General features: G+C 70.6%; 197 protein-coding genes and 1 riboswitch (2 of these 198 only partly in view). Of the genes, 110 read left to right on the top strand and 87 right to left on the bottom strand.

What is annotated here, in order from left to right; translation table 11 throughout:
- The 9 genes from JMV16_RS15625 to JMV16_RS15585 form a co-directional block, all read left to right on the top strand.
- Positions 1-1,013 carry the 3' portion of a toll/interleukin-1 receptor domain-containing protein gene (locus tag JMV16_RS15625; protein ID WP_201495201.1) on the top strand. Its footprint begins 367 nt before the window's first position, so 1,013 of the gene's 1,380 nt are visible here — the last part of the coding sequence; its start codon lies off the left edge, out of view; its stop codon occupies positions 1,011-1,013.
- Complete coding sequence (locus tag JMV16_RS15620) at positions 1,010-4,582, top strand: WD40 repeat domain-containing protein (RefSeq protein ID WP_201495200.1); 3,573 nt, start codon at positions 1,010-1,012, stop codon at positions 4,580-4,582. The genes JMV16_RS15625 and JMV16_RS15620 overlap by 4 nt, the downstream gene beginning before the upstream one ends.
- 10 nt (positions 4,583-4,592) lie before the next feature.
- The gene (locus JMV16_RS15615) at positions 4,593-5,894 is read left to right on the top strand and encodes a TRAFs-binding domain-containing protein (RefSeq protein ID WP_201495199.1); all 1,302 of its coding nucleotides are present in this window, start codon (positions 4,593-4,595) and stop codon (positions 5,892-5,894) included.
- 75 nt (positions 5,895-5,969) lie between these two features.
- Positions 5,970-7,001 (top strand): ABC transporter substrate-binding protein, encoded by a 1,032-nt coding sequence (locus JMV16_RS15610; protein ID WP_201495198.1) that lies wholly within the window; start codon positions 5,970-5,972, stop codon positions 6,999-7,001.
- Between the two features lie 66 nt (positions 7,002-7,067).
- Positions 7,068-7,892: an ABC transporter ATP-binding protein gene (locus tag JMV16_RS15605; RefSeq protein ID WP_201495197.1), complete on the top strand. Its 825-nt coding sequence runs from the start codon at positions 7,068-7,070 to the stop codon at positions 7,890-7,892.
- A gap of 5 nt (positions 7,893-7,897) precedes the next feature.
- Positions 7,898-8,725 carry an ABC transporter permease gene (locus JMV16_RS15600; RefSeq protein WP_201495237.1) on the top strand — a complete coding sequence of 276 codons (828 nt, stop codon included), beginning with the start codon at positions 7,898-7,900 and terminating at the stop codon, positions 8,723-8,725.
- Positions 8,726-8,751: 26 nt separating this feature from the next.
- A complete protein-coding gene (locus JMV16_RS15595; RefSeq protein ID WP_201495196.1) occupies positions 8,752-10,677 on the top strand; it encodes a PhoX family protein in 1,926 nt (641 codons plus the stop codon).
- Complete coding sequence (locus JMV16_RS15590) at positions 10,677-12,491, top strand: PhoX family protein (protein ID WP_201495195.1); 1,815 nt, start codon at positions 10,677-10,679, stop codon at positions 12,489-12,491. Before JMV16_RS15595 ends, JMV16_RS15590 begins: the two co-directional genes overlap by 1 nt.
- A gap of 178 nt (positions 12,492-12,669) precedes the next feature.
- The gene (locus JMV16_RS15585; RefSeq protein ID WP_201495194.1) at positions 12,670-13,329 is read left to right on the top strand and encodes a YecA family protein; all 660 of its coding nucleotides are present in this window, start codon (positions 12,670-12,672) and stop codon (positions 13,327-13,329) included.
- Here the strand turns inward: JMV16_RS15585 and JMV16_RS15580 are convergent.
- On the bottom strand, positions 13,326-14,636 hold the full coding sequence (locus tag JMV16_RS15580) for an Hsp70 family protein (protein ID WP_201495193.1): 1,311 nt from the start codon (positions 14,634-14,636) through the stop codon (positions 13,326-13,328). The genes JMV16_RS15585 and JMV16_RS15580 overlap by 4 nt on opposite strands.
- 154 nt (positions 14,637-14,790) lie before the next feature.
- Between JMV16_RS15580 and JMV16_RS15575 the strand changes: the two genes are divergently transcribed.
- Positions 14,791-15,006: a hypothetical protein gene (locus tag JMV16_RS15575; RefSeq protein WP_201495192.1), complete on the top strand. Its 216-nt coding sequence runs from the start codon at positions 14,791-14,793 to the stop codon at positions 15,004-15,006.
- A gap of 18 nt (positions 15,007-15,024) precedes the next feature.
- Here JMV16_RS15575 and JMV16_RS15570 read toward each other — a convergent pair whose 3' ends face one another.
- The gene (locus tag JMV16_RS15570) at positions 15,025-15,801 is read right to left on the bottom strand and encodes a metallophosphoesterase (protein WP_201495191.1); all 777 of its coding nucleotides are present in this window, start codon (positions 15,799-15,801) and stop codon (positions 15,025-15,027) included.
- Positions 15,802-15,916: 115 nt separating this feature from the next.
- Between JMV16_RS15570 and JMV16_RS15565 the strand changes: the two genes are divergently transcribed.
- On the top strand, positions 15,917-16,936 hold the full coding sequence (locus JMV16_RS15565) for an extracellular solute-binding protein (protein WP_201495190.1): 1,020 nt from the start codon (positions 15,917-15,919) through the stop codon (positions 16,934-16,936).
- A gap of 4 nt (positions 16,937-16,940) precedes the next feature.
- On the opposite strand, the gene JMV16_RS15560 is transcribed toward JMV16_RS15565, so the two are convergent.
- On the bottom strand, positions 16,941-18,620 hold the full coding sequence (locus JMV16_RS15560; RefSeq protein ID WP_201495189.1) for an ABC transporter permease: 1,680 nt from the start codon (positions 18,618-18,620) through the stop codon (positions 16,941-16,943).
- A 56-nt stretch (positions 18,621-18,676) separates the two neighbouring features.
- On the opposite strand from JMV16_RS15560, the gene JMV16_RS15555 reads away from it, so the two are divergent.
- Positions 18,677-19,846: an ABC transporter ATP-binding protein gene (locus JMV16_RS15555; protein ID WP_411565038.1), complete on the top strand. Its 1,170-nt coding sequence runs from the start codon at positions 18,677-18,679 to the stop codon at positions 19,844-19,846.
- A 10-nt stretch (positions 19,847-19,856) separates the two neighbouring features.
- Here the strand turns inward: JMV16_RS15555 and JMV16_RS15550 are convergent, their stop codons facing one another.
- Positions 19,857-21,725 (bottom strand): phosphoenolpyruvate carboxykinase (GTP), encoded by a 1,869-nt coding sequence (locus JMV16_RS15550; RefSeq protein ID WP_201495188.1) that lies wholly within the window; start codon positions 21,723-21,725, stop codon positions 19,857-19,859.
- A 275-nt stretch (positions 21,726-22,000) separates the two neighbouring features.
- Between JMV16_RS15550 and JMV16_RS15545 the strand changes: the two genes are divergently transcribed.
- Positions 22,001-22,582, top strand: coding sequence for an MOSC domain-containing protein (locus JMV16_RS15545; RefSeq protein ID WP_201495187.1), 582 nt, complete (start codon positions 22,001-22,003; stop codon positions 22,580-22,582).
- On the opposite strand, the gene JMV16_RS15540 is transcribed toward JMV16_RS15545, so the two are convergent.
- Entirely contained in the window at positions 22,527-23,582 is a 1,056-nt protein-coding gene (locus tag JMV16_RS15540; RefSeq protein WP_201495186.1) for an AbrB family transcriptional regulator, read from the bottom strand. The genes JMV16_RS15545 and JMV16_RS15540 overlap by 56 nt on opposite strands.
- 43 nt (positions 23,583-23,625) lie before the next feature.
- Between JMV16_RS15540 and JMV16_RS15535 the strand changes: the two genes are divergently transcribed.
- Both JMV16_RS15535 and JMV16_RS15530 read left to right on the top strand, forming a co-directional pair.
- On the top strand, positions 23,626-24,483 hold the full coding sequence (locus JMV16_RS15535; RefSeq protein WP_201495185.1) for a 23S rRNA (adenine(2030)-N(6))-methyltransferase RlmJ: 858 nt from the start codon (positions 23,626-23,628) through the stop codon (positions 24,481-24,483).
- 107 nt (positions 24,484-24,590) lie between these two features.
- The gene (locus JMV16_RS15530; RefSeq protein ID WP_201495184.1) at positions 24,591-25,064 is read left to right on the top strand and encodes a hypothetical protein; all 474 of its coding nucleotides are present in this window, start codon (positions 24,591-24,593) and stop codon (positions 25,062-25,064) included.
- A gap of 7 nt (positions 25,065-25,071) precedes the next feature.
- On the opposite strand, the gene JMV16_RS15525 is transcribed toward JMV16_RS15530, so the two are convergent.
- The 5 genes from JMV16_RS15525 to queA form a co-directional block, all read right to left on the bottom strand.
- Positions 25,072-27,969 carry an ATP-binding protein gene (locus JMV16_RS15525; RefSeq protein WP_201495183.1) on the bottom strand — a complete coding sequence of 966 codons (2,898 nt, stop codon included), beginning with the start codon at positions 27,967-27,969 and terminating at the stop codon, positions 25,072-25,074.
- 23 nt (positions 27,970-27,992) lie between these two features.
- Complete coding sequence (tgt, locus tag JMV16_RS15520) at positions 27,993-29,180, bottom strand: tRNA guanosine(34) transglycosylase Tgt (protein WP_201495182.1); 1,188 nt, start codon at positions 29,178-29,180, stop codon at positions 27,993-27,995.
- Positions 29,181-29,222: 42 nt separating this feature from the next.
- Entirely contained in the window at positions 29,223-30,317 is a 1,095-nt protein-coding gene (locus JMV16_RS15515; protein ID WP_201495181.1) for a hypothetical protein, read from the bottom strand.
- Complete coding sequence (locus JMV16_RS15510) at positions 30,314-32,674, bottom strand: hypothetical protein (protein WP_201495180.1); 2,361 nt, start codon at positions 32,672-32,674, stop codon at positions 30,314-30,316. The genes JMV16_RS15515 and JMV16_RS15510 overlap by 4 nt, the downstream gene beginning before the upstream one ends.
- A gap of 237 nt (positions 32,675-32,911) precedes the next feature.
- A complete protein-coding gene (gene queA, locus JMV16_RS15505) occupies positions 32,912-33,967 on the bottom strand; it encodes a tRNA preQ1(34) S-adenosylmethionine ribosyltransferase-isomerase QueA (RefSeq protein WP_201495179.1) in 1,056 nt (351 codons plus the stop codon).
- Positions 33,968-34,018: 51 nt separating this feature from the next.
- On the opposite strand from queA, the gene recG reads away from it, so the two are divergent.
- Positions 34,019-36,169 (top strand): ATP-dependent DNA helicase RecG, encoded by a 2,151-nt coding sequence (gene recG, locus JMV16_RS15500; protein ID WP_201495178.1) that lies wholly within the window; start codon positions 34,019-34,021, stop codon positions 36,167-36,169.
- 22 nt (positions 36,170-36,191) lie between these two features.
- Here the strand turns inward: recG and JMV16_RS15495 are convergent, their stop codons facing one another.
- From JMV16_RS15495 to JMV16_RS15470, 6 genes are read right to left on the bottom strand one after another with little or no spacing between them, the layout of a single operon-like run.
- Positions 36,192-36,551 carry a hypothetical protein gene (locus tag JMV16_RS15495; protein ID WP_201495177.1) on the bottom strand — a complete coding sequence of 120 codons (360 nt, stop codon included), beginning with the start codon at positions 36,549-36,551 and terminating at the stop codon, positions 36,192-36,194.
- On the bottom strand, positions 36,548-37,219 hold the full coding sequence (locus JMV16_RS15490) for an HAD family hydrolase (protein ID WP_201495176.1): 672 nt from the start codon (positions 37,217-37,219) through the stop codon (positions 36,548-36,550). Before JMV16_RS15490 ends, JMV16_RS15495 begins: the two co-directional genes overlap by 4 nt.
- Positions 37,216-38,346: a 2-aminoethylphosphonate--pyruvate transaminase gene (locus tag JMV16_RS15485; RefSeq protein WP_201495175.1), complete on the bottom strand. Its 1,131-nt coding sequence runs from the start codon at positions 38,344-38,346 to the stop codon at positions 37,216-37,218. The genes JMV16_RS15490 and JMV16_RS15485 overlap by 4 nt, the downstream gene beginning before the upstream one ends.
- Before the next feature lie 16 nt (positions 38,347-38,362).
- Positions 38,363-40,069: a putative 2-aminoethylphosphonate ABC transporter permease subunit gene (locus JMV16_RS15480; protein WP_201495174.1), complete on the bottom strand. Its 1,707-nt coding sequence runs from the start codon at positions 40,067-40,069 to the stop codon at positions 38,363-38,365.
- Complete coding sequence (locus tag JMV16_RS15475; RefSeq protein ID WP_201495173.1) at positions 40,066-41,160, bottom strand: putative 2-aminoethylphosphonate ABC transporter ATP-binding protein; 1,095 nt, start codon at positions 41,158-41,160, stop codon at positions 40,066-40,068. The genes JMV16_RS15480 and JMV16_RS15475 overlap by 4 nt, the downstream gene beginning before the upstream one ends.
- A complete protein-coding gene (locus JMV16_RS15470) occupies positions 41,157-42,200 on the bottom strand; it encodes a putative 2-aminoethylphosphonate ABC transporter substrate-binding protein (protein WP_201495172.1) in 1,044 nt (347 codons plus the stop codon). The genes JMV16_RS15475 and JMV16_RS15470 overlap by 4 nt, the downstream gene beginning before the upstream one ends.
- 178 nt (positions 42,201-42,378) lie before the next feature.
- Between JMV16_RS15470 and JMV16_RS15465 the strand changes: the two genes are divergently transcribed.
- The 5 genes from JMV16_RS15465 to JMV16_RS15445 are packed head-to-tail and all read left to right on the top strand — an operon-like array spanning position 42,379 to position 47,183.
- A complete protein-coding gene (locus JMV16_RS15465; RefSeq protein ID WP_201495171.1) occupies positions 42,379-43,098 on the top strand; it encodes a phosphonate utilization associated transcriptional regulator in 720 nt (239 codons plus the stop codon).
- A gap of 19 nt (positions 43,099-43,117) precedes the next feature.
- Positions 43,118-44,344, top strand: coding sequence for a phosphonoacetate hydrolase (gene phnA / locus JMV16_RS15460; RefSeq protein WP_201495170.1), 1,227 nt, complete (start codon positions 43,118-43,120; stop codon positions 44,342-44,344).
- A 6-nt stretch (positions 44,345-44,350) separates the two neighbouring features.
- Positions 44,351-45,778, top strand: coding sequence for a phosphonoacetaldehyde dehydrogenase (gene phnY / locus JMV16_RS15455; RefSeq protein WP_201495169.1), 1,428 nt, complete (start codon positions 44,351-44,353; stop codon positions 45,776-45,778).
- A gap of 2 nt (positions 45,779-45,780) precedes the next feature.
- Positions 45,781-46,326 carry a phosphonate degradation HD-domain oxygenase gene (locus tag JMV16_RS15450; RefSeq protein ID WP_201495168.1) on the top strand — a complete coding sequence of 182 codons (546 nt, stop codon included), beginning with the start codon at positions 45,781-45,783 and terminating at the stop codon, positions 46,324-46,326.
- Positions 46,323-47,183: an EamA family transporter gene (locus tag JMV16_RS15445; RefSeq protein ID WP_236580535.1), complete on the top strand. Its 861-nt coding sequence runs from the start codon at positions 46,323-46,325 to the stop codon at positions 47,181-47,183. Before JMV16_RS15450 ends, JMV16_RS15445 begins: the two co-directional genes overlap by 4 nt.
- A gap of 53 nt (positions 47,184-47,236) precedes the next feature.
- Here the strand turns inward: JMV16_RS15445 and JMV16_RS15440 are convergent, their stop codons facing one another.
- A complete protein-coding gene (locus JMV16_RS15440) occupies positions 47,237-47,941 on the bottom strand; it encodes a PEPxxWA-CTERM sorting domain-containing protein (protein ID WP_236580534.1) in 705 nt (234 codons plus the stop codon).
- 168 nt (positions 47,942-48,109) lie between these two features.
- Here JMV16_RS15440 and trhA point away from each other — a divergent pair, with 168 nt between their 5' ends.
- Positions 48,110-48,790: a PAQR family membrane homeostasis protein TrhA gene (gene trhA, locus JMV16_RS15435; protein WP_411565037.1), complete on the top strand. Its 681-nt coding sequence runs from the start codon at positions 48,110-48,112 to the stop codon at positions 48,788-48,790.
- On the opposite strand, the gene JMV16_RS15430 is transcribed toward trhA, so the two are convergent.
- A complete protein-coding gene (locus tag JMV16_RS15430) occupies positions 48,787-50,049 on the bottom strand; it encodes an FAD-dependent oxidoreductase (RefSeq protein ID WP_201495167.1) in 1,263 nt (420 codons plus the stop codon). The two genes, trhA and JMV16_RS15430, sit on opposite strands and share 4 nt — an antisense overlap.
- A 54-nt stretch (positions 50,050-50,103) precedes the next feature.
- Between JMV16_RS15430 and JMV16_RS15425 the strand changes: the two genes are divergently transcribed.
- Both JMV16_RS15425 and JMV16_RS15420 read left to right on the top strand, forming a co-directional pair.
- Complete coding sequence (locus tag JMV16_RS15425; protein WP_236580533.1) at positions 50,104-51,093, top strand: ProQ/FINO family protein; 990 nt, start codon at positions 50,104-50,106, stop codon at positions 51,091-51,093.
- A 73-nt stretch (positions 51,094-51,166) separates the two neighbouring features.
- Positions 51,167-52,132: a diguanylate cyclase domain-containing protein gene (locus tag JMV16_RS15420; protein ID WP_201495166.1), complete on the top strand. Its 966-nt coding sequence runs from the start codon at positions 51,167-51,169 to the stop codon at positions 52,130-52,132.
- Between the two features lie 108 nt (positions 52,133-52,240).
- On the opposite strand, the gene JMV16_RS15415 is transcribed toward JMV16_RS15420, so the two are convergent.
- From JMV16_RS15415 to JMV16_RS15405, 3 genes are read right to left on the bottom strand one after another with little or no spacing between them, the layout of a single operon-like run.
- A complete protein-coding gene (locus JMV16_RS15415; RefSeq protein WP_201495165.1) occupies positions 52,241-52,636 on the bottom strand; it encodes a tautomerase family protein in 396 nt (131 codons plus the stop codon).
- A gap of 7 nt (positions 52,637-52,643) precedes the next feature.
- Positions 52,644-53,021, bottom strand: coding sequence for a 4-carboxymuconolactone decarboxylase (gene pcaC, locus JMV16_RS15410; RefSeq protein ID WP_201495164.1), 378 nt, complete (start codon positions 53,019-53,021; stop codon positions 52,644-52,646).
- A 48-nt stretch (positions 53,022-53,069) separates the two neighbouring features.
- Positions 53,070-53,207, bottom strand: coding sequence for a hypothetical protein (locus tag JMV16_RS15405; protein WP_201495163.1), 138 nt, complete (start codon positions 53,205-53,207; stop codon positions 53,070-53,072).
- 166 nt (positions 53,208-53,373) lie between these two features.
- On the opposite strand from JMV16_RS15405, the gene JMV16_RS15400 reads away from it, so the two are divergent.
- The 4 genes from JMV16_RS15400 to JMV16_RS15385 all read left to right on the top strand — a co-directional run bounded on the left by JMV16_RS15400 (position 53,374) and on the right by JMV16_RS15385 (position 58,171).
- Positions 53,374-56,397, top strand: coding sequence for a PAS domain-containing hybrid sensor histidine kinase/response regulator (locus JMV16_RS15400; protein ID WP_201495162.1), 3,024 nt, complete (start codon positions 53,374-53,376; stop codon positions 56,395-56,397).
- A 21-nt stretch (positions 56,398-56,418) separates the two neighbouring features.
- Entirely contained in the window at positions 56,419-56,874 is a 456-nt protein-coding gene (locus JMV16_RS15395) for a DUF2721 domain-containing protein (RefSeq protein ID WP_201495161.1), read from the top strand.
- A 5-nt stretch (positions 56,875-56,879) separates the two neighbouring features.
- A complete protein-coding gene (locus JMV16_RS15390) occupies positions 56,880-57,503 on the top strand; it encodes a PolC-type DNA polymerase III (RefSeq protein ID WP_201495231.1) in 624 nt (207 codons plus the stop codon).
- A 68-nt stretch (positions 57,504-57,571) separates the two neighbouring features.
- Positions 57,572-58,171: a TlpA family protein disulfide reductase gene (locus JMV16_RS15385; RefSeq protein WP_236580532.1), complete on the top strand. Its 600-nt coding sequence runs from the start codon at positions 57,572-57,574 to the stop codon at positions 58,169-58,171.
- A gap of 9 nt (positions 58,172-58,180) precedes the next feature.
- Here the strand turns inward: JMV16_RS15385 and JMV16_RS15380 are convergent, their stop codons facing one another.
- On the bottom strand, positions 58,181-58,834 hold the full coding sequence (locus JMV16_RS15380) for a Crp/Fnr family transcriptional regulator (RefSeq protein WP_201495160.1): 654 nt from the start codon (positions 58,832-58,834) through the stop codon (positions 58,181-58,183).
- 62 nt (positions 58,835-58,896) lie between these two features.
- On the bottom strand, positions 58,897-59,649 hold the full coding sequence (locus JMV16_RS15375; RefSeq protein ID WP_201495159.1) for a helix-turn-helix transcriptional regulator: 753 nt from the start codon (positions 59,647-59,649) through the stop codon (positions 58,897-58,899).
- A gap of 546 nt (positions 59,650-60,195) precedes the next feature.
- Here JMV16_RS15375 and JMV16_RS15370 point away from each other — a divergent pair.
- Positions 60,196-60,891 (top strand): hypothetical protein, encoded by a 696-nt coding sequence (locus JMV16_RS15370; RefSeq protein ID WP_201495158.1) that lies wholly within the window; start codon positions 60,196-60,198, stop codon positions 60,889-60,891.
- A 69-nt stretch (positions 60,892-60,960) separates the two neighbouring features.
- On the opposite strand, the gene JMV16_RS15365 is transcribed toward JMV16_RS15370, so the two are convergent.
- From JMV16_RS15365 to dnaA, 5 genes are all read right to left on the bottom strand, one after another.
- The gene (locus tag JMV16_RS15365; protein ID WP_201495157.1) at positions 60,961-64,062 is read right to left on the bottom strand and encodes an ATP-binding protein; all 3,102 of its coding nucleotides are present in this window, start codon (positions 64,060-64,062) and stop codon (positions 60,961-60,963) included.
- A 236-nt stretch (positions 64,063-64,298) separates the two neighbouring features.
- Positions 64,299-64,595, bottom strand: a complete 297-nt coding sequence (locus JMV16_RS15360; protein ID WP_201495156.1) for a hypothetical protein — start codon at positions 64,593-64,595, stop codon at positions 64,299-64,301.
- A gap of 13 nt (positions 64,596-64,608) precedes the next feature.
- Positions 64,609-67,098, bottom strand: a complete 2,490-nt coding sequence (gene gyrB, locus JMV16_RS15355) for a DNA topoisomerase (ATP-hydrolyzing) subunit B (RefSeq protein ID WP_236580545.1) — start codon at positions 67,096-67,098, stop codon at positions 64,609-64,611.
- Positions 67,099-67,269: 171 nt separating this feature from the next.
- Positions 67,270-68,379: a DNA polymerase III subunit beta gene (gene dnaN, locus JMV16_RS15350; RefSeq protein WP_201495154.1), complete on the bottom strand. Its 1,110-nt coding sequence runs from the start codon at positions 68,377-68,379 to the stop codon at positions 67,270-67,272.
- A 240-nt stretch (positions 68,380-68,619) separates the two neighbouring features.
- Positions 68,620-70,068 carry a chromosomal replication initiator protein DnaA gene (gene dnaA / locus JMV16_RS15345; RefSeq protein ID WP_201495153.1) on the bottom strand — a complete coding sequence of 483 codons (1,449 nt, stop codon included), beginning with the start codon at positions 70,066-70,068 and terminating at the stop codon, positions 68,620-68,622.
- Between the two features lie 359 nt (positions 70,069-70,427).
- Here dnaA and rpmH point away from each other — a divergent pair, with 359 nt between their 5' ends.
- The 5 genes from rpmH (at position 70,428) to mnmE (ending at position 74,657) form a co-directional block, all read left to right on the top strand.
- On the top strand, positions 70,428-70,562 hold the full coding sequence (gene rpmH / locus JMV16_RS15340; protein WP_201495152.1) for a 50S ribosomal protein L34: 135 nt from the start codon (positions 70,428-70,430) through the stop codon (positions 70,560-70,562).
- A 15-nt stretch (positions 70,563-70,577) separates the two neighbouring features.
- Entirely contained in the window at positions 70,578-71,042 is a 465-nt protein-coding gene (locus tag JMV16_RS15335) for a ribonuclease P protein component (RefSeq protein WP_201495151.1), read from the top strand.
- 14 nt (positions 71,043-71,056) lie between these two features.
- Entirely contained in the window at positions 71,057-71,377 is a 321-nt protein-coding gene (gene yidD / locus JMV16_RS15330) for a membrane protein insertion efficiency factor YidD (RefSeq protein WP_201495229.1), read from the top strand.
- Positions 71,374-73,059: a membrane protein insertase YidC gene (gene yidC, locus JMV16_RS15325; protein ID WP_201495150.1), complete on the top strand. Its 1,686-nt coding sequence runs from the start codon at positions 71,374-71,376 to the stop codon at positions 73,057-73,059. Before yidD ends, yidC begins: the two co-directional genes overlap by 4 nt.
- Before the next feature lie 206 nt (positions 73,060-73,265).
- The gene (mnmE, locus tag JMV16_RS15320; protein ID WP_201495149.1) at positions 73,266-74,657 is read left to right on the top strand and encodes a tRNA uridine-5-carboxymethylaminomethyl(34) synthesis GTPase MnmE; all 1,392 of its coding nucleotides are present in this window, start codon (positions 73,266-73,268) and stop codon (positions 74,655-74,657) included.
- 33 nt (positions 74,658-74,690) lie between these two features.
- Here mnmE and JMV16_RS15315 read toward each other — a convergent pair whose 3' ends face one another.
- From JMV16_RS15315 to JMV16_RS15305, 3 genes are all read right to left on the bottom strand, one after another.
- Positions 74,691-75,485: a PEP-CTERM sorting domain-containing protein gene (locus tag JMV16_RS15315; protein ID WP_201495148.1), complete on the bottom strand. Its 795-nt coding sequence runs from the start codon at positions 75,483-75,485 to the stop codon at positions 74,691-74,693.
- Between the two features lie 162 nt (positions 75,486-75,647).
- Complete coding sequence (locus JMV16_RS15310; RefSeq protein WP_201495147.1) at positions 75,648-76,205, bottom strand: adenine phosphoribosyltransferase; 558 nt, start codon at positions 76,203-76,205, stop codon at positions 75,648-75,650.
- 46 nt (positions 76,206-76,251) lie between these two features.
- Entirely contained in the window at positions 76,252-78,252 is a 2,001-nt protein-coding gene (locus tag JMV16_RS15305) for a cation:proton antiporter (protein WP_201495146.1), read from the bottom strand.
- A 28-nt stretch (positions 78,253-78,280) separates the two neighbouring features.
- On the opposite strand from JMV16_RS15305, the gene JMV16_RS15300 reads away from it, so the two are divergent.
- Genes JMV16_RS15300 through JMV16_RS15285 form a run of 4 tightly spaced genes read left to right on the top strand, consistent with a single transcriptional unit; the run spans position 78,281 to position 81,328 of the window.
- Positions 78,281-79,279: an SIS domain-containing protein gene (locus JMV16_RS15300; protein ID WP_201495145.1), complete on the top strand. Its 999-nt coding sequence runs from the start codon at positions 78,281-78,283 to the stop codon at positions 79,277-79,279.
- On the top strand, positions 79,279-79,851 hold the full coding sequence (locus JMV16_RS15295; protein WP_201495144.1) for a KdsC family phosphatase: 573 nt from the start codon (positions 79,279-79,281) through the stop codon (positions 79,849-79,851). The genes JMV16_RS15300 and JMV16_RS15295 overlap by 1 nt, the downstream gene beginning before the upstream one ends.
- Entirely contained in the window at positions 79,848-80,534 is a 687-nt protein-coding gene (gene lptC, locus JMV16_RS15290) for an LPS export ABC transporter periplasmic protein LptC (protein ID WP_201495143.1), read from the top strand. The genes JMV16_RS15295 and lptC overlap by 4 nt, the downstream gene beginning before the upstream one ends.
- The gene (locus tag JMV16_RS15285) at positions 80,531-81,328 is read left to right on the top strand and encodes an SDR family oxidoreductase (RefSeq protein ID WP_236580531.1); all 798 of its coding nucleotides are present in this window, start codon (positions 80,531-80,533) and stop codon (positions 81,326-81,328) included. The genes lptC and JMV16_RS15285 overlap by 4 nt, the downstream gene beginning before the upstream one ends.
- Before the next feature lie 121 nt (positions 81,329-81,449).
- Here the strand turns inward: JMV16_RS15285 and JMV16_RS15280 are convergent, their stop codons facing one another.
- Positions 81,450-81,956: an RNA recognition motif domain-containing protein gene (locus tag JMV16_RS15280; protein WP_201495142.1), complete on the bottom strand. Its 507-nt coding sequence runs from the start codon at positions 81,954-81,956 to the stop codon at positions 81,450-81,452.
- Between the two features lie 258 nt (positions 81,957-82,214).
- Here JMV16_RS15280 and JMV16_RS15275 point away from each other — a divergent pair, with 258 nt between their 5' ends.
- The 4 genes from JMV16_RS15275 to JMV16_RS15260 all read left to right on the top strand — a co-directional run bounded on the left by JMV16_RS15275 (position 82,215) and on the right by JMV16_RS15260 (position 87,480).
- Positions 82,215-82,856 (top strand): MarC family protein, encoded by a 642-nt coding sequence (locus JMV16_RS15275; protein ID WP_201495141.1) that lies wholly within the window; start codon positions 82,215-82,217, stop codon positions 82,854-82,856.
- 18 nt (positions 82,857-82,874) lie between these two features.
- The gene (locus JMV16_RS15270) at positions 82,875-84,494 is read left to right on the top strand and encodes a GMC family oxidoreductase (RefSeq protein ID WP_201495140.1); all 1,620 of its coding nucleotides are present in this window, start codon (positions 82,875-82,877) and stop codon (positions 84,492-84,494) included.
- Positions 84,495-84,866: 372 nt separating this feature from the next.
- Complete coding sequence (locus JMV16_RS15265) at positions 84,867-85,688, top strand: HDOD domain-containing protein (RefSeq protein ID WP_201495139.1); 822 nt, start codon at positions 84,867-84,869, stop codon at positions 85,686-85,688.
- Between the two features lie 94 nt (positions 85,689-85,782).
- Positions 85,783-87,480 carry an AMP-binding protein gene (locus tag JMV16_RS15260; protein ID WP_310737105.1) on the top strand — a complete coding sequence of 566 codons (1,698 nt, stop codon included), beginning with the start codon at positions 85,783-85,785 and terminating at the stop codon, positions 87,478-87,480.
- A gap of 18 nt (positions 87,481-87,498) precedes the next feature.
- Here the strand turns inward: JMV16_RS15260 and JMV16_RS15255 are convergent, their stop codons facing one another.
- Both JMV16_RS15255 and JMV16_RS15250 read right to left on the bottom strand, forming a co-directional pair.
- On the bottom strand, positions 87,499-87,927 hold the full coding sequence (locus JMV16_RS15255) for a hypothetical protein (protein ID WP_201495138.1): 429 nt from the start codon (positions 87,925-87,927) through the stop codon (positions 87,499-87,501).
- Positions 87,928-88,015: 88 nt separating this feature from the next.
- Entirely contained in the window at positions 88,016-89,131 is a 1,116-nt protein-coding gene (locus JMV16_RS15250; protein ID WP_201495137.1) for a polyamine ABC transporter substrate-binding protein, read from the bottom strand.
- A gap of 142 nt (positions 89,132-89,273) precedes the next feature.
- On the opposite strand from JMV16_RS15250, the gene JMV16_RS15245 reads away from it, so the two are divergent.
- The 4 genes from JMV16_RS15245 to JMV16_RS15230 all read left to right on the top strand — a co-directional run bounded on the left by JMV16_RS15245 (position 89,274) and on the right by JMV16_RS15230 (position 91,283).
- Positions 89,274-89,855 (top strand): NnrU family protein, encoded by a 582-nt coding sequence (locus JMV16_RS15245; protein ID WP_201495136.1) that lies wholly within the window; start codon positions 89,274-89,276, stop codon positions 89,853-89,855.
- Between the two features lie 144 nt (positions 89,856-89,999).
- Positions 90,000-90,215: a hypothetical protein gene (locus JMV16_RS15240; RefSeq protein WP_201495135.1), complete on the top strand. Its 216-nt coding sequence runs from the start codon at positions 90,000-90,002 to the stop codon at positions 90,213-90,215.
- Positions 90,216-90,289: 74 nt separating this feature from the next.
- A complete protein-coding gene (locus JMV16_RS15235) occupies positions 90,290-90,571 on the top strand; it encodes a DUF427 domain-containing protein (RefSeq protein WP_201495134.1) in 282 nt (93 codons plus the stop codon).
- Between the two features lie 4 nt (positions 90,572-90,575).
- The gene (locus JMV16_RS15230; protein WP_201495133.1) at positions 90,576-91,283 is read left to right on the top strand and encodes a hypothetical protein; all 708 of its coding nucleotides are present in this window, start codon (positions 90,576-90,578) and stop codon (positions 91,281-91,283) included.
- A 65-nt stretch (positions 91,284-91,348) separates the two neighbouring features.
- Here JMV16_RS15230 and JMV16_RS15225 read toward each other — a convergent pair whose 3' ends face one another.
- Entirely contained in the window at positions 91,349-92,290 is a 942-nt protein-coding gene (locus JMV16_RS15225) for a PEP-CTERM sorting domain-containing protein (protein ID WP_201495132.1), read from the bottom strand.
- A gap of 170 nt (positions 92,291-92,460) precedes the next feature.
- Complete coding sequence (gene prsT, locus JMV16_RS15220; protein WP_201495131.1) at positions 92,461-95,277, bottom strand: XrtA/PEP-CTERM system TPR-repeat protein PrsT; 2,817 nt, start codon at positions 95,275-95,277, stop codon at positions 92,461-92,463.
- A gap of 191 nt (positions 95,278-95,468) precedes the next feature.
- Between prsT and JMV16_RS24540 the strand changes: the two genes are divergently transcribed.
- Positions 95,469-97,034 carry a thioredoxin family protein gene (locus JMV16_RS24540; RefSeq protein ID WP_201495130.1) on the top strand — a complete coding sequence of 522 codons (1,566 nt, stop codon included), beginning with the start codon at positions 95,469-95,471 and terminating at the stop codon, positions 97,032-97,034.
- Between the two features lie 31 nt (positions 97,035-97,065).
- On the opposite strand, the gene gstA is transcribed toward JMV16_RS24540, so the two are convergent.
- Positions 97,066-97,671, bottom strand: coding sequence for a glutathione transferase GstA (gstA, locus tag JMV16_RS15210; RefSeq protein WP_201495129.1), 606 nt, complete (start codon positions 97,669-97,671; stop codon positions 97,066-97,068).
- A gap of 97 nt (positions 97,672-97,768) precedes the next feature.
- Between gstA and JMV16_RS15205 the strand changes: the two genes are divergently transcribed.
- The 4 genes from JMV16_RS15205 to JMV16_RS15190 are packed head-to-tail and all read left to right on the top strand — an operon-like array spanning position 97,769 to position 101,524.
- On the top strand, positions 97,769-98,134 hold the full coding sequence (locus JMV16_RS15205) for a glutaredoxin domain-containing protein (RefSeq protein WP_201495128.1): 366 nt from the start codon (positions 97,769-97,771) through the stop codon (positions 98,132-98,134).
- Positions 98,135-98,163: 29 nt separating this feature from the next.
- Positions 98,164-99,606, top strand: a complete 1,443-nt coding sequence (locus JMV16_RS15200) for an alpha/beta fold hydrolase (RefSeq protein ID WP_201495127.1) — start codon at positions 98,164-98,166, stop codon at positions 99,604-99,606.
- Positions 99,603-100,364 carry an ATP-binding cassette domain-containing protein gene (locus tag JMV16_RS15195; RefSeq protein WP_201495126.1) on the top strand — a complete coding sequence of 254 codons (762 nt, stop codon included), beginning with the start codon at positions 99,603-99,605 and terminating at the stop codon, positions 100,362-100,364. The genes JMV16_RS15200 and JMV16_RS15195 overlap by 4 nt, the downstream gene beginning before the upstream one ends.
- Positions 100,361-101,524 carry an ABC transporter permease gene (locus JMV16_RS15190; RefSeq protein WP_201495125.1) on the top strand — a complete coding sequence of 388 codons (1,164 nt, stop codon included), beginning with the start codon at positions 100,361-100,363 and terminating at the stop codon, positions 101,522-101,524. The genes JMV16_RS15195 and JMV16_RS15190 overlap by 4 nt, the downstream gene beginning before the upstream one ends.
- 59 nt (positions 101,525-101,583) lie before the next feature.
- On the opposite strand, the gene JMV16_RS15185 is transcribed toward JMV16_RS15190, so the two are convergent.
- A complete protein-coding gene (locus tag JMV16_RS15185; protein WP_201495124.1) occupies positions 101,584-101,892 on the bottom strand; it encodes a hypothetical protein in 309 nt (102 codons plus the stop codon).
- 210 nt (positions 101,893-102,102) lie between these two features.
- Between JMV16_RS15185 and JMV16_RS15180 the strand changes: the two genes are divergently transcribed.
- The 4 genes from JMV16_RS15180 to JMV16_RS15165 all read left to right on the top strand — a co-directional run bounded on the left by JMV16_RS15180 (position 102,103) and on the right by JMV16_RS15165 (position 106,600).
- On the top strand, positions 102,103-102,816 hold the full coding sequence (locus JMV16_RS15180; protein WP_201495123.1) for a helix-turn-helix transcriptional regulator: 714 nt from the start codon (positions 102,103-102,105) through the stop codon (positions 102,814-102,816).
- 142 nt (positions 102,817-102,958) lie between these two features.
- Positions 102,959-103,150, top strand: a complete 192-nt coding sequence (locus tag JMV16_RS15175; RefSeq protein ID WP_201495122.1) for a hypothetical protein — start codon at positions 102,959-102,961, stop codon at positions 103,148-103,150.
- Positions 103,151-103,238: 88 nt separating this feature from the next.
- Positions 103,239-104,486, top strand: a complete 1,248-nt coding sequence (locus JMV16_RS15170; protein ID WP_201495121.1) for an HlyD family secretion protein — start codon at positions 103,239-103,241, stop codon at positions 104,484-104,486.
- Positions 104,483-106,600, top strand: a complete 2,118-nt coding sequence (locus JMV16_RS15165) for a peptidase domain-containing ABC transporter (protein WP_201495120.1) — start codon at positions 104,483-104,485, stop codon at positions 106,598-106,600. The genes JMV16_RS15170 and JMV16_RS15165 overlap by 4 nt, the downstream gene beginning before the upstream one ends.
- Before the next feature lie 7 nt (positions 106,601-106,607).
- On the opposite strand, the gene JMV16_RS15160 is transcribed toward JMV16_RS15165, so the two are convergent.
- The 3 genes from JMV16_RS15160 to JMV16_RS15150 form a co-directional block, all read right to left on the bottom strand.
- A complete protein-coding gene (locus JMV16_RS15160; RefSeq protein WP_201495119.1) occupies positions 106,608-106,808 on the bottom strand; it encodes a DUF2892 domain-containing protein in 201 nt (66 codons plus the stop codon).
- A 106-nt stretch (positions 106,809-106,914) separates the two neighbouring features.
- Positions 106,915-107,601 carry a Crp/Fnr family transcriptional regulator gene (locus JMV16_RS15155; RefSeq protein WP_411565036.1) on the bottom strand — a complete coding sequence of 229 codons (687 nt, stop codon included), beginning with the start codon at positions 107,599-107,601 and terminating at the stop codon, positions 106,915-106,917.
- Positions 107,602-107,608: 7 nt separating this feature from the next.
- Positions 107,609-107,872, bottom strand: a complete 264-nt coding sequence (locus JMV16_RS15150) for a YkgJ family cysteine cluster protein (protein WP_201495118.1) — start codon at positions 107,870-107,872, stop codon at positions 107,609-107,611.
- A gap of 65 nt (positions 107,873-107,937) precedes the next feature.
- On the opposite strand from JMV16_RS15150, the gene mnmG reads away from it, so the two are divergent.
- The 5 genes from mnmG to JMV16_RS15125 all read left to right on the top strand — a co-directional run bounded on the left by mnmG (position 107,938) and on the right by JMV16_RS15125 (position 112,814).
- Complete coding sequence (mnmG, locus tag JMV16_RS15145) at positions 107,938-109,905, top strand: tRNA uridine-5-carboxymethylaminomethyl(34) synthesis enzyme MnmG (protein ID WP_201495117.1); 1,968 nt, start codon at positions 107,938-107,940, stop codon at positions 109,903-109,905.
- Between the two features lie 5 nt (positions 109,906-109,910).
- Positions 109,911-110,546, top strand: a complete 636-nt coding sequence (gene rsmG / locus JMV16_RS15140) for a 16S rRNA (guanine(527)-N(7))-methyltransferase RsmG (RefSeq protein ID WP_201495116.1) — start codon at positions 109,911-109,913, stop codon at positions 110,544-110,546.
- Between the two features lie 111 nt (positions 110,547-110,657).
- Positions 110,658-111,269: a LysE family transporter gene (locus JMV16_RS15135; RefSeq protein ID WP_201495115.1), complete on the top strand. Its 612-nt coding sequence runs from the start codon at positions 110,658-110,660 to the stop codon at positions 111,267-111,269.
- Positions 111,266-112,030, top strand: a complete 765-nt coding sequence (locus tag JMV16_RS15130) for a ParA family protein (protein WP_201495114.1) — start codon at positions 111,266-111,268, stop codon at positions 112,028-112,030. Before JMV16_RS15135 ends, JMV16_RS15130 begins: the two co-directional genes overlap by 4 nt.
- Entirely contained in the window at positions 112,023-112,814 is a 792-nt protein-coding gene (locus JMV16_RS15125; RefSeq protein ID WP_201495113.1) for a GNAT family N-acetyltransferase, read from the top strand. The genes JMV16_RS15130 and JMV16_RS15125 overlap by 8 nt, the downstream gene beginning before the upstream one ends.
- Here the strand turns inward: JMV16_RS15125 and argC are convergent.
- The gene (argC, locus tag JMV16_RS15120; protein WP_236580529.1) at positions 112,811-113,758 is read right to left on the bottom strand and encodes an N-acetyl-gamma-glutamyl-phosphate reductase; all 948 of its coding nucleotides are present in this window, start codon (positions 113,756-113,758) and stop codon (positions 112,811-112,813) included. The two genes, JMV16_RS15125 and argC, sit on opposite strands and share 4 nt — an antisense overlap.
- A gap of 100 nt (positions 113,759-113,858) precedes the next feature.
- Here argC and JMV16_RS15115 point away from each other — a divergent pair, with 100 nt between their 5' ends.
- From JMV16_RS15115 to JMV16_RS15090, 6 genes are all read left to right on the top strand, one after another.
- Positions 113,859-114,374 carry a hypothetical protein gene (locus tag JMV16_RS15115; RefSeq protein WP_201495111.1) on the top strand — a complete coding sequence of 172 codons (516 nt, stop codon included), beginning with the start codon at positions 113,859-113,861 and terminating at the stop codon, positions 114,372-114,374.
- 34 nt (positions 114,375-114,408) lie between these two features.
- On the top strand, positions 114,409-115,302 hold the full coding sequence (locus JMV16_RS15110; protein ID WP_201495110.1) for a ParB/RepB/Spo0J family partition protein: 894 nt from the start codon (positions 114,409-114,411) through the stop codon (positions 115,300-115,302).
- A 385-nt stretch (positions 115,303-115,687) separates the two neighbouring features.
- Entirely contained in the window at positions 115,688-117,610 is a 1,923-nt protein-coding gene (locus JMV16_RS15105) for a PrkA family serine protein kinase (RefSeq protein WP_201495109.1), read from the top strand.
- Between the two features lie 6 nt (positions 117,611-117,616).
- Positions 117,617-118,903, top strand: a complete 1,287-nt coding sequence (locus tag JMV16_RS15100; protein WP_201495108.1) for a YeaH/YhbH family protein — start codon at positions 117,617-117,619, stop codon at positions 118,901-118,903.
- Positions 118,900-120,450 (top strand): SpoVR family protein, encoded by a 1,551-nt coding sequence (locus JMV16_RS15095; protein ID WP_201495107.1) that lies wholly within the window; start codon positions 118,900-118,902, stop codon positions 120,448-120,450. The genes JMV16_RS15100 and JMV16_RS15095 overlap by 4 nt, the downstream gene beginning before the upstream one ends.
- 476 nt (positions 120,451-120,926) lie before the next feature.
- Positions 120,927-121,652: a PEP-CTERM sorting domain-containing protein gene (locus JMV16_RS15090; protein ID WP_201495106.1), complete on the top strand. Its 726-nt coding sequence runs from the start codon at positions 120,927-120,929 to the stop codon at positions 121,650-121,652.
- A 56-nt stretch (positions 121,653-121,708) separates the two neighbouring features.
- Here the strand turns inward: JMV16_RS15090 and JMV16_RS15085 are convergent, their stop codons facing one another.
- Both JMV16_RS15085 and JMV16_RS15080 read right to left on the bottom strand, forming a co-directional pair.
- A complete protein-coding gene (locus tag JMV16_RS15085) occupies positions 121,709-122,695 on the bottom strand; it encodes a tripartite tricarboxylate transporter substrate binding protein (protein ID WP_201495225.1) in 987 nt (328 codons plus the stop codon).
- Between the two features lie 40 nt (positions 122,696-122,735).
- Entirely contained in the window at positions 122,736-123,962 is a 1,227-nt protein-coding gene (locus JMV16_RS15080) for a pyridoxal-phosphate-dependent aminotransferase family protein (protein ID WP_201495105.1), read from the bottom strand.
- Positions 123,963-124,077: 115 nt separating this feature from the next.
- Between JMV16_RS15080 and JMV16_RS15075 the strand changes: the two genes are divergently transcribed.
- Positions 124,078-127,125 carry an FAD-binding and (Fe-S)-binding domain-containing protein gene (locus JMV16_RS15075; protein ID WP_201495104.1) on the top strand — a complete coding sequence of 1,016 codons (3,048 nt, stop codon included), beginning with the start codon at positions 124,078-124,080 and terminating at the stop codon, positions 127,123-127,125.
- 38 nt (positions 127,126-127,163) lie between these two features.
- On the opposite strand, the gene JMV16_RS15070 is transcribed toward JMV16_RS15075, so the two are convergent.
- Entirely contained in the window at positions 127,164-128,315 is a 1,152-nt protein-coding gene (locus JMV16_RS15070; protein ID WP_201495103.1) for a DNA cytosine methyltransferase, read from the bottom strand.
- A 60-nt stretch (positions 128,316-128,375) separates the two neighbouring features.
- On the opposite strand from JMV16_RS15070, the gene JMV16_RS15065 reads away from it, so the two are divergent.
- Complete coding sequence (locus JMV16_RS15065) at positions 128,376-128,930, top strand: hypothetical protein (protein WP_201495102.1); 555 nt, start codon at positions 128,376-128,378, stop codon at positions 128,928-128,930.
- Positions 128,931-129,291: 361 nt separating this feature from the next.
- Here the strand turns inward: JMV16_RS15065 and JMV16_RS15060 are convergent, their stop codons facing one another.
- On the bottom strand, positions 129,292-130,182 hold the full coding sequence (locus JMV16_RS15060; protein WP_201495101.1) for an FkbM family methyltransferase: 891 nt from the start codon (positions 130,180-130,182) through the stop codon (positions 129,292-129,294).
- Positions 130,183-130,284: 102 nt separating this feature from the next.
- Complete coding sequence (locus tag JMV16_RS15055) at positions 130,285-131,706, bottom strand: FAD-binding oxidoreductase (protein WP_201495100.1); 1,422 nt, start codon at positions 131,704-131,706, stop codon at positions 130,285-130,287.
- 116 nt (positions 131,707-131,822) lie between these two features.
- Between JMV16_RS15055 and JMV16_RS15050 the strand changes: the two genes are divergently transcribed.
- Complete coding sequence (locus tag JMV16_RS15050) at positions 131,823-132,404, top strand: cob(I)yrinic acid a,c-diamide adenosyltransferase (RefSeq protein ID WP_201495099.1); 582 nt, start codon at positions 131,823-131,825, stop codon at positions 132,402-132,404.
- Positions 132,405-132,410: 6 nt separating this feature from the next.
- Here the strand turns inward: JMV16_RS15050 and JMV16_RS15045 are convergent, their stop codons facing one another.
- From JMV16_RS15045 to JMV16_RS14995, 11 genes are all read right to left on the bottom strand, one after another.
- On the bottom strand, positions 132,411-132,728 hold the full coding sequence (locus JMV16_RS15045) for a hypothetical protein (RefSeq protein WP_201495098.1): 318 nt from the start codon (positions 132,726-132,728) through the stop codon (positions 132,411-132,413).
- A gap of 83 nt (positions 132,729-132,811) precedes the next feature.
- Positions 132,812-133,918, bottom strand: coding sequence for an HD domain-containing phosphohydrolase (locus JMV16_RS15040; RefSeq protein ID WP_236580528.1), 1,107 nt, complete (start codon positions 133,916-133,918; stop codon positions 132,812-132,814).
- 35 nt (positions 133,919-133,953) lie between these two features.
- On the bottom strand, positions 133,954-137,250 hold the full coding sequence (locus JMV16_RS15035) for a hybrid sensor histidine kinase/response regulator (protein ID WP_201495096.1): 3,297 nt from the start codon (positions 137,248-137,250) through the stop codon (positions 133,954-133,956).
- Between the two features lie 31 nt (positions 137,251-137,281).
- Positions 137,282-138,178, bottom strand: coding sequence for a transporter substrate-binding domain-containing protein (locus JMV16_RS15030; RefSeq protein WP_201495095.1), 897 nt, complete (start codon positions 138,176-138,178; stop codon positions 137,282-137,284).
- A complete protein-coding gene (locus JMV16_RS15025) occupies positions 138,175-138,564 on the bottom strand; it encodes a response regulator transcription factor (protein WP_201495094.1) in 390 nt (129 codons plus the stop codon). The genes JMV16_RS15030 and JMV16_RS15025 overlap by 4 nt, the downstream gene beginning before the upstream one ends.
- A complete protein-coding gene (locus JMV16_RS15020) occupies positions 138,561-140,627 on the bottom strand; it encodes an ATP-binding protein (RefSeq protein WP_201495093.1) in 2,067 nt (688 codons plus the stop codon). Before JMV16_RS15020 ends, JMV16_RS15025 begins: the two co-directional genes overlap by 4 nt.
- Before the next feature lie 2 nt (positions 140,628-140,629).
- Positions 140,630-142,798 carry a putative bifunctional diguanylate cyclase/phosphodiesterase gene (locus tag JMV16_RS15015; RefSeq protein WP_201495092.1) on the bottom strand — a complete coding sequence of 723 codons (2,169 nt, stop codon included), beginning with the start codon at positions 142,796-142,798 and terminating at the stop codon, positions 140,630-140,632.
- A gap of 30 nt (positions 142,799-142,828) precedes the next feature.
- Complete coding sequence (locus tag JMV16_RS15010) at positions 142,829-143,224, bottom strand: response regulator transcription factor (RefSeq protein WP_201495091.1); 396 nt, start codon at positions 143,222-143,224, stop codon at positions 142,829-142,831.
- A 35-nt stretch (positions 143,225-143,259) separates the two neighbouring features.
- On the bottom strand, positions 143,260-143,892 hold the full coding sequence (locus JMV16_RS15005; protein ID WP_236580527.1) for an excisionase family DNA-binding protein: 633 nt from the start codon (positions 143,890-143,892) through the stop codon (positions 143,260-143,262).
- A 109-nt stretch (positions 143,893-144,001) separates the two neighbouring features.
- A complete protein-coding gene (locus JMV16_RS15000) occupies positions 144,002-145,429 on the bottom strand; it encodes an ATP-binding protein (protein WP_201495090.1) in 1,428 nt (475 codons plus the stop codon).
- On the bottom strand, positions 145,429-146,142 hold the full coding sequence (locus JMV16_RS14995) for a response regulator transcription factor (protein ID WP_201495089.1): 714 nt from the start codon (positions 146,140-146,142) through the stop codon (positions 145,429-145,431). The genes JMV16_RS15000 and JMV16_RS14995 overlap by 1 nt, the downstream gene beginning before the upstream one ends.
- Before the next feature lie 295 nt (positions 146,143-146,437).
- Here JMV16_RS14995 and gspG point away from each other — a divergent pair, with 295 nt between their 5' ends.
- From gspG to JMV16_RS14910, 17 genes are all read left to right on the top strand, one after another.
- Complete coding sequence (gene gspG, locus JMV16_RS14990; protein ID WP_201495088.1) at positions 146,438-146,872, top strand: type II secretion system major pseudopilin GspG; 435 nt, start codon at positions 146,438-146,440, stop codon at positions 146,870-146,872.
- The gene (locus tag JMV16_RS14985) at positions 146,856-147,935 is read left to right on the top strand and encodes a type II secretion system F family protein (RefSeq protein WP_201495087.1); all 1,080 of its coding nucleotides are present in this window, start codon (positions 146,856-146,858) and stop codon (positions 147,933-147,935) included. The genes gspG and JMV16_RS14985 overlap by 17 nt, the downstream gene beginning before the upstream one ends.
- Positions 147,935-149,641, top strand: coding sequence for a GspE/PulE family protein (locus tag JMV16_RS14980; protein WP_201495086.1), 1,707 nt, complete (start codon positions 147,935-147,937; stop codon positions 149,639-149,641). Before JMV16_RS14985 ends, JMV16_RS14980 begins: the two co-directional genes overlap by 1 nt.
- Complete coding sequence (locus JMV16_RS14975; RefSeq protein ID WP_201495085.1) at positions 149,619-150,374, top strand: hypothetical protein; 756 nt, start codon at positions 149,619-149,621, stop codon at positions 150,372-150,374. The genes JMV16_RS14980 and JMV16_RS14975 overlap by 23 nt, the downstream gene beginning before the upstream one ends.
- Entirely contained in the window at positions 150,374-150,895 is a 522-nt protein-coding gene (locus JMV16_RS14970) for a PilN domain-containing protein (protein ID WP_201495084.1), read from the top strand. Before JMV16_RS14975 ends, JMV16_RS14970 begins: the two co-directional genes overlap by 1 nt.
- Positions 150,892-151,461, top strand: coding sequence for a hypothetical protein (locus JMV16_RS14965; protein ID WP_201495083.1), 570 nt, complete (start codon positions 150,892-150,894; stop codon positions 151,459-151,461). The genes JMV16_RS14970 and JMV16_RS14965 overlap by 4 nt, the downstream gene beginning before the upstream one ends.
- Complete coding sequence (locus JMV16_RS14960; RefSeq protein ID WP_201495082.1) at positions 151,458-152,015, top strand: hypothetical protein; 558 nt, start codon at positions 151,458-151,460, stop codon at positions 152,013-152,015. Before JMV16_RS14965 ends, JMV16_RS14960 begins: the two co-directional genes overlap by 4 nt.
- Positions 152,012-154,189, top strand: coding sequence for a secretin N-terminal domain-containing protein (locus JMV16_RS14955; protein ID WP_201495081.1), 2,178 nt, complete (start codon positions 152,012-152,014; stop codon positions 154,187-154,189). Before JMV16_RS14960 ends, JMV16_RS14955 begins: the two co-directional genes overlap by 4 nt.
- On the top strand, positions 154,186-154,680 hold the full coding sequence (locus JMV16_RS14950) for a type II secretion system protein (protein ID WP_201495080.1): 495 nt from the start codon (positions 154,186-154,188) through the stop codon (positions 154,678-154,680). The genes JMV16_RS14955 and JMV16_RS14950 overlap by 4 nt, the downstream gene beginning before the upstream one ends.
- 8 nt (positions 154,681-154,688) lie before the next feature.
- Positions 154,689-155,123, top strand: coding sequence for a type II secretion system protein (locus tag JMV16_RS14945; RefSeq protein WP_201495079.1), 435 nt, complete (start codon positions 154,689-154,691; stop codon positions 155,121-155,123).
- Positions 155,120-155,671 carry a type II secretion system protein gene (locus tag JMV16_RS14940; RefSeq protein ID WP_201495078.1) on the top strand — a complete coding sequence of 184 codons (552 nt, stop codon included), beginning with the start codon at positions 155,120-155,122 and terminating at the stop codon, positions 155,669-155,671. The genes JMV16_RS14945 and JMV16_RS14940 overlap by 4 nt, the downstream gene beginning before the upstream one ends.
- Positions 155,668-156,345, top strand: coding sequence for a response regulator (locus JMV16_RS14935; protein WP_201495077.1), 678 nt, complete (start codon positions 155,668-155,670; stop codon positions 156,343-156,345). The genes JMV16_RS14940 and JMV16_RS14935 overlap by 4 nt, the downstream gene beginning before the upstream one ends.
- A gap of 583 nt (positions 156,346-156,928) precedes the next feature.
- Positions 156,929-162,562, top strand: coding sequence for a fibronectin type III domain-containing protein (locus tag JMV16_RS14930; protein ID WP_201495076.1), 5,634 nt, complete (start codon positions 156,929-156,931; stop codon positions 162,560-162,562).
- A 79-nt stretch (positions 162,563-162,641) separates the two neighbouring features.
- A complete protein-coding gene (locus JMV16_RS14925) occupies positions 162,642-163,382 on the top strand; it encodes an FKBP-type peptidyl-prolyl cis-trans isomerase (RefSeq protein ID WP_201495075.1) in 741 nt (246 codons plus the stop codon).
- A gap of 23 nt (positions 163,383-163,405) precedes the next feature.
- Positions 163,406-165,280 (top strand): c-type cytochrome, encoded by a 1,875-nt coding sequence (locus tag JMV16_RS14920; RefSeq protein ID WP_201495074.1) that lies wholly within the window; start codon positions 163,406-163,408, stop codon positions 165,278-165,280.
- Positions 165,281-165,291: 11 nt separating this feature from the next.
- Positions 165,292-166,008 (top strand): SCO family protein, encoded by a 717-nt coding sequence (locus JMV16_RS14915; protein ID WP_236580526.1) that lies wholly within the window; start codon positions 165,292-165,294, stop codon positions 166,006-166,008.
- A gap of 59 nt (positions 166,009-166,067) precedes the next feature.
- Positions 166,068-166,376, top strand: a complete 309-nt coding sequence (locus tag JMV16_RS14910) for a PsiF family protein (RefSeq protein ID WP_201495073.1) — start codon at positions 166,068-166,070, stop codon at positions 166,374-166,376.
- 23 nt (positions 166,377-166,399) lie between these two features.
- Here JMV16_RS14910 and JMV16_RS14905 read toward each other — a convergent pair whose 3' ends face one another.
- Complete coding sequence (locus JMV16_RS14905; RefSeq protein WP_201495072.1) at positions 166,400-167,524, bottom strand: 3-deoxy-7-phosphoheptulonate synthase; 1,125 nt, start codon at positions 167,522-167,524, stop codon at positions 166,400-166,402.
- A gap of 339 nt (positions 167,525-167,863) precedes the next feature.
- On the opposite strand from JMV16_RS14905, the gene JMV16_RS14900 reads away from it, so the two are divergent.
- Positions 167,864-168,577, top strand: coding sequence for a PEP-CTERM sorting domain-containing protein (locus JMV16_RS14900; protein ID WP_201495071.1), 714 nt, complete (start codon positions 167,864-167,866; stop codon positions 168,575-168,577).
- Positions 168,578-168,611: 34 nt separating this feature from the next.
- Here JMV16_RS14900 and JMV16_RS14895 read toward each other — a convergent pair whose 3' ends face one another.
- Positions 168,612-169,034, bottom strand: a complete 423-nt coding sequence (locus tag JMV16_RS14895; protein ID WP_201495070.1) for a nitrous oxide-stimulated promoter family protein — start codon at positions 169,032-169,034, stop codon at positions 168,612-168,614.
- Between the two features lie 85 nt (positions 169,035-169,119).
- Between JMV16_RS14895 and JMV16_RS14890 the strand changes: the two genes are divergently transcribed.
- The gene (locus JMV16_RS14890; protein WP_201495069.1) at positions 169,120-169,458 is read left to right on the top strand and encodes a hypothetical protein; all 339 of its coding nucleotides are present in this window, start codon (positions 169,120-169,122) and stop codon (positions 169,456-169,458) included.
- 4 nt (positions 169,459-169,462) lie between these two features.
- Here the strand turns inward: JMV16_RS14890 and JMV16_RS14885 are convergent, their stop codons facing one another.
- From JMV16_RS14885 to rsmI, 6 genes are all read right to left on the bottom strand, one after another.
- A complete protein-coding gene (locus JMV16_RS14885) occupies positions 169,463-170,128 on the bottom strand; it encodes a PEP-CTERM sorting domain-containing protein (protein WP_201495068.1) in 666 nt (221 codons plus the stop codon).
- Positions 170,129-170,253: 125 nt separating this feature from the next.
- Positions 170,254-172,134 carry a M3 family oligoendopeptidase gene (locus JMV16_RS14880; protein ID WP_201495067.1) on the bottom strand — a complete coding sequence of 627 codons (1,881 nt, stop codon included), beginning with the start codon at positions 172,132-172,134 and terminating at the stop codon, positions 170,254-170,256.
- A gap of 60 nt (positions 172,135-172,194) precedes the next feature.
- Entirely contained in the window at positions 172,195-173,403 is a 1,209-nt protein-coding gene (locus JMV16_RS14875; protein WP_201495066.1) for a threonine ammonia-lyase, read from the bottom strand.
- Between the two features lie 14 nt (positions 173,404-173,417).
- The gene (tldD, locus tag JMV16_RS14870; RefSeq protein ID WP_201495065.1) at positions 173,418-174,893 is read right to left on the bottom strand and encodes a metalloprotease TldD; all 1,476 of its coding nucleotides are present in this window, start codon (positions 174,891-174,893) and stop codon (positions 173,418-173,420) included.
- 73 nt (positions 174,894-174,966) lie between these two features.
- Complete coding sequence (locus JMV16_RS14865; protein ID WP_201495064.1) at positions 174,967-175,884, bottom strand: DMT family transporter; 918 nt, start codon at positions 175,882-175,884, stop codon at positions 174,967-174,969.
- Positions 175,877-176,791, bottom strand: coding sequence for a 16S rRNA (cytidine(1402)-2'-O)-methyltransferase (rsmI, locus tag JMV16_RS14860; protein WP_201495063.1), 915 nt, complete (start codon positions 176,789-176,791; stop codon positions 175,877-175,879). The genes JMV16_RS14865 and rsmI overlap by 8 nt, the downstream gene beginning before the upstream one ends.
- On the opposite strand from rsmI, the gene JMV16_RS14855 reads away from it, so the two are divergent.
- The 5 genes from JMV16_RS14855 (at position 176,784) to JMV16_RS14835 (ending at position 182,150) form a co-directional block, all read left to right on the top strand.
- Positions 176,784-177,197, top strand: coding sequence for a YraN family protein (locus JMV16_RS14855; RefSeq protein WP_411565035.1), 414 nt, complete (start codon positions 176,784-176,786; stop codon positions 177,195-177,197). The genes rsmI and JMV16_RS14855 overlap by 8 nt on opposite strands.
- A 119-nt stretch (positions 177,198-177,316) precedes the next feature.
- Entirely contained in the window at positions 177,317-178,225 is a 909-nt protein-coding gene (locus JMV16_RS14850; protein WP_201495062.1) for a hypothetical protein, read from the top strand.
- Between the two features lie 98 nt (positions 178,226-178,323).
- The gene (locus tag JMV16_RS14845; protein WP_201495061.1) at positions 178,324-180,858 is read left to right on the top strand and encodes a zinc-dependent metalloprotease; all 2,535 of its coding nucleotides are present in this window, start codon (positions 178,324-178,326) and stop codon (positions 180,856-180,858) included.
- 93 nt (positions 180,859-180,951) lie between these two features.
- Positions 180,952-181,494 carry an SIS domain-containing protein gene (locus tag JMV16_RS14840; protein ID WP_201495060.1) on the top strand — a complete coding sequence of 181 codons (543 nt, stop codon included), beginning with the start codon at positions 180,952-180,954 and terminating at the stop codon, positions 181,492-181,494.
- Complete coding sequence (locus JMV16_RS14835) at positions 181,491-182,150, top strand: BON domain-containing protein (RefSeq protein WP_411565034.1); 660 nt, start codon at positions 181,491-181,493, stop codon at positions 182,148-182,150. The genes JMV16_RS14840 and JMV16_RS14835 overlap by 4 nt, the downstream gene beginning before the upstream one ends.
- A gap of 7 nt (positions 182,151-182,157) precedes the next feature.
- Here the strand turns inward: JMV16_RS14835 and JMV16_RS14830 are convergent, their stop codons facing one another.
- The 3 genes from JMV16_RS14830 to JMV16_RS14820 are packed head-to-tail and all read right to left on the bottom strand — an operon-like array spanning position 182,158 to position 185,273.
- Positions 182,158-183,057, bottom strand: a complete 900-nt coding sequence (locus JMV16_RS14830; RefSeq protein WP_201495059.1) for an NAD(P)-dependent oxidoreductase — start codon at positions 183,055-183,057, stop codon at positions 182,158-182,160.
- Positions 183,058-183,082: 25 nt separating this feature from the next.
- Positions 183,083-184,219 carry a PilT/PilU family type 4a pilus ATPase gene (locus JMV16_RS14825; protein ID WP_201495058.1) on the bottom strand — a complete coding sequence of 379 codons (1,137 nt, stop codon included), beginning with the start codon at positions 184,217-184,219 and terminating at the stop codon, positions 183,083-183,085.
- Positions 184,220-184,229: 10 nt separating this feature from the next.
- Positions 184,230-185,273 (bottom strand): type IV pilus twitching motility protein PilT, encoded by a 1,044-nt coding sequence (locus tag JMV16_RS14820; RefSeq protein WP_201495057.1) that lies wholly within the window; start codon positions 185,271-185,273, stop codon positions 184,230-184,232.
- Positions 185,274-185,319: 46 nt separating this feature from the next.
- On the opposite strand from JMV16_RS14820, the gene JMV16_RS14815 reads away from it, so the two are divergent.
- Positions 185,320-186,012, top strand: coding sequence for a YggS family pyridoxal phosphate-dependent enzyme (locus JMV16_RS14815; protein WP_201495056.1), 693 nt, complete (start codon positions 185,320-185,322; stop codon positions 186,010-186,012).
- A gap of 252 nt (positions 186,013-186,264) precedes the next feature.
- Positions 186,265-186,353: riboswitch (cyclic di-GMP riboswitch) on the bottom strand.
- A 114-nt stretch (positions 186,354-186,467) separates the two neighbouring features.
- Here JMV16_RS14815 and JMV16_RS14810 read toward each other — a convergent pair.
- The gene (locus JMV16_RS14810) at positions 186,468-186,962 is read right to left on the bottom strand and encodes an Lrp/AsnC ligand binding domain-containing protein (RefSeq protein WP_201495055.1); all 495 of its coding nucleotides are present in this window, start codon (positions 186,960-186,962) and stop codon (positions 186,468-186,470) included.
- Between the two features lie 92 nt (positions 186,963-187,054).
- On the opposite strand from JMV16_RS14810, the gene JMV16_RS14805 reads away from it, so the two are divergent.
- A complete protein-coding gene (locus JMV16_RS14805) occupies positions 187,055-190,039 on the top strand; it encodes an L-glutamate gamma-semialdehyde dehydrogenase (protein WP_201495054.1) in 2,985 nt (994 codons plus the stop codon).
- 25 nt (positions 190,040-190,064) lie between these two features.
- On the opposite strand, the gene JMV16_RS14800 is transcribed toward JMV16_RS14805, so the two are convergent.
- The 4 genes from JMV16_RS14800 to JMV16_RS14785 all read right to left on the bottom strand — a co-directional run bounded on the left by JMV16_RS14800 (position 190,065) and on the right by JMV16_RS14785 (position 194,752).
- The gene (locus JMV16_RS14800) at positions 190,065-190,859 is read right to left on the bottom strand and encodes a hypothetical protein (protein ID WP_201495053.1); all 795 of its coding nucleotides are present in this window, start codon (positions 190,857-190,859) and stop codon (positions 190,065-190,067) included.
- Positions 190,860-191,048: 189 nt separating this feature from the next.
- The gene (locus JMV16_RS14795; RefSeq protein ID WP_201495052.1) at positions 191,049-191,972 is read right to left on the bottom strand and encodes a tetratricopeptide repeat protein; all 924 of its coding nucleotides are present in this window, start codon (positions 191,970-191,972) and stop codon (positions 191,049-191,051) included.
- A 9-nt stretch (positions 191,973-191,981) separates the two neighbouring features.
- The gene (locus tag JMV16_RS14790) at positions 191,982-193,292 is read right to left on the bottom strand and encodes a DUF4397 domain-containing protein (RefSeq protein ID WP_201495051.1); all 1,311 of its coding nucleotides are present in this window, start codon (positions 193,290-193,292) and stop codon (positions 191,982-191,984) included.
- Between the two features lie 185 nt (positions 193,293-193,477).
- Positions 193,478-194,752: a Glu/Leu/Phe/Val family dehydrogenase gene (locus JMV16_RS14785; RefSeq protein ID WP_201495050.1), complete on the bottom strand. Its 1,275-nt coding sequence runs from the start codon at positions 194,750-194,752 to the stop codon at positions 193,478-193,480.
- A 218-nt stretch (positions 194,753-194,970) separates the two neighbouring features.
- On the opposite strand from JMV16_RS14785, the gene proC reads away from it, so the two are divergent.
- Positions 194,971-195,777, top strand: a complete 807-nt coding sequence (gene proC, locus JMV16_RS14780) for a pyrroline-5-carboxylate reductase (protein WP_201495049.1) — start codon at positions 194,971-194,973, stop codon at positions 195,775-195,777.
- On the opposite strand, the gene ubiA is transcribed toward proC, so the two are convergent.
- The 3 genes from ubiA to JMV16_RS14765 all read right to left on the bottom strand — a co-directional run bounded on the left by ubiA (position 195,778) and on the right by JMV16_RS14765 (position 199,293).
- The gene (gene ubiA, locus JMV16_RS14775) at positions 195,778-196,692 is read right to left on the bottom strand and encodes a 4-hydroxybenzoate octaprenyltransferase (protein ID WP_201495048.1); all 915 of its coding nucleotides are present in this window, start codon (positions 196,690-196,692) and stop codon (positions 195,778-195,780) included.
- Between the two features lie 58 nt (positions 196,693-196,750).
- Positions 196,751-197,392 carry a PEP-CTERM sorting domain-containing protein gene (locus JMV16_RS14770; protein WP_201495047.1) on the bottom strand — a complete coding sequence of 214 codons (642 nt, stop codon included), beginning with the start codon at positions 197,390-197,392 and terminating at the stop codon, positions 196,751-196,753.
- Positions 197,393-197,616: 224 nt separating this feature from the next.
- The gene (locus tag JMV16_RS14765) at positions 197,617-199,293 is read right to left on the bottom strand and encodes a peptide chain release factor 3 (protein WP_201495046.1); all 1,677 of its coding nucleotides are present in this window, start codon (positions 199,291-199,293) and stop codon (positions 197,617-197,619) included.
- Positions 199,294-199,456: 163 nt separating this feature from the next.
- Between JMV16_RS14765 and JMV16_RS14760 the strand changes: the two genes are divergently transcribed.
- Positions 199,457-200,182: a PepSY domain-containing protein gene (locus JMV16_RS14760; RefSeq protein ID WP_201495045.1), complete on the top strand. Its 726-nt coding sequence runs from the start codon at positions 199,457-199,459 to the stop codon at positions 200,180-200,182.
- Positions 200,183-200,197: 15 nt separating this feature from the next.
- On the opposite strand, the gene JMV16_RS14755 is transcribed toward JMV16_RS14760, so the two are convergent.
- Entirely contained in the window at positions 200,198-200,833 is a 636-nt protein-coding gene (locus tag JMV16_RS14755) for an FABP family protein (RefSeq protein ID WP_201495044.1), read from the bottom strand.
- Between the two features lie 22 nt (positions 200,834-200,855).
- Positions 200,856-201,779: a LysR substrate-binding domain-containing protein gene (locus tag JMV16_RS14750; RefSeq protein ID WP_201495043.1), complete on the bottom strand. Its 924-nt coding sequence runs from the start codon at positions 201,777-201,779 to the stop codon at positions 200,856-200,858.
- Between the two features lie 102 nt (positions 201,780-201,881).
- Here JMV16_RS14750 and JMV16_RS14745 point away from each other — a divergent pair, with 102 nt between their 5' ends.
- The 6 genes from JMV16_RS14745 (at position 201,882) to JMV16_RS14720 (ending at position 209,117) form a co-directional block, all read left to right on the top strand.
- Positions 201,882-203,540 carry a hypothetical protein gene (locus tag JMV16_RS14745; RefSeq protein ID WP_201495042.1) on the top strand — a complete coding sequence of 553 codons (1,659 nt, stop codon included), beginning with the start codon at positions 201,882-201,884 and terminating at the stop codon, positions 203,538-203,540.
- Positions 203,541-203,592: 52 nt separating this feature from the next.
- Positions 203,593-204,507, top strand: coding sequence for a M48 family metallopeptidase (locus tag JMV16_RS14740; RefSeq protein ID WP_201495041.1), 915 nt, complete (start codon positions 203,593-203,595; stop codon positions 204,505-204,507).
- Between the two features lie 7 nt (positions 204,508-204,514).
- Positions 204,515-204,952, top strand: coding sequence for a GNAT family N-acetyltransferase (locus JMV16_RS14735; protein WP_201495040.1), 438 nt, complete (start codon positions 204,515-204,517; stop codon positions 204,950-204,952).
- A gap of 177 nt (positions 204,953-205,129) precedes the next feature.
- A complete protein-coding gene (locus JMV16_RS14730) occupies positions 205,130-206,746 on the top strand; it encodes a DUF11 domain-containing protein (protein WP_201495039.1) in 1,617 nt (538 codons plus the stop codon).
- Between the two features lie 38 nt (positions 206,747-206,784).
- Complete coding sequence (locus JMV16_RS14725; protein ID WP_255511424.1) at positions 206,785-207,963, top strand: YcaO-like family protein; 1,179 nt, start codon at positions 206,785-206,787, stop codon at positions 207,961-207,963.
- Positions 207,963-209,117, top strand: a complete 1,155-nt coding sequence (locus JMV16_RS14720; RefSeq protein WP_201495037.1) for a TfuA-like protein — start codon at positions 207,963-207,965, stop codon at positions 209,115-209,117. Before JMV16_RS14725 ends, JMV16_RS14720 begins: the two co-directional genes overlap by 1 nt.
- Here JMV16_RS14720 and JMV16_RS14715 read toward each other — a convergent pair.
- The 3 genes from JMV16_RS14715 to JMV16_RS14705 are packed head-to-tail and all read right to left on the bottom strand — an operon-like array spanning position 209,110 to position 214,471.
- The gene (locus JMV16_RS14715) at positions 209,110-209,535 is read right to left on the bottom strand and encodes a hypothetical protein (protein ID WP_201495036.1); all 426 of its coding nucleotides are present in this window, start codon (positions 209,533-209,535) and stop codon (positions 209,110-209,112) included. The genes JMV16_RS14720 and JMV16_RS14715 overlap by 8 nt on opposite strands.
- 47 nt (positions 209,536-209,582) lie before the next feature.
- A complete protein-coding gene (locus JMV16_RS14710; RefSeq protein ID WP_201495035.1) occupies positions 209,583-211,235 on the bottom strand; it encodes an SAM-dependent methyltransferase in 1,653 nt (550 codons plus the stop codon).
- Positions 211,232-214,471 (bottom strand): S41 family peptidase, encoded by a 3,240-nt coding sequence (locus JMV16_RS14705; protein WP_201495034.1) that lies wholly within the window; start codon positions 214,469-214,471, stop codon positions 211,232-211,234. The genes JMV16_RS14710 and JMV16_RS14705 overlap by 4 nt, the downstream gene beginning before the upstream one ends.
- A 171-nt stretch (positions 214,472-214,642) precedes the next feature.
- On the opposite strand from JMV16_RS14705, the gene JMV16_RS14700 reads away from it, so the two are divergent.
- Complete coding sequence (locus JMV16_RS14700) at positions 214,643-214,897, top strand: hypothetical protein (RefSeq protein ID WP_201495033.1); 255 nt, start codon at positions 214,643-214,645, stop codon at positions 214,895-214,897.
- Position 214,898: 1 nt separating this feature from the next.
- On the opposite strand, the gene JMV16_RS14695 is transcribed toward JMV16_RS14700, so the two are convergent.
- Positions 214,899-215,477 (bottom strand): DUF4337 domain-containing protein, encoded by a 579-nt coding sequence (locus tag JMV16_RS14695; protein WP_201495032.1) that lies wholly within the window; start codon positions 215,475-215,477, stop codon positions 214,899-214,901.
- 56 nt (positions 215,478-215,533) lie between these two features.
- Here JMV16_RS14695 and mnmA point away from each other — a divergent pair, with 56 nt between their 5' ends.
- From mnmA to JMV16_RS14665, 6 genes are all read left to right on the top strand, one after another.
- The gene (mnmA, locus tag JMV16_RS14690; protein ID WP_201495031.1) at positions 215,534-216,715 is read left to right on the top strand and encodes a tRNA 2-thiouridine(34) synthase MnmA; all 1,182 of its coding nucleotides are present in this window, start codon (positions 215,534-215,536) and stop codon (positions 216,713-216,715) included.
- A gap of 124 nt (positions 216,716-216,839) precedes the next feature.
- A complete protein-coding gene (locus tag JMV16_RS14685; protein ID WP_201495030.1) occupies positions 216,840-217,451 on the top strand; it encodes a carboxypeptidase regulatory-like domain-containing protein in 612 nt (203 codons plus the stop codon).
- Between the two features lie 82 nt (positions 217,452-217,533).
- The gene (locus JMV16_RS14680; RefSeq protein ID WP_201495029.1) at positions 217,534-218,355 is read left to right on the top strand and encodes a purine-nucleoside phosphorylase; all 822 of its coding nucleotides are present in this window, start codon (positions 217,534-217,536) and stop codon (positions 218,353-218,355) included.
- A gap of 34 nt (positions 218,356-218,389) precedes the next feature.
- Positions 218,390-219,208, top strand: a complete 819-nt coding sequence (locus JMV16_RS14675; RefSeq protein ID WP_201495028.1) for a DUF4886 domain-containing protein — start codon at positions 218,390-218,392, stop codon at positions 219,206-219,208.
- Entirely contained in the window at positions 219,205-219,984 is a 780-nt protein-coding gene (deoC, locus tag JMV16_RS14670) for a deoxyribose-phosphate aldolase (RefSeq protein WP_201495027.1), read from the top strand. Before JMV16_RS14675 ends, deoC begins: the two co-directional genes overlap by 4 nt.
- Before the next feature lie 14 nt (positions 219,985-219,998).
- The gene (locus JMV16_RS14665; RefSeq protein ID WP_201495026.1) at positions 219,999-221,693 is read left to right on the top strand and encodes a bifunctional metallophosphatase/5'-nucleotidase; all 1,695 of its coding nucleotides are present in this window, start codon (positions 219,999-220,001) and stop codon (positions 221,691-221,693) included.
- A gap of 9 nt (positions 221,694-221,702) precedes the next feature.
- Here JMV16_RS14665 and JMV16_RS14660 read toward each other — a convergent pair whose 3' ends face one another.
- The 4 genes from JMV16_RS14660 to JMV16_RS14645 form a co-directional block, all read right to left on the bottom strand.
- The gene (locus JMV16_RS14660) at positions 221,703-222,173 is read right to left on the bottom strand and encodes a hypothetical protein (protein ID WP_201495025.1); all 471 of its coding nucleotides are present in this window, start codon (positions 222,171-222,173) and stop codon (positions 221,703-221,705) included.
- A 151-nt stretch (positions 222,174-222,324) separates the two neighbouring features.
- Positions 222,325-223,212 (bottom strand): N-acetylmuramic acid 6-phosphate etherase, encoded by an 888-nt coding sequence (locus JMV16_RS14655; RefSeq protein ID WP_201495024.1) that lies wholly within the window; start codon positions 223,210-223,212, stop codon positions 222,325-222,327.
- Positions 223,209-224,606 (bottom strand): glycoside hydrolase family 10 protein, encoded by a 1,398-nt coding sequence (locus tag JMV16_RS14650; RefSeq protein WP_236580525.1) that lies wholly within the window; start codon positions 224,604-224,606, stop codon positions 223,209-223,211. Before JMV16_RS14650 ends, JMV16_RS14655 begins: the two co-directional genes overlap by 4 nt.
- Positions 224,603-225,440 carry the 3' portion of a GNAT family N-acetyltransferase gene (locus JMV16_RS14645; protein WP_201495023.1) on the bottom strand. 182 nt of this gene lie beyond the right edge of the window, so 838 of the gene's 1,020 nt are visible here — the last part of the coding sequence; the start codon falls outside the window, past its right edge; it ends in the stop codon at positions 224,603-224,605. Before JMV16_RS14645 ends, JMV16_RS14650 begins: the two co-directional genes overlap by 4 nt.

Below are 225,440 nucleotides of genomic sequence, written 5' to 3'. Positions count from 1 at the left end.
AGGCGCTGCAGGCCGAGGGCCGCGCCGTCAACGAGGTCGTGCATTCGCCCAAGCTGCCCACCAGCGAGGGCAGCGACCTGCCGCTGGACTGGCAGGAAAAGGGCGGCGCGACGCAGCTGCTCTACCTGTTCGGCAAGGCGCGGCCGACGCCGCTTTTTGCCATCCACGACGAGGACGTGCTTGAGTACGCGCACAACGTCATCGCCCGCGGCAGCCACGCGCCCACGGCATTCCTGGGTGCGCTGCAGGACCGCAACCTGCTGCTCATCGGCTGCAATTTTCCCGACTGGCTGAGCCGCTTCATCCTGCGCGCCGCGCGCAAGGGCCGGCTGGCCGACCAGAAGGGCGGGCGCGAATGGCTGGTCGAGCCGCTACGCCAGGAAGATCCCTTCATCGGCTTCCTCGGCAAGTACAGCCCCGAGACGGCGGTGCTCAGCAACGTCGACCCGGTCGAGTTCGTGGCCGAGCTGCACCGGCGCTGGATGGCCGAGCACCTGCCTGGCGGCTCCGCCGTCAAGCCCGACGACGGCGAGCCGCCTACGCCCGAAAGCGCGATGTTCTTCGTCAGCTACTCGCGCACCACCGATCTGGCCCCGGCGCTGGCGCTGGTGGCGCGGCTGCGCGAGCTGGGCGTGGCCGACAACGAGATCTGGTTCGACGGCCAGACGCTGGAGCCGGCCGACCGCTGGCGCCAGCGCATCCACGACGGCATCCGCGGCTGCCGCTACTTCCTGCCTGTGGTCTCGCGAGCGGCGGCGACGCGGCCCGAGGCCTTCGTCTTCCGTGAATGGGAACAGGCCACCGACCGCCTGCCCGAGATGAACCGCGCCTTTCTGCTGCCCCTGGTGGTGGACGCCGAGAACCACCCCGAGACCTACAACCAGGCCTCGGTGCAGGCCTGGGTCACGCGCGGCATCAACTTCGGCCACGCCCCCGGCGGCGAACCCGATGGCCGCGCTGTCGACAAGCTGCGCCAGCTGGTGCGCGAGGCCCGTTCCCGCGCGACGACATGAGCGACGCCGCCGCCCTGCAGCTCGACGACGACAACCCCTGGCCGGGGCTGGAGGCCTATACCGAGGCGGCGCAGCGCTGGTTCCACGGCCGCGACGCCGACAGCGCCGAGCTGCTGCGGCTGATACGCCAGTCGCCCTTCGTCGCGCTGTACGGCAAATCGGGCCTGGGCAAGAGCTCGATGCTGCAGGCCGGCGTTTTTCCGGCGCTGCGCGCGGCGCGCTTCCTGCCGGTCTATCTGCGCCTGGACTACACCGAAGGCGCACCCCCTCCGCAGCTGCAGGCGCTGGCGCGGCTGCTGATGGCCGTGGCCGAAACCGGCGCCGATGCGGCCGCGCCCGAGCCGGGCGAGCGCCTGTGGGCCTATCTGCAGCGGCGCGAGCGGCCGCTGTGGACGCCCGACAACTTCCCACTCACGCCGGTGCTGGTGTTCGACCAGTTCGAGGAGGTCTTCTCGCGCGGCGGCTCGCCGGCCCATATCAGGCAGATGCTCGATGGCATCGCCGATCTGGCCGGCAACCGCCTGCCGGCCGAACTGGCCGAAGACCGCGAGGCGGCGCGCCGGCTCAACCTGCAGTCGCCGCAATACCACGTCGTGCTGTCGTTCCGCTCCGACTTCCTGGCCGCGGTCGAGGGCTGGGAGAAGCGCGCCAACCTGCCCAAGCGCGAGGCCCATCACCTCGAGGCCATGGGGCGCGAGACCGCGATCCAGGCGGTGCAGCGCGCCGGCGCCGCGGTGCTGGTGCCGGGCGTGGCCGAGCTCATCGTCGACTTCGTGCTCGGCAGCGACGAGGCCGGCGGCGAGGGCGCGGCCACCGAGGTCGAGCCGGTGCTGCTGAGCCTGTGCTGCTTCCAGCTCAACAACCGGCGCGTGCGGCCGGCGCGCATCGATGAAGAACTGCTGCGCAAGGCCGGCCAGGACATCCTGCTCGACTTCTACAACGAGGCCCTGGCCGGCATGCCGGCGCGCGTCTCGGTCTTCATCGAGGAACAGCTGATCCAGGGCGGGCGCTACCGCGGCAACTACCCGCGCCAGGACGCCATCGACAGCGGCCGGCTCACCGCCGCCGAGCTCGAAACGCTGATGAAGCGGCGCCTGCTGCGCGTCGACCCCACCGGCCGGGTACCGCGCATCGAGCTCATCCATGATCGCTTGGTCGGCATCGTGCGCGGCTCGCGCGATGCCCGGCTGGCGCTGGAACACCAGGCCCTCCTGCGCGAAGAGTCGCGCAAGCAGGCCGAGGAAGAGCGCGACAAGGAGCGCCTGCAACACGCGGTGCAGTCGCGGCGGCGCTTTCGCAATGCGCTGGCCCTGCTGACGGTGGCTTTCGGGCTGGCCTTGGCGTCGGCCTACAACGCCTGGCTCGAATCGGGCAAGGCGCAGCAGGAATCGCTGCGCGCCAAGGCCCTGCTGATGGGCACCGAGGCCCAGGGCATGTTGGCCGGCACGCGCGCCGGCGACGATACCCGTGCCTACCACTACCTGCTGGTCGCGCATGACATGGTGCAGGACGCGCAGATCGAACAGCCGCTGCTGGCGGCACTGGTGGCACGCCAGCACCTGCTCAACTTCTCGCCGCTGGCCGTGCCGCTGGACAGCGACGCGGTGTCACTGGCCTATGCGCCGGCGGGCGGGATGCTCGCCGTGGGCCATCTCGACGGCAGCGTCAGCCTGCGCCCGGCAGCTCGGCCCCAGGAGGTGATCTCGCGGCAGGCCGGCCACACGGAGCTGGTGCAGGCGGTGGCCTTCAGCCCCGACGGCCAGCACCTGGCCAGCGCCAGCGACGACGGCACGCTGCGCCTGTGGCAGCTGGCACCGGGGCTGCAAGCCCAGGGCGAGGCCATCGCGGTCGGCCAGGAACAGGCGGTCTACAGCGTGGCCTTCAACGGCGACGGCAGCCGCCTCGTCAGCGGCGGTGCCGACGGCATTGTGAGGCTGTGGAATGCCACCAGCGGCACCCTGCTGAAGGAACTCATGCCCCTGCCCGGCGCCATGGTCTACGGCGTCGCCTTCAACCCCGATGGCCGCAGCGTCGGGGCCATCACCAGCGCCACCACGCTCGACAAGGACAGGCCCAAGACGGGCAGCCTCTACCTGCTGGACCCGGCCACGCTCAAGCCCCTGAGCCTCATCAAGGGCAACCCCTTCTTCGCCAACGCCCAGGACGCACTCTCGCTGGCCTTCTCGCCCAGCGGCCGCCACGCCGCCTTCGGTGGCCAGGACGACACGCTGCGCCTGCGCGATCTCAACGACGCCAGCCAGACGGCGCCCCGCATGGGCGGCCGTGGCGGCGACATGCAGTCGGTGGTCTTCAGCCCCGATGGCCGCTGGCTGGCCTCGGGCCAGAGCGAGGGCGTGGTGAGCCTGTGGCAGCTGCCCAGCGGCGAAGCCCTCGGCCCGCCGCTGATCGAACGCGGCGGCTCGGTCACCTCGGTGGCTTTCAGCGCCGACGGCCGCTGGCTCGCCGCCGCGGCCGAAGACTCGCCCTTGCGCCTGTTCGCCCTGGACGACAGCTGGGCGCCGCTGGGCGCCACCATCGATGCCCAGATCGAGCCGCGCCTGGGCGCCCTGGGTCGCGACGGCCGCTGGCTGCTCATGCTCGACCGCCGCGGCCGCCTGCTGCTGCGCGATGCCGGCGCGGTGCGCGAGATGGGCGCGCTGCCAGCGGCGCCCGTCGCTGCCACGCCACTGGTCGCCTGCGTGCCGCTCAAGTCCAGCGAAGAGCGCGCCCAGGCCAGCTACCGCGGGGGCCAGCGCCCGCAGAGCCGCGTCGAAGCCCCCCTGGTCTCCGCCCTGGCACTCAGCGCCGACGGCAGGCGCGGCTTGAGCGGCCTGCGCGACGGCCGCCTGGTGCTGTGGGACATGGAAGCCCGCGCCGCCACGGCCACGGTCGTTGCCAGCGGCTGCCCGCTGCTGGCAGTGGCGATCAGCCGCGACGGCCACCGCATGGCCGTGGCCGACAGCCGCGGCCATCTCGTCGTCACCGACGCCGCAGGCCGGCACATCGAAACGCGCCAGGGCCCGCCCGAGAGCATCAACGCCATCGCGCTCAGCCCCGACGGCAACTGGCTGGCCATGGCCGGCGGGCCCGGCGCCCTGCACCTGCACCGCCTGGGCGAGGGCCGCGTGGTGGCGCTGGAGGGCGTGTTCGAAGACCTCAGCAGCCTCGATTTCAGCCCCGACGGGCGCCAGATCGTCGCTGGCAGCACGGCCGGCAATGTGCGTGTCTGGGATGTGCAGACGCGGCGGCCGCTGGGCGCACCGCAGGAGGCCAGCCGCAGCACGGTGGCGGCGGTGGCCTTCAGCGCCGACGGCCAGCGCTTCCACTCGCTGCTGCGCAGCGGCGCCTCGCGCCCCTGGCCGGCACCCGCGACCTGGACTGCGCTGATGTGTGCCAAGCTGGGCCACAACCTCAGCCGCCGCCAGTGGCGCGACTGGGTCTCGCCCGACCTGCCCTACCGCTGCCCCTGCCCCGGCCTGCCCATCGCCGCCGACCCGCCCGATGCAGCCGCTGCGGCGGCCTCTGGCGCGCCCGCCGCCCCCCCCGAGATCTGCCCCGCACGGGGCTGAAGGAAAGTCCATGCCCACCTGTTTCGTCGTCCAGGGCTTCGGCAAGAAGATCGACTACAGCGACGGCCGCGTACTCGACCTCGACGCCTCCTACTCGGTCATCAAGGAGGCGGTCGAGGCCGCCGGCCTGGAGTGCATACGCGCCGACGAGATCCGCCACTCGGGCACCATCGACGTGCCGATGTACGAGCAGCTGCTGCGCGCCGACCTCGTCATCGCCGACCTCTCCACCAGCAATGTCAACGCGGCCTTCGAGCTGGGCGTGCGCTACGGCCTGCGCCCGCGCGCCACCATCGTGGTGGCCGAGACCGGCTTCAAGAACCCCTTCGACGTGAGCCACATCGTCATCACGCCCTACAAGCACCTGGGCGAGGACATAGGCCGTGCCGAAGCCCGGCGCTTCAAGGACGCGCTGGTCGCCCACATCCAGGGCATCCTGGCGCAGGACCGGGTGGACAGCCCGGTCTACACTTTTTTGCAGCGGCTGGCGCCACCGAACGAAAGTGCGCTGAAGGAGGCGATGGCGGCAGCCGCCACCGCGCCGCCCGGTCTAGAGGCCAGCGCCGACGACGCCCAGAGCCAGAAGCGCATGCTCGACAAGGCGATGGCCAAGATGAACCCACCGCCGGGGCAGAAGAGCGATTTCATGGGCGCCAAGTCGCTGCTGCAGATGCTGCACGACGACCGCCCCTGCGACTGCTTCATCGTGCAGCAGATGGCCCTGGCCACCTACAAGTCGCGCCTGCCGACGCCCAAGGACGCGCTGCTGGAGGCCAAGACCATGCTGGAGACCATCGCCCCGGCCACCACCAACGACCCCGAGACCCTGGGCCTGTGGGGCGCGGTACACAAGCGCCTGTGGGAGCTGGAAGGCCGCGACGAAGACCTCTCCACCAGCATCAACGCCTATTCGCGCGGCTTCTACCTCAAGCAGGATTTCTACAACGGCATCAATTTCGCGGTGCTGCTCGAACTGCGGGGCCTGCTCTCGGCCAAGGCGGGCGAACGCGAGGAGGCCATCGCCGACAAGGTGCTGGCGCGGCGCGTGCGCGAGGAAGTGCTGGGCTATCTCGAACCCATGCTCGAGGATGCCGCCGAGCTGCCGCCGGACAAGCGCTATTGGGTACTGGCCTCGAAGTGGGAGATCTGCGTAGCCCTCGGCCGCGACGCCGCCGCGGCCGAGCAGGCGGCGCGCGCACTGCAGCCGGCCGACTGGATGATCGAATCCACCGAAAGCCAGCTCTCGCGCGTGCGCCAGACCCAGGCCGAGCTGCAGCAGGCGCTGGCCGCACCGGCCGCACCGGCCCCCTGAGCGCCGGCGCGGGTGAATGCCGACGCGGCGGCGGCGGCGTTTCGCTACATTGCCTGCGCCCCCTGGAGGAACTCGATGGACCGCCGCCAATTCATTGCCACCGCTGCCGCGCTGGCCCCCACCCTCGCCAGCCAGCCTGTGCAGGCCCAGGCGCTGGAAAAGCCCAAGCTCACGCTGGCCGTCGGCGGCAAGAACCTGCTGTACTACCTGCCGCTGACCATCGCCGAGCAACGCGGCTATTTCAAGGCCGAGGGGCTGGACCTCACCATCGTCGACTTCGCCGGCGGCTCGCGCGCCCTGCAGGCCCTGGTGGGCGGCAGCGCCGATGTCGTGAGCGGCGCCTTCGAGCACACGGTCAACATGCAGTTCAAGGGCCAGCGCCTGCGCGCATTTGCGCTGCAGGGCCGGGCGCCGCAAATCGTGCTGGGCGTCAACCCCAAGACCATGGCCGGCTACAAGACCGTGGCCGACCTCAAGGGCAAGAAGATCGGCGTCACTGCGCCCGGCTCCAGCACCCATGTGATGCTCAACTTCGTGCTCGCCAAGGCCGGGCTCAAGCCCGCCGATGTGAGCGTGATCGGCGTCGGCACGGCCCAGGGCGCGGCGGCGGCCATGCGCGCCGGGCAGATCGATGCCATGAGCAACCTCGACCCGGTAATCACGCTGCTGCAGCGCAGCGGCGACCTCAAGGTGGTGTCCGACACCCGCATCCTGGCCGAGGCCGAGCGCGTCTTCGGCGGCCCCATGCCGGCGGCCTGCCTCTATGCCCAGCAGGCCTTCATCGACAAGCACCCGGCCACCGTGCAGGCCCTGGCCAACGCCATCGTGCGCGCCGACAAGTGGATACAGGCGGCCGGCCCCAAGGACATCATCGAGGCCGTGCCCGAGAGCTATCTGCTGGGCGACCGCGCCGTCTACATCGACGCCTTCCTGGCCGCCAAGGGCGCGCTTTCGCCCGATGGCCTCTTCCCCGACAAGGGCCCCGAGACCGCGCTGCGCGCACTGGCCAGCATCGACGCCGAGATCGCCAAGGTCAAACTCGACCTGGGCGCCGTCTACACCAACGACTTCGTGCGCAAGGCCAACGCGAAGTACCCCCGCGGCTGACGTGAATCCCCCCTGCAGCCGCTTCGGCGCCGGGCCTTTCGCCGCGGTCCCATGGGCAGGGCGGCCATGACGGCCGCTCCGGCGCTGGCCCTGCAGGGCGTGACCTGCAGCTTTGCCGACCGCGGCCACGCCGAGCGCCTCTACACCGCGGTGCAGGACGTGAGCCTGGCGGTCGCTGCCGGCGAGTTCGTCTCGGTCGTCGGGCCCACCGGCTGCGGCAAGAGCACCCTGCTCAATGTCGCCGCCGGCCTGCTGGCGCCCAGCGCCGGCGCCGTGCAGGTCTTCGGCCAGCCGCTGGCCGGCATCAATGCGCGCGCCGGCTACATGTTCCAGGCCGAGAGCCTGATGCCCTGGCGCAGCGCGCTCGCCAATGTGATGGCCGGGCTCGAGTTCCGCGGCCGCCTCAGCGCCGCCGAGGCCCGCGCGCAGGCCGAGGACTGGCTGCGCCGCGTCGGCCTGGGCGCCTTCGGTGGCCGCTACCCGCACCAGCTCTCGGGCGGCATGCGCAAGCGCGTCGCGCTGGCCCAGGTGCTGGCGCTGGACCCCGACATCATCCTGATGGACGAGCCCTTCTCGGCGCTGGACATCCAGACCCGGCAGCTGATGGAAAACGAGCTGCTCGATCTGTGGCAGGGCCGGCGCAAGGCCGTGCTCTTCATCACCCACGACCTCGACGAGGCCATCGCGCTGGCCGACCGCGTGCTGGTGCTCTCGGCTGGCCCGGCCAGCCGGCCCATCGGCGAGTTCAGGGTCGACCTGCCGCGCCCGCGCGATGTGGCCGAGATCAAGACCCAGCCGCGCTTCATCGAGCTGCATGCCGCCATCTGGGCCGTGCTGCGCGACGAGGTGTTGAAGGGCTATGCCCAGCAGTTGCAGGCAGTGGCGCCATGAAAGCGATGCTCGGATTCCTGCGCCCGCGACCGGGCAATCTGCGCGCCTGGCAACTGGCCTTGCTGCTGGCGCTGTTCGTCTTCTGGCATCTGATGACGACGCCGGGGCTGTTGCCGCCTTTCATGTTCGACAACGAGCGCCAGGCGGCCTTCTTTTTCGGCGAGCCGCTCAGCGTGCTGGCGCGCGTCTGGCGCTGGTTCGTTGTCGATGCCGACATCTACCGCCACCTCGGCGTGACGCTCATCGAAACTTTGCTGGCCTTTGTCGCCGGCTCGGTGCTGGGCCTTGGCGGCGGGCTCTGGCTGGCGCTCAGCCCGATGGCCAGCGCCCTGCTCGAGCCCTATGTGAAGGCGCTCAACGCGATGCCGCGCATCATCCTGGCGCCCATCTTCGCGGTCTGGTTCGGCCTCGGCATCGCCAGCAAGGTGGCGCTGGGCGTGACCCTGGTCTTCTTCATCGTCTTCTTCAATGTCTACCAGGGCGTCAAGGAAGTCAGCCCGGTGGTGCTGGCCAATGCGCGCATGCTGGGCGCCAGCCCGCGCCAGCTGCTGCGGCACGTCTACCTGCCCAGCGCCACGAGCTGGGTCTTCAGCAGCCTCCACACCAGCGTGGGCCTGGCCTTCGTCGGCGCCGTGGTGGGCGAGTACCTGGGCTCCAGCCAGGGCGTGGGCTATCTCATCCTGCAGGCCGAGGGCACCTTCGACATCAACACCGTGATGGCCGGCATCCTCGTGCTCACCGCCTTCGCACTGGCGCTCGATGCCGCCGTCGGCGTGGTCGAGCGGCGCCTGCTGGTCTGGCAGCCGCGCGCCGGCGAGACCGCCAAAATCTGACGACCACCCCCCAGCCGGAGCCCGACATGGCCAAGCACCCCACGACGATGGAGGACAGCAACCGCTCGTCCAACCCCAGCATCCACGCGCTCAGCGACCCGGCGCGCCGCGTCCTGCTACGCGGCGGCACGGGGGCGGCGCTGGGCGCCACGCTGGCGCCGCTGGCCGCCGCACTGGCGGGCTGCGCAGCGCCCGGCGCGGGCGTCACCGCACCGCCGCAGCTGGGCTTCAAGGGCGTGGAGCCGGGGCTGGGCGACCGCCTCGTCGTGCCCGAAGGCTATGTCGCCACCGTGCTCGCGCCCTGGGGCGAGGCGGTGGGCGTTCCCGGCCGCATGCCGGCCTTCAAGCCCGATGCCTCCAACAGCGCCGCCGAGCAGGCGCTGCAGATGGGCATGCACCACGACGGCATGGAGTTCTTCGCGCTCAGCGGCAGCAGCAGCCACGGCCTGCTGGCCCTCAACCACGAGTACACCGACGACGGCCTGCTGCACTTTGGCGGCATGCAGCCCTGGACGGCCGAGAAGGTGCGCAAAAGCCAGGCTGCGCACGGCCTGTCGGTGATCGAGGTCGAGCTCGCCGGTGACCGCTGGCGCATGGTGCGGCCCTCGCGCCATGCGCGCCGCATCACCATGGACACGCCCTTCGCGGTGGGCGGGCCGGCCGCCGGCCACGCGCTGATGAAAACCGCCGCCGACCCGGCCGGGCGGCTCGTGCTGGGCACCCTGAACAACTGCGCCGCCAGCCAGACGCCCTGGGGCACCTATCTCTCGGGCGAGGAAAACTGGGCCGGCTACTTCAGCACCAGCGACAAGCCCGACGCCCACGAGCTGCGCTGGGGCCTGCGTCCCAAGGGCTTCGGCTACCGCTGGCACGAGCACGACGCGCGCTTCGACACCACGCGCACCCCCAACGAGCCCAACCGCTTCGGCTGGGTGGTCGAGCTCGACCCGCACGACCCTGACAGCACGCCGGTCAAGCGCACGGCCCTGGGCCGTGCGGCGCACGAGGGCGCCTGGGTGGCGGTCACGCGCGACCAGCGCGCCGTGGTCTATTCGGGCGAGGACGCGCGCTTCGAATACATCTACAAGTTCGTCAGCCGCGACCGCATCCAGCCCGGCGGCGCACGCGCCAACCGCGAACTGCTGGACCACGGCACCCTCTACGTGGCCCGTTTCGACGCCGACGGCCGCGGCCGCTGGTTGCCGCTGGTGCAGGGCCAAGGCCCGCTCACCGCCGCCCAGGGCTTTGCCGACCAGGGCGAGGTGCTGATCAAGGCGCGCCAGGCCAGCGACCTGCTCGGCGCCACCAAGATGGACCGCCCGGAATGGCTGGCCATCGACAGCCGCAGCGGCCACGTCTACTGCACCCTCACCAACAACTCGCTGCGCGGCGAGGCCGGCCGCCCCGGCGTGGACGCCGCCAATCCGCGTGCCAACAACAGCATGGGCGGCATCATCCGCTGGCACGAGGACGGCGACTTCGACGGCCTGGGCTTCGCGTGGAACCACTTCGTGCTGGCCGGCGACCCCGCCAACCCGCGCGCCGAGGCCCGCGGCAACATCAAGGGCGATCTCTTCGGCTGCCCCGATGGCATCGCCTTCGATCCGCGCGGCCTGCTGTGGATACAGACCGACGCCCACGCCACCCAGATGTACAAGGGTGAGTTCGCCCGCATCGGCAACAACCAGATGCTGGCCTGCGACACCGCCAGCGGCGAGATCCGCCGCTTTCTCACTGCGCCCACCCACTGCGAGGTCACCGGCCTGAGCTTCACCCCCGACGCCCGCACCGTGTTCATCAACATCCAGCACCCGGGCGAGACGCCCAGCGACCGCAGCGACCCGGCCGAGCCGGCGCGCTATTCCAACTGGCCCGACTACATGCCCGGCGGCCGCCCGCGTTCGGCCACCGTGGCCATACGCCGCGCCGACGGCGGGCCCATCGGAAGTTGATGGACACATTGGAAGAACCGCGGTTGAGCGACAGCGACGCCGAACCCGGCCGCCGCGCCGTCCTGCGCAGCGGCGCCTGCTGGGCCCTGGCCGCGGCCGGCCTGCCCGGCTGCGCACTGGTGGACACCACCGCGCCGACGCGCATCGGCTTCACCGAGATCGCGCCGGGCAACGCTGATGCCCTGCAACTGGCCCCCGACCATGCCGCCGCCGCCGTGGTGCGCTGGGGCGACGCGGTGGGCCCGGCCGACGCCCAACCGGCCTGGCGCGCCGACGCCGGCAACAGCGCGGCCGAACAGGCGCTGCAGGTAGGCCAGCAGATCGCGGCGCTGCAATACCTGCCGCTGGACGGCGCACGCCGCGGCCTGCTCGTGCTGGGCCATGGCCTGGCCGACGAGGGCGCGCTGCACCGCGACGGCGCCCGCCCCTGGACGGCCGAGAAAGTGCGCAAGTCGCAGGCGGCGGTCGGCCTCTCGATCGTGGAAGTGGCGCGCGGCGATGCCGGCTGGCAGCTGCAGCAGCCCTCGGCGCTGGCGCGCCGCATCACCGCCGCCACGCCGCTGGCCCTGGCCGGCCCGGCCGCCGGCCACACCCTGCTCAAGACCGCGGCCGACGCTACGGGCCGGCGCGTGCTGGGCGCCGCCCCCATCACTGCGCTGGCGCTCACGCCCTGGGGCACCTGCCTGGCCGGCGAATCGGGCCTGGCCGACATCTTCGCCAGCGCCGACCAGCCCACGCGCCACGAGCGCCGCTACGGCCTGACCAACGAGCCGGCGCTGCGCTGGTTCGAACACGACACGCGCTTCGACAGCGTGCGCCACCCCCACGAGCCCAACCGCCACGGCTGGGTGATCGAGTTCGACCCGCGCGACCCCGCCGCCGTGCCGGTGAAGCGCACCGCCCTGGGCCGCCGTGCCCACGCCGCGCTGGCGGTGGCGCAGGCGGCAGACGGCCGCACCATCGTCTACCTGGCCGACGCCACGCCCTACGAGCCGCTGGCCCGTTTCGTCAGCCGCGACAAGGTGCGCGAGGGCGGCCCCGCCGCCAATGCCACGCTGCTCGACGAAGGCCTGCTGCAAGTGGCGCGCTTCGACGCCGACGGCAGCGGGCGCTGGCTCACGCTGGCCACCGGCTCCGGCGTTGCCGACGCCGGCGAGTTGCTGGTGCAGGCCCGCACCGCCGCCGACCGCCTGGGCGGCACGCGCCTGGACGGCGCCTGCGCGCTGGCCATCGATGCCGGTGGCTGGGTACACGCGGCGATGGCCGGCAACCCGCTGCGCGGCACGCCGGGCCAGCCGGCCGTGGACGCCGCCAACCCGCGCCCGCGCAACGCCGGCGGCCATCTGCTGCGCTGGCACGAAGGCGCCGAGCCCGACCGCTTCACCTGGGCCCTGGGCGCGGCCGGCGGCGAGGGCTGGACCGCGCCGGCCAGCCTGGCCGCCGACCCGCGCGGCCGGGTCTGGATGGGCACGGGCGCGCCGCCGCCGCCGCAGGGGCGGGCAGTGAACCAGGATGGCGCCAAGGCGGCGGGCCAGGCCGGCAACAACGCGCTCTATGCGCTCACCCCGGAAGGCGGCGCGCCGCGGCGCTTCCTGGTCGGCCCGGTACACGCCGCCATCGCCGGCGCCGCCTTCACGCCGGGCGCCGAGACGATGTTCGTCGCCGTCGCGCATCCCGGGGTTGCGGGCGGCGGTCGCAGCGAGCCGGGCCAGCCGCGCCGCCATTCCAACTGGCCTGACTTCAGCCCCATTGGCCGGCCGCGCTCGGCGGTGGTGGCGGTGCGGCGGCTGGACGGGGGCGCGGTGGGCGGTTGAGGCTGCCGAACGCAAAAAACAGCCCGCTGCGTGGCGCAGCGGGCTGGGACAAGTCCTCCGAGAAGGACGTCGTTGGGACCTGGGCTGCCGGCTGCGGGACAATTCACCGCCGCGGCACCGACAGGGGTGAATCTAGCCGCGGCCCGGCCCGGAGCAAATCCCCTGTCGTGGGGACACCATGCCTGATCTGCCGCCGCTGGCCGACGCCGACATCGAGGAACTGCAGCGCCTGCTCGACGCGCTGCCGCCGCCGCTGCAGCCGCTGGACGTGTCCGCGCTCGATGGCTATCTCTGCGGCGTGCTGCTGCAGCCGCGGCGCCCGCCGCCGGCGCGCTGGCTGGCCCATGTGGCCGACGTCGACGGCCGCCCGGCGCCGGCCGGGCCCGCGCTTCAGGCCTTGCAGGCGTTGGTGCTGCGCCGCCATGCCGAACTCGATGCCGCCATCGCCAACCGCCAGTGGTTCGACCCCTGGATCTTTCCGCTCGAGATCGAGAACGAGGGCGAGGCCAACCCGGCCGATGCCGTGCTGCCCTGGAGCGCCGGCTTTGCCGCCGCGATGGAGTTCTTCCCCGAGATGATGGCCAGCGACGATCCCGAGCTGGTCGAGCCGCTGGCCCTGCTCTTCATGCACTTCGACCCCGACGACCTGGAGGACGCCGACGCGCTGATCGAGGTCATCGAGACGCTGGAGCCGCCGTCCGACCTGGCCGAGGCGGTGCAGGATCTGGTGCGCGCGCTGATGCTGATCGCCGATGTCACCCGGCCGCGCAAGGCGGCGGCAACGCCGGCGCGGCGGCTGCCACCCGGCCGCGGGCCGCGGCGCGGGACTCGCCGTTAGCCGAACACCACGCGTGCGTGCTGGCCCAGGCCCTGGGCCACGCTGGCAAAGCGGTCGCCGCGCAGGCGCTCGGCACCCGGAAAGCCCGCCGCGATGCGGTCGACCAGGGGTGCCAGGCCGGTCGAGCCGCCGGTGAAGTAGAGCGCGTCGACCGCTTCGGGCGCGACGCCGGCGATGCGCGCGGTCTCGCGTGCCGCCTGCACGATGCGCTCGACGTCGGCCTCGATGGCCGCCGCCGCCTGGGCCCCGGCCAGCGTGGCGGTGAGCCGCGCCTCCAGCGCGCCGAGGTCGATCTCGGCATGGCCCTGCTGGGCGACATCGATCTTGGCCTGCTCGGCCGCCGCCGCCAGCGCGTGGCCCAGGCGCTCCTGCACCGTGGCCATCAGGCGCGCATGGTGGCGCGGGTCGGCATACCAGGTCTTCATCGCGCGCAGCTCGGCCACGCGCGAGGGCGCATAGACGGTATTGATCAGGTGCCAGGTGGCGAGGTCGAAATAGACGCCGCTGGGCACCTCGCGCGCCGGCTCACCGGGCCGCGCGGGCCGCAGGCTGCGGTAGCCCAGCAGCGGCAGGATGGCGGCGAGCTCGACATGGCGGTCGAAGTCGGTGCCGGCCAGGTGGACGCCGTGGCTGGCCAGAATGTCATCGCGGCGCTCGACGCGGCCACGCCGCGCCGGGCCTACGCGCACGAGCGAGAAGTCGGAGGTGCCGCCGCCGATGTCGGACACCAGCACCAGCTGCTCGCGCGGGGCGCGCGCCTCGTAGTCCAGCGCCGCCGCGATGGGCTCGAACTGGAACTGCACCTCGGCAAATCCGACGCTGCGCGCCGCCGCCTCCAGCGCCGCCTGAGCCTGGGCGTCGCGCGCCGGGTCGTCGTCGACGAAGAAGACTGGCCGTCCGAGCACCACGCGCGGCAGCTCGCAGCCGGCCTCGGCCTCGGCGCTGCGCCGCAGATGGCGCAGATAGCCGACCACGACGTCGCGGTAGCGCACCGAACGCCCGGCGCCGATGTCGGTGCCCTGGTCGAGCAGCGACGAGCCCAGGATGCTCTTCATCGAGCGCATCAGGCGGCCGTCCATGCCTTCCACATAGGCGGCAACGGCAGCGCGGCCGTACAGGCGCTCGGCCTCGAATTGCTGGGTCGGGGTGTCAGCGCGGTAGAAAACCGCCGTCGGCATGGTCGGCTGGCCGGCCTCGAGCGCGACCAGACGCACGCCCTCACCTGCCGGCAAGGCCACGGCCGAATTGGAGGTGCCGAAGTCGATGGCGACGAAGCCGGTAGGCGCGGTGGGCGTCTTTTTGGGCATGGGGCGCAGCCTTCGAAAGGGCGCGCGATTGTAGCGACGGCGCATCACTGCCGGCAGGAGGCGTGAAATGGCACACGCGGTCCCCCGTTCTCGGGAGGCACGAAAGGGCGCGCGCTGTGACACTGGTAAGCGGAGACAACACACGGGGTGGATCATGAGCAATGCGGCGACACCGAATCGCTGGTTCCAGGCTTGGCGCGCCGACCGGCGCCCGCTCGAGGCCGATCCGGCCGACATGGGCACGGCCTTCGGGCTCGATGCCAGCTTCGACGCCGACCACGGCCGCGCGCCGCAGATCGCGCCGGCGGAAGCCCGGCAAGGGTGGTTCAAGCGCCTCGCCGGCCGCGGACGCCGCCCGGCGAGCGCCTGAAGGCCTGAATCCCCGGCTTCAGACCTCGAACACGCGCATCGGGTCGAATCCCTCGTCCTCGCCCTTGGTCGCCAGGCCGCGCGCATTGCAGACCACGCGCACCGGGTGTCGGCCGGCACGCGCTATCTGGTAGTCGTGGCGGCAGTGCAGATGGCCGTGCAGCCACAGGTCGGCGCGCGGCAGCAGGTCGTCGTCGGCATTGCAGAAGCTCGCCGTGCCGGGCTGGCGGCCGTAGCGAGGATCGGCGCTGCGCAAGCTGGGGCCGAAGTGAGTGATGACCAGCGTGGCGTCCCACTGGCCGCGTGGCGGACGCGCCAGTTCGCCCTCCAACCATGCCCGGCAAGCCAGCGCCTCGGCGCGCACGCCGGCCTCGTCGAAAGGCTTGCCGGCGCGCGTGGCCGCCATCAGGCGCATGAAGTAGGCGGCGGCCCGTTCGGCGCGTGGCCGCTGCTCGGCGCCGAAGAGATCGAAATCGCTCCAGCGCGTCGTGCCCAGCACGCGCACGCGGCGGCCGTCGGCGCCGCTGATCACCCGTGATTCCCGCTCCAGCAGCGTGAAGCCGAGTTCGGTACACAGCGCGCGCAGCCCGGCGGCGGCGGCGTCGAAATCGCGGCCGTCGTACTCGTGGTTGCCGGCCACCACCAACACCGGCACCGGCCAGCCGGCGAAGGCGCGGTAACCCTCCCAGCCGGCGTCGATGTCGCCGGCCAGCACCAGCCACTCGGCGCCCGGCGCGGGCGCGGGCCCGAAGCGCTCGGTTTCGAGGTGGAGGTCGGACAAGAGTTGGAACTTCATGCTTCACCCATGCTGCGGCATTGTCGGCGCGTGCAGGCAGGCCCTGGATATCAATATTGGATGCGAATGATTCGCGTTATCATGCGCAATCACTGACCAACCCCTGACCGTCACCATGCGCCTCGTCCTCAAGCCCCTTGTCGCTGCCCTCGCCGCCACGCTTGCCGCCGCCACGGCCCAGGCCCAGGGCGTCATCAACATCTACTCGGCCCGCCACTACCAGACCGACGAGGCGCTCTACGCCAACTTCACCAAGGCCACCGGCATCCGCGTCAACCGGCTCGACGGCAAGGAGGACGAGTTGGTCGAGCGCCTGCGCAACGAGGGTGCAGCCAGCCCGGCCGACCTTCTGATCACGGTGGACGCCTCGCGCCTGGAGGTGGCCGACAAGCTGGGCCTGTTCCAGCCGCTGGTGAGCCCGGTGATCGCCGCACGCGTGCCGGCCCATCTGCGCACGCCCAACTGGGCCGCCTTCTCGACGCGGGCGCGCGTCATCGTCTACAACAAGGCGGCGATCAAGCCCGAGCAGGTGCCCACCTACGAATCGCTGGCCGACCCCAAGCTGAAGGGCCAGATCTGCGTGCGTTCGGGCGGCCACCCCTACAACCTGTCGCTGGGCGGCGCCTTCATCGCCCATGCCGGCGAGGCCGCCACCGAAGCCTGGGCACGCGGCCTGGTGGCCAATTTCGCGCGCCCGCCGCGCGGTGGCGACACCGACCAGCTCAAGTCGGTGGCCGCCGGCGAATGCGGCGTGGCCCTGGCCAACACCTATTACGTGGCGCGCATGATGCGGTCCTCCGCGGCGGCCGACCAGGAGGCCTGGTCCAAGCTGGCCGTGGTGTGGCCCAACCAGGCCAGCTGGGGCGCGCACGTCAACGTCTCGGGCGCCGGCATCCTGAAGCACGCGCCGAACAAGGCCGCGGCGGTGAAGTTCCTCGAATACCTGGCCAGCGACGAGGCCCAGGTCTATTTCGCCGACGGCAACAACGAGTGGCCGGTGGTCAAGACCGCGGTGGCGAAGAACCCGGCGCTGGACAAGCTGGGCAGCTTCCGCGCCGACACCCTGGCCGTGGGCGAGCTGGCGAAGAACGCGGCGCTGGCCCAGCGCGTCTACGACCGCGCCGGCTGGAAATAAGCCGCTACTTGCGCGCGATGCGCCGGCACAGCACGATGACCGGCGCCAGCCCCACCGCGACGATGGCCAGCGCGGCTGTAGAGGCCTCGGCCAGGCGCTCGTCGCTGGCCAGGGTGTAGGCCTGGGTCGCCAGCGTGTCGAAGTTGAAAGGCCGCATCACCAAGGTCGCCGGCAGCTCCTTCATCACGTCGATGAAGACCAGCAGCGCGGCCGTCAGCAGGCTTCCGCGCAAGAGCGGCAGATGCACCCGCCACAGTGCCTCGGCCGGGCTGTGGCCGAGGCTGCGCGCGGCGTCATCCATCACCGGCGTGATGCGCGCCAGGCCGGCGTCCACCGACTGCAGCGCCGCCGCCAGGTAGCGCACGACACAGGCGTAGACCAGCGCGGCGATGCTGCCGGTGACGATGAGCCCCGGGTTCCAGCCGAAGGCCGCGTACACGGCGGCGGCCAGCGCGTGGTCCAGCCGCGTCACCGGGATCAGCACGCCGACAGCGATCACCGTGCCGGGCAGGGCATAGCCGAGAGAGCCGACGCGGTGGGCCAGCCGCGTGCTGGCGCCGCGGTGGGTGCGTGCCGCATAGGCCAGCAGCAGGGCCAGCAGCACGGCGCAGCCGGCCGCCAGGCCGGCCAGCGTGACGCTGTGCCAGGCCAGCGTGGCGAAGCGGGGGCCGAACTGCTCGTCGCCGCCCGTGAGGGTGAGGCGCAGCAGCAGCGCACCCGGCAGCGCAAAGCCGCCCGCCAGCGGCAGCGCGCAGCCCAGGGCCGCCAGCAGGCCACGGCCCGTGGACAAGGGCAGGCGGGGCGCCGGCTGGCGTCGCGCGCCGGTGTCATGGAAGCGCGCATGGCCGCGCGAAGCGCGCTCCAGCGCCAGCACGGCAACGACAAAGGCCAGCAGCGTCAGCGCCAGCTGGGCGGCCGCGGCGCGGTCCCCCAACGAGAACCAGGCGCGGTAGATGCCGGTGGTGAAGGTGGGCAGGGCGAAGTAGGCGACGGTGCCGAAATCGGCCAGCGTCTCCATCAGCGCCAGCGCCACGCCGCCGGCGATGGCCGGTCGCGCCAGCGGCAGGCTCAGGCGCCAGAAGGCGGCAGCCGGCGACAAGCCCAGCGAGCGCCCGACCTCGACCATGCCACCGGCGCGCTCGATGAAGGCGGTGCGCGCCAGCATGTAGACGTAGGGGTAGAGCGCCAGCGACAGCATGGCCACCGCACCACCCAGCGAGCGCACCTCGGGAAACCAGTAGTCGGCGCGGCCCCAGCCGAAGGCCGCGCGCAGCCCCGTCTGCAGCGGGCCGGTGAACTGCAGCAGGTCGGTGTAGACATAGGCCATCACATAGGCCGGCATCGCCAGCGGCAGCACCAGGGCCCATTCGAAGACGCGGCGGCCGGCAAACTCATAGCGCGTCACCAGCCAGGCCGAGCCGACGCCAAGGCCGAAGACGCCCAGCGCCACCCCCGTACACAGCCACAGCGTGTTGTACACATAGTCGGGCAGCACCGTGCCGGCCAGGTGCGTCCAGGTGCCGCCGCTGCCGGCGTCGAGGGCCGTGGCCAGCACCGACAACATGGGCGCCGCCAGCAGCAGGGCCACCGCAATCGCCACGCCGGCCAGGCCCAGGCTCAGCGGCCCGCCGCTGGTGGGGAGGGCCAGCGGAGGCGTGGCGACGGGCGCGGGTTGGAGGCTCATGGCTTCTTTGATCAGGAACAAGCCCAAAGGTGGATGCGAATGATTATCATCGCAATGTGAACCTCGCCGACGCCCCTCCCGAACTGGCCGCCACCAAAACCGCCATCCCCGCCGACCGCCCGGCCCCCTGGCTGGCCATCGAGCGCCTGGAGGCCGGCTATGGCCGCAAGGCGGTTGTGCAGAACCTGTCGCTGACGCTGGCGCGCGGCAGCATAGGCTGTCTGCTCGGCCCCTCGGGTTGCGGCAAGACCACGGTGCTGCGCGCGGTGGCCGGCTTCGAGCCGGTGCAGGCCGGCGAGATCCGCCTCGATGGCGAGCGCGTCGCCAGCCCCGGCCTGCTGGTGGCGCCCGAGCACCGCCGCGTCGGCATGGTGTTCCAGGATCTGGCGTTGTTTCCCCACCTCACGGTGGCCGCCAACGTCGGCTTCGGCCTGCGCGGGCGTGCCGGCGCCGCCGAGCGCGTGGCCCAGATGCTGGACACCGTGGGTCTGGGCGCGATGGCGCAGCGCCATCCGCACGAGCTTTCGGGCGGCCAGCAGCAGCGCGTGGCGCTGGCCCGCGCGCTGGCACCTGCGCCGCGCCTGCTGCTGCTGGACGAGCCCTTTTCCAGCCTCGACGCCGACCTGCGCGAGCGCCTGGGCACCGAGCTGCGCGCCCTGCTCAAGGCCCAGGGCACGACGGCGCTGCTGGTCACGCACGATCAGCACGAGGCCTTTGCCATCGCCGACGAGATCGGCATCCTGAAGAGCGGCAAGCTGCAGCAGTGGGGCACGGCGCTGCAGCTCTACCACCGGCCGGCCAACCGCTTCGTGGCCGGCTTCATCGGCGAGGGCGTGCTGCTGCCGGGCCAGATGGTCGACGGCCACGCGGCGCGGCTGGAGCTGGGCCTGGTGCGCAGCGCCTGGCCGCTGCACTGCGCCGACTGCGGCGACGCGCTGGGCGGCAGCGCCGCGGTCGACCTGCTGGTGCGCCCGCAAGACCTGACGCTGGACGACGACGCCCCGGTGCAGGGGCGATTGCTGTCGCGTGCCTTCCGCGGCGCCGAGACCCTGTACACGCTGGCGCTGGACAGCGGCGCCACGGTGCTGGCGCTGGCGCCGTCCGACCACGAGTACGCGGTGGGCAGCCGCATCGGCCTGCGGCTCACGTCGCACGACCTGGTGTTGTTCAGGCGCAGCGGTGCCAACGCCGCCAACGACGAGTCGCCGGCGCTGACGAGCTGCTGAACCGCCTGCCTCAGGCCGCAGCCAGGCTCTTTTCGATGCGGGCGCGCGTGTCAGGCAGGGCGGCCGGCAGGTGGTATTCGAGCTGCTTGAACAGCTCGGCGTGCAGGCCCAGTTCCTGTTGCCAGGCGGCCTTGTCGATGCCGATGACGGTGGCGAACTGCTCGCGCGTGAACGCCAGGCCGTCCCAGCGCAGGTCTTCATAGCGCGGGCTGGTGCCGAAGACGTTTTCGGCGCCGCCGGCACTGCCTTCGATGCGGCCCAGCATCCATTCGAGCGCACGCATGTTCTCGCCATAGCCGGGCCAGACGAACTTGCCGTCGGCGCCCTTGCGGAACCAGTTGACGCAGTAGATGCGCGGCTGGCGGCCGCCGCTGGCGGCCAGGCGCTCGCCGACATTGAGCCAGTGCTGGAAGTAGTCGGCCATGTTGTAGCCCATGAAGGGCAGCATGGCGAAGGGATCGCGGCGCACCACGCCCTGCTGGCCGGCGGCGGCGGCGGTGGTCTCGCTGCCCATGGTGGCGGCCATGTAGACGCCCTCGGCCCAGTTGCGCGCCTCGGTCACCAGCGGCACGGTGGTGCTGCGGCGGCCACCGAAGATGAAGGCATCGATGGCCACGCCCGCCGGGTTGTCCCACTCGGGGTCGAGCACCGGGTTGTTGGTGGCGGCCACGGTGAAGCGCGAGTTCGGGTGCGCCGCCTTGGCGCCGGTTTCCTTGGCGATGGCCGGCGTCCAGTCGCGGCCCTGCCAGTCGATCAGGTGCGCCGGCGGGGTGTCGGTCATGCCTTCCCACCAGACGTCGCCGTCGTCGGTGAGCGCGACATTGGTGAAGATGGCGTCGCGCTTGACCGAATCCATGCAGTTCGGATTGGTGTGGTAGTTGGTGCCCGGCGCAACCCCGAAATAGCCGGCCTCGGGGTTGATGGCGCAGAGGCGGCCGTCGGCATTGGGCTTGATCCAGGCGATGTCGTCGCCGATGGTCGTGACCTTCCAGCCGGTGTAGCCCTCGGGCGGCACCAGCATGCTGAAGTTGGTCTTGCCGCAGGCGCTGGGGAAGGCGGCGGCGACGTGGTACTTCTTGCCCTGCGGGTTGGTCACGCCCAGGATCAGCATGTGCTCGGCCAGCCAGCCCTGGTCGCGGCCCATGGTGCTGGCAATGCGCAGCGCGAAGCACTTCTTGCCCAGCAGCGCATTGCCGCCATAGCCCGAGCCGTAGCTCCAGATCTCGCGCGTCTCGGGGTAGTGGACGATGTACTTGGTGGCGTTGCAGGGCCAGGCGACGTCTTTCGCCCCGGCGGCAAGCGGCGCGCCCACGGTGTGTACGCAGGGCACGAAGTCGCCGTTCTCGCCCAGCACGTCCAGCGCGCCGCGGCCCATGCGCGTCATCGTGCGCATGCTCACCGCGACGTAGGCGCTGTCGGTCAGCTCGACACCGATGTGGGCAATGTGGCTGCCCAGCGGGCCCATCGAGAAGGGCACGACGTACATCGTGCGGCCCTTCATGGCGCCCTTGAACAAGGCCTTGTCACTGGTCTGCAGCAGCTGGCGCATCTCGGCCGGCGCCATCCAGTTGTTGGTGGGGCCGGCGTCTTCCTTCTTGGCGCTGCAGATGTAGGTGCGGTCTTCGACCCGCGCCACGTCGCCGGCGTCGCTGCGCGCCAGGTAGCTGTTGGGGCGCAGCTCGGGGTTGAGCTTCATCAGCGTGCCGGCGGCGACAAGCTGGTCGCACAGGCGCTTGTACTCGGCCTCGCTGCCGTCGCACCACACCACGTCGGCGGCCTCGGTGAGGGCAGCGACCTCGGCCACCCAGGCGATGAGGCGGGCGTGCTTGACATGGGCAGGCACGTTCAGGCGTGCGCCTTCCTGGCTGGGGCGGTTCATGCAGGGACTCCGATCATGGGCAAGGTGAGAAGACGGGATTGGGCGAGGCCCGCCTGCCGTGCAAGAACGGCCCGAGGCTCGCCGAAACCCACCACGCCGCGCGCCCGGGCGCGCGGGGGGTCATCATTGTCGCGGCAATGTAATCACGCCGTAACCACCGCCACGACCTGGGTTATGCAGATTCGGCATGGCCCGATGCCGGGCACTTCCCGGGCCGTCAGGATGGCGCAGGGTGGGAGCTGCGCCTAAGCTGCGGCCGGAAAAGCGAGGATGGAATGAAGATTCTGCAAGTCTGCATCGGCGCCGCGCGCAGCCGCCTGATGGCCGGCCACGCCGTGCTCACCGCCATCGCCAAGAGCCCGGTTGCCGGCCCGGTGGCGGTGTACCCGCTGGGCCTGGCCGGCGACGAGCAGGCCGATCTCACGGTGCATGGCGGCCTGGCCAAGGCGGTCTATGCCTACCCGAGCGAGCACCTGCCGTTCTGGCAGACGGTGCGTGCCCAGGCCGGCGCCGCCGCCTGGGACGCGCCGCCGCCACCCGGCCTGCTGGGCGAGAACCTGCTTCTGCAGGGCCTGCTGGAGCAGGACTTGTGGATCGGCGACCGCCTGGTGCTGCCCGGCTGCGTGCTGGCGGTGAGCGAACCGCGCCTGCCGTGCAACAAGTTCGCCGCCGCGATGGGCTTTGCCCAGGCCGTGAAGCTGATGGCGCAGTCGGGCTTCAGCGGCGCCTATCTGGCCGTGCTGGAGCCGGGCACGCTGAGCGCGGGCGACGCGATCAGGCTCGAGCCCGGGCCGCGAGAGGTCAATCTGCGCGAGCTGTTCCGCGCCCGAGCTCCCGCCGGTACAGCGGCGCGGTGAGCGTCAGCACCGCGGCATAGCGCAGCACCTGAAAGGCGGTGACCACCGGCACGCCCAGCTGCAGCACCTTGGCGGTGATGCACATCTCGGCAATGCCGCCCGGCGCCGTGGCCAGGAAGACGGTGGCCGGGTGCAGCGCAGTGGCATGCGCCAGTAACCACGCGAAACCCAGCGTCAGCGCGATCATCGCCAGCGTGCCTGCCACCACGCTGGCCAGCCAGCGCGGCGCCGCGCGCACCGATTGCGGCGTGAAGCGCGTGCCCAGCGCGATGCCGATGAAGAGCTGGCCGGCATTGCTGGCCTCGCGCGGCAACGCCGAAAGCTCGACGCCGGCGCCGGTCAGTGCCGATGTCACCAGCAGCGAACCCAGCACCCAGGGGTTGGGCGCGCCCAGCCGGTGCAGCAAGGCCACGCCGCCCGCCGCGGCGGCCAGCAACAGCACGAGCCCGACAGGGCGCAGCTCGTGTACAGCCGGCACGCTGGTATCGACGCCATGTACGCCGGCCCACTGGGTGCCGAAAGGGATGAGCACCACCACCATCAGCACGCGCAGCGAATGCGCCGCCGCGACGCGATCGACGCGGCCGCCGTGGCGCTCGGCCAGCAGTGCCATCTCTGACGCGCCGCCAATGGCCGCCGCGAAATAGGCCGTGGCCTTGTCGCCGCCGTTGGTGTGCAGCAGAAAGCGGTAGAAGCCGTAGCCCAGCAACAGCGCCCAGGCCACGCCCAGGGCCAGGGCCGGCGCCAGCTGCAGCACCAGGCCCAGCACCGCGGGCGTGAAGTACAGGCCCAGCGCGATGCCGATGGCCACCAGGCCGGCATTGCGCAGCCGCGTCGAGCCCACCAGGCGCACGCCGGCGACGCAGCAGGTGGCGGTGGCCAGCAGCGGCCCGATCATCCAGGGCAGTGGCAGGTGCGCCCGCTCGGCGCCCAGCGCGGCGGCCAGGGCCAGCGCAACGGTCAGACCGGCGCGCGCCAAGATGTCGGGCGATGGCGGCATGCGGCGGAGGTTAGCGCAGCCGCCGACGTGGCACAGTCGCGCCATGCTCGCCTACCGCCACGCCTTCCACGCCGGCAACCATGCCGACGTGCTCAAGCACCTCGTGCTGATGCTCGTGCTGCAACACATGAACCTCAAGGACAAGGGCTGGCGCTGCGTCGACACCCATGCCGGCGCCGGCGGCTATTCGCTGCAGGGCGACTATGCCAAGAAGCGCGGCGAGTTCGAGCAGGGCATAGGCCGGCTGTGGGACCACGCCGACCTGCCGCCACCGCTGGCCGAGCTGGTGGCCCTGGTGCGCGGCTTCAACGGCGGCAAGGGCCTGATCCAGTATCCCGGCTCGCCGGCCATCGCCCAGACGCTGATGCGACCGCAGGACCAGCTGCGCCTGCACGAGATCCACCCCACCGACTACAAGATCCTGGCCAGCTACCTGGGCGAGACGCCGGGCGTCGAGGTGAAGATGAGCGACGGCTTCGGCGCGCTCAAGTCGCACCTGCCGCCGCCCACACGCCGCGGCGTGGTGCTGATCGACCCGCCCTACGAGATCAAGACCGACTACGCGCGCACCCTGGCCGCCGTGCGCGAGGCGCTCGAGCGCTTCCCCGAGGCGGTGGTCATCGTCTGGCTGCCGCAGGTGGCGCTGATCGAGGCCACGCAGCTGCCGCCGCGCCTGAAGGCCGCCGCCGACAGCGGCGGCAAGAAGGGCTGGCTGCTGGCGCGCCTGACCGTGGCCCAGCCCGATGAGCGGGGCTTCGGCATGATGGGCAGCAGCGTCTTCGTCGCCAATCCGCCCCACACCCTGCATGGCGAGCTGCAGCCGGTGCTGCCCTTCCTGGCGCGCACGCTGGCCCAGTACGACGGCGCCAAGAGTGCGCTCGAGCGCTCGGCCTCGGCCTGAGGCGCGGGCGGGTCGTCGCGACGGCGGGGGTTCACAGCGGCGGGGCCGCGCGCCATGATCGGCGACCGGCCGAACCCGGCCAAGCAACCAAGGAACGGGAGAATGCGATGAGGAAAGCTACGCTGCTGATGCTAAGCACGGTGGTGCTGGCCCTGGGTGGCTGCGCGCTGCACCTGGAAAAGACGCCGCCGCGGCCGTCGGTCAGCACGCGCACCATCGGCGTCAACGTCTTCGACGGCGTGATCAAGGTGCCCGACGACCCGGCCATCGTCTTCGCCGCCAACGGCGCCGTGCGCTGGGTCTTCGGCAGCGAGCCCGCCGGCTATGTTTTCCCCGACGACGGCATCGTCTTCATGCCCGTCGCCAAGGACGCCCAGCGCCCCGCCGCCATAGGATGCACCAGCTACCCCGACCCGGCCGAGGTCTTCAGGAACTGCAAGCCGCGCGCCTACGGCGCCGAGTTCCAGTGCGAGAAGGTGGGCAAGCCGGCGCGCGGCGCCTGCTTCAAATACAACGTCAAGGTGGTGCCGATTGCCGGCGGCAAGGACATCACGCTCGATCCCTGGGTGATGGTCGAGTAGGGCGCCCTTATCCAGACGCGGCGGCATCAAGCTGGCGCTGCGCTCGCGCCAGCGCCTGGCCCAGCTCCGATTCCGCCCCGGCGCCGGCCGCCCCGGCCAGGGCGAGCGCCTCGTCCAGCGCTTTGCGGGCCGCCGCGGCGTCGCCGGCCTGCAAAGCGCAGACCGCGCTGTCGCACAGCAGCACGCCCAGGCTGAGCGCGTCCGAGACTTCGCGCAGCAGGGCCTGGCCGGCGGCAAAGCCTTCGAGCGCTGCCGTGAACTGCCCCAGCCGCGCCTGGGTGCGGGCGATGTAGCCCAGGAACTGGCCTTCGCCGCGGCGGTCGCCCAGGGTGCGCATGATTTGCAGCGCGGCGTCGAATCGCGCCAGCGCCGCCGCCGCATCGCCCAGGTCTTCCTGCGCCAGGCCAAGGTTGCACAGCACCGTGGCCTCGACGCGCTTGTGGCCCAGTTCTCGCGCTGCCACCAGCGCCTGCTCCGAGGCCGCAATGGCCGCCTCCAGACGCCGCTGCACCAGGTGCAGCATGCCGAGGTTGCACAGGATGGTGCATTCGATCTTGCGGTCGCCCAGGCGGCGGGTGATGGGCAGCGCCTGCTCGAAACAGGCGTGGGCCGCCTCCATGCGGCCGGCATTGGCGTGCAGCGTGCCCAGGTTGCTGAGGGCGCCGCACTGCCAGCCGGCGTCGGCCGCGGCATCGGCGCGCGTCAGCACCGCCTCGTGGCGGGCCAGGGCCTCGTCGAGCTGGCCCTGGTGGTAGTAGAAAACGGCCAGGCCGTTGAGCGCGGCGCATTCCAGCGCCGCGTCGCCCAAACCCGTGGCCAGCGCCAGCGCTGCGTCAAGGCCGGCACGGGCCTCCTTGATGCGGCTTTCGCCACGGTCCAGCGCCGCCAGGCGTATCAGCAGGTCGGCGCGCACCGTGTCATCGTCGGCACCGCGTGCATGGGCCAGAGCGCGTTCATAGTGAGTGCGTGCTTCGGCCTTGCGCCCCAGGGCATCGAGCGCGCCGCCCAGCACCGCCTGCGCGCGCAGCGCCGCACCGCCGTCCAGCCCGGGCAGGGCGCAGACGGCCTGGGCCAGTTCCAGCCCGCCGCTGAAGGGGCCGTGCCGGCTCAGCGCCGCCCAGGCGCCTTGCAGCGCGCCGACGGCCGGCGCCGGCGCGCCCGCGGCCAGCGCCCAGCGGCAGGCCGCGGCCAGGTTGGCAAGGTCGGCACAGGCGTCGTCCACCGCCTTGCCCGGCCCGCGGGCAGCAAACCAGATGCCATGGCGGGCCTGGGCCGCAGCCAGCGCGGCGGCGCCACTGCCCGGAAAGTGCCCCGCTGCGGCCAGGTGTTCGGCGGCATAGGCTCGCACGCTGCCGAGCAGGTCAAAGCGCTCGGGCCGCACCGCGCGCACGAAGGACTTGTCGACCAGCGATTGCAACAGGTCGACGATCCAGGGCGCGCCGGCGCAGGCCGCAAGGTCGACCACGGCCTCGACCGCCTCGAGCGTGAAGCCGCCCTCGAACACCGAGAGTTGGGCCAGCACGCAGCGCTCGGCCTCGGTGAGCAGCTCCCATGACCAGTCGAAGGTGGCGCGCAGCGTGGCCTGGCGGTCGTGGCGGCCGCCGCCCGAGGCGAGCAGGCGGAAGCGCTCGCTCATGCGCGCCAGCAGCGTGCGCGGCGGCATCACGCGCACGCGCGCCGCGGCCAGCTCGATGGCCAGCGGCAGGCCGTCGAGCAGATGCACCAGGGGCGCCACCGCGGCGGCATCGGCCTCGGCCAGCGCCAGCTCGCCGCGCACGGCGCGGGCGCGGCTCAGAAAAAGCTCGGCCGCCTCGGGCGCCGGCAGCGGCGGCAGCGCCAGCGTCTGCTCGCCGGCCAGGCCCAGCACCTCGCGCGTGGTGACGAGAAAACGCGCCAGCGGCGCCTGATCCAGCCAGTGGCCCAGCGTGGCCGCGGCATGGCGCGCCACCTGCTCGAAGTTGTCCAGCACCACCAGACAGGTGCCGCGTCCGGCGATGGCCGCGCCGATGCGAGTGACGGGGTCGCCCTTGTCGGGCGGCAGCGCCAGGCCCTGGGCGACGGCGCCCGCGATGCCGTCGACGTCGCGCGCCTGGGCAAGGTCGCAGAACCAGACGCCACCCGGAAAATCGCCCAGCCAGGTGCGGCCGAAGCGCGTGGCCAGGCGCGTCTTGCCGGTGCCGCCCATGCCCAGCAGCGAAACCAGGCGGGCCTCGCCATCAAAGCGCCGCGCCAGTTCCAGCAGCGGCCCGTGGCGACCGACGAAGGCGTCGCGCTCGGCCGGCAGGCTGTGGCGGATCTCGCGCAGCGGCAGCCAGATGCCTTCCTGCAGCGCGACGCGGTAGACCTTGCTGCCGTCGGGCGGCGGCGTGAAGGGCGCGCCTTCGTCGCCGGCCTCGTGCAGCTCGATGGGCTCGGCCAGGCCCTTGACGCGCCAGTGACCGTGCGACCGCAGGCGCACGGTGGTCGGCGTGAGCGCGGCGCGGGCGGCGCTGGTGAGCAGGGTCTGGCCGCCACGCGCCACCGACATCACGCGTGCCGCCAGCGGCTTGGCCGCGCCCTCGATCTCCAGCGGCTTGGCGCCCAGGGCCACGTCGGCGGCGCTGTTGCGCAGCTCCACCACCGGCCCCACATGCAGGCCCACGCGCGCCTTGAATGACACCTGGGGCGGCACTTCCAGCGCGGCCAGCACGCGGTGGTAGGCGAGGGCGTAGTGCAGGGCGTCGGTGGCGGTTTCGAACAGCAGCAGAAAGCCGTCGGAGCGATCAATCTCCAGCCCGCGCCAGGCGCGCAGCAGGTCGCGGGCAGCGCGGTCATGGGCCGCCCACAGCCGTGCCATCGCGGCATCGCCCAGGCGCTCGGTGAGCCGGGTGCTGTCGACGACATCGGTCAACAGCAGGGCTCTCACGACGCTCGTGACGCCCCCGCCCGTCATGGCGGCGCGTCGGCCACGCCGCGTGCGCGGTCGGCGTGGAAGCGCACGCGCCAGGCCGCGAAGGCACCGGCGTCCAGCGCCTGGCGCATCTCGCGCATCAGGTTGACGTAGTAGTGCAGGTTGTGGATGGAGGCCAGCATGGGCGCCAGCATCTCGCCGCAACGCTCCAGGTGGTGCAGGTAGGCGCGGCTGAAGCCGCCCGTGACCGTGCCGTCGGGCGCGGTGCTGCCGGCGCAGGCGTGGCAGCTGCAGCCGGGCTCGAGCGGGCGCTCGTCCTGGCGGTGCTTGGCATTGCGGATCTTCAGGTCGCCGAAGCGCGTGAAGAGGTGGCCGTTGCGCGCATTGCGCGTGGGCATCACGCAGTCAAACATGTCCACGCCCTGGGCCACGCCCTCGACCAGGTCTTCCGGCGTGCCCACGCCCATCAGGTAGCGCGGCTTGCCCGCCGGCAGCCGGTGCGGCGTGTGGGCCATGATGCGCAACATCTCGTCCTTGGGCTCGCCGACGCTGACGCCACCCACGGCGTAGCCGGGCAGGTCGAGCGCAACCAGGCCTTCGAGCGAGGCCTCGCGCAGGTTCTCGTACATGCCACCCTGCACGATGCCGAAGAGGGCGTTGCGGTTGGCCAGGCGCGCGAATTCATCACGGCTGCGCGCGGCCCAGCGCAGGCTCAGCTCCATCGAGGCGCGCGCCTGCTTCTCGGTGGTGAGCTGGCCGGCGGTCTCGTACGGCGTGCACTCATCGAACTGCATCGCGATGTCGCTGTCGAGCACGGTCTGGATCTGCATGCTCACCTCGGGCGTGAGGAAGAGCTTGTCGCCGTTCACCGGCGAGGCGAAGCGCACGCCTTCCTCGCTGATCTTGCGGCCACGGCCGTCGGCGCCGGCCAGGCTCCAGACCTGGAAGCCGCCGCTGTCCGTCAGCATGGGCCGGCCCCAGCGCTCGAAGCGGTGCAGGCCGCCGAATTGCCGCACCACGTCCAGGCCCGGCCGCATCCAGAGGTGGAAGGTGTTGGCCAGGATGATCTCGGCGCCCATCTCCTCCAGGGAGCGCGGCAGCACGCCCTTGACGGTGCCGTAGGTGCCCACCGGCATGAAGACCGGGGTCTCGACGACGCCGTGGTTGAGCATGAGCCGGCCGCGGCGGGCGTGGCCTTCGGTGCGCAGGAGTTCGAAGTTCAGCATCGGCGCGGATTGTCGCCGCGCGCCGGCCCGTCCCCGGCCGGTTCAAAAAGCGAGGCGGTAGCCCAGCGCCAGTTCGCGCGAGCGCATGCCCGCACCCAGCCGGTCGGCACCGGCGCTCAGCGTGAGGCCACCCCAGGCGGCGCTCAGGGTCAGGCGGCGCTCGTGCAACCGCCATTGCAGGCCCAGCGCCGGCACCGCGCCCGCCGCCGGCCTGTGCCACTGCAGCGCCGACAGCACGCCGAAGCCGGGCACGGCATCGAGGGCCAGGCCCAGGCGCTGGCCGTCGGCCAGGCGGGCACCGCCGGCCAGCCGGCCACGCCAGGGCCAGCGCTCGCGCCGCCCCTGCTGCGAATCCTGCCCCTGCAGCAGCGGCCGGTAGACGATGAAGCCGTCGCCATCGACGGCCCGGGTGTCGGTGTTCAGAACCTGGGCCTGCTGCGGCACGCCGCGCCAGCTGAGCCAGCCGCCGTCGCGCAGGCCGGCCTCGGCCCAGGCGCCGGTGCCTTCCCAGGCCAGGCCGGCCGCGAGCAGCAGGGCCGCGCCGGCAGGCGCGAAAGGCTCGCGGAAGGGAAAGTCGAGTCGGTTGCCGAGCTCGTCGGAGCGCAGGTCGAAGCTGTATTGCGAGGCCGCCGCGGCAAAGTCGACCGTGCCCTGGATGCGGCGCTCGCGCCACTGGCTCAGGCGCAGCAGCTGGGCCTCGCCCTGCCAGCGCCAGCCGCCGCCCAGGGCGCCGTCGTGCGCCAGCGCGATGCCGGCGCCGGCCAGCGCGCGCAGGCGCACATCGGCCTGCCAGTGCTGGTCGGCGCTGGCGCGCTCGCCGCGCGCCAGCAGGCCGGCCAGCTCCAGCGCCTGGTCAGTGGCCACCAGGGTGGCGTGGCTGCGTGCCAGCAGCGACCAGGTCCAGTCGCCCTGGCGCCGCGACAGCCGCGCCTCGTCGTCGATGTAGGCGAGGTTGCGGCCGCGGCGTGGCTGCAGCAGGCCGGCGTCCTCGTCGCCCAGCCTGGCCAGGGTGAGGGCGTCAGCGTGCCATTGCGACGACAGCGCCAGCGTCCAGCTCACTGGCGCCGCGCCGTCCGCCGCGCGGGCGGACAGGGCGAGCAGCGCGGCAGCGGCCCACGCCGCCGCGCGCACTTTCACAGGCCCAGATCCAGCGACATGCTGGTGTGGTCCTTGAAGGTGATCAGCCGGCGGCCGACGTCCAGCACGCCGATCTCGACGCCACCGCTGGTGAGCGAGATGGTCGTCGCGCCACCCACCCAGCTCATGGCCAGGTTGGCCGAGGCTTCGGTGAGCGTGAAGCGGTTGATCTCACCGGCGGCATCGGGCGAGCCGGTGATGGCGACCACGGTGCGCGCCACGCCGGCCACCACGCTGCGGTACTGCAGCGAAGTGCCCAGCGCCTGGCCCTGCTGGTTGTTGGTCTGCAGCTGGGCGCCAAAGCTCAGCTCGAGCTGCGGCCGGCCGGGCGCGGTGGCAGTACCCACCAGGCTGACGGCCTGGGTGTAGCGGTTGGTGGCGAGCTGCGGCTGGGTGGCGTCGAAGTCGGTCCAGCCGCTGGCGGTGGCGGTGAAGGTGCCGGTCAGGAAATCGGTGGTGACACCGGCTTCGATGGTGCTGAGGATGCCCTTGAAGCTGAGCTTGGTGGGCAGGGGCACGCTGCGCGACTTGTCCCACAGCGTCTCGCTGGCCGCGAAGATGCCCTCGAACTTGGCGCCGGCGGTGGCCAGAACCAGATCGAGCTCGAAGCCGCCGGGCTCGAAGCCGCTGCTGCCGGCGACAGCGCCCGGGGCACCGGGGGCGACCGCGTTGCCGAAGCCGTCATAGGCCACCGGGATGGTGGTCAGCTTGCCGGTCTTGATGGCCAGGCTGGCCGTGGTGGCACCGGCGGCGTCCTTGCCGTCGAAGCTGCCGGTCAGCGTGAGGCCGGTAAAGGCGCCGCTGGCGGCATCGGTGGCGGCGGTGGCATTGATGGCAATGCTGTGCTTGTCGTTGGCGAGCACATAGCTGCCGGCAGCAAAGCCATCACGCGCGAAGGCCGCCGGCAGCTCGCCGGTGATGGCCACCGCGGTGGGCTGGCCGGCCGCCGAAATGGTGGGGGTCATCGTGCCGGTGACGGCGTTGGTTTGCAGCGCGTTGTTGGCCACCTGCACGCACGCGCCGGCGCTGCACTCCTCGATCGTCTCGCGCGCCCGGCTCGCCCAGCCAAAGCTGCCATCGAGATTGGGCGTGATGGTGAAGCCGTGGCGGTAGTAGGTGTTGCGCACGCCCGTGGCGATGGTTTCCTGGCGTGCGTAGAAGCGCGAGCTGCAGCCTATGAAGTTGGCATTGGCCGGCGCGGTGGCCACCACCGAGGTGGCCGCGTCCTGGTACAGCGTGCAGCCGCGCGCCGCCAGGTTGAAGAAGGCGAACGGCGCATTGCTGGGCACGCTGCCGCGGCCCTCGCCGCGGCCGGTGCCGGGCTGGCCGGAGGTGTAGCTCTTGAAGAGGTCGATGCCCATCACCATCACCTGGGTGTCGGACAGCATGGTGTCGACCGGCTGCTGCAGCTTGGGCATCTCGCTGACGAACCTGAAGGCCTGCGCATTGGTCGCGCCGGTGGCGATGGCGCTGGCGCCGCCGCTGCTGAACAAGGTGCGCCAGTCGGCCGCGATGTCGGTGAAGAGCTTGCGCGTGGCGGCGATGGCGGTGAGCGTGCTCACAGGCGCCGCCTCGCAGGTGGTGGTGCAGCCCAGATTGCCCTGCACCGCGGTCATCGTGGACGGGTCGACGGTGCCCTTGAGGTTGTCGTCGGCCAGCACATCGTCGATGGCCGTCTTCAGCTCGGACGCCGTGCTGTCGTCGTCGTCGCCGAGCTTGATCGAGTCCTTGTGCGAGGCATCGCGCAGCTTCTCGACCACGCACTTGGTCTTTGCGCCGCCGTCGGCCGCGGTGTCGCAGCCCAGCTTGCCGTCCTTGGCCAGCTTGGACACGGCGGTCAGCAGCACGGCGAGCTTCTTCTCGTCTTCGCTCTCGGCGCTGGTGGTGGTCTTGGCCGCAACCTTCTTGGGGTCGAAGCCCAGCATCTGCTGCACGGTGGATTCGGCCTGGCGCGCATTGGTCACCGAGATGCCACCAGTGGCCTTCTCGGCCGCCGCCACCTCGAGTTCGCTGAAGGGCGTGACGGTGGCACTGGTGGTCTGGGTGCCGGCGGCCGCAGGTATCACCAGGGCGCGCATCTGGAAACCGTCGGGCAGGGCCTGGGCGACGCCGGTGGCCTCGTCGCGGTGGGTCGTGCCGGCCTTGGCCTTGACGATCACCACATAAGGCTGGTCCTTGAGACCGTCGAAGGTGATCGAGTAGCTGCCGTCGTCGCCGGTCTCGGTGGTGACCAGGGCGGTGCCAGCCGGCTTGCCGTCGGCGCCCACGGCGTAGATGCCGACCTCGGCCTTGGCCATCGGGCCCTTCACCGCCGAGCCGCTGAGCGTGACCTTGGCCGCGCTCGCGTCGGCGGTCACGCCGCCCCCACCGCCACCGCCGCAGGCCGCGAGCAATGCGGCGGATGCCAGAACCGAAAGACTACGCACTCGCATTAACTTCTCCTGCCCTACCCCAAAACGGCGCCCTGAGTCAAGCCGGCGCAGCCTTATTGCCGCGGGGCTGGAGCACTCATTCAGGGGGGTGCAGAACTCTATTTCGTAAAACCTCGCGAATGGCGTGGAATTGGGCCTGCAATTCGTGACTTCTTCGCCGGATCAGGCGCGCTGCAGCAGCATGGCGTCGCCATAGCTGAAGAAGCGGTAGCGCGACTCCACCGCGTGGCGGTAGAGCGCCATCACCTGCTCATAACCGGCGAAGGCGCTCACCAGCATCAGGAGGGTGCTGCGCGGCAGGTGGAAGTTGGTGACCAGCATATCGACGACGCGAAAATCAAAGCCGGGCGTGATGAAGATGTCGGTCTCGCCGCAGCAGGCCTGCAGCGCGCCAGCGCGCGCCGCTGATTCGAGGGCGCGCACGGTGGTGGTGCCGGCGGCGACGATGCGGCCACCGGCGGCGCGTGTGGCGGTGATGGCGGCCACCGTGTCAGCGCCCACCTCGAACCACTCGCTGTGCATGCGGTGCCCGGCGATGCTCGCCGCGCGCACCGGCTGGAAGGTGCCGGCGCCCACGTGCAGCGTCACTGCAGCGCGCGCCACGCCGGCGGACTGCAGCGCCTGCAGCACGGCCTCGTCGAAGTGCAGCGCCGCGGTGGGCGCGGCCACCGCGCCGGGGCGGGCGGCGAACACGGTCTGGTAGCGCGCCTCGTCATCGGCCTCGTCGGCGTGGCTGATGTAGGGCGGCAGCGGCACATGGCCGTGGGCTTGCAGGAGGGCCAGCGGATCGGCCGGAAAGCGCAGGTGGAAGAGGGCGGCCTCGGGCCCGGCGCGGCCCAGCACCTCGGCGTCGAAGGCGTCGGCAAAACGCACGACCGAGCCGGCGCGCGGCGACTTGCTGGCGCGCAGGTGGGCCCAGACCTCATGGCCGGGCAGGACACGCTCGACCAGGGCCTCGACCGCGCCGCCGGTGGCCAGCTTCTCGCCGTGCAGCCGCGCCTTGATGACGCGGGTGTCGTTGAAGACCAGCAGGTCGCCGGCGCGCAGCAGGCCGGGCAGCTCGCGGAACACGCGGTCCACCGGCAGCGCGCCGCGGCCGTCGAGCAGGCGCGAGCCGCTGCGCTCGGGCGCCGGGTGCTGGGCGATGAGCTCGGGCGGCAGCTCGAAATCGAAATCTTCCACGCCGTAGGCGCGGGGGGATGAGGCTTGGTTCTTCATGCGACAGGCTGGACCGGCCTGGGAGGGAGCTGGGGGACGCAAAATTGTTCCATGCCGCCCACCCCGGCGCCCGCAGAGGGCGCGAAGCCCTCGCTCCAACCGCTTTCAGGCCCAGCCCGCGCCCTGCGCAAGCTGGGCCTGGCGTGCGACATCGATCTCGCGCTGCACCTGCCCATGCGCTACGAGGACGAGACGCGGCTCGTGCCCATCGCCAGCCTGCGCGAGGGCGAGGTGGGCCAGGTGCAGGGCGTGGTGCGGGACAGCCGCGTCGAGACGCGGGCGCGGCGCCAGCTCGTCGTGTACCTGGCCGACGAGAGCGGCGAGCTGGTGCTGCGCCTGCTGCACTTCTACCCGGCGCAGCAGAAGGCGCTGGCGCCGGGCCAGTGCGTGCGTGCGCGCGGCGAGCTGCGCGGCGGCTTTTTCGGGCGCGAGATGGTGCATCCCGAGTTCCGCGCCGTGGCGCCCGATGCGCCGCTGCCGCAGGCGCTGACGCCGGTCTATCCGGCCAGCGCCGCGCTGCCCCAGGCCTATCTGCGCAAGGCCGTGGCCTCGGCGCTGGCACGCGCGCCGCTGGCCGAGATCCTGCCGCCCGCGACCTTGCCCACCGGCCTGCCCAGCCTGCGCGAGGCGCTGCAGCTGCTGCACCAGCCGCCGCCCGGCACGCCGCTGGCCGCCATCGAGGACCACAGCCACCCGGCCTGGCAGCGGCTGAAGTTCGAGGAACTGCTGGCCCAGCAGCTCGCCCAGCGCCAGGCCCAGGCGGCGCGGGCGCGGCTGGCGGCGCCCGCGCTGGCGCCGCATGAGGATGGCCTGGCATTCCGGCTGCGTGCGGCCCTGCCCTTTGCGCTGACCGGCGCGCAGCAGCGCGTGGTGGCCGAGATCGGCGCCGATCTCGCACTCGCCCAGCCCATGCACCGCCTGCTGCAGGGCGATGTGGGCTCGGGCAAGACCGTGGTGGCGGCACTCGCCGCCGCGGTGGCCATGGACGCCGGCTGGCAGTGCGCGCTGATGGCGCCCACCGAAATCCTGGCCGAGCAGCATTTCCGCAAGCTGGTGGGCTGGCTGGCGCCGCTGGGCATCACCACCGCCTGGCTCAGCGGCAGCCGCAAGGGCAAGGCACGCCAGAAGATGGTCGAGCAGGTGGCCTCGGGCGAGGCCCTGCTGGTGGTGGGCACGCACGCGGTGATCCAGCACGACGTGGCCTTTGCGCGCCTGGGCCTGGCGGTGGTGGACGAGCAGCACCGCTTCGGCGTCGCCCAGCGCCTGGCGTTGCGGCAGAAGCTCGAGCGGCAGGCCGTGCCGGCGCCGGGCCGCCCCAAGCCGGCACAGCCCCCTCGGGGGGTGGCGGAGGCGCAGCCGGAGCCTGGGGGCCCGCATCTCGAACCCCACCTCCTCATGATGAGCGCCACGCCCATACCGCGCACGCTGGCGATGAGCTACTTCGCCGACCTGGCGGTGAGCACGCTGGACGAGCTGCCGCCCGGCCGCACGCCGGTGCTGACCAAGGTCTTCGCCGACGCCAAGCGGGCCCAGGTGATCGGGCGCATCCGCGACGAGGTGGCGCAGGGGCGGCAGGTCTATTGGGTCTGCCCGCTGGTGGAAGAGAGCGAACACCTGGACCTGCAGAACGCCACCGCCACCCATGCCGAGCTGGCAGCGGCGCTGCCGGGCGTCAACGTGGCCCTGTTGCACGGCCGCATGAGGGCGGCCGAGAAGGCGGCGGTGATGGCCGGCTTCACGGCGGGCCAGACGCAGCTGCTGGTGGCCACCACGGTGATCGAGGTCGGCGTCGACGTGCCGAACGCCAGCCTGATGGTGATCGAGCACGCCGAGCGCTTCGGCCTCGCCCAGCTGCACCAGCTGCGCGGGCGCGTGGGCCGCGGCGCCACCGCCAGCGTCTGCGTGCTGCTCTTCACCGGGCCGCTGTCGCCCACCGGCAAGGCGCGGCTGCGCACCATGGCCGAAACCTCCGACGGCTTCGAGATCGCGCGCCGCGATCTCGAGATCCGCGGCCCGGGTGAGTTCATGGGCGCGCGCCAGAGCGGCGACGCGCTGCTGCGCTTTGCCGACCTGGCCGCCGACGACGCCTTGCTGCAGCGCGCCCGCGCCGAGGCGCCGCGCCTGCTGCGCGAGCGGCCCGAGGTGGCCGAAGCCCAGGTGCAGCGCTGGCTGGCGGGCCGGGCCGAGTTCCTCAAAGCCTGAGCGCACCGCGGCAGCGGCGGCGCTAGACCTCGTCGGCCTCGATCACCAGGCTGCGGCGGCGCACGCCGTGGGCGGCCACCGCCACCGTGATGCGCAACGCCTGGCCCACAGCCACGCTGCGCGCGAAGCGGTAGTCCAGGCCGTCCCAGGCGCCGGGGTTGTGCGAGGCCTCGCGGCGGCGCCACAACTGGGTGCCGTTGGCCTGCACCGTCATCTGGTGCCAGGGTGCGGCGGCGGCCATAAGCAAGGACTCGGGCACGGCCACCGTGATGGCGCAGGCGATCTCGAAGCGGCGCTCGCGCCGCGCGTCGGCGGGAATGGTGAGCGTGGCGGTGGCGACATCGCCGGCGCTCAGCGTCCAGCGCTCGGAGGCCGCCGTCATGCGCCGCCGCGCAGCGAGATTGCCGGCCAGCCGCGCTGCGCCGCCAGCGCCGCCAGCCGCGCATCGGCGTCCACCACCACCGGATGGTCTACGGCCTCCAGCAGGGGCAGGTCGTTGATCGAATCGCTGTAGAAGCGGCTTTCGAAATCGGCCAGTTGCTGGCCGCGCGCCGCCAGCCAGGCGTGCAGGCGCGCCACCTTGCCCTCGCGCATGTTCGGCGTGCCCAGCACCTGGCCGTTGAAGCGGCCATCGTCGTCCACCCCGCAATCGGTGGCGATGAGGTGGGTGATGCCCAGGTGGGCCGCGGTCGGTGCGGCGATCACGCGATTGGTGGCCGTGCTCAGCACCACCAGGTCGTCCGCCTGCTGGTGGCGCCGCAGCAGGGCATGGGCGGCGGCCGGCAGGCGCGGCGCGATCTCCTCATCCAGAAAGCGCTGCAGCAGCGGCTGCCATTCGGCGGCGCTGCGCCCGGCCATGGTGCCGACGTAGAAGGCGCTGAAGGCCTGGACGCTGACCTGGCCGGCGCGGTAGTCGCGCTCCATCGCAGCATTGCGGGCGGCGAATTCGGCGCGATCCAGCAGGCCCTGCTGCAGCAGGAAATCGCACCACAGCACATCGCTGTCGCCGGCCAGCAGCGTGTGGTCGAGATCGAAGACGGTGAGCTTCACCGGGCGACGGATGCGGCGGGCTTGCCGCTGGCAATGCCCATCTCGCGCATCGCGTCGGCCACCGCGGCCACCGCCTCGCGCATCTGGTTGCGGCCTATCGCGCCGATGCAGCCGACGCGGAAGGTTTCCAGCGTCGTGAGCTTGCCCGGGTAGAGCAGGAAGCCGCGCGCCTTGACGGCGGCGTAGAAGCGCGCGAAATCATAGGCCAGGTCGGCCGGGGCGTGGAAGGTCACGATGATGGGCGCCTGCACCGCCGGCGCCAGGAAGGGCTGGAAGCCGAGCGCGGCCATGCCGTCGACCAGGGTGGCGCAGTTGTCGGCATAGCGCGCCAGCCGCGCGGGCTGGCCGCCTTCTTCCACGTACTGCGTGATGGCCTCGCCCAGCGCCACCACCACATGGGTGGGCGGGGTGAAGCGCCACTGGCCGGTCTTTTCCATGTACTGCCACTGCTCGTGCAGGTCCATCGCCAGGCTCTGGCTGTGGCCGGCGCAGCGCTCCAGCACCTCGCGGCGCAACACGACGAAACCCATGCCGGGCACGCCTTCCAGGCATTTGCCGCTGGCGGCCACGAGGGCGTCGAAGCGCAGGCTGCGCGCGTCGATGGGCAGGGCGCCGAAGCTGCTCATGGCGTCGACGATGAGGCCGCGGCCCAGGCGCTGGCAGACCTCGGCCACCTGCTCCAGCGGGTTGTGTACGCCGGTGCCGGTTTCGCAGTGGATGAGCACGACGTGGCTGATCGAAACGTCGGCGCGCAGCCGCTCTTCCACCTGCGCGGCCGAGACCGGCGCGTCCTCGGCCTGCGGCAGCACGCTGGCGCGGCGGCCCATCAGCTGCGTGAGCCTGGCGGCGCGCTTGCAGTAGGCGCCGTTGTCGGGCACCAGCACATGGCCATCGCGCGGCACCACGGTGGCCACCGCGGCCTCGACGCTGAAGGTGCCGCTGCCCTGCAGCGGCACCACGGTGTGCGTGGCCTGGCCATGCACGATGTCCAGCAGGCGTGCGCGCACGCCGGCGGTGACGGCGTTGAAGTCGGCGTCCCACGAGCCCCAGTCGCGCAGCATCGCGAGCTTGGTGCGCAGGCTGGTGGTGAGCGGGCCGGGGGTGAGCAGGGTGCGGTCGCGGTCCATGTCTACCTTGTCTCCTTCAGTGCGTCTTCCAGGCTTGGGTGCGGCGGTCTACCCACCGCGAAAGCCCCATGAAGAGAAGCGTGGCCACGGTGTTGGCGGCGGCGATCAGCACCGCGCAGGCGGCGGCGGCGCCAATCTCGCCGGCCTCGTCGAGGTTGAGGATGGCGATGGACGCCACCTTGGTCTCGGGCGAATACAGGAAGACCACGGCCGAGATCGTGGTCATCGCGTTGATGAAGAAGTAGCGCGCAATGTCCACCAGGGCCGGCGTGCAAATGGGCAGGGTGACGCGCCAGAAGGTCTTGTAGAAGGGCACCTTCATCGAGGCCGAGACGGCCTCGAACTCCGGGTCCAGCGCCTTGAGCGCAGTCACCGCCGTAAGGTGGCCGGTGGTGTAGAAATGGACCACGGTACACACCGTGAGCAGCGTCACCGTGTGGTACAGGCCGCCCAGCGGATTGGCCGGCGCGTTGAAGAAGAAGATGTAGCCCAGGCCCAGCACCAGCCCGGGCACGGCCATGGGCAGCAGAGCCAGCAGCCGCACCGCGACGCGCACGCGCGCCAGGCCGGCCGTCTTCTCGAGCAGGTAGGCGCCGACGAAGACGAGCAGTGTGCCGAACACGGCCGTACCGCCGGCCACCTTGAGGCTGTTGACGAAGGCCACGCCGACCTCGGCGTCAACCAGGCCCAGGGTGTAGTGGCGCAGGCTGGGCTGCAGGTTGTAGGGCCAGAAGGTGGCAAAGGAGGCGAACACCGCCATGCCCAGCATGGCCAGGATCAGCACGCAGGTGCCGGCGCAGTAGATCGACATCAGGGCGTCGAAGGCCGGCGCCGGCTTGGCGCGGTAGGGCACGGCGCGCGCCGTGAGCATGGCGGTCTGCTTGCGGCCGACCCAGCGGTCGACCGCGAAGGTCAGCACCGCCGGCGCCAGCAGCAGCAGCGCCACCACGGCGCCCTTCTGGAAATCCTGCTGGCCGATGACGAGCTTGAAGACATCGGTGGCCAGCACGTTGAAGTTGCCGCCGATGACCTTGGGGATGCCGAAGTCGGTGACGACCAGGGTGAAGGTGACCAGCGCCGCCGAGATCAGCCCGTACTTGGCGCCCGGCAGCGTGATGGTGAAGAACTTGCGCGCGACCGAGGTGCCCATCGCATCAGCGGCCTCGTAGAGCCGCGCGTCGGCCGCGGCCAGCGCGGTGACGAGGATCATCAGCGCATGCGGGAAGGTCGAGAAGATCTCGGCCAGCACGATGCCCGGCGCGCCGTAGATCTGCTCCACGCCCAGGGCCAGCATCCAGCCCTTGAGCACGCCCTGGTTGCCGAACCAGTAGATGAGCGAGATTGCCGACAGCAGCGAGGGCGCCAGCAGCGGCACCAGGGTGATGGTGCGCGCCAGGCCCTTGAGCGGCATGCAGCTGCGCGCCAGCGCATAGGCAAAGCCAAAGGCCAGCGGCACGGTGACGACGGTGACCAGCGCGCTCACCCACAGGCTGTTGCCCAGGCTTTGCAGCAGCGAAGGTGTCTGCGCATAGGCGATGAAGTTGGCCAGCGCGACGAAGCGGCCGTCGCCGTCCTGCACCGATTTCTGCAGGATGGTGGCCAGCGGCGCTGCCAGAAAGGCCAGCAGCGCCAGCGCCACCAGCAGCAGGGCGGCGTGGGCCAGCCTCTCGGTCCAGTGGACATGGTGGCGAACGCCGGCGCCGGCCAGCGCGGTGACGCTCACGCGTAGACCCGCATCCGCTCGGGCAGCAGCCGCAGCGGCAGAAAGCTGCCCACCTCGAGCCGCGCCTCGGTGAGGAAATGCAGCGACAGATAGACCGTCAGCGCCTGCTCGCCCAGCGCGCCGCTCGACACGCGCACCAGGCAGTAGGGGCCCATGAAGTCGATCTTCTCGACCCGCGCCTCGATCACATTGGGGTCGCCCGGCGGCAGCGGGCGCGCCACCACGTCTTCGGGGCGCAGGCAGATGCGCAGATCCTGGCCCGCGGCGTGAGCCAGCGCCGAGGGGTGCTCGCTGCGGAACACCCGCTCGCCGATCTTCAGCTGGCCAGGCTCGGCGCCGGCCGTGGCCGGCAGGGTGTTGATGCGGCCGACGAAGTCGGCCACGAAGGGCGTCGCCGGTTCGCGGTAGACGGTAGTGGCCGTACCCACTTGTTCTATCGAGCCCTGGTTCATGACGACCACGCGGTCGGCCACGGCGAAGGCTTCTTCCTGGTCATGCGTGACCATCACGGTGGTCACGCCCAGCTGGCGCTGCAGGGCGCGGATCTCGCCGCGCAGCTTGACGCGCACGATGGCGTCCAGCGCCGACAGCGGCTCGTCCAGCAGCAGCAGGCCCGGCGAGGTGGCCAGCGCCCGCGCCAGCGCGATGCGCTGCTGCTGGCCGCCGGAGAGCTGGGCCGGAAACCTGGCCTCGCTGCCGGGCAGGCCGACCAGGGCCAGCAGCTCGCGCACGCGTTCGACGCGGTGTTGCCGGTCGACCTTGCCGTTGACCAGACCGTAGGCCACGTTGTCGGCCACGCTCAGGTTGGGAAACAGCGCGTAGCTCTGGAACACGATGCCGTAGTCGCGCTCGGCCGGCGGCAGGCGCGAGATGTCGCGCCCGGCCAGTTCGATGCGGCCGGCGCTCTGCACCTCGAGCCCGGCGATGATGCGCAGCAGCGTGGTCTTGCCGCAGCCCGAAGGGCCCAGGAAGCAGACGAACTCGCCCTGGGCGATGTCCAGGTCGATGCCCTTGAGCGCCGCGAAGCTGCCGAAATCCTTGCGGATGCCGGCCAGCCGCAGGTAGGGGGCTGGGGACGCCCCCGCCGTCACTTCTTGGGTTCCGACTTGGCGCTGTAGCGCTTGTTCCACTCGGCCAGGATGCGCTCGCGGTTGTCGGCGGCCCAGGCGAAATCCATCTTCACCAGGCGCGCCTCGTAGTCCTTGGGCACATTGGCCAGCGGCGCGGCGACGCCGGGCTGGGCGGTGATGGCGAAGTTCTTGCCATACAGCAGCATGGCGTCCTTGCTGCTGGCCCAGTCGGCCAGCTTCTTGGCGGCGTCGAGCTTCTTCGTGCCCTTGTGGATGGCAAAGGCCTCCAGATCCCAGCCCAGGCCTTCCTTGGGGAAGACGAGGTCGATGGGCGCGCCCTTGGCCTTGTTGGCGTTGGCGCGGTACTCGAAGCTGATGCCCACCACGTACTCGCCGCTGGCCGCCATGTTGCAGGGCTTGGAGCCGCTGTGCGTGTACTGCGCGATGTTCTCGTGCAGGCCGTCCATGTACTTCCAGCCGTCACCCAAGCCGCCCTTGTCGCCCCACAGCGCCAGCCAGGCGGTGACGTCGAAGAAGCCGGTGCCCGAGCTGGCCGGGTTGGGCATCACGATCTGGCCCTTGTAGGCCGGCTTGAGCAGGTCTTTCCAGGTCTCGGGCTTGGGGATGTTTTTCTTCGCCGCCTCGACGGTGTTGAAGCAGACGGTGGCGCCCCAGACGTCCATGCCGAACCAGGCCGGCACCTTCTTCTTGTCGATGTACTGGCTCATGATGGCGTCGGCATTGAGCGGCCGGTAGGGCTCGAGCATGCCGTTCTTGTCCAGCAGCGCCAGGCTGGACGCCGCCACGCCCATCACCGCGTCGGCCTGCGGATTGGCCTTCTCGGCCAGCAGCTTGGCGGTGATGACGCCGGTGCTGTCGCGCACCCATTTCAGCTCGATGTCGGGGTTGACCTTGTTGAAGCCTTCCTGGTAGGCCTTGAGCTGGTCGGTCTCGAGCGCGGTGTAGACCAGCAGCGTCGTCTTCGTCTGCGCCGTGGCGGCCAGCGACAGGGCCAGCAATGCGCTGGCGGCCAGCGTCTGCAAGGGTGCTTGGATGCGCAAGGGGTACTCCTCGGAGGTGTGGGGTAGGTCGAACCCGCCAGTCTGCGGCCTCGGCGTGTCGCGGTGGTGACGGGCAGCGGCCAAGGCCGGGCGAAATCTAAGATGCGGCAACTGATTGTGTCAACGGTTTTTTGCCAATTGTTGACAATCTACATTGCCGGTGCTTCAATGCCCGGCCATGAAGGCGGCACCGTCATCCCTTGCGCCGGCGCAGTCCACCATTGCGCTGCTGCAGTCGAGCTCGCTCACCAGCGCGGTGCAGCAGGAGCTGGAGCGCCGCATCGTGCAGGGCGAGCTCGCGCCGGGCGACAAGCTCATCGAGGCCACGCTGGCCGAGCAGCTGGGCGTCTCGCGCGGGCCGGTGCGCGAGGCCTTCCGCATGCTGGAAGAGGCCGGCCTGGTGCGCCAGGAAAAGAACCGCGGCGCCTTCGTGCGCGCCATCCCGCTCGATGAGGCGCTGGAGATCTACGACCTGCGCGCCATCATGGACGAGGCCGTGGGCCGGCGTCTGGCCGTCAGCGCCACGCCATCGCAGCTGCGCCGGCTGCGCGGCCAGGTCGAGGCCATGGAGCGGCTGGTGGCCGCCGGCGATGCCGATGCCTACCACCTGCTCAACCTGGCCTTCCACGACACCCTGGTCGAGCTGGCCGGCAACCGCAAGCTCACCGCGCTGTACCGGCGGCTGATCAACGAACTCTCGCTGTTCCGCCGCCGCAACCTGGCCGATGCGGCCCAGCTGCCGCTGTCGGCCGACGAGCACCGCGCCATCGTGGCCGCCATCGCCGCGGGCGACGAACAGGCCGCCGGCCTGGCCATGCGCCGCCATGTGCTGGACAGCAAGGAGCGCACGCTGCGCAACCATGCCGCGCCCCAACCCGCACATGACAGCGCGGCCTGATCCTCAACAAGGAACCCCCATGCTCGAAGTCAACGGCCGCCGCTACGCCCAGCCGCGCCAGCCCACCGTGATCGTCTGCGTCGACGGCTGCGAACCCGACTACCTGGCCCAGGCCGTGGCCGGCGGCCACATGCCGTGGATGCAACGCACGCTGGCCAGAGGCACGGCCCTGGTGGCCGACTGCGTCGTGCCCACCTTCACCAACCCCAACAACCTGAGCATCGTCACCGGCGCGCCGCCCAGCGTGCATGGCATCTGCGGCAACTACCTCTACGACGTGGAGAGCGGCACCGAGGTGATGATGAACGACCCCAAGTGGCTGCGCGCGCCCACCATCCTGGCCGCGCTCTCGAAGGCCGGCCGCCGCTGCGCCGTCGTCACCGCCAAGGACAAGCTGCGCCTGCTGCTGGGCAAGGGCATGGCGCCGGGCAGCATCTGCTTCTCGTCGGAGAAGGCCGACACCGCCAACCTGGCCGAGCACGGCGTAGCGGACGTGCTGGCGCTGGTGGGCCTGCCGCTGCCCGATGTCTACAGCGCGGCGCTGTCGGAATTCGTCTTCGCCGCCGGCGTGGCCCTGATGAGCCGGCCCGCGGCCACGCGGCCCGAAGTGATGTACCTCTCGACCACCGACTACGTGCAGCACAAGAGCGCCCCCGGCATGGCCGGCGCCAACGCCTTCTACGCCATGATGGACCGCCACCTCGCGGCGCTGGACGAGATCGGCTGCGTCATCGCGCTCACCGCCGACCACGGCATGAACGCCAAGACCTGGATGGACGGCAGGCCCGACGTGGTCTACCTGCAGGACCATCTCGACGCCTGGCTGGGCAGCGGCCGCGCCCGCACCATCCTGCCCATCACCGACCCCTACGTCGTGCACCACGGCGCGCTCGGCTCCTATGCCACGGTCTACCTGCCGGCCGAGGAAGTGACCCGCACCGCGGAGCGCCTCGCCGCGCTGCGCGGCATAGAGCGCGTACTGACGCGCGAGCAGGCCGCCGCCGCCTTCGAGCTGCCGGCCGACCGCATCGGCGACCTGGTGGTGGTGTCCGAGCGCTCCACCGTCATCGGCACCGCCGCCGCCCGCCACGACCTCGGCGCGCTGGAGGTGCCGCTGCGCAGCCACGGCGGCATCTCCGAACAGCGCGTGCCGCTGATCGTCAACCGCCCCATCGCCGGGCTCGAGACCGGGCGCCGCTGGCGCAACTTCGATGCCTTCGAGCTGGCGCTCAACCGCGCGCAGTAAACCGCCATGCTCAACGAAGCCCTGCGCATCGCCGGCGAGAAAATCGGCGCCGGCCGCGAGCCCGCGATCAACGTCCACAACCCCTACACCGGCACCCTCGTCGGCCGCGTGCCCAAGGCCACGCTGGAAGAGGTGAAGCTGGCCTACGAAACGGCGCGCGCCTGCAAGCCCACGCTGTCGCGCTTCGAGCGCGCCGCCATCCTGCAGCGCGCCGCGGCCCTGGTGCGCGAGCGTGTGGAGGCCATCGCGGCCCTCATCACCAGCGAATCGGGCCTGTGCCTCAAGGACACGCGCTACGAGGCCGGGCGCGTGGCCGATGTGCTGATGTTCGGCGCCAACGAGTGCCTGCGCGACGACGCCCAGACCTTCGCCTGCGACATCACCCCCCACGGCCGCAAGCGCCGCGTCCACACGCTGCGCGAACCGCTGCTGGGCGTGATCACCGCCATCACGCCCTTCAACCACCCGATGAACCAGGTCGCGCACAAGGTGGTGCCGGCAGTGGCCACCAACAACCGCGTCGTGCTCAAACCGAGCGAGAAGGTGCCGCTGTCGGCGCTGGCCTTCGCCGACCTGCTCTACGAGGCCGGCCTGCCGCCGGCCATGCTGCAGGTGATCACCGGCGACCCGCGCGAGATTGCCGACGAGATGATCACGAACCCGGCGGTCGAGCTCGTCACCTTCACCGGCGGCGTGGCCATCGGCAAGCACATCGCGGCGCGCAGCGGCTACCGCCGCCTGGTGCTGGAGCTGGGCGGCAATGATCCGATCATCGTGATGGAAGACGCTGATCTCGACGAGGCCAGCTCGCTGGCGGTGCAAGGCTCGTACAAGAACTCGGGCCAGCGCTGCACGGCCGTCAAGCGCATGCTGGTGCACGAGGCCGTGCGCCAGCGCTTCACCGACCTGGTGGTCGACAAGACGCGCGCCTGGCGCCACGGCGACCCCGCCCACCCCGACACCGAGATGGGCACCGTCATCGACGAGGCCGCGGCGCGGCAGTTCGAGGCGCGCGTGGACGAAGCCCTGGCCCAGGGCGCGCGCCTGCTCGCCGGCCACCGCCGCGAGGGTGCGTTTTTCGCGCCGACGGTGATAGACCGCGTGGACCCGGCCATGACCGTGGTGCGCGAAGAGACCTTCGGCCCCGTCTCGCCCATCATCGGTTTCTCGAACATCGACGAGGCCATTCGCATCAGCAACGGCACGGCCTACGGCCTCAGCTCGGCCGTGTGTACCAACCGGCTCGACTACATCAACCGCTTCGTCGCCGAGCTGCAGGTGGGCACGGTGAACGTGCGCGAGGTGCCCGGCTACCGGCTCGAGCTGACGCCCTTCGGCGGCCTCAAGGATTCCGGCCTGGGCTGCAAGGAAGGCGTGCAGGAAGCCATGAAGCTCTACACCCATCTCAAGACCTACAGCCTGCCCTGGACCTGAGCATGCACCGCCTGCAGGACATCGAGAGCGCCTTCGCCCGCCGCGGCGGCGAGCAATACGCCGGCGAGCCGGTGACCCAGCTCGAGCACGCGTTGCAGACCGCGGCCCTGGCCGAGGCCGACGGCGCCGACGACGAGCTCGTCACCGCCTGCCTGCTGCACGACCTCGGCCATCTGCTGCGCGACCTGGGCGCCACGCCCACGCTGCGCGGCCTGGATGATCGCCACCAGTACGCCGCCCTGCCGCTGCTGCAAGGCCTGTTCGGCGAGCGCGTGCTGGGCGGCATCCGCCTGCACGTCGACGCCAAGCGCTACCTCTGCGCCACGCGGCCCGGCTACGTGGCCGCACTGTCACCCGATTCGCAGCGCAGCCTGGCGCTGCAGGGCGGCGTCTACAGCGCCGCCCAGGCGGCCGGGTTCATCGCCCAGACCGGGGCCGAGTCGGCCGTGCGCCTGCGCCTGTGGGACGACGCAGCCAAGGTCGCTGGCGCCGCCACCCCTCCGCTGTCGCACTTCCTGGCCCGCGCCCGGCGCTGCGCCCTGTCTTGAGCCTCAGCGGCCCCGTCCTGCTCGCCGTGCTGTGCGGCGCCGCGCTGCACGCGGGCTGGAACGCGCTCGTCAAGTCGTCGGGCGACAAGGCGGCCGACACCGCGCTGCTCAACTTCTGCGCCGCGCTGCTGGCCTTGCCGCTGGTGCTGGCCTGGGGCCTGCCCAAGCCGGAGAGCTGGCCCTACATCCTGGCCTCGCTGGTGGTCCACATCGGCTACTACATCGCCCTGGCCGGCGCCTACGAGCACGGCGAGCTGGGCATGACCTATCCCATCATGCGTGGCGCCGCGCCGCTGCTGGTGGCCCTGGCCAGCGGCCACTTCATCGGCGAGGCGCCCTCGGCCGCGGCCTGGCTGGGCATCGTCGGCATCACCGGCGGCGTGGCCCTGGTCGGGCTCGCGCATCCGGGCGAGGCCCTGCACCACGGCAAGGCCCTGGCCTATGCGCTGGCCAATGCCGCCATCATCGCCGCCTACACGCTGATCGACGGCCTCGGCGCCCGCATCTCGGGCGACGCCCTGCGCTATGTGATGCTGCTCTTCGTGCTCGACGGCCTGACCTACCCGGTGGGCGTGTGGTGGAGCCGGCGCGGCCCGCGGCGGCAGCAACTGCTGGCCTATGCGCGCGGACGCTGGCCCAAGGCGGCGCTGGGCGGTGCGGCCTCCATCGGCAGCTATGCCATCGCACTGTGGGCCATGACCCAGGCCCCGGTGGCCAGCGTCGCCGCACTGCGCGAGACCTCGGTGCTGTTCGCGGCCCTGCTGGGCTGCTGGCTGCTGAAGGAACGCTTCGGCCTGCAGCGCGCCATCGGCACGCTGGTGGTGGTGGTGGGAGTGATGGCGCTGCGGCTGGGCTAACGGGACGCAGGACCGAGCCTGTCTCGCAGGCGAGGGCTGAGCCGCGGCCGGCTTCAGCCGGCGCGGCGGCGGCGCAGGCCGGTGGCGACGACGCCCAGGCCGGCCAGCAGCAGCGCCCAGCTGGCGGGCTCAGGCACCGGCGCAGCAACGGCCTCGAAGCTCAGGCTCATCTGGTTCTGCAGCTGGCCGGTGATGGCGGCGCCACGCCCACCCACGGCGCTGAGCGTGAGGCTGCCGCCGCTGAAGGCCAGGCTGTTGAAGTTGGGCACAGGCAGACGCAGGGTGGCCGAGAAGTAGCCGGTCTCGAAGACACCCGGCACGGCGCTGGTGACGGTCTTGGTGAGCGCACCGGCCAAGGGCCTGACCGGCCCGCCATCGACGGCAACGAGGCCGGCACCGGAGATGGCGGTAAGGCCGCCGAACTCAACGTAGGTGATGTTGCCGATGAAGGCTTCCACCAGCCCGCCCAGGCGCCAGCCCGGCTTGGCCGTGACGGTGACGGCCGGCAGCGTGAAGGTGGCCGTCACCTGCTGGTCGATGGTGGCCACGTTCAGCGCCGTCGGCACCGACCAGCCAAAACCCAGCGCGGCAGCGCCCGAACCAAAGCTGAAGGACGGGTTGCCGAAGACCGTGGTCTCGTCCCAGGTCAGGGTGTAGGCCGGGTGGCTGTCATCGGTAACGGTGGCCGAGGCCTTGCCGGCCATGCCGACGGTGGCAAGAGTCGCTAGCAGCGCCGCAAAAGTCTGGACGAATCTCATCTTGTATCCCTGAGGGCCTGCCAGCCACACCCCTGTGTGCCCGGCCGGCCGCGAAGGGGCGCATCTTGGCCCGGGCCCCTTTTTCGCACATCCCCGATAAACAGGGGAAGGCCTGGGGGGAATCGGCGAATCGTGACGCAAATCACGGCCCGGCGCACAGGCGCTAGCATGGCCGTCATGGTTTCCACCGATTCCGCCCCTTTCGCCGGTCGCGCCCAGACCCCCGGCGAGGAGATCGCCAATGCGCTGAGCCACGGCCTCGGCCTGCTGCTGGCGTTGGCGGCGTTGCCGGTGCTGGTGACGCTGGCGGTGCAGCGCGGCGGCGCGGCCGACATCACCGCCGCCGCGGTCTTCGGCGCCACCATGGCGCTGCTCTATGCCGTGTCCATGCTCTACCACGCGCTGCCGGCCGGACGCGCCAAGCAATGGTTCCAGCGCCTGGACCACGCCGCCATCTATGTCTTCATCGCCGGCAGCTACACGCCCTTCGTGCTGGGCGCACTGCGCGGCGGCTGGGGCTGGTCGCTGTTCGGCATCGTCTGGGGCCTGGCCGTGCTGGGTGTGGCGGCCAAGCTCTTCAACCTGCTGCGCCATCCGCTGTGGTCAACCGCGCTCTATGTCGCGATGGGCTGGGTGGTGGTGATCGCCGCCGTGCCCCTGGCGCAGCGCATGCCGGGTCCGGCCCTGGCCTGGCTGGTGGCCGGCGGCCTGGCCTACACGCTGGGCGCGGTGGTCTTCGTCTTCGACAACCGCCTGCGTTATGCCCACTTCGCCTTTCACCTGTTCGTGATGGGCGGCAGCGCCTGCCACTTCATGGCGGCGCTGGGGCAGTTCGGCCTGGCTCCCTAGAGGCCGGCGGCGGCATCGATGGCCGCGGCCACCGCATGGGCCGAGCGCACCGCGCTCTCCAGCAGCGGCACGCCGGCCTCGGCGTAGGAGCCGCACAGCCAGACGCGCCGCCCCGGCTTCGCCCGCAGCCGCTGCAGCGTGGCCAGCGCGCGCTGGCTGGCGGCGTCGACCAGCGGACGCTCGAAGCGGGCGCGCGAGATCACGCGGTCGGCACGCGGTTCGCGCTGCGGCTGCACGGTCTGGAAGACGTCTGCCGCATCGCGCAGGCCCGGCTGCACCGCATTGACCCAGATCGTCGCCTCGGGGCTGTCCAGTCCGGGCAGGACACGCGCATTGACGGCCGACCAGTCGCCCCGCTGGCGCGGCATCAGCGCGGCGTCGCGGTGCATCACGACCTCCAGCGCGCGGTGGCGGAAGGCCGCCAGCGCCGCCGCCTCGGCCGGCGGCGCGCCCTGCCAAAGCGCCAGCGCCTGGTGGGCCTGGGTCGCGAGCACGACGTGGTCGAAGGCCTCGTCCTGGCCGTCGGCCTGCCTCACCTGCACGCCACAGTCATCGGCGCGCAGCGCCTGCACCTCGGCGCCGCACTGTACGCGCGTGATGCCGGCCACCAGCCGTGCCGCCACCTCGTCGGCGCCCAGCACGGCGCGGCGCACGCTCTGGTGGGCCACGCCGGCGGCCAGGTAGCCCGCCACCACCGCGGCCGGGTAGGCCAGGGCGTCGGCGTGGGTGCAGGTGGCGATGGTGGCCCAGGTCGGCAGCAGCAGGCCGTCGACGAAGGCCGGCGCCAGGCCGTGGCGGGTGACGAAATCGCCCAGGCTCAGCCCGTTCAGCTCGTCGCGCGCCAGCGCCAGCCGCGCCAGACCGCGAAAGGCCAGCGCGCCGGCGGCGATGCGGCGGGCGCGCGAGGTGAGCAAATCCTGCGGCAGCACATAGGGCCAGGCCTGCGCGCCCATGCCGAGGATGCGCCAGCGGAAATAGGCTCGGCCGTCGGCGCCACAGAAGGTGGCGGCGTAGCTCACCGGCTCGCTGGCCACGCCCAGGGCCTGGTACAGGCGCACCAGGGTCGGGTAGTAGCCGGGATAGAAGACGCGCAGCGGCACGTCCACGCGCGGCGCGCCAGCGCTGCCATCCACCGCCACCGAACTGGCGACGAAGCCCGGCCGCGCATGGCGCTCGAGCAGGGTGACGCGGTGGCGCGGCGACAGCAGCCAGGCAGCGCACAGGCCGGCCAGGCCGCCGCCGATGACGGCGATCTTCATCGCCTCAGATTAACAGCCGCCGGCGCGACGACAATCGCGGCCTGCACTGCGCAGATGCAACCGCTCTCTATGCTGCCCGAATCGACACCCGAAGACACCGCCGCCGCGACGCCCCTGTCCGAGCCGGCCACGCCGCCCGTGGCCGTGGCCGCCACCGAGCCCGCTGAGGCCGCTGAGCCCGACACGGCCGCGAGCGAGGCCGCAAGCACCGAGGCGGTCGAAGTGGCTGCGGCCGCCCTGGCCGAGCCGGCCGACGCCGCAAACGCCGACGCTGCAGAAGCCGCCGCGGTAGCCGCGGGGGAAGCCGAAGCCGCCGGCGACGCCCCGGCGGACATCGGCCCCGCCGCAACCCCGCCGCCGCCCGACCTGCCACCGGCCGCCTGCGCAGCCAGGCTGGCCGAGCTGTTTCCGGCCCTCTTCGGTGCCGACCGCGCGCTGCCGGTCAAGCTGCGCATCCAGGCCGACATCCAGCAGCGCGCGCCCGGCCTCTTCAACCGCCGCACGCTCTCGGTCTTCCTGCACCGCCACACCACCAGCAACGCCTATCTGCGCGCGATGGTGCAGGCGACGCAGCGCCACGACCTCGACGGCCAGCCGGCCGGCGAGCTGAGCGACGAGCACCGCACCGCCGCCACCGCCGAGCTGGAACGGCGCCGCGCCATCGTCGAGGCCCGCCGCGCCGCAGAACGTGAAGCCCAGCGCGAGGCCCGCCACCTGGCCGCACGCAGCGCCGCACCCCGGCGCGAGCCGGGGCCGCCGCCCAGCCCCGAGGAGATCGAGCGCCGCGAGCGCGCCCAGCTGCTGCGCGCCTTCGAGACCAGCACGCTCACGCGCGCCAACTTCTGCACCCTCAAGGGCCTGGACGAAGCCACGCTGGAGGCCCGCCTGGCGCAGGCCCGCCAGGAGCGCGCCGAGCGCCCGCCGCAGATCGACCCGCGCGCCGACCCGCGCGGGCCGCGCCCCGAAGGTGGCCGTCCGCCCCGGCGTGACGGAGCACCGCGGCGGCGCCGCCACGGTCAGCCGCAAGGGCCGCGCGAGGCCTAGACTCGGCCCTCGCCGCCGCCGCGTCCCCTTTCCGGATGCCTGTCTTCCGCGGCGCTGAACACGGAGCCTGAGCATGACCGCTGCCGCCGCCCGACCCGCGGGCCTGGAACCCGCGCCCCTGGACGAGCTGGTGCGCCGCGCACGGCTGCTGCTGGTCGACCCCGACCCGGCCCGCGCCGCCGGCCTGGCCGCAGCGCTGGGTGGCGAGTACCAGATCGAGGTCGCGGCCGCGTCGCCGGTCAGGCTGGGCGACGCCGGCGCGGCGGCGCCCGACCTGGTGCTGCTGGCGGCCGAGATCGAGGGCGGCGCCGCCGCCGAGTGCCGCCGCCTGCGGGCCCGCCCCGAGAGCACCGAGACGCCGCTGCTCGTCATCACCGAGCGCGGCGACGAGACGGCGCAGATCGACGCACTCGACGCCGGCGCCGCCGACTTCCTGTCCAGGCCCATCCACCCCCGTGTGCTGCGCGCCCGCGTCGGCGCCCAGGTCACGCTCAAGCGCCAGGCCGACCTGCTGCGCGACTGGGTCTTCGTCGACGAACTCACCGGCGTGTGCAACCGCCGCTATTTCGACGAGCGACTGGCCTGCGAATGGGCGCGCGCCGTGCGCGTGGGCGCCCAGCTGGGCCTGCTGCGCATCGACCTCGATGCCTTCAACCGCTACAACCAGGACCACGGCCCGGCCCTGGGCGACGAGTGCCTGCGCCGCGTCGCGACCCTGCTGCGCACCAGCCTCAAGCGCCCGGGCGACCTGGTGGCGCGCTTCAGCGGCGGCCAGTTCGTCTGCCTGCTGCCCGACACCGATGTCGAGGGCGGCCTCGACCTCGCCCACCGCCTGGGCCTGGCGGTGCGCGCGCTGGGCATCGACCACCCCGGCTCGGGCGTGGCGCCGGAGCTCACCGTCAGCATGGGCCTGGCCACCAAGCCGGTGGACGTGGTCGGCAGCGTGGCCCTGCTGCTGCGCGAATCCTCGGCCCAGCTGCAGGTGGCCAAGTCGCGCGGGCGCAACCAGTCCTGCGGCGCCGAGCTGGAAGACCTCTGACCCGACGGATTCGGATTCGACCGGACAACCAGGCGGGCCGCCGAAGACAGTGCTCTTTCGCACGGCGAGGCGGCCCAACGGCGTCAGGCAGTCGAAGGCGAATCCGTCTCAAACGTCGAGCGGGTAGCCCAGCTCGATGTCGCACACCGCCTGGCCGCCGCGCACGGCGATGTTCTCGGCGCTCATCTCGTGCAGGCGGATCAGCACGCAGGCCGGCGGCACGCCCAGGGCCTGCAGGCGCTCGCAGATGGCACGGTAGAGGCGGCGCTTGGCCGCCAGGCTGCGCCCGGGCAGGACGTGGATGCTGACGTTGGTCAGGCGCGTGGGGTCGGGGCAGTCGGGCCGGCCCATGAAGCGGTGCGGCGCGTGGACGAGCAGCGTCACATTGCGGTTGGCCGGCGCGATGCGGAAGGCCTCGACCAGGGCCTCGTGTACCGACTCCATCAAGGCCTCTTCTTCGGCCGGCGTGTAGGGCCGGCAGACCTCGATCACGCAGCTCGGCATGCGGGGCTCAGACGCCGTCTTCCTTGAAGACCTCGCGTGCAGTGCGGAAGCTGTCCATCGCCGCCGGCACGCCGCAGTAGATGGCGGTCTGCATGAAGACCTCGCGGATCTCTTCCTTGCTGACGCCGTTGCGCAAGGCGCCGCGCACATGCAGGCGCAGCTCGTGCGGGCGGTTCAGCGCCGTCAGCATGGCCAGGTTGAGCAGGCTGCGCGTGCGCCGGTCCAGGCCGGGGCGGTTCCAGATGTCGCCCCAGGCGTACTGGGTGGTGTGCTCCTGCAGCGGCCGGGTGAAGTCGTCGGCATTGGCGATGGCGGCGTCGACATACTCGGCGCCCAGCACCTCGCGGCGCGTCTTCAACCCCTGGTCGAATAAATCCTGGTTCATGGCTCGTTCCGTGGTCGCGGCGACCGCAGTTTACGAGCCCGCCGGGCTTCAGGCCCGGGGCGCGCTGGCCTGGGCCATGGGCGCCGACACCTGCTCCACCTGGGCCAGGTGATCGACGCTGCCCAGCATGGCCAGGGTCAGCGCGGCGGCGAGTGCGAGGGCCAGGGTGCGGGAGGTCAGCGTCATGGTGGGCTCCGTGGTGGTGGGGCGATGGGTCGATGGCAGGCAGTGTCGGCAGGGCCAGCCCAGGGCGCGAGCCCGATGCGACCAGGGCGCTGCGGCGCGGCATGAAGTGCTGCAAAGGCCGACGAACGGCCGCGCTCTAAACTGACGCCCTAGCTGGCTCCGCCCCTTGAACCCCCAACCCGACACCGTGCCCCCGGCCCAGGCCCTTCTCGACGCCCTGGCCAGCGCAAGCGCGGCGCTGGCGCTGGCCGACGGCGAAGGCCGCCTGCTCTGGCGCACGGCGCGCTTCGCGGCGCTGTTCCCGGCCACGGATCTGCGCGCACTGTGGGGCGCCGGGCCGCTGGCGGCCGGCCGCATCGAGGTGGCGGCCACCGGCGCCGAGGCCGGAGCCTGGCGGCTGCAGCTGAATGCAGCGCCCGGCGGCGGCTGGATGGCGAGCGCCGAACCGCTGGCCGCGCTGCGCGCCGCCGAGGCCCGTGCCCAACGCCTGCAGGAAAGGCTGGACATGGTGCAGGAGTTCGCCGACACCGGCGTCTTCGAGCGCGACGCCGACACGATGGAAGGCGGCTGGGACCGCCACATGTACCGCATCTGGGGCCTGCCCGAACCGGCGCCGGGCGAGGCGGCACCGCCCTACGCGCAGGTCGAGGAAATGGTCTTTCCGGAGGACCGCCGCCGCGACGACTTCATCGCCACGCTGGACACGCCGGGCCCGCACGCGCAGCGCTTGTGCATGCGCCGGCCCGATGGCCGCGTGCGCCATCTCTACACGCAGTGGCAGGTCTTCCACGACGCCCAGGGTCGGCCACGGCGCGTGCTGGGCATCAACACCGACGACACCGAGGTCTACGAGCTGGCCAACCGCGCCGAGCAGCTGCGCACCGAGCTGGACGTGGCGCTCAAGCTCGGCCACATCGCGCTGTGGCGGCACGATCTGGCCAGCGACCTCGTTTTCGTCGACGAGCACGGCAGCCACATCATCGGCATCCCTTTCCGCCCCGAGGGCCAGCTGCCGTCGCAGGCGCGCGCCCACCTCCACCCCGAGGACATGGCGGCCGTGCTGCGCTCCTTCGACCACACGCTGCGCAGCGGCGAGCCCAGCGACATGGAGCTGCGTTACGCCCGCCCCGGCGGCGGCTGGCGCCATGTGCTGATGCGCCGCGCGCTGCAGCGCGACGCCGGCGGCAAGCCCATGGGCTTCGTCGGCGTGATGCTGGACGTGAGCGAGCGCGTCGAAGACAGCCGGCGCGCGCTCGATTACGCGCGCCGGCTCGAGGCCGCCGCCGAGGCCGCCCGGGTCGGCCTGTGGTCGACCCGGCTCGACGCCGCCAGGCCGAGCTGGAACCGCCGCATGTTCGAGCTGCTGGGCCTGCCCGCCGACGCGGGCGCCCTGCCGCTGCGCGCCTGGCTGCGCCGGTGCGTGTATGCGGCCGACCGCGCCCAGGTGCGCGCCGGTATCCGCGCCTGGCGGCGGCGCGGTCGCGGCGAGGGCGAGCTCGAGTTCCGCATCGTGCGGGTGAGCGACGGCGCCGTGCGCTGGCTGGTGGTGCGCGGTCGCCTCGATGAGGCGGGTGACAAGGCCGGCGAAGCCCCCGGCCTGCGCGCCGAGGGCGTGGCCATCGACACCACCGAGCAGCAGCAGACGCTGCGCCAGCTGCGCCAGACGGTCGAGCGCATGACGCTGGCCTCACAGGCCCTGGGCCTGGGCACCTGGACCGCCATCCAGGGCCGCGACGGCGGTGACTGGGACGCGCAGATGTTCCGACTGCGCGGCGTCGAGGCCGCGGCCGGCCACGTCAGCAACGAAGACATCGCCGCCTTCCTGCACCCCGAGGACCGCGCCCCGGTGATGGCCAAGCAGATCGCCTGGCTGCGCGATGACCAGCCCTGGCACCACGTCTTCCGCGTCGTCTGGCCCGACGGCCAGGCGCGCTGGATCACCTCGCACTCGGTGCCGCTGCACGACGAGCAGGGCCGCCACGAGGGCCGCATCGGCGTCAACTGGGACAGCACCGAGGTCCATCTGTCGGCGCTGGCGGTGCGCGAGCGCGAGGTCGCGGTGGCCGAGAGCCAGGCCAAGTCGCAGGCCATGTCGCGCATCAGCCACGAGCTGCGCACGCCGCTCAACGCGATGCTGGGCTTCACCCAGCTGCTGCGCGCCACCGGCGACAGCGCCGACCGCGCCACCCGGGCCGAATGGCTGGCCCATGTCGAGGACGCCGGCGTACACCTGCTGGCGCTGATCGACGACGTGCTCGAACTTTCGCGCGCCGAGGTTGGCGAGCTGCGCATGGACCGCCAGGCGGTGGCCTGCGCCGAGATCGCCGACGCCGCGCTGCCGCTGGTGGCGGCCGCGGCGCAGGAGCGCGCCATCACGCTGCGCCTCGGCCCGCTGGCCGGGCGCGTGCTGGCCGACCCGGTGCGGCTGCGCCAGGTGCTGATCAACCTGCTGTCCAACGCCATCAAGTACAACCGCCGCGGTGGCGAGGTCAGGCTGTGGAGCGAGGCTGCGGACAACCGCATCTCGCTTCATGTGGCCGACACCGGCATCGGCATTGCGCCCGAGCGCCTGCGCCACGCCTTCGAGCCCTTCAACCGCCTGGGCGCCGAGGCCAGCGGGGTCGAGGGCAGCGGCATCGGCCTGTCCATCGTCAAGGTGCTGGTCGAGCACATGGGTGGCCGCGTCGAGGCGCGCAGCGCGCTCGGCCAGGGCAGCGAGTTCATCGTCCACCTCGACGCCGCGTCTACCGCCGCACCTTCGGCCAGCTTCACGGCGCGCACGCCGGCCGCACCGCCGGCCTGTGCCGCGGCGCCCCAGGCGCGCGTGCTCTACATCGAGGACAACCCGGTCAATGCGCTGCTGGTGCGCGAGATGCTCGCGCACCGGCCGGCGGTGCTGCTGGAAGTGGCGGTAGACGGCAACAGCGGCCTGGCCAGCGCGCGCCGTTTGCGGCCCGACCTGATGCTGGTGGACATGCAGCTGCCCGACATCGACGGCCATGCCGTGCTGCGCGCGCTGTGCGCCGACCCGCTGACGGCCGGCATCCGCTGCGTCGCGCTCTCGGCCAATGCGACGCCGGGCGACATCACCTTCGCGCTGGCCGCCGGCTTCATCGACTACTGGACCAAGCCGATCGAGTTCCAGCGCTTCCTGGCCGGCATCGATGCGTTGCTGGCCCCGCACGACTAAGAGGTGGAGAGGCCCCGCAGCATGTCAGCCGGCACCGAATCCGTTCCCGTCATCGTCCACGCCATCCAGCTCGCGGTGGCGCCGGTCTTCCTGCTCACCGGCGTGGCCTCGCTGCTGGCGGTGATGGCCAACCGGCTGGCGCGCATCATCGACCGCGCCCGCCATTTCGAACAGGCCTGGCAGGCGCTGGACGAGGCCGGCCGCAGCGCCGCGCGCACGGAGCTGGGCAAGCTCGACCGGCGTCGCCACCTGGCCAGCTGGGCCATCAACTTCAGCACCTCGGCGGCGCTGCTGGTATGCCTGGTGGTGACGACGCTGTTCGCCGACGCCTTCTTCGCCACCGACCTGAAATGGCTGGCCGGCGTGCTGTTCAGCGCCGCCATGCTGGCCCTGATCGCCGGGCTGGCCAGCTTTCTGCGCGAGGTTTATGTGGCCACCGAAACGGTGCGCTTCAACTATCCGGGGGAGCCGCGTTGAGCGCCATGGCCGAGACGCTGGCGGTGATCGACTTCGAGACCACCGGCAGCGCGCCGGGCCAGGGTGCGCGCGCCACCGAGATCGCCGCCGTCTTGCTGCAGGAGGGCCGCGTCGTCGGCCGCTTCCAGAGCCTGATGAACAGCGGCGCCTGGGTGCCGCCCTTCATCGAGCAGCTCACCGGCATCAGCAATGCCATGCTGCGCGACGCGCCGCCGGCGCACGCGGTGATGCGCGAGGTGCTGCAGTTCACGCGCGGCTGCCCGCTGGTGGCGCACAACGCCGCCTTCGACCGCGGCTTCTGGCAGGCCGAGGCGGCGCGCGCCGGCTGCGAGAGCGATCCGGCGCACGATTTCGCCTGCACGCTGCTGCTGTCGCGGCGCCTGTACCCGCAGGCGCCCAACCACCGCCTGGGCACGCTGGCGGCCTGGCACGCCCTGCCCGACGCCGGCCGCGCCCACCGCGCCCTGGCCGATGCCGAAACCGCAGCCCAGCTGCTGCTGCGCCTGCAGCAGGACCTGGCCGAGCGCTGCGCCGAGGCGCTGGACGGCCGCGCGGTGACGCACGCGCTGCTGCGCCAGGTGCAGCGCGCACCCATCGCACGCTGGGAACGGGCGCTGGCCTGCGCCTGAGCGCTTCACGGCACACTGCGGGCCGCGGTGAAGGCACTTCAAGACCGGGGACAGGCATGGGCGATGGCGTGAACGACAGGCAAGAGGCCACAAGTACAGGGCGGCGCAGCCTGCTGATGGCGGCTGCCGCGCTGGCGCTGCCCGCCGCGGCGCGCGCCAAGACGCCGGGTGAGGTGGAGATCGGCCAGACCCTGCGCGAGGCCCAGCTCGACGGGCTCAACGGCAAGCCACGCCCGCTCACTTCATTCCGCGGCAAGCCGCTCATCATCAATGTCTGGGCCAGCTGGTGCGGGCCCTGCCGCGCCGAGATGGCCTCGCTCGAACGCCTGGCCTGGAGCGGCCAGGCCGGCCAGGCCCAGCTGATCGGCATCTCCACCGACGACTACCGCGACAAGGCCCTGGCCTGGCTCAAGGCCTCCAACGCCACCATCAGCCACTACATCGACCACCGGCTCGAGCTGGAGAACATGCTGGGCGCCAGCCAGCTGCCGCTGACGATACTGGTCGACGCCCGCGGCCGCGTGCTGGCCAAGGTCTATGGCGCCCAGGAGTGGGATTCGCCGGCGGCGGTGCAGATGATCACGCGCAGCTTCGGCGGCCAGGGCGATGGCAAGGGCGGCAGCAAGACCAGCAGCAAGACCAGCGACAAGGGCACGCCGGCGCGCTGAAGCGCCGCACTACCAGCGCGGCGGCAGCGGCTTGGGCAGGCGCAGGGCCGTGCCGTCGTCGACGAGGTGGCCGCCGGCCTGCAAGTCCTTCATCAGCCGGCCCACCATCTCGCGCGTGCAGCCGATCTGGTCGGCGATCTCGCGCTGGGTCTGGCGCGGCGCCACGAGGCGGCTGCCGTCGGGCTGGGCCACGGCCAGCGTGTCGAGCAGGAAGCGCAGCCGCACATAGACATCGTTCAGCGCCATCTGCTTGGCGCTGAGCGTGGCGGCGCGGGCGCGCCGTATCACCTTGGCCAGCAGCTCGAAGGCGAAGCGCGGGTGTTCGTCGAGATGGGCTTCCAAGGTGCGCCGCGTGATCACCGCGCAGACCGTGGCTTCCAGCGTCACCACGCTGGCCGAGCGCGGGCCGCCATCCAGCCCCATCTCGCCGACGTAATCGCCCGCGCCATAGGTGCCATAGGTGAAGCTGCGGTCGCTGGACGCGCAGCTGCCGTAGGCGCGCAGCCGGCCCTGCAACACGATGTAGAGCGTGGCGCCGACCTCGCCTTCCTGGATCAGCACCGCGCCCTTGGGGTAGCGGCAGATCTCGCCGCGGCGCGCCAGCGCGCGCACCGGCTCGCTCAGTTCGGGGGCGGCTAGCGGGTCGTACTGCGGCGCGGGCATCCGGCGATGCTAAACGCCGCTGTGCCTGCCGGGCCGGCCCGCTAACCGCAATGCGACACGGATCAGGCGCTGAGCCGCAGCCCGTCGTTGGCACCATCGCCGGCCGCGAAGCCCTGGCGCAGCGCCGGCACCATGGGCGGCAGCTGGGCCACCAGGCGCATCAGCGAGGTGATGTCGCTGGCGCCTATCTTGTGGCGGATGCTGCTGATCTGCGTGCGCACGGTGGCCATGCCGACGCGGTGCAGCGCGGCGATCGCGCCCGGGCCTATGCCGCTGCACAGGCCTTCGAGCACGCGCGTCTCGGCCGACGTGAGGCCGTGGCTGCGCGCAAAGCACTGCAGCGCCAGCTCTTCGCCCAGGCGGCGCCGGCCCAGCGACACCAGGGTGAGGGCGCTGCCTTCGACGGGCGCCAGCGGCACCACGGCCACGCTGCTGCGGGCCGTGCCCGTGCCGACGACGATGAGCCGGCGCAGGCCCCGCGCCGCCGCCTGCAGGGCCTGGCGCAGATGCGCTTCGTCGCGCGCATCGCGGGCCTGCAGGCGGTGGCCCTGCAGCTGCAGCGGATGGCTGGCATCGAGATCGCGGCGCGCCAGGTGGTTGGCGTGCAGTACCTCGGCCTCGTCGCCGACGAGCAGCATGCCGTGGCCGACTTCCTCGAGCATCAGCGTCAGCCAGTGCGCGGCCGGCAGCCCCGGCGCGGCGGCATCCCGGCGCCGTCTTTCGGGGCCGCTGTAAGTGCGGGCCGCGCTGGCGTCGAAAGGGGTTGAAGGGTGGGCCGCAGGGCTGGCGACCGGGACTTCGAGCATCGCATTCATCGCATTCCTCCACGCGGATCGCGCCGGCCAAGAGGGCGGGTTCACCGTGGAGCACAGACTAGGCAGTGCCGGCGCGGCCAGCGAGAGCAGGGCGCCCGCCGGGAGAGGGAAATATTTCCCTTGCGGGCCGCCGGCTTAGCTTGCGGCCCCCGCAGGCCTGGGCCGTGAGCGGCGTCGCCGCGGTGATATGTCCGACGGCCACTCGCCAGCAATGGCGGGGCCGGGGCCGGCATGAACGCTTCGGCCTCGAGTCCGGCCGGGCTGTTCATTCTTTGCGTTGGGTTCGGGCACCATTCTGGCCGGTCGCGCCCGGCAATTCTTCATTCAAGCTGCAGACGGCCGGGGGGCCGCCGCGTCGGGTCAGGCAGGGGCATGGGCTTCGGTTCCACTCCCGGCCGATTGGAACAATCGGTGTCCAGCGCAGTGGCCAGACACATTTCGATGCAACCCTTGGACGGCTCACCTCCTGCGGGCCCTAGCTTCAGCGTCAGACAAGCCGACGCCGCCGCTCCGTGCGCCCGGCCTTCAGAACCATCGAGGAAACCCATGTTTGCGGACACCACTCCCCTGACTGCCGCTCCGGATTTCGAGCGCACCGGCGTGCTCACGACGCTGAGCTTCGAGGACTGCGAGACGCCGACGCCGGCCCTGGACATCGAGCGGTCGACCCTCAGCCCTTCGCTGCTGCTGGACCTCAAGCGCTATGCGGCGGAGCCGGCCTCTGCCGACCTGCTGGCCGTGGTGGCCGCCAGCGTGCGCCACAACACGCCGCTGACGCTGGCGCTGGAACTGGATGGGCGGCCGCTGGAGCTCACGCTGCACCCGCGGCGGCAGCTGTACTACTGCGAGCTCGATCTGTGCGCGCAGCCCGACCAGGCCCTGGCAGGCCTGTGCGTCCGCCGCGTCGAGGCCGACGCCGAGGTCGGCAGCCTGTTCGAGGCCCGCCTGCACACCGGCTCGCTGCGGCCGCTGTTGTGGCACCTGGCGCTGCGCGGGTCGAACGCCGCCCTGCTGCCCGAGATCGCCGGGCCGGTGCGCTGCCGCGTCGCGCTGGGCACACCGCTCTTCGGACTGCCGGTGGACGGCACGACCAAGCGCCTGATCCAGCGCATGAAGGCCGCGCCGGTCTCGCTGGACGAACTGCTGGCCGACACCTTGCTGCGGCGCGCCGCGCTGCAACGCATCTGGAATGCGCTGTACCTGCAATCGGCGCTGATGGTGTCGCGCAGCTACTCGCAGTAGGCCTGTGCGCGCAGCCCCTCAGGGCGGCCCGCTTCCTCCGCGCAGTTCCCTGCCCACGTCGGGCAGCCCTCAGGCCCCCTCGGTGGCCACCGGCGCAAGCTCGCTCGAGGGCTTCTCCGGCGAGGTCCGGACTTCCGCCATCTCGATCGTGACGGTCGTGCCCCGGCCCGGTGTGGAGTCGATCGAGATCTTGCCCCCGTGGGTGCCGATGATTTCCTTGACGATGCTCATGCCCAGGCCGGTGCCGGGGATCTTGCCGGAAGTGTCGGCGCGGTAGAAACGCTCGAACACATGCGACACCTGCTCGGGCGACATGCCGATGCCCTGGTCGAGCACGGACAGCGTGACCCGGTTGCCCAACGGAGACTCAACCCTCGCGCACGACAGCCTCACGTCGCCGCCGTCGGGCGAGTACTTGTAGGCATTGGACAGGAGGTTGTTGAGCACCTGCTGCAGCTTCTTGCGGTCCGCCTTCACCCTCGAGCGCCAGGCCGGCACCTCGAAGTGCGGGGGCAGCCGCCCGGCAGGCTGGCGGTAGCTGGCAATCGCCTCGCGCGCAATCGTTCCGATATCCAGTTCCTCGAACACGAAGTCCGTGCCTCGCCGGGCTTCGATGCGCGCCAGGTCGAGCAGCTCGTTGATGATCGAGGCCATCAGCTCCGACTGGCGAAGGATGGTGTCCAGCATCTCGCGGCGCAGCTTCTCGCCGAAGTCTTCGCCTGAGGCGAGCAGTTCCGAGAATCCGTAGACGCTGGCCATCGGCGTTCGAAGTTCGTGCGCCGCCATCGAAAGGAATTCACTCTTGGTGCGGTCGACGTCGGTCTCGTGGGTGACGTCGCGAAAGTGGACGATGCTCGAGACGGAACCCACCATGCTGGCACGGCGGACCACCTCCAGCACCCGGCGCGCTGGTGTCGCCAGTTCGATCAATTCACGCGGCATCGCCTTGCCGTCCTGGCTGGCTGGCACCTCGGGCGACGGCGCAACGGCCGCCTGGTAGGAGGCCGTTGGGACGCAGCGCCTTTGCATGTCCACAATGAACCCGGCTTCGTCGATGCCGATGAGTTCGCTCTCCAGCAGGCCCGTCATCCGGTAGAAGGCCGGGCTGGCAAAGCGCACACGGCGGGTCTGGTCGAACAACACATAGCCATCCGGCGACAGCGAAAAGATGGTCGCGAGCTGCTCGTTGCGGTCCTGCAGGGCCAGCGCAGCACGCTTGGCCTGCGTGATGTCGATCCGGTTGCCGACGATGTAGCCGCTGGGGGTGCGGAACTCCACGATCATGAGCCAGCGCCCATCGTCGAGCTTCTGCTCGATCACTTCGCCGCGGGCGTTCTGGTGCTGGGCCACGCGCTCGGCAACCCATTCGTCGACGCGCCCGATCGCCGCGGCGTACTGGCCCCGTTCGGCGCCCTGGCGAACAATGTCCTCGAAAGTGGCCCCGGGCACGATCAGGTCGCGGCTGGTGCCATAGATCTGCAGGTAGTTCTCGTTGCACAGCACGAGTCTGTCGTTCTCGTCGTAGATCGTGAAGCCCTGGGCGATGCTGCGCACGGCTTCCTCCAGCAGCCGCTTGGCGCGTTCCGCGATCAGTCGCGCTTCCTCCAGGGACCGTGTCCGCTCGTTCACCAGGGTCTCGATGCGAACCGCACGGGCATGGGTTGCCAGCCACCACTGAACGAGCAGCGACAGCAGGCCCAGGCAACCAACCACCATGACCCAGCCTCGCCAGCCCCTGTGCGCGGCGAGGTAGGATGCCGTCGGCAGGGTCTCCAGGCGGTAGACACGCTGGGAGGCCTCGAGCTCGCGCACCAGCGCCGGCGCCGCGTCAGCGGCTCCGAAGCCGTCGTGCAGGACGCCACCGTGGCTGCCGACGTCGGTCAGGCGCGCCTGCAGTTGTCCGCGCAACGCAGCCACGTGGCCGTTGAGAAAATCTCCCATGCGCAAGACCACCACGATGGCACCGGCACCATTGGCGCCGCGGTCGACCCACTTGATCAACAGCTGGGCGGGCTCTCGGGTCGGCTGCTGCACCAGGATCAGCGGTGGTGAAGCCACCACCTGCCCACTTCTGCGGGCCGCCTGCGCAGTTTCCCGGCGCGCCATGCTGGACAGCAGGTCGTGTCCTAGCGCCGGGCGGTTGCCCTCCATCGGCTCCGCGTAGAAGACGGGCAGGTAGTGATCGCGCGGCAGGGCAGCGATTGGCCTCCCGGATGGATCACGTTCGCTGATGCCTGCCACGCCCTGGCTGGACAGCAGTTGCTGCCCGAAGCTGGCGCGCTGCCGGCCATCGATCAGGGGCGCCCATTCCACGGCCTGGACATGTCCCTTGAAGCGCGGCAACGCCACCCGCGCCAGGCGCGCGAACTCGACGCGGTCGACCGGATTCGCCCCCCCCATCACGGCCGCGGCCAGTTCCGCGAAGGACTGCAGTTCGCCCTGCTGGCGCAGGATCTCGTCGCCCAGGTGCTGCGACAGCAGCCGGAACTCCGCGAGGTTCTCGTCCCGTTCCCAGGCGTTGACCTGGCGCTCCAGGGCTCCGACGAACAGCAGGCCGCAGGCGAGCACAGCGACAACCCGCCAGCGAATCTCGCGCCAGCCCTCGCCGTAGTGGCCCGCGACGGCCAGGATGGGTGCCGTGAACAGCAGCACGCCGAGCGAGTAGCCCACCCACTGGGTCAGCCAGACGAAGGCGGCACCGACCGGCGCCAGTTGCCCGTGCGCGAGCAGCAGGACGGTGGACAGCGTGGCGCCGACCAGGCTGCAGATGACGGCCACCGCGGCGAACCGCGCCACATCGGCCCGGCCCTCGAGCCCGATGCGTCCACCCAGGATACGGCGAATGAGGTACGCGCCGATCAGGGCCTGCAGCGCCGACGCCAGCGCGAGGCCTGTCGCCACGATCACGCTGACATCGCCTGCCGGCGAGCGCGGGCCTATCGGAAGCAGCAGCAGCGCCAGCGCGCCCGCAACCAGCCAGGGCAGGGCACGCCGGCCCATCAGCAGGCAGGCGGCCAGGGCGATGCCGGCGGGCGGCCAGACGGCACTGGCAAACCCTTCGCCGGGGGGCAGCACCAGGGGCGTCAGCAACCCCGATCCGAGGTAGCAGAGGGCAAAGACGGCCCCCGTCGTCCAGTTCCGTCTCGCGTGGTCGGAAGGCAGCTTGCTCATCAGCTTCCCATGGGAAGCGCACTACCCCGTTGAAGGGTAAGGCCTCGATCAAGAGATGAATGCATGGTAGCCAGGCGCGGACCCTGCGCAAAGCCGGTTTCGTGCAATGCCACCGACGCGTCCCACGGGGGTTGGCGTTGCAAGGGGCGCCGACTCCGGGTCACCCGCGCGGCGCGATCGCCCAGCATCCCGCGGTCTGCGAACCCATTCTCGTGGCCAGGGCGGAATCGAGCACGTCAAGCACGCCGAACTCCGGATCGTTGGTGTTGCGCGGCACCGGGTGCAGCAAGGGGCAGCCTGTCGAGTCGATAAAGGCGGCGAAGTTCGGGCCGATGCGTCAAGGCAGCGCAGAACAGGGACAGGCGCTGCTCACGCGACAGGTCGCTGGCCAGCGCCAGCCTGCAGCAGAAGATGGCATTCATCATCGTATGAACCGCCAGGTAGGTGCGCTGGATATCGAGATGGATGCTGGCAAAGCTGGCGTCCGGATCGCTTTCGCAGGTCTCGATCTGTTCGGTGGTCAGGTTCTTCACCCGCCTCGAAAACCTACACGTCGATATTCGCCGCCCTCAACGCATTGCTTTCAATGAAATCGCGCCTGGGCTCGACTTCATCGCCCATCAGCATCATGAACACCTTGTCAGCCTCGATGGCGTCGTCGATCTGCACGCGCAGCAGGCGGCGCACGGTGGGGTCCATCGTGGTTTCCCACAGCTGCTCGGGGTTCATCTCGCCCAGGCCCTTGTAGCGCTGGCGGCCCACGGCGCTTTCGGCCTGCTGCATCAGCCAGGCCATGGCGGCGCGGAAGTCGGCAGCCTTCTGTTCCTTCATGCGCTCGCCCTCGCCGCGGCGCACGATGGCCTCATTGCCCAGCAGGCCCAGGAATGAAGTGCCGGCGCCGGCCAGCGCGGCGTAGTCGGCGCCGTGGACGAAGTCCTGCGTGATGACGCTGCTCTTGATGTTGCCGTGGTGGCGGCGGCTGATGCGCAGCAGGTGCTTGTCGGTGCGCGCATCGAGTTCGGCCGTGACCTGGGCGTCCTTGATCGCAGCCTGCAATGCCGCTGCGCTGGCCTCTGAGGTCTCGAGCGTGTCGAGGTTGAGGGTGAGGCCGCCGCCGATGGCGCGCAGCGCGTCCAGGTCCATCCAGTTGCTCAGGCGCTCGATCACGCCGCTGGCCAGCAGGTAGCTGCGCGCCAGGCTTTCGAGCGCGTTGCCTTCGATGGCCGGACGGCCACCGGCGGTGGCACCGTCGGGCAGCACCGCCGCGCCATCGAGCGCCACCTTCAGCAGGTAGGCATCGAGCTCGTGGCCGTCCTTGAGGTACTGCTCCTGCTTGCCGAGCTTGACCTTGTACAGCGGCGGCTGCGCGATGTAGATGTGGCCGCGTTCCACCAGGGCCGGCATCTGGCGGTAGAAGAAGGTCAGCAGCAGGGTGCGGATGTGGGCGCCGTCCACGTCGGCGTCGGTCATGATGATGATGCGGTGGTAGCGCAGCTTGTCGACGTTGAAGTCGTCGGCGCCGATGCCGGTGCCCAAGGCGGTGATCAGCGTGACGATGCTGTCGCTGGTGAGCAAGCGTTCGTAGCGCGCCTTCTCGACGTTGAGGATCTTGCCGCGCAGCGGCAGAATCGCCTGGAACTTGCGGTCACGCCCCTGCTTGGCGCTGCCGCCGGCGCTGTCGCCCTCGACGATGTAGATCTCGCACAGCGCCGGGTCTTTCTCCTGGCAGTCGGCCAGCTTGCCGGGCAGGCCCAGGCCGTCGAGCACGCCCTTGCGGCGCGTCATCTCGCGCGCCTTGCGCGCGGCCTCGCGGGCACGCGCGGCGTCGACGATCTTGCTGCAGATGATCTTGGCGTCGTTCGGGTTCTCCTGCAGCCAGTCGTGCAGCAGCTTGCTGACGATGTCTTCCACCGGGCCGCGCACTTCGCTGCTCACCAGCTTGTCCTTGGTCTGGCTGCTGAACTTGGGCTCGGGCACCTTGACGCTGACCACGCAGGCCAGGCCTTCGCGCATGTCGTCGCCGGCGATCTCGACCTTGGCCTTTTCGGCGATCTTGTTCTCGGCGATGTAGTTGTTGATGACGCGCGTCATCGCCGCGCGCAGGCCGGTGAGGTGGGTGCCGCCGTCGCGCTGCGGGATGTTGTTGGTGAAACAGAGCACGTTCTCGGCATAGCCGTCGTTCCACTGCATTGCGACCTCGACGCCGATGTTGGTCTGCTGGTCGCTCATCTTGTCGCCCATGGCGTGAAAGATGTTGGGGTGCAACACCTTCTTGCCCTGGTTGATGAAGCCGACGAAGCCGCGCACGCCGCCGGCAAAGGCGAAGTTGTCTTCCTTGCCGTTGCGCTCATCCACCAGGCGGATCTTCACGCCGTTGTTGAGGAAGCTGAGCTCGCGCAGACGCTTGGCCAGCACGTCGTAGTGAAAGTCGATCTGGCTGAAGATCTGCTCGTCGGGCAGGAAGTGAACCTCGGTGCCGCGCTTCTCGGTGTCGCCGGTAATGCGCATGGGGCTCGTCTCGACGCCGTCGCGAAGTTCGATCACGCGGGCTTGCGTGAAGCCGCGTTCGAACTCCAGCGCGTGTACCTTGCCCTCGCGCCGCACCACCAGGCGCAGCCACTTGCTCAGCGCGTTGACGCAGCTCACGCCCACGCCGTGCAGGCCACCCGAGACCTTGTAGCTGTTCTGGTTGAACTTGCCGCCGGCGTGCAGCTCGGTCAGTGCGATCTCGGCGGCCGAGCGCTTGGGCTCGTGCTTGTCGTCCATCTTCACGCCGGTGGGGATGCCGCGGCCGTTGTCGGTGACGCTGATGCTGTTGTCGCTGTGGATGGTGACGACGATGTCGTCGCAGTGGCCGGCCAGGGCCTCGTCGATGGAGTTGTCGACGACCTCGAAGACGAGGTGGTGCAGGCCGGTGCCGTCGCTGGTGTCGCCAATGTACATGCCGGGGCGCTTGCGCACCGCCTCCAGGCCTTCAAGGATCTGGATGCTGCCTTCGCCATAGGCGGCGCTGGCCTCGTTGCCGGTGCTGGCCATCTGGCCTTCGGCGCTGGGCACGGCGCGCTGGGTGACGCCGTCACCGGGCTGGGGGGTCTTGGGATCGCTCATCGGGGGGCTCTCGGGGGGTCGGGGCAGGCTTGTCGCGGCCCCATCAAAAACGCTGAAGCGGGCCGTGGCCCGCTGTGGCTGCTGGGCGTTGCCGCCGCGTCAAATCCTCATCGGCATCACCACGTACTTGAAGCCGGGCTGCTCGGGCAGGCTGAACAGGGCACTGGCACTGCTGTCCTGCAGTTCGAGCTTGACCATCTCGGTGTTGGCATTGGCCAGCACGTCGATGAGATAGGTGACGTTGAAGCCCATCTCGATGGCATCGCCCTCGTAGGCGATCTCGAGCTCTTCCTTGGCCTCTTCCTGCTCGGCATTGCTGCTGGCGATGCGCAGCAGGCCGGGCTCGATGTTGATGCGCACGCCCTTGAACTTCTCGCTCGTCAGGATGGCGGCGCGCTGCAGGCTGGCCAGCAGCGGCGCGCGGCCCAGCGTGACGGCGTTCTTGTGGTTGCGCGGGATGACGCGGTTGTAATCGGGGAACTTGCCCTCGACCAGCTTGGTGACGAACTCCATGCCGCTGAAGCTGAACTTGGCCTGGTTGTTGGCGAAGCGCATCTCGATGGCGGTGTCCTCGTCCTTGAGCAGGCGCTGCAGTTCGAGCACGGTCTTGCGCGGCAGGATGACTTCCTGCTTGCTGGGCATGTCGGCCTCGAGCTGGGCCTGGGCCAGGCCCAGCCGGTGGCCGTCGGTGGCCACCAGCGTGAGCGTCTTGCCCTCGGCGATGAAGAGGATGCCGTTGAGGTAATAGCGGATGTCGTGTACCGCCATCGCGAAATGCACCTGGTTCACCAATTCGCGCAGCGTCTTCTGCGGCACGCTGAAGGTGGGGCCGAAATCGACACTTTCGTTGACGAGCGGAAAGTCATCGGCCGGCAGTGTCTGCAGGCTGAAGCGGCTCTTGCCGCCGGTCAGCAGCAGCTTGTTCTGCGCCGCGCTGAGCGTCACCACCTGGTCGGCCGGCAGGCTCTTGAGGATGTCGATGAGCTTGCGCGCACCCACCGTGGTGCTGAGCTGGCCGGCGTCGCCACCGAGCTCGGCGCTGGTGCGCACCTGGATCTCGAGATCGCTGGTGGTGAACTCGACCGTGGGCCCGTTCTTGCGCAGCAGCACATTGGCCAGGATGGGCAGGGTGTGCCTGCGCTCGACGATGCCGGCCACCGATTGCAGGGCTTCGAGCAGCTGCGCCTGAGCGGCTTTCAGAACAATCATCTGTCTTCCTCTTTTTAAATGTGGTGGTAGCAGTAGAGGCCGGGTGAATCTGGGGACAAGGCTATTTTCGCCTTTTCCGTCAAGGGCTTAGACGGCGGCCAAGGCTGTGGGCTGCGGCCTCTTGGTCAGGTACGGCTTTGGGGACAAGGCGCGGCGCCGGCGGCGGCTTGTGGACAACAGCAGGCTTGTGCAGAAACTTTCCACAGGCTTTTCGAGGCGCGGCGCAGCGGGCAGCCGGCCTCAGGCTTTCAGGGTCTGTTCGAGCACATGAAGCTGCTGGTTGAGCTCGGGGTTGGTGGTGCGCTCGGCGCCGATCTTGCGCACCGCGTGCAGCACCGTCGTGTGGTCACGGCCACCGAAGAGCTCGCCAATCTCGGGCAGGCTCTTCTTGGTCATCTCCTTGGCCAGGTACATGGCGATCTGGCGCGGCCGCGCGATGCTGGCCGGGCGCTTCTTGCTGTACATGTCGGCGACCTTGATCTTGTAGAAGTCGGCCACCGTCTTCTGGATGTTCTCGACCCCGACCTGGCGGTTCTGGATGCTCAGCAGGTCTTTCAGCGCATCGCGGGCGAGCGCGATGTTGATGTCCTTGTGGCTGAAGCGGCTGTAGGCCAGCACCTTGCGCAGCGCGCCTTCCAGTTCACGCACATTGGCGCGCACGTTCTTGGCGATGAAGAAGGCCACGTCCTCGGGCATCTCGGTGGCCTCGGCCGCCGCCTTGCGCATCAGGATGGCCACGCGCATCTCCAGCTCGGGCGGCTCGATGGCCACCGTGAGGCCGGCGTCGAAGCGGCTGGTCAGGCGCTCGTCGATGTCCACCAGCCCCTTGGGGTAGGTGTCGCTGGTCATGATGATGTGCGCACGCTTGGTCAGCAGCGCCTCGAAGGCGTTGAAGAACTCCTCCTGCGTGCGGTCTTTGCCGGCGAAGAACTGCACGTCGTCGATCAGCAGCAGGTCCAGGCTGTGGTACTTGGCCTTGAGCTCGTCGAAGGTCTTGCGCTGGTAGTTCTTGACGACGTCGCTGATGAACTGCTCGGCGTGCAGGTAGAGCACACGGGCGTCGGGGCGGTCTTTGAGCAGCGCATTGCCCACCGCGTGTACCAAGTGGGTCTTGCCCAGGCCGACACCACCGTAGATGAAGAGCGGGTTGTACATGACACCCGGCGCGCCAGCCACGTGCAGCGCGGCGGTGCGCGCCATCTGGTTGGCGCGGCCGGCCACCAGGGTGTCGAAGGTCAGCGCCGGGTTGAGGCGGTGGGTGGTGACGATGGGCGCCGAGGCGCGCGGCGCCGGGCGGGCCGGGGCTGCGTCAGGCGCCCGCGCCTCGCCACCTTCGCCATCGGGACGGCTGCCCAGCGCATCGACGGCCAGGGTGGCCACGCTGGACGGCAGCGTGCGTCGCAGCGCCATCGCCGGGCTGGCCTCGGTGCGCGGCGCCACCGAGAGATCCAGCCGCACCGGCACTCCGGCCAGCTCGGCCAGCACGGCCTCGATGCGGCCGGCGTGCTGGGTGCGAATCCAGTCGAGCTTGAAGCGATTGGGCACGCGCACGCTCACCACCGGCATGCCGCCGTCGGCCGGGGCCACGGTGGCATCGGCTTGAAGCGGGCGGATCCAGGTGTTGAACTGCTGTTCAGGCAACTCGGTTGCGAGGCGCTCGCAAACGCTTTGCCACAAGTTGTGGCTCATTGTGGACATCTTCTTCTGGGAGCCGCCGAACCTGTACCCCTCACAGTCGGCGGACCGCAGTTATCCACAACTTCGGGCTGGCCGTCAAGCCCTGCGGGAAGCGCCGGCCTGTGGTGCAAGTGTTTGACCGCAAAGAGGTTTTTTGCTGTAATCGCGGGTTCCCCGGATTCGCGGCACGCCACAAGAAAACGGTCCAAACCACTGATACCTGCGGATACAAGCCGGGGGTCAGCACAGGATCAGTACCAGGCTTGTGGTGTTTCCTGCAGGCTGAGTCGCCCGCAGGGCGCATGCGCCAGGCCTTGCGAGGTCTCGCGCGCCCGTGTTTCCCCGCCTCCCCTTCGACGCCAGAGCCAGCCATGAAGCGTACCTACCAGCCCTCCAAGATCCGCCGCGCCCGCACCCACGGTTTCCTCGTCCGCATGAAGTCGCGCGGCGGCCGTGCCGTGCTCAACGCGCGCCGCGCCAAGGGCCGCAAGCGCCTGGGCGTCTGAGCCCCTGGGGCCGCGTTGACGCTGCCCGACCGCGCCACGCCCGGCCGGCTTGTGCACAAGGCCGACTTCGAGCGCCTGCTCGCCACCCGCTCGCGGATGCGGAGTGCTCACTTCGCCATCCACCATGTGGCTGGCGTGCCCGTGCCGCCGCCCCAGTGGGTGGCCAAGGCCGGCGGCGAAGAGTTATCCACAGGCGCTGCACCGATCTGTCCTCAGCCTGTGGATGACTCGCCCGGCGGGCTCTGGTTCGGCTGCGTCGTGCCCAAGCGCCATGCGCGCCGCGCGGTGACGCGCAACCTGCTCAAGCGCCAGATCCGCGGCGCCCTGCACCGCCACGCCGCGGCCTTGGCCGATGGCCTGTGGCTGGTGCGGCTGCGTGCGGGCTTCCCGACCACCGAGTTCATCTCGGCACGCTCCGCCGCCCTGGCGGCGGCGGCGGCGAGCGAACTCGACGGCCTGCTCGGCCGCGGCGGACGCTAGCCGCCATGAAGACAATGTGGGCGCGCCTGCAGGGGCTGCCTCGGCGTGTGCTGATGGCCGCCGTGCGCGGCTACCGCTTCTTCCTCAAGCCCTGGCTGGGCAATGCCTGTCGCTTCGAGCCCACTTGCTCGGCCTATGCGCTGCAGGCCTTGCAGCGCCATGGCGCCTTGGCCGGCAGCGCCCTCACCGGCTGGCGCCTGCTGCGTTGCCAGCCCTGGTGCGATGGCGGGTGCGATCCCGTGCCCGAGCGCCTTTCCAACCCCGCCGCGGGCCTTTTCACCCGCCTGTGCGCCAAGGCGCCCGACGCCCCACCGCCGACCCGGAACCTGCCATGACCGATATACGCCGCACCCTGCTGTGGGTGGTCTTCTCGATGTCGCTCGTCCTGATCTGGGACGCGTGGCAGAAGCACAACGGCCATGCCTCGATGTTCGGTCCCAACACCCGCCCGGTGGCGGCGGCCGGCGCGGCCTCGGGCGGCATGCCGGCGGCCTCGGCAACGGCAGGCGTGCCCGCGCCGGCCGCCGTGCCTGGCGCCACGGCTGCCGCGCCGGCCGCCGTGCCGGCGGCGGCGCCGCCCAGCGGCGAGCAGGTGACGCTGACCACCGATGTCGTCAAGGCCACCTTCGACAGCCTGGGCGGCTCGCTCGTGCGGCTGGAACTGCTGGCCCACCATGATCCGATCGACCCGACGCGCAACGTCGTGCTGCTCGAGCAAAGTCCCAAGCGCCTGTACGTGGCCCAGACCGGCCTCATCGCGGCCCAGGCCGGCGCGGCCCTGCCCAATCACCTGACGGCCATGAGTGTCGTGCCCGGCGAGCGCACGCTCACCGCCGGCGCCAACGAACTGAGCCTGCGCTTCGAGGCCACCGGCCCCGGCGGCCACAAGCTGGCCAAGATCTACACCTTCAAGCGCGGCAGCTACACGGTGGCGGTGCGCCACGAGTTCGTCAACGGGGGCAGCACTGCGCTCTCACCCCAGCTCTACCTGCAGCTGGCGCGCGACGGCAACCCGCCCGAGGGCGAGTCGAGCTTCTACTTCACGTTCACCGGCCCGGCCGTCTACACCGACGCCAACAAGTTCCACAAGGTCGACTTCAAGGACATCGCCAAGGGCAGTGCCAGCCACGACAAGAGCGCCGACAACGGCTGGGTGGCGATGGTGCAGCACTATTTCGCCAGCGCCTGGCTGGTGCCGACGACGGGCCTGCGCGAGTTCCGCACCGCCAAGGTGGCCGAGAACCACTACACCGTGGCCATGGTGCTGCCGCTGGGCGAAGTGGCGCCGGGCGCCACCAAGGCGCTGGACGCGACGCTCTTTGCCGGCCCGCAGGAGGAAGACAAGCTCGCTGCGCTGGCGCCGGGTCTGGATCTCGTCAAGGACTACGGCTGGCTGACCGTGCTGTCCAAGCCGCTGTTCTGGTTGCTGACCCAGTTGCACGGGCTGCTGGCCAACTGGGGCTGGGCCATCGTGGCCCTGGTGGTGGTGCTGAAGATCGCCTTCTACTGGCTCAATGCCAGCGCCTACCGCAGCATGGCCAAGATGAAGGCGGTGGCGCCCCGCGTCGCCGACCTGAAGGAGCGCTACAAGGACAAGCCGCAGGAAATGCAGCAGGAGATGATGCGCATCTACCGCGAGGAGAAGGTCAACCCCATCGGCGGCTGCCTGCCCATCTTCGTGCAGATGCCTTTCTTCATCGCGCTGTACTGGGTGCTGCTGTCCAGCGTGGAGATGCGCAACGCACCCTGGATCCTGTGGATCACCGACCTCTCGGCCAAGGACCCCTGGTACATCCTGCCGACGCTGATGACGCTGTCGTCGCTGTTCCAGGTCTGGCTCAACCCGACGCCGCCCGATCCGGTGCAGGCCAAGATGATGTGGATCATGCCGCTGGCCTTCGGCTTCATGTTCTTCTTCTTCCCGGCCGGCCTGGTGCTGTACTGGCTGACCAACAACATCCTCTCGATCGCCCAGCAGTGGTTCATCAACAAGCAGCTGGGCGTGCTGGGCAAGTAGCGTGCAGAGATCACGCCGTGGCGGCGGGCTTCCCCTGAGCGGGGGTTGAAGCCACCGCCCGCGGTGCCGACCATCGGTTCATGCGGGCGACCCGGTCTTCAAAGAGGCCGGCTCAGGAGACCGGGCAGGAGATCCACGCGGCCCTCCTCCCTCTCCAGCCCGCGCCACACCCGCCGTCGGCGGCGCGCCAGAATCGAACACCCCCGATGCGCGCCGCCGCCCTTTCCGATCCCATCGTCGCCATCGCCTCGGCCCCCGGCCGTGGCGCGGTGGGCATCGTGCGTGCCTCGGGGCCCGACCTGGCGCCGCTGATCGCCGCCATCTGTGGCCGCCCGCTGGCGCCGCGCATGGCCACGCTGCTGCCTTTTATCGGGTCGGGGGCGGGTGCCGATGGCGCGCCGCTCGACCGCGGCCTGGCGATCCACTTTCCGGCCCCGCATTCCTACACCGGCGAAGACGTGCTCGAGTTGCAGGCCCACGGCGGCCCGGTGCTGCTGCAGCTGCTGCTGGCGCGCTGCCTGGAGGCTGGCGCTGCCATCGGCCTGCGCCTGGCAAGGCCGGGCGAGTTCACCGAGCGCGCTTTCCTCAACGACAAGATGGACCTCGCCCAGGCCGAGGCGGTGGCCGATCTCATCGCTGCCAGCACCGAGGCCGCGGCGCGTTCGGCCGCGCGTTCGTTGAGCGGCGAGTTCTCGCAGCAGGTTGGGCAGATTGCCGAGCACACCGTGCGCTTGCGCATGCTGGTCGAGGCGACGCTGGACTTTCCCGAGGAGGAGATCGACTTTCTCGAGAAGGCCGGTGCGCGCGCCCAGCTCGACGGCATCGAGCACGCCGTGGCCGCGGCGCTGGCGCGTGCGCGCCAGGGCGCGCTGCTGCGCGAGGGAATGCAGGTGGTGATCGCCGGCCAGCCCAATGTCGGCAAGAGCTCGCTGCTCAATGCCCTGGCCGGTGCCGAGCTGGCCATCGTCACGCCCATCCCCGGTACCACGCGGGACAAGGTCAGCGAGACGATACAGATCGAAGGCGTGCCGTTGCATGTGGTCGACACCGCCGGCCTGCGCCATGACCATGAGGCCGCCGACGCGGTGGAGCGCATTGGCATAGCACGCAGCTGGCAGGCCATTGGGCAGGCCGACGCCGTGCTCTTCCTGCACGACCTGGCTCGCCTGGGCGAGCCCGGCTACGACGAAGCCGACCGCGCCATCGCGGCGCGGCTGCCGGCGGCGCTGGCGCGCATCGAGGTCTACAACAAGGCCGATGTGGCCGGTGCCGCCGTGCCGCCGGCCGGCGGACTGGCGCTCTCGGCGCGCACCGGCGCCGGCATCGATGCGCTGCGCCAGGCCTTGCTGCGCCAGGCCGGCTGGCAGGCCGCTCCCGAAGGACTGCTGATTGCCCGCACCCGCCATGTGCAGGCGCTGCGCCGCACGCAGGAGCATCTGCGCCTGGCGCAACTGCACGCCGCCGCCCGCGACGCCGCGCTGGACCTGCTGGCCGAGGAACTGCGCCTGGCGCATCGCGCGCTGGGCGAGATCACCGGCGAGTTCAGCAGCGAAGACCTGCTGGGCGAGATCTTCGCTGGGTTTTGCATCGGCAAGTGACGCAGGTCGCTTGCCGAGCTGGCGCCAGTGGTTTCAGCCGGCGCGGCGGCGGCTGGAGGCGAGCATGCCCAGGCCGCTCAGTGCCACCAGCAGCAGCGTGCCGGGCTCGGGCACGGTGTGGGTCGAGCCCATGTTCAGCAGATTGGCGAAGAAGGTACGGTTGCCCGCGGCGATGCCGTTGTTGGCGAGGTTGCTGTCACCGGCAATCACCAGATGGCCGGCGCCGATGGCCTGGGAGGCGATGACGCGGTCGCTCAGGTTGCTTGCGAACAGCTCGGTCGTGCCACCGTTGACCCGGGAACCGCAGCCCCAGGAAAACGACGAGACCCCGGCCATCAGCGAGCCCGCCAGTTGGGCGCCGCTGGCCGTGACCAGGCCGCAACCGCCCTCGATCTGCGCTGCGGAGACGCTCATCGTCGAGCCCATGTTTGCCGCTGCCGCATTGACGGCGGCAATGGCCGCGGCAAAGCCATTGTTCTCGGCTGCCAGAAAGGCCGTGCCGCCGCCCGTGACGTAGGCCGTCAGCGCGCTGAGTTCGCCTGCCGAGTAGCTGTCGGTGCTGGCCATGGCTTCGCCGATGAACAGGTCCACACCCGCCAGCGCGGCAGCGGACAGTGGTGCTGCGTCGCCGATCACCGAGGAGGTGACGCCCGACAGGCTGTTGAAGTAGGCATTCAGGTCGGTCGTCAGCATGACCCCCGCCCCGGACTGGATCAGCACGACGGCGGCTTGCGCCGTTGGGGCCACGGTGGTGGCGACGAGTGCGGCGGCTGCCGCTACGGCACGCAACGGGCGCGCGGTGTGGGCGAGGGTGTCGAGCAGTCTCATGGGGGAGTTGTCCTTGTGCAAGCCAATGGGCCTGGGTTCGCCAAGCGAATACCACGCCACCGCGAGAAATCCTTGGCAGGACAGCGAGTTGGCGCATTGCTGGCGCGCCTGTGTGTGGGAATGTGTCAATCCGGCCGACAGGCCGGTCAGGCCGGTGGAGGCTCAGTGCCCCTCGAAATCCACCAGCGTGAACAGCGCCAGCCCGGCCGCGCGCAGCTTGTCCGAGCCGCCCAGCTCGGGCAGGTCGACGATGGCCGCGCCTTCGATGATGGTGGCGCCCATGCGTTCGAGCAGCTTCTTGCCGGCCATCATGGTGCCGCCGGTGGCGATGAGGTCGTCGATCAGCACCACGCGCGAGCCGGGGACTACGGCGTCGGTGTGCATCTCCACCGTGGCGCTGCCGTATTCCAACTCGTAGGTTTCTTCCACCGTCGCGAAGGGCAGTTTGCCCTTCTTGCGGATGGGCACGAAGCCCACGCCCAGCTCGTAGGCGAGCACGCTGCCGATGATGAAGCCGCGGGCGTCGAGCCCGGCCACGGCGTCGGGCCGGGTCTCGAAATAGCGGTGCACGAACTGGTCGATCAGCACGCGGAAGACGCGCGGATTGGCCAGCAGCGGCGTGATGTCGCGGAACTGCACGCCCGGCGCCGGCCAGTCGGGCACGGTGCGGATGTGGTCCTTGATGTATTGCGCGGGTGGGGTGCTGGGGTCGGCGGCCATGGCGTGATGATAGGCAGGCGCCGGCCACCCGCCTGGCGCCGACGCATCAGCCGCGCAGCAGCTTCTCTTCGGCCAGTGCCAGCGGCTCGGGCAGACCCGAGAGCACCAGGGTGTCGCCAGCGGCGAGCAGGTGCGAGGGGTCGGAGGCGACCACGCCGCCGCTGACGCGCCGCACCGAGACCACGCTCACGCCCACCGCGTGCAGGGCCTGGTCGTCCAGGGTCTGGCCGATGCAACGCGCCGCCTCGGGCACGGTGACGCTTTGCAGCCGTGCCTGGTCGAGCTCGTCGAAGGTGTCGTCGTCCGCGCCGTGGAAGTAGCCGCGCAGCAGGCTGTAACGGGCGTCGCGCGCATCGCGCGTGATGCGGATGACGCGCTTCATCGGCACGCCCACCAGGGCCAGCGCATGGCCGGCCAGCATCAGGCTGCCCTCGATGGCCTCGGGCACGACCTCGGTGGCGCCGGCGGCGCGCAGCTTCTCGATGTCGGCGTCGTCCAGCGTGCGCACGATCACCGGCACGCGCGGCGCATGGGCCTGCACCTGCGACAGGATCTTCAGCGCCGAGGCGGTGTCGTGGTAGGTCACCACCACCGCGGCGGCGCGCGCCAGGCCGGCGGCCATCAGGCTTTGCAGCCGCGCCGCGTCGCCGAAGACCACGCTTTGGCCGGCGGCGGCGGCCTGGCGCACGCGGTCGGGGTCGAGGTCCAGCGCCATGTAGGGGATGTGCTCGGGCGCCAGCAGCCGCGCCAGGTTCTGGCCACTGCGGCCATAGCCGCAGATGATGACGTGGCGCTCGGTGGCGATGGCGCGCTTGGCGATGGAGGTCAGCGCCACCGACTGCATCAGCCAGTCGCTGGCGCTGAGCTTGTTGACGATGTGGTTGCTGTAGTGGATGACGAAGGGCGTGGCCAGCATCGACAGCACCATGCTGGCCAGCACCGGGCTCATCCATTCGGGCGCCACCAGGCCGCGCTCGGCGCCCAGGGTCAGCAGCACGAAGCCGAATTCGCCCGCCTGCGCGAGATACAGGCCGGTGCGCAGTGCCACCCCCGGCGTGGCGTGGAAGGCCCGCGCCAGCGCCGCCACCAGCACCGCCTTGGCCAGCACCGGCGCGGTGGTCAGCACCAGCACCAGCGGCCATTGCGCCAGCACCGGGCGCCAGTCGAGTTTCATGCCGATGGTGATGAAGAACAGGCCCAGCAGCACATCGTGGAAGGGGCGGATGTCGGTCTCGACCTGGTGCTTGTATTCGGTTTCGGCCACCAGCATGCCGGCGACGAAGGCACCCAGCGCCAGCGACAGCCCGGCCAGCTCGGTGAGAAAGGCCAGGCCCAGTGTGATGAGCAGCAGGTTGAGGATGAACAGCTCCTCGCTCTTGCGCCGCGCCACCTGGGTGAGCCACCAGCGCATCACGCGCTGGCCGCCCACCAGCAGCAGGGCCAGCAGCGCCGCGGCCTTGAGCCCGGCCGCGCCCATGTCGATCATCAGTTCCTCGGCCGGCGAGCCCAGCGCCGGAATCAGCACCAAGAGCGGCACCACGGCCAAGTCCTGGAACAGCAGCACGCCCATCACGCGCTTGCCGTGCTCACTTTCCATCTCCAGCCGCTCGGCCATCAGCTTGACGACGATGGCCGTGGAGCTCATCGCGATGGCGCCGCCCAGCACCACCGCGCCCTGCCAGCCCATGCCCCAGGGCCGGCCGGTGAGGGCGTGGTAGCCCTGCATCAGCGCCCAGTGGCCGGCCAGGGTGCCGACGATGGTGAGCCCCACCTGGCTGAGACCGAGGCCGAAGACCAGGGTGCGCATGCTGCGCAGCTTGGGCAAGTTGAACTCTAGCCCGATCACGAACATCAGGAAGACGACGCCGAACTCGGCCAGGTATTTGACGCTGGCCGTGTCCTTGGCCAGGGCCAGCGCATTGGGGCCGATCAGCACGCCCACCACCAGATAGCCCAGCATGGGCGGCAGCCTGAGCGAGCGGCAGGCGACGACGCCGATGACCGCGGCCACCAGATACAGCAGGACGAGGGCGAGGGTGGAGGCCATGGATGCCTAGAATGTATCCAACCCCCGCATGCCGCCCGCCCTCCCACCCCAAGCTTTCGACGCCGCCCGTGCCTTGGCACTGGCGGCGCGCACTTTCGAGATCGAGGCGCGTGCGCTGCTGGCGTTGGCTGCGCGCCAGGACGCCGGCTTTGCGCGGGCGGTGCAGGTGATGCTCGAATGCCGCGGCCGCGTGGTCGTGATGGGCATGGGCAAGAGCGGCCATGTGGGCCGCAAGATTGCCGCCACGCTGGCCTCCACCGGCACGCCGGCCTTCTTCGTGCATCCGGCCGAGGCCAGCCACGGCGATCTCGGCATGCTGATGACGGGTGATGTGGTGCTGGCCATCAGCAACAGCGGCGAGAGCGACGAGCTGGCGGCCATCCTGCCGGCGCTGCGCCGCCTGGGCGTCACCCTGGTGGCGATGACCGGCCAGGCCGGCTCGACGCTGGCTCGCCATGCCGATTGGGTGGTGTCCAGTGCGGTCGAGGAAGAGGCCTGCCCGCTCAACTTGGCGCCCACCGCCAGCACGACGGCGCAAATGGCGCTGGGCGACGCGCTGGCCGTGGCCCTGCTCGATGCGCGCGGTTTCCGCGAGGAAGACTTCGCGCGCTCCCACCCCGGCGGCAGCCTGGGCCGCAAGCTGCTGATGCATGTGCGCGATCTGATGCGCAGCGGCGAGGCCGTGCCGCGCGTCGCGCCCGCGGCTCACTTTCACGAGCTGCTGCGCGAGATGACCGGCAAGGGCCTGGGCTTTGCCGCCGTCGCCGACGCCGCCGGCCGCGCCGTCGGCATCTTCACCGACGGCGACCTGCGCCGCCTGATCGAGCGCGGCGCCGATCTGCGCACGCTCTGCGCCGCCGACGTCATGCACAGCAGCCCGCGCCTGGTGCGCGAAGACGCGCTGGCGGTCGAGGCGGCCGAGGTGATGGAGCAGCACCGCATCACCAGCGTGCTGGTGATCGATGGCCAGGGTTTGCTGGTCGGCGCGCTCAATTCCAACGACCTGATGCGCGCCAAGGTGATCTGATGGCGGCGGCGCTGAGCTTCGCGCCCGAGTTGCTGCTGCGCGCCCAGGGTGCGGGCCTCGGCATCAAGGCGGCGATCTTCGACGTCGACGGCGTGCTCACCGACGGGCGCCTCTACATCGGCGAAGGGGGCGAGGTCTTCAAGGCCTTCCACACGCTGGACGGCCATGGCCTCAAGCTGCTGCAGGCCGGCGGCATCGCGCCCCTCATCATCACCGGCCGCGATTCGCCGGCCGTGCGGCGGCGAGTGGCCGATCTGGGCTTGGTGCACGCGGTCTACGGCGTGCACGACAAGCTGGCTGCGGCCGAGCCGCTGCTGGCTTCGCTGGGCCTGGCCTGGCCCGAGGTGGCGGTGATCGGCGACGACTGGCCCGACCTGCCTTTGCTGCTGCGTGCCGGCTTTGCCTGCGCGCCGCCCAACGCGCATGCCGAGGTGCTGGCCGTGGCCCACCACGTCACCGCGGCCGCCGGCGGGCTGGGCGCGGCGCGCGAGTTCTGCGACCTGCTGCTGATGGCCGCCGGCCGCTATGCCGGGCTGCTGGAGGCCCAGACCCGCACGCTGGACGGCCAGTGAGTGTCGAGCTCCACCTGCCCGATCTGCCCGAGGTGCCGATCTCACTGGGCCCGGTGCGTGGCGCCGGGCCGCGCGCCGACACGCCCTGGCATCTGCGCCTGCGCCACGCGCTCTCGTCGTACCTGCCGCTGTTGCTGATGGCCTTGCTGGCCCTGGCCACCTGGTGGCTGGCCAAGCATTCGCCGAGGCCGCCTGCACCGCCGGCCGAGCGCGGCGCCAGCGCCGACCCCGACTACACGATGACGCAGTTCGCCCTTGAGCGTTTCGACGCCGGTGGCCGGCTCAAGCTGCGCATCGAAGGCGCGCGCATGCGCCACTTTCCGGCCAGCGACCGCATCGAGATCGAGGGCGTGCAGATCCACGCCTACGCGCCGGACGGCCGCTCCACCCTGGCCAGCGCGCGCTATGCCGTGGGCACAGGTGACGGCAGCGAGATGCAGCTCAGCGGCGGCGCCCAGCTCATAGGCAGCAGCGCCCAGGGCGTGGATGTGGTGCTGCGCAGCGAGTTCCTCCACCTCTACCTGGCGGCCGAGCGCGTACACGGGCCGGTGCCGGTGCTGGTACACCAAGGTGCGAGCACGATGCAGGCCGAGGGCCTGGACTACGACCATGGCCGCCGCCTGCTCGAATTGAAGGGCCCGCTGCGCACGGTGCTGGCGCCGCCACGGGGCGCGGCACCTTGAGCGCACCCAGCACCACCGCAGGCCTGGCGCCGTTGGTCTTCATCACCGGCGCCTCAAGCGGCATCGGCCAGGCCCTGGCCGAGCGCTATGCCCGCGCCGGGTGGCGGCTGGCCCTGGTGGCGCGGCGCGCGACCGAGTTGCAGGCCTGGGTCGAGGCCCAGGGTTTGGATTGTGGGCGCGCGGCCGTCTACGGCGCCGACGTGGCGCAGATAGCCAGCATCGCCGGCGCCGGCGACGCCTGCCTCGCGCGCCAGGGCCTGCCCGATGTGGTGATCGCCTGCGCCGGCATCAGCGTCGGCATGGACAGCGCCGAGCGCGAGGATCTTGAGGTGCTGCGCGAGACCCTGCTCATCAACAATGTGGGCCTGGCTGCGACATTCCAGCCGTTTCTGCGCGCGATGCGCCAGCGCGGCTCGGGCACCCTGGTGGGCGTGGCCAGCGTGGCCGCCGTCCGCGGCCTGCCCGGCCACGGCGCCTACTGCGCCAGCAAAGCCGGCGTGGTGGCCTATTGCGAGAGCCTGCGTCTCGAATGCCGGCGCCATGGCCTGAAGGTGGTGACGCTGCTGCCGGGCTATATCGCCACACCGCTGACGGCACGCAACCCGTACTCCATGCCTTTTCTGATGCCGGTGGAGCGCTTTGCCGAGCAGGCCTATCAAGCCATTTCGGCCGGCAGCAGCCGGCGTGTCATTCCGTGGCAGATGGCCATCGTGGCCAAGTTGCTGCGCCTGCTGCCCGATCCGCTGTACGACCGCGTGATGGGCCGGCGCGGGCGCAAGCCGCGGCGCGGCTGAGGGCGGCCTGCCCGTCGCGGTCCCGCCCTACAGCGAGCTTCAACCGGGCATGAAAAAGGCGCCCGCGGGCGCCTTTGTCTGGTGGGCACTCTGGCAGAGTGCCCTTGCAGCTGGGAAGGTATCAGTAGCCGCCGCGGCTGCCACCGCCGCCGCTGCCGTAGCCGCCACCACCGCCGCTGCGGCCACCACCACCGCCGCCACCGCCGTAGGGGCTGCGGCCACCGCCGCCACCGCCACCGCCGTAGGGGCTGCGACCGCCACCACCGCCGCCGGCACCACCGCTGCCGCCGCCGCCGCCGTAGCCACCACCGCCGCCACCACCACCGTAGCCACCGCGGCTGCCACCACCGCCGCCGCCGCCGAAGCCGCCCGGCCGCTCTTCGCGAGGACGGGCCTCGTTGACGACGACGGCGCGGCCGTCGATGGCCTGTCCGTTCATGCCGTTGATGGCGGCTTGCGCCTCGGCGTCCGAGCCCATCTCGACGAAACCGAAGCCCTTGGAGCGGCCGGTTTCGCGGTCCATCATGACCTTGGCGGACGAGACGGTGCCGAATTGAGAGAAGGCCTGGAGCAGCGAGTCATCGCGTACCGAGTAAGCCAGATTACCGACGTAAAGTTTGTTTCCCACGGGGAGCCCTTAAAAGTACCAGTCGAACCATGCGGAGCTCAACCCTGCGTGAAACATTCAAGCTAAAGGTACGGCTGCCAGACACAGACTACCTATTATGTCTGTCGGCGTGGCGCGCCTGTAAAGGGGCTGACGCATAAATGTTGTTTTAGGGCCCCCAGGCAAACCCTTGAATGTGGTGCCCGGGGCACGTTGCTGCACCTTGCGGGTGCGGGAACGCGACTTCGGAAGGGGATCGGACGCGTCGACAATGGCCGCATGGACCTGCTCAAGCCGCTGATCGCCCTGCTCGCGATCGTCAACCCGATAGGCGTGGTGCCTTTTTTCATCCACTTCACGCAGAGCTTCACGCCGGCACAGCGCCAGCAGACGATACGCGTCTCGGCCTTCACCGCCTTCCTGGTGATCGCGCTCAGCGCGCTGGCCGGGCTCAAGATCATCGAGTTCTTCGGCATCACGCTGGCTTCCTTCCAGGTCGGCGGCGGCACGCTGCTCCTGATCAGTTCGCTGGCCATGCTCAATGCCCAGCCGGCCGAGAGCAAGCCGGGCGATGTGAAGGAGGGCCAGGAGAAGGTCGACGCCGGTGCCAGCATCGCGGTCGTGCCGCTGACCATCCCGCTGCTCACCGGGCCGGCGACGATCTCGACCATGGTCATCTACGCCGAGAAGACGCGCCACCTGTGGCAGCTGGCGGTGCTGGTGGGCTATGGCGTGGTGATCGGCCTCGTCACCTATGCGGTGTTCACGGCCTCGGGCCGCATCGCCAAGGTGCTGGGCCGCACCGGCATCAACGTGATGACGCGCTTGATGGGCCTGATGCTGGCCGCGATGGCCGTGGAACTGCTGGCCGACGGCCTGACCAAGCTGTTTCCCGTGCTGGCCAGCCCCGTAGCCCACTGACGAGTCAACGAGCGACGCATGAACGACGACACCCCGACCTTCGACTTCATCATCGTCGGCGCCGGCACCGCCGGCTGTCTGCTGGCCAACCGGCTGTCGGCCGACAGGAACTGCCGCGTGCTGCTGGTGGAGGCCGGCGGGCGCGACGACTACCACTGGATCCACATCCCGGTGGGCTATCTCTACTGCATCGGCAACCCGCGCACCGATTGGCTTTACCAGACCGAGCCCTCGGCCGGGCTCAACGGCCGCAGCCTGCGCTACCCGCGCGGCAAGGTGCTGGGTGGCTGCAGCAGCATCAACGGCATGATCTACATGCGCGGCCAGGCGCGCGACTACGACGGCTGGGCTGCGGCCCTGGGCGACGAGGCCTGGCGCTGGCAGGCCTGCCTGCCGCACTTCAAGCGCCACGAGGACCACTGGCGCGGCGCCGACGACTTTCACGGTGCCGGGCGCGAGTGGCGCGTCGAGCGCCAGCGTCTGAGCTGGGAAATCCTGGACGCCTTCGCCGCCGCGGCCCAGGAGGCCGGCATTCCGGCCACGCCCGATTTCAACCGCGGCAGCAACGAGGGCGTGGGCTATTTCGAGGTCAACCAGCGCACGGGCGTGCGCTGGAACACCTCCAAGGCCTTTCTGCGTCCGGCGCTGGCCCGGCCCAATCTTGAGCTGTGGACCGGCGCCCAGGTGTCGCGCATCGTCATCGAGAACGGCCGCGCCGTCGGCATCGAAGGCCTGCCGGTGCAGGGCGGCGAGGCCTTGCATGCGCGCGCCACCCGCGAGATCGTGCTCTGCGCCGGCGCCATCGGCACGCCGCAGATCCTGCAGCTCTCTGGCGTGGGCCCGGCGGCGCTGCTGCACCAGCATGGCATCGTGCCCCGCCACGAACTGAGCGGCGTCGGCGCCAATCTGCAGGACCACCTGCAGATCCGCGCCGTGTTCGAGGTCGAGGGCGTGAAGACGCTCAACCGCATCGTCCACTCGCCCTTGGGCAAGGCAGGCATCGCGCTGGAATACCTGCTGCGGCGCAGCGGGCCCATGAGCATGGCGCCGTCGCAGCTGGGCGCCTTCACGCGCAGCGACCCGGCCCGGCCCTGGCCCAACGTCGAATACCACGTCCAGCCGCTGTCGCTGGACGCCTTCGGCGAGCCGCTGCACCGCTTCAACGCCTTCACCGCCAGCGTCTGCAACCTCAACCCGGGCTCGCGCGGCACGGTGCAGATTCGCAGCCCGCGCCCTCAGGACGCGCCGCTGATTCAGCCGCTGTACCTGTCGACCGAGGAAGACCGCCGCGTCGCCGCCGACAGCCTGCGCCTGACGCGACGCATCGTCGGCATGCCGGCGCTGGCGCGCTACCGGCCGCGCGAGATCAAGCCGGGACCGCAGTTCCAGAGCGACGAAGAGCTGGCCCGCCTGGCCGGCGACATCGGCACCACCATCTTCCACCCCGTGGGCACCTGCCGCATGGGCCGCGCCGGCGAGCCCGGCGCGGTGGTGGACGCGCGGCTGCGCGTGCAGGGCCTGCAGGCCCTGCGCATCGCCGACGCCAGCGTGATGCCCACCATCACCAGCGGCAATACCAATTCGCCGGTGCTGATGATTGCCGAACGCGCGGCGCAGTGGCTGGCCCAGGCGGCCTGAGCGGCGGCGGGAAACCCCCGATACCCGGGGACGGCCGTCATCGTTACATTCGGTCATCCGCTGTCGCGCCGTGCCCCCTTGCCGGGCTGGCCGATGGCAGGACGGAGGCCGAGGAGACGACGGGAAGGGCGCAAGCTGTAGACGCCTGGCCGGGATAGATGGGCAGACAGACCAAGGCGCCGCCAACAGGCGCCGGATCGAAGAAGAAACAACCGGTGCGCTCAAGCCGCCGGTACCTGGAAGGCGCCGCAGATGCGGCGCCTTTCTGGTTTTCAGACCCTGCAGGCGGTGGCGCCAAGGCCGGCACGGCGGGCGCCCGCGTCGTAGCATCCGGGGGTCCGCTCCATTCCCTGTCCAGCCCAGTCCATCCGCATGTCCGTCGATCCCGATCTGCGCACGCTCGAAATCAACATCCCGGCCCAGCCCGAGTCTCTGGTGAAGCTGTCGCTGCTGCTCGCCGACGACGACATCAACCTGACTGCCGCGGCCGAGCTGATCGAGACCGACATGGCGCTGGCGGCAGCGGTGATGAAGGCGGTCAACTCCTCGCTCTATGGCCTGAAAGGGCGCGTGCAGAGCGTCCACCAGGCGATTTCCTATCTCGGCATGCGCGAGGTTGCCGCCATCACCTTCGAGATGGGCCTGCGTGCCGCCTTTCCGCCAGCGGCCGAGCTCGAGCCGCTGTGGCAGCGCGCGGCGCGCCGTGGCCTGCTGATGGGGCGGCTGGCGACGCGGCTGCTGCTCGACGCCTGGGGCGCGCATTCGGCCGGCCTGTTCGAGGAATGCGGCAAGGCCGTGCTGTTCCGCCATGCGCCCGACCACTACCGCGCCATGCTGCGCGCCGCCAGCGACGACGGCGAACTGGTGCTGCTCGAGCACGCGGGCTTCGGCGTCAGCCACGACGCGCTGGGTGCGGCGCTGTGCGAGACCTGGGGCCTGGGGCCGGCGGCCGTGGCCAGCGTGCGCCACCATGTGCAGGCCCAGGCCACGCTGCGCCTGCCCGACCAGGTGCCCAAGCGGGCCATCGCTGCGCTCTCGGTCATCGTCAATGCGTTGGAGGGCGACCTCGATACGCTGGACGAACTGGCCCTGGTGATTGCACCCCAGGCCGATCTGGATGCCACCCTGCTGCTGCGCGCGGCGCGGCAGACGCGCGAGGAGATGGATCTGGCCATCGCCCACGGCCGCGGCTGAAGGCGGTCTGAGGGAAGTCCTGCTGTTGCCACCTTGCTGGCTTGGGTAGTCTCCAGAGTCCCCGCCGACCCCGGGCCTTCGCCGGCCCCGCAACATGATGGCCACCCGCATAGACCCCGAGGCGCTGGCGCTGCAGCGCCTCTACCACTGGGAAAAGACCGCACCTGATCGCGTCGCGCTCACGCAGCCGCAGGGCGGTGGCGTGGTGCGCGACTACACCTGGCGTGAAGTCGTCGACCAGGCGCGGCGCATGGCCGCCCATCTGCAGAGCCTGGGCCTGCAGCCGGGCGACAAGGTGGCGCTGCTGAGCAAGAACACCGCGCACTGGATGATGAGCGACTTCGCCATCTGGCTGGGCGGCTTCGTCTCGGTGCCGCTGTACCCCACGCTGGCGGCCGGCACCATCCGGCAGATCCTCGAACACAGCGAATCCAAGGTGCTCTTCGTCGGCAAGCTCGACGGCTGGGCCGGCATGAAGCCGGGCGTGCCGGCCAAGCTGCCCTGCATCAGCCTGCCGCTGGCGCCGGACGACGCGGTGAAAAGCTACCCGTCCTGGGACGACATCACCGCGCGCACGGCGCCGCTGGCCGGCCACCCGGTGCGGCCGGCCGATGAGCTGGCGACCCTGATGTACACCTCGGGCACGACTGGCGCACCCAAGGGCGTGATGCACAGCTTCGGCGCCTTCGCCGCCGCGCTGAGCTTCGGCCTCAAGCGCGTGCCGCTGAACGAGCAGTCGCGCATGCTGTCCTACCTGCCGCTGTCGCATGTGGTCGAGCGCGCGTTGGTCGAGCACGGCTTGCTGGCCACGTCCATGCACGTCTATTTCGCCGAGAGCCTGGAGACCTTCACGGCCGACTTGCAGCGCGCACGGCCCACGGTCTTCTTCTCGGTGCCGCGGCTGTGGGTGAAGTTCCAGCAGGGCATCAACACCAAGATGCCGCCGGCCAAGCTCAACCTGATGCTGAAGATCCCCATCCTCGGCGGCATCGTGCGCAGGAAGATCCTCGGTGCCCTGGGCTTGCAGGAATGCACTTTCGCCGCCGGCGGCGCGGCGCCCATGCCGCTGGAACTGCTGCATTGGTATGCGCGCCTGGGCATCAACATTGCCGAAGGCTACGGCATGACCGAGAACATAGGCGCCACCCACATCAGCGACGGCAACCCGACGGGCTTCGGCACCGTGGGCCGCCCCTATGACAGTGTGCAGTGCCGCATTGACGCTACCACCGGCGAGGTGCAGATCGCCAGTCCGGCCAATATGCTGGGCTACTACAAGGAACCGGCGATGAGCCGCGAGGCCTTCACCGAAGACGGCTGGCTCAAGACAGGCGACAAGGGGGCGGTCGACGCCCAGGGGCGGCTCAAGATCACCGGCCGCGTGAAAGACCTGTTCAAGACCAGCAAGGGCAAGTACGTGGCGCCGGCGCCCATCGAGGACCGCCTGGTGATGCATGGCGCGCTCGAGGCCTGCTGCGTGACCGGCGCCAACCTGGGCCAGCCGCTGGCCCTGGCCATGCTCAACATCGACGCCATCAAGAAGGCGGCCCAGCCGGCCGGACGCGCCGAGCTCGAATCCTCGCTGGCGGCTCATGTGAAGGTCATCAACGAGACGCTCGATCCGCACGAGCAGCTCGACTGCCTGGTCGTCACCGCCGAGGCCTGGACGGTGGACAACGACCTCATCACGCCGACCTTCAAGGTCAAGCGCAACCGCATCGAAGACCTTTTCGCGAAGAACTACGACGCCTGGGTCGAGGAGCGCAAGACTGTCATCTGGTACAAGGCCTGAGCCCCGCCCAGGCGGTGTTCAGCGCGAGGCGGCGGAGGCGGCTGCCGTCGCCTCGTGCGGCATCGGCACCATCACCCCGGGCGCGAGCGGAATCTCGTCGCTCACGGTGACCCCGATCACGTAGTGGCGCGTCTCGCCGAAGCAACTGCCGGGCAGGCCGACCTTCTCTTCGTAGTGCAGCGAGACGCGCTTGCCGATGGCGTGGGTGATGCGCGCGGCGACCGCGTCGTCGCGCACGGTGAAGAGAAACTTCTCCGGCGTTGAGCCCGGCAGCGAGACCATCGCCAGTTCGCCTTCCCAGGTCTTGCAGACCCAGCCCTTGTTGGACAGCTTCTGCACCCAGCCGGCGCGGTCGCCGGTGGAATAGCTCCAGTTCAGCGCGGCCCAGAAGTACAGCGTGGCCAGCAGCACCAGCGCGATCAGGGGCAGGACGAGGCGTTTGAGCATGGGGCGTGAAGGCGTGGGCGGCAGGAGCGGCGATTATCGGCGCCGCTCAGTGACCGCTCCTTGAGGCGCCGCCCGTGCGGCGCGCCGCTTACTTGGTATTGGCCTTGAAGCTGGTGAAGAGCCGCGTCTGCACGCGGCGAAGATCCTGCGGCACGGCGTCCGGGCTGGTCAGCTTCTTGAGGTCGGTGGGCGAGAGGAAGATGGTCGGGTTCTCGGCCACTTCCTTCTTGACGAACTTCTTCGAGGCCGCGTTGGGGTTGGCGTAGAAGACCTTGTTGGTCAGCGCCGCGTGGACCTCGGGGCGCAGGATGTAGTTGATGAATGCGTGGGCGTTGGCCGCATTGGGCGCATCCTTGGGGATGGCCATGGTGTCGAAGAACAGCGTGGCGCCGGTGTCGGGCACCAGGGCCTTGATGTCATGGCCGCTCTTGGTGTCGAGCGCGCGCTGGCGCGCGATGTTGATGTCGCCCGAGTAGCCCATCACCACGCACAGCTGGCCGGCAGCGAGGTCGTTGATGTAGCCCGATGACGAGAAGCGGGTGACATAGGGCCGGGCCTTGGACAGCACCTCTTTCGCGGCGTCGTAGTCCTTGGCGGTCTTGCTGTAGGGCTCCTTGCCGGCGTAGATCATGGCCACCGGCAGCACCTCGCTGGCCGAGTCGAGCAGGTTGATGCCGCAGCCCTTGAGCTTGGCGGCGTACTCGGGCTTGAAGATCAGATCCCAGGGGTTGGCGGGCAGCGGCATGGCGCCCAGTGCGCTCTTCACCTTGCCGGTGTTGATGCCCACCGTGACATAGCCCCAGAGCCAGTCGACCAGGTACTGGTTGCCGGGATCCACCGCCGCCAGCTTCTCGAGCAGGGCCGGGTCGAGGTTGCCCCAGTTCGTGAGCTTGCTGCGGTCGAGCTTCTGGAACAGGCCGCCGGCGATCTGCGTCTTGGCGAAGTGGGCGCTGGGCACGACGATGTCGTAGCCGGTCTTGCCGGCCACCAGCTTGGCCTGCAGGATCTCGTTGTTGTCGTAGTTGTCGTAGCGGACCTTGATGCCGGTTTCTTTCTCGAAGGCCTTGATCGTGTCGTCGGCGATGTAGTCCGACCAGTTGTAGATGTTCAGCACCTTGGCATCGGCCGCGAGCGCGGATCCGGCGGTGGCCGCAACCAGGCCGGCGGCGATCAGGGCAAGGACGGTTCTGGAAGGCTTGGGCATGGCGAGTCTTTCCGGGTGAAGCGTGCAACCAGCGCTCAACGCGCGAGCCCGAATTGTGGCCGACCGAGGCCGCCATCGCCCCATCGCACGGCGGCCACGATGCACCGCCACAATGCCGGCTTTCCCTGACCGGAGCCGTTCCATGACCCTGCTGATCGCCGGCCTCTTGCTCTTCCTCGGCATCCACTCGGTGCGCATCTTTGCCGAGGGCTGGCGCAGCGCCACTCTCGCCCGCCTGGGCGAGCAGCGCTACAAGGGCCTTTACTCGCTGATCTCTCTGGCCGGCTTCGCGCTGCTGATCTACGGCTTCGGTGCCGCGCGGCTGACGCCCACCGTGCTGTGGCCGTCGCCCACCTGGACCCGCCACCTCGCGGCCCTGATCACGCTGCCGGCCTTCGTGCTGCTGGTGGCGGCCTATGTGCCGGGCAATGCCCTCAAGGCGCGCCTGCACCACCCCATGATCCTGGGCGTCAAGACCTGGGCCCTGGCCCATCTGCTGGCCAACAACACGCTGGCCGAGCTGCTGCTCTTTGGCGGCTTTCTCGCCTGGTCGGTGCTGGCCTTCATCGCCGCGCGCCGGCGCGACCGCGCCGCCGCCACGGTCTACGCGCCCGGCCGCCTGGTGCCGACGCTGGTGACGGTGGCCGTGGGCCTGGGCGCCTGGGCCGGCTTCGCAATGTGGGCCCATGCGGCCTGGATAGGCGTGCGGCCTTTCGGAGGATGAGCAGCGGCTGGGCGGGTTCCCCCGCCCGGGTGGGGGTGGCCGGCGTCCCCGCGATGGGGGCCCGCCGCGGCACGACCTCCGGGCGATGGCCTGGCGGCGGCGGTGCCGCGACCATGACGGCACCCGATCACAAGAGGTGCCGCCATGTTGATGAGCCTTGCCACTGCCCCCCGCTCCACCGCCCCGGGCGGCCTGCAGACCGCAGCCGATGAACACGCAGCCGGCTGCGGCTGGTTCGACTCCAGCCACGACCTGCGCACCGGCCTGCTCGTGCGCGAACATGAGGATGCGGCCGTGCTGGCGCGCGAGCTGCCCCTGGTGGCCTGGCTGGATCTGCAATGCCTGGGGCGGCTGAACTGAACCCGCCCGGTGGCATGCACGGCCGATGGCGGTGGTAATCTGCCGCGCTCGAATTCTTGCCGGGGAGCAGCGCAATGAAGGCCGTCTGGAAAGGCACCGTCGTGGCCGAGAGCAACGACACCGTGGTCGTCGAGGGCAACCATTACTTCCCGGCCGATGCGATCAGCCGCGACCACCTGCTGCCCAGCAACACCAAGACCATGTGCTCCTGGAAAGGCCAGGCCAGCTACTTCACGCTGTTCGTGAACGGCGACGCCAACCCCGACGCGGTGTGGACCTACCCCGACCCCAAGGAGGCGGCGGCCAACATCAAGGGGCGCATCGCCTTCTGGAAGGGCGTGCAGGTCATCGAGTAGCGCCGTGGCCGACGCGGCGGCGGCGCAGCGGCGCCGGCTGCGCGAGATCTGGCGCTCGGCGGGCTGGCCCTGCCGCGATGCCGTCGAGCTTGAGCTGCTCGTCGCCGGCCTGGTCGAGCGCGTGTGGGACGGCGAAGGCCGCGAGACCCTGCGCGTCACCGACGCCGGGCTCGCCCTGCTGGCCGAGACGCGGCGGCGCAACCAGGCCGCCTTCGATGCCCACGAGGCCCTGGTGGCCCAGGTGGCGCGCGAGATGCAGCGCGCCGGGCGCGTGGTCTGGCGCGGCCTGAGCCTGCGCGCGCCGCTGGCCGCCGAGGACGGTGGCACCGCCTGGGCGATGGCCATGCCCGATGTCTTTTCGATACGCCACACCACGGTGGAGGACTACACCGAGCCGGTGGTGCATGAGATCAAGGTCAGCCGCGCCGACCTGCTGTCCGACCTGCGCCGCGCCGCCAAGGGCGAGGCCTACCGCGCCCTGGCCAGCCAGTGCTGGTATGTGCTCAGGCGCGGCATCGCCCAGCCCGAGGAGGTGCCGGAGCTTTACGGCGTGATGCTGGCCGACGGCGCCGGGCTCGAGGTGGCACGGCCGGCGCCGCGGCGTGCGCTGCGTCTGCCCTTCGCGGTGTGGATGGCGCTGGCGCGCGCCCATGCCGAGCCACCGCAGCAGGACGACGGCCAGGCGATGCTGGGTGATCAGGACGGCGGCTGAGCCTTGCGGCCGCCACAAGCAAATCGGCCGCCTGGAAGGCGGCCGATGCGACAGGGCGTGGGTGCTCAGGCCTTGGATTGGCGCCGCACGAAGCCCAGCGCCGCCAGCGCGGCCATGGCCAGGCCCAACGAAGCCGGCTCAGGCACGCCGGGCGTGACCACGGAGGCGGCTGCGGTCTTGATCCAGTTCAGCTTGAAGGCGTCGTTGGTGTTGGAGCAGGTGGTGGCCAGGCCGCTGGAATCGGAGCAGTACTGCGTTCCGCCGTTGAGCGTGGTGTTGAAGGCGCTGATCAGCCACCAGCTCGAACCCTGGGTGGCGCTGGTGTTGCGCTTTTGGCCGCCGAAGGGGTCGAGTGAATCGGCCTGCACGCCCTGGTAGCTGCCCACCAGCTGCCAGCCGCTGTCGGTGAGCGTCTGGTTGCTGCCCATGGTGGCGGTGCCGGTGCCGCGCGTGGGGGCCGTGTCGCCGCTCCAGCGCATGATGGTCAGGTCGGCCTTGCTGGCCTTGCAGGCGGTGGTGGAATAGGACATGTCCATCGTGCAGGCATAGCCCAGGCCGAAGGATTCGAGCACCACGTTGGCGGCGCCGAAATCGAGCAGGATGAAATCGTAGGCGCCCGGGATGTTGTCCACCGCGTGCTGGTAGGGGCCGCCGGAGGCGAGGGTCTCGGTGCGGTTCTTGGAGCCGAAGCCGGCCGTGCCGTTGTCGCTGACAAAGGCGTTGGCGTAGTAGCTGCCGGAATAGTCCAGCGCGTTGGCATTGCCCGTGGCGCCTTTCTCGACCGACCAGGCCGACGCCGTGACCGTGCCCCCCGTGCTGCCGGTGCAGCTGTAGGTGTTGCCGTAGCTGCCGTAGTTGGCAGCGCCCTGCAGGCAGCTGTTGGGGTCCAGGGGCGCGCTGGCGTCGCGGTACAGGTTCCAGGTGGCCTGGGCCGATGCCGCACCCGGCAGTGCCGCGGCAACGGCCAGCGACAGCAGGGTCAGAAATTTCGATAGCGACTTGCTCATGGCGGCCTCAGGCTTACTTTTCGATGCCTGGCGCCGGGTGGGCGCCAGGGTTTACTGGGAAGCAATTTTCGAGCCAGTGGCTCGATGTTCTTTTGAATCAATCGCTTGGGTGATCGTGACCCAGCGCTTAGGGCGTGACTGTAAGGAAGGGCGACAGATTCGGGTATCGCCTACTTGAGGGAAGCGAGCAGGATTTCCGCTTCCTTGGCACCGGGCCACTGGCGTCCGGCCTTGAGCGCACCCTCCAGCTCTTCGCGTGCCTCGGTCTTGCGGCCCGTGCTGGCGAGCACGGTGCCCAGGTAGTAGCGGGTCTCGGGGTTGTTCGGGTTGCGCAGGCGGGCGTCGCGCAGCAGTTGCAGCGCGCGGTCGGTCTGGCCGGCCTTGTGCGCCGCCCAGCCGGCGGTGCCGATGATGTGGGGCGCACCGGGCCTGGCCTTCAGGGCCCGCTCGGCAACTTCCAGCGCGCCCGCATCTTTCTGGGCGATCAGCACCTGGGCCAGGTTGTTGAGGGTTTCGGCGTCGGTGGGCTGGAGGGCCAGCACGGCGTTGTAGGAGGCCTTGGCCGCGGCCAGATTGCCGCTGCGCGCCTGGCTGTCGGCCAGCGCCAGGCGCACCGCGAGGTCGCCCGGGCGGCTCTTGAGCCATTGCTCGGCCAGCTGCACCGCCGCGGCGCCATCCGTCAGGGCCACGGCGCGCTGCAGGCGCAGCAGGCTGGCCGTGGTCTGTTCGATCTGGTGCGCCTGCCGGTAGGCCGCCACCGCCGCCGCCAGCTGTCGGCGCTGCAGCGCCACGTCGCCCTGCAGCGCGTAGCCGGCCCCCGACTTGGGATGCTTGGCGATCATCTGGCGGGCCCTGGCCTCGGCCTTGGCCGTCTCGCCCTGGCGCAGGTCGACCTCGGTCATCAAGGCCATCGCAGGCAGGAAGTCAGGCCGGTCGGACAAGGCCTTTTCAAGGCTGTGGCTGGCGCCGGCCACGCTGCCTGCCGCCAGTTGAAGGGTGGCAATGCGCAGAAGCATGGGCGCGTCATAGCCGGCCAGGCCGGCCGCGCGAGCGAGCGTGGTCTGCGCCGCGGCCGGGTTGCCGCCGGCCAGGCTGGTGCGGGCCAGCGCGATCAACACCGGCAAGGCCTCGGGTGCCTTGCTGGTCAGGCGCTTGGTGGCTTCGGCGGCGGCGTCGGCCCGGCCCTGGCGCAGGTGAAATTCAACCAGGGCCAGCGCCGGCTGGAGATCACCCGGGCCGCTGTGGTCGGAAGCCTTTTCCAGCAGCCGCTGGGCCTCGGCCAGGCGGTTGGCGCGCTCGTTGACGGTGGCCAGTTCCAGCAGCGCGTCCACGTCCTTTTCGTTGGCCTGCAGCAGACGGGCGAGGCGTGCCTGGGCGGCATCCAGGCTGCCGGCCTGGATCTCCAGCCGGGCCAGGCCGACCTGCGGCGCGGCAAAGGCCGGATCGAGCTTGCCGGCCTGCTCGAAGGCAGTGCGTGCCGCGGCGGCGTCGCCGCTGGCGGCCAGGGCCGTGCCCAGCAGGTTCTGCACGCCGGCATTGGCGGGCAGCCGCTTGGCCAGTGCGCGCGCCACGCCCACGGCCGCCGCCGGCTGGCGATTGCGCAGGTGCAGCGTGGCCAGTGCCATGCCGGCCTGCAGCTGGCCGTTGTCCTTGGCGAAGGCGGTTTCGAGCTCGCGTGCAGCGTCGGCGAACTTGCCGGTGCCGACCAGGCTGGCGCCCAGCATCGCGTGATAGGACGGCAGATCCTGGATCTTGAGCGCCGCCTGCATCATCTGCGCCGCCCGCGTGTGGCGGCCCTGCGAGAAGTGGATGGAAGCCAGCAGCAGCACGGCCTGGGCGTCCTGCGGTGCGCCCTTGAGGTAGTTGTCCAGCGACTCGATGGCGCGGTCGATGTTCTTGTCGGCCAGGTAGATCTGCGCCAGCACCTTGGCGACCGGGCTCTGGGGCTGGACCCGCGTCACCGCTTCGAAGTAGGGCCTGGCTTTCTCGCGCTGGTTGAGCCCGTAGTGCGCCAGCCCGCCCAGCATCAGCGCCTGCGGCCGGTAGCGGAAGAAGTCCATCGGGATCGGGTCGAGCAGGTTGGTGACGCTGTTCAGCGCCTCGCGCGCCGCAGCCACCTTGCCGGCCCGCTCTTCGAGCAGGGCGCGGATGAAGCTGCCGCGCGGGTCTTGTGGCGAGGTCTTGAGCAGCACCTCGACATCGGCGCGTGCCGCCTCGAGCCGCCCCTGGTCTACCGCGAGGCCGGCGCGCGCCACCAGGGCCTCGGTGTGCGTGGCGTCCAGGGCCAGGGCGCGGTTGTAGCTGTCCAGCGCACCGGCGGCATCGCCCGTGCTGTGCTGGATGGTGCCCTTGAGGTAATGGCCCTCGGCCGACTTGGGTGCCAGGATGAGCGCGCGCTCCGAAGCCAGCCTGGCCTCGGCCAGCTGGCGTGCGCGGATGCGCACCGGGATCTCGGCCAGCCAGCTGTCGGGGCTGGCGGGGTCGATGGCGCGCGCCTCCTCGATCAGCCTGAGCGCGTTGCGGGGGTCGCCCACGTCCGAGGTGGCGCTGGCGCGCAGCAGCAGCAGCTGGGCCTGCACCGCCGGAGGCAGGCCGGCCGGGCTGAAGCGCTGCTGCTCGATCACCAGTTGATGCTTGGCCTGGGCGATGACCGCCCGCGCCATCGGCACCACGACCTCGGCCCGGTTGACACCCAGGTTGAGCGCCTCGGCAAACGCCACCTCGGCCGCCGCCACATCGCCATTGGCCAGCAAGGCCTTGCCCAGCAGCACATGCACCGGCAGCAGGCTGCGGTCGATCTTGATCGCGTTCTTGAGCTGGATGATGGTGCCCGGCATGTCCTTCTTCTCGAAGCGCACGAGGGCGTCCTCGTAGAGCTTGGAGGCCTTGGGATCGGCGGCCAGCGCCGGCAGGCTCAGGGCCAGGACGGCCAGGCAGGCGGCGCGGCGCCAGGCGGCAGGCAATGAGGCTGGTCGATTCTTGGGCATGACCTCGAATGTTAGGAGTTTCCCGGTCCAGCCGGGGCCCGGGTGACCCTGTGCCGCGGCCGTCGGCGTGCGAAAGTGGGCCGGGCCTCCTCCGGCGTTCGGGCGTGGCAGGTCCGGCGTGTGCTGCCCGGCGCGACGGCGCAGAATCCCGGCCCTGGCGCGACCGCCGTCCCGCGCCTGGAGATGTCGCCATGAAGACCCTGTTCGCTGCCACCGCGCTGGCCCTGCTGCTGGCCCGGGCCCAGCCCGCCAGCGCGGCACCCGGCCTGCCGTCCACCAACGTGGCCTGGCTGGCCGCGGCGGCGGACGCCGACGTCGACGGCGCCTTTGCGCACGCCCGCTCGGAGAAGAAGCCGGTGCTGCTGTACTGGGGCGCGACCTGGTGCCCGCCCTGCAACCAGCTCAAGGCGACGCTGTTCAACCGCCAGGAGTTCGCGGCGCTGTCGCGCGGCTTCGTCGCCGTTCATGTCGACGGCGACCGACCCGGCGCGCAGCGCCTGGGCCAGCGCTTCAAGGTCAGCGGCTACCCGACGCTGGTGCTCTTCAACGCCCAGGGCCAGGAGCTGACGCGGCTGCCGGGCGAGGTGGACGCGGCCCAGGCGCTGGCGGTGCTGCAGCTGGGCATGGCCGGCGGGCGGCCGGTGGCGGCGGTGCTGAAGGACGCGCTGGCGGGCAAGGCGCTGGCCGCGGCCGAGTGGCGGCTGCTGGCCTTCTACTCCTGGGATACCGACGAGCAGCAACTGCAGCCCAAGGCCGAGCTCGCCGCCACGCTGCGCCGGCTGGCCACCGCGGCGCCGGCCGCTGACGCCGAGACCGCGCATCGCCTGTGGCTGAAGGCGTTGGCCGCCAACGACGGCAGCCCGGCCGCCTTGCCGGAGGCGGCGCAGCGCGAACGGCTGTTGCGCCTGCTGGCCGCCCCGGCCCAGGTGCGCGCCCAGATGGATGTGCTCGCCAACAACGCGGTCGAGATCGTGCAGACGCTCGATGGCGAGGGCGCGGCACCCGATTGGCCGCTGGTGAAGGCCTATGCCGCCGCGCTCGAGCGCCTGGAGGCCGATGCCGGCCTGTCGCGCGGCGACCGCCTGATGGCGCTCTATGCCCGCGTCGACCTGGCGCGGCTGGCCCAGCCCAAGGACACGGTGCGACCGCGCCTGCCCGCGGCGCTGGTGAAGGACGTGCGCGAGCACACGGCGCGGCTGGACCGCGAGACCACCGATGCCTACGAGCGCCAGGCCGTCATCACCGCCGCGGGCAGCCTGCTCGGCCGCGCCGGGCTGTGGACCGAGAGCGAGGCACTGCTCGAGGCCAACCTGGCGCGCAGCCATTCGCCCTACTACCTGATGAGCCAGCTCGGCGGCAACGCGCGCAAGCTGGGTCGCAACGAGGATGCACTGCGCTGGTACCAGAAGGCCTTTGACAGCAGCGAGGGCCCGGCGACGCGCCTGCAATGGGGCGCCGGCTACCTGCTGGCCCTGGTCGATCTGGCGCCGCAGGACGGCGCGCGCATCGAGAAGACCGCGGCCCAGCTGCTGGTCGAGGCGGCGCGCGACAGCGGCGCCTTCGACGGCCGCAGTGCGCGCTCGCTTGCGCGTATAGGCAGCAAGCTGGCAACCTGGAACGAGGACGGCCGCCACAAGGACAGCCTGCGCCGGCTGCAGGCGCAACTCGACGGCATCTGCAGCCGCATCGCCGCAGGTGACGCGCGCCGCGCCAGCTGCAGCGCATTGCTGCGGCCGGCGGACAAGAAGAGCGCCTGAGCGCCCGCCGGCCCGCGGCCGCAAGCGGGCCTCAGGCCAGGCCTTCAGCCTTGAGTGCTTCCTGCACCGCCGGGCGGGCCGCCACACGGCCCAGGTAGGCGCCCAGGTTCTTGAAGCCGCTGATGTCGACGCCGACATACTTGCCCCAGCCGCTGACGGTGAAGAGATAGGCGTCGGCCACCGTGAAGCCGTCGCCCATCAGGTGCTGGCGGCCTTCGAGCTGGCTGTCGACCCAGGCGAAGCGCTCGCCCAGGCGGGCGCGGAACAGTGCCTTGGCCTCTTCGGGCATGGCCGGGTTGAACAGCGGCGAGAAGCCCTTGTGCAGCTCGGTGGTGATGAAGTTGAGCCACTCGACGAGGCGGTAGCGCGCCATCGTGCCGGCGGCCGGTGCCAGCGCCTTGGCCGGCACCTGGTCGGCGATGTACTGCACGATGGCCGGGCCTTCGCTGAGGCGCTGGCCGTCGTCGAGCTCGAGCAGGGGCACATAGCCCTTGGCGTTGATGGTGTGGTAGTCGGTGCCGTCGGCCAGCTTGTGCGTCTTGGTGCTGGCCATTTCCAGCGTGAAGGGCAGGCCGGATTCACGCAGCACGATGTGCGGGCTGAGCGAGCAGGCGCCGGGGCTGTAATAGAGCTTCATGGGTTTGCCTCCTGGGGGTTTGGACGGAGGCGTGACGATAGCGGCATCGGCGCGGCCCTGCCGGCCGCGGCGATACTGCGCCAACCGGAGAACGCCCATGCCACGCCCCGTCCTTGATGAAGCCCGCATCCACCCAACAGTGCGCGATGTCGTCGCCGGCCAGCACGCCCAGACGCTGCTCGAGGTGCAGGACGCCATCGCCCGCCACGCCGTGGTGGTGGTGGGCATGCGCCAGAACCCGTTTCCGCGCCGCGCCCGCAAGGCGCTGGAGGCCGCCGGGATCGCCCACCACTACATGGAGTACGGCAGCTATTTCTCGCAATGGCGGCGCCGCCTGGCGCTGAAGATGTGGGCCGGCTGGCCGACACTGCCGATGGTCTTCGTCAAGGGCACGCTGGTGGGCGGGGCCGACGACTTGGCGCGCCTGATCGCCAGCGGCGAGATCAAGCGGATGCTGGGCTGAGGCCGGGCTTGGGCTGTCGCGGCCTGGCGATGAAGCGGCTGGCGCTGTTGGGGGCCCTGGCGTGGGCGCTGGCTGCGCCGCCGGCCGCGGCCGCCGAAACCCGGCCCGGCCTGACCGCCTGCCGACTGGCCGGCGTCGAGCACGAGGCCTTCTGCGGCAGCGTCACGCGGCCCCTCGATCCGGCACGGCCCGACGGCGTACACATCGACGTTCACTTCGCGGTGCTGCCGGCGCTGGCGCGCCAGCGTCATCCCGACCCGGTGTTCTTCTTCGCCGGCGGCCCGGGGCAGAGTGCCATAGCTCTGGCAGGCAGCGTGGCCCGGCTGCTGGCGCGGCTTTCCAACCGGCGCGATGTGGTGCTGGTGGACCTGCGCGGCAACGGTCGCAGCGCGCCCCTGGCCTGCGACGAGCCGGGCCAGCCGTTGGCCCGGCTGGCCGAGATGGCCGACCCGGCGCTGGCGCTGCAGCGCCTGAGCGCCTGCCGCCAGCGGTTGCAGCGGCTGCCGCATGGCGATCTGCGCCACTACACCACGGCGCTGGCGGTACAGGATGTCGATGCCGTGCGGCGGTCGCTAGCCGCCGGGCGCATCAACATCGTCGGCACCTCCTACGGCACGCGGGTGGCGCTGGACTACATGCGCCAGTTTCCGGCTGCGGTGAGGCGCGCCGTGCTCGATGGCGTGGTGCCGCCCGACATGGCCTTGCCGCAGGCGGCGGCGGCTGATCAGCAGGCAGCGCTGGCCGCCGTCTTTGCCGCCTGTGGGGCCGAGGCTGGCTGCCGCGCTCGCCACCCTGGCCTGGTCGCCGACTGGCAGCGCCTGCTGGCCGGCGCCCCGCATGCGGCCACGGTGCGCGACCCGCTCACCGGCGTGCCGCAGACACTGAGCCTGGGACGTGACGCGCTGCTGGGCCTGGTGCGCCAACCGCTTTACGCGCCCTCGCTGGCGGCGGCGCTGCCGGCGGCCATTGCCGAGGCGGCCAGCGGGCGCTTCGATCCGCTCATCGCGCTGGCCCAGGCGGTGCAGCCGGCGCGGCGCGGCCGGGTTGCCGTCGGCCTGCACTATTCGGTGGTCTGCGCCGAGGACGTGCCGCGCATGGCGGCGGATGCCGGCGAAGCCTTTGCTGACACCTATCGCCAAGCTTGTGCCGACTGGCCGCGCGGCGAAGTGGTGGCTGACTTCTATCACTTGGGCCCGGCCCCGGCGGCGACGCTGCTGCTGTCGGGCGGCGCCGACCCGGTGACGCCGCCGCGCCACGGTGAACGCGTGGCGCGTGTGCTGGGGCCGCGCGCAAGCCATGTTGTGGTGGCCCAGGGCGGCCATGGCCTGCTGGCCCTGCCCTGCCTGCGCGACGTGGTCTTCCGCTTCATCGCCGCCGAAGACGAGGCCGCGGCCCTGACCGTGGACACCGGCTGCGCCAGTCAGCTGCCGCGGCCCCGCGCCTTCGTGCCGCCGACCGGGGTAGCGCCGTGATCGAAGTGGTGGGCCTCGCCAAGGCCTTCCGCCCGGGCCGGGGGCGCGCGGCATCCTGGGTGCGGGCGGTGGACGGCGTGGACTTCGTCGCTGCCGACGGCCGCATCACCGGCCTGCTGGGCCCCAACGGCGCCGGCAAGACGACGACGCTGCGCATCGCCGCGGCGCTGATCGAGCCCGACGCCGGCCAGGTGCTTGTGGACGGCATCGAGGTCGCGCGCCAGCCACGGGCGGCGCTGGCGCGCATGGGCGTGCTCAGCGATGCGCGCGGCCTCTACCCGCGGCTGACGGCGCGCGAGAACATCGTCTACTACGGCCGCCTGCACGGCATGTCGGCCCCGGCCGCGAACGCGCGTGCCGAGGCCCTGGCGCGGGTGCTGGAGATGGCGGCCCTGCTCGACCGCCGCACCGAGGGCTTCAGCCAGGGCGAGCGCATGAAGACGGCGCTGGCCCGTGCCCTGGTGCATGACCCGCCCAACATCGTGCTCGACGAGCCGACCAACGGCCTCGACGTGCTGGCCACGCGCGCCTTGCGCGAGGCGCTGCGCCGGCTGCGCGACGAGCAGGGCAAGTGCATCGTGTTTTCCACCCACATCATGCAGGAGGTGGAACGCCTGTGCGACCACGTCGTCGTGATGGCGCGTGGCCGCACCGTCGCTGCCGGCACGGTGGCCGCGCTGGGCACACTGGCCGGCACGGCGGATTTCGAGGAAGCCTTCGTGCGCCTGGCTTATGGCGGCGCGGGGGCGGCGCCGTGAAGGCGGCCTGGATCGTCTACCGCAAGGAGCTGCTCGACGCGCTGCGCGACCGCCGCACGCTGCTGATGGTGCTGCTCAGCTCGGTGGCCATGGGCCCGTTGGTGCTGGTGCTGGTGTCGCAGCTGGTGGCCGGTGTGGAGAAGCGGGCCGAGGCGCGCACCGTGGTCGTCCACGGCATGGAGCACGCGCCGACGCTGCGCAACTTCATCGAGCGCCAGACCTACGCCGTGGCCGCGGCGCCGGCCAACTACGAGCAGCAGCTGCGCGACAGCACGCTCGGCGACCCGGTGCTGGTGATCCCGCCCGGCTTCGAGGACGCGCTGCAGCGCGGCGAGGCGCCCGAGGTTGAGCTTGTCTCCAGCGCCGCCAACCGCCGTGCCCAGATCGGCAGCGGCGCCGTGCTGCGCCTGCTGCGCGCCTTCAACCAGGAGCAGGCCACGCTGCGCCTGGTGCTGCGCGGCGTCGCGCCGGCGCTGCTGGAGGCGGTGCAGGTGGAGGAGCGCGACCTTGCCGATCCGGCCCAGCGCGCCGCCCAGCTTGGCACCATGGTGCCCTTCTTTGTGCTGATGGCTGTGCTCTACGGCTGCCTCAATGCGGCGCTGGACAGCACCGCCGGCGAGCGCGAGCGCGGCTCGCTGGAACCGCTGCTGATGAACCCGGCCGCACGCGGCGCCCTGGTGCTGGGCAAGTGGGGCGCGGTGGCCAGCATCGGCATGCTCATCGCGGTGCTGTCCTGCCTGAGTTTCCTGCCCGGCCAGTGGCTGCTGCGCAGCGAGGCGCTGTCGGCGATGTTCCGCTTCGGCCCCGGTGAGGCGCTGGCCTTCGTCGCCCTGCTGCTGCCGCTGGCGGTGGCGCTGGCGGCACTGCTGATGGCCATCGCCATCCGCTGCCGCAGCTTCAAGGAGGCGCAGGCGAACGCCACCGGGGTGATGCTGGCCTTCTCGCTGCTACCGCTGGTGGGCCTGCTCAACCAGGAGGGCACGGCGCCCTGGCATCTGTGGCTGCCGGCGTTGGCCCAGACCACGCTGATGGGCCGCGTGCTCGGCGGCGAGCCGCTCACTGCCGCCGCCGTGCTGCCGGGGGTGGCGGTGTGTGCCGCGCTGGCGGCGCTGTCGCTGGCCTATGTGGCGCGCACGCTGCGCCGTGCCGCGCTCGCCTGACCGGGGTTTGCCTTCAACCGCCTGCCGCCGTCATCCGGTTGGATGCAGACCCGCAGGGATCAATTGGCGCGCTGCCCCAGTGCCCGATGCACCTCCTGCTGCCAGGGCAGCGCGCTCACCAGTTCATTGAGGAAGAGCGCCGCCTCCTGCGCGCTGAGCACCGCGCCTTCGGCGCCGACCAGGCGCAGATTGGTGACCACGGCCAGCGGGTCGGCCATCGCCACCACGCCGCGGCAGATCTGTATCCAGTCCCAGGCCATGCCGGCCTCGCCTTCGGCACTGGTGGCCGCCCAGATGGTCTGGCCGGCGGCCGTGCCCGCGGCCGGTCCGACCGGCATCACACGCGTGCCCAGGTGTCGAAAGCGCACGGGCGCGGGTTCACCGGCCTGCCACAATAAGGGTGGCCAAGCGCGCAGCGACCAGGGTGCGGCCACAGGCAGTGCGGGGGCTTGGTTTCGGGACTGAATGGCTGTGTTTCGCATATCGCTATCTTTCGACATGAAGGCGCCACGGGAAAGCTGTAAATCCTGTCAGGGCAAGCCATTCGCTGACGAGGCTCACAGTTAGCGAGGAGGGCCATGCTCCCTGGTGGATATTCGTCGGTATTGAGGGCTGCCAATCGCGAAGAATTTCGCGAGGAACTGGTGCGTTTTTCACACGGGCTCGGCTTCGACACGGTGTCGGCCATCACCGTGGTCGACCTCGGCCTCGGCAAGTGCGAGTTCATCAATGTCGACAACACGCCGGCCGAGTACACCGACACCTATCTCGATCCGGTGATGCAGCGCAGCGATCCGGTGATGCAGCATTGCCGGCGCCATAGCGTGCCCATCGTCTGGGACCAGGAGACCTATGTCGAGCGCGGACTGGGCGAGTTGTGGGAGCACCAGGCCCGCCACGGTTTTCGCACCGGCATCGCGATGGCACTGCACCTGCCCGAGGGCAAGCATTTCCAGTTCGGCGTCGACCGCGAGGATCCCCTGCCCAGCGACGCGCAGGAACTGCAGCGCCTGGTGGCCGACCTGCAGCTCTTTGCCGTCCATGCCCAGGACACCGCGCTGCGCCTGCTGCTGCCTCCGGCCGAGCAGCCCGAGCGCCCCAGCCTCACGCCGCGCGAGCTCGACGTGCTGCGCTGGACCATGGAGGGCAAGACCGCCTGGGAAGTGGGCGCGGTGCTGGGCATCAGCGAACGGACGGCGGTCTTTCACGTCACCAACGCGATGCACAAGCTGGGCTGCATCAACAAGCAGCAGGCGGTGCTCAAGGCCTTGCGGCTGGGCCTGATCGACTGATTTCGGTGGCAATGGCCTCTGAACCGGAAGTGGCCCGGCGCCCATGGCCCTGTAAGAGCTGACAGTTATCGGCGCCGCGACGCGCTGCTCCAATGTCGTGAACCGTGCCACCGGGCACGCCTTTCGACCCTGGAGCCGCACCATGAACTTCTCGATCCGCCGCACCACCGCCACGCCCAGCTTGAACGCACCGGCTACCCAGCGCCAGCCGGAGAAGCGCGGCCCGGTTGAACTGCAGCCCCAGCAGCTGGCCCAGGTGGCCGGTGGCTCGCCCAAGGGCGGCTGGTCGCCGGCCGCGGTGATCGATTCGCCCAAGGGCGGTTGGTCCGCCTGATCGCAGCTTTTGTTCGCGCCCCGGGATCGATCCCTCCGGGACCGAGGCGTTGGCGGGCCGGCGCAAGCCGCCCGCCCTTTTATTTGCCATGCTTGAATCGCGCCCCCTCTTCCGCGCCGAGGCCCTGGCGGCCCAGCGCCAGTCCTGGCTGGGCGCGGTGCAGCTGGCGCGGCCACTGGCGCTAAGCTGGATCACGGCCGGCGTGCTGGCGGTGGCCGCCGCCGCCGCCAGCTTTCTCTTTTTCGCCGAGTACACGCGCAAGGCCTCGGCCGGCGGTGTGGTCGTGCCCGATCTCGGTCTCATCCGGCTGCTGCCCGCGGCGGCGGGCACGGTGCTGGAGCGCCGCGTCAACGAGGGCCAGGCGGTGCGCGCGGGCGATGTGCTGTTCGTGATCGCGCTCGAACGCCCCCTGCTCGCCGGCCCGGCCCAGGGCCAGGTGAGGCGCAGCCTGGACGAGCGCCGGCGCAGCCTGGCTGAGGCGGCGCGCACGCAGAAGGCGCTGGCCGAGGCCCGCCGCAGCGGCTTGAGCGCGCGGCTGCGCGCGCTGCAGGCCGAGGCGGTGCAGCTCGATGCCGAGATCGCGCTGCAGCAACAGCGGCTGGCCCTGGCCCAGAAGGCGATGACGCGGCTGGAATCGCTGCAGGCCGAGAGCTTTATCTCGCCGGCCCAGACCCAGGCCAAGTCCGAGGAGCTGCTGGAGGTGCGCGCCGCGGCGCAGACCCTGGTGCGCCAGCGCGCGGCGCTGGCACGCGAGCAGGCCGAGCTCGAGGGCGAGGCCGGCGCGTTGCCGCTGCTGGCCGGCGGCGCGGTGGCCGGGCTGGAGCGCGACCTGGCAGTGGTCGAGCGCGAGGCCGCCGAGCAGGACGCCGAGCAGCGCCTGGTGGTCCACGCGCCGCGCGACGGCACCGTCAGCACGGTGCTGGCCGAGCCCGGCCAGAGCGTCACGCCGGCTGCGGCACTGGCCACGCTGGTGCCGGCCGGGGCCACGCTGCAGGCTCAGCTCTACGCGCCGTCCAGCGCGGTGGGCTTTGTGCGGCCGGGCCAGGCGGTGCGCCTGCGCTTCGAGGCCTTCGCCTACCAGAAGTACGGCCACCAGCCAGGCCATGTGCTGCGCGTCTCGCCCTCGCCGCTGGCGGCCAGCGAGCTGGCCGCGCTGGCCCTGCCCGCCGCGCCGGGCGGCGAACCGATGTTCCGCATCACCGTGGCGCTGGAGGAAGGCGCCTTGGCGCTGCCGCTGGCCGCGGGCATGCGGCTGCAGGCCGATGTACTGCTGGACCGCCGCCGACTCATCGAATGGCTGTTCGAACCCCTGCTGGGCTTGCGGAGCCGGGTGTGAGCCTGCACGGCCTGCACTTCGGGGGCCCGGTCGTGCCGGTGATCCTGCAGACCGAGGCGGCCGAGTGCGGCCTGGTCTGCCTGGCCATGGTGGCGGGCGCGCACGGCCTGCGTACCGACCTGGCCAGCCTCCGCCAGCGCTTCTCGATCTCGCTCAAGGGCGCGACGCTGGCCGACCTGGTGCGCATTGCCGACGGCATGCAGCTGGGCGCACGCGCGCTGCGCGCCGAGCCCGACGAGCTGGGCCAGATCGCGCTGCCCTGCATCCTGCACTGGAACCTGAATCATTACGTCGTGCTGGTGGCCTTGCGCGGCGACGAGGCTCTGATCCACGACCCGGCCCACGGCGCGCGGCGCGTCAAGGCAGCCGAGCTGTCGCGCAGCTTCAGCGGCGTGGCGCTGGAGCTGCAGCCGGCGCCCGGTTTCGTGCCGGCGCGGCAGCGGCGCCGCGTCTCGCTGCGTCAGCTGTTGGGGCCGGTGAGCGGCCTGAAGCGCTCGCTGGCGCAGATCCTGGCGCTGGCGCTGGCGCTCGAGCTCTTCGTGCTGTTCAGCCCCTTCTTCATGCAATGGGTGGTGGATGGTGTGCTGGTCAGCGGCGACCGCGACCTGCTGCTCACGCTGGGCCTGGGCTTCACGCTGCTGGTGGGGGTGCAGGTGCTGACCGCCGCCGCTCGCGCTTGGGCCGTGCTGGTGCTGTCGGCCACGCTCAACCAGCAGTGGCTGCTCAACGTCTTTGCCCACCTGCTGCGGCTGCCGGTGGAGTGGTTCGAGAAGCGCCAGCTCGGTGATGTCTGGTCGCGCTTTGGTGCGTTGCAGCAAATCCAGAGGGCGCTGACCACCCATTTCGTCGAGGCTGTGCTCGACGGTGCCCTGGTGCTGCTGACGCTGGTGATGATGGCGCTCTACAGCCCCACGCTCAGCGCGGTGGCGCTCTCCGCGGTGGCCGCCTATGGCCTGCTGCGCTGGGCCGGCTATCGGCCGCTGCGCGAAGCCAGCGAGCAGGCGCTGGTGTTCGAGGCGCGCCAGGGCAGCCACTTCCTCGAGTCGGTGCGCGGCGTGCTGGCGATCAAGCTCTTCAACGCCCAGGCCGACCGCCGCTCGCGCTTTGCCAGCCTGGTGGTCGACACCATGAACGCGCAGATCGCGGTGCGGCGGGTGGAGCTGTGGGCGGCGGTGGCGCACCGCCTGCTCTTCGGCCTGGAGCGTGTGGCCGTGGTCTGGATCGGCGCCTGGCTGGTGCTGGAGGGCCGCCTCACGGTGGGCATGCTGTTCGCGTTCTTCGCCTACAAGGAAACCTTCGCGGCGCGCGTCAGCGGCCTCGTCGACAAGGCGGTGGAGCTGCGCATGCTGGGCCTGCAGGGCGAGCGCCTGGCCGACATCGTGCTCACCGCACCCGAGCCGGAGGCAGGATCGGGCCAGCCCGAGCACGCCGGCATCGAGCTGCGCGATGTGAGCTTTCGCTATGCCGACGGCGAGCCCGAGGTGCTTCTGCACCTCAACCTGAAGATAGACGCCGGCGAATCGGTGGCCATCGTCGGGGCCTCGGGCGGCGGCAAGTCCACCCTGCTCAAGCTGATGCTGGGCATCCACGAGCCGAACGCGGGCCAGGTGCTGGCCGGCGGCGTGCCGCTGGCGCGGCTGGGCCTGGCGCGCTGGCGCGAGCAGGTGGGCGTGGTGATGCAGGACGAGCCGCTGTTCTCGGGCACGGTGGCCGACAACATCTGCTTCTTCAGCCCCGAGCCCGACCTCGCCTGGCTGCGCGAGTGTGCCCGCGTGGCCGCGGTACACGATGAGATCGAGGCCTTGCCGATGGGCTATGACACCCTGATCGGCGAGCTGGGCACGGTGCTCTCGGGCGGGCAGAAGCAGCGCGTGCTGCTGGCTCGCGCCCTCTACAAGCGGCCGAGCATCCTGCTGCTCGACGAGGCGACCAGCGCCCTCGATGTCGAGCGCGAGCGCCTGGTCAACCAGGCGGTGCGCAAGCTGGCGTTGACGCGGGTGATCGTGGCGCACCGGCCCGAGACGATTGCCTCGGCCGGGCGCGTCATCGTGCTGCAGGGCGGCCGCATCGCGCAGGATCTGCGCAGCCTGTCCGCTGCAGCGCCGATGCCCTAGGCCTGCTTCAGGCCTTGGTGGACTTCAGCGGGCAGGTGTTCATGCCCAGCAGCGGGTAGATGGGGCAGAAGCTGACGGCACCAGTGAGCAGCGGCACGACGCCGATCCAGCCCCAGACGCCGATGGTTCCGGTAAGCGTGAGGGCGATCAGCACGAGGCCGGCCACGATGCGGAGGATGCGGTCGATGCCGCCGACGTTGGATTTCATGGGGTGCTCCTGGACTTTGGTTTGAGGCGCAGGCCCGTTCGGCCAGCGTCGCTACTGTGCGCCCGACACCCCCTGCCGGTCGGTGACCTGGGTCACACGCGCAAAGTCAGGGCGCCGGCAGCGGGCCGCCGGCGGCCAGGGCGCGCAGCGCCTGGCTGTCGAGCAGCTCGATGCGCTCGCGCCCAAGCCGCACCCAGCCGGCGCGTTCGAAGCGGGCCAGCAGGCGAGAGATGATCTCGCGCACCGTGCCCAGTTCGTCGGCCAGGGCCTGGTGGGTTGTGTGTACCTGGGCGCCGCGGCCCAGCAGTGCGGCTGCAAGGCGCTGGTCCAGGCGCTGGAAGGCGACGGCCTCGGCCAGGGCCATGAGGTCGGCCAGGCGGTCGCCAAAGATGCCGAAGACGAAGTGGCGGAAGGGCGGATGGCCCATCCAGCGCTCGAATCCCGGCGGCGTGAGCAGGGCCAGCTCGGTGGCTTCGGAGGCTTGGCCATGGGCAGCCAGCGTGGCGGTGCCGAAGAGGCAGGAGGTGGAGACCACGCACAACTCGCCGGGGGTGACGCGGTAGAGCTCCAGCGTGCGCCCGCCGGGCGAGCCGCGCGCCACCCGCACCGCGCCCGAGAGCACGAGCGGAAATCCGCGGCAGGGGCTGCCCTCGTCGAAGAGCAGGGTGCCGGCGGGCACTGTGAGGCGCTGGGTCTGGGCCGCGAGAACGGCATCCAGCAAGGCCGGGTCCATGCCCTGCAGCGCGGGATAGAGGGCGAGCAGGCGGGTGCCGGTGTCGTCGGGTTGGGTCACGGTGGGGTCAGGAGTGGGTGGGGTTGGTGGCGGTTTCGAGGGCGGTGAGCCAGGCCATCGCCTGGTCGCGATCATTGCCGCACATCGCGGGGCCCGGCTGCAGGTTCAGGCAGACGGGCGGGCGTTCGGGCCGGCCGAACAGGCGGCAGCGCTCGGCCTCGTCAAGCTGGACGCAGCGCTGCCCGGCCGGCTTGCCTTGCGGCATGCCAGGTATGGGTGATGAGATCGAGGGCGCCGTGCAGCAGGCGCCGCAGCGTGGGCGGCAGTCCATGGTGGCCTTGATGCTAGCCCTTGGGGCGGGCAAGTCGGGGGCATGTTCGTAGAATCGCCCTTCCCATGCTGCACCCTCAAGCCTTCGACGTCATCGTGGTCGGCGGTGGCCATGCCGGCACCGAGGCCGCGCTGGCCGCCGCGCGCATGGGCTGCGCGACCCTGCTGCTCACACACAACATCGAGACCCTGGGGCAGATGAGCTGCAACCCCTCGATAGGCGGCATTGGCAAGGGCCATCTGGTGAAGGAGGTCGACGCGCTGGGTGGCGCGATGGCCGAGGCCACCGATGAGGCCGGCATCCAGTTCCGCATCCTCAATGGCAGCAAGGGCCCGGCGGTGCGGGCCACGCGCGCCCAGGCCGACCGCATCCTCTACAAGGCCGCGATCCGTCATCGCCTGGAGAACCAGCCGAATCTCTGGCTGTTCCAGCAGGCGGTGGACGACTTGATGCTGGAGGGCGGCCGCGTCGTCGGTGCCGTCACGCAGGTGGGCCTGCGCTTCCGCGCCCGTGCCGTGGTGCTGACGGCCGGCACCTTTCTCGATGGCCGCATCCATGTGGGCCTGCAGAACTACAGCGCCGGCCGCGCCGGCGACCCGCCGGCGGTGAGCCTGTCGGCGCGGCTCAAGGAGCTGAAGCTGCCCCAAGGCCGGCTCAAGACCGGCACGCCGCCGCGCCTGGATGGGCGCACCATCGATTTCACCCGCCTGCAGGAGCAGCCGGGCGACCTGGACCCGGTGCCGGTGTTCAGCTTCCTTGGCAGCGCCGACCAGCACCCGCGGCAGCTGCCCTGCTGGATCACCCACACCAACGAGTACACGCACGAGATCATCCGCAGCGGCTTTGACCGCAGCCCGATGTTCACCGGCGTCATCGAGGGCACGGGCCCGCGCTACTGCCCCAGCATCGAGGACAAGGTCAACCGCTTTGCCGACAAGGGCTCGCACCAGATCTTCCTCGAGCCCGAGGGGCTGACGACGCACGAGTTCTATCCCAACGGCATCTCGACCAGCCTGCCCTTCGACATCCAGCTCGCCGCCGTGCGCTCGATGGTGGGGCTGGAGCAGGCCCACATCCTGCGCCCGGGCTATGCCATCGAGTACGACTACTTCGACCCGCGCGAGCTGAAACCCAGCTTCGAGACGCGCGTGGTCGATGGGCTCTTCTTCGCCGGCCAGATCAATGGCACCACAGGCTACGAGGAAGCGGCGGCCCAGGGCCTCTACGCCGGCGTCAACGCCGCGCTGCAGGCCCAGGGTCGCGAGCCCTGGACGCCGCGGCGCGACCAGGCCTACCTGGGCGTGCTGGTCGATGACCTGGTCTGCAAGGGCATCACCGAGCCCTACCGCATGTTCACCAGCCGCGCTGAATACCGTCTGCAGCTGCGCGAGGACAACGCCGACCTGCGCCTCACCGAGGCCGGCCGCGACCTCGGTCTGGTCGATGATCGCCGCTGGGCCGCTTTTTCGCTCAAGCGCGAGCGGCTGGAGCGGGAACTGCAGCGCCTGCGCGCGACCTGGGTGCGCCCCGCCACTCTGCCCGCGGCCGAGGCCGAGCGCCTGCTGGGCAAGGCGCTGGAGCACGAATACGCCCTGGTCGACCTGCTGCGCCGGCCCGGAGTCGGCTTCGACGCGGTCTGTGAAGCGGCGTTGATCGCCGGCCAGGTTGGCGCTGTTTCACGTGAAACACTGCGGGCCGAGTTCGGTGTGAGCGCGGCTGACGCCGTGATCGAACAGGCCGAGATCGCGGTGAAGTACGCCGGCTACATCGACAAGCAGAACGACGATGTAGCGCGCGCCGCATCCTTCGAGAACCTGCCCCTGCCTGAAGAGCTGGACTACGCCCAAGTCACCGCCCTGTCCTTCGAGGTGAGGCAGAAGCTGGCCCGCCACCGGCCCCAGACCCTGGGCCAGGCGGCGCGCATCTCCGGCGTCACGCCGGCGGCGGTGTCGCTGCTGCTGGTACATCTGAAGAAGGGCCGGCTCAAGGCGACGGCGCTCCTGGCGGCGCGCGACGACAGCCTGCCCGATTGATCGCGATGGAAGGCGAACTCGTTCCCATCTTCGCCGCTCTGGGGCTCACGCCCACGGCCGCCCAGGCTCAGGCACTGACCGCCTATCTGGACTTGCTGCAGCACTGGAACGCCACCTACAACCTGACGGCGGTGCGCGAACGCGAGGCCATGCTGAGCCAGCATCTGGCTGATTGCCTGGCGGTGCTGCCGCCCCTGGTGACTCGCTGCGCGAACGGCCGCGTGCTCGATGTCGGCAGTGGCGGCGGCCTGCCTGGCGCGGTGCTGGCCATCATGGTGGCCGGGTTGGACGTGACCTGTGTCGACACTGTCGGCAAGAAGGCCGCCTTCATCCGCCAGGTGGCGGGCAGCCTGAAGCTGGCCAACTTGCACAGCATTCATGTGCGGGTGGAATCGCTGGTGGCCCCGCCCTTCGACCTGATTTGCTCGCGCGCCTTCGCCTCGCTGGCCGATTTCGTCCGCCTCACGCGCGGTCATCTTTCTCGCCAGGGCGTCTGGATGGCGATGAAGGGCAGGCGGCCCGACGACGAGATCGCGGCGCTGCCGGCCGACATCGACGTGTTTCACGTGGAACATCTGACGGTGCCCGGCCTGGACGCCGAGCGCTGCCTGGTCTGGATGCGGATCAAGGCCGTTGCCTGAGCCGCGAGCGGCCTGGAGCCGCCCGATTTCTGCGCTACGCTTTCGAGTCTGCCGGCGAGCCTCCGCGCCCGCCTCCGCAGCCCCGCCCGCTGTCATTTCCGGAGACCACCCATGCTCGGCATTGCCGACTACGGCGCCTTTTGCGCCGCCGTCCTCTTGTTCCTGGCCCTGCCCGGCCCCGGCACCTTTGCGCTGCTCACGTCCACGGCCAAGGGCGGCTTTCGCGCCGGTGCCGCCGCCACGGCCGGCGTGATCCTGGGCGACCAGGTGCTGCTGTGGCTGGCCGTGGCCGGCGTCGCTGCGCTGCTGGCCGCCAACCCCATGGTCTTCAAGGCGGTGCAATACGCCGGCGCCGCCTACCTGGGCTGGCTGGGCCTCAAGCTGATCTTCGCCAAGCCGGGCTCGGCATCGCCCATCCGCATCGAGCCGCGTGACTACGGCCGCCAGGCCTTCTTGATCACCCTGCTCAACCCCAAGGCCATCGTCTTCTACATGGCCTTCTTCCCGCTCTTCATCGATCCGGCCCAGCACCGCGGCGCCCCCACTTTCGTCGCGATGGCACTCACCATCGCCGCCATTACCGCCGTCTACTGCCTGCTGCTGTGTGCCTTTGCCGAGGCGGTGAGCGCCAAGGTCAGGGCGCACCGGCGCCTGGCCGGCGGGCTGGAGAAGCTGGCTGGCGTCTTTCTCATCGCCTTCGGCATCCGCCTGTCCACGCAATGAGCCGCATCTTCTGCATCGCCAACCAGAAGGGCGGCGTCGGCAAGACCACAACCACGGTCAACCTGGCGGCCGGCCTGGCCCAGGTGGGCAAGCGCGTGCTGCTGGTCGACCTCGACCCCCAGGGCAATGCCACCATGGGCTCGGGCATCGACAAGCGTGCGTTGGACCCCAGCGTCTACGACGTGCTGCTCGAATCGGCCAGCGTGGTCGATACGCGCCGGCCCAGCCCCCAGGGCGGCTACCAGGTGCTGGGTGCCAACCGCGAACTGGCCGGCGCCGAGATCGAGCTGGTGGAGCTGGATCGCCGCGAGCGCCGTCTCAAGGCCGCGCTGGCCACCGTGCGCGATGACTATGACTTCGTGCTCATCGATTGCCCGCCCTCGCTGAGCCTGCTCACCCTCAACGGCCTGTGCGCCGCCCATGGCGTGATCGTGCCCATGCAGTGCGAGTACTTCGCGCTCGAAGGCCTGTCGGACCTGGTCAACACCATCAAGCAGGTACACGCCAACCTTAACCCCGACCTGCAGATCATCGGCCTGCTGCGCGTGATGTTCGACCCCCGCATCACGCTGCAGCAGCAGGTGAGCGACCAGCTCAAGGCCCACTTCGGCGACAAGGTGTTCAACACCGTGATTCCGCGCAATGTGCGCCTGGCCGAGGCGCCCAGCTACGGCCAGCCTGGCGTCAACTTCGACCCGGCGTCCAAGGGTGCCCAGGCCTTCGTCGAGTTCGCGCGGGAAATGGCGCAGCGCCTTGGTTGACGAAACCCTGCTCTCCCGCATCGAGGATGCGGGCCTCAACGCCAGTGCGCCGCCGCAGCAGCGCTGGCTGGACGGCTGGCTGCTGCGCTTCTCGCCCGGCAAGGCCAAGCGCGCTCGCTGCGTCAATGCGGTGGCCATCGGGCGGCTGCCGCTGGCCGACAAGCTGCGGCTGGCCGGTGATGTTTTCCGCGAAGCCGGCTTGCCGATGGTGGTGCGCATCACCCGCTTCACCCAACCGGCCGGGCTGGATGGGCAACTGGCCGCGCAGGGCTTTGCGATGCTGGACGACACGCGGGTGATGGTCTGTCCCGCCCTGCCCGCTGCGGCTGACCATGCGCAGCCGCTCGCACCCCCGGCCGGGACGCACTGGGCGCGGCTAGCTGCCGCCAGCTACGCGGCCGAGGTCGGTGCGCTGCGCGGCTCGCCGCCTGAGCAGCGACTGGCCCACGCCGAGCGCCTGGCGCATTCGCCCGTGGCCTATCAGGGTTGGGCGATCCGGCGCGATGGCGACGGTAGCGTGCTCGCTTGCGGCCAATTTGCGCGCGAAGCTGAGCTGGTGGGGCTCTACGACATTTACACCCGCGAAAGCGAGCGCGGCCGCGGCCTGGCCCGCCTGCTGTGCCGGCAGTTGCTGGCGCTGGCCGCTGCCGAGGGCGCGGCGGTGGGCTATCTGCAGGTCGATGCCGACAACGAGGCTGCGCGCCGCATCTACCGCGGCCTGGGCTTTGCCGACGCCTATGCCTACCACTACCGGCAGGCGCCGGACAGTGAGCCGGGCGGCTAGAGGCCCAGTCCTTCGTCGACGCCCAGGTGTACGTTCATCGCCTGCACCGCGGCGCCGCTGGCGCCCTTGCCCAGGTTGTCCAGGCGGGCCATCAGGATGGCCTGGCTGTCGTTGGCGAAGACGAAGATCTCGACGCGGTTCGTGTCGTTGCAGGCCTGCACGTCAAAGAAGCCGCCTTCCAGCGTGGCCGGGTCGCGCAGCGGCTGCACGCGGATGAAGCGCTCGCCGGCGTAATGGGTCACGAGCGCGGCGTGCAGCGCCTCGGGCGTGGTACCCAGGGCTGCGCAGTCCAGCGGCGCCGAGACCGCCAGGCCCTTGTAGAAGTTGCCGACGATGGGCATGAAGATGGGTCGCGCCTTCAGCCCCGTGTGCGCCATCATCTCCGGCACATGCTTGTGGACCAGGCTGAGCCCATAGGGGCGCGGTGAAGTAAGTGCAGGCTCAGCGCCCGAGGCCCGTGCGGCCTCGTACTGCTCGATCATCTTCTTGCCGCCACCGGAGTAGCCGGTGATCGAGGTCGCGCTCACGCCAGTGCCGGGCGGCACCAGACCGGCGTCGACCAGGGGGCGCAGCAGCAGGATGAAGGCGGTGGCGTGGCAGCCCGGGTTGGCGATGCGCTTGCCGGCGCGTATCGCCTCGCGCTGGCCCGGCGCCAGCTCGGGCAGGCCGAAGGCCCAGCCCGGCAGGGTGCGGTGGGCGGTGCTGGCGTCGATGAGGCAGGTGCGGGGGTTGTTCACCAGCGCCGCCGCTTCGCGCGCTGCGGCGTCGGGCAGGCAGAGGAAGGCCACATCGGCGGCATTCAGCAGGCGGGCACGCTCGGCCGCGTCCTTGCGGCGCTCGGGGTCTATGCGCAGCACCTCGATGTCGCGCCGCGCCGCCAGGTATTCGTGGATGCGCAAGCCCGTCGTGCCCTCCTGACCATCGACGAAAACGGTGTAAGCCATGCTGTGCCCCGCGGACAATGCCGTGCAAAGGCGCAAAGGATACGGGAATGCAGGCGGGCACGGGCGCGGCGATGGAAGCGGCGGCAGCGGGGCGCGGCGCGTGAAGTCGCCGGCCCTGCGCGCCCTGAAGCTCGGCGTCCTCATTGCCGCCGTGCTGGGCTTGCTGCACTGGCTGGGCGTGGGCCTGCCGCTGCTCTTTGCGCTGGCCGTCTTCCTGATCGTGCCAACCCTGGTCGTGCCCTGGATCGCCGCCAACTGGGCCAGCGACCTGCGGCGCTGGATGCGCGCGCACTTCTGGGCCCGCGAGCAGGGCCGCTTCCACAGCTTTGCCGGCGTGCCGCTGGAGATCGAGGACGACGGCCGCCATGTCTGGGTGGATGGCGAGGGCCTGCTGCGCGCCCAGGGTGGTCGCCGCGAGCCCGAGGAGGCGCTGGCCGCGCGCCATGCGGGCAAGTGGCGGCGCGATGGCCAGGGCCGGCTGATGCTGCGCGTCGACGCCGTGGTGCAGGTGCTGGCCACGCGGGCCGGCCGCGACGAGCCGCGCGTGCAGCGCCTGCGCCGCTACCTGGAGCGTGACGTGCTCTACCCGGCGCAGCGGCGGCGTGAAGTCCGCTGAAGGCCGCATGCCGGGGCTGACGGACAATCGGCCCATGGTGACGAAAAAACCCAAGGGCCTGGGCCTTGGCCTGGAAGCGCTGCTCGGCCCCAAGGTCAGCGACGCCCCGGCCGCAGCCGAAGGCCAGCCCGGCACGCTGTCGCTGGACCTGCTGCGGCCCGGCAAATACCAGCCGCGCACACGCATGGACGAGGGCTCGCTGTACGAGCTGGCCGAGAGCATCAAGAGCCAGGGCGTGATGCAGCCCATCCTGGTGCGGCCGCTGGACAGCGGGCGCTACGAGATCATCGCCGGCGAACGGCGCTTCCGCGCCGCGCGGCTGGCCGGCCTGGACACGGTGCCGGTGCTGGTCAAGGCCGTCAGCGATGAAGCCGCCGCGGTGATGGCGCTGATCGAGAACATCCAGCGCGAAGACCTCAATGCCCTGGAAGAGGCGCAGGGCCTGCAGCGCCTGGTGACCGAGTTCCATCTCACCCACGAGCAGGCGGCCCAGGCCGTGGGGCGCTCGCGCAGCGCCGCCAGCAATCTGCTGCGCCTGCTCAACCTGGCCGAGCCAGTGCAGCAATTGCTGATGGCCGGCGACATCGAGATGGGCCACGCGCGTGCCCTGCTGGCCCTGCCGGCGGCGCAGCAGGTGATGAGCGCCCAGGAGATCGCCGCGCGCAAGCTCAACGTGCGCGAGGCCGAGAAACTGGTGGCGCGCGCCGCCGCGGCCGAGAAGGCGCCCGGCCCGGAGAAGGCGGCCAAGGCCAAATCGCGCGACATCACCAGGCTGGAAGAGCGGCTGGCCGATCATCTGACGGCCGCGGTCGAGATCCGCGTCAAGCGCCGCACGCGCCGCGGCGAAGCTGGTGAGGTGGCCATCGCCTTCGGCTCATTGGAAGAACTGAACGGCCTGCTCGACAAGCTGGGCGCCGCGGAAGCCTGAGCGCCGGCTGGCAGGGAACCTTCATCGGGCCGCCCTGCTCCATCGCGGTGCGTGGCGGCGTCATCGCCGCCGCCTTCTGAAGCGTTGAAGGGGGGCGGCTGGCGATTTGCCGCAAAGGCACGCGTCTTGCGAAGCCTGGCGTGCGAGGGTTTGTTCACACCCGCCACCGCAGGGGATGGGCACGATGCCCACGCCGGGCGGCGCGTGCAGGCGCAGAATGATCCTCGCTGTGATGTAGTGATGCGGCCGGTGGCACCATGCACCGGCAAGCCGGAAAGCTCTGATGGCGTCTGGGCCCGTGAAGCCGGGACGTCATCAGAACTTCCCAGGTGCGGCCCAGGGGCAGGAGTGTCCTCCCCGCCGTGCGCTGGTTGCCGGAGGCCGCATGGACGTCATCAGTCATTTCGCCGCTCGCTTTGAGCGCACGCGCGAGGAAGAGCTCTCGCTCGAGGATTACCTGGCCGAGTGCAAGCGCAACCCGCTGGCCTATGCCACCGCGGCAGAGCGCATGCTCAAGGCCATCGGCGAACCCAGGACAGTGGACACGCGCAGCGAACCGCGCATGTCGCGCCTGTTCGCCAACAAGCTGATCAAGGTCTACCCGGCCTTTGCCGAGTTCTATGGCATGGAAGACGCCATCGAGCAGGTGGTGAGCTATTTCCGCCACGGCGCCCAGGGCCTGGAGGAAAAGAAACAGATCCTCTACCTGCTGGGCCCGGTGGGCGGTGGCAAGAGCAGCATCGCCGAGCGCCTGAAGCAGCTGATGCAGGACGTGCCTTTCTACGCCATCAAGGGCAGCCCGGTGAATGAATCGCCGCTGGGCTTGTTCGATGCGGTCGAGGACGGCCCCATCCTGGAAAGCGAATACGGCATCCCGCGCCGCTACCTCAACCGCATCCTCAGCCCCTGGGCGGTGAAGCGGCTCGAGGAATTCGGTGGCGACATCCGCAAGTTCAAGGTCGTCAAGCGCCACCCCAGCATCCTCAAGCAGATCGGCATCAGCAAGACCGAGCCGGGCGACGAGAACAACCAGGACATCAGCAGCCTGGTCGGCAAGGTCGACATCCGCAAGCTCGAAAGCTATTCGCAGGACGACCCCGACGCCTACAGCTACAGCGGCGGCCTCTGCCTGGCCAACCAGGGCCTGCTGGAATTCGTCGAGATGTTCAAGGCGCCGATCAAGGTGCTGCACCCGCTGCTGACGGCCACGCAGGAAGGCAACTTCAAGGGCACGGAGGGCTTTGGCGCCATCCCGTTCGACGGCATCGTGCTCGCGCACAGCAACGAAAGCGAATGGAAGGCCTTCCGCAACAACAAGAACAACGAGGCCTTCCTCGACCGCATCTACATCGTCAAGGTGCCGTATTGCCTGCGCGTCAGCGAAGAGATCCACATCTACGAAAAGCTGCTGCGCAATTCATCGCTGGCCCAGGCCACCTGCGCGCCGGGCACACTGAAGATGATGAGCCAGTTCGCCATGCTCACGCGCCTGAAGGAACCCGAGAACTCGTCGCTCTATTCCAAGATGCTGGTCTATGACGGCGAGAACCTGAAGGACACCGACCCGCGCGCCAAGAGCTACCAGGAATACCGTGATTACGCCGGTGTCGACGAGGGCATGAGCGGCATCAGCACGCGCTTCGCCTACAAGATCCTGTCCAAGGTCTTCAATTTCGACAGCACCGAGATCGCCGCCAACCCGGTACACCTGATGTATGTGCTGGAGCAGCAGATCGAGCGTGAGCAGTTCTCGAAAGAGCTGGAAGACAAGTACGTCGGCTTCATCAAGGAATTGCTGGCCCCGCGTTACGCCGAATTCATCGGCAAGGAAATCCAGACCGCCTATCTCGAAAGCTACAGCGAATACGGCCAGAACATCTTCGACCGCTACGTCACCTACGCCGACTACTGGATCCAGGACCACGAGTACCGCGACACCGACACCGGCGAGGTGTTTGATCGCGCCAGCCTGAATGCCGAACTCGAGAAGATCGAGAAGCCGGCCGGCATTGCCAACCCCAAGGATTTCCGCAACGAGATCGTCAACTTCGTGCTGCGGGCGCGCGCCAGCAATCAGGGCAAGAACCCGGTCTGGACCAGCTACGAAAAGCTGCGCACGGTGATCGAGAAAAAGATGTTCAGCAACACCGAAGAGCTGTTGCCGGTGATCAGCTTCAATGCCAAGGCCAGCGCCGACGAGGCCAAGAAGCACGAGGACTTCGTGACGCGCATGGTGGCCAAGGGCTATACCAGCAAGCAGGTGCGGCTGCTGTGCGAGTGGTACCTGCGTGTGCGCAAGTCAAGCTGAGCGCGCATGCAGCACATCGTTGATCGCCGGCTGGCGGGCAAGAACAAATCGATAGGCAATCGAGAGCGTTTCCTGCGCCGCCACAAGGAGCAGATCCGCGAGGCGGTCAAGCGTGCCATCGACGGCCGCGGCATCCGCGATGTCGAGCGCGGCGAGGACATCCACATTCCCAAGAAGGATCTGAACGAGCCGGTGTTCGGCCATGGCCCCGGCGGCGTGCGCGACATCGTCCACCCGGGCAACAAGGAGTATGTGCAGGGCGACCGCATCGAGCGGCCCAAGGGTGGCCAGGGCGGTGGCAGCGGCAAGGGCCAGGCCAGCGACCAGGGCGAGGGAGAAGACGATTTCGTCTTCTCGCTTTCGCGCGAAGAGTTCATGCAAGTCTTCTTCGAGGACCTGGCCCTGCCCAACCTCGTGCGCACACAGCTCGCCGCCGTGCCCGAATGGAAGAGCCACCGCGCCGGCTACACCAGCGACGGCACGCCCAACAACCTGCACGTCGTGCGCAGCATGCGCGGCGCTTTAGGTCGGCGCATCGCGCTGGGCGCCAGTTCGCGGCGCGAGGTACACGAGCTCGAAGAACAGCTGGCTCAATGCAAGGCTCTGGCGGCCCCGGGCGACGAAGTGGCCGCGGCCGAGATCAAGACCTTGCAGGAACGCATTGCCGCGCTGCGCGCACGCATCGAGCGCATTCCGTACCTCGACCCCATAGACCTGCGCTACCGCAGCCGCGTGCGCGTGCCGGTGCCCACCAGCAAGGCGGTGATGTTCTGCCTGATGGATGTCTCGGGTTCGATGGACGAAGGCCGCAAGGAGCTTTCCAAGCGCTTCTTCATCCTGCTCTACCTGTTCCTGACGCGGCACTACGAGAAGATCGAACTCGTCTTCATTCGCCACCACACGCAGGCGCAGGAAGTCGACGAGGAGAACTTCTTCCACGCCCGCGAGACCGGCGGCACCGTGGTCAGCAGTGCCCTCGTGCTGATGGAAGAGATCATCCGCGCCCGCTACTCGCCCAGCGAGTGGAACATCTACGGCGCCCAGGCCAGCGACGGCGACAACTGGCACCACGACAGCGGCCGCTGCCGCGAACTGCTGAGCGACAAGCTGTTGCCGCTGGTGCGTTACTTCGCCTATGTGCAGGTGGCCGAGGAAGAGCAGAACCTGTGGGAGGAATACACCCAACTGCTCGACGCCCACCGCCACTTCGCGATGCGCAAGGCCACCGAGGCCTCGCAGATCTACCCTGTCTTCCGCGATCTGTTCAAGAAGGAAGGCGCGAAAGCAGCATGAAGCTCAAGCCCGCCGCCCTGGAACACCCCCTGCCCCTGGCCGAACGCCCGGCCAGCCACCTGCCCGCGCCCAGCGACTGGTCTTTCGAGCTCATCGAGCATTACCACCGCGTCATTCGCGCCACCGCCGAGCGCTACGGGCTCGACACCTACCCCAACCAGCTCGAGATCATCACCGCCGAGCAGATGATGGACGCCTACGCCAGCGTGGGCATGCCGGTGAATTACCGCCACTGGAGCTACGGCAAGGAATTCATCGCCACCGAGAAGAACTACAAGCGCGGCCACATGGGCCTGGCCTACGAGATCGTCATCAACAGCAACCCCTGCATCAGCTACCTGATGGAGGAAAACACGATGGCGATGCAGGCCCTGGTGATTGCCCATGCCGCCTACGGCCACAACAGTTTCTTCAAGGGCAATTACCTGTTCCGCATGTGGACCGACGCGGCGTCCATCATCGACTACCTGGTCTACGCCAAGAATTACGTCAGCGCCTGCGAGGAGAAGCACGGGCTCGAAACGGTGGAGGCCTTTCTCGACAGCTGCCATGCGCTGGCCAACCACGGCGTCGACCGCTACCGCCGCCCGGCGCGCAAGTCGCTGGCGCAGGAACTGGCCGAGCGCACCGACCGCGAAGAATACGCCCAGCGCCAGGTGAACGACCTCTGGCGCACGCTGCCGCGCAAGGCCGAGAAGGACGCCCAGGCTGCGGCCAGCCGCCGCTTCCCTGAAGAGCCGCAGGAGAACCTGCTCTACTTCATCGAGAAGAACGCGCCCCTGCTCGAACCCTGGCAGCGCGAGATCGTGCGCATCGTGCGCAAGGTGGCGCAGTACTTCTACCCGCAGCGCCAGACCCAGGTGATGAACGAGGGCTGGGCCACCTTCTGGCACCACAAACTGCTCAACACCATGTACGACGACGGTTTTCTCACCGACGGCGTGATGATCGAGTGGCTGACCTCGCACACCAACGTCATCTACCAGCCGCCGGTGGGCCACCGTGCTTACAGCGGCCTCAATCCGTATGCGCTGGGCTTCGCGATGTACACCGACATCAAGCGCATCTGCGAGAACCCCGGCGATGAAGACCGCGAATGGTTTCCCGAGATCGCCGGCAAGCCCTGGCTGCCGGTGCTCGACCACGCCATGCGCAACTTCAAGGACGAGAGCTTCATCGGCCAGTACCTGAGCCCGCGCCTGATGCGCGAGATGCGCCTCTTTGCCATCCACGACGACGCGGCCAAGGCCGAACTCGAGGTGAGTGCCATCCACGACGACGCCGGCTATCGCCGCGTGCGCGAGGCGCTAAGCCGCCAGTACGACCTCGGCTCGCGCGAGCCCGACATCCAGGTCTGGAACGTCAACCTGCGCGGTGATCGCAGCCTCACGCTGCGCCACAGCCAGCACAACGACCGCCCGCTGCACGAAAGCGGCCAGGAAGTGCTCAAGCACGCGGCCCGGTTGTGGGGTTTCGGCGTGCAGCTCGAAAGCTGCAATGCCAAGGGCGAAGTGACCAAGCGCTGGAGCGTGCCGGCGCCGGCCTGAATCTCGCCGCGCCAGCCAGCGGCTGCCGGATACCCCCGATTCGCGGGGGTATCCATGGCGCGGGTGGGTCGGGTTTGAGGTGCATCAAGGGTGGGTATTCGCCATTCCCGCTGGCGCAATCCGGCCCAACTCGACCCATTGCGCCGAGTAAGAATTCTCGACAGACTGGAGTGCCGCCAAAGCGTGAAGTTATTCACGTTTTCCGAGGTACGCAGCCACCGTTCGTGACTTTGTTCACGAATCGCAATTTTCACCTTTGTCGAGAAAATTGACATACGGATCGGAGTGGCCTGCCTTGCATCCCCTGAACGGAGGATGGTTCTATTAAGTCGTTGTTTTTGGTGAAGTTTTCCCTTTGGCGTTGTTGGGCCCGGATATTGCCTATTACCAAGGTGCCGTGCTCGACCTGCATTTGCCTGTCGCGCTGCGCATACCTGACACGGTGTTGTCGGCCCGAAACTCCAATGGAGAACTTCATGCATGGATTGAATTCGCCTTTCTCGCGTCTGGCTCTGGCTCTGGCGGCGCTCACGGCTTCGGCATCCGCGCTGGCCGTACCCACCTACGGGGATATCGCATCGCCGCCCGGCGTTTACTTCGGCACCGGCAATGTCAATGGCAACTGGACCATAGACACCACCAACAATGTGGAAGTGGCGCTGCGGATCAAGGATCGCGCCACCCTGGCCACCATCGATGGCTCCAGCGGCGTCTACCGCGCCAATCCTGGCTTGTGCAACCCGATCTGCGGCGGCAGTAGCAAGGCCAACTGGAACTACGAGTTCTCGGTCAACACCCGTGCCAACGGCTCCGGCGTGCTGGATCTGACCAATGTGTTCGCCATCCTCGAGGTCGACATCGACGGGACGGCCGGCACCAACTTCACGGCCATAAATCTGTACGCCAATTGGAACGACAACTCCTACTGGAACGGGGCACGGACCATCGGGGTGGCCCCGGCGGCAGGCGACTACGGCGTGCAGCAGTCGGCCAACCCGCTGTTCGCCAACTCCGGCTTCAATTTCCTGCCTGGTCGTGGCCTCTATGACCTGCGCCTGTCGGTCTATGTCAACGACGCCGGCAACCGCGGTGCGCTGCTGGCCAGCACCTCGACCCAGGTGACCATTCCCGAGCCCGCCAGCCTGGGCCTGGCCGGTCTGGCCCTCGCCGGCCTGGCCGCCACGCGCCGCCGCCGCGGCTGATGGCCCCTCCGGCTTGAAGGCAGCCAAGGGCCCCCTGTGCGGGGCCCTTGTGCGCTTCAGGTTTCGACCCTGACGTTGCCTTCCTTCACCACGCGCGCCCACTTCAACTGCTCGCTCGCGATGAAGGCCGCGAACTTCTCGCGCGAGCCGCCGCCGTCTTCGGCGCCATAGGTGTCGAGCTTTTCCTGCACGTCAGCCATGGCCAGCACCGCGTTGACGTCGCGGTTGATCTTGTCGGCGATGGGCGTGGGCAGCTTGCCCGGGCCGACCAGGCCATACCAGGTCGTGGCCTCGAAGCCAGGGTAGCCCTGCTCTTCCATCGTCGGCACATTCGGGTGGCCCTTGGCGCGCTGGGTGCGCGTCTGCGCAATGGCGATCACCTTGCCGCTCTTCACATGCGGCGTGGCCGAGGTCATGGTCTCGAAGCAGTACTGGATCTGGCCGCCCATCAGGTCAGTCAGCGCCGGGCCGCTGCCCTTGTAGGGGATGTGCAGCGCGTCGACCATGGCCCGCACCTTGAACATCTCCAGCGCCAGGTGCTGGGCCGAGCCGGGGCCGGCCGAACCGAAGGCGATCTTGCCCGGCTCGGCCTTGCACAGGGCCACCACGTCCTTCACGCTCTTGTTGGGTGCGCCGGGGTGGGCGATGAGCAGATTGGGCGTGACGCCCACCAGCACCACGGGCACAAAATCGCGCTCGACGCTGTAGCGCAGCTTGGTCGGCTGCAGCGCCGGGCCCAGGGCGTGGCTGTTGATGTGGGCCATCAGGAGGGTGCTGCCGTCGCTGGGCTGCTGGGCCACGTATTCGGCCGCCAGCAGGCCCGCGGCGCCGGCCTTGTTCTCGACGATGACCTGCTGGCCCCACATCGCGGAGAGCTTCTGCCCCACCACGCGCGCCAGCGCATCGGTGCCGCCGCCGGGCGGAAAGCCCACGATGATGCGCACCGGCCCGCCGGGCCAGGCTGCTTGCGCCCAGGCGGCGGGGCCGGCCAGCGTGGTGGCCAGGCTGGCGGCCACGCCTTGGACCAGGGTGCGTCTTTGCATCGTCATGTCGTCGTCTCCTTCCGTTCCTGCCGGCCAGGCCTTAGGCCGCGTGGGCCGAGAAATGATCCATCGCTGCCTGCACGCCGCTGCCGCGGGTGGCGATGCCGGCCAGCTTCAGCCCCATCTCGACGCCGGCCACCATGGCCAGCAGCGTGAGGTCGTTGCTGTCGCCCAGATGGCCCATGCGGAACATGCGGCCCTTGAGCTTGCCCAGGCCCGTGCCCAGGCTGAGGTCGAAGCGCGTGTGGATCAGCCGGCGCAGCGCGTCGGCATCCACGCCCACGGGCGTGACCACGCCGGTCAGCACTGGCGAATGGACGGCCGCGTCGGCGCACTGGATGGGCAGGCCCCAGGCGTTGACGGCGGCGCGCACGCCGGCAGCCCAGCGCTGGTGGCGCGCAAACGTGGCGTCCAGGCCCTGGCCGTCGGGGCCCAGCACCATCTCCAGCGCCTCGTGCAGGCCGTAGAGCAGGTTGGTGCTGGGCGTGTAGGGCCAGTAGCCGGTCTTGTTCATCTCGACGATCTCGTCCCAGGCCCAGAAGCTGCGCGGCAGCTTCGCCGACCTGGCGGCCTCCAGGGCGCGCGGGCTCAGGGCGTTGAAGCTGATGCCCGGCGGCAGCATCAGGCCCTTCTGCGAGCCGCTGACGGTGACGTCCACGCCCCATTCGTCGTGGCGGTAGTCGGCGCTGGCCAGGCCGCTGATGGTGTCGACGATCAGCAGCGCCGGGTGTTGCGCCGCGGTGATGGCGCGGCGCACGGCGGCGATGTCGCTGGTGACGCCGGTGCTGGTTTCGTTGTGTACCACGCAGACGGCCTTGATGGCGTGGCCGGCGTCGGCGCGCAGGCGCTGCGCTATCAGGTCGGCCTGCACGCCGCGCCGCCACGACAGCGGCAGGCCGGTTTCGGCACAGGTGCCGGGCAGCGACAGGAACTCGGGCCTGAGCCCCAGGCGCAGCGCCATCTTCTGCCACAGCGTGGCGAACTGGCCGCCCTCGTACATCAGCACCGCGTCACCGGGGCTGAGGGTGTTGACCAAGGCCGCTTCCCAGGCCCCGGTGCCGCTGGCCGGGTAGATGGCCACCGGGTGCCGGGTCTTGAACACCTGCTGCAGGCCGGCAATGAGCTTGAGCCCCAGCGGGCCGAACTCGGGGCCGCGGTGGTCGATGGTGGGCAGGCTCATGGCGCGCAGGATGCGGTCGGGCACCGGGCTGGGCCCGGGGATCTGCAGGAAATGGCGGCCGGTGGGATGTTGGTCGAGCTTGAGCATGGAGGTTCCTTGATCGGGCCAGTCTTGCATGTGGCGCAGGGGCGTGCGTGGTGGCTTTCCCGGGGGGATGGGCAGGCCCTGCGGCGCCAGAATCGCTGCGCTCCGATGTCTCCCCATGGCTGACCCCCACCCCCACGCGGCGCTGCCGCCCAACGAGACCTGCGCCGCGCTGGAACGGCGCCTGCGCAGCGATACCCGGGGCGAGGTGCTGTTCGACGCCGCCAGCCGCGGGCGCTATGCCACCGATGCCTCGATCTACCAGATCCAGCCGGTGGGCGTGTTCGTGCCCACCGACGCGGAAGACATTGCCACCGCCCTGGCCATTGCGCGCGAGCTGAAGGTGCCGGTGCTGGCGCGCGGTGGCGGCACCAGCCAGTGCGGCCAGACCACCGGCGCGGCCCTGGTCATCGACCACAGCAAGCACCTGCGCCGCGTGCTGGAGGTGGATGTCGCGCAGCGCCGCGCCACCGTCGAGCCCGGTCTGGTGCTGGACCATCTGAACGCCCAGCTCAAGCCGCACGGCCTGTGGTTCCCGGTCGACGTGTCCACCAGCGCCCAGGCGGCGCTGGGCGGCATGGCCGGCAACAACAGCTGCGGCAGCCGCTCCATCGCCTACGGCAATATGGTCCACAACGTGGTGGGTGCGCAGGCCTGGCTGTCGAATGGCGAGCTGCTGGACTTCGGCCCGGTGGCGGGCCTGAGCGGCCGCGCCGCCCAGCTGGCGGGCTTCGTGCGCGGGCTCGCCGACACCCACCACGCCGACATCGAGGCGCACTGGCCCAAGGTGATGCGCCGCGTGGCCGGCTACAACCTGGACATCTTCCACCCGCAGAGCGAGCGGCCCTACACGGCCGACGGCAGCGTCAACCTGGCTCACCTGCTGGTGGGCAGCGAAGGCACGCTGGCACTGACGAAGTCGCTCACGCTGCAGCTGGCCGAATTGCCCCGGCACAAGGTGCTGGGCGTGGTGAACTTCGAGAGCTTCCACACCGCGATGGACAGCGCCCGGCACATCGTGCAGCTGGGCCCCACGGCGGTGGAGCTGGTCGACCGCACGATGATCGAGCTGAGCCTGGCCAATCCGGCCTTCAGGCCAGTGATCGCCACCGCGCTGATCGCCAAGCCGGCGGCGATTCTGCTCGTTGAATTCGCCGGCGCCGACCGCGGCGTGCTGCTGCAGAAGCTGCGCGACCTGGTGGCCCTGATGGGCGACCTGGGCCTGCCGGGCGGCGTGGTCGAGATGGCCGACGAGGCGCCCCAGAAGGCGCTGTGGGAGGTGCGCAAGGCCGGCCTGAACATCATGATGAGCCTGAAAGGCGACGGCAAGCCGGTCAGCTTCATCGAGGACTGCGCCGTGCCATTGGTGCATCTGGCCGAGTACACCGATGCGCTGACCGAGGTCTTCGCCCGCCACGGCACGCGCGGCACCTGGTACGCGCACGCCAGCGTGGGCACGCTGCATGTGAGGCCCATCCTGGACATGCGCCAGGGCGGGCCCGGTGGGGGTGCGGCCAAGATGCGCGCCATCGCCGAGGAGGCCTCGGCCCTGGTGCGCAAGTACAAGGGCGCCTACAGCGGCGAGCACGGCGATGGCCTGTGCCGCGGCGAGTGGATCCGGTGGCAGTTCGGCACCAGGCTGAACGAGGCCCTGCGTGCCATCAAGACCGAGCTGGACCCGCTGAACCTGCTCAACCCCGGCAAGATCATCGACCCGCCGAAGATGGACGAGGGCGCACTGTTCCGCTTTCCGCCGCCTTCGGCGCCCAACGCCTACAAGCGCATCGCCATCACACCGGCGCTGGACTGGTCGGCCTGGAACGTGCGGGCCGACCCGGTGACCGAGCTCACCACCGCGCCCGGCACGGGCGGCGACGTGACCGGCGGCCTGGCGATGGCGGTGGAGATGTGCAACAACAACGGCCATTGCCGCAAGTTCGACGCCGGCAGCATGTGCCCCAGCTACCGCGTCACGCGCGATGAAAGGCACCTCACGCGCGGCCGCGCCAACACGCTGCGGCTGGCGCTGTCGGGCCAGCTCGGGCCCGAGGGCCTGGCCGGCGAGGCGGTGGCCGAGGCGATGGCGTTGTGCGTCTCGTGCAAGGGCTGCCGGCGTGAATGCCCCACGGGCGTGGACATGGCGCGGCTCAAGATCGAGTTCACCGCCCGGTACAAGAAGCGCCACGGCCACACGGTCAAGGACCGCCTGCTCGCCGGCCTGCCGCGCCAGCTGCACCGCGTCGCCGCCGTGCCGGGGCTGGCGGCCCTGCTCAACCTGCGCAACCGCTCGTCGCTGGCGCGGCGGCTGGGCGAGCGCTGGCTGGGCCTCTCAGCGCGGCGCACGCTGCCCATCTGGCGCCGCGACACCTTCTGGCGCAGCGCGCCGGCCGCGCCGCTCATCACCCTCGACCGGGCCCTGGCCAGCGCCAAGGCGGGCGGCAAGGTCGCGGTGCTTTTCGTCGACACCTTCAACGGCGGCTTCGAGACCGAGAACGCGCTGGCCGCGGCCCGCGTGCTGCAGGCCGCCGGCTACGCCCTGCACGGCGTACACAAGCCCGGCGCCCACCACTGCTGCGGACGCACGCTGCTGGCCGCGGGCCAGGTGGACGCGGCCCGCGTCACCTTGTCGGCCCTGCTGGATGCCCTGCTGCCCCTGGCCGCGGCCGGCATCGCCATCGTCGGCCTTGAACCCTCCTGCCTGCTCACGCTGCGCGACGAGGCGCTGGTAATGGGCCTGGGCGACAAGGCGCGCACGGTGGCGGGGCAGGCCCTGCTGTTCGAGGAGTTCGTCGCCCGCGAGGCCAAGGCCGGCCGCTTTGCGCTCGAATTGAAGCCGCTGGACCGGCCGCTGCTGGTACACGGCCACTGCCACCAGAAGGCCTTCGATGCCGTTGCGCCCATCCTGGACGTGCTGCGCCTGATCCCGGGGGCGAAGCCTGAGCTGATAGCAAGCTCCTGCTGCGGCATGGCCGGCAGCTTCGGCTACGAGGCGGCGCATCAGGACATCTCGCAGCAGATGGCCGAGGCGGCGCTGATGCCGGCCCTGCGCCGCGCGCCCGAGGCCGTGGTGGTGGCCGACGGTACCAGCTGCCGCGCCCAGATCGCCCACCACGGCGGCGGTCGCGAGGCGCTGCACGCGGCGCGGCTGCTGGCGTCGCTGTTGTAGCCTGGCGGCGTCTGGGGCGCGGCGTTGCCTGGGCGCCTTTACCCCAGCATCCTTGAAATACTGCCAGCAATTGCCTTGCCGAGCAGTGGAGGAACGGCGTTACCGATTTGCTTTGCAATCTGAGTCCTGTTCCCCGCAAACTCGAACCCGTCATCAAACGACTGGATGCGCGCGCCTTCGCGGGGCGTCAGGGCCCGATCCTGTTCAGGGTGGATGCAGCGATTGCTGGCGGGATGAACAAAATTGACCGTCAGGGTGACCGAAGGTTCGTCCGCATCCAATCTAGAGTAGGAGGAGCTGAAGCCGCTTGTAATCAGGTGGCGCGGTATGCAGTCGATGTTCCTGCCCGAATGACGGATGATCTCCAGCATCTTCCTCGAATGAGCGGTCGCATTGTGCAAGCGCAATTCCGTCGCATTCTCGCGACGAGCTGCCTGATAGGCGTTAAGGGGGCCGGATGTGTAGCTGGTCGCTTCATCACCTGATTCGATGGGCGGCAAATCTCCTATTGCATCCATCACCGTCATGGCTTCCGGAAGCTGCGCCGAGAAGAGATCTTGGCCGACAGCGCGGACGACACGCGATCTGTCCCGATAACCTATGGTAGAGCCCGAAAAGGCGTGTGTCGGTTCAGGAAAGATGGGCTTTGCCTGATCACGCCCTCCAATCATTACCAGTCTTTCGCGCTTTTGTGGCACGCCGTAGTGCGCAGCATTCAAAATGCGCCATTCACATCTATAGCCCAGGGCCTCGAAGCACTCTTGCATAGAATCGATGGTCGCGCCATCCTTGTGCGTGGCAAGACCGACTACGTTTTCGAGTACAAAGACCTTGGGTCTGAAGTAATTGACGTATGAGGCGTATTCCTCAAATAGATTGTTTCGCGGATCATCGTCATTGGTTGAACGAAATGGGCGAATCGATGAAAAGCCCTGGCAAGGTGGGCCCCCGACAATGATGTCAACCTCTTCGCGCCCCAATTTCGTTGCTTCCGCCACTTCCGCTCTGCGGAGTTTGCGTATGTCGCAGCAGATGGATACTGCACGCTTGTGGTTTTTGTGAAAGGTTGTTCTGGCGACAGGCAAGACATCGACGCCCAATCTCGTATCAAAGCCCAGATTGCTGCTTTCCATGCCATAACTGAAGCCACCTGTCCCGCAGAACAAGTCAAAGACCGACCAGCGTTCCATCCGACACCCTGAGTTTTGCCGAGTTCACGCGGCAGTGTATGCCTAGTGGAGACTATTGCTTTGCAGGTGGCCATCCAGGGCTGTTATCACACGCTCGACATGATTGACGATCAACTTGTCTCAAGGGGGTCTTTGCCTATAGCTCAGTTGGTCGAACTGGCCAACTTGTCTTCGATGATCGGCAATCTCGTCGGGGGGTGTCTGGCTGACGCCTCGGATGGCGTGTACAAGCGCAACAAGCCGCATCATTATCCCGACTTGTTGCCGATCAAGTCAGGGGCCACATCTCTTGAACTGAAGGTCGCCCTCGAAACCAACAAGCCAAAGGGTCATTTGCCGAAGCCCGGGCGATACATCACGTTTCGCTACGTGTTGGGAGACAGATCAGGAAGGTATGCGCGTGGAAAAGAAGGGCGAGGACCGACGGTTTGGCTCTGGGAAGTAAAGGTGGGGGACATCAAAGTAAATTATTTCGCTATCAGCAATACGGCGGGGGATTCCGGGAAAACCGCCGTTATCAAGACGGAGGTATTTAATGCGATGTCGGTAGTATACTTTGATCCCAAGTTCTGCCCTCATCCGTTGAGGGATGGGCGATATCCTGCATATAATTAGATCGGTTGTTTATCAAGAGGCGCGCGAGTTGAGCTGCAAATGCGTTTTTGCCGCGCCCCGGACTAACGATTGATACTCTTCGCAATGCAGTTCATAGGGTCACGTCAAACCCGAACCCAGACTGGGGTCGCCTCTATGCAAATCAACCACTTACAGCGTTTGGTGTCGAACTCAGTGGAGCCAGCCCGAGTGGCGTACATCCGGGAAACCCGGGGTAGTGGAGAACCTGCTTGAAGGCGCCAGCTTCTGCAGGTTGCAAGCAAGCGCTGAACTTGCCCAACGAACCTTCAATGACTTCGTGAGTGCCGCTGGATGGCGGCTTCGGCTTTCTCGGATCAACCAACAGATGATTTGCAGGCAGTCACTTTTCTCGCAAGGAAACGGCAACTGCAGTGAGTCTGCCAAGACCGCTGGTCTTCTCCACAGGAACTGCCAGCACGTTGCTGGATTTCAGATGATCGAGGCCATCAATGGCCTCAAGCGTGGTTCCCGACATTACAGCAAAGTGCCGGTATCCGGCATCATTCAGTAAGGCGTATACCTTTCCATAGAGATCAAAGCCTCTCAGGCTTCTGAAGGCTTCGAGCGTTTCGTAGTAGAAAATTGGGCGGAATTTCTCGATGGATCTCAAGCTGCCGGCGATGACCTCGTACTCCATACCTTCAACATCAATCTTGACAAAGTCAACTCGCTTGAGTTCGAGGCGCTGCACTATTTCATCGATCGTTGTGACCTCTACCGCCGTGCCTTCCTTGCCTAGGAGTCCCGCGTTGCCTTTGTTATTTTCGTCCTCGCCCCAAAAGAGCACGCCGGGTACATTGGATACTCCAACTTGAAACACATCGACGAGACTGGCAATGGCGCCATTCAGAGCAAGGTTTTGGCGCAATCTGGCACAAGTGCTCGGGCCCGGCTCAATGGCGATAACCCGTCCCTCTGGCGCCATGGTGGCCATCAAAAGGGTCAACGCCCCGACGTTGGCGCCAACATCAATATTGATCCAGTCCTTCTGGAGAAGTCGCTCTATCAGTGAAGACGAGTCTCGATCATAACGCCCTGTGAGCATTTCAAGCTCAATCGGGTAGACGGTGTCAATCAATACGCTCAGTTTGCCGAGGTACCGTCCAAAGACAAAAGTGGTCCCGGGCTGTGCGAAATGACGAAAATGCCTGGATTGTGCGGCCAATAGAATGGATAGAGAGCTGGGTAAATAACGACCAATACTTCGAAACAATCTATGCTTGGCATTCATGCTACTGCATCTAAATAGGTGCTCAGGCACCGAAAATAATGGTGTTCAGGCACAGGGTGGGGGTTCGCTTCGTCGTGAAGCATCTATTTTGCGTCGCGGGCGCTAGAGCGCCAGCACCTTGCCCGGGTTCATGATGTTGAGCGGGTCCAGCGCCCGCTTGATGCTCTTCATCATCTCCACCGCGCCGGCGCCGGCCTCGTCGACCAGGTAGCCAATCTTGTGCAGGCCGATGCCGTGCTCGCCGGTGCAGGTGCCTTGCAGGCGTATCGCGCGCCTCACCATCTGCTGCGACAGCCGCTCGGCGGTGGCCACCTCGGTGGGGCTATTGGGGTCGAGCAGGTAGCTCAAGTGGAAATTGCCGTCGCCGACGTGGCCCACCACCCAGTAGGGCAGGCCGGCAGCCTCGGCCTCGGCCACCGATTCGTTGATGCTTTCGGCCAGGCGCGAGATCGGCACGCAGGTGTCGGTGGACAGCGAGCGGCAGCCCGGCCGCGTCTGCAGTGACGCGAAATAGGCCTTGTGCCGCGCCGCCCACAGGCGCGTGCGCTCTTCGGGCGTGCGCGCCCATTCGAAATCGGCGCCGCCGTGCTCGCGCGCCAGCGCCTGCACGGTCTCGGCCTGTTCCTTGACGCCGGCCTCGCTGCCGTGAAACTCCATCAGCAGCATGGGTTGCTCGCGCAGCGTGAGGCCGGCATAGCGGTTGACGCCGCGGATGGCATGGGCGTCGAGCAGCTCGCAGCGCGCGATGGGCACGCCCATCTGGATGATCTGGATGGTGGTGTCCACCGCGTCGGCGATGCGGGGGAAGTGGCAGATCGCCGCGCTCACCGCCTCGGGCAGCGGGTACAGGCGCAGCGTGACCTCGGTGATGATGCCCAGCGTGCCCTCGCTGCCGACGAAGAGGCGGGTCAGGTCGTAGCCGGCGCTGCTCTTCTTGGCGCGCGTGCCGGTGCGTATGACCTCGCCGCTGGCGGTGACGACCGTCAGCGCCAGCACGTTCTCGCGCATCGTGCCGTAGCGCACGGCGTTGGTGCCGCTGGCTCTTGTCGCCGCCATGCCGCCCAGGCTGGCGTTGGCGCCGGGGTCGATGGGGAAGAAGAGGCCGCTGTCCTTGATCTCGCGGTTGAGCTGCTCGCGCGTGACGCCGGCCTGCACGGTGACCGTCAGGTCGTCGGCGTCCACGCTCACCAGCGCCGCCATGCGCGAGACATCGATGCTCAGCCCGCCATGCACCGCCAGCAGATGGCCTTCGAGCGACGAGCCCGTGCCGTAGGCGATCACCGGCACCGCGTGCGCCGCCGCCAACTTCACCGCCGCCGCCACGCATTCGGTGCTCTCGCAGAAGACCACGGCGTCGGGCGGGGTCATGGGGTAGGTGGATTCGTCGCGGCCGTGCTGCTCGCGCACCGCGGTGGCGGTGCTGCAGCGCTCGCCGAAGCGCTCGCGCAGCGCGGCCAGCAGCGCCGGCGGCACCGGGCGTTGCTCGCGCCGGGTCGACAGGTGCTCGAGGGTGGGGGTGTTCATGCGCTTGTCTCCTGGGCTCTGACGGCGCCGGTGGCGGATGGTAGGCCAGCGGTGGCAGGCGGGGCCGCCGTGGTGGTCCAATGCGGACTTTCACCGCTGATGCACTGCACGCCGCCATGAGCAACCGCCTGACCCAGATCGCCACCCGCACCGGAGACGACGGCAGCACCGGCCTTGGCGACGGCAGCCGCGTCGCCAAGGACCATCTGCGCGTGCAGGCCATGGGCGATGTCGACGAGCTGAACTCGGGCCTCGGCGTGTTGCTGGCCGAGCCCCTGCCGGCCGACGTGCGCGAGCTGCTGGTGACCATCCAGCACGAGCTGTTCAATCTGGGCGGCGAGCTCTCCATCCCCGGCTTCGAGCTGCTCAAGGCCGGCGCCGTGCTGCAGCTGGACCAGGCGCTCGCGCGCTACAACGCCGCCCTGCCGCGGCTGCAGGAGTTCATCCTGCCGGCCGGCACGCGCAGCGCGGCGCTGGCGCATGTCAGCCGCACGGTGGCGCGCCGCGCCGAACGCGCCCTGGTGGCGCTGGCTGCGGCCGAAAAGGTGAACGAGGCGCCGCGGCAATACCTCAACCGGCTGTCGGACCTGCTCTTCGTGCTGGCACGCGTGCTCAACCGCGCCAATCTCGATGGCCTGGGTGGCGACGATGTCTACTGGCGCTCGGAGCGCCTGGCGCGCGCCGCCGAAGAGGGCTGAGCCGGCCTAGAAGGTGATGGCGCCGGCGGCGACGTCGACCTTCACCACCGGCCGGCCCAGCGCCGCAATCGCCGCGCGTGCGAAGCTGTGGGCCCAGGCGGCGTCATCGGAAAAGCGGCGCTCACCCGCCGCGCCGGCCAGCGCCAGCACCTTGTCGGCGGTGAGCACCTTGCCGCTGGCGCGCAGCGGTTCGCAATCGTTGGCCACGAACTGCTCGTCGAGCCAGCGCCGCGCGTCCTCATTGGGCATCGCGGCCTCGTCGGCGTGGAGCGGGAGTTCGAGCGGCCGGTCGGGATGGAACTGGACGATGACGGACTGACGCATGGCGGGGCCTCCTGTGCGGCCAAGCATAAGCGCCGGCGCGGCGCTCCGGTTGGAGCGAGATCAAGTTGCGGGTGTGCCGGCCTTCAGTGCGGATCCTTCAGTTCCCGGGCGATGTCGGCAAAGCGGTCCGCGATGGTCTCGAAGGCATCCACCACGTTCGGATCGAATTGCTTGCCGCGCTGCGCGAGGATCATCGCCACCGCCGCGGCGTGTGGCATCGCCTCCTTGTAGACGCGTTGGCTGATCAGCGCGTCGTAGACATCCGCCACCGCCATCAGGCGTGCCGAAAGCGGAATCTGCGCGCCAGCCAGGCCTTGCGGATAGCCCTGTCCGTCCCAGCGTTCGTGGTGGCCGTAGGCGATCTCGCGCGCCCAGCGCAGGAAGTTGCTGCCGTTGCCCAGGCGGGATTCGGCCAGCTCTATGGCCTTGCGCCCGTGCTCGGCATGGGTCTTCATGATCTCGAACTCCTCGGGGGTCAGGCGGCCGGGCTTGAGCAGGATGTGGTCGGGGATCGCCACCTTGCCGATGTCGTGCAGCGCGGCCGATTTGCCCAGCATCTCCACCGCGTCCCCGTCCAGCTCTCCGACATGGCCTGACCCGCCTTTCACCGCTTCCGCCAGCGCGCGCACATAGCGTTGTGTTCGCACGATGTGTTGCCCGGTCTCGTTGTCACGCGCCTCGGCCAGCGACGACAAGGCGACGATGGTGGCGTCCTGCGTGCGGGTGATCTCGTTGAGCGCCTGGCGCAGGGATTTGTTCTTTGCCGCCAGCTCTGCGGTGCGAGCGGCCACGCGCTGGTCCAGCAATTCGTTCTGGTTCATGACCAGTCTCATCGCGCGCCCCAGGCGCACATGGTGGCCCACCCGGCTGAGCACGATGGGTGCCGAGAAGGGCTTGCGCACGAAGTCCACCGCGCCCAACGCCAATCCCTTGGCCTCGTCCTCCGGGCTTTCGAGCGCCGAGATGAAGATGACGGGCACCTCCTCCATCTGCGGCAGGCGGCGCAGCGCGGTACAGACCTGGTAGCCATCGGGTGGCGGCATCACGACGTCGAGCATCACCAGGTCCACCGGTCGGCCTTCCGACACGTAGCGGAGCAGAGCCCGGCCGTTCACGAAGGGGTGAACGTTGTAGTGGGGCGACAGCAGATCCGCCAGCAAGCGCAGGCTGGCTGGCTCGTCGTCCAGCACGGCGATATCGGCGCGGTCGGCGATCGACAGGGGATTCATTTCAGCTCCTTCTCGATGTCAGGCAGGGCCTGCCGCAGGGCGCGGGCCGCGTGGTCCAGGTCCAGTTGCTGGACGGCGGCCATGACACTGCCCACCCGCGAGCGCGTCGTGTCGGACAGGCCGGAAGGCAGTCGGCCTTGCAGCTCATCGGCCAACGTCAGCGCGCGCCCATCCACCTGATCCAGCAGGCCCATCAGGTCGCGCATCTGGCTCAGGAAGGCTGGCCCATCCAGCGGCTCCGGGGTCGGAGGCGATGCCGCCTTCTGGCTCTGGAGCCAATGCTCGGCGTCCGCCCCGGTGGCGGTCAGCGCATCGGCCAGTGCTTGCAACTGGCCGGGCTCGGGCGGCAAGCCGGCGCGCAGCCGCGCCTCGAGCGCGCGGGCGGCGGTGGCGAGCGCCTGGGCCCCCAACTCGGCCGCGCTGCCCTTGAGCGTGTGGGCCAGTGCGAAGCCGCGCTGCAGATCGCCGGCGTCGATCAGGCGCTGCAGACGGCCGGCGTCGTCGCTGTGCATCGAGATGAACTGGCGGACGAGGGATTGCAGCAGCTGTGGCCGATCACCCATCGTGTCTTGCAAGCGACGCAGATCCAGGGCGGCTTCGCTTGCTGGCGCTCCCGGGGCGGCCGTCGGTGGGCTGGCCGGTGGCGCCGGTCGGGGCCTGGGGTCGGCTCCCAGCCACAGTGCCAACACGGGCAGCAGGCGATCCGGTTCGACCGGCTTGCTCAGATGGTCGTTCATGCCGGCTGCCAGGCAGGCCTCGCGGTCCTCGCGGAAGGCGTTCGCGGTCATTGCGAGGATGGGCACGTCGGCCCAGCCGGGCAGCGCGCGGATGCGTCGCGTCGCCTCGAGGCCGTCGAGCCTGGGCATCTGCATGTCCATCAGCACCAGGTCGTAGACCGTGCGCGAAGCCATGTCCACGGCCTCGGCACCGTCGACGGCCAGGTCGGGTGACAGCCCTATGGCCTTGAGCAACTCGGTCATCACGATGCGGTTGACCGGGTTGTCTTCGGCCAACAGGATGCGGCGGCCCTGCAGCTGCGCCAGCAGATCGGGGTCGCTTGCCGGATCGGCGCCCTGCGGAGTGCCGTCGCCTGCACCTTGCAAGTCGGCCAGGGCGTCCACCAGCGCCGAGGCGGTGAGTGGCTTGGGCAGAACGTTGGCGCAACCGGCATTCCTTGCCTGCTCGACGATGGCGGAATGCTCGTCACCGGTGACCACCAGCACCTCGGGCTGGCTTTTCAGCAACAGGCCTGGCAGCCGGCCCAGCGTCTGCAAGCCGTCCAGCCGTGGCATGTGCCAGTCCAGCAGCAGCAGCCGGTAGGGATCGCCGACGGCATCGGCGCCCATCAGGGCCTGGAGTGCCTGCTCGCCATCGGCGGCCTCGAACGGCCGCATGCCCAGCCGCCGCGCCAGCGCGACATGGACCTGGCGCGCTTCGGGTTGGTCGTCGGCAACGAGCACATGCAGGCCTCGCAGGCTGGGCAGGGCCCGCTGTGCACGAGGAGCGCCGCGACCCAGGCGGGCTGTGAACCAGAAGGTGCTTCCTGCGCCCTGGGTACTCTCGACGCCGACCTCGCCCCCCATCAACTGCGCCAGCTGGCGGGCAATCGCCAGGCCCAGGCCCGAACCGCCGTACTTGCGGGTGGTCGAGCTGTCGGCCTGTTCGAAGGCCTGGAAGATGCGACCACATTGCTCGGCGGTCATGCCCACACCGGTGTCGCTCACTTGCAGCTTCGCCAGCACGCCGGTGGCATCGCGGTCGACCACATGGGCGTCGATGACGATGCGGCCGCGCTCGGTGAACTTGATGGCGTTGCCGACGTAGTTCAGCAGGGCCTGGGCCAGCCGCAGCGGGTCTCCGCGCAGAGGCTGCCGCAACTCCTCGTCGATGTCGATGACGAGCTCCAGGCCCTTCTCGCGGGCGCGCTGGCAGGTGATGTTGAAGACCTTTTCGCGAACCACCTCGTCGAGCAGGAAGTCGGTGTTCTCGAGCTGCAGCCGGCCCGACTCGATGCGCGAGATGTCGAGCACGTCGTTGATCACCGTGAGCAGGTGGCGTGCCGACACCGAGATCTGGGTCAAGCGTTCGCCTTCCCAACTTGCGGACGGGACGCGGCTGCGCAGCAGGTGGGTGAGGCCGACGATGGCGTTCAGCGGCGTGCGGATCTCGTGGCTCATATTGGCCAGGAAGGCGCTCTTGGAGCGCGTCGCGCGCTGTGCCTCCAACGAACTTTGCCGCAGCTGTTCATTCAGGCCCTGCGCCTCGCCCAGGCGCTGGTGCTGGCTGCGCCAGAACAGCAGCAGGAAGAGACCTGCGACCAGGGTGCCGGCGCCGGCCAGCAAGCTGCACAGCAGCGCCAGCCGGCGCATCGGGGCCTTCAGCTCATCGGTGCCGATGCGGGCCGAGACGAGCCAGGGCAGCAGTGCCGTCCGCCGTACCGCGGCCACCACTTCCTGGCCGCGGTGGTCGACGCCCTCGTAGAGTCCGTCGCCGTGGCGCAGGGCCTGCACCGCCGGTGCGCGTGCATCGTTGCTGGCCAGGCGCGCGAAGCGGCCCTCGACCAGCGGCTTGCTGATCATTTCCACGGCGTCGCCCTGCGGGCGGAACAGCACCAGATCGCCGGTGACCGCCGTGTTGGGCCAGCGTTCCAGACGCGGCAACAGTTCGCGGAAGATGTCGATGGCAAACACCAGCACCACCGGCTCCATCCCCTGAACTTCGGGCACGGCCGCGGCAATCAGCAGCACCGCCTTGCCGTCGCCATCGATCTCCAGGTCGCGGAACACCGGCCGCTGCTGCGCCCGTGCCTGCTGCAAAAGCGGCAGGATCGCGGTGGGGGTGTAGCCCGCCCTGCCGGCGCTGATCAGCGAGCGGCCGCGGATATCGACGACCTCGATGCTGCGGTAATGGTGAATGTCCAGCGAATGCTGCAGCCAGCCGCTCACCCGATAGGCGTCGGCCCAGGCGCTCAGTCTCTCGGTCCAGAGGCCTGCGCTTCGCAGGCGTGTCGGCGTCAGCAACTCGCGGAACACGGCGTTCTGGGCCAGCGCGGTGATGTCGTCGATCTGTTCGGCCAGCCAGACATCGACTTCCCTGGCCTCGAGGGTGGCGATGGAGTCGAGCCGCGCACGCTCGCTGTCCAGCGCCTCGTGCGCCATCAGGCCGAAGCCGAAAATGCCGACGGCGGCGAAGAAAGCCACCAGAAGGCCGACGAGGAGCCAGGCCTGTACGGTGCCGAGGCGCGCCATGGCCCGGTCCAGGATGGCCAGACCGAGTGTGATCGTGAGGTGCATGGAATGGCTTGGGCGCCTGCGGTGGCTCGCATCAGTCGCGCCGCGCGAAGAATTCGGGGAAGTAGCTGCGGATGCCGGGGTAGTACCGGTTCACCAGCTGGTCGTAGCGGCCGTCGGCCCTGATCTGCCGCAAGTAGGCGTCAAAGGCCTCGCGCAGTGCCGGCGCCGAACGCGGGAAGGCCGCCGCCAGCTCCTGGTGCTCGGAGATCGGACCTATCACCTTGATGCGGCCGGCCCAGCGTTGCAGGTCGATCACGGCGTCTGGCACGTCCAGCAGCGTGAACTCGGCCTCGCCGCGCAGCAGCGCCGGCACCATGTCGTCGAGGTTGGTGCTGCCCTTGTAGCTGCGCAGGTCGATGCCGCGGCCGGTGAGTCCGTAGTTGGCAGGGTCCAGGCAGGTGCGCTCCATCACCAGGAGGCTGTGCCGGGCGAGCACCTTGCGGGTCTCGGCCATGTCGGCCTTGAGCGTGGCCTGTGCCGCGATGGGCGCGTGCGGCGACTCGGCGCGCGTCACCAGCAGCACCTGCGACGGGAAGGTCGGTGCCGAGTACAGCACCAGCTTCTGGCGCCAGGGCAGGACGGTGAAGCCGGCGGCAATCATGTCGCCCTTTGCCGGGCGGCTGCCTTCGAGGGTGATTTCATCGCCCTTGCGCACGACCTCGGCACCCAGCAGATCCGGGATCACGTTGTAGAAGTCGGTGCGCACAAGCTCGTGGCGCACCCCCAGGTGGGCCGCGAAGCCGCGCACCAGCTCGACGTCGAAGCCCTGGCCGTCGGCCTTGACGAAATTGGCATACGGCATTCCGAGGTGGCGCAGCACGCCCCGGGCACGGATCTCGGGCAGGTCGGCGGCGACGGCGCGCAGGCCCAGGGCCACCAGCACAAGGCCGAGGGCGGCGGCCGCGATGCGGGCGGGAGCGGACTTCATGGCAGGCTCTTCTGCAGGGTGGTGGGAAAGCTGTCCTGCAGGAGTCCGTCTATGCAGTCGATGAGTTCCAGCGGGCTGAACGGCTTGGTGAAGTAGGCGTCGACGGGCAGGCCCAGCGTCTCGCCCTGCACGCCGCGGCCGCTGAGCATGAGCACCCGCGTGGCGCCGAAATCGGGGTTGCTGCGCAGCCGGGCCAGGAAGTCCAGGCCGTCCATGGCACCGGGCAGGGCGATGTCCAGAATCACCAGGTCGGGCCGCTTCTTGGCCAGCACGAACAACCCCTCTTCGGCGGTGGCGGCTTCGCTGACTTCGTAGCGGTGCAGTGTGCAGATGCGCACCAGGCGCCGGATCTCGGCCACGTCGTCGACGATCAGGATGCTCTTCATGTGCTGGTGTCCTCGAATACCGGCGCGTGGGCCTCTTCGGCGTGCAGCCACATGCGCACTTCCGTGCCTTGGCCAAAGACGCTCTCGACCTCGACCACACCCTGGTGCAGCTCGAAGATCTCCTTGACGATGCTCATTCCCAGGCCGGTGCCGGGCAGCCTGCCTGACTTGTCGGCGCGGTAGAAGCGCTCGAAGACGCGTGCCTTCTGCTCTGGCGTCATGCCGATGCCGCAGTCGCGCACGACCACGCCGACCTGTGGCACACCCTCGGCTTGGCGCTGCCGCAGTTCCACTTTGACCGGGCCGCCGGCGGGCGAGTACTTGTAGGCGTTGGAAAGCACGTTCAGCAGCGCCTGGCGCAGCTTGCCGCCGTCGACGAAGACCGGCATGGGGCCCGGCGGCGCCAGCAACTCGGGCTTCTCGCGGCCGGCCGGCTGCTTGTAGGAACGGATGACGTCCTGGGCCAGCTGCTCGAGATCCTGCGGCGTGCGCCTGAAGTCCTTGCCCCGGCGCGCCTCCATGCGGGCGAGATCGAGCAGTTCGTCGAGGATGCGCGCCATCGCGCCTGACTGCTCGAAGATGATGGCCGTGAATTCCCTGCGCTCGGCGTCGTCGAGTTCCTGCGTCAGCAGCACCTCGGCGAAGCCGTAGATGCTGGCCATGGGCGTGCGCAGCTCGTGGGCAGCGGTGGACAGGAACTCGCTCTTGATCTGGTCGACCTCGGTCTCGTGCGTGACATCGCGGAAGTACAGGATGCGCGACACGGCGCCGCCATTTCCGGCGCGTTCGCCGACCAGCAGGACGCGGCGCCCCTGCGAGATGACGATGCTGCGCCGGGGCGAATCGGCCGTTGCCGGGGCGAGGTGGCTGTAGCGGGCGCCGCTCTCGCAGAGCCGGGACAACCACTGGCTGAAGCCTTTCTCGTCCATGCCCTCGAGCACCTGCCCGGTGTCGCCGGTCATTTGAACGAATGCGGGGTTCACGTACTTGATGCGGCCGCGGTCATCGAAGCCGACGAAGCCGTCGGGGCTGAGCGAGAAAATGGCATTGATCTGCTCGGTGCGCTCCTCGACCTGCTGCTGTACCGCCATGCGGGCCTGAAGCTCGCGGCGCAGGCGCACCAGGTAGCGCGTCATCGCCCAGGCCAGTGCCACCACCAGCAGGCTCACCGCGCTGGCTTGAACGAGGAGCGTGTCCCGCGCGGTGCGGTAGTTGGCCAGCACTTCCTGCACGTCCAGGCCCACGGCCACGGCCAGCGGAAGGCGCGCCAGGCGGCGGTAGTGGAACATGCGCTCGATCTGGTCCAGTGGCGACCGCGACACGTAAGTGCCCTGCTTGCTGCCCTGGGAAAGTTGGCCGTGGATGGGTGACTTCGTGAGGTCGGCGCCGAAGCTCTCCTGGCCGCCGGTATGGCGCGCTCGAGCGATCCCGTCCAGACCGATCAAGGTGGCCACACCGTGCTCGCCCAGGCTCAGGTCGGCGTAGAAGCGCGTGAAGTAACCGGGGTCTACCGACAGCACCGCGACGCCGCCGAAGCTGCCATCGGGCATCGTGATGCGGCGGGTGAGCTGGATGCTCCACTTGCCGGTGGCGCGACCCAGCACCGGCTTGGAGACGAACAGGCCCGTCATCTTCGGGTCGAGGTGGACGCGGAAGTGCTCGCGATCCGACAGGTCCAGGGTTCCGGTGACCGGCCGGTTGGCCAGGATGTAGATGCCCTGGGGGTCGATGACGCCGACCTGGGGAAAGTTCTCGGCGTCGATGATGCCTTGCTCGGTGAGCTTGATCAGGTCCAGCCGCCGGCCCATCTCTATGTAGCGCGCCTGCACGAAGCGCAGCACCTGGTCGGCGCTGTGCAGGGTGCGGTCGGCGTGCTCCTGGCCGACCCGCGTGAGATTGGCCAGGTCACGCTCGGCGGCCTGCAGCTCGCGGCTGCGTGCCTGGGCGATCTGGTCGATGCTGTGCCGCCAGTTCAAGGCCAACAGTGCCAGCGCGACGAGCCAGATGAAGACCACGGTCCGCCGGTGGTACTGGTCTTGCGTGGCGAAGAAGGACGCGCTCATGGTCAGGCCGTCTCCATCTGCCGCTGCATCCACGCGAGCATCTCAGCCGCCTCCATGGGCGGGCCGGTGAGGTAGCCTTGCAGCAGGTTGCAACCCTGTTTGGCGAGCACGTCGGCCTGGTCCTGGTGTTCTACGCCTTCGGCGATCACCTGCATGCCGAGTGCCAGGCCGACGCCCACCACGCATTGGCTCAGCGCGCGCGACTCGCTGCTGGTGCCGAGGTTGCGCACGAAATGGCGGTCGATCTTCAGGCTGTCGGCCGGCAAGTCGAGCAGGCGCTTGAGGCTGGAGTGGCCGACGCCGAAGTCATCGATCGCGACCTTCACGCCCTGTGTACGCAAGCCCTGAAGTTGCCGAACGTGGTGCGCCTCGAGCCGGCTGGTGGCCGACTCGGTGAGCTCGAGTTCCAGTGCCACCGGCGGCAGGCCGGTCTGCAGCAGGATGTCGCGCACGCTGTCGGCGAATCCGGGCTCTTGCAGTTGCCGGTAGGAGATGTTGACCGAGATGCTGCGGCCGCCCAGGCCGGCGTCATTCCAATGCTGCATCTGGGCGCAGGCCGTGGCCAGCACCCATTGGCCCAGCGGAACGATGGCGCCGTTTTCCTCGGCCAGTGCGATGAAGGTCTCGGGGCCGATGGCGCCGTGCCGCGGGTGGGTCCAGCGCAGCAGCGCCTCGCAGCCGCGCAGGCCGCGGCCTGCGCCGGCGTCGACCTGGGGCTGGTAGACCAGGCGCATCTCACCGCGCTCGGCGGCGCCCCACAGCTCGCTGCCCAGCGTTCGGTGCGGTGCCAAATCAACCTGGTCGCCGTGCAGGCTGCCCTGGTTGCCGCCCCGCTTCTTGCTGCGGTACATCGCGGCGTCGGCGTGGCGGATCAGGGTTTCGGCATCCTCGCCGTCCTCGGGATAGATGGCACAGCCTATGCTGGCACCGATGGCGTGGCCGTGGTCGCCAACCACCACGGGCGCATCCAGTGTGGCCAGAATCTTCTCGATCACGGCTTCGATCTGCGCCCGTGTGTGGGACTCGGGCAGCAACACGACAAACTCGTCACCGCCCACGCGGGCCACCGTGTCGGTAGCGCGCACGGCCCCTTGCAGGCGCGCGCCGATCTCCTGAAGCACCAGATCGCCGGTGTCGTGGCCGAACAGGTCATTGACGGGCTTGAAGCGGTCGAGGTCGATGAACAGCACGCTCATGCCGTCACCGCCGCGGCGGGCGGCCTTGGCGGCCTGGGACATGCGGTCTTCGAGCATGCGCCGGTTCGGCAGGCCGGTGAGGGCGTCGAAGTAGGCCAGGCGCGACAGCTGCTCGATGCTGTTGTCGTTTTCCGAGATGTCGCGGATGACGGACACGTAGTTGACGAGCTGGCCCTCGATGTCGTGGATCGCCTTGACGGTCTTCCACTCCGGGTAGATGTGGCCGCTCTTGCGGCGGTTGAGGAACTCGCCGGTCCAGTTGCCCAGCGCCGTGAGTCGGGCCCAGAAGGCCTGGTAGAACTCGGTGCTGTGGCGCCCGGAGGACAGCAGTCGCGCCGACTGGCCCAGCAGTTCGTCGGGTCCGTACTCGCTGATGCTGCTGAACGCCAGGTTCGCCGCGGTGACTTTCGCCTGCCCGTCGGTAATCATCACGCCGTAGGTGCCACTGTCCATCGGCAGCACGAACTGGGGCGTCGGCGCGGCTGCCGCCCGCTCGGGCATGGGGCGCATCAGCCAATAGATGTAGGACTGGCCGCCGCTGTGTACCGGCACTGCCAGAAAGGCGAAGGGGTGGACCTTGCCGTTGCACCGAGGGTCGGCCTGGTCGAAGCGGCACAGGACGGCGGCTTCGCTGGACACGTTGACTGCGAATCGGTCGATCAATTGCACCAGGGCGTCGCGATCATGCGCAGCCACGCAGTTGCACAGGTTGTCGGTGGTGACCACCTCCGATCCCGTGCCTTGCAGAAACTCGCGGGCGGCGCGGTTGGCCCTCGCGATGCGTCCGCGCGTGTCGGTGATCACCAGCGCCTGGCGCGAGCGGATGATCAGATCCAGCAACTGGTCGTTGCTGTTGGGTGATCGTCCCTGCTGCTGCAGCAGGGACTGGTAACGCTGCTGCAGCTTGCCGTGTTGCTCGAGCAAGTCGTCCAGATCCTGGGCGTAGCGGAAAAGCTGGTCGCGGAAGTCATCCATGTGGTCCGGCCTGGGCCGCCCGGTGGGTACTCAGAGCTGGGTGAAGTCGGTGTTGGGCGCCGAGCGCGCCAGTGCTTCGCGCAGCCATGCCAGCACGCTCAAGGGGCTGAACGGTTTGGTGAAGTAGTTGTCAGCCCCGTAGGCGCGCGCCGCTTCGATATCGGCGACCTGCCCGCGGGCGGAGAGCATGGCGACCGGGATGTGGCGGTGGTACGGGTCACTCTTGATGGCGACCAGCACCCCCAGGCCGTCGGGCTCGCCGGGCATCATCACGTCCAGCAGCACCGCGCGAGGACGGTGCTGGCGCAGCATCTCCATCGCCGAGGCCCCGTCGGTGGCCTCGATCACCTCGTACTCGCGGTGCAGCGAAATGCCCAGCAGCCGGCGGATCTCGGCCTGGTCGTCGACGATCAGGATCTTTTCCATGGCGGGACTTTCTGAAAGGTGTGGCGCGGGCCCGGTCAGAAGTTCGAGTAACGCGTCGTGTCGCTGAAGCGGCCCTGGCCGACCATCGAGTTCCAGAGTGCCAGCAGGCCCTCGAAATTGATGGGCTTGGAGAAGACCTCGATGTCGCCCGGTAATCCGCCGCGCGCCTCGATCGCACCCGCGTCCAGGCCGGTCACAACGGCCACCGTGGTGCCGCGGATCTCCGGCGCGTGGCGCAGCGTGTGCAGCATGTTGAAGCCGTCCATGCCAGGCATGTTCAGGTCCAGCAACAGCAGGTCGGGGCTGCTGCGGCCGATGCGCAGCAGGGCCAGCACGGCGTTGTTGACGCAGATGACCTGGGGCGACATCGGCCAGCGCGAGATGCGGGCTTCGTACAGGCGCAGCAGGTTGATGTCGTCATCGACGGCCATCACGGTGGGTCGTTGCGGTGCGGCCTCTGGCGCAGGCGGCTGGTCGACGGTGCCCCTCCGGCGCAGCAGGCGGTCCACCGAATCGCGCATCACGCGGCGGTGGCCGCCGGCGGTCTTCCAGGCTTCGAGCAGGCCGTTCTCGACCCACTGCTGCACGGTGCCGACCGATACCCCGAGCAGTGCCGCCGCCTCGCGGGTGGAGCAGAAAGTACGTTGGACGGGGTGAAGATCAGTCACGGCGGCGCTCAGCGGATGAGGGATGCGCCTACGATACTGTCGAAAATAATTACTTAGCTTTAAAAATCTACAAATAATGGCGTTTTTGCGACCGAGTCGGTTCTTTCGCCTAGGCCAGGTTCTCGAAGTCCTCCAGCAGCTCGCGCGCCAGCGCCCGGCCGCGGAATTCGACCGTCACGCGCAGGCCACCCAGCGGTGAATCACCCAGCGTGACGACGGAGCCGTGCATGGCGGCCACGGTGCGCACGATGGACAGGCCGAGGCCGACCCCGGGGGCCTGCTCGCGCTGCAGGCGCACGAAGCGCTCGAACACGCGTTCGCGCTCGGCCGCGGGTATGCCGGGGCCGGAGTCGTCCACCGTGACGAAGGCGCTGCCGTTGCGGCTGGCCGTGTGGACCTCGACGCGCCCGCCTTCGGGCGTGTAGCGCACCGCGTTGGCAACGAGGTTGCGCACCAGGGTCAACACGCCGAAGCGGTGGCCGGTGATGGCCGAGCCGTCGAGGCGGCTCGCCAGCTTGATGCGGTGCTCGCGCGCCTGCGGCAGCAGGCCGGAAAGGACGTCGACGATGACCTCGGTGAGGTCGACCTCCTCGCCGCCGTCGACCACGCCCTGGGTGTCCAGGCGCGACAGCGTCAGCAGCTGCTCCTGCAGATGGGCGCAGCGGTCGGCGCTGCGCACCAGTTCGTCCAGGGTCTGCTGGCGCTCGGCCTCGCTGCCGGCTGCCTGCGCCGACTTGGCCAGCAGGCGCAGCGTGGCCAGCGGCGTACGCAATTCGTGCGCCGCCAGGGCCGTGAAGGCGGCCTCGCGCTGCAGCGCCTCGCCCACGCGCTGGAAGAGCCGGTTCATCGAACTCACCACGGGCTGGATGTCCACCGGAGCGTGCTGCACCTGCAAGGGTTCGAGCCGGGTCGGCGAGCGCTGGGCGAGGCCGCGCACCAGCTCCTGCAGCGGCAGCATGAGCAAGCGTGACAGCCCCAGCGCGGGCCCGATGGCGGCGGCCAGCGACAGCGCCACCAGCAGCAGGAAGGAGGGGTCGAAGACATTGAAGGCGATCTCGCGCATCGAGGCCCGCTCGGCGACATGCACCTCCTGGTTGAGCCGGACCGAACGGTGGGCGTAGACGCGCCAGCGCTCGCCGTCCATCTCGATCCAGCTCAGCGCCGTGCTGCCGAAGCGTGCCATCGGCGCTGCCGAGGCGAGGCCGAAATTGGCCAGCAGCAGGCGGCCATCGATGGTCCACACCTGGTAGCGGTAGTCGGTGCGCAACGTGGCCTGGGTGTCGGCACGCACGGCCTTGATGCGATCGGACAGCGCGCTGCCCTCGCCGTGCTCCAGCAGCTCGGGGCCGGCCAGGCCGTGCAGCAGCGTCGCCACCTCGACCAGCTCGCGGTCGTGCAGGCGCTCCATCGCCGTCTTGGTGGCCGCCAGCGTCAGCACGATGCCGGCCACCCAGGCCAGCAGCGTGATCAGCAGCGCCACCAGCAGCAGCTGGTTCTGCATCGTCCACTGTGGCCGCCAGCGGGCGGGCCAGCGCATCAAGCCGCGCTCCCCCGCGCCGGTGCGCCGGCCTCCGCCGCCAGCGCCTCGGCCGTGCCGAGCTGGTAGCCCTTGCCGCGCACGGTGGTGATGAGCCGCGGCGACAGTTTGCGGCGCAGGAAGTGGACGTAGACCTCGATCGAATTGCTCTCGATCTCGTCGTTCCAGCCGTACAAGGCCTCCTCGAGCTGGGCCCGGCTGACGATCTTGGGCCGGTGCAGCACCAGCGTCTCGAGCACGTCGTACTCCTTGGCCGTCAGCACCACCAGCTTGCCGTTCCAGCGCACCGTGCGCGAGGCCATGCCCACCTCCAGCGGCCCGATGTGCTGCACATCGCTCAGGTCCACGCCGGCCGAGGTGCGGCGCTTGAGCGCGCGGATGCGCGCCTGCAGTTCCACCAGGTCGAAGGGCTTGACCATGTAGTCGTCGGCGCCGAGGTCGAGCATGGTCACGCGGTCCTCGATCAGGCCGCGTGCGGTCAGCACGATCACCGGTGCGGTGCGCCGGCCGGCGCGGAACTGCTTGAGCCAGACCTCGCCCGTGATGTCGGGCAGCGTGAGATCCAGCAGCACCATGTCGTAGTCGTGGCCACGCGCGGCGGTGGTGGCGTCCCGGCCGTTGCGGGCCCAGTCGACGGTGAAGCTGACCTTGCCCAGGGACTCCGTAACCACCCGCCCGAGCGGCTCGTCGTCTTCGATCAACAGGATGCGCATCGGGAACTCCTTGAACGGCGCCGGCGACGGCGCGCGCCTCAGCGCGCCGCGATGTGCCGGCCATGGGGGGATTGGGCACCACTTGTCTGCCTGTCGGCTTGCGGGCGGCAGCGGCGGCGCGCGCAGGAATTCACGCACCCTGGGCGCAACCCCCTGACGCCGGGTGGGCATTCCCCCCGTTCCCTGGGGGTCGATCCCCGGCCGCTTAAGGCTGGATAAATGGGGCGGCGGGGACACTTCCCCACACCGACCAGCCCCCTGTTTCGGCCCCTTCCAGCCCGCCCAGAGCCCGACCATGCCCACCCGTTCGAGAACCACTTTCACGCCGCGCCCGCGCGGCTTCACGCTGCTGGAACTGCTGGTCGTGATGGTCATCATCGGCCTGCTGGCCAGCATCGTCGGCCCGCAGTATTTCAAGCAGATCGGCCACAGCAACGCCAAGGTGGCGCGGGCCCAGATCGAGGCCCTGGGCCAGGCGCTCGACCAGTACAAGCTCGATGCCGGCCGCTACCCCAGCACCGAGCAGGGCCTGGCCGCGCTGAGCCTGGCCCCGGCCGATGCGCCCAAGTGGCGCGGCCCCTACCTGAAGCGGGAGCTTCCCCTCGATCCGTGGGGTACGGCCTACCAGTACCTCGCACCGGGCCAGCACGGCGACTACGACCTCGTCAGCCTGGGCGCCGATGCCCAGCCTGGCGGTGACGACGAGGCCGCCGATGTCACGTCCTGGTGAGGCGCGTGTGCGCCCCGCGGCGGCGCGGCCCGGCGCGGCGCTCGACGACGAGCAGTTCGCGGTCGACCTGGGCCTGATGCTCAACTCGGGCCTGACGCTGATGGACACGCTCAAGACGCTGCGCGAGCGCGCCCACGGCGCCGTGGCGCACACGCTGGACGCGATGGCGACGCGGCTGCGCCAGGGCGAGACGCTGTCGCAGGCCATGCTGTCCAGCGGCGCCTTCCGGCCGGCGCTGGTGGCCTGCGTCAAGTCGAGCGAACTCACCGGCGACATGGCCGACAGCCTGCGCCGTTACGCTGCCAACGCGGCGCGCATGCGCTCGCTGCGCTCGCGCCTGGTGTCGGCCCTGGTCTATCCGGGGCTGCTGCTGGTGGTGGCCTCGGCGGTGGTGGTCTTCCTGCTGGTGGTGGTGGTGCCGCGCTTTGCGCTGGTGCTCGAAGGCAGCGGGCGCGAGATGCCGGCGCTGTCGCGCGTGCTGATCGTGGTGGGGCGCACGCTCAATGACGTGCCAGCGCCGCTGTGGCTGGGCCTGGCCGCGCTGGCGCTGTGGGGCGGCTTCGGTGTCGTGCAGGCGGCGCGTGAACGCCGGCTCGAGGCCATGCTCACGGCCGTGGCGGCGCGCATTCCCGGCGTGCGCGACCTGGTGCGCGCCTTCGGCCACAGCCAGTTTTCGCGCAGCGGCGCCATGCTGGTGCGCGCCGGCGTGCCCGCGCTGAAGGCGCTGGCGATGTGCCGCGAACTGCTGGCCGGCGCCGACCGCCAGGCGCTGGACAAGGCGTTGGCCGCGGCCGCGGCCGGCGCGCCGCTGTCGCTGTCGCTGCACCAGCAGGGCGTGATCGACACCCTGGGCCTGCGCGTGCTGCGCGTGGCCGAGCAGACCGGCGCGCTGGAAGCCGCGCTGGAACGCCTGGCCGACGTACACGACCAGGGCCTGGAGCGCACGCTGGACCGCGTCGGCCGCCTCATCGAGCCGGTGCTGATGCTGGGCATTGGCCTGGTCGTCGGCGGCATCGTGGTGCTGATGTACCTGCCCATCTTCCAACTGGCCGCGAGCCTGTGATGCAAGCCCTGGCCCCCCTTCCCGCCACGTCCGACGCCGCCGCCCCGGCCCATGCGCAGGCCGTGGCCGAACGTGTGCTGGCGCTGTTCGCCGCCGCCCACGCCGACTGCACCGATGCCGCCAGCGACCCGCGCCTGGCCGGCTGGCTGGCCGATGCCAGCGGCATGGCCGTGGCCGACCCGACGCAGTGGCACACCGACGAGGTGGATGTCTCGCTGATCCCCTTTGCCGAGGGCCAGCGGCGGCTCTGCGCCGCGCTGCGCCCGCGCGAGGGCGCGCTGCAACTGGTGCTGGCCGATCCCTTCGACACCGGCACGCGTCTTTGGCTGGAGGCGCGCATCCGCGCCGCCGGCCACCCGCCCACCGAGTGGTCGGTGGCGGTGCCGGCGGCGATGGCGGCCTTCTTCACGCGGCTGGAGCGCGAGTTGCGCGCGCTCGACGTGCAGGTGGCCGAGCTGCCGGGGCTGATCGCCGACGACGACGAGGTCGGCGTCATCGAGCTCTCGCTGGCCGACATCAGCGCCAGCGAGAACCCGGTGGTGCGCTTCGTCAACAGCACGCTCTACGACGCGCTCAAGGCCAGGGCCAGCGACATCCACCTCGAATGCGCGGCGCGCGGCCTGGCCGTCAAGTACCGGCTTGACGGCGTGCTGCAGACCATCACGCGCACCGACGGGCGTGAGTTCGCCGACCGCGTGGTCTCGCGCGTCAAGGTGCTGGCCGACCTCGACATCTCGGAGCGCCGCGTGCCGCAGGACGGGCGCCTCAAGCTGCGCCTGGGCTCGCGCGCCATCGACGTGCGCGTCTCGCTGATGCCCAGCCTCTACGGCGAGGACGCGGTGCTGCGCATCCTGGACCGCTACCAGATCGCCGCCGACGAGCGCCTGAGCATCCAGCACCTGAGCTTCAGCGCCAGCGAGGCCGCCTTCATCCGCCGCATGGCGCACCTGCCCTACGGCCTGTTCCTGGTGACCGGGCCCACCGGCAGCGGCAAGACGACCACGCTGTACGGCGTGCTGTCGGAAGTGAACACCGGGCTGGACAAGATCATCACCATCGAGGATCCGGTCGAGTACCAGGTGCCCGACATCCTGCAGATCCCGGTCAACGAGGCCAAGGGCCTGACGTTTGCACGCGGCCTGCGCTCGATCCTGCGCCACGACCCCGACAAGATCATGGTCGGCGAGATGCGCGACGCCGAGACGGCGCAGATCGCCATCCAGGCCGCGCTCACCGGCCACCAGGTCTTCGCCACCGTGCATGCCAACAACGTGTTCGACGTCATCGGGCGCCTGTCGACGATGCAGATCGACCCCTACAACCTGGTCTCGGCGCTCAACGGCGTGCTGGCCCAGCGGCTGATGCGCCTGGTCTGCACCCACTGCGCCACGCCCGAGCAGCCCGATGCCGAGCGCCGTGCCGCGTCCCAGCTGCCGCCCGAAGCCGCCGGCTGGCGCTTCGTGCGCGGCGTCGGCTGCGAACACTGTCGCGGCACCGGCTACAAGGGCCGCCGCGCCATCGCCCAGACGCTGGCGATGGATGTCGAGCTGCGCAGCCTGATTGCCGAACGCGCCAGCCCCGCCCGCTTGCGCGACGCCGCCCGCGCACGCGGCCTGCGCACCCTGCGCGACGCCGCGCTGGCCCTGGTGGCCGCCGGTACCACCACCCTCGAGGAAGCCGACCGTGTCACCGCTGTGGAAGAGTGAGTTGCGCCTGCGCCTGGGCCCCGGCCGCTGCCAGGCCGCGCTGTGGAGCGCTGGCCTGCGCCCGCGCTGCCTGGCGCGCGCCGCCAGCGCCGCCGCTGGCGCCGAGGCGGTGGAGGCTGTGCTGGTGGAGATCTCGGCCCAGGGCCTGGATCTGCCGCGTCGCGCCGTCGTGCTGCTCGAGGACGAACTGCTGTACTACGCCGTGCTGCCGGCCGCTGGCTCGCAGCGCGCCGGTCTGGCGGCGGCGCGTTCCAGCCTGGCCGCGGCCACCGGCGACGCCGATCTGGTGGTGGCCAGCACGCTGCTGGCCGGTGGCCGCCTGCGCCTGGCGGCCGCGGTGGGGGCGGCCACGGTCGAGCGCCTGCGCGCGGCACTGGCGGCACGCGATGTCGCGCTGCACAGCCTGCAGGCCGCGCTGCCCGCCGACCTGGCCCGCCTGCCGCGGGAGGCAGCCCCCAGCGACGGCGTGCTGGCCCTGCTGCGCAGCGAGGGCCTCACCCTGGTGGGCCTGCGCCAGGGCCAGGTGGCCGACCTGGCCTGGGAGCGCTGTGACCTGACGCGGCCCCAGGCCGTGGTGGCGCGCGTGGCCGCCTACCACCGCCGCTGGAGCGGTGCGGCTGCCGCGGTGCCGGTGCTTCTGGTGCCGGCGCAGGCCTTGCAGGCCGAAGCGCTGGCGGGCGCCTGCAGCGCCCAGGGCTGGGGCCTGGCCGAACTGTCGCAGGAGGCCTGGTGATGCATCTGGCACCGATAGCCTTCATCGAGTCCCGGCGCTGGCCGCTGGCCGGCGTGCTGCTGGCGCTGCTGGCGGCCGTGCTGCTGGCCTGGCAGGCGCAGCGGGCGCTGGACGAAGGGCAGGCGCTGCAGCGCCAGCGCGCGGCGCCCCGCCGCGTGACGGCCGCGACACCGGCCGTGCCGCCGGCCCAGGCCCAGCGCCAGGGCCAGATCGAGACCCTGGCGCGCCAGCTGGCCACGCCCTGGGAGCGCTTGTTCGAGTTGTTCGAGCGCCAGACGCCGCCCGGCATCGTGCTCACCCGGCTCGACGCCGACGCCCAGACCGGCCGGCTGGAGATCAAGGGCCAGGCGCGCGGCGCCGAGGCGCTGGGCCGCTACCTGGTGCTGCTGGAGCGTGATCCACGCCTGGCCGGCGTGCTGCTGCGCCGGCATGAGCGGCCCCGCGACGAGGCCGGCGCGGCGCTGGAGTTTGCCGTTGGCGCAACCTGGCGCGCGGCAGCGGCAGCGGAGATCACACCATGAGCCCGACCGTGCAAGCCGCGGCGCCCGTTATCACCTCGCTGCGCGCCCGTCTCAATCAGCTGCAGGCCGGCTGGTCGGCCTGGCTGGGCTGGCCGGGGCTGGTCGCGCTGGGTCTGCTGCTGGGCGCCGTGCTGCTGGCCGCGGCCGTGCGGCCGTCGCTGGCGCCGGTGCGCGGTGCGGCGCCGCGTGCCGCGGTCGACACTGTGGCCGCGCAGGCGCGCGCCGTTCGCGCCGCGGCGGACGCCCGCGAGCAGGCGCGCGCCGCGCTGCCCTCGGTGGCGCAGCGCGGGGCCTCCATCGCCCGCCTGGTGGGCCTGCTGGAACGCGCCCAGGTCGGCGCCGACAGCGCCGACTACACCGCCGAAGACGTCGAACCCGGCCTGGTGCGGCTGCACATCGCGGTGCCGTTCAAGGGCGGCTATCCGGCGCTGCGCCGCCTCGTCGCCAGCGTGCTCAATGCGATGCCGCATGCGGCGCTGGACGGCACCACCATCGAGAAGGACGCCGACGAGGGCTTGAGCGGTCACCTGCGCTTCAGCCTGTTCTTCCGGCGCGAGGCGCCATGAAGAGCCGCACCCGTCTCTTCATCCTGGTCACGCTGGCCCTGGCGCTGTGGTGGGCGCGCGACCGGCTGCTGCCGGCCGAGGTGGCAGCGCCGGTGCGCGCTGCCGCGCGTGCGCCGCGGCCAGCCCTGGCGGCAGCCCCGGCCAGGCCGGCGCTGCCCACCGCGGTGAAGCCGGCGACGGCCGAACTGCCGCAGCGCGGCGCTTTCGGCGTTCGTGCGGCGGGCGATCCCTTCGCGTCGATAGACGCCGCGGCGCCGGTGGCTCGGGCGGTGGCGGTGGCGGCCCCGCCCGCGCCGCCGCCCCCGCCACCCGCCGTGGCGCCGCCGCCGCCGGCGCCCCCCGGCCCGCCCTACCGCTACCTCGGTGCGCTCAGCGAGAAGGGCCAGCCGCCCAGCGTCTTTCTGGCGCTGGGGCCGGCCGTGATCCAGGCCCGCGCCGGCGACAGCCTCGAAGGCGGCTGGCGGCTCGACAGCATCGCCGCGCGTGAACTGGTGTTCACGCACACGGTCCAGAAACGAAGCGCCCGCATGGGCGTCGACGGAGAACCCCAGTGAAGCCCCGCATTCCCGCCGCTCCCCGGCCCCTGGCGCGCCCGCTGGCGCCCCTCGTCCTTGTCGCGGCGCTGCTGCTGGCCGGTTGCGCTGCCCAGATGGAGCACCGCCAGGGCCTGAGCCTGCTGGCCGAGGGCAAGTCGGCCGAGGCCGTCGAGAGCCTGCGCCGCGCCAGCAAGCTGGAGCCCGACAACGTGCGCTACCGCATCGACTACCTGGACCAGCGCGCCGGCGCGGTGCGCGCCATCCTGGCCGGCGCCGACGCCGAGCGGGAGGCTGGCCGCTTTGAGGCCGCGCTGCAGCGCTACCGCGAGGCCCTGAAGCTCGAGCCCGGCAACGAGCGCGCCAAGGCCGGCATCCAGGCGGTCGACAACGAGCGCCGCGCCGGCGGCCTGCTGCAGGGCGTCGAGCGCCTGCTGCAGGCCAACCAGACCGAACAAGCGCAGGAACAGCTGAAACGCGTGCTGCGTGACAGCCCGCGCAACGAGCGCGCGCTGGCCATGCTGCGCGGTGTGGAAGAGCGCGTCGAGGCCGAGCGTCTGGCGCGCGAGGAGCAGCTGGCGGCCCGTGCGGCCTTCCGCCGCCCGGTGTCGCTGCAGTTCCGCGAGGCGCCGATCCGCATGGTCTTCGAGGCCATCGCCAAGGCCGGCGGCGTGAACCTGGTGATCGACCGCGAGGTCAAGGGCGACCAGCGCACCACCATCCTGGTCAAGGACGCCGCCATCGAGGACACGCTGGACGTGATCCTGATGCAGCACCAGCTCGACAAGCGCGTGCTCAGCGGCAACACCCTGCTCATCTACCCGGCCACCGCGGCCAAGCAGAAGGACCTGGCCGAACTGAAGGTGCGCACCTTCCAGCTCACCAACATCGACGCCACCTTCATGGCCAGCATCATCAAGACGATGATCAAGACCAAGGACCTGGTCACCGATGCCAAGAGCAACACACTGGTGATGCGCGACACGGCCGAGTCGGTGGCGCTGGCCGAGCGCCTGGTGGCGGCCAACGACCTGCCCGATGCCGAGGTCATGCTCGAGGTCGAGGTGCTGGAGATCTCGAGCACGCGCGCCAGCGAGCTGGGCCTCAAGCTGCCGACCTCGCTGACGCTGAGCACGCCCGCCACGGTCGGCGGCGAGGCCCTCACCCTGGGCGCGCTGCGCGGCCTGGGCGGCAATGCGCTCAACGTCAACGGCATGTCGGCCACGCTGAACCTGATGATGCAGGACAGCGACACCCAGCTGCTGGCCAGCCCCCGCATCCGCACGCGCAACAAGGAAAAGGCGCGCATCCTGGTGGGCGAGAAGCTGCCGGTCATCACCAACCTGATCTCGCCCCAGCAAAGCGGGCAGAGCAATGTCGTCACCGGCTCGATCCAGTACGTCGAGGTCGGGATCAAGCTCGAGGTCGAGCCGCAGGTCTATGCCGACGGCGACGTCGGCATCAAGCTCAACCTCGAGGTCAGCGCGGTCACCGACACGGTGCAGACGCAGAGCGGGCGTGCCTACCAGATCGGCACGCGCAGCGCTTCCACCGCGCTGCGTCTGCACGACGGCGAGACCCAGGTCATGGCCGGCCTCATCGACGACCACGACCGCAGCTCCGCCCAGCGCGTGCCCGGTCTGGGCCAGATCCCGGTGCTGGGGCGGCTGTTCTCCAACACCGCGGGCGACGGCAAGAAGAGCGAGATCGTGCTCTCGATCACGCCGCGCATCATCCGGCCGCAGGCGGTGGCGGAGTCGCGTTTTGCGGACGCCTGGTCGGGCACCGAAGCCAATGTGCGCGACCGCGCGCTGCGCATCGACCCGCTGACCGTGCTGAAGGCCTCTTCGCCGCGCCCCGAGGCGGCGGCGCCCCAGGCCGTGGCGGCCCCCGAGGCGCCCGCCGCCGCTGTGGCGGCACCGGCTGCGGCACCCGTCCCGGCCCCTGCCGCAGCGCCTGCGGTGCCGGCCGCCGCGCCCACCGCCGCGCCCGCGACCCGCACCGCATTGCCGGCCCCGCCGGCTGCCACGCCCGCCGCCCAGCCGGCGCGTGCCGCGCCCGGGGCCAACGGCGCGCCCGTGTCCGGATTTCCCGCCGCGCTGCCGCGGCCGATGCCCGGCAAGGTTGCCGCGCCGGTGGGCGTGGCCACGCCGGGCGCCGCCGCCGGCACCGATCCGGCACCGAGGCGGCCATGAATCGGCGGCGCCCGCTGCGGCCGCGCGTGCGCGGCTTCACGCTGATGGAGCTGGTGGTCACGCTGGCCCTGCTGGGGCTGATGGCGCTGCTGGCGGCGCCGCTGGCCGAGCTGTCGGTGCAGCGCAGCCGCGAGCAGGAACTGCGCGCCGCGCTGCGCGAGATCCGCATCGCGATCGACCGCTACCGGCTGGCCGCCGACCAGGGCCTGATCGAGCGCAAGCTGGGCGACTCGGGTTATCCGCCCGATCTGGAGACCCTGGTCAAGGGCGTGCCCAACCAGAAGTCACCGAAGCGCGAGGCGCTGGTGTTCCTGCGCCGCGTGCCGCGCGACCCGCTGGCGCTGCCCGACATCGAGCCCGCTGCGGCCACCTGGGGCCTGCGCAGCTATGCCAGCAGCGCCGAAGCGCCGATGAGCGGCGCCGATGTCTTCGACGTCTATTCGCGCGCCGAGGGCGAGGGCATGAACGGCCTGCCTTACCGCGACTGGTGAACACCATCATGACCACGTCCTGCAAGCGCCGGCGCCGTGCGCGCGGCTTCACGATGATCGAGCTGGTGGTGGTGCTGGCCGTGCTGGGCCTGCTGCTGTCCATCGCGGTGCCGCGCTACCTGGACTCGCTGGAGCGCGGGCGCGAGCAGGTGCTGGCGCACAACCTGGCGCAGCTGCGCGAGGCCATCGACCGCCACTACGGCGACCGCGGCGCCTACCCCGACCGGCTGGAAGACCTGGTCGAGCGCCGCTACCTGCGCGCCCTGCCGGTCAACCCCTACACGATGGCCGCCGACTGGCGCACAGTGGCACCGCCCCGCGGGCGCAAGGGCCAGGTCTACGACGTGACCGCAGTGGGCGTGGCGCCCCCGGCGCTGCCCGACGCCCTGGCACCTGCCGCAGATCCGGCAAGCCCGGCCGACCCGGCAGCGAGCGCGCCATGAGCCGGCGCCGAGGCCAGGGTGAGCGCGAGCGCGGCATGGTGCTGATGGGTGTGCTGGTGGCGTTGGCGCTGGCCGCGCTGCTGGCGGCGCAGGCCGGCCAGCGCCTGGCCGACACACGCCAGCGCGAGGCCGAGGAAGAACTGCTCTTCGTCGGCGACCAGTACCGGCGCGCCATCGAGTCCTACTGGCTGCAGTCGCCGGGCGGCCGGCGCAACCTGCCGCGGCGCGTCGACGACCTGCTCAATGACACGCGCTTTCCGGTGCCACGCCGCCATCTGCGCAAGGCCTGGGCCGACCCGCTGGAGCCCGGCCGGCCCTGGGGCCTGGTGCGCCAGGGCGAGGGGCTGGTGGGCGTCTACAGCGAGGCGCCCGGCACGCCCTTTCGCCAGGCCGGCCCCGAACTCGGTCTGCCCGGCTTTGAAGGCGCAAGCCGCTATGCCGATTGGCGCTTTCTAGCCCAGCTCGGCCCGGTGCCGGGCGCCGGCTCGGCCTCCTCTGCGGGCGCGCCCGCATCCCCTCTCCCACCTGCCCCACGGCCTACCCGATGACTCTCCGCCTGCTGCTTGCCGATGCCAACTGGCTCATCCGACGCGGCCTGCGCGCCACCCTCCAGGACGACCACGAGATGCAGGTCGTCGGCGAGGCGGCCAGCACCCGCGAGGCCGTCTCGCGCACGCTGCAGCTGCAGCCCGACATCGCCTGGTTCGACCTCGACCTGCCCGGTGAGGGCGGCCTGGCGGCGTTGCGCGAGGTGAAGCAGGCGCGGCCGGAGCAGAAGGTGGTGCTGGCGAGCCCGCGCGACGAAGCCGGGCCGGCGCGCGAGGCGCTGCGTGCCGGCTGCGACGGCTACCTGCGCCTGGGCGCCTCCGAGGCCGAACTGCTGGCCGCGCTGGGCAGCGTGCTGGAGGGCCGGGTCTACCTCGACGCTGAGGTCAGCCGCAGCATGGCGCTGTCGGACTACCGCCGGCCCGCCGTGGCCGCGCGGGCCGACGATCCCATCGCCCAGCTCACCGAGCGCGAGCTCTACGTCTTCCGCCTCATCGGTGCCGGCCACACCAACCGCAGCGCCGGCGACCAGATGCAGCTCAGCGCCAAGACGGTGGAGAAATACCGCGCCACCCTGATGCGCAAACTCGGCCTGCGCAATGCCGTGGAATTGCAGCTCACCGCCTTGCAACTGGGCCTGGTGGCGCGCCCCGGCAGCAGCGCCCCGCGCGCCTGAGCGGCGCCGCCGCGTGCAGCACTTGGCAGGCCGCGCATTCTCGCAATTAATAGTATTTAATCTTAGCCATACCCCAGGCCGGTTTGCCGGCAGATGAATACCCATAGGCTGGGGACAAGTCCCCTGAGGCGGCGGGGCCAGCGCCGTCGCCAGCGCTGCCGCGTGCCCGCTTCCGGCCCGGTCTGGCCGGCGCAGAGCCAGAATTTATTCTTTTCTGACAATGAGTTGCATGCATTTTGCTGGCCCCGTCGAGGTTTGCCGCAAGTGCATGGGTGGGCGCCTTGGGCGCACTTGGGTGGCCGGGGACAGGCCCTCTCGAATGGGGATCGAACCCCACTGCGATTGAGGGGTGGGGTGGCCGTTCACAGCCACTGGAATATTCCTGATACTCGCGACCAGACGCTGGTTACGAAATGCAATCAGGTGCATTTACCGGGCGCCGAAACTTAATCCAAATTAAGCCACTTAAGGTTTATTAAGTTTCGCGCCGGGTAATTGGATCGGGTTGCCGCTGCCGGCACGGCGCGGCGGCGCCAGCACCACCGCCCATTCCCACCACATTCCCAAGCCAAGAGGTTACCCCGTGAGCAGGCCTAACAAGTTCAAGCCCCACCCCACCGCCCAGGCCGTGCTCGCACTCGCGGCTCTGCTTGCCAGTGCGGCCAGCGTGCATGCCGGCGCCGGCTACGTTGACGCCATGCGGCCCGACGGATCCAACTTCCGCCTGCCGACCTACTTCTCGTACAGCCCTTCCGGCCTGCGCGTGAACCCGGTGCCCGAAGGCTTCGCGCTAGGCCTGACCGCCGACCCGACTGGCGCCGGCATCAACACCGGCCGCGCGCTGCGCAAGTTCATCGACCCGCTGCCGCTGCCCGGCGCCGCCAATGCCAAGCTGATGGCCGACGGCGTGACCTCGAAGTACATCCCGGTGGCGGTGTCCAGCAAGTGGATCGATCCCAAGGGCAACCTGACCGGCCACGACTACTACGAGATCGCCGTCGTCGAGTACAGCGACCGCTTCCACACCGACCTGGCCAAGCCCACCACGCTGCGCGGCTACATCCAGATCGACCACCTGGCCAGCAACGGCCGCGGCGCGCTGCCCGGCAGCAAGTCGGTGCCGCTGACCTACCCTGACGGCCGCCCGATCATGATCGCCGGCACCGATGCCAACGGCAAGCTCAACGGCACCCAGGTGCAGGCCCTGGCCGTCGACGATCCGCGCTTCCTGGGCCCGGTCATCGCCGCCACCAAGGACGTGCCGACGCGCATCAAGTTCCTCAACCTGCTGCCCGCCGGCCGGGTGCAGTACAACGCCGACGGCAGCGTCAAGTCGCGCAACGGCGACCTCTTCCTGCCCACCGACAAGTCCCTCATGGGCGCCGGCTTCGGCCCCGATGGCGTCACCGAGTACACCCAGAACCGCGTCAACATCCACCTCCACGGCGGCGACACGCCCTGGATCAGCGATGGCACGCCGCACCAGTGGATCACGCCGGCCGAGGAAGCCAACGTGGCCTCGCCGAGCGGCAGCCTGGCGCAGGAATTCGCGACCGATCCGCTGCGCGACCCGTCGCTGCTGCCCGAGTTCCTGCGTGGCGTGAGCGCGCAGAACGTGCCCGACATGAACGACCCCGGCACCGGCGCCTGGACGCTGTTCTTCCCCAACGGCCAGTCGGCGCGCATGCTGTGGTACCACGACCACGCCTTCGGTGCGACGCGCCTGAACGTCTACGCCGGCATCGCCTCGGGCTACCTGCTCACCGACAGCGAAGAGCAGGCCATGGTGGCCGACGGCACGCTGCCGCCGGCCGAGCGCACGCTGCCGCTGGTGCTGCAGGACCGCACCTTCGTGCCCGACGACATCGCGCTGCAGGACGCCTTCTGGAGCACCGAGCACTGGGGCAAGCCGGGCGACTCGTGGATGCCGCACGTCTACGAGACGGTGCAGGACCCGGCCCAGATCAACAACACCAATGCCGTCGGCCGCTGGCACTACGGCCCCTACTTCTGGCCGGTGTTCCCGGCCCTGTACCCGCTGCCCAGCGGCCGCTACGGCGACGTGACCACCACGCCCGAAGCCTGGATGGACACCCCCATCGTCAACGGCGTGGCCTACCCGACGATGGAGGTCGAGCCGACCACCTATCGCCTGCGTCTGCTGAATGCCACCAACGACCGCATGCTGACCTTCAACCTGATGCGCGCCGTCGACAACCCGCGTCTGTCTGACGGCACGGTGCTCACCGGCAACGACGGCAACTTCACTGAAGTCGACATGGTGCCGGCGTCCCTGCCGCTGCCGGGCCAGGCCTGCGCCGTGGGCCAGGTGCGTCCCTCGCCGGTGTTCAACGCCGATGGCACGCCGCTGCTCAACGCCCAGGGCAAGCAGATCTTCTGCCAGCCCGAGCTGTGGCCCACCGACGCCCGTCTGGGCGGCATGCCCGACCCCAACGCGGTCGGCCCCGCGCTGCACCAGATCGCCAGTGAAGGCGGCTGGCTGCCGCGTGTGCAGACCATCGAGCCCAACCCCATCACCTACATCCAGGACAAGGGCCGCATCAACGTCTTCAACGTCGACACGCCCTCGCTGTTCCTGGCACCGGCCGAACGCGCCGACGTGGTGGTCGACTTCTCGCAGTACGCGGGCCAGACGCTGATCGTCTACAACGACTCCAGCGCCCCGATTCCCGCTGGCGACCCGCGCAACGACACCTTCACCGGCGTGGGCGACCAATCCGGCGCCGGCGGTGCCGAAGACACCAAGCCCGGTTACGGCCCGAACATCCGCACGATGATGCAGATCAAGGTCAAGGCGGCGCGCGCCGACGGCAGCGTGCCGACCGCGGCCGACGCCTTCAACCCTGCCGCCCTGGACACGCGCCTGACCCAGGCCTACCTGGCCACGCAGGAGCGTCCCATCGTGGCGCAGCCGGCCTATGCCGCCTTCGACCCGGCCTGGGCGCTGATCCCCGACGCGCAGACCTATGCCCGCATCGAGACCGGTTCGCTCAAGGAGCCGGTGTTCAAGTTCACCCCGGGCACGGCCAACAGCTACCTGAACAGCGTGCGTGTCCTCGACGCCGGCAGCGGCTACGTGACGGCACCCGCCGTCACCGTGCAGGCGGCACCGGCCGGCGGCCGCAACGCCACCGCCAATGCCACGCTCAAGCTCGAGCGCCTGGAACTCACCGCGGGCGGCAGCGGCTACGTCATTGCGCCCACCATCACCATCGTCGGCGGCGGCGGCAACGGTGCCACAGCCGAGGCCCTGATGGGCGTCGATGCCGTCACCGTGACCGCGGGCGGCGCCGGCTACCTGGCGGCGCCCACGGCGCTGTTCACCCCGCCCCCGGCGGGTGGCCGCCGCGCCACCGGCACGGCGGTGCTCGGCGCCGGCGTCAACGCCGGCAAGGTGGTCTCGGTCACCATCACCGACCGTGGCACCGGCTATGTCGGCACGCCCACGGTGTCGTTCATCCCGGTCAGCGGTGGCACCGGCGCCCGCGCCACCGCCACCTCGCGCGTGACCGAGGTCGTCCTCAAGCCTGCCGATCCGATGAACCCCGCCTCCGCGGGCGGCGGCGGATTCCGCAACCTCGACCCGAACGCGCCGGTCGACCCGCTCAACATCAACTTCATCGGCGGCGGCGGCACCGGCGCTGCGGCCGTGGCCTTCGGCAAGGTCTTCGACATCACCCTGGACGATCCGGGCGCCGGCTACACCACCGTTCCCAGCATCACGGTCGCCGCGCCCCCGGCCGGCCTGACCGCCACCGCCGAGTCCGACATGGCCGGCGGCGCCCAGGCCCAGGGCAGCATCCTGGTCAAGCCCAAGGCGATCCAGGAACTGTTCGACGCCACCTACGGCCGCCTGAACGCCACGCTCGGCGTCGAGATGCCCTTCACCAGCGCGATGACGCAGACCACGATCCCGCTGGGCTACGTGGACGCGCCGACCGAGGTCTTCAGCGCCAACGAAACGCAGCTGTGGAAGATCACCCACAACGGCGTCGACACCCACCCGGTGCACTTCCACCTGCTGAACGTGCAGGTCGTCAACCGCGTCGACTGGGCCGGCATCGTGATGCCCCCCCTGCCCAACGAACTGGGCTGGAAGGAGACGGTGAAGATGAACCCGCTGGAGGACATCATCGTCGCGGTGCGCCCGCGCACACCCAAGCTGCCCGGCTTCGGCGTGCCGATGAGCGTGCGTGCCATGGACCCGGCGCAGCCGCTGGGCTCGCCGTTCGGCTTCACGCAGATCGACGCCACCACCGGCGCGCCCAAGACCGTCGTCAACGAGATGATGAACTACGGCTGGGAATACGTGTGGCACTGCCACATCCTGGGCCACGAAGAGAACGACTTCATGCGTCCGCTGGTGTTCAACGGCCGTGAGACCCTGCCGCAAGCCGCCCAGGCGGTGAGCGCCACGCTGTCGGGCAGCCAGGTCAACGTGACCTGGACCGATGCCACGCCGCCCAGCGCGTCGGCGGTGGACTCCGAGGTCGGCTTCCGCGTCCAGCGCGGCGTCGCCGGCACCGGCCTGTTCGAGGACATCACCACCGATCTGCACCGCATCGTCGGCGTGCCGACCGCGGTCAACACGCTGGCCAATGCCGACGCCTACGTCGACGACACGCTGGCCGCCACCGTGCTGGTGGGCGGTGCCGCGCCGACCGCGCCGAATGCGCCGGTCACCTCGGGCATCACCTTTACCTCGGTGCAGCTGACCTGGACGCAGCCTGCCGCCGCGCCGGGCAGTGTCGCCACGCTGGGCTTCAAGGTCCTGCGTGCCGATGTCGATGCCGCCGGCCTGGTGGGCCCCTTCGTGCAGCTCAACCCCGTGCTGCTGCCGGTGGGCAGCACCAGCTACCTCGACGCCACCGCCCTGCCGGGCAGCAAGGTCCAGTACCAGGTGGCCGCCACCGGCAACGGTGACGTGAACATCGACTACCGCGTGGTGGCCGTCAATGCCACCGGCGAAACGCCGTCGGCGACCTCCACGGTGATGGTCGGCCAGGCCGCGAGCGAGACGGCCTCGGCCGCCTCGGCCACGGCGACGACCCCGATGACGGTGCCCACCGGCGCCGGCGTCAGCTTCGGTCCCGCCGCGCTGGCCACCCAGCGCAACGTCACCTACTCGTGGAACGCCGTCGCCGGCGCCACCGGCTACCAGGTGCGCAGCCGCATCGGCTCCACCGCCGGCAACGGCACCTGGACCGCCTTCGCGCCGCTGGCTGCCACCAGCCTCACGCTGGCCAACGTGCCGCTGACCCGCTTCGTCACCGTCGAGGTGCGGGCTGTCAGCGCCGCGGGTGTGGTCTCGGCGACGCTGTCGTCGCAGCCGATCCAGCTGGCCGTACCGGTCGCCCCCAACGGCTTCGCCCTCACCAACCCGACGCCGAACTCGCTGACGCTGGGCTGGATTGCGCTGGCCAATGCAGCGACCTACACCGTCGACTACTCCACCAGCGCCACCTTCGCGGCAGCGGTGGTCACGGTCGCCGGCGTGCCGGTCAACAGCCTCACCGCTGCGGCCCTGCTGCCCAACACCCGCTACTACTTCCGTGTGCGCGGCGTCAACGCCATCGGCACCGGCGCCGTCTCGGCCAACAACGCCGGCGGTGCCAACGGCTGGACCCTGGTCAATCCGGTGACCGCCGCGCCGACCGCCACCAACAACACCTCCGGCACCACGCTGACGCTGAACTGGGCGGCGCCGGTGGGCGGCGCCACGCGCTACCGCATCGAACGCTCGGCCGACAACGGCGTGAGCTGGACCGTGCTGTCGTCCACCGTGGCCACCACCAGCTACGCGGTGACCGGCCTGCAGGGCATGAGCAACTACCAGTTCCGCGTCACGGCGCTGAACGGGGCCAATGTGGCGGCCAGCACGGCGTCACCGATCCTTGCGCTCAGCACCCCGCTGGCGGCGCCCAGCGCCATCACCGCGTCACCCGGCGTGGTCGGCGGCCTGGTCACTGCGGGCCTGAACTTCACCGGCAACAACAACCCCACCGTGAGCTACCAGCTGCAGTGGAGCAACACGACCACCGGCGCCCTGTTCGGCCCCATCCCGGTCGTGCCGAGCCAGCAGGTTGATGTGGGCGGTGCCGCGCGCAATGTCTACATGCAGGTGCGTGCCGTCAGCCAAGCCGGCGTCGTCGGCCCCTGGGTGCCGGCGGCCAGGACCCGCGTGGCCGCGCGCTGACGCCAGACCGGGCGGCGCCAGCCCTTTGGGGCCGGCGCCGCCCCCGCCATCCCCCGCAACCTCCTTTCGATCAACGATCATGCAAACCAAGCATTCCCCCGCCCGCCGGCTGCTCGCGCCGCTGGCCCTGGCCGCCGCGCTGCTGGCCTGTGGTGCCGCCCAGGCGCAGACCGCCGCCGCGCCCAAGGCCCTGACGCCCACGCTGGCCGAGAACAAGGACAAGGTCAGCTACGCCACCGGCGTGCAGGCCGTGCGCAACTTCGTCAAGAACGACATCGCCTTCGACATCGAACAGATGATCGCCGGCATGCGCGACGCACTGGCCGGCAAGGAGCTGGCCATGAACGAGCGCGAGATCCGCCTCGTGCTCGGCTCGCTGCAGGCCGACCTGCGCCGCAACATGGCCGCCAACCAGAAGGGCCTGGGCGAGCGCAACCTCAAGCGCGGCAGCGATTTCCTGGCCGGCTACAAGGGCAAGCCGGGCACGCAGGCGCTGAGCAACGGCGTTGCCTACCGCGTGCTGCAGCAGGGCTCGGGCCCCAAGCCCTCCGAGGGCGAAACGGTCATCGTCAAGTACCGTGGCACCAACATCGACGGCATCGAGTTCGACGGCACCGACGACGGCAAGACCGCCCTGCTGCGCGTCAACCAGGTCATCATGGGCTGGCGCGAGGCGCTCAAGCAGATGCCCAGCGGCGCCAAGTGGGAAATCGTGATCCCGCCGACGCTGGCCTACGGCGAGCGCGGCGTCGGCACCACCATCGGCCCCAACGAGACGCTGGTCTTCGAGGTCGAGCTGGTCGGCATCAAGCCGATCTGAACCCGCGCACCGGTGCCCGCCCCATGAAGCCCGCCCTCCTTGCGCGCCTGTTCGCCACGCTGCTGATGCTGACGGCCGCACTGGCCACCGGCCGGCTGCAGGCGCAGCCGAGCGCGGGTGCGCTGCGCACCGGCCCGGGCGGCAGCGAGGCCATGCGCCACGCCACGGCCGGCGCCGATGAGCTGGCGCTCGGCCGAAGCATCTTCCGCCACGGCCTGGGCGAGGGCGGGCGGCCCATCGTCGGCCTGCGCTTCGGCGGCATCGAGGCCCGCGGCGCCGCGGTGGCCTGCGCCAGCTGCCATCGCCGCAGCGGGCTGGGCGCGGTCGAGGGCACCGACATCGTGCCCCCGGTGGCCGGCCGCTTCATCTTCACCGATGACCCGCGCGCCGTGGTCTCGATGAACTACCGCAACATCAAGTCCTTCAACCAGCGCCACGCGGCCTTCAGCGACGAGGACTTCGAGGCCGCCGTGACCCAGGGTCGCCACCTCAGCGGCCGCGATCTCAGCCCCATCATGCCGCGCTTCGAGCTGCGGCCGGCCGAGCTGCAGGCGCTGCGCGCCTACCTGCGCACCCTCTCCGCCGGGTGGTCCGAGGGCGTGAGCGCAACCCGGCTGCGCCTGGCCACCGTGATCACTCCCGACGTCGACCCCGGCCGCAAGACGGTGTTCCTCGAAACCCTGCGCGCCGCCATCACGCAGAAGAACGGCAACCACACCCCGGGCCAGCGCACCATGAGCAGCGCGGCCGAGATGCTGTTCCGCAGCGACCGCTTCTGGGAGCTGGATGTCTGGGAACTGTCCGGCCCGCCGCAGACCTGGGCCGCCCAGCTCGACCAGCGCATGCGCGAGCAGCCGGTGTTCGCGCTGGTCTCGGGCCTGGGTGCCGGCGAATGGGGCCCGGTGCACGCGTTCTGCGAGCGTGCGCAGACGCCCTGCTGGTTTCCCAGCGTCGACGCGCCGCCCGCGGCCGCCTCGGATGATTTCTATTCGGTCTACTTCTCTGCCGGCGTGGCGCTCGAGGCCGAAGTGCTGGCCCAGCACCTGGGCAGCGGCCCGCGCCCGGCGCGCGTGGTGCAGCTGCACCGCGGCGACGCCGCCGGCCGTGCCGGCGCCGAGCAGCTGCGCCTGGCCCTGGCGGCCCTGCCCAAGGCGCCGCCGGTCGAGACGCGTGAGGTCAAGCCGGGCGACGCCGCCGCGCTGGCGCGGGCGCTGTCGGGCCTGCGCACCAACGACGCCCTGATGCTCTGGTGGCCCGCCGCCGACTGGCCGGCCCTGGAGGCGGTGAAGCCGCCCAAGGCGGCGCTCTACGCCTCGGCAAGGCTGGCCGGATCGGCGCCCGAGGCCGCCGTGCCCGCGGCCTGGCAGGACGGCCTGCAGCTGCTCTATCCCTACCAGCTGCCGACGCGGCGCCACGCCACGCTGTTCTATTTCCAGTCGTGGCTGAAGACGCGAAAGATCGAGCTGCGCGACGAGGTGATGCAGTCGGAGGTGTACTTCGCACTGAGCTACTTCGCCGAGACGATGACCGACATGATCGACAACGTCCATCGCGACTACCTGCTCGAGCGCGCCGAGAACATGCTGAGCCTGCGCGAGGGCCAGAAGGCCGAAGACGAGGCGCGCGACCTCACGGTGGCCCGCCACCAGAAGGGCCCCGGCGGCGCGCAGGGTGCGCTGGCGCGCATGGCGGCCAGTGCGCCGGTGGCGCAGAAGATGCCGCGACCGATGCCCGGTGTGCCGGCCCAGGCCGCCGTCAAGCGCGAAGGCACCACGGTCTATCCCCGCATGAGCCTGGCCCAGGGCCAGCGCTTCGCCTCCAAGGGCGCCTACCTGGTCCGCTTTGCGCCGCAGGCGCAGGGCCGGATCGAGGCGCTCACCGACTGGATCGTTCCCTGAAGGAAATGAAGATGAAGACGACGATTTCCCGACCCGCCCGCCTGGCGCTCGTCACGGCCCTGCTGCTGACGGGCGGCATGAGCGGTGCCGCCTGGGCCATGGACCACTCGGCGCATGCCGGGCATGCGGGCCATGCCGCACAGGACCCCCATGCGGGCCACGCCGCCCATGCCGCCGCCAGCACCGCGGTGCGCCGCAGCGAGGCCACGCTGGAGCCGGCTGCGGTGAACATGCTGAGCCAGGATGGCCAGCGGCTCGACTTTGCCAAGCTGCTGGACGACGGCCGCCCGGTGGTGCTGAACTTCATCTACACCTCGTGTACGGCCATCTGCCCGGTCACCTCGCAGGTGTTCCGCGAGACGCGCGAGCTGCTCGGCCGGGACCGCAACGCGGTGCGCATGGTGTCGGTCTCGATCGACCCCGACCACGACACGCCCAAGCGCTTGGCCGCCTACGCGCAGCGCTTCGGCCAGGCCGGCACCTGGACCTTTCTCACCGGCAGCCAGGCGGATTCGGTGGCGATCCAGAAGTCGTTCAAGGCCTACCAGGGCGACAAGATGAACCACCTGCCGGTGACCTTCCTGCGCGCGGCACCCGGCAAGCCCTGGGTCCGGCTCGACGGCTTCGCCAGCCCGAACGCCCTGGCCGCCGAGGTGCAGGCCATGCTGGCCGCTCGACCTGCCGCGGCCCGGCGGACGGCAACGACCGTCGCCCGCGCCCAACCCTGACCCACCCTGTCCTGGCCGCGCTGCCGTGTGGTCGCCCCTTCTCTTTCGGAGTTCCTCAAGTGATCAAGAAGACCCTGCTCGCCCTGGCCCTCGGCCTGCCCCTGCTGGCGCTGGCCGCCACCGACGCCAAGCCGGCGCCCACCGCCAAGCCGGCCCCGGCCAAGAAGGCCGCCGTCACCACCGCGACGCCGGCCCTCGCCGCCAGCCGGCCGCTGGCCACCGACCACAATGTGCGCAAGGCCGAGATCGCGCAGCAGCACGCCCGCGGCGCGACGATGGGCGCCTGCCTCAAGAAGGCCGCCGACCAGGGCCTGAGCGGCGTCGAGCGCAAGCAGTTCCTGGGCAGCTGCGCCAACGCGGCCCGCTGAAGCGGGCCGCGCGCCGCGCGGCCTCAGCCGCGAGCGCGGCGTGCCTTCACCGCCGCGGCCAGGCCTTCGAGCACGGCCACCGAATCGTCCCAGGCCAGGCAGGCATCGGTGATGCTCTTGCCGTATTCCAGCTTGGCCGGGTCGTCCTTGCCGGGGGTGAACTTCTGCGCGCCGTCGTGCAGATGGCTCTCGACCATGACGCCGAAGATGCAGCGGTTGCCGGCGGCGAGCTGCCCGCCCACGTCGCGCATCACCTCGACCTGGCGCTGGTGCTGCTTGCTGCTGTTGGCGTGGCTGGCGTCGATCATCAGCTTGCACGGCAGCTTGGCGGCCTCGACCTCCTTGCAGGCCGCGGCCACGCTGGCGGCGTCGTAGTTGGGCGCCTTGCCGCCGCGCAGGATGACATGGCAGTCCTTGTTGCCCTTGGTCTCGACGATGGCGACCTGGCCGTTCTTGTGGACCGAGAGAAAGTGGTGCGGCCGCGCCGCGGCCTGGATGGCGTCGGTGGCGATCTTGATGTTGCCGTCGGTGCCGTTCTTGAAACCCACCGGCGCCGACAGGCCGCTGGCGAGTTCGCGGTGGACCTGGCTTTCCGTCGTGCGTGCGCCGATGGCGCCCCAGGCGATGAGATCGCCGATGTACTGCGGGCTGATCACGTCCAGGAACTCGCTGCCCGCCGGCACGCCCAGGCGGTTGATGTCCAGCAGCAGCTGGCGTGCGATGCGCAGGCCCTCGTGGATGCGGTAGCTCTCGTCGAGATAGGGGTCGTTGATCAGCCCCTTCCAGCCCACCGTGGTGCGCGGCTTCTCGAAGTAGACGCGCATCACGATTTCCAGCTCGCCGCCGAAGCGCTCGCGCTCGGCCTTGAGGCGGCGCGCGTACTCCAGCGCCGCGGCCGTATCGTGGATGGAGCAGGGGCCAATGACGACGAGCAGGCGGTCATCGTCGCCATGGATGATGCGGCGGATGGCGGCGCGGGTGTCGCTGATCAGCGTCTCGACTGCGGTGCCGGCAATCGGGAAGAAGCGGATCAGGTGCTCGGGCGGCGGCAGCGGCGTGACATCGCGGATGCGCTGGTCATCGGTCTGGCTGGTCTTTTCCGACAGGGCCAGCCGGTCGTCGCTGGTCTGGGTGGACTTTGGGCTCATGGGACGGTTCCTCGTGGCTGGGGTGTCGTGGATCGCGCGGACAAGAAAAAACCGCCGGGGTTGCCGGCGGTTGGTCTGGGTGCGTCGCGTGTCTTATGCGCTTGCCTCTCCAGCCGCCGAGCGGTGCGAGAACCAAAAATACGCAAAGAAGAAGGGCGTGGGACGCATGGCCGGCAATGTAGCACGCCGATGCTGGCGCGCGCCTGACGCGGCGGCCGGCCTGGGGCAGGGCGCGAGGCCGGCCACGCCACCTGTTCGGGGGGGCTGGCGCGGGGGCACTTAAGGCTCACTTCAGCCGTTAGTCAAGACAATGCATTTCACTCAACTATCTGCCCACCCATGCACGACTCCACCCCCTTCGCGCGTCCAGGCCGGCTCTGGGCCGCGGCGCTGATGGCCTTGTCCCTTGGCGCGCAGGCGCAGTCGGCCAACCTCCTGGTGAATGGCGATTTCAGCCAGGCCGGCAACGGCTGGAGCGGCCTGATCAACCAGATCAACGCCATCAGCGTCGCCGACGACGCCTTTGTCGGCCAGCCCCTCGTCAACCTGGCGCTGGAGGCCGGCGCGGTGCGCTTCCAGGGCTTCTACGAGACGCAAGCCGGCGTCGACTACCACTACCGCCTGGCACCGCCCAAGCCGCATCTGTCGCAGACGCTGCAACTGGATGCCGGCCATTACACGCTGTCGTGGACCGACGTGGTCAGCTCGCGCGGCATGCAGGGCACGATGGCGCTCGAAGTGCTGCTCGACGGCGTGCAGGTGGCCAAGCAGAGCTTCTGGACCGTCACCGGCAAGGCGCCCTCGGGCAGCAAGTCCTTTGCCATCGGCGTGGCCAGCACGGGCAGTCACACGCTGTCGCTGGGCCTGACATTGCCGGGCTTTCTGCCCAACCATGTGTACTTCGCAGACCGCGACCAGATCCTGATCGACAACCTCAGCCTGAGCGCGGTGGCCGGTCCGGCGCCGGTGCCCGAGCCCCACAGCCTGGGCATGATGCTCGCGGGCCTGCTGGGCGGGGCCGCCCTGCGCTGGCGCCGTCAGCACGGATCCTGATTGCTCCCGGCGCGGGCGGTCGCTGCGGCCTTGCTCAGCGCGGTTTGACGGGGCAGTCCTCGCCCGGCCTGGGCGGCACCGGGCGCCGGCCGTCGGCCAGGTGGGCCAGGGCCAGCAGCGGGTGGCGCAGCAGCATGCGCGGGCCGGCATGGCGCATCACCTCGCGCACCGCCTCGCGCGGCGCCGGGCCATAGCAGTGAACGGGGCAGTTGGCGCAGGTCGGCTTCTCGGGCCCATAGGGGCAGGCGGCGAGGCGCTTGCGTGCGTAATGCAGCAGGCCGGCGCAATCGAGGCACAGGCCCTGGTCGTCGTGGGCATGGTTCTCGTGGTGGTCGGCGCAGAAGATGCGCAGCATGGCCGCCATCGTCTCGACCTCGCGTGCGATGCGTGGCGTGGCCAAGCGCGCGGCGCGGCGGGCTGCGCCTTCGGACAGCGGCTCGGTGGCGGGGGCATCCATGGCGCGATTCTCGCTCTGGCGTCGCCGGGCGCGTTCTGCGTTGGGTCAAGCCGGGTTGGGGTCGACCGGCCTAAGCTGGCCGCCCGTGAAGACCGCCCTGCTGCTGCTTGCACCCGCGCTGGCCCTGGCCACGCTGGCGGCGCATTTCTACCGCGCCGGTTCGGCGCTGCTGTGGGCCTGCGTGCTGCTGCTGGCCCTGCTGGGCCTGCGCCGCGCCTGGGTGGCGCGGCTGGAGCAGGGGGCGCTGCTGCTAGGCGCCGGCGAGTGGGCCTGGACCGCAGCGCTGCTGGCGCAGGAGCGCCTGGCGCTGGGCCAGCCCTGGCTGCGGCTGGTGATGATCCTCTCGGCCGTGGCGCTGTTTACCGCCGCCACGGCGGTGGTGTTCCAGGCCCCGCGCCTGCGCCGGCGCTACGGCCCGGGCTAGCGCCTCAGGCCTTGGCGGCGCTGCGGCGGCGGCGTGCCGCCAGGGCGACGATGCCCAGGCCCAGGCCCATCATCGAGGCCACTTCGGGTTCGGGCACGGGCGAGGCCGCCACTTCCACGCGCAAGTGCAGGTTGTCCATCACGAAGAGATTGCGGTCGCTGCCGAACTCGTCGCCGCTGAAGGCGCCGAAGCTGAAGCTGCGCAGCGGGCCCAGGGCGGCGGTGCCGGTGAAGGTGGTGAAGGCCAGCGGCGGCAGCACGACATCGGGTGCGCCGACGACCCGCATATCGAAGTTGGTCGTGACGCCGGCCATGGTGGTGGCGACCATGATGAACCTGATGTTGCCGCCGTTCTGGAGCTTGCGGAAGTCGACGCTGTCGAGATAGAAGCCCTGGCCGTTGTTGTCGACCGTGAAGCTGCCGGCGCCCAGGCGCAGCTCGTTGTTGCTGCCCTGCTGCGGCACCGTGGTCTGGCCGAACCAGGCATTGCCCCAGCGCAGGCCGCCGGGAGACTGCGCCAGCGAATTGATCTGCACGAAGGTATTGGGTGCCAGGTCGCCCCAGTTCGATTCGAAATCGAGGACGACCGTTTGCAGCGGCGGCTCGGCCACGACGGCTTGGGCCGCCAGGGGCAGCAGGCCGAGGGCCAGGGTGGCAAGGATGCGTGACATGTGAACTCCGGGATACAAACTGCGAACCCGGGCCCAGATGCGCGAGTTACTCCAATGAGTGAGGGGCGATCATGCCTGCCAAATACATCTAGGGGCCTTCGCCCCCCGCGAACCAGGGGTGCGGCTTAGCGCCGCGGCGTGGCTGCCAGGCGCTCGAATTCATCGAGCAGGCGGTTCATGCGCGCCATCAGCGCCTGGTAGGGCGCGGCGGTGGCGAGGTCGACGCCCGCCTTCACGTACAGCGGGTAGGCGTAGTCCGAGCCGCCGGCCTTGAGCAGGTTGACGAAGCGCTCGCGCGCCGGCGCACCCTGGCTGCGGATGGCGCTGCTGAACTCGGCCGCGCCGACCATGGACGTGGCGTACTGCCAGACGTAGTAGCCGTTGTAGAAGTGGCCGATATAGGCCCATTCAACGCAGTAGGCCGGGTCTATCTTCATCACGCCCTCGGCCTCGCCGTAAAAGCGCTTGGCCAGGCCGCAGTACAGATCGGACAGGCGCGCGCCCGACAGCGGCCGGCCCTGCTCGACCTCTTCGTGGATGGCCAGCTGGAACTCAGCGAACATCACCTGGCGGAAGAAGGTGGTGCGGATGGATTCCAGCGCCTGCGTCAGGTAGTAGAGCTTCTCCTCGCGCGTGGCCGCCTTCTCGACCATGTAGTCGCTGAGCAGCATCTCGTTGGCGATGGAGGCCGACTCGGCGATGAAGGTCGAGTAGTCGGCCTTGTCGAAGGGCTGGTTGGCCTTGGACAGCATGGTGTGTACCGCATGGCCCCACTCGTGGGCCAGCGTCGACAGCGACTGGAAATCGTCGCTGTGGTTGAGCAGCACGTAGGGATGCACATCGTAGGCATAGCCGGCCATGTAGGCGCCCGAAGCCTTGCCCGGGCGCGGATGGCTGTCCGTCCAGGTGGCGGCAAAGCCGCGCTTGAGCAGGCCCAGGTATTCGTCGCCCATGGGCGCCAGCGCCTGCAGCGTGATGGCCTTGGAGCGCTCGACATCGAACACCAGGCCCTTGGGCGGCAGCACCATGGGCGGGTAGTTGTCGTAGTAAGCCAGCGGGCCCTGGATGCCCAGCATCTTCTGGCGCAGGCGCAGGTAGCGGTGCAGCGTGGGCAGGCCGGCGTGGGCCTGCTCGACCAGGGTGCGGTAGACCGCCGGCGGCATGTTGTCGGCGAACAGCGCCGCCTCCAGCGTGCCCTTGAAGCGGCGCGAGCGTGCCGTGAACACATCGCCCAGCACCTGCGTCGTCATGTTGGCGCCGAAGGTGCCCTCGGCCTTCTTGAGGGCGCCGAAGAAGCCGTCGAAGACCTTCTTGCGGTCGGCGCGCACGGCCGACTGGCGGTGCTTTTCGTAGGCGTCGGTGCTGAGCGTGACCGCGCGGCCGTCGGCGAGCTTGATGGTGGGGCGCGGCAGCTCGGCGTCGGACAGCACCTCGAAGACACTGCCGGGCTGGCCCAGCACGACGCGGGTCGCGGCCAGCAGCGCCTCGCCCTCGGGCGACAGCGTGTGCGGCAGGTTGCGCAGCGCGTCCTCGATGGCGAGGTCGAAGCGTGCCTTCAGCACCGGCTCGGCGGCGACGAAGGCCCGTGCGCGCTCGGGGCCCAGGGCCTGGATGGCCGGCGTCAGCCACGAGGTCTTCTCGCTGAAGAGGCCGAAGAGCTGGGCCGCCTGCTGCTTGCGTTCTTGCGCCCGCGGTTCGCGCAGGTCTTCGTCGGCCTTGAGGCTGGCATAGACGTAGAGCCGGCCCAGCGTGCGCTGCGCGTCGCTGATCGCGGCCATCGCCTCGGCCATGGCCGCACTGCTGGTGGGCAGCGTGGTCTTCAGGGCGTCCAGCGTCTCGGTGCGCTGGCGCAGGGCGGCGTAGGCGCTGTCCCAGTCGGCCGGCGTGGCGTAAAGGTCGCGCAAGTCCCAGCGCTGGGCGTCGGCGGCTTGCGCGCCGCCGGCCAAAGGCAGCGCGAGGGCGGTGGCGTACAGGGCATGGCTCAGGATGCGTCGGATGGCTTGCATGCGGATCTCCCGGATCAGGGTCAAAACGGTCGCGCCGGCTGCGCCGGCGCGCATTTCTTTTCAGTAAGGCGTGGCCGCGAAGCCCGCCACCTGCAGCCGCGCCACCACCTCGTGGGCGTGTTCGCGGTTGCGCGTCTGCAGCACCAGCTCGACCTCGACGCTCTGCGCCGACAGCGTGGAGAAGGCGCGCTGGTGGTGCACCTCGTCGATGTTGGCGCCGGCCTCGGCGACGACGCCGGTGATGCGCGCCAGCACGCCGGGGGTGTCGCGCGCATTGACGCGGATGCGCGCCAGCCGGCCGGCGCGCACCATGCCGCGCTCGAGGATGGCGGCCAGCAGCAGGGGGTCGATGTTGCCGCCGCACAGCACCAGGCCCACCTTGCGCCCGGCAAAGCGCGCCGGGTCCTTCAGCAGCGCCGCCAGGCCGGCCGCACCGGCGCCCTCGACCAGGGTCTTCTCGATCTCCAGCAGCATCACGATGGCCTGCTCGATGTCGCCTTCGTCCACCAGCACCAGGTCGTCCACCCGCTCGCGGATCAGCGCCTGCGTCAGCTGCCCCGGCTGGCCGACGGCGATGCCCTCGGCGATGGTCGACAGGCCCTGGGCGTGGCTCGTGCCCTTGACGGCGTTGACCATGGCCGGGAAGCGGCTGGCCTGCACGCCGATGATCTGGATGGCGGGCGCGAGCGAGCGCGCCGCGGTGGCGATGCCGCTGATGAGGCCGCCGCCGCCGACCGCGACGACGAGGGTGTCGAGATCGGGCTGGGCGCGCAGCATCTCCAGGCCTATCGTGCCCTGACCGGCGATGACCTCGGCGTCGTCGAAGGGGTGGATGAAGCTCAGTTGCTCCTCGGCGGCGAGTTGCAGCGCGCGGTCGCGCGCCTGGTCGAAGGTGTCGCCGTGCAGCACGACCTCGGCGCCGAAGCCCAGCGTGCGCTCGATCTTCACGGTGGGCGTGTGCTGGGGCATCACGATCACCGCGCGCAGGCCCAGGCGCTGGGCGTGGTGGGCCACGCCCTGGGCATGGTTGCCGGCGCTGGCGGCGATCACGCCCTTGATGGTGGCGCCGCGCTCGCGCATCAGCGCCAGCTTGTTGAGCGCGCCGCGCTCCTTGAAGCTGGCCGTGAACTGCAGGTTCTCGAACTTCAGGAAGACGCGGCAGCCGACGATCTGGCCCAGCGTGCGGCTCTCGACGCAGGGCGTGTCCAGCACCTGGCCGGCCAGCCGCGCCGCGGCGGCTTCGATGTCCTGCAGTTCGACCGTGGCCACGGTTCAGCGCGCCTTCAAGCGGTGCCGCCGACGGTGAGACGGTCGATGCGCAAGGTGGGCTGGCCCACGCCCACCGGCACGCTCTGGCCTTCCTTGCCGCAGACGCCGACGCCGGTGTCGAGCTGCAGGTCGTTGCCGATCATGCTGACGCGGTTCATGGCCTCGGGGCCGTTGCCGATCAGCGTGGCGCCTTTCACCGGGTAGAGGATCTTGCCGTTCTCGACCCAGAAGGCCTCGCTGGCCGAGAACACGAACTTGCCGCTGGTGATGTCGACCTGGCCGCCGCCGAAGTTGGTGGCGTAGAGGCCCTTCTTGATGCTGGCGACGATCTCTTCCTTGCTGCGCGTGCCGGCCAGCATGTAGGTGTTGGTCATGCGCGGCATCGGCAAGTGGGCATAGCTCTCGCGGCGGCCGTTGCCGGTGGGCTTGACGCCCGACAGGCGCGCGTTGAGGCTGTCCTGCATGTAGCCGCGCAGGATGCCGTCCTCGATCAGCACATTGCGCTGGGTGGCGTGGCCCTCGTCGTCGACATTGAGGCTGCCGCGGCGGTCGGCCAGTGTGCCGTCGTCGAGCACGGTCACGCCCTTGGCGGCCACGCGCTGGCCGATGCGGCCGGCGAAGGTGCTGCTGCCCTTGCGGTTGAAGTCGCCCTCCAGGCCATGGCCCACGGCCTCGTGCAGCAGCACGCCGGGCCAGCCCGGGCCCAGCACCACGGTCATCTGGCCGGCGGCGACGGCGCGGCTTTCCAGGTTGGTGAGGGCCGCGGTGACGGCGTGGTCCACATAGCTGGCGATCACCTCGTCGGTGAAGTAGCCGAGGCCGAAGCGGCCACCGCCGCCGCCGCTGCCGACCTCGCGGCGCACCTCGCCGGCGATGGTCTGCTCGGCAATCACGGTGACGTTCAGGCGCACCAGCGGCCGCACGTCGGCGGCGCGCGTGCCGTCGGCGCGGGCGATCAGCACCACGTCGTACTCGGCGCCCACGCTGGCCATCACCTGGGCGATGCGCGGGTCTTTCGCGCGTGCCAGCTTCTCCACCTTTTCGAGCAGCGCCACCTTCTGCGCACTGTCCAGCGTGGCGATGGGGTCGGTGGGCGCATAGAGCACGCGGCTGGTGGCGATGCGCGGCTTGCGCGCCAGCTTGACGCGCTTGTCCTGGCCGGCGGCGGCGATGGCGCGCACGGTGCGGGCAGCGTCCATCAGCGCCTCCTCGCCCAGGTCGTCGCTGTAGGCGAAGGCGGTCTTCTCGCCGGCCACGGCGCGCACGCCCACGCCCTGGTCGATGCTGAAGCTGCCACTCTTGACGATGCCTTCTTCCAGGCTCCAGCCCTCGTGGCGGGTGGTCTGGAAGTAGAGGTCGGCGTCGTCGATGCGGTGCTCGGCGATGGCGGCCAGGGCCCGCGCCAGCGTCGCCTCGGACAGGCCGAAAGGTTCGAGCATCAGCGACTGGGCGATGGCCAGGCGTTCGAGCGTCGGTTCGCGGGTGATCATCGGCAGGCCTCTCGTCATGCCGTGCAGGTGCAGGGCGATGAAATCATTGTAGGAGTGGGCTTCTTATCCCCTGTCACCCGCTGGTGCGGCTGCGCTGCTCGCGCCGCGCCACCCACAGTGTGGCGGCGCTGATCACCGCGCCGCCCAGCAGCGTGGTCTGGGTCGGCAGGTCGGAAAAGACGATCCAGCCCAGCGCGGCCGACCAGACGAGGTCGAGGAACTTCACCGACTGCGTGCTCGAGATGTCGGCGATGAGGAAGGAGCGCGTGAGGCAGTAGTGCCCGCCGCTGCCCAGCAGGCCGCAGACCAGGAAGGCGAACCACTGCGCCGCGCCCGGCCACTGCCAGGCCCAGAGGGCCGCCGGCAGGCTGAACAGCGACACCGAGATGGCCTGCCAGACGACGATGACGCCGGCGCTCTCGGTGCGCGTGAGCGCCTTGGTGAGCAGGAAGGAGGCGGCGAACACCGGCGCCGAGGCCAGCATCAGCAGGTGATGCCAGCCGCCGCTGCCCGAGAGCTTGGGGCCGACGACGATCATCACGCCGGCAAAGCCCAGGGCCGTGGCCAGCCAGCGCTCCCAGCGCATCGGCTCTTTCAAGAAGAGCCAGGCGCCCATCATGATGAACAGCGGCCCGGTGAAGCCGATGGCCGTGGTGTCGGCCAGCGGAATGTGCGGCAGCGCCAGGAACCACAGCACCAGGCCCAGGGTGTGCGTCGCGCCGCGCAGGAATTGCCCGCCCATTTGCTGTGGCCAGTAGGCGGCGCCACCGTGACGCAGGATCAGCGGCAGCATCACCAGAAAGCCGAACACGTAGCGCAGGAACTGCGTCTGCATGGGGTCGAGCTGCTGCGTCAGGCCGCGCAGCAGCGCGTTGAGCATGCAGAACAGCAGGCCGCTCGCGCCCGACCACAGCAGGCCGCGCAGCACCGGCGGCAGGCCTGCCGCGCGTTCGCGCAGGCCGCGCCGCGCGGCGGGTTCTGCCTCAGCCATCGCCCCGTTCGGCCAGCGCCCGCGCATAAAGCGCGTTGCGCGGTGTGCCGCTCAGCTCGGCGGCCAGCGCCACCGCCTGCTTGAGCGGCAGCTCGCGCATCAGCACGCGCAGCGTGTGCAGCGCGCTGGCGGGCAGTTCGTCATCCGCCGCCGCGGCCGGCGCCGGCAGCGCGTGCAGCACCAGCACGAATTCGCCGCGCCCGCGGTGGGCATCCTCGGCCAGCCAGGCCGGCAGCGCGGCGGCAGCGTGGCTGACGATGGTCTCGAACTGCTTGGTCAGCTCGCGGCACAGCGTGACGCGGCGGGCCGGCGCGGCTTCGGCCAGCGCCGCCAGCAGCGCGGCGATGCGGTGCGGCGCCTCGAAGACGATCTGGGTGCGGCGGTCGGCCAGCAGCGCGGCCAGCGCTGCCGCGCGCTCGGCGCCCTTGGCGGGCAGGAAGCCCGTGAAGCAGAAGCCACCACCGCCCACGTCACCGGCGGCGCTGAGCGCCGCCAGCGCGCTGCTGGCACCCGGCAGCGGCACCACCGGATGGCCGGCGGCGGCGGCCGCGGCCACCAGCACCGCGCCGGGGTCGCTGACGGCCGGCGTGCCGGCGTCGCTGGCATAGGCCACCGATTCGCCACGCCCCAGCCGCGCCAGCACGGCCTGGGCCGCCTCGTGCTCGTTGTGGGCGTGCAGCGCCACGAGCGGCTTGTGCAGGCCCAGGTGGTGCAGCAGCTGGCCGGCGACGCGCGTGTCCTCGCAGGCCACGGCATCGACGCGGGACAGCACATGGATGGCGCGCAGTGTCAGGTCGGCCAGGTTGCCGATGGGCGTGGCAACCACGTAGAGTGTGCCGGGGCGCTGGCCCTGGTGGGCCGTGGCCTCGGCGGCGGCGCGTTGCAGCAGGAGGGTGTCGATGCTCAAGGCGGGTGTGGCGTCGGGTATGGCGGCGGGAGCGGCGGTGGGGGGAAGCAAGGCCCGCGGCGACGCCGCCGAGGCCCAGGCGCTGGAGTGGCTGGTGCAGCGCGGCCTGACGCTGGTGCAGCGCAATTATCGGGTGGCCCGCGGCCCGCGCGCCCGCGGTGGCGAGATCGACCTCATCCTGCGCGAGCGCGACGGCACCCTGGTCTTCGTCGAGGTGCGCGCCCGCAGCAGTGCGGCCCAGGGCGGTGCCGCGGCCAGCGTCGGGGCCTCCAAGCAGGCGCGCGTGGTCTTCGCGGCCCGGCACTACCTGTTGCAGCTGGCGAGCCCGCCGCCCTGCCGCTTCGATGTGGTGGCCATCGACGACGGCCGCATCGAGTGGCTGCGCGGGGCTTTCGACGCCGGTTGAACGCGGCGGCGCGGGCTAGGGGGGGAGGGCCGGCATCGTCTTGCGTGGCGCTGCTCTTGCTGGCACAGTCGCGCGCTTTTGGGCGCCAGGGCGCCACCCCCGCAGTCTTTGGAGGTCGCATGGTCCCATTGGTGCTGGCCGAGGCCAACGGTTCTGGCTTGACTGCGGCGCGTCGCCGCCGCGTGGCGGCTGCGCTGGCGGTGTGCGTCGCCTTGCTGGCCGGCTGCATCTCGATCAAGCCCAGCCTGCCGGGCGAGCAGGCGCTGCAGCAAGGCGTCGAGCTCGTGCGCGGACTGCCCGAGCAGCTGCCCGCGCAGTCGGCGCCGTTTCCGCATGCGCAGTTCGTGCTGCTGCCCACCGAAAGCGCGGCCGGCCTGCTGGTGCCGATTCCCTTCGTCACCGAGGCCATCGCCGGTGTGTTCAATGCCAGCGCTGCGGCGTCCGACGAGGCGCGCCTGGCCGCCCTCGACCCCTACCGCATCGTCGCCGACGCGATGGCCGGCAGCCCGCTGCTGGCGGCGGCCAAGCCGGGCGTGAAGCTGCGGCCCTTCGCCTTCGTCCAGGATTGCGCCGACGGGCGCTACCGCCTGGCCCTTGTGGCGCATCTGCAGGGCGCCGGCTGGGTCGGCCGCTACATGGTGCATCTGCCCACCACCTACGGCTCGGGCGAGTTCGGCGCGCCCAGCCCCGCCGTCATGGCGGCCATGGCGCGCGACCTGCAAGACGGCGCACGGCAGCTGCGCCAGCTGGTCGAGCGCGCGGCGCGCGGCGACTTGCGCCCCAGTGGCACGCGCGCCGATGTCGGCAGCCTGCACCTGGTGGGTGGCCGGGCGTCCGGCTTCCTGCCGCCGTCGCTGGCGGTGGCGCGGGGTGCCGACGTGATCGAGGATGGGCCCGAGCATGTGCTGGTGCGCATTGCCGGCGACATGACGCTGCCTTCGGCAACCGGGGGCCTGTACTTCGGCGTTCACCTGCTGCGCAAGGACCAGTTGCACACCTTCAAGAAGCGGCCCGCCCAGGATTCCTGAATCCGGGTTCCGGCTCGCGGCTGCCGCGGCTCCTGAAGCTTGCGGCGCGCAGTACCCCTACCGGCGGCACCCGGTGCCCGCCATTCAGTGAGGTTTCCATGCAGTTTCCCCTTCGTCACCGCGCCGCCGGCCTGGCCTTCCTGCTGGCCGCCACCTGGGCCGGGGCGCAGCAGGCGCCGGGTGCGGCCGAACAGGCCTCGCCACTGGAGGGCGCGCGCCAGATCGGCGCCGGCCGGCTCACCGCCTTCAGCAAGGAGGGCCACATCCTGGTCACTGTGCCGGCCGACGCCCTGGGCAAGCCCTTCCTCTGGTACACCGAGGTCGTGGGCGTGCCCGCGGGCATGGTGGCGGGCAACGGCCTGGGCGTGGGCAGCATGCTGGCCAGGCTCGAGCGCCAGGGCGACCTGCTGCATGTGCGCGACCTCAGCACCGTGCAGCAGCGCCGCGGCGGCCATGCCGATGCGCCGCGCCGCCCGGCCGCCGCGCCGGGCGCGGTGCCCGGTGCCAGGCCCGACGACCCCAAGACGCGGCCCATCGACATCGCGCTGGGTTCACTGGAAACCGGCCCCATCGTCGCCAGCTTTCCCATCCTCGGCGCCAACGCGCAAGGCACGCTGCTGAGCGACTTCACCAGTGCCTTCTCGACCGATTTCGCCGCCGCGAGCGGGCGTGCCTTCGTGGCCGGGGCGGGCCTGGTGCCGGTGGCGCTGGACCCCTCGCGCTCCTACATCGACCGCGTGCGCGTCGCCGGTGAAAGCCTGGCCATCCGCAGCCACCTCACCTACATGGCCAGCGTGCCGGGGCAGGCGGCGCTGGGGCCGCAGCCGCTGTCCATCGTGCTGGGCCATTCCTGGCTCTTCCTGCCTGAGCGGCCCATGGCCTCGCGGCCGGCCGACCCGCGCGTGGGCTTCTTCAGCACCCGCTACACGCAGTTCGAGGCCGACCGCGGCACGGCGCAGGACGAGCTGCGCCTGATTTCGCGCTTCCGGCTCGAGAAGGCCAACCCTCAGGCGGCGGTGAGCGACCCCGTCAAGCCCATCACCTTCTACATCGGGCCCGGCGTGCCGGCACGCTGGCGGCCCTACATCGCGGCCGGCATACGCCAGTGGCTGCCGGTGTTCGAGGCCGCCGGGTTTTCCAATGCCATCCGCGTGCTGGACGCGCCCACGCCCGAGCAGGACCCGAACTGGTGGCCCGAGGACGTGACGATCAACGTCATCCGCTGGGTGCCCGAGCCGCGCGCCAACGCGATGGGGCCGCACGTCATCGACCCGCGCTCGGGCGAGGTGCTGGCGGCTCACGTCTACATCTGGCCCACGGTGATCGACTTCTTCGGCCAGTACTACTGGTCGATGTTCGGCGGCGGCGTCGACCCCGAGGCGGCGCGGCTGCCGCTGTCGACCGAGAAATCGGGCGCGCTGCTCAGCTACATCGTGGCCCACGAGGTCGGCCACACGCTGGGGTTGGCGCACAACCAGATCGCCTCCACCGCCTACAGCGTGGCCCAGCTGCGCGACCGCGGCTTTGCCAACCGCGAAGGCCCCAACAGTTCCATCATGGCTTACGGCCGCTTCAACCAGGTGGCCCAGCCGGGCGATGGCGTGACGCGGCTGTGGGCCACGCCTGGGCCGTATGACTATGCCGCCATCCGCTACGGTTATGGCGATTTCGGCAGCGACCCGGCGGTCGAGCGGCGCGCACTGTCGGCCTTTGCCGCCAGCTTTGCGGCCGACCGTCGCCTTTATTGGGGCTCGGAAGAAGGCGGCGAGATGGTCAGCCGCTTCGGCCGCGACCCGCGCGTGCAGACCGAGAACGTCGGCGCCGAGCGCATCGAGGCCACGCGGCTGGGCGTGGCCAACCTGCTGCGCTCGCTCGAGCGCCTGGATGCCGCCACCGGCGGCGATGCCCGCCTCTACAGCGCCACCTACGACACGCTGCTGGGGCGCCAGCTGGGGCTGCTGAAGTCGGTCAAGCGCCTGATTGCGGCTGCGCTGCCGCCGCTGGGCCAGGCCGAAGGGCCGCTGGCGGCGCTGGTGCCGGCGGCCGAGCAGCGCCAGGCCGTGCGCTACCTGCTGGGCGAGGCGGCGGCCTCGCTGGAGCCCTATGCGCGGCCGGCCGTGGTCGAGCGCGTGTCGGTCTACGGCGGCTACCGCGCCATCGACCGCCTGCAGGCCGGCCTGGTGGCCGACCTGATGAACGGCCCCAATGTGGCCCTGCTCGAAAGCCAGCGCCGGCGCGACCCGGCGGCCTATTCCTCGCTGGACCTGGGGCAGGACGTGAGCGCCGCCGTTTGGTCCGACCTGCGATCCCCGACACCGACGCGGCGCGCGCTGCAGCGCGGCTACATCGACGCGGCGCGCGATCTGCTCAAGGCCTGGGACGAGGGGCGTGGGGCGCGCGAGGAGTCCGAGGCGCGCGCCGCCCTGCCCTTCGAGCTGACGCTCACCGCCGGCCGCGCGCTGGCCGAAAGCGGCGACGACACCGTCTTCATGCCCTGGCTGCGGGGCTACCTGCCGGCGCTGGAACGGCGCCTGCACACGGCCGCGCGCCAGGCCCGCGCGCCGGCCGACCGGCTGCACTACGCCGACATGGCCACCCAGGTGGCGCGGCTGATGAAACTGGGCGCGCCCTGAACGGCGCGCCCGCAGCGCCTTGTTGCAGTTGCGGCGTCGCGGCCGGGGTCGGGCGGGTCGGGGCTGGCAACCCCTGGCATATGATCAATGCAGATGTCCGAGCAGCGTATCCAGCAGCAGTTCTTCGACAGTGCCGACGTGCAATACCGCGCGGCGGAGGTGCTGGCGCAGCCGATAGACGAGGCCGCGTCAGCCCTGCTGGCGGCGCTCACCAACGGCGGCAAGGTGATGGTGGGCGGCAGCGGCGCCGGCAGCGCGCTGGCGCCCTACCTGGCCCAGCTGCTCACCGGGCGCTTCGAGCGCGAACGGCCGCCACTGGCGGCGCTGGCCCTGGCGGGGCCGCACCCGGCCCATCAGGTGCGCGCGCTCGGTCTGCCCGGTGACGTGCTGCTCTTCATCGACGACGGCGAGGGCGCCAGCACGCCGGTGATTTCGGCAGCCCAAGGCAAGGACATGACCATCGTCGTGCTGGCCGGCCGCGGCGCGGCGGCCTTTGGCGAGCTGCTGGCCGACACCGATGTGCTGGTGGCCGTGCCGCACGAAAGACCTGCCCGCGTGGCCGAGCTGCAGCTGTTGGCGCTGCATTGCCTGTGCGACGCGGTCGATTTCCAGTTGATGGGAGACCCCGAATCGTGATCAAGACTCTGCACCTCCACCGCCTGGGCCGGGGCCTCGCGGCGCTGGCCCTGGGCGCCACGCTGGCCGCGGGCCTGGGCGCCTGCGCGCCGCTGCTCGTGGGCGGCGCCGTTGTCGGCGGCGGCCTCTTCGCCACCGACCGCCGCACCACCGGCGCCCAGGTCGAGGACCAGAGCATCGAGCTCAAGGCCTCGGCGCGCGCACGCGACCTCGCCACGCTGGGCCAGATCAGCGTCACCAGCTACAACCGCACCGTGCTCATCACCGGCCAGGTGCCGGGTGCCGAGGAAAAGGCGCGCGTCGAAAAGGCCGTGGCCGGCGTCGAGAATGTGCGCACCGTCGTCAACGAGCTCGAGGTCGGCCCCAACGCCAGCCTGTCGACGCGCGCCAATGACACCCTGCTCGTCACCAAGGTCAAGGCCACGCTGGTCGATGCCAAGGACGTGATGGCCAATGCCTACAAGGTGCTGGTCGAGCGTGGCGTCGTCTACCTGATGGGCCGCGTCACCGAGCGCGAGGCCGCGCGTGGCGCCGAGATCGCGGGCTCGGTGCCCGGCGTGCAGAAGGTGGTGCGCGTGTTCGAGACGCTGAGCGAGGAAGAACTGGCCAACCTGAGCCGCGGCGCACCGCTGCCGGCGGCGGCTGCGTCGAAGTAGCGGCGCGCTACTTCTTCAGGCGCCGTATCAGGCTGGAGGTGTCCCAGCGCTGGCCGCCCAGGGCCTGGACCTCGGCGTAGAACTGGTCCACCAGTGCCGTCACCGGCAGCTGGGCGCCGTTGCGGCGGGATTCTTCGATCACGAGGCCCAGATCCTTGCGCATCCAGTCGACGGCGAAGCCGAAGTCGAACTTGTCGTCGACCATGGTCTTGCCGCGGTTGTCCATCTGCCAGCTCTGGGCCGCGCCCTTGCCGATCACGTCCAGCACCAGCGGCATGTCCAGGCCGGCGCGCTGGCCGAAGGCGATGGCCTCGGCCAGGCCCTGCACCAGGCCGGCGATGCAGACCTGGTTGACCATCTTGGCCAGTTGCCCGGCACCGCTGTCGCCGATGCGGGTGACCGCCTTGGCATAGGCCAGCGCCACCGGCTGCATGGCCGCGAAGGCGGCTTCGTCGCCACCGCACATCACGGTGAGGATGCCCTTCACGGCACCGGCCTGGCCGCCCGAGACCGGGGCGTCGACGAAGTGCAGGCCGCGTGCGCGCGCCAGGCCGTGCAGCTCGCGCGCCACTGCGGCCGAGGCCGTGGTGTGGTCGACGAAGACCGCGTCCGGCGCCATGCCGGCAAAGGCGCCGTCGTCGCCCAGCGTCACGGCGCGCAGGTCATCGTCGTTGCCGACGCAGGCGAACACCAGGCTGGCGCCGGCGGCCGCCTGGCGCGGCGTGGCCGCGGTGGCGCCGCCGTACTCGGCCGCCCACGCCGCCGCCTTGGCGGGGCTGCGGTTGTAGGCGGTGACCTGGTGGCCGGCGCGCGCCAGGTGGCCGGCCATGGGGTGGCCCATCACGCCGAGGCCGAGAAAGGCGACGCGGCGCGCGCCCGTGGATTCTTGAGTGCTGCGGGTGTTCATGCCGCAATGGTAAGGGCCGCGGCGGCTACATCACCTTCATGTGCTCGGTGCCCGCCGAGAGATCGGAACTGCGCGCGCGCGCGCTCTTGAGCTTGATCTGCAGGCGCAGGTCGTTCACCGAATCGGCGTTGCGCAGCGCGTCCTCGTAGCTGATCTGGCGCGCTTCGTAGAGGTCGAAAAGGCTCTGGTCGAAGGTCTGCATGCCGAGCTCGCGCGAGCGCTTCATCAACTCCTTGATCTCGCTGATCTCGCCCTTGAAGACGAGGTCGCTGACCAGCGGCGTGTTGAGCATGATCTCGACCGCGGCAATGCGGCCGCGGCCTTGCTCGCGCGCCATCAGGCGCTGGCTGATCAGGGCCTTGAGGTTGAGCGAGAGATCCATCAGCAGTTGCTGGCGGCGCTCTTCGGGGAAGAAGTTGATGATGCGGTCGAGCGCCTGGTTGGCGCTGTTGGCGTGCAGCGTGGCCAGGCAGAGGTGGCCGGTCTCGGCGAAGGCCACCGCGTGCTCCATCGTCTCGCGGTCGCGGATCTCGCCCATCAGGATCACGTCGGGCGCCTGGCGCAGCGTGTTCTTCAGCGCCGCCTCCCAGCTGTCGGTGTCGATGCCGAGTTCGCGCTGGGTGACGATGCAGTTCTTGTGCGGGTGGACGAACTCCACCGGGTCTTCGATGGTGATGATGTGGCCGAAGGTGTGCTCGTTGCGGTGGTCGACGATGGCCGCCAGCGAGGTGCTCTTGCCCGAGCCGGTGGCGCCGACGAAGATGACCAGGCCGCGCTTGGTGAGCGAGACCTCTTTCAGCACCGGCGGCAGGGCGAGGCCGTCGATGGTGGGCAGGATGGCCGGGATGGTGCGGAAGACCAGCCCCACCTGGCCCTGCTGGATGAAGGCATTGACGCGGAAGCGCCCCACGCCCTGCGGGCTGATGGCGAAATTGCACTCCTTGGTGCGCTCGAACTCGGCGCCCTGCTTGTCGTTCATCACCGCGCGTGCCAGCGCCAGCGTGTGCTGGCCCGTGAGCGGTTGCGGGCTGACCTTGGTGACCTTGCCGTCGACCTTGATGGCGGGCGGGAAGTCGGCCGTGAGGAAGAGGTCGGAGCCGGCGCGGCTGACCATCAGCCGCAGCAGGTCGTTGACGAACTTGGATGCCTGGTCGCGTTCCATGGATGTTTTCCTACCCTGGGAAGTTCTCGGGGATCTTGGCCTTGGAGCGCGCTTCCTGCGGCGACACCATATTGCGCCGCACCAGGTCGGCCAGGTTCTGGTCCAGCGTCTGCATGCCCAGGTTCTGGCCGGTCTGGATGCTGGAGTACATCTGCGCGATCTTGTTCTCGCGGATCAGGTTCTTGATGGCGCTGGTGCCCAGCATGATCTCGTGCGCGGCGACGCGCCCAGAGCCGTCCTTGAGCTTGCACAGCGTCTGCGAGATCACCGCCACCAGCGATTCGGACAGCATCGCGCGCACCATCTCCTTCTCGGCCGCCGGGAAGACGTCGACGATGCGGTCCACCGTCTTGGCCGCGCTGCTGGTGTGCAGGGTGCCGAAGACCAGGTGGCCGGTCTCCGAGGCGGTGAGCGCCAGCCGGATGGTCTCGAGGTCGCGCAGCTCGCCCACCAGGATGGCGTCGGGGTCTTCGCGCAGCGCGCTGCGCAGCGCGTTGTTGAAGGAGAGCGTGTGCGGGCCCACCTCGCGCTGGTTGACCAGGCACTTCTTGCTCTCGTGCACGAACTCGATCGGGTCTTCCACCGTCAGCACATGGCCGTACTCGTTCTCGTTGAGGTGGTTGACCATGGCGGCCAGCGTGGTGCTCTTGCCGCTGCCGGTGGGGCCGGTCACCAGCACCAGGCCGCGCGGCTTGAGCGAGAGCTCGGCAAACACCTTGGGGCAGTTCAGCTGTTCGAGCGTGAGGATCTTGCTCGGGATGGTGCGGAACACCGCTCCGGCGCCGCGGTTCTGGTTGAAGGCGTTGACGCGAAAGCGCGCCAGGCCCTGGATCTCGAACGAGAAATCGCACTCCAGCGTGTCTTCATAGTGCTTGCGCTGGGCGTCGTTCATGATGTCGTAGACCATGGCGTGGACCATCTTGTGGTCCAGCGCCTCGACATTGATGCGGCGCACGTCGCCGTGGACGCGGATCATCGGCGGCAGGCCGGCCGAGAGGTGCAGGTCGGAGGCCTTGTTCTTGACAGAAAAAGCCAGCAGTTGGGTGATGTCCATTGGGGGTGGTTGGGCCCACAACGGGGCGCGCTAAGCTAGACCGATTATGGAGAGCATCGCGCAGGCCCTGCAACAAGCGCAGCGGCGCATCGAACAAGCCCTGGCCCAGGCCGGCCGCGCCCCGGGCAGCGCGGCGCTGCTGGCAGTGAGCAAGACGCAGCCGGCGGCGGCCGTGCGCGCCGCGCTGGCGGCCGGCCAGCACGCCTTCGGCGAGAACTACGTGCAGGAGGCACTGGCCAAGATGGAGGCGCTGGCCGATTGCCGCGCCCGCATCGAATGGCATCTGATCGGCCCGCTGCAGAGCAACAAGACGCGTGCCGTGGCCGAGGCCTTCGACTGGGTACACGCGGTTGACCGGCTCAAGATCGCCGAGCGCCTGGCCGAGCAGCGGCCAAGCGGGCTGGCGCCGTTGCAGCTGTGCCTGCAGGTCAACGTCAGCGGCGAGGCCAGCAAGAGCGGGGTGGCGCCGGCCGGGTTGCCGGCGCTGGCGCGCGCCGTGGCCGCGCTGCCGCGCGAGCGCGTGGTCCTGCGCGGCCTCATGGGCATCCCCGCACCGGCCGAGGGCGAGGCGGCGCAGCGCGCGCCGCACCGCCTGCTGCGCGAGCTGATGGCAGGCCTGGCGGCCGAACTGCCGGGCCTGGACACGCTGAGCATGGGCATGAGCGCCGACCTCGAGGCCGCGGTGGCCGAGGGTGCGACGCTGGTGCGCGTGGGCACGGCGATCTTCGGCGCGCGCTGAGGCGCGCCTTTCGCCGAATGGGGGTCAGACCAGTCCGACGGCTTGCAACATGCCACCCGTGAGGTGGACCAGGACGGCCAGCGTCACGAAGGCCTCGATGAACCTGACTCTTGCACCGGCTGCGGCGTGCCATTCGGTGGCGGAGGTCTTTGCGGGTTGAGCCTGGTGGCGATGAAACATGATGTCCCTTTCATTGACCAAATCGGTGATTGAAAGAGAAGTTACGACATGAGGCCTGCGTGCAGGCTTCCTGCCGGCAACCCCGCTGGCGTGGCGCTTTTCGGCGCTTTAGCCCGGTGGCTTTGCGTCCCCACCTTTCGATGGGTTTGCCCTTCTCACCGTCTGCATTCGCAGGCCGGCATGATCTCTAACGGCTTGCGCGATGGACTTTCAAGCGCTTGCAACTTTCAGCCGCGCTGCCGCGTGCCAGAGGTCACGTCCCGGGCGGGCAAGCCTCACACCGGCAGCATGGTCGTGTTCTTGACCTCTTCCATTACCGCGTAGGTGCGCGTCTCGCGCACGCCGGGCAGGGTCCAGATCACGCTTCCGATGAACTGCCGGTAGGCCGCCATGTCGGCCACGCGCGTCTTGAGCAGGTAGTCGAAACCGCCTGCCACGAGATGCGCTTCCAGGATCTCGGGCCGCACCTGCACCGCGGCGCGGAAGGTGTCCATCACGTCGTGCACGGTGCGGTCGAGCAGGATCTCGACGAAGACCAGCAGCCCCGCACCCAGGCGGGCCGGGTTGAGCCGCGCCTCGTAGCCGAGGATGTAGCCCTCGCGGGTGAGGCGCTTGACGCGCTCGAGCACCGCGGTGGGCGACAGGTGTACTTCCTCGGCGAGCTTGAGATTGCTCATGCGGCCGTCGGCCTGCAGTGCGCGCAGGATGCGGCGGTCGATCTTGTCGAGCTCGCGTCCGTTGCGGCCGGCTTCTTCGGGGGTCGAGTCCATGGTGGATGATTCTCTATCACGAGGCCTGATTCCCGCATCAGGTTCGGCCCCCAGAAGAATAAGCTGCGCATCCTGACGCCAGAGGACGCACCATGAACCCAGCCATCGCCCGCCTGCCCTTCCCCTACCGCCCCGAGGCCGAGGTGGTGGCCGCCGCCCTGGACGTGCTGCGGGGCCGGCTGGACTGGCCGGCCGTGGTGGCTGCGGCGCGGCCCTGGGTGCTGGGGGCGCGCGCCCACCCGGCGCCCTTCTGGGCCATGGAATCGCTGCTGCGCGAATACCCCATCTCCAGCGCCGAGGGCCTGGCCCTGATGCGCCTGGCCGAGGCCTTGCTGCGCGTGCCCGATGCCGAAACCGCCATTGCGCTCACCGCCGACCAGCTCGGCCGCGCCGATTTCGATGGCGCCACCGAGGGCAGCCCGCACAAGATGCTGGCCCAGCTCTCGGCCAGCGCCATCACGCTGTCCAAGAAGTTCCTGCCCGGCAGCGACGAGGCGAGCGGCCTGCTGGCGCGCCTGGGCGCGCGCACCGTGGTCGCGGCCACCGTGCGCGCCATCCAGCTGCTGGGGCGGCAGTTCGTCTATGCGCGCACCATCGCCGACGCCATGGCCGAGTCCGGTGCCCAGCGCAAGGCGGCGGCGGGCCTGCGCTTCAGCTTCGACATGCTGGGCGAGGGCGCGCGCACCGAGGCGGCGGCGCGCGACTACCTGGCTGCCTACGAGCGTGCCATCGCCGCCATCGGCGCCGGCCATGGCGCGACGCCGGGCAAGGGCCCGGCCGGGCGCGACGAGATCTCGGTCAAGCTCAGCGCCCTCTACCCGCGCTATGAAGAGGCGCAGCGGGCGCGCGTCTTTGCCGAGCTGCTGCCGCGCCTGCGCGCCCTGGTGGACCACGCGGCGCGCGCCGACATCAACATCGCCATCGACGCCGAGGAGAGCGACCGCCTGGAGCTGTCGCTGGACCTGCTGGACGCGCTGGCCGAGGGCGTGGCGCGCGAGCACCCGCAGTGGGGTGGCCTGGGCCTGGCGGTACAGGCCTACCAGACGCGCGGGCTGGAGGTGGTGGACGCGGTGGCCGCGATGGCGCGCCGCCACGGCATCAAGTTCGTCGTACGCCTGGTCAAGGGCGCCTACTGGGACGGCGAGATCAAGCGCGCGCAGGAAGCCGGCCTGCCCGGCTACCCGGTGTTCACGCACAAGCACCACACCGACATCAACTACCTGGCCTGCGCAGCGCGGCTGATCGAGCACCATACGGTGATCTACCCGCAGTTCGCCACCCACAACGCCGGCACCATCGCCGCCATCGTGCAGATGGCGCGCCAGCAAGGCGCGGCCTTCGAGCTGCAGCGCCTGCACGGCATGGGCGAGGGCATCCACCACGAGGTGCTGAAGGACCGGGCCATCGCCTGCCGCGTCTACGCGCCGGTGGGCGAGCACCGCGACCTGCTGGCCTACCTGGTGCGCCGCCTGCTGGAAAACGGCGCCAACTCCTCCTTCGTGCACCAGCTCGCCGACGCCAACGTGAGCCCCGAGGAACTGCTGGCCTCGCCGCTGCAGCCGGCGCCCGCGCCTGGCCTGGCGCTGCCGCCGGCGCTCTATGGGCCGGTGCGCGCCAATTCCACCGGCGTCGACCTCGCCTGCGCGGCGATGCGTCAGCCCCTGCTGGATGCGCTGGGCCGCGTCGAGGTGATGCCGCCGCCGCTGGCCGTGCCGGCCGAGGTCGATGCGGCCATGGCCCGTTTGCAGCAGGGCTTCGAGAGCTGGAGCCGGCGCCCGCTGGCCGAGCGCGCCGCGCTGCTGCGCCGCGCCGGCGACTTGCTCGATGCGCGCCAGCCCGAGTACTGCGCACTGCTCGTGAAGGAGGCGCACAAGACCCTGGGCGACTGCGTGGCCGAGGTGCGCGAGGCGGTGGACTTCTGCCGCTACTACGCCGACCAGGCCGAGGCCCGCCTGGCCGAGCAGCAGCTGCCCGGCCCCACCGGCGAGAGCAATGTGCTGCGCCTGCACGGGCGCGGCGTCTTCGTCTGCATCAGCCCCTGGAACTTTCCGCTCGCCATCTTCGCCGGCCAGGTGGTGGCGGCCCTGGTGGCGGGCAATGCGGTGGCGGCCAAGCCGGCCGAGCAGACGCCGGCCGTGGCGGCGCGCTTCGTCGCCTTGCTGCACGAAGTGGGTCTGCCCGAAGACGCACTGGTGCTGCTGCACGGGCCCGGCGAAACCACGGGCGCAGCTTTGGTGGCGCACCCGGCCGCGGCCGGCGTCTGCTTCACCGGCAGCACCGCGGTGGCACGCCACATCAACCGCACGCTGGCTGCCAAGGACGGCGCCATCGTGCCGCTGATCGCCGAGACCGGCGGGCTGAACGCGATGATCGTCGACAGCACGGCCCTGCCCGAGCAGGTGATCGACGCCGTGGTGCAGAGCGCCTTCCGCAGCGCCGGCCAGCGCTGCAGCGCGCTGCGCCTGCTGTGCGTGCATGAGGGCATCGCCGACGACCTGATCGCCATGCTGCAAGGTGCGCTGGCCGAGCTGAGCGTGGGCGACCCGGCCGAGCTGGCCACCGATGTCGGCCCGGTCATCGACGACGAGGCCCATGCCGGCATCGCCGGGCACGTCGAACGCCTGCGCCGCGAGGCGAAGCTGCTGGGCGAGAGCCCGGTGCAGAACCGGCTGCCGCGCCTGGTGGCGCCGGTGGCCTTCGAGATCGCGCGCATCGCCGAGCTGAAGACCGAGATCTTCGGCCCCGTGCTGCACGTCGTCCGCTGGTCCGGTGACGTGCAGGAGGTGATGCGCCAGATCAACGCCCTGGGCTACGGCCTCACCTTAGGCCTGCAGACGCGCATCGACAGCCGCGCCCAGCGCCTGGCCGATGCGGCGCGCGTGGGCAATGTCTACGTCAACCGCAACATGATCGGCGCCGTGGTGGGTGTGCAGCCCTTCGGCGGCGAGGGCCTGAGCGGCACCGGCCCCAAGGCCGGCGGCCCGCACTACCTCTACCGCTTCTGCGCCGAGCAGACGCTGACCATCAACACCACGGCGGCCGGCGGCAACGCTGAGCTGCTGGCGGCAACGGCCTAGGCGGCACGCCTGCCGCGCCCCGTTCTCAGGCCGCCGCCCGCCTGGCCATGGCACGCTGCCGCAGCGGGGCTGCCGCCAGCAGCCCGCACAGCACCAGCAGCGCCGACGTGGGCTCGGGTACGGTGTGGGTGCCGCTGCTGCCCGCGCCACTGGCCGAGCCGAGCGTCAGCGTGTCGATCTGGCCGTTCCAGTAGACGCTGAAGAACTGGTCGCGTGCGTTCGTGTACGAGAACTGCATGCCAATCGTGCGTTGCACGCCCAGGGCGTTGATGTCCGGGGGCGTGGCCGGCAGCGCCTTGCTCGAGAAGGCCCCCAACGGCAGCAGCGAGATGTACATGCCCCAGGTCGCGTTGTGGGGCTGGCCGGGGAAGCTGAAGGGCGTGTAGCCCGCCGGCACCTCGAAGTCGATCGCCGGGGAGCTGTCCACCAGCGAAAGGCCGTCGCCGCTGGGCGAGTCGCGTACCTCGATCTTGGCGCTGCCCGGGTTGCTCTGCGTGGGTGTGTAGGCACCGGTCGACCGTGCGTGGTGCGTGCCCTCGATGGTCATCTGCATCTCGAACTGCGCCAGGCCGGCCATCGAGTAGGTGTTGAAGGGCGCGGCCACCTGCCAGGGCGCCACGCTGTCGTCGAAGCGGATGCTGCCCGACAGGCTCCACACGCCATCGCTGCCGGCGGAGATGAGCTGGTTGCACTGCTTGGGGCCAAGGTTGCCGCCGCACATCGTGAAGCGGCCTGTGAAGTCATAGACGATGGGGGCGGCCTCGGCCGCTGCAGCGCCCAGCAGCAAGGCTGCGGCGACCAGGGTGTGAGCGTGTTTCATGGGAGGTGCTGGCGTGGGTTGGGCAAGTCCGGCGCCGCGCGCCCGTGCGCAACGCCTGCCCATCTACGCCCAGGCAGCCGGCCGGGCGGCTCACGCCGCCTGGGCTTTCCCCCCATCCACGGGGTGCGGGGGTCGCCAGCCACCGCGCCACTTCACGCACCGCGGCCTGCGGCGCCTCGCGGGCCGTCCCTAGTTGAGGTACATGCCCAGGTAGCGGCGGCCGCGGCTCACGGCGGCGGCGTCGGGGCAGACCTCGAACCACTCGACGAGCTGCTTGCGGGCGCGCTCGCGATCAGGTTGGCCCTCGGCCTTGTCGCGCATCACCACCTCGAGCAACTGGTCGAAGGCGGCGTTGTAGTCGCCGCTCCAGACCAGCAGGGCGCCGAGCTGGAAGCGGGCCTCGAAGTCGCGCGGGTTGGCGGCGATCCGGGCCGCCAGCGCGGCAGCGTCGCCGGGCGGGCGGTGGGCAGCCAGAGCCAGGCGCTTGAGCAGCGCGGCATGGCGCTCGTTGCGGGCCTCGGCGGCAATGCTTTCGAGGACGGCGCGCGTCTCGTCGAGTTCGCCCAGCGCGAGCAGGCGCTCGGCCACGTCGAGCAGCAGCTCGGGCTGGCCCGGTTCGAACTGCAGCGCCTCCTGCAGGATGGCCAGCGCCGTCTCGTCGTCGGGCGCTGCGGCGGCCTCGGCGCGCAGCTGCTCGGCCTGCGAGGGCTGGGGCTGCAGGTGCTTGTCGAGGAACTCGCGGATCTGGCCTTCGGGCAGGGCGCCGACGAACTGGTCAACCGGGCGGCCGCCGACGAAGAGCACCACCAGCGGAATGCTGCGCATGCGCAGCGCGGCGCTGATCTGCGGCGCCTCGTCGGTGTTGAGCTTGGCCAGCACGAACTGGCCGCCATAGGCCTGGGTCAGCTTTTCGAGGATGGGGCCCAGCGAGCGGCAGGGGCCGCACCAGGGCGCCCAGCAGTCCAGCAGCACCGGCACCTTCATCGAAAGCTCGAGCACCTGGCGCTGGAAATCGGCCTCGGTGACGTCGAAGACCAGCTCCGGCGCCGCGGCCGGCGATGGTGCCGGCGCGGCGGACAGCGAATAGCTGCCCTGTTGGCGGAAGTCAGCCATCTTCTTGCCTCAGCGGTCTTTGATCCACAGGCCCTGCGGCGTGGCCGCGCCGCCGAGCATGAACACGGTGTAGACGCCCTGGGCCTGGGTCAGCCGGGTGTCGACGGTGCCACGCGTGAACAGGGTCGTGGCCGAATCCTGCGAGCTGATCTCGACCACCGCCGCGGTGGCCGCCGGCGCGGCGTAGTAGGCCGAGGCTGCGCCGAGCACGATGTCGCTGGGCTGCAGCAGCTGGGAGTCGAGCGTCAGCGACACCGGGCTGACGCCGTTGCGGCCGTGGACCAGGCGCAGCTTGGCATTGGTGGCGGCGCTGGGCAGGCGGTTGTCGTCGTTCAGCAACACGGCCTGGGCGCTGGCCGCCGGGCCGTAGGCAAGCACCGTGTAGTCGCCGCCTTCGGCAAAGCTGCTGGCGATGGGGGCAAGGGCGGCGCCGTTGATGGAGACCGTCAGATCGGCCGTGCCGGCGTTGACCAGCACATAGCCGCCCACGCGCGGCGAGGCCACGGCGCCGGAGATGGTGGTGCCACCGACGCTGGCACTGACCGTGGATGCGGCGTCGACGCCGGCGGCCAGGCGCACGCGCGCCTTGCCGTTCTTGAAGGCCGTGGCCGTGCCCTGCTGCGCGATCAGCGTGCCGTTGAGCAGCACGCCGCCGGCGCCGGCGGTGAGCACCAGCGTCGTCGCACCGCGGTCGGCGAGCGTCACGGCGGGGACGTCCAGGCGCACGTCATTGGGGTTCTTCTCGCCGGTGACGCGCAGGCGGTAGGTGCCGGCCGACAGCTCGCGGTAGCCGCTGAGCACGCCGGAGAGCACGCCGGCCTGGGTGGCCTGGGTGTCGGCCAGATTGGCGCTGGTGGCGGTGAGGAAGACGTCGACGGTGCCGGTGTCGACCGTGGCGTTGAGGATGCGCAGCTTGGTGTTGCCGGCGACGAGGCCGCTGTTGTCCTCGTCCTCGGGCAGCATGGTCACGTTCAGCGCCGCCTGGCGTCCCCACACCAGGGCCGTGTAATGCTGGTCCTGGCTGAGGCCGAAGCTGCGCGTGAACAGCGTGGCGCCGTCGCCGGCGGCCTTGACGTTGACCGAGTAGGTGGCGGAATCCAGCCCGATATAGGTGGCCAGCGCGTCGGTGGCCAGGGCCGAGAAGCGCTTGGTGCTGTCGGTGTAGACGTCGACGCTGGCCACGTCGGTGCTCAGGTTGAGCGCACGCACGCTGGTCGGGCCGCTGTTGCTGTCCTTGTCGCCGCCGCAGGCAGCGACAAACAGGGACGTGGCCACGGCGGCAAGCAGCGCCAGGCGGCGCGAGAAGAAGGCTGATGTCATCGGGAATCCTCGGAGGGTGCCTGATCGCGGCGGCGGCTGTGCCGGCCATCCACGGGTCGTGCGGGCTGCGCCCAGCGGCGGATTATGGGCCCGGGGTTGGCGCCGCCCGGCCCGGCCCCGCGCGCTTTGCCAGGGCGAAACAATGGCGCGGCGGGCGTGGCCGGTTCAGCCGGCGCCGGCCGGCATCAGGGATACAGCCCGCGCTCCTCGCGCGCCGTCAGGATGCGCTCGCAGGCCACGGCGAAGGTGGCGGTGCGCAGGGTGATCTGGTGGCGGTCGGCCGTGTCCCAGATCTTCTTGAGCGCGCCGATCATGATCTTGTCCAGGCGCAGGTTGATCTCGTCCTCGGTCCAGAAGAAGCTGGAAAAGTCCTGCACCCACTCGAAATAGCTCACTGTCACGCCGCCGGCGTTGCAGATGACGTCGGGCACGACCAGGATGCCGCGCTCGGCCATGATGTCGTCGGCCGTCGGCACGGTGGGGCCGTTGGCGCCTTCGAGCACCAGCTTGGCGGTCAGCCGCCGTGCGCGTGCGGCGGTGATCTGGCCTTCCAGCGCGGCCGGAATCAGGATGTCGCATTTGACGTCCCAGAACTCCTCGCTGCCCATGGCCTCGGCGCCCTTGAAGCCGCCGACGCCACCGCGCGCCTTGACGTGGGCCGTGAGGTCGGCCAGGTCGAAGCCGTTCTCGTTGCAGATGCTGCCGGTGTGGTCTTGCGCGGCGACGATCTTGGCACCGGCCTGGCCGAACAGCTCGGCCGCGGCGGCGCCGACGTTGCCGAAGCCCTGCACCGCGACGCGGGCGCCGTCGAGATCGAGATTGATGCGCCGCGCCGCCTCGCGCCCGGTGACGAAGACGCCGCGGCCGGTGGCCTTGACGCGGCCCAGGCTGCCGCCCAGGTGGATGGGCTTGCCGGTGACGACGCCGGTGGCGGTGGAGCCGGTGTTCATCGAGTAGGTGTCCATCATCCACGCCATGATCTGCGGGTTGGTGTTCACGTCGGGCGCCGGGATGTCGCGCTGCGGGCCGATGATGATGCCGATCTCGCTGGTGTAGCGCCGCGTCATGCGCTCGAGTTCCTTGTGCGAGAGCTTGCTTGGGTCGACGCGGATGCCGCCCTTGGCGCCGCCATAGGGCAGGTTGACGGCGGCGTTCTTGATGCTCATCCAGGCCGCCAGCGCCATCACCTCTTCGAGGTTGACGTCGGGGTGGTAGCGCACGCCGCCCTTGCCGGGACCGCGGCTGAGGTTGTGCTGCACCCGGTAGCCCTCGAAATGGGCCACGTCGCCGTTGTCCAGCTCGATGGGGATGTCGACGATGAGCGCGCGCTTGGGGCGCTTGAGCGTCTCGACCCAGTGCGCCAGATGGCCCAGGTAGGGCACGACGCGGTCCACCTGCATCAGGTAGGTGCCCCAGGGGCTGTCGGCGGTGGGGTGAACGTAGGACAGGGTGGAGCTCATCTCGGTTTCCTTCTGGGACGGATGGGGGAGGCTGCCGCCCTGCCCCTCGTGGGTGGCGCGGGCGCCGCGACATGGCTGGGCACTGTAGGCGCGGGGCCGCCGAATGTGTCACGGTCCGTCATGCGGCTTTTGCATGATGTCTGGCGAACGCCCTCATGGTCACTTCGGGTTCGCCCGCATGTTCGTCCGGATGCAGCTGCCGTTCTAGACTGCGGCCCATGAACGACATCGCATTCATCGGCGGCGGCAACATGGCCTCGGCCCTCATCGGCGGCCTCGTGCGCGGCGGCCGGCCGCCGGCGCAGATCCTGGTCGTCGAGCCCTTCGAGGCGCAGCGCGACAAGCTGGCCCAGGCCTTCGGCGTGGCGCCGCTGGCCGCGGCCGATGCGCGGCTGCGCAGCGCCGCCACTGTCGTGTGGGCCGTCAAGCCCCAGCTCTTTGCCGAGGCCGCCGCGCCTTGCGCGGCTTTTGTTGCCGGCGCGCTGCAGCTCAGCGTGATGGCCGGCATACGCAGCGAGGCCGTCGTCCGAGCCAGTGGCAGTGCCCGCGTGGTGCGCGCCATGCCCAACACGCCGGCGCTGATCGGCCAGGGCATCGCCGGCCTCTATGCGCGGGCCGAGGTCGACGCGGCAGCCCGTGGCGAGGTCGAGGCCCTGTTCGCACCCACTGGCCAGAGTCTGTGGGTGGCGCGCGAGGACGACCTCGACGCCGTCACCGCACTCTCGGGCTCAGGGCCGGCCTATGTCTTCTATTTCATCGAGGCGATGGTGAAGGCCGGCACCGAAATGGGGCTGGATGCGGCCCAGGCGCGTCGCCTGGCCGAGGCCACCTTTGCCGGCGCCGCCGCGCTTTCGAGGGGCTCGCCCCAGCTGGCGCCGGCCGAGCTGCGCGCCCAGGTCACCAGCAAGGGCGGCACCACCTATGCGGCCATCACTTCATTGGACGAGCAGGGCGTGAATGCGGCCTTTGGCCGCGCGCTGCATGCGGCGCGCCACCGCGCCGAGGAACTGGGCCGCGCCGGCTGATCAGCGCAGCGCGAGGTCCAGTGCCGCGCCGGCGAAGACCGCGCAGCCCAGCCAGTGGTTGAGCCGGAAGGCGCGAAAGCAGCCTTCGCGCGTGCGGTCGCGGATCAGCAGAAAGTGCCAGACCGCCTGCACCGCCGCCGCAGCAATGCCGAGCAGGAAGACGCGCCCCAGACCCAGCGACAGGCCCAGCGCGGCCCAGCTGGCCAGGTAGACGGCGTAGAAGCCCATCACTGCGGCCACGTCCCAGCGGCCCAGCGTGATGGCCGAGGTCTTCATGCCGATCTTCAGATCGTCGTCGCGGTCGACCATGGCGTACTCGGTGTCGTAGGCCAGCACCCAGAACAGATTGCCCGCCATCAGCCACCAGGCCTGCGGCGGCACCGCGGCGGCCACACTGTTCCATTCCCAGGTACCGCCGCCCAGAGCGGCGGCAAAGGCCATCGGAATGCCGAAGCTGAAGGCCACGCCCAGCACCGCCTGCGGCATCGCGAAGATGCGCTTGGCAAAGGGGTAGCCCAGGGTCACGGCGGCGGCGAAGAGCGAGAGCTGCACCGCGGCCGGCGTCGTGCCCAGCACCAGGCAGAAGGCGGCCAGGGCCAGCGCCGCGCCCAGCGCCAGGGCCTCGCGCACCGAGACCGCGCCACGCGTCACCGGCCGCTGCGCCGTGCGCTTGACGTGGCGGTCGAAGTCGCGGTCGGCGACATCGTTGATGCAGCAGCCAGCACTGCGCATCAGCACCGTGCCGGCAACGAAGACCAGGAACAGATGCCAGCCCGGCCAGCCGTCGGCGGCGATCCACAGCGCCGCCAGCGTGGGCCACAGCAGCAGCAGCCAGCCGGCGGGGCGGTTCCAGCGGATCAGGTCGAGGTAGAGATCCAGGCGGCGGGCCTGGGGATGGGGGGCGAGAGCCTGCATGGGGCGGATTATTCGCCCATCGCCGGCCCTCCCGGCGCGGACGAGGCCGCGCCCGGGCTCAGCCGCGGCGCCGGCGCGCAGCCGCCAGCCCGGCCAGGGCCAGCGCCGCCAGCGCAGCGCTGCCGGGCTCGGGAACGCCATTGGCGTTGGCGGTGAACTGGACCTCGTCGATGAAGGTCCAGGGCCCGTTGAAGGCGTGGCGGGCCGTCACGCGCACGCGCTGTGCGTCCATGCCCAGGCCGCTGAGCGACAGCGTGGTGTGCGGCGCGAGCGACGACGAGTTGTTGTCGTTGGCGGCGCTTTCCGGCACGTTCAGCGAGCGCACCAGGACCCAGGACGAACCGTTCCAGTAGGACACGTCCAGCGAAGGCAGCACGACGTCGGTGACGTTGTCCTGCGTCGTGCCGACGAGCACGTTGTCGATGTGGCGGGTGCTGCCGAAATCGAAGTCGATGTTGACGACCGGGTCGTTCACCCAGCCCACCCACTCGTAGGCATTGCCGTTGCCCAGGTTGGCGGCCCAGCCGGCGCGGCCGAACTGGCCGTCGATGAGCTGGTGCCCGGATTCGTCGTGGTAGCTGTAGGTGCCCGTGTCGGTGGCCCGGTCGAAGACATAGCTCAGCGGCACGACCGGACTGGCCATGGCGCAAACAGGCGCCAGCGTGGCAATGGCGAACAGGCGGCGCGGCGACAGCTTCATGAGGGGTTCCTGTGACAGACGGGTCCGAGAGACTGGGATGACGCCAGGGACTTTATGGCTTGACGGCGGCGGTCGGGCCCCCTCAGGCGCGGGTGCGCACGGGGCTGCGACGGCGGCTTGCCGGCCGGGAGCGGCAATAAGTCACGGGCGGGAAAGTCCGGGGCGGCACTTGCCCGCTGTCCCGGGTCGGGCGATCGCCACCTGCCGCGCGCCCATGTTCGCGCTCACCCCTCCAACTGCTTCTGAAACACCAGCCCCGCGTGCTCGCGCAGCGCGTGGAACTTGATCTTGGGCCAGTTCTCCTGCATCGCGCGCAGCTCGCCGGCGTACTCCAGCAGCACCGTCGGCGCGTCCACCGCGTCCAGCGCCACGCGGTGCGAATTGCCGTCGATGAAGCGCTTGAGCTCGCGCTCGTCGGCGGCGGCGCCGTCGCCGGTCTCGCTGGTGACCCAGCGCGCCACGTTGTAGCGCGCCGGCATGATGCGGGCCTTGCAGCCGTACTCGTGTTCGAGCCGGTGCGCGACGACCTCGAACTGCAGCTGGCCTACCGCGCCCAGCAGCAGCACGCTGCCGGCCACCGGGCGGAAGACCTGGATCGCGCCCTCCTCGCCCAGCTGGGTGAGGCCGGCGCGCAGCTGCTTGGTTCTGAGCGGGTCGGCCACTTCCACGCTGCGGAACATCTCGGGCGCGAAGAAGGGCAGGCCGGTGAACTGCAGCGCCTCGCCCTCGGTGAGCGTGTCGCCCAGTTGCAGCACGCCGTGGTTGGGGATGCCGATGATGTCGCCGGCAAAGGCCTCGTCCAGCAGCTCGCGGCGCTGGCTCATGAAGGTGACCACGGTGTTGGGCCGCAGCTCCTTGCCGCTGCGCGTGACCTTCAGGCGCATGCCGCGCTCGAAGCGGCCGCTGGCCACGCGCAGAAAGGCGATGCGGTCGCGGTGGGCCGGGTCCATATTGGCCTGGATCTTGAAGACCACGCCGGTGAACTTGGCCTCGTCGGGCTGCACCACGCGCTGGATGCTGCTGCGCTGGCCGGGCGGCGGCGCCAGGTCGACGAGGGCGTCCAGCACCTCGCGCACGCCGAAGTTGTTGATGGCCGAGCCGAAGAACATCGGCGTCTGGCGCCCGGCCAGGAACTCGGCCTCGTCGAAGGCCGGCGCCGCGCCCTGCACCAGCTCGACCTCGCCCGCGGCCTGTTCGTAGGCGCCGCCGAAGCGCGTGGCCAGCAGCGGGTTGGCCAGGCCGTCGATGATGTCGTCGGCGTCGCGATCACGGTCCTCGCCGGGGCTGAAGACGCGCATCTGCTGCTTGCGCAGGTCGAGTACGCCGCCGAAGAGCTTGCCCATGCCCACCGGCCAGGTGAAGGGCACGACGCCCATGCCCAGCTCGCGCTCGATCTCGTCCATCAGGGTGAGCGGCTCCTGCACCTCGCGATCCATCTTGTTGACGAAGGTGAGGATGGGCGTGTTGCGGGCGCGGCAAACCTGCAGCAGGCGGCGCGTCTGCGGCTCGACGCCGTTGGCGGCGTCGATGACCATCAGCGCCGCGTCCACGGCGGTGAGCACGCGGTAGGTGTCCTCGCTGAAGTCCTGGTGGCCCGGGGTGTCGAGCAGGTTGATGACGCAGTCGCGGTATTCCATCTGCATCACGCTGGACGCCACCGAGATGCCGCGCTGCTTCTCGATCTCCATCCAGTCGCTGGTGGCATGGCGGCTGGCCTTGCGTGCCTTCACCGAGCCGGCGATCTGGATCGCGCCGCTGAACAGCAGCAGCTTCTCGGTCAGCGTGGTCTTGCCGGCATCGGGGTGGCTGATGATGGCAAAGGTGCGGCGGCGGCGCACCTGGGGGCCGAGCGCGTTCTGCGGGGTCGACGGGGCCGGCGTGATGGGAGGCAGGGCAGACATGGCGCATGGGCCGCGGTGCGGGCCGGCGGCGGAATCTTTGGGGTTGCGCGAGGGCGCGCGGAGGGCCGCGGGCTCGGTGACGGGCGGCGCAGCAGAGCCGCGATTATCGTGGCGACCTCGCCACGCTGGCCTCAGGTCCGGAATCGCACCCGGAATCGCGCCCATGCGCCTCGCCCCGCTGTTCTTTCGCTGGCACCGCTGGTTCGGCTACCTCGTCGCGCTGCAGGTGCTGGCCTGGGTGGGCGGCGGCCTGGTCTTCGCCTGGCTGCCCTTCCAGGCCTGGGTCAAGGGCGGAGAACTCGTCGCCAAGCCGCGCCAGCCCCTGCCCGCGGGCTGGGACATGGCGCTGGCCGGCAGCAGCGACGCCGCGCGCCCGCTGCTGGAGATCAAGTCGGTGGCCACGGCGCGCGGGCCGGCGCTGCGCCTGCTGCACGCCGACGGCGAGGAGTGGCTGTCCGCCGGCGGCGGCGAGCTGGCGCCGCCCGATGCCGCGGCCATCGCCGCCTACGCGCGCACGCTGCACAAGGCCGGCCTGGCGCCGGTGGAGGTGCGCCAGATGGCCACCGTGCCGCCGCGCCTGGGCCTGGTGCAGGAGCTGGGCGACCGCCGCCATGCCTGGCTGGCGCGCTTCGACGATGCCCTGGGCACGCGGCTGTACTTCGACGGCCGCAGCGGCGAGCTGCTGGCGGTGCGCAACGAGGCCTGGGTCTGGTACGACTTCTTCTTCCGCCTGCATGTGATGGACTACGGCGGCGGCGAGGATTTCAACAACCCGCTGCTGCGCGCCGCCTCCGCTGCCGCCCTGCTGCTGGTGGCCAGCGGCATGGTGCTGCTGACACTGGCACTGGCGCGGGCCTGGAAGCGCCGCCGCGCACCGCAGCGGGTTTGACGGGCGCGTTCGCCCTCAGCCGCGCGCCAGCGGGTTGGGCGTGGGCTCGGCGATCCTGCTCAGGCGGTTGCAGTCGACGTGGTGGAAGGGCTCCGTCTGGCCGCGGATCATCAGCACCGTGTCTTCCTCATAGCTCCAGCTGCCGTCGTCGTGGGCCGTGACCTGAATGCGGAACTCCACCGTGCGGAAGGCGTGCTGCAGAAAGGGCGCCGAGCAGATGCCCCAGGTCTCCAGGCCCTGGGTGGCCACCAGCTCGAAGTGCTTCGCATCGGCCGCGGCCTGGCCGGCGGCCATCGCGGTCTGGCCGCGCGGAATGGTCAGGGTGTGGATCACCGTGCCCGTGGCCGGCTCCCACAGCCAGTAGCCGACCTGGTCGTGGTAGGTCTTCACCTGCTCGGGCTTGGTGACATGCGTGTGGTAGCGCAGGCCGTAGAGCAGCTGCGGGCCGTTGGTCTGCGGATCGATGGGCTGCAGCTCGATGCGCTCGACATAGGCCTGCTTCTTCGCGCCCTCGGCCTTGGGCTTGACGTCCAGCCCGCGCGTGCCCTGCCAGACCCCGGCCAGCGCGCGCAGCGGGCCCAGGTTGGCCAGGGTGTCGACGTCGATGTCGCGCGGCTCGGTGTAGATGTCGGCGGGAAAGCTGTCGGACATGGGGGCTCCTGGTGGCGAAGGTTCAGACGCTCAGCCGCTGCACACCGGGCAGCGCGCAGGCATGGATGGCGTTGCGCAGCGCGGCAATGGCCTCGTAGCGCGGAAAGCTGCGCCGCCAGGCCAGCACCACGCGGCGCGTCGGCACCGGGGCGCTGAAAGGCACGTAGCGGATGTGGGGCTGCAACTCGCCCGGCACGCTGAGCTGGGGCACGACGGTGACGCCCATGCCCGAGGCCACCATGTACTTGATGGTCTCCAGCGAGCTGCCCTCGAAGCTCTTGCGCATGCCTTCGGCGTTGGACGCAAAGCGCGCGTACTCGGGGCAGACCTCGAGCACATGGTCGCGGAAGCAGTGGCCGGTGCCCAGCAGCAGCAGGGTCTCGTTCTTCAGCTCCTCGGCGCTGACGCTCGCGCGCCGCGCCAGCGCGTGATCCTTGTGGACGGCGGCGACGAAGGGCTCGTCGTAGAGCGGCGCCACCGCCAGGCCTGCGTCGGGAAAGGGCTCGGCCAGGATGGCGCAATCGAGCTCGCCCAGGCGCAGCAACTCCAGCAGCTTGACGGTGAAGTTCTCCTGCAGCAGCAGCGGCATCTGCGGCACGCGCTCGATCACCTGGCGCACCAGGTCGGGCAGCAGGTAGGGGCCGATGGTGTAGATCACGCCCAGGCGCAGCGCGCCGCTCACCGGGTCGCGGCCGAGCTTGGCGATCTCCTTGATCGCCGCCGCCTGCTCGATGACCTGCTGGGCCTGGCGCACGATCTGCTCGCCCAGCGGCGTCACCGTCACCTCGTTGGCGCCGCGCTCGAACAGCTTCACGTCCAGCTCGTCCTCGAGCTTCCTGACCGCGACGCTGAGCGTGGGCTGCGAGACGAAGCAGGCTTCGGCGGCGCGGCCGAAGTGCTTCTCGCGTGCGACGGCGACGATGTACTTGAGCTCGGTGAGGGTCATGCCGCCATTGTGGCGAATGCGCAGCCTCGGGATGCGGGCTGGGGCGGCGGCTCCGGGCAGGCCCCGGGGTGGCACCGCGCGCCGGCTTGCCTACACTGCGCCATGCCTGCCACTACCCTGGCGCCCGCCGCCCAGATGGTCCGCCACTTCCGTCAGGTGCTGCTGTGGCCGTTGCGCGTGCTGCCGCAGACCGGCGCCGCGGCCGGCCGTCCGCCCTGGCAGGCGTTGCGCGAGCTGGGCGAGGCCTCGCCCTGGCACGAGCAGGTTGATGACTACTTCGGCCCGCAGCAGACCTTCCACGAGCGCCATTACCACGAGTTCGTCACCTTCCTGCCCTATGTGCAGCGCTTCCTCTACGGCGAGGGCCGCGCCGGGCGCGACACCGACGACGCCGACGGCGGCGCGCCGATGCGGCTGTTCCGTCGCCGCGACGTGGCGGCGCTGCGGGCCGTCACCAGTGCCGGCCAGGCGCCCATCACGCTGCGCGTGCAGCACATCGACCTCTATTTCTTCTTCGATGTCGACGTCGTGCTGCTCAATGTCGAGGTCGAGGCCGACGACCTCACGCTCGCGCAGGCGCAGGAGCTGATGTACCGCTTCGGCCGCGGCTACCCGCCCGGCTGGGACGCCAACGGCGAGCCCATGCACTGCCTGTCGGGAGCCGAATGGCTGGGCGCCGACGGCCGCGTGCTCGCGGCTTCCGACGCCCAGCAGCGCGAGGCCTTTCTGGCCCATGTGGCCGACCACCGCGCGCCGCGGCTGTCGGCGCACTGGGCCTGGCTGCTCGAGCCGCTGGTGGCCGACCACTCGGGCCGCGAGGGCGCGCTGCGCCTGCGCCAGATCGAGTACTACCGCATGCCCACCATGGCCTACCTGGCGCTGGACGAGCCACGCGCGCTGACGCGCGGCGACTTCGTGCGCCTGGGCCTGGTCACCGGCGCAGGCAGTGACGCGGTGCTGCCCTATTCCGAGCCCTACCTGGCCGACTTCGAGGCCCGCCACTGCTATGACCGCCACTGGTCGCCGCACGGCCTGGCGCCCGACACACGCTACCTGTGCTGCGGCCACGCCATGGTGGTGCTGGGGCGGGCCGACACCCCGTTCTTCCGCTGCGCCGAGCGCGGCGTGCTGGCGCAGTTCCGCCACGAGCACTTCCTGATCTTCCTCATCGCCCACTTCCAGAAGGCGGCGCTGATGATGTTCAGCGACCGCCTGGTCGAGGCCCTCAAGCGCCTGCATGTGCGCGACGCCGACAGCGTGCGCCGCTTCAAGCGCGCCATCCGCGCCAGCTTCGAGGGCTTTCTGCGCTTCACCCACCGCTACTGGTTCCACGAGGTGGCCGAGCAGGCCCAGGCGCGGGCGTTGTTCCGCCTCACGGTCGGCCAGCTGGAGACCGACACGCTGTATGCCGACGTCAAGCAACGCATCGCCGACATGAGCGCCTACCTCGACGCCGACAGCCTGCGCCGCCAGGCCAATACCGTGGTGCGGCTGACCGTGGTCACCATCTTCGGCCTCATCGGCACCGTCACCACCGGCTTCCTGGGCATGAATTTGCTGGCCGAGGCCGAGGCGCCGCTGTGGCGGCGGCTGGCGCTGTTTGCCGCGGTGGCCGTGGCCAGTGCGGCGCTGACCATCTACACCATGGTCAAGAGCAAGCGCCTGTCCGATTTCCTCGACGTGCTCTCGGAAGAGCGGGTGCCGGCCTGGACCAAGGCGCGCGCCTTCTTCGCGGTGTGGCGGCGCAGCGGCCCGGAGTGAGCCTTCCTAGAATCGGCCGGAACTGTCGCGCCCCCGCGGCCTCTGAAATGCCATGAACGCCGAAACCGAATCCCACACTGCTTGCTTCCTCTGTGCCCTGCACGGCCGGCGCCAGTTCACCAGGCTGCTCGCCACCGGCGGCGCGCTGGCGCTGGCCGGCCCGGCGCTGGCCCAGCAGCAGCCCGCGGCCGAGGAAGGCGTGCGCCGCGATGTCGGCCGTGCCTCGAGCTTCACCAAGCTGGTCTCGGCCGAGCAGGTGGAGTCGGCCGCCACCCAGCAGTACACGCAGATGGCGCAGCAGGCGGCGTCCAAGGGCCAGCTGGCGCCGGCCGACCACCCCCAGGTGCAGCGGCTGCGCACCATCGCGCGCCGCATCATCCCGCATGCCGCGCCCTGGAACCCGCGCGCCACCGAGTGGAAGTGGTCGGTCAACCTGCTCATCGACCCCCAGCTCAACGCCTTCTGCATGCCGGGCGGCAAGATCGCCTTCTACTCGGGCATCCTGCAGAAGCTGCAGCTCAGCGACGAAGAGGTCGCCACCATCATGGGCCACGAGGTTGCCCACGCGCTGCGCGAGCATGCACGCGAGCGCATGGGCAAGACCATGGCCACGCGCGGGGCCATCGAGATCGGCGCCGCGCTCTTCGGCTTCGGCGGCGCGGCGCGCATGGCGGCCGACATGGGCGGCCAGCTGCTCACGCTCAAGTTCGGCCGCGATGACGAATCCGAGGCCGACATCGTCGGCATGGACCTCGCCGCCCGCGCCGGCTACGACCCCGGCGCCGGCGTCACGCTGTGGCAGAAGATGCTGGCCGCCAACAAGGGCGCACCGCCGCAATGGATGTCCACCCACCCCTCGGGCGACACCCGCATCCGCGACATCCAGGGCAAGCTGCCCAAGGTGCTGCCGCTGTACCAGCGCGCCGAGAAGCCGACCCAGCGTTTCGGCCCCCCGCCGGCCGCCTGAGCGAGCCATGGCGGCCTTCGCGGTGTACGCGGCGGCGCCCGAGGCCGACCTGGCGCGCGTCGATGCCGGGCTTGATGCCTTCAATACCGCGCAGCCTGCACTGCGCGCGGTGCAGCCGCTGACCGTGCTGGCGCGCGACGACGGCGGCCCCACCGCGGGCGGCGAGGTGATAGCCGGCGCCGTGGGTCGCAGCTGGGGCCGCTGCTGCGAGCTGCTGCAGCTGTGGGTGGACGCCCGCCATCGCGGCCACGGCATCGCCAGCGCGCTGATGCGGCGCTTCGAGCAGGCCGCCGCCGAGCGTGGCTGCGACCTGGTCTATCTCGACACCTTCTCCTTCCAGGCCCCGGCCTTCTATGAAAGGCTGGGCTATCGCACCGTGCTGCGCACCGAGGGCTATACCGAGGGCATCGTCAAGCACACGATGCACAAGGTGCTGGGCCGCTGACTGAGCCTCAGCGCTTGTGAAGACATGCATCGCGACCGCGCGATTCACATCGTCACAAGCTCGGGTCGCAAACGCACAGACATCTCTGTGGCGCCGGCGTAGAAGTGTCCCATCCGCCGGGATTCCTGGCGGGGAAGCCGGGGTCGGCAAGCCGATGCCGGCGCACCGGAGAAGACCATGAGATGCATTGCCGTACTGCTGGCCCTGGGCCTGGCGGGCGCCACCCAGGCCCAGACCATCGTCTGGACCAACGATCCGGGCGGGGTTGCGGTGGCCGTGGACGCCGGCGACAACGTCTACACCGCGCGCTGGGATTTCAACCCGGCCGGCGACATCTTCGTCGCCAAGCGCAATGCCGCCGGCGCGCTGCTGTGGGAGGTGCGCCACGACAACACCGACAGCAACCGCCACGAGGTGGCCACCTGGGTCGAGACCGACGCGCAGGGCAATGTCTTCGTCAGCGGCACGCTGCGCTCGGGCATTTCGAATCCGGTGGTCGTCAACAGCCTGCTGATGAAGTTTGCGCCCGACGGCCGCCTGCTCTGGCGCCAGGTCTGGGGCGAGGCCTTCGACGGTTCGTACACGCGCAAGGTTCTGGTCGACACGCTGGGCAACGCCTATGTGCTGGGCCTGGGCATGAGCGCCGCAGGCCAGCGCACGACGGTGCGCAAGTTCGGCCCCGACGGCGCCACCGTCTGGGCCTGGTCCGACCCCATCGGCATCGGCGCGCCGCTGAACCTGAAGTGGGGCGCCGACGGCGCCCTGCTGGTCAGCGCACGCGGCCTCACCGGCACCTTCAACGGCTATGCCCGGCTCGACCGCAACGGTCAGGCGGTCTGGACCCTGCCCGGCGTGCCCAGCCTGACCGCGGGTGACGCCGCAGGCGACGCCGCCGGCAACAGCTATCTCATTGACTCCGACTACGCGGCGCGCAGCGGCAGCCTGTTGCGCAAGCTGGCTCCCGACGGCAACCTGGTGTGGCAGCGCGCGCACGCGATGACCGGGCTGCGGGTCGAGGTCGGCAGCGATGGCGCACCTGTCGTTGGCGGCTATGCGAGCGGTGGCTTCGGCGCCGCCTTCACGAAGCACAGCGCCGACGGCCAGCTGCTGTGGACCAACCTGGACGCCGACGGTCCGGGCGTGGCCCTGCTGGCGCTGGCGCAGATGAAGCTCGATGCCGAGGGCAGCGCCTATCTCGCGGCCGGCAGCATGTCGCAGATGGGGGTGGCCAAGGTCTACGCCAACGGCGCCGCGGCCTGGACTGTGCTGGTGCCCTTCGGCTACGCCCAGGCCCTGGCCTTCGGCAGCGCGCAGCGGGTGTTCCTGACCGGCGGCACCACGGCGCGCATCGACCAGGCGGGCGGCACCACGTTGCCGCCCCCCCTGAATCCGCCACTTCCGCCCCCGCCGCCTCCGCCGGCCGTCGTCACCGCCGATCTGGGCCTGACCCTGATCGACCGGCCCGACCCGGTGCGCGTCGGCGCCCGGCTGAGCGTGACCGCCACTGTCTCCAATGCCGGCCCCGGCACGGCGACGCTGGTGGCACTGAACGCCACGCTGCCGGCCGGCCTGACGCTGCTGGGCATCGTCCCCAGCCAGGGCGGTTGCAGCGGCAGCACCGCGCTGCGCTGCGCCTTCGGCAGCCTGGCCCCCGGTGCCAGCGCCACAGTGACGCTGAACCTGCGCGCGCAGAGCCGCGGCAACTGGACCAGCAGCGCCAGCGTCGGCGGCGCGCAGCCCGACCCGAACAGCGTTAACAACGCCGCCAGCGTGGGCACCACCGTGCGCCGCTGAGCCAGGCCCCGCATCGCCCGTGCGAAGATGGCACGGCGATGCAGGACGGCGAGCGCACCCCCAAACTTCACCGGGCGGGCACCCACCGCGCGGTGCCGCCGGCCGAGACGCTGGCGCGCATGCGGCCGCTGCTCCCGGCCCTGGGCATCACGCGGGTGGCCAACGTCACCGGGCTGGACCACATCGGCATCCCGGTGTTCCAGGCCTGCCGCCCCAATTCGCGGTCTCTGTCGGTATCGCAGGGCAAGGGCCTCGACGCCGACGCGGCGCGTGTCTCGGCGATCATGGAGAGCGTCGAGGCCCACCACGCCGAGAACATGCGCCTGCCGCTGGCCCTGGGCACTGCCGCCGAGATGGCGCGCCGCCATGCGGTGATCGATGTCGATGGCCTGCCGCGGGAGCCGGGCAGTCCCTTCCACCGCCAGCTGCCGCTGCTGTGGGTGGCCGGCGAAGACTGGCTGCGGCAGGAGCCGGTGTGGGTGCCCTACCAGTGCGTACACATGAACGCCACGCCCGCGCGCCTGCTCGAGCCGCAGTGCTTTGCCGGCTCGAGCAATGGGCTGGCCTCGGGCAACCACCGGCTGGAGGCGGTGTCGCATGCGCTGTGCGAACTGGTCGAGCGCGACGCGCGGCGCACGTTCGAGGGCCAGACGGCGGCCGAACAACAGGCCCGCCGGGTCGACCTGGCGAGCATCGACGATGCCGACTGCCGCAGCGCGCTGCGCCGCTTCGCCCGCGCCGAGATGGCGGTGGCGGTGTGGGATCTGAGCGGCGCCATCGGCCTGCCGGTCTTCGAGTGCCTGATCGTCGACGCCGCCGAAGACGCCGCCATGGCCCAGGTGCCGGCCCGGGGCAGCGGCTGCCACCCGCTGCGCGCCATCGCGCTGCTGCGCGCGCTCACCGAGGCGGCGCAGAGCCGCGTGACGCTGATCGCCGGTGCGCGCGACGACATCCGGCGCTCGGATTACGAGCGCGCCTGCAGCCGCGACAACCTGCGCCTGTTGCGCGACCAGGCGCGAGAGCCGGCCACGCGCGCCTTCGCCGCGGCGCCCAGCCACGATTTCGCCAGCTTCGACGAGGACGTGGCGCTGGCGCTCGATCTGCTGCGCCGTGCCGGGCTGGAACAGGTGGCCGTGCTGGACCTGTCGTTGCCGGGCATCCCGGCCAGCGTGGTGCGGGTGGTGGTGCCTGGGCTGCGCGAGCCGCAGGAGGACTGATGGCGCTGCCCGACACCCGCCGTTGCATCGTCTTCCTGGGCCCCTCGCTGCCGCTGGCGCAGGCGCGCGCTCTCTTGGATGCCGACTACCGGCCCCCGGCTGCGCAAGGCGATCTCTACCGCGCCGCACTGTCGCGGCCCTTCGCCATCGGCCTCATCGACGGCGTCTTCCATGCCCAGCCCTCGGTCTGGCACAAGGAGATCCTGTGGGCGCTGAGCGAAGGCATCCATGTGCTGGGTGCCGCCAGCATGGGAGCGCTGCGCGCGTCCGAGACCGCTGCCTTCGGCATGGTCGGCGTCGGTCGCATCTACGAGGCCTACCGCGACGGCGTGCTGGAAGACGACGACGAGGTGGCGCTGCTCCACGGTCCTGCCGAAACCGGCTGGCTGCCCTTGTCCGAACCCTTGGTGAACCTGCGCGCCACGCTGGACGCGGCGCAGGCTGCCGGCGTGCTGGCGCCCGCCGACGCGCAGCGCGTGCGGGCCGCCGCCAGGAGCCTCTACTACCCGGCGCGCAGCTTCGATGCCGCGCTGGACGTGGCGCTGGAGCAAGGCCTGGCGGCCGCCGCGGCCGCGGCCTTGCGCGCCTGGTGGCCGCTGGGGCGCCTTGACCAGAAAGCGGCCGATGCGCAAGCGTTGCTGCGGCAACTGGCCGGGCTGGCGGCGCAGGGCAGGCCCGTGCCGCAGCCGGCCTTCCGCTTCGAGCCGACACTGGACTGGGCCGTGCTGCAGGCCGAAGTCGAGGCCGGGGAAGACGCCCGGGACGAGGCCCGCTGCGAAGAAGACCGGCAGGTGCTGGCGGCGCTGGCGCGCGACCCGGCGGGTGCTGCAGCGGTGCAGGCCGCGGCCTTGGCCCGGATGCTGGCCGACGGCGGTGGACACGGCGAGCCGCCCTGGCCGGAAGCGACCGAGCTGCTGGCGCAGTCGCAGGCCTTGTGTGCGCGGCACGGCCTGGGCGACGAAGTCGCGGTGCGGCGCTGGCTGGCCGAGCAACATGCCAGCCGCGACGACCTGATGCGCTGGCTTGCGACGCAGGCCCGCGCCGCGCGCTGGGCCGCCAGCCGCCCCGGCCCGTTCGATCAGGCCCTGCTGGACGAGGTCAAGGCCAGCGGCCAGTACCGCCACTGGCTGGCGCGCGGGGCCGGCCTCAAATGACGGTCAACGCCGCCTCGGGTGCGCCCTTCAAGGCTTCCAGCAGGTCCGCAAAGCCGGAGGCCAGCACGACGCAATTGCGGCCTGGAATCGGCTGCTTGCTCAGCACGAAGGAGTCTTCGCTGGAAGCTCCTGCGGGCATCTTCCATTCGACCATGCGCGTGGTCGGCAGCTTGATGCCCTCGTGGCGCACCGCCACCCCGGGTTCGGCCGTCAGCTTGCGCCAGTCGTAGCCGGGCTTGAAGCCCGAGCCGCGGCGCACCGCGATGATGTAGACGCCGAAGACCGGGTCTTCCAGCGGTGGCAGCAGGTCGTATTCACCGGGCGCCGGGGCGGCATCGGCCTTGCCGTCGAGCGCGAAGGCGTTGACCGGCCGACCCATCACGGTACCAGCGATGGCGTTCTTGGCGAGCGTGAGCATGGTGTGAACCTCCCTGGTTCCGGGCGGCAAAGTGCCGCCGCAAAATCCTAACAGCCTGCGCGACGGCGTGCCTGTGCTGCGCGCTCGGCACCGAAACTTCGCGCCAGCAGGTCCAGCGCCCGGGGCTGCTCGGCCAGCAGCAGGTGGCGATACATGGCCTGCGTGTCGCAGGCCAGGCCGCGGGCGATGGCTTCCAGGGCCTCGCCGGGCTGTTCCAGCGCCAGCCGGCAGCGCGCCAGTGCCAGCCAGGTGCCGGCGTCGCGGGCGTGGAGGCGCAGCGCCTGCAGGTGGCAGCCCAGCGCCTGCGCCGGCTGGCCCAGGCCCAGCCAGGCCTCGCCCAGCGTGTTCCACAGGCGGTGGTCGGTCCAGGGGTTGCGCGCCAGCGCGGCCTGGGCCAGGTCGCGCGCCAGCGCGAAGTCACGCAGCTGTGCCGTGGCGAACTCGGCCGCCAGGTGCAGCACGGCCCAGTCGCCGGGCACGCGTTCGAGGGCCAGCCGGAACTGCTCGAGCGCCTGCGCCGTATGGCCCGCCGCAGCGCGGGCCTGCGCTTGTTCGCGCGGCTCGTCGCGCCAACGCCAGGCCGGTGCGCCCAGTTCGTGATCGAAGCGAGCCGCCAGCCGCGGCGACAGGCCCGGCGTGATCAAGCGGTGGCGCAGCGGCAGCTCGCCGTCACCCGCGGCGGCGGCGATGTCGAAGCCGGCGCCCCGCACATGGCGCTCGAGCGCTTCCAGGTTCAGCCCCAGCGCCGTCGTCGGGCCGAAACGCTGGGCGCCCTGGCCGGGTTCGGCGACGAAGTCGCTGATCAGGCAGAAGCCGCCGGCAGCCAGGCGCGGCAACAAGGCGTCCAGGCAGTCCAGCGCGCCCCAGTTGACGGTGAACGGCCTTTCTGTCGCCGCCGCGCCGTCGTCCAGGTGCCAGCGCGCCGCCTGGGCCCCGTCGGCGGGCCGGAAGGCGGCTTCGCTCTCCAGCACCGGCAACAGCGGGGCCAGCGCCTCGTGCGCCGCCTCGTCGTCGGTTTCGGCCAGGGCCTGCAGGGCCTCGACGGACTGTGCGGTGTACTGGCGCAGCGTGGCGGCGTCGGCCTGCGTCCAGCAGCGCAGATGCAGCTGTTCCCAGCCGGCCTCGCCACGGCGCACCACGTCGGCTGGCAGCACGTCGAGCACGTAGTTGGCAAACACGGCGTGCCAGGGCCCGGGCTGCAGGGCCGCCGCTGCTGCGGCCGGGCAGGCGTGCAACTGCACGCGGGCGGCGTGGGGTTCGAACTGGCCGCGCTGTCGCCATGCGTCCACCATCGCCGGCGAGGCGTCGCTGACCCAGAACTCCAATCGCTCGTAGTCGCTGCGGCCCTGCTCGGCGCAAAGGCGCTGCAACTCGTCCAGCAGGTAGCGCGCGAACAGGCCGTTGCCGGCGCCCAGTTCAAGCAGGCGGATCGGCCCGGTGACTGGCGCTTCTTCCAGGCCGTCCAGCAGCAGCCGCGCGACGCAGGCCGACAGCGTGCCCGAGTTGTTGACGATGTAGGGCACGCCGCCTTCGCTGAAGGTGCGCGCACCCTGCGTCTTCCAGGCCTGCTGGCCCAGTCGCCATTCCAGGCTCTGGCACAGCGGCCGGAAATCCTGGATCAGCCGGCGCCAGCCACCGGCCTGGGCCAGGCGCATGGCCAGATCGGGCGCTGCGGTGGGCAGCGGGGCCGGCCCGTTCATTGCGGCCGCGGCGGCAGCTGGGGTGCCGCCAGCCGCGGCCGCGGCCCGAAGGCCGGCCGCGCGACGCCGACGCGCTCGCGCGCCGCCAGCGCCTCGGCCAGCGCGGCGGCGAGTTGTCGGTCGCGCTCGGGTGCATTGAAGGCGTCGTCCTGCGGCGCGTTGTCGACCTCGATCTGCGGATCGGTGCCGTAGTTCTCGACACCCCAGCCGACGTCCTTGAACCAGAACGAGTACTCGGGCTGGGTCGTCAGCGTGCCGTCCACCAGCGCGTGGCGGGGCCAGATGCCGATCACCCCGCCCCAGGTGCGCATGCCCACCAGCGTGCCCAGGCCCATCAGCTTGAAACCGTGGCTGAAGATGTCACCGTCGCTGCCGGCGTGCTCGTTGGTCAGCGCCACCACGGCGCCGGTTGGCGCCGCGTCGGGGTAGCTCTCGGGCTGGCCCCAGCGCAGCGTGTTCCAGGCGATGCGCCTGCGCGCCACCTTCTCCAGCAGCAACTGGCTGACGTGGCCGCCGCGGTTGTAGCGCAGGTCGACGATGAGCGCGTCGCGGTCGCTCTCGGCGGCGAAAGCACGGTGGAACTCGGCAAAGCCGGCCGACATCATGTCGGGCAGGTGCAGATAGCCCACGCGCCCGCCGCCGGCTGCGTGTACCCATGCGCGGTTGCGCTCCACCCATTCGCGGTAGCGCGCCGGTGTCTCGTCGGCCAGCGCCGTGACCAGCACCTCGCGCGTGCTGCCATCGGCCGCGGCCAGCGTCAGCGCGACCTTGGCGCCGGCCTGGTTGACGAGCAGGGCCTGGGGCGGCTGCTCAGCGCTGACCGGCTGGCCGCCAACGGCGACGATGGCTTCACCCGGCCGCACCTGCACGCCGACGGCGTTGAGCGGCGAATCGGCCGTCGCGTCCCAGGCGTCGCCCTGCACCGTGCGCATGATTTCCCAGCCGTTCGCAGCAGGTTTCAGATCAGCCGCCAGATGGCCCAGGGCCACGGCGGGCGGCTTGCGGTGGTCGCCACCCATCTCATACGCGTGCGAGGTGCCGAGCTCGCCCTGCAGCTCCCAGATCAGGTCGGACAGCTCGCCGCGCGTGGCCACGCGCGCCAGCAGCGGCGCGTAGCGCTCGAGCATCGCGGTCCAGGCGACGCCCGACATGTCCTCGACCCAGAAGTGGTCGCGCTGCAGCCGCCACACCTCGCGCAGGATCTGCGCCCATTCCTGGGGTGGATCCACGGCCAGGCGCACGCGGGCCAGGTCGATGTGGCCGCTCTTGCGCGAGGGCTTGTCGTCCGCCGCCGCCGGCTTGTCCTCGGGCGCCTTGGCGGCGTCCAGCGCGCGCAGCTTCTGGCCGGTGCGCACGAGCAGGGTCTGGTGGTCGGCGGCAATCACGAAGGCATCGGCCTGGGCCGCCAGGGTCTTGAGCTCGCCGCTGGCGAGGTCGTAGACCTCGAGGCGGCCCGGTGATTCCTTGTGGCCGCCGCGGCCGTGGGCGCCGGGGATGGGCAGGGCGGTCCAGATCACCTTGCCGCCGGCCACGCCGGCGATCTGGCCGAAACGGCCCTCGGGCACCGGAAAGGCGGCGACGCGGCGCGCCAGGCCTTCAGGTTCTATGGCTGGCAGCGGCGCTTTGGCATCGGCGCCGGCCGCGGGCTCTTCGGACTTCATGCCGCGCGGCGCCGGCTCGAAGAGCGGCGGGCCACCTGCCTGCAGCGCCAGCAGATAAGGCCGGGCGGCGCGCGGAAAGCTCAGATCGAACTGCACCGCGTCATAGACGGGGTCGAAGGTGCGCAGCGAGAGGAAGTAGAGATAGCGCCCGCTGGGGTCGAAGGCCGGCGCCCAGTCGCGGAAAGCCGGCTCGGTGGCGAGCAGGCTGCGTCCGCTGGCCACCTCGAACAGCTTGATGGCCGTGTGGCGGGCGCTGGTGGGGTAGGTGTAGGCCAGCCAGCCGGCGCAGGGCGACCAGGCCGGGCCCTCGATGCGACCGAACTCGCTGCGGTCGACCAGGCTCAGGCTGCCGCTGTCCACATCGCCCAGCCACAGCTCGTTGCGGTGGTTGGCCAGCGCCAGGCGCGCGCCCGTGGGCGCGGTGGCCAGCGCGGTGGGGCGGCCGAAGGCGTCCCAGGGCAGTTCGCGCACGCCGGCCGGGCCCAGCAGCTCGATGCGATCCTCGCCGCTGGCGTCGCTGGTGGCCACCAGGCGCTCGCCATCGGCCAGCCACTGGCCCAGGCGGCGTCGCGCCGGCGCCAGGCCGTGCCTGCGCACCGCGCCTTCCCACAGCGCCATCGTGAAGAGCTGGCCGCGCGCCTCCAGCGCCAGGCTGTGGCCGGCCGGGTGCAGGGCCAGGCCCTGGAGGTGCTCGGCCGCCGGCACGAAGCGCCGCGCCGCCTGGGTGCGGGCGCTGGGCACGGCGATGTCGAGCCGCCGCGTGCGGTCATCGACCGGGTCGTAAAGCCAGAGTTCGGCGCCGCACTGGTAGACGATGCGCCGGCCGTCGCATGCGGCATGGCGGGCGTAGAAATCGGCGTGGTCGCTGTGGCGGCGCAGGCCGCTGCCGTCGGGCAGCACGGAGTAGAGGTTGCCGACGCCCTCGCCGTCGCCTAGGAAGTAGATGCGTCCGTTCAGCCACATCGGGCAGGTGAGGTTGCCCTTCAGGCCGGCGAGGCGGGTAAAGGTGCCGCCGGACTCGTCGTCTTCCACCCACAGGTGGCCGGCCGTGCCGCCGCGGTAGCGCTTCCAGCGCGCCGGGTCGGCGGTGTTGCGGCCGATGACGCGGCGGCCGCCAGGGCCGAAGGCCAGGTGCTGGACCTGGCCCAGCGGCAGGCGTTCGGGCAGACCGCCGGCGGGCGACACTGCCCAGGCGTGGCCGTTGCGGAAGAAGGGCTGGCCATGGTTGCTGGTGAAGAGGATGCGGCCGTCGGGCAGGAAGCCGCGCACCGCCAGCTCGCTGCCCAGCCAGCTGAGGCGGCGCGCCGGTCCGCCCACGGCTGGCATCAGCCAGACCTCGCTGTGCTGCTCGTCGCGGCCGGCGAAGGCCAGCCACTGGCCGCAGGGCGAGAGGCAGGGCGTGGCCGGCTCGGAGAGGCCGGCGCTCAGGCGCTGGGCCGGGCCGCCGTGGATGCTGGCGCGCCAGAGGTCGTCGTCGGCGACGAAGACCACGGTCTCGCCCTGCAGGCCGGGCTGGCGGAAATAGGCTGGGGGCGGGACGACAGGCGGAGCGGCAGGCGGGGTGTCGGGCGACATGGTCGGCCTCCTTGCGGCAGCGGGCGGCCATGATCCCATGCGTCCGCGTGCCTGTCGGCCTTCAGGCTCCCCCTAAAGGAGGATTCCCCCCGGCGGGGGATGGGCCACCCCCCAAGGTGGGTTGATGATCGCTGCATCGCGGCCAAGGCGGCCGCCCCCTGTGAGGCATCCATGCGATTCGACGAATGCCATGAAGGCGACTACCGCATCTTCGTCGGTGCGCTCGAAGCGCCGCGCGGCGACGGCTATATCGCCGCCCTCATCGTCAACCGCGTCCAGGGCGCGGCGGCTGGGCGGCGCGAGGCCTTCCGCGACGACAGCCTGGCCTGCGGCTATCGCTGGCGCTCGGCCGACGAGGCCCTCCAGTACGCGCTGAACCGGGCGCGCGAGCTGATCCGCTCGCGCTCGGAAATGCTGGCCTGCTGAATCAGAAATGCAGCAGCGCCGCGACGCCGAGTAGACCCCCCAGCCCGGCGACGCCGAACATCCCCCACTCCAGCCACTTGCGCCCGGTGAGCAGGGCCATCGCGGCCAGTGCGATGGAGATCTGCAGTGCCGTCGTGGCCTGGGCCCAGCGGTGGTGCAGGTGCATCTGGCCATCGGACTGCTTGTCCCAGTCGGTCGATTCGGCCTCCAGCTTCTCGGCGGCGGCCTTGATCTCGGCCTTTTCCTTCTTGTAACGCTCGACGTCTTCCTTGAAGGCGGCGCGCTTGTCGTCGCTTACCAGCACCAGCGCGATCTCGGCCAGGTTCTGCTTGCTGCTTTTGGCCTGGTAGTAGTTCCACTGGTTGGAAGCCTCGGTCTTCTTGATCGCGGCGTTGTTCTTGTACAGGCCGGCATTGGCCTGGGTGGCGCCGCCCATGTAGGAGAACAGCGCGCCCACCGTGGCCAACACCGCGGTGACGACGGCAATGGTGCCCGACGAGGGGTGTTTGGCTTCGGCGTGGGTGGCATGTTCGAGTTCGTGGTCGTGAGGACCGTGGACGTGGAAACCGTGACCGGACATGGGCGGGCTGGTGCAGTGGCGAGGGCGCGATTCTGACGCGCCGGGATAATCGAGGCGTGACAACAGGCAGCAAGCGCGTGGTGGTGGGTCTTTCGGGCGGCGTCGACTCCGCGGTCAGCGCCTGGCTGCTCAAGCAGCAGGGTTTTGACGTCGTCGGCCTGTTCATGAAGAACTGGGAAGACGACGACGACAGCGAGTACTGCTCCAGCAACATCGACTTCGTCGATGCCGCCGCGGTGGCCGATGTCATCGGCATCGAGATCGAGCACGTCAACTTCGCCGCCGACTACAAGGACCGCGTCTTCGCCGAGTTCCTGCGCGAGTACAAGGCCGGGCGCACGCCCAACCCCGACGTGCTGTGCAATGCCGAGATCAAGTTCAAGGCCTTCCTCGACCATGCCATGCGCCTGGGCGCCGAGCGCATCGCCACTGGACATTACGCCCGCGTGCGCGAGGTCGGCGGCCGCTTTCAGCTGCTCAAGGGCCTGGACCCGGCCAAGGACCAGAGCTATTTCCTGCACCGCCTGAACCAGGCCCAGCTGGCGTACACGCTGTTCCCGGTGGGCGAGCTGGCCAAGACCGAAGTGCGCCGCATCGCCGCCGAGATCGGCCTGCCCAATGCGAAAAAGAAGGACAGCACCGGCATCTGCTTCATCGGCGAGCGCCCCTTCCGCGAGTTTTTGCAGCGCTACCTGAGCGACGAGCCCGGGCCCATGCTCGACGAGCGCGGGCGCGAGCTGGGCCGCCATGTCGGCCTGTCGTTCTATACCCTGGGCCAGCGCCAGGGCCTGGGCATAGGCGGGGTCAGCGAGGGCGGCGGCGAGCACGCGCCCTGGTATGTGGCGCACAAGGATCTGGCGCGCAACAGCCTGCATGTGGTGCAGGGCCACGCCCACCCCTGGCTGCAGTCGCCCTGGCTCGAGGCCGAAGACCTGAGCTGGGTGGCCGGCACGCCGCCCCCGCCGGGGCGGCTGGCGGCCAAGACGCGCTACCGCCAGGCCGATGCGGCCTGCGCCTACCGAGAGGCCGATGGCGGCTTGCGGTTGGAATTCGACGCCCCGCAATGGGCCGTCACCCCGGGCCAGAGCGCCGTGCTCTACGACGGCGAGGTCTGCCTGGGCGGCGGTGTCATTGCCCGCGCGCAGGCGCCCGAGCCGCCGGCGGCGCTGCCCGCCGCGCCGCGCCGCGGCGGGCAGCGCGGGCGGTCGCGGCCTGGCCTTCGCCCCCCTTCGGGCTGAAGCCCGGCCGCAACGGCGGCCTGATGCCGGCCGGGCGTGCAGCAAGGCTCGAAATCGTCGACGGCGCAGCATGCCGCCCGAGCCCCGGCCCTCGAAGCGCCGCCGCCGGCGTCGATAGGCGGGCATGGACGCACTCTTCAAGCGCGCCGCAGCCCTGTGTGGCGCGGCGCTGGCCCTGCCCGCCGCCGCCGCGGTGCTCGACATCCAGGCCCTGGGCGTGGATGGCCGCGCGCTCGCCGACGCCGTGGTCTATCTCGAATCGCCGGCGGCACTTGCCGCGCTCGGCCCCAGCGTGGGCGTCGAGGTCGAGCAGGCCGCACGCGCCTACACCCAGCGCGTCAGCGTCGTCGCCCGCGGCAGCGTGCTGCGCCTGCCCAACCGCGACCAGGTGCTGCACCGCGTGCGTGCCAGCGCGCCCGAGCAGAGCTTCGAGATCAAGCTTCCGCCCGGCGCCGAATCGTCGCCGCTGCGCCTTGATCGCGCCGGCATCGTGCCGCTGGCCTGTGCCGTGCATCCGGCCATGCGGGCCTGGGTGGTGGTGGTCGAGACGCCCTACCACGGCCTCACCGGCAGCGATGGCCGCCTGCGCATCGCCGGCGTGCCGCCGGGCCGCTACCGGCTGCGCGCCTGGCACCCTGGCCTGGGGGCCGAAGCGCCGGCGCGCGACGAGGCCCTGGTGCTTGCCGATGAAGGCGCCGCGCTGACGCTGCGCCTGCCCTCCGCCGCCGGCCCCTGAGGCAGCGGCTTCGCGGCCACTCTTCGGCCGCCGGCCGGGCGCCTTCGACTATCCTGCGGCGACCTCACCGCACCGACGCGCCTTGCCCCCCGCCGCCCCTGCCCTTGCCGCCACGGTCGCCTTGCTGCGCGAGCGGCTGGGCGCTCGCCGGCCGCGCACCGCGGTGCTGCTGGGCTCGGGTTGGGGCTCGTTCGCGCCAAGGCTTTCGGATGCGGTCGAGCTGCCCTATGCCGATCTGCCCGCCTTTCCACGCCTGGGCGTAGTCGGCCATGCCGGGAGGCTGATCGCCGGCCGCCTGGGTGCGGTCGAGCTCATCGTGCTGGCCGGCCGCGAGCACGCCTACGAGCACGGCCGCGCCGACGCCATGGCTGGCGCCATCGCCACGCTGGCGGCGCTGGGCGTGCTGCTGCTGGTGCAGACCAATGCCGCCGGCAGCCTGGACGCCGCGATGCCGCCGGGCGCGGTGATGCTGGTGCGCGACCACCTCAACCTGGTACAGCAGTCGCCGCTGGTCGGCACCCAGGGCGACACGCGCTTCATCGACATGACCGCGGCCTACGACCCGGCGCTGTGCAACCAGGCCCTGGCCGCCGCACGCGGCGCCGGGCTGGCGCTGCACGAAGGCGTCTACGCCTGGGTGCTGGGGCCGCAGTTCGAGACGCCGGCCGAGATCCGCATGCTGGCGCTGCTGGGCGCACGCGCCGTGGGCATGAGCACGGTGCCCGAGACCATCCTGGCCCGCCACGCCGGCCTGCGCGTGCTGGCCTTTTCGCTCATCACCAATATGGCGGCCGGCCTGCAGCAACAGGCCCTGAGCCACGCCCACACCCTGGCTGCCGCCGAGGCCACCGGCGCCGGCGCGGTGGACCTGCTGGCCACCGTGCTGCAGGCGCTCGAACCCTGAATTGCCACCACCCCAGAAGAAGGAGACACACGAGATGAACATCGCTACCCTCGCCGGCCGCCTGGCCACCTTCGCGCTGTGCGCGCTGCTGGCCCTGCCGGGCGCGCTGCAGGCGCAGACGCGGCCCAAGCTGACGGCGCCTGCGTCGCCGCCCGAGTCCATCCTCTGGGTCGGCAACAGCTTCTTCTATTACAACAACAGCATGCACGGCCACTTCGGCCGCCTGCTCGGCGCCGTGCCGCAAGGCCCGCGCGCACGCAGCACCTCGGTCACGGTCAGCGGCTCGGGCCTGGACTGGCACGACATGGAGTCGCTGCTGCGCCCCGACGGCCTGGGCCGCTATTCCTTCGTCGGCGACAACGAGCTGCGCTTCAACAAGGCCGGCCGCCAGTACGACACCGTGATCATGATGGACTGCAGCCAGTGCCCCATCCACCCGCAGCTGGGCCCGGTCTTCCACGAGACGGTGCGCAAGAACGCGCAAATCCTGGCCAAGGCCGGCGTGCGCCCGGCGCTCTTCATGTCCTGGGCCTACAAGGACAAGCCCGAGATGACGGCCGCCCTGGCCGAGCAGTACACGCTGGCCGCCAATGCCAACGACGCACTGGTGATCCCGGCCGGCCTGGCCTTCGCCAAGGCCATCGCGCGCAAGCCCGAGATCGAGCTCTACGAGAGCGACAAGCGCCACCCCAGCCTGGCCGGCACCTACCTCGCCACCTGCACCGTCTACGCCACGCTGTACCGCAAGTCGCCGGTGGGCAACAGCTACACGGCCGGCCTCGCCCCCGAGCTGGCGGCGCTGCTGCAGCAGGCGGCCTGGGACACGGTGCAGGAGTATTTCAAGCAGCCATGAGTCCCGCCCCGGCCGCCGCCGTCGAGGCCACGGCCCGCCTCGCCCTTGCCTGCCTGGACCTGACCAGCCTGGAGCGGGGCCACGATGCAGCGGGCGGCGAGGCCGAGGTCGAGCGCCTGTGTACGCGGGCTCTGGGCCCCGGTGGCGCGGTGGCGGCGGTCTGCGTCTGGCCGCGCCTGGCCGGCCGCGCCCGCGCCCTGCTGCCGGCTGCCGTGCGCGTGGCGGCGGTGGCCAACTTTCCCGAGGGCAGCAGCGACATCGCTGGTGTGATGCGCGAGGTGGCGCAGATCGCCCAGGCTGGCGCGCAAGAGGTCGATGTGGTCCTGCCCTGGCGCGAGCCGGAGGCCGCGCCGGCCCTGCTGGCCGCGGTGCGGCGGGCCAGCACCGGGCTCACGCTCAAGGTGATCCTGGAGACCGGCGCGCTGGCCGACGCGGCCCAGGTGATGCGCGCCTGCCGCGTGGCGCTGGACGGCGGCGCCGACTTCCTCAAGACCAGCACCGGCAAGCACCCGGTGGGCGCCACGCCGGCGGCGGCACGGCTGCTGCTGCAGGCCATTGCCTTGGACGCCGGTGCGCGCGGGCGTGTCGGCTTCAAGCCGGCCGGCGGCATTCGCCGCGTCGCCGATGCCGGCGTCTACATCGACCTCACGGCCGAGATCCTGGGTGCCGCCGCGCTCACGCCGGCACGGCTGCGCCTGGGCGCCAGCGGCCTGCTCGACGACATCGAGACGGTGCTGGCCGGCCGCGCGCCGGCGGCGGCCAGCAACGGCTATTGATTGCAGGAACACCGATGACGCTTCAACGTCCGGCCCTCGCTGCCGCACTCGCGGCGCTGGCTGCCTGCGCCAGCCCGCCGCAGTCCACGCCGGTGGCCCCACCGGCCGCCGCGTCGCCTGCCGCGGCGACTTCGGCCCTGGTGCCGCTGCGTGTGCTGGCCATCAACGATTTCCACGGCAACCTCAAGCCGCCCAGCGGCGGCCTGCGCATGGCCGACCCGGCGCGGCCTGGCGCAACCATCGAGGTCGCGGCCGGCGGTGCCGAGCACCTGGCCACCGCGCTGGAGACGCTGCGCGCCGGCCAGGCCAACCACATCTTCGTCGCCGCCGGCGACCTGATCGGCGCCACGCCGCTGCTCAGCGCGCTGCTGCACGACGAGCCCACCATCGAATCGCTGGGCCTGATGGGGCTGGAGGTCAGCGCCGTCGGCAACCACGAGTTCGACAAGGGCGCGGCCGAGCTGCTGCGCCTGCAGCGCGGCGGCTGCCACCCGGTGGACGGCTGCCGCGGCCCGCGGCCCTGGGCCGGCGCCGCCTTCCAGTACCTGGCGGCGAGCACGGTGGACAAGGCCAGCGGCCAGACCCTGCTGCCGCCTTTCGTGGTCAAGCGCTTCCAGGGCATCCCGGTGGCCTTCATCGGCCTGGCGCTCAAGGGCACGCCGGCCATCGTGGTGCCGGCCGGCGTGGCCGGGCTGCGCTTCGACGACGAGGCCGACACGGTGAACCGCCTCGTGCCCGGGCTGCGCGCCCAAGGCATAGAAGCCATCGTGCTGCTCATCCACGAGGGCGGCGCCACCACCGGCGGCATCAACGACTGCCCCGACATCAGTGGCCGCATCGTCGACATCGTCAGGCGGCTGGACCCGGCGGTCGACCTCATTGTCAGCGGCCACACCCACCGTGCCTACATCTGCCGCATCGATGGCCGCCTCGTCACCAGCGGCGACAAGTACGGCACGCTGGTGACGCAGATCGACCTGCAGCTCGACACCCGGAGCGGCGATGTGGCGAGTGCGCGCGCCCAGAACGTGGTCGTGCGCGAGAGCTTTGCCAAGGACGCGCGCCAGACGGCGTTGATAGAAACCTACGAACGCCTGGTGCAGCCGCTGGCGCGTCGCGTCGTCGGTCGGGTCGCCGCCGGGTTCACGCGCGAGGCCAATGCGGCCGGCGAAAGCACGCTGGGCCAGCTCATCGCCGATGCCCAGCTCGAGGCCACGCGCGAGGCCGGCGCCCGGCTCGCGCTCACCAACCCGGGTGGCATGCGCGCACCGCTGCCGAGGCCGGCCGACGGCGTGCTGCGCTACGAAGATCTGTTCTCGGTGCAGCCCTTTGCCAACAACCTGGTCACGCTCACGCTCAGCGGTGCGCAGCTGCTGGAGGTTCTGGAGCAGCAGTGGCCGGCGGGCGGTCGTCAGCGCGTGCTGCAGGTGAGCCGGGGCTTCACCTACCAATGGGATGCGGCGCGACCGCAGGGCCAGCGCATCGTGCCGGGCAGCGTGGTCCTGGACGGCAAGGCGCTGGACCCGGCGGCCCCCTACCGCGTCACTGTCAATGCCTTTCTCGCCGAGGGCGGCGACGGTTTCACGAAGCTGCGGCGCGCGAGCGAGCGGCGCACCGGCGTGATGGACGTCGATGCGCTCGAAAGCTGGCTGCGCCAGCGCCCGGGCTATGGGCCCGGCGCGCTGGATCGCATTGCAAGGCTGAACTGAACCCTGCGCTCAGATGCTGGCCATCGTGGCCTCGACCGAGCGGTACGTGCGTATCGGCTCGCTCTGGGCCGCCGCACCCGGCCCGGCCGGCGCCTCGGGTTCGGCCGTGCGCTGCAGGTGCCGCGTCTCGTAGGCGTGTTCCTCGGGCAGGCTGACGACGCCATCCTCGTTGGCATCGGCCTTGGAGAACGACAGGCCCGGACGGGCCCGCAGCATCTCGGGCACGCTGGCCTCGGCCGATGGCGTCGGCACGGGTGCCTCGGCCGCGTTGGCCGGGGCCGCGGTGGGCGGCTGCACGGCGCGCGCCTCGGCCTGGGCCTGGGCAGCGCCCTCGGGCGAGATGTCGACGCGCGATTCGCCCGCTTCACTGGGCGCGCGTGCGCCTTTGCCCGGGTCCAGGGCCCGCTTGAGCACTTCGTCCGACAAGGGTCGCTGGGGCACCGCGGACGGGACGGTGCTGAACGTTACGGGAGCAATCATGGTCGGGAACTCCGTAAAGGTGTCCCCCGCTGGGGTATCCGTGTGACGGGCCTCGAACCCTTTTTCGGTTCTTGTCGTCGGTATCGGCAGCTCCCAAGCCAAACTGTAGGGCGGCTTTCACGCTTTTCTTCTGCGCACCAATGGCGCGGATTCAGGGCAGCAGGGCGGCGTACACGCTGCCCTCGGCGGCCGCCAGGCGCTGCTCGGCCTCGGCCACGCCGATGCCGCGCCTGAGCATCACGATGGCCACCTTGACGCGTGCGCCGCAGGCGGCCAGCGCGGCGGCGGCGGCGGTCTCGTCGGCACCGCTGGCCTGCACCGTCAGGCGCAGCGCGCGCCGCACCAGCTTGGTATTGCTGGCGCGCAGGTCGACCATCAGGTTGCCGTAGACCTTGTGCAGCCGCACCATCACCGCGCTGCTGAAGCTGTTGAGCGCGATCTTCTGCGCCGTGCCGGCCTTGAGCCGCGTGCTGCCGCCAATGACCTCGGGCCCGGTGTCCAGCACAACGGCAATTTCGCAGGCCGCCGCCAGCGGCGCGCCCGGGTTGTTGACCAGGGCCACCGTCAAGGCGCCGGCGGCGCGCGCTGCCGCCGCCGCGCCCAGCGCATAGGGCGTGCTGCCCGAGGCCGCGATGGCCAGCAACACGTCATGGGCGCCGGGTTGCAGCGCCGCGAGGTCGGCCGCGCCCTGGGCGGCGTCGTCCTCGGCGCCCTCGACGGCCTGGAACATGGCGCCGTCGCCGCCGGCCAGCAGGGCGCGGGCGCGTTCGCGCGGCCAGGAGAAGGTGGGCGGCAGCTCGACGCTGTCCAGCACGCCCAGCCGGCCGCTGGTGCCGGCGCCGGCATAGAGCAGGCGGCCGCCGGCGCGCAGGCGCGGCACGGCGGCATCCACCGCCTCGGCCAGCTGGGGCTGGGCCGCCTGCACCGCGGCCACGGCTTGCAGCTGGTCGGACACCAGGGCCTCGACCAGCGACGCAGTGTCCAGGCGGTCGAGTCCGGCATGGGCCGGATGGGCTTCTTCGGTGGCAAGTGTCTTCATGGCTTGGCTTCGCAGGGTGGGGGTGGCGGCAGGGCCGGCGTGGCGTAGAGGCCTTTCCTCAGCAGGGTGGCGATGCCGTCGCGGTCCTGCATCAGCGCGGTCATGCTGAAGTGGACGTGGCCGCCGACGAGACCTTCGCCGTGGCGGCTGCGCACGAGTTCGATCTGCTCGGCGATCTCGCGCGCCGGCCAGGGCCGCGGCGTGGCGTTCAGGGCCGCGATCTGGCTGGTGAAGAGCCCGGGCCAGATCTGGCGCCGCGCCGGGTTCTGGGCCGCCCAGTAGTCCAGCAGCACCGGGAAGGCCTGGCCCTCGCGCGTGATGGGCCAGTAGAGCTGGGGCGCCAGGTAGTCCAACCAGCCCTGGGCCAGCCAGCGCTCGACATCGGCATAGAGCCGGTCGTACTGGCTGAAACCGCTGATGCCGGCCGGGCGGCGGTCGGGCCGGCCGATGCCGAAGGGGCTGATGCCCACTCGCGCGCAGGGCCTGATCTCGCGTGCGGTGCGAAAGATCGCCTGCACCAGGCCGTCGACATTGGCGCGCCGCCAGTCGTCGCGCGCCAGCGCACCGCCACCCAGGCGGTAGACGGCATAGGACTCGTCGTCGGGAAAGGGGATGTCGGCGCCGCCCGCGCCGGCCTGCGGATAGGGGTAGAAGTAGTCATCGAAGTGGACGCCGTCGACCTCGTAGCGGCGCAGCACATCGGCCATCACGGCCAGCGTGTGGGCCACGGCGGCCGGCTCGCCGGGGTCGAACCAGAGCTGGTCGCCATAGCGGCGTGCCAGCGCCGGACGCCGCTGCGCCAGATGCGGCGCCGCCAGCGGCGATTTGGCAGTGGAGTGGCGGGCGCGGAAGGGGTTGAACCAGGCGTGCAGTTCGAGCCCGCGGCTGTGGGCCTCGGCCACCCAGAAGGCCAGCGGATCCCAGGCCGGCTCGCCGGCGCGCACCGGGGCGCGGCCCTGCTCGCCGCTCAGCACCTCGCTCCAGGGTTCCAGCGCCGAGGGGTAGAGGGCGTCGCCGGCCGGCCGCACCTGCAGGATGAGGGCGTTGAGGCCGATGGCGCGCGCCCGGTCGAGGATGGCCAGCGCCTCGGCGCGCTGGGTGGCGGCGGCCAGGCCGGGCTTGCTGGGCCAGTCGATATTGGCCACCGTCGCGACCCAGGCGGCGCGGAACTCGCGTGGCATGCCGGCGGGCGCCGATGCCGGCGCTGCGGGGGGCGTGGCTGGATGGGAGGCTGGGGGCGTGGCAGGCGCCAGCGCGGGCTCGGCCCTCGGTAGTACCGGCGGGGGTGCCAGCGGCGGTGCCAGTGGCGCCTCTGCGCAGGCGGCCAGCAGGGCCGCCGCCAGCAGCGCCAGCCGCCGCAGCTGCGCGCGTGCCACGGCGCGGGAAAGGTTCAAGCCGAGACGCGCCGCTCGAACAGGATGTCCGGCAGGCCTTCCTCGTTGTCGCTGCCGTCGCCGAAGGCGATGGCAGTGAAGCCGTGGCGCTCGTAGAAGCCGCGCGCATGCAGATGGGCCTGGAAGGCGTAGAGCCGCACCGGCGGCTTCAGCAGCGTCAGGGCCCGCTTCAGCAGCGCCGCGCCGCCGCCGCCGCCGGCCGCGGCCGGGGCCACATAGAGCTGCTCGATCCAGCCGGCGTCAAGGCCCTGGCGGACGGCCAGCATGCCGACGACGCGGCCGTCGAGTTCGGCCACCGTGACGCCGCCGGCCGGCAGCAACTCGCCGGCCACCCACTGCCGCACCTCGTCGTCGCCGTGTACCAGCGGCGCAAAGGGCATGCGCTGGCGGCGCGCGTCCAGCATCACCTGGGCCACGGCCGCGGCATCGTCGGCCCGGGCCGGGCGCAGCTGCACCGGCAGCTGGCGGCGGCGGTGGCGCACGAAGTGCCGCACGGCGCAGGGTTCGCCGTCCTGCAGGGCAGGCAGCGTGGCCACCGGCACGAAGCCGCAGCGCTCGAGCAGGCGCAGCGCGGCGACATGGCGGGTGTCGCTCACCGCTTCCAGCCGGTTGGCCGAGGTGCGCGCGAAGACGAGGTCGGCGATGGCCTGCAGCGCCTCGGTGGCGAGGCCGCGGCCCTGGGCGGCTCGGGCCAGCGTGATGCCGATCTTGACCGCACCGGCGCCGTCGCCCTCCTCGCGCAGCAGCAGGCCGATATTGCCCAGCAGCGCATCGCCGTCGCGCTCGGCCACCGCGATCTGGCACCAGCGGCCCGGCGGGCAGAAGGGCTGCGCC

Source organism: Rubrivivax sp. A210 (assembly GCF_904426505.1).
In the GTDB taxonomy this organism is placed as follows: domain Bacteria; phylum Pseudomonadota; class Gammaproteobacteria; order Burkholderiales; family Burkholderiaceae_C; genus Rubrivivax.
The sequence above is the reverse complement of the archived record's forward strand: the minus strand, read 5'-3'. Positions and strand labels throughout refer to the sequence as shown.

Bases quoted from the DNA above. Each gene is read 5' to 3' on its own strand.
- rsmG (WP_201495116.1), top strand. From the start codon at position 109,911: ATGGAAGGCGAACTCGTTCCCATCTTCGCCGCTCTGGGGCTCACGCCC.
- JMV16_RS15310 (WP_201495147.1), bottom strand. From the start codon at position 76,205: ATGGCCGCCGACCCCAGCACCCCACCCGCGCAATACATCAAGGACCAC.
- JMV16_RS15095 (WP_201495107.1), top strand. From the start codon at position 118,900: ATGAAGCTCAAGCCCGCCGCCCTGGAACACCCCCTGCCCCTGGCCGAA.
- JMV16_RS15025 (WP_201495094.1), bottom strand. From the start codon at position 138,564: ATGAAGAGCATCCTGATCGTCGACGACGTGGCCGAGATCCGGCGCCTG.
- JMV16_RS15100 (WP_201495108.1), top strand. From the start codon at position 117,617: ATGCAGCACATCGTTGATCGCCGGCTGGCGGGCAAGAACAAATCGATA.
- JMV16_RS15175 (WP_201495122.1), top strand. From the start codon at position 102,959: ATGAACTTCTCGATCCGCCGCACCACCGCCACGCCCAGCTTGAACGCA.
- JMV16_RS15070 (WP_201495103.1), bottom strand. From the start codon at position 128,315: ATGGAACGCTGGTCGGTCTTTGACTTGTTCTGCGGGACAGGTGGCTTC.
- ubiA (WP_201495048.1), bottom strand. From the start codon at position 196,692: ATGCAGGCTCTCGCCCCCCATCCCCAGGCCCGCCGCCTGGATCTCTAC.
- JMV16_RS14705 (WP_201495034.1), bottom strand. From the start codon at position 214,471: ATGTCGCCCGACACCCCGCCTGCCGCTCCGCCTGTCGTCCCGCCCCCA.
- JMV16_RS15135 (WP_201495115.1), top strand. From the start codon at position 110,658: ATGCTCGGCATTGCCGACTACGGCGCCTTTTGCGCCGCCGTCCTCTTG.
- JMV16_RS15060 (WP_201495101.1), bottom strand. From the start codon at position 130,182: ATGAATGCCAAGCATAGATTGTTTCGAAGTATTGGTCGTTATTTACCC.
- JMV16_RS15305 (WP_201495146.1), bottom strand. From the start codon at position 78,252: ATGGCCTCCACCCTCGCCCTCGTCCTGCTGTATCTGGTGGCCGCGGTC.
- JMV16_RS14700 (WP_201495033.1), top strand. From the start codon at position 214,643: ATGCGATTCGACGAATGCCATGAAGGCGACTACCGCATCTTCGTCGGT.
- JMV16_RS15395 (WP_201495161.1), top strand. From the start codon at position 56,419: ATGTCAGCCGGCACCGAATCCGTTCCCGTCATCGTCCACGCCATCCAG.
- JMV16_RS14745 (WP_201495042.1), top strand. From the start codon at position 201,882: ATGCCTGCCACTACCCTGGCGCCCGCCGCCCAGATGGTCCGCCACTTC.
- JMV16_RS14925 (WP_201495075.1), top strand. From the start codon at position 162,642: ATGCAAACCAAGCATTCCCCCGCCCGCCGGCTGCTCGCGCCGCTGGCC.
- gstA (WP_201495129.1), bottom strand. From the start codon at position 97,671: ATGAAGCTCTATTACAGCCCCGGCGCCTGCTCGCTCAGCCCGCACATC.
- JMV16_RS15085 (WP_201495225.1), bottom strand. From the start codon at position 122,695: ATGCAAAGACGCACCCTGGTCCAAGGCGTGGCCGCCAGCCTGGCCACC.
- JMV16_RS14855 (WP_411565035.1), top strand. From the start codon at position 176,784: ATGCTCAAGGCGGGTGTGGCGTCGGGTATGGCGGCGGGAGCGGCGGTG.
- JMV16_RS15245 (WP_201495136.1), top strand. From the start codon at position 89,274: ATGACCCTGCTGATCGCCGGCCTCTTGCTCTTCCTCGGCATCCACTCG.
- JMV16_RS15390 (WP_201495231.1), top strand. From the start codon at position 56,880: ATGGCCGAGACGCTGGCGGTGATCGACTTCGAGACCACCGGCAGCGCG.
- JMV16_RS14715 (WP_201495036.1), bottom strand. From the start codon at position 209,535: ATGCTCACGCTCGCCAAGAACGCCATCGCTGGTACCGTGATGGGTCGG.
- JMV16_RS14960 (WP_201495082.1), top strand. From the start codon at position 151,458: ATGAAGAGCCGCACCCGTCTCTTCATCCTGGTCACGCTGGCCCTGGCG.
- JMV16_RS15090 (WP_201495106.1), top strand. From the start codon at position 120,927: ATGCATGGATTGAATTCGCCTTTCTCGCGTCTGGCTCTGGCTCTGGCG.
- JMV16_RS15130 (WP_201495114.1), top strand. From the start codon at position 111,266: ATGAGCCGCATCTTCTGCATCGCCAACCAGAAGGGCGGCGTCGGCAAG.
- dnaN (WP_201495154.1), bottom strand. From the start codon at position 68,379: ATGATTGTTCTGAAAGCCGCTCAGGCGCAGCTGCTCGAAGCCCTGCAA.
- JMV16_RS14720 (WP_201495037.1), top strand. From the start codon at position 207,963: ATGGCGCTGCCCGACACCCGCCGTTGCATCGTCTTCCTGGGCCCCTCG.
- JMV16_RS15075 (WP_201495104.1), top strand. From the start codon at position 124,078: ATGGCTGACCCCCACCCCCACGCGGCGCTGCCGCCCAACGAGACCTGC.
- JMV16_RS14735 (WP_201495040.1), top strand. From the start codon at position 204,515: ATGGCGGCCTTCGCGGTGTACGCGGCGGCGCCCGAGGCCGACCTGGCG.
- JMV16_RS15430 (WP_201495167.1), bottom strand. From the start codon at position 50,049: ATGAAGATCGCCGTCATCGGCGGCGGCCTGGCCGGCCTGTGCGCTGCC.
- JMV16_RS15530 (WP_201495184.1), top strand. From the start codon at position 24,591: ATGAGGAAAGCTACGCTGCTGATGCTAAGCACGGTGGTGCTGGCCCTG.
- JMV16_RS14765 (WP_201495046.1), bottom strand. From the start codon at position 199,293: ATGTCTGCCCTGCCTCCCATCACGCCGGCCCCGTCGACCCCGCAGAAC.
- JMV16_RS14965 (WP_201495083.1), top strand. From the start codon at position 150,892: ATGAGCCCGACCGTGCAAGCCGCGGCGCCCGTTATCACCTCGCTGCGC.
- JMV16_RS14830 (WP_201495059.1), bottom strand. From the start codon at position 183,057: ATGAACACCCGCAGCACTCAAGAATCCACGGGCGCGCGCCGCGTCGCC.
- JMV16_RS14885 (WP_201495068.1), bottom strand. From the start codon at position 170,128: ATGTCACGCATCCTTGCCACCCTGGCCCTCGGCCTGCTGCCCCTGGCG.
- JMV16_RS15450 (WP_201495168.1), top strand. From the start codon at position 45,781: ATGCACCGCCTGCAGGACATCGAGAGCGCCTTCGCCCGCCGCGGCGGC.
- JMV16_RS14995 (WP_201495089.1), bottom strand. From the start codon at position 146,142: ATGCGCATCCTGTTGATCGAAGACGACGAGCCGCTCGGGCGGGTGGTT.
- JMV16_RS15615 (WP_201495199.1), top strand. From the start codon at position 4,593: ATGCCCACCTGTTTCGTCGTCCAGGGCTTCGGCAAGAAGATCGACTAC.
- JMV16_RS15110 (WP_201495110.1), top strand. From the start codon at position 114,409: ATGGTGACGAAAAAACCCAAGGGCCTGGGCCTTGGCCTGGAAGCGCTG.
- JMV16_RS14810 (WP_201495055.1), bottom strand. From the start codon at position 186,962: ATGGACTCGACCCCCGAAGAAGCCGGCCGCAACGGACGCGAGCTCGAC.
- JMV16_RS15205 (WP_201495128.1), top strand. From the start codon at position 97,769: ATGCCACGCCCCGTCCTTGATGAAGCCCGCATCCACCCAACAGTGCGC.
- JMV16_RS15540 (WP_201495186.1), bottom strand. From the start codon at position 23,582: ATGCCGCCATCGCCCGACATCTTGGCGCGCGCCGGTCTGACCGTTGCG.
- JMV16_RS15610 (WP_201495198.1), top strand. From the start codon at position 5,970: ATGGACCGCCGCCAATTCATTGCCACCGCTGCCGCGCTGGCCCCCACC.
- JMV16_RS15565 (WP_201495190.1), top strand. From the start codon at position 15,917: ATGCGCCTCGTCCTCAAGCCCCTTGTCGCTGCCCTCGCCGCCACGCTT.
- JMV16_RS14805 (WP_201495054.1), top strand. From the start codon at position 187,055: ATGAACCCAGCCATCGCCCGCCTGCCCTTCCCCTACCGCCCCGAGGCC.
- JMV16_RS14840 (WP_201495060.1), top strand. From the start codon at position 180,952: ATGTCCGAGCAGCGTATCCAGCAGCAGTTCTTCGACAGTGCCGACGTG.
- JMV16_RS15575 (WP_201495192.1), top strand. From the start codon at position 14,791: ATGAGCAATGCGGCGACACCGAATCGCTGGTTCCAGGCTTGGCGCGCC.
- tldD (WP_201495065.1), bottom strand. From the start codon at position 174,893: ATGATCACCCGCGAACCGACGCTCGAACGCCTGGCCATCGCCCAGTCG.
- prsT (WP_201495131.1), bottom strand. From the start codon at position 95,277: ATGCCCAAGAATCGACCAGCCTCATTGCCTGCCGCCTGGCGCCGCGCC.
- JMV16_RS14940 (WP_201495078.1), top strand. From the start codon at position 155,120: ATGAGCCGGCGCCGAGGCCAGGGTGAGCGCGAGCGCGGCATGGTGCTG.
- JMV16_RS14985 (WP_201495087.1), top strand. From the start codon at position 146,856: ATGTCACGTCCTGGTGAGGCGCGTGTGCGCCCCGCGGCGGCGCGGCCC.
- JMV16_RS15365 (WP_201495157.1), bottom strand. From the start codon at position 64,062: ATGAGCAAGCTGCCTTCCGACCACGCGAGACGGAACTGGACGACGGGG.
- JMV16_RS15380 (WP_201495160.1), bottom strand. From the start codon at position 58,834: ATGCCCGCGCCGCAGTACGACCCGCTAGCCGCCCCCGAACTGAGCGAG.
- JMV16_RS15260 (WP_310737105.1), top strand. From the start codon at position 85,783: ATGATGGCCACCCGCATAGACCCCGAGGCGCTGGCGCTGCAGCGCCTC.
- yidC (WP_201495150.1), top strand. From the start codon at position 71,374: ATGACCGATATACGCCGCACCCTGCTGTGGGTGGTCTTCTCGATGTCG.
- mnmG (WP_201495117.1), top strand. From the start codon at position 107,938: ATGCTGCACCCTCAAGCCTTCGACGTCATCGTGGTCGGCGGTGGCCAT.
- JMV16_RS14740 (WP_201495041.1), top strand. From the start codon at position 203,593: ATGAACGCCGAAACCGAATCCCACACTGCTTGCTTCCTCTGTGCCCTG.
- deoC (WP_201495027.1), top strand. From the start codon at position 219,205: ATGAGTCCCGCCCCGGCCGCCGCCGTCGAGGCCACGGCCCGCCTCGCC.
- JMV16_RS15300 (WP_201495145.1), top strand. From the start codon at position 78,281: ATGCCGCCCGCCCTCCCACCCCAAGCTTTCGACGCCGCCCGTGCCTTG.
- JMV16_RS15050 (WP_201495099.1), top strand. From the start codon at position 131,823: ATGAGCAACCGCCTGACCCAGATCGCCACCCGCACCGGAGACGACGGC.
- JMV16_RS15415 (WP_201495165.1), bottom strand. From the start codon at position 52,636: ATGCCGAGCTGCGTGATCGAGGTCTGCCGGCCCTACACGCCGGCCGAA.
- JMV16_RS15275 (WP_201495141.1), top strand. From the start codon at position 82,215: ATGGACCTGCTCAAGCCGCTGATCGCCCTGCTCGCGATCGTCAACCCG.
- JMV16_RS14850 (WP_201495062.1), top strand. From the start codon at position 177,317: ATGGTCCCATTGGTGCTGGCCGAGGCCAACGGTTCTGGCTTGACTGCG.
- JMV16_RS14915 (WP_236580526.1), top strand. From the start codon at position 165,292: ATGAAGACGACGATTTCCCGACCCGCCCGCCTGGCGCTCGTCACGGCC.
- JMV16_RS15160 (WP_201495119.1), bottom strand. From the start codon at position 106,808: ATGAAATCCAACGTCGGCGGCATCGACCGCATCCTCCGCATCGTGGCC.
- argC (WP_236580529.1), bottom strand. From the start codon at position 113,758: ATGGCTTACACCGTTTTCGTCGATGGTCAGGAGGGCACGACGGGCTTG.
- pcaC (WP_201495164.1), bottom strand. From the start codon at position 53,021: ATGAACCAGGATTTATTCGACCAGGGGTTGAAGACGCGCCGCGAGGTG.
- JMV16_RS14770 (WP_201495047.1), bottom strand. From the start codon at position 197,392: ATGAAGCTGTCGCCGCGCCGCCTGTTCGCCATTGCCACGCTGGCGCCT.
- JMV16_RS15560 (WP_201495189.1), bottom strand. From the start codon at position 18,620: ATGAGCCTCCAACCCGCGCCCGTCGCCACGCCTCCGCTGGCCCTCCCC.
- tgt (WP_201495182.1), bottom strand. From the start codon at position 29,180: ATGCTGAACTTCGAACTCCTGCGCACCGAAGGCCACGCCCGCCGCGGC.
- JMV16_RS14945 (WP_201495079.1), top strand. From the start codon at position 154,689: ATGACCACGTCCTGCAAGCGCCGGCGCCGTGCGCGCGGCTTCACGATG.
- recG (WP_201495178.1), top strand. From the start codon at position 34,019: ATGCCGCCCACCCCGGCGCCCGCAGAGGGCGCGAAGCCCTCGCTCCAA.
- JMV16_RS14980 (WP_201495086.1), top strand. From the start codon at position 147,935: ATGCAAGCCCTGGCCCCCCTTCCCGCCACGTCCGACGCCGCCGCCCCG.
- JMV16_RS14665 (WP_201495026.1), top strand. From the start codon at position 219,999: ATGACGCTTCAACGTCCGGCCCTCGCTGCCGCACTCGCGGCGCTGGCT.
- JMV16_RS15535 (WP_201495185.1), top strand. From the start codon at position 23,626: ATGCTCGCCTACCGCCACGCCTTCCACGCCGGCAACCATGCCGACGTG.
- proC (WP_201495049.1), top strand. From the start codon at position 194,971: ATGAACGACATCGCATTCATCGGCGGCGGCAACATGGCCTCGGCCCTC.
- JMV16_RS15270 (WP_201495140.1), top strand. From the start codon at position 82,875: ATGAACGACGACACCCCGACCTTCGACTTCATCATCGTCGGCGCCGGC.
- JMV16_RS14760 (WP_201495045.1), top strand. From the start codon at position 199,457: ATGCGCCTCGCCCCGCTGTTCTTTCGCTGGCACCGCTGGTTCGGCTAC.
- JMV16_RS15240 (WP_201495135.1), top strand. From the start codon at position 90,000: ATGTTGATGAGCCTTGCCACTGCCCCCCGCTCCACCGCCCCGGGCGGC.
- JMV16_RS15045 (WP_201495098.1), bottom strand. From the start codon at position 132,728: ATGCGTCAGTCCGTCATCGTCCAGTTCCATCCCGACCGGCCGCTCGAA.
- JMV16_RS14895 (WP_201495070.1), bottom strand. From the start codon at position 169,034: ATGGATGCCCCCGCCACCGAGCCGCTGTCCGAAGGCGCAGCCCGCCGC.
- JMV16_RS15080 (WP_201495105.1), bottom strand. From the start codon at position 123,962: ATGCTCAAGCTCGACCAACATCCCACCGGCCGCCATTTCCTGCAGATC.
- JMV16_RS15200 (WP_201495127.1), top strand. From the start codon at position 98,164: ATGAAGCGGCTGGCGCTGTTGGGGGCCCTGGCGTGGGCGCTGGCTGCG.
- JMV16_RS15595 (WP_201495196.1), top strand. From the start codon at position 8,752: ATGGCCAAGCACCCCACGACGATGGAGGACAGCAACCGCTCGTCCAAC.
- JMV16_RS14970 (WP_201495084.1), top strand. From the start codon at position 150,374: ATGCATCTGGCACCGATAGCCTTCATCGAGTCCCGGCGCTGGCCGCTG.
- JMV16_RS14845 (WP_201495061.1), top strand. From the start codon at position 178,324: ATGCAGTTTCCCCTTCGTCACCGCGCCGCCGGCCTGGCCTTCCTGCTG.
- JMV16_RS15170 (WP_201495121.1), top strand. From the start codon at position 103,239: ATGCTTGAATCGCGCCCCCTCTTCCGCGCCGAGGCCCTGGCGGCCCAG.
- JMV16_RS14935 (WP_201495077.1), top strand. From the start codon at position 155,668: ATGACTCTCCGCCTGCTGCTTGCCGATGCCAACTGGCTCATCCGACGC.
- JMV16_RS15295 (WP_201495144.1), top strand. From the start codon at position 79,279: ATGGCGGCGGCGCTGAGCTTCGCGCCCGAGTTGCTGCTGCGCGCCCAG.
- JMV16_RS15590 (WP_201495195.1), top strand. From the start codon at position 10,677: ATGGACACATTGGAAGAACCGCGGTTGAGCGACAGCGACGCCGAACCC.
- JMV16_RS14750 (WP_201495043.1), bottom strand. From the start codon at position 201,779: ATGACCCTCACCGAGCTCAAGTACATCGTCGCCGTCGCACGCGAGAAG.
- JMV16_RS15265 (WP_201495139.1), top strand. From the start codon at position 84,867: ATGTCCGTCGATCCCGATCTGCGCACGCTCGAAATCAACATCCCGGCC.
- JMV16_RS15600 (WP_201495237.1), top strand. From the start codon at position 7,898: ATGCTCGGATTCCTGCGCCCGCGACCGGGCAATCTGCGCGCCTGGCAA.
- phnA (WP_201495170.1), top strand. From the start codon at position 43,118: ATGCTCGAAGTCAACGGCCGCCGCTACGCCCAGCCGCGCCAGCCCACC.
- JMV16_RS15550 (WP_201495188.1), bottom strand. From the start codon at position 21,725: ATGAACCGCCCCAGCCAGGAAGGCGCACGCCTGAACGTGCCTGCCCAT.
- JMV16_RS14800 (WP_201495053.1), bottom strand. From the start codon at position 190,859: ATGAAACACGCTCACACCCTGGTCGCCGCAGCCTTGCTGCTGGGCGCT.
- dnaA (WP_201495153.1), bottom strand. From the start codon at position 70,068: ATGAGCCACAACTTGTGGCAAAGCGTTTGCGAGCGCCTCGCAACCGAG.
- JMV16_RS15605 (WP_201495197.1), top strand. From the start codon at position 7,068: ATGACGGCCGCTCCGGCGCTGGCCCTGCAGGGCGTGACCTGCAGCTTT.
- JMV16_RS15055 (WP_201495100.1), bottom strand. From the start codon at position 131,706: ATGAACACCCCCACCCTCGAGCACCTGTCGACCCGGCGCGAGCAACGC.
- JMV16_RS15225 (WP_201495132.1), bottom strand. From the start codon at position 92,290: ATGAGCAAGTCGCTATCGAAATTTCTGACCCTGCTGTCGCTGGCCGTT.
- JMV16_RS15105 (WP_201495109.1), top strand. From the start codon at position 115,688: ATGGACGTCATCAGTCATTTCGCCGCTCGCTTTGAGCGCACGCGCGAG.
- gyrB (WP_236580545.1), bottom strand. From the start codon at position 67,098: ATGGCCAGCACCGGCAACGAGGCCAGCGCCGCCTATGGCGAAGGCAGC.
- JMV16_RS14950 (WP_201495080.1), top strand. From the start codon at position 154,186: ATGAATCGGCGGCGCCCGCTGCGGCCGCGCGTGCGCGGCTTCACGCTG.
- JMV16_RS14660 (WP_201495025.1), bottom strand. From the start codon at position 222,173: ATGATTGCTCCCGTAACGTTCAGCACCGTCCCGTCCGCGGTGCCCCAG.
- queA (WP_201495179.1), bottom strand. From the start codon at position 33,967: ATGAAGAACCAAGCCTCATCCCCCCGCGCCTACGGCGTGGAAGATTTC.
- JMV16_RS15020 (WP_201495093.1), bottom strand. From the start codon at position 140,627: ATGAGCGCGTCCTTCTTCGCCACGCAAGACCAGTACCACCGGCGGACC.
- JMV16_RS15180 (WP_201495123.1), top strand. From the start codon at position 102,103: ATGCTCCCTGGTGGATATTCGTCGGTATTGAGGGCTGCCAATCGCGAA.
- JMV16_RS15370 (WP_201495158.1), top strand. From the start codon at position 60,196: ATGTTTGCGGACACCACTCCCCTGACTGCCGCTCCGGATTTCGAGCGC.
- JMV16_RS14905 (WP_201495072.1), bottom strand. From the start codon at position 167,524: ATGAGCCCAAAGTCCACCCAGACCAGCGACGACCGGCTGGCCCTGTCG.
- JMV16_RS14920 (WP_201495074.1), top strand. From the start codon at position 163,406: ATGAAGCCCGCCCTCCTTGCGCGCCTGTTCGCCACGCTGCTGATGCTG.
- JMV16_RS14685 (WP_201495030.1), top strand. From the start codon at position 216,840: ATGGACGCACTCTTCAAGCGCGCCGCAGCCCTGTGTGGCGCGGCGCTG.
- JMV16_RS14790 (WP_201495051.1), bottom strand. From the start codon at position 193,292: ATGACATCAGCCTTCTTCTCGCGCCGCCTGGCGCTGCTTGCCGCCGTG.
- JMV16_RS15545 (WP_201495187.1), top strand. From the start codon at position 22,001: ATGAAGATTCTGCAAGTCTGCATCGGCGCCGCGCGCAGCCGCCTGATG.
- JMV16_RS14815 (WP_201495056.1), top strand. From the start codon at position 185,320: ATGGAGAGCATCGCGCAGGCCCTGCAACAAGCGCAGCGGCGCATCGAA.
- trhA (WP_411565037.1), top strand. From the start codon at position 48,110: ATGGCCGTCATGGTTTCCACCGATTCCGCCCCTTTCGCCGGTCGCGCC.
- JMV16_RS14755 (WP_201495044.1), bottom strand. From the start codon at position 200,833: ATGTCCGACAGCTTTCCCGCCGACATCTACACCGAGCCGCGCGACATC.
- JMV16_RS15250 (WP_201495137.1), bottom strand. From the start codon at position 89,131: ATGCCCAAGCCTTCCAGAACCGTCCTTGCCCTGATCGCCGCCGGCCTG.
- JMV16_RS15440 (WP_236580534.1), bottom strand. From the start codon at position 47,941: ATGAGATTCGTCCAGACTTTTGCGGCGCTGCTAGCGACTCTTGCCACC.
- JMV16_RS14865 (WP_201495064.1), bottom strand. From the start codon at position 175,884: ATGGCTGAGGCAGAACCCGCCGCGCGGCGCGGCCTGCGCGAACGCGCG.
- mnmE (WP_201495149.1), top strand. From the start codon at position 73,266: ATGCGCGCCGCCGCCCTTTCCGATCCCATCGTCGCCATCGCCTCGGCC.
- JMV16_RS14710 (WP_201495035.1), bottom strand. From the start codon at position 211,235: ATGAACGGGCCGGCCCCGCTGCCCACCGCAGCGCCCGATCTGGCCATG.
- JMV16_RS14785 (WP_201495050.1), bottom strand. From the start codon at position 194,752: ATGAGCTCCACCCTGTCCTACGTTCACCCCACCGCCGACAGCCCCTGG.
- JMV16_RS15235 (WP_201495134.1), top strand. From the start codon at position 90,290: ATGAAGGCCGTCTGGAAAGGCACCGTCGTGGCCGAGAGCAACGACACC.
- JMV16_RS15425 (WP_236580533.1), top strand. From the start codon at position 50,104: ATGCAACCGCTCTCTATGCTGCCCGAATCGACACCCGAAGACACCGCC.
- JMV16_RS15030 (WP_201495095.1), bottom strand. From the start codon at position 138,178: ATGAAGTCCGCTCCCGCCCGCATCGCGGCCGCCGCCCTCGGCCTTGTG.
- gspG (WP_201495088.1), top strand. From the start codon at position 146,438: ATGCCCACCCGTTCGAGAACCACTTTCACGCCGCGCCCGCGCGGCTTC.
- JMV16_RS15010 (WP_201495091.1), bottom strand. From the start codon at position 143,224: ATGGAAAAGATCCTGATCGTCGACGACCAGGCCGAGATCCGCCGGCTG.
- JMV16_RS15420 (WP_201495166.1), top strand. From the start codon at position 51,167: ATGACCGCTGCCGCCGCCCGACCCGCGGGCCTGGAACCCGCGCCCCTG.
- JMV16_RS15000 (WP_201495090.1), bottom strand. From the start codon at position 145,429: ATGCGCTGGCCCGCCCGCTGGCGGCCACAGTGGACGATGCAGAACCAG.
- phnY (WP_201495169.1), top strand. From the start codon at position 44,351: ATGCTCAACGAAGCCCTGCGCATCGCCGGCGAGAAAATCGGCGCCGGC.
- JMV16_RS14820 (WP_201495057.1), bottom strand. From the start codon at position 185,273: ATGGACATCACCCAACTGCTGGCTTTTTCTGTCAAGAACAAGGCCTCC.
- JMV16_RS15255 (WP_201495138.1), bottom strand. From the start codon at position 87,927: ATGCTCAAACGCCTCGTCCTGCCCCTGATCGCGCTGGTGCTGCTGGCC.
- JMV16_RS15315 (WP_201495148.1), bottom strand. From the start codon at position 75,485: ATGAGACTGCTCGACACCCTCGCCCACACCGCGCGCCCGTTGCGTGCC.
- JMV16_RS15465 (WP_201495171.1), top strand. From the start codon at position 42,379: ATGAAGGCGGCACCGTCATCCCTTGCGCCGGCGCAGTCCACCATTGCG.
- JMV16_RS14655 (WP_201495024.1), bottom strand. From the start codon at position 223,212: ATGAAGACACTTGCCACCGAAGAAGCCCATCCGGCCCATGCCGGACTC.
- JMV16_RS14695 (WP_201495032.1), bottom strand. From the start codon at position 215,477: ATGTCCGGTCACGGTTTCCACGTCCACGGTCCTCACGACCACGAACTC.
- rpmH (WP_201495152.1), top strand. From the start codon at position 70,428: ATGAAGCGTACCTACCAGCCCTCCAAGATCCGCCGCGCCCGCACCCAC.
- JMV16_RS14900 (WP_201495071.1), top strand. From the start codon at position 167,864: ATGCACGACTCCACCCCCTTCGCGCGTCCAGGCCGGCTCTGGGCCGCG.
- JMV16_RS15620 (WP_201495200.1), top strand. From the start codon at position 1,010: ATGAGCGACGCCGCCGCCCTGCAGCTCGACGACGACAACCCCTGGCCG.
- JMV16_RS15375 (WP_201495159.1), bottom strand. From the start codon at position 59,649: ATGAATGCGATGCTCGAAGTCCCGGTCGCCAGCCCTGCGGCCCACCCT.
- JMV16_RS14730 (WP_201495039.1), top strand. From the start codon at position 205,130: ATGAGATGCATTGCCGTACTGCTGGCCCTGGGCCTGGCGGGCGCCACC.
- JMV16_RS14825 (WP_201495058.1), bottom strand. From the start codon at position 184,219: ATGGAACGCGACCAGGCATCCAAGTTCGTCAACGACCTGCTGCGGCTG.
- JMV16_RS24540 (WP_201495130.1), top strand. From the start codon at position 95,469: ATGAAGACCCTGTTCGCTGCCACCGCGCTGGCCCTGCTGCTGGCCCGG.
- JMV16_RS15580 (WP_201495193.1), bottom strand. From the start codon at position 14,636: ATGCCCAAAAAGACGCCCACCGCGCCTACCGGCTTCGTCGCCATCGAC.
- JMV16_RS14880 (WP_201495067.1), bottom strand. From the start codon at position 172,134: ATGCAAGCCATCCGACGCATCCTGAGCCATGCCCTGTACGCCACCGCC.
- JMV16_RS15035 (WP_201495096.1), bottom strand. From the start codon at position 137,250: ATGCACCTCACGATCACACTCGGTCTGGCCATCCTGGACCGGGCCATG.
- JMV16_RS14675 (WP_201495028.1), top strand. From the start codon at position 218,390: ATGAACATCGCTACCCTCGCCGGCCGCCTGGCCACCTTCGCGCTGTGC.
- JMV16_RS15495 (WP_201495177.1), bottom strand. From the start codon at position 36,551: ATGACGGCGGCCTCCGAGCGCTGGACGCTGAGCGCCGGCGATGTCGCC.
- JMV16_RS15585 (WP_201495194.1), top strand. From the start codon at position 12,670: ATGCCTGATCTGCCGCCGCTGGCCGACGCCGACATCGAGGAACTGCAG.
- JMV16_RS15405 (WP_201495163.1), bottom strand. From the start codon at position 53,207: ATGACGCTGACCTCCCGCACCCTGGCCCTCGCACTCGCCGCCGCGCTG.
- JMV16_RS14795 (WP_201495052.1), bottom strand. From the start codon at position 191,972: ATGGCTGACTTCCGCCAACAGGGCAGCTATTCGCTGTCCGCCGCGCCG.
- yidD (WP_201495229.1), top strand. From the start codon at position 71,057: ATGTGGGCGCGCCTGCAGGGGCTGCCTCGGCGTGTGCTGATGGCCGCC.
- JMV16_RS15015 (WP_201495092.1), bottom strand. From the start codon at position 142,798: ATGGATGACTTCCGCGACCAGCTTTTCCGCTACGCCCAGGATCTGGAC.
- JMV16_RS15150 (WP_201495118.1), bottom strand. From the start codon at position 107,872: ATGGACTGCCGCCCACGCTGCGGCGCCTGCTGCACGGCGCCCTCGATC.
- JMV16_RS15485 (WP_201495175.1), bottom strand. From the start codon at position 38,346: ATGGACCGCGACCGCACCCTGCTCACCCCCGGCCCGCTCACCACCAGC.
- JMV16_RS15570 (WP_201495191.1), bottom strand. From the start codon at position 15,801: ATGAAGTTCCAACTCTTGTCCGACCTCCACCTCGAAACCGAGCGCTTC.
- JMV16_RS14725 (WP_255511424.1), top strand. From the start codon at position 206,785: ATGCAGGACGGCGAGCGCACCCCCAAACTTCACCGGGCGGGCACCCAC.